The sequence below is a fragment of the Pseudomonas sp. H3_D04 genome, assembly GCF_054669175.1.
In genome coordinates this window covers 2,927,401-3,151,784 of record NZ_CP162801.1, presented here as the reverse complement: position 1 = coordinate 3,151,784, position 224,384 = coordinate 2,927,401, and the positions used below count along the sequence as shown (strand labels likewise).

Here is a 224,384-nt window from a genome sequence, read left to right as displayed (position 1 = left end):
GGTGTGCCTGCGGATCGTCGTCACCTGGTGTCCGGCCATCCGGTCAAGGCGTTGAGTGAATTTGCCCACGAACACGAGGTGGATGTGATCGTGATGGGCAAGGTCCAGTCCTCCGGCGTCGACAAGCTCCTGGGCAGCACCACCGAGCACATTTTGTATCAGGTGCCGTGCAACGTGCTTGCGGTCTAGAGGCCCCGGGAGGGCTGCGTGCCTTCGGGCCGGCTATTTGCGCTTCCAGTACTTCTGCATTTCAAGAAACAGGAAGGACGCCGTCCAGGTGATGAGTACCAGACCGGTCAAGGCTTGCAGGCCGGTCAGGTATTTGAGGTTGCCCACCGGTGAAATATCGCCGAAGCCGATGGTCGTGTAGGTGGTGAAGGAAAAGTACACGCAGTCCATGAATGAGCCATCGAAGTTACCCGTCAAGGTGCCCCATTCGCCGGAACGCACCATCAGGTAATAGACCAGTGCGAAGCACCAGACTTCTGTTGCGTGGGCAAACAGGGCTCCGAATACCCCGACGACGATCCTGAAGCGGCTCCAGAGTCTCAGGCGGGGCAGCCAGTCGTTCAGGCGTAACAGGCATTCGTAGTGGATGATCACGACGATGATCACCACCAGTGTATTGATCAGCGTGACTGCCAGCATGGCGAACCTCTAGCGATCGCGCAGTGTCACGGCGAGGGGGAGTGTCAGGACCGGCTTCATGGGCTGAAGCGGGGGGAACTCTTCAGGGGTCAAGGTTTCTTTCTCCAGCAAGAGACGGGCCCCGGCGTCCAGATCGGTGCGGCGGCTCTGCAGCAACGCTTTGGCTCGGGTGTAGGCTTCGTCGAGCAGGGCACGGATGCCCAGGTCGATCTCCCTGGCGGTTTGTTCCGAATAGTCTTTCTCACTGACGCCCTGCATGCTGTCGCCAAGGTAGGTGGCCGTTTTTCGCTCCAGCACCGCCAGACCTAGTTCGGCGCTCATGCCAAACCGGGTGAGCAATTGACGAGCAATATCGGTGGCGCGGGCCAGGTCGTCGGCCGCGCCGGTGGAGATCTGGCCATAAGCAAGGAATTCGGCGGCTCGACCGGCCATCAGCACGGCAATCCGGTCCTTGAGCATCTGGCAGCTGATGAGGAAGTGATCTTCAGTGGGGCGCTGCAGTGTATAGCCCAGCGAGCCAATGGCCCGGGGCACAATCGAGACTTTATGCACGGGGTCCATGGCCGGCAGACTGCTGGCGGCCAGGGCATGCCCCATCTCGTGATAGGCCACCACCTGACGCTCGTCGGCACGCAACACGCTGCTCTTGCGCTCGACCCCGGCGACAATGCGTTCCACCGCTGCGGTGAAGTCTGCAAGATTGACCGCGTCAGCGCCGCGGCGCGTAGCGACGATGGCCGCTTCGTTGACCAGATTGGCCAGGTCAGCGCCCGTGAAGCCTGTGGTGATGTCGGCAATCTGCTCGTTATCAAGCGTGGGTTCCACGACGATTTTTTGAAGATGAACCTTGAGGATGGCCTGACGGCCTTTGCGGTCTGGGCGATCGATCAGCAGCTGGCGATCGATCCGACCCGCTCGCAGCAGGGCGGGGTCGAGAATTTCCGGGCGATTGGTCGCGGCGAGTAGAACGACGCCTTCACGCGGGTCGAATCCGTCCAGTTCGGCAAGTAACTGATTGAGGGTTTGCTCTTTTTCATCATTGCCGCCAAATGCACCGACGCCACGCATTTTGCCCAAGGCATCCAGTTCGTCGATGAAAATGATACAGGGCGCCGCTTCCCGAGCCTGTTCGAACAAGTCGTGCACGCGGGCGGCGCCGACGCCGACGAACATTTCGACGAACTCAGACCCCGAGATCGAGAAGAACGGCACACCGGCTTCACCGGCGATCGCTTTAGCCACCAGCGTCTTGCCAGTGCCGGGCGGGCCGACCAGCAACGTACCCTTGGGAATGTGCGCACCCAGGCGTGAGTATTTCGCCTTGTCCTTGAGGAATGAAACGATTTCCACCAGTTCGGCCTTGGCTTCATCGATGCCGGCGACATCGGCGAAGGTCACCCCGGTATCGCGCTGGACGAACACTTTGGCGCGGGACTTGCCAATGCTCATCAGCCCGCCCATGCCTTGTTTTTCCGCCAGCCCGCGAAACAGGAAATGCCAGACCACCATGATCAGCACAAAGGGCAACAGCCAGCCCAGCAGGCCACTCAGGAAAGTATTTTCATTGATGCCGGTAAAGCCGACACCTGAATGCGCGAGGTCGCTCGCCAGTGCTGGATCGACCCGCACCGTCGAGAACTGCAGGCGTCCGTCGATGGGCTCTTGAAGCTTGCCGCTGATCTGGTCCTTCTCGATCCGCAAATCGCTGACTTTCTGTTCGCTCAGCAGTTGCAGGAACTGACTGTACGGAATGCTCTGCACCACACGCCGTTCGATAAACAAAAACTGAACGAGGGTCAGCACGACAAACGCGATGGCGAAGTAAGACAGGTTCCATTGGTGGGTTTTTTTCATGGACGTGGCTCAGAGAAGGGGCCGCGGCGGGGATGGCGCAACCGTGAGTCTGGTCAGTGTTTTCTACGCCTGAGCGACAAAAAATCATTGAGTTAAATCAACAATGCTTCTGTGCGCCCGAAGTCGATGGGGACGCCCGCCGAAAGCCTTCCATTAGTTGACAAAGATCAGAGCCACCACGGGATAACGCCTGATACTCAAACAACAGCTTTCCAGCCGCCATCAGCCTGTAGAGCTGCACAAACGCCGACAGGAATCGGGTTTGCGGTAAGGCAATAGGTCGATCCCAGGACGAGGTAGGTGATGCTGAATATCAAACGTATCTTATTGATTGCCCCTTCCGAGATGGTCCGCACCCCGGCATTCGACCGCGCACATGCACTGGCCTGTGCCACCGGTGCCTTGCTGCACATCGTTGCCTTCGACTATGTGCAGGCGCTGGCGGTTGCCGGACTGTTTGACCACGATGCGATGGCTCAGGCGCGGGAAGGCTATTTGCAAGTGCACCGTCACTGGCTGGAGCAGCAGGCCCGGTTCCAGCGGTGCATCGGGTTGCAAGTGACCACTGAAGTGGTCTGGGGCAAATCCAGCCGGTCGAACGTGCTTGAGTACGTCAACGATTTCCATCCGGACCTGGTGATCAAGGACACCCACCATGTACCGGCACTCGACCGCGCGTTCCATCGGCCACTGGACTGGCTGTTGCTGCGCGACTGCCCGTCCCATTTGCATTTGGTCACCGAGGCCAGGAATCCCAAGCCGTTGAACATTCTTGCGGTCATCGATCTGTCCCATCTGGAGGAACTGACGCAGGGTCTCAACGACCGGATTCTCGACCTGGCCTCGACTCTGGCGGCCTCCTGTGGCTCAACCTTGCAACTGCTCAACGTCAGCAGCTGGTCGGTGGTGGGCGACGCAACGATGAGTGTGCCGACGCTGAGTCTGAATGACAGCCTCAGAGATGCGGTCAACGATGCCCAGGAGGAGGCCTTCGAGGCGCTTGCCGAACGCTATGGCATCGACAGGCAACGCCGACACCTGCTGACCGGCATTCCGCACAAAGTCATCGGGCTGTTCGCCAAACGGCACGCATTCGACATGGTGGTGCTGGGGACGGCCTATAGCCATGGGCTCGACCGGTTCATCGGCAGTACCGCCGAGAGCGTATTGAACCGCGCACCGTGCAGTTTGATGTTCGTCAAGCCACGCCCCTGGCTCGACTGAACGGCTACCCGTTGCGCCACAGTTGATAAAAATCAACAGCCCTTGAGCCGAAAGGAGCGATCAATAGCGCTTCCATGAATGTTCAAGGAGACGGCCATGCGAATGACATTTCTTGGTGCTGCGGGCACCGTCACGGGCAGCAAGTACTTGCTGGAGCATCGCGATCAACATGTGCTGATCGATTGCGGTTTGTTCCAGGGCTACAAGCAACTGCGCTTGCACAACTGGGACCCTTTCCAGCTGCCGGTTCGCGACCTCCAGGCCATCGTGCTGACCCATGCCCATCTGGATCACAGCGGCTACTTGCCGGTGCTGGCGCGCAATGGTTATCGCGGCCCGGTGTATGCCACGCCCGCCACCTGTGAACTGGTCAAAATCCTGCTGCGAGACAGTGGTCGCTTGCAGGAAGAAGAGGCCGAATTCGCCAATCGACACGGCTTTTCCAAACACGCCCCGGCCTTGCCGCTTTATACCGAGCAGGACGCCGAACGCGCACTGAAGCTGTTGCATCCGGTTGAGTTGCATCACCGGGTCACGATTGTTCCGGGGCTCAGTATTCTGTTGCGCGGGGCCGGGCATATCCTGGGCGCCGCGACCGTTGAAATCGTCGCCGATGGCATCACGCTGGTGTGTTCCGGGGACCTGGGGCGGCCGAACGATCCGTTGATGTTCGCCCCGGAAACCATCGAACAGACCGATTACCTGCTCATAGAGTCGACCTACGGTGACCGTCGGCACCCTGAAGAGTCGCCGGAGAAGCAACTGGCCGAGGTCATCACCCGCACCGCGTTGCGCCATGGCATCACCCTGGTGCCCTCGTTTGCGGTCGGGCGAGCGCAATTGTTGATGTATCACTTGTACCGACTCAAACAGCAGCACGCGATCCCGGACCTGCCGATCTACCTCAACAGCCCCATGGCGACGGATGTCACGCGCTTGTATCAGCGTTTTCGCAGTGAGCACCGGTTGTCGCTGGAGGACTGCGAAGGCATGTGCCAGGGCACGCATTTTGTGCGGGCGACCCGTGACTCGATCGAGTTGGATCAGCAACGCACCCCGGCGGTGATCATCGCCGCCAGCGGCATGGCGACCGGAGGACGGGTGCTGCACCACCTCAAGGCATTGGCGCCCAATCCGCTCAATACCCTGCTGATCCCGGGCTTTCAGGCCGGCGGCACCCGCGGTGCGCAGATCATCGCCGGTGCGCCTTCGGTGCGTATCCACGGCAAGGAGGTGCCAATCCGGGCCGAGGTGGTGCCGATGGAAACCCTGTCGGCGCACGCCGACGCCGACGAGATCATCGAGTGGTTGCGCGGGTTCAAGCGGCCGCCGAAACACACCTATGTGGTGCACGGCGAGCCCAATGCCTCGGATGTCTTGCGCCGGCGCATCAGCCTGGAGCTGGGTTGGTCGGTGTCGGTGCCGGAGTACCGTGACAGCGTCGAGCTCACGCCCATCGATCCGTCTTCAAGTTCATCGTCCTGATAAAAAGCCCCCTGGCCGGTTTTCCGGCCAGGGGGCGAGGGCTGCTCGGGACTTACTCGCCCTTGATCGGCACGACTTTGTCCGCTTTCATCGCGTCAGGCTTTTTCGGCAGCGAGATGCTCAGCACGCCTTTGCTGAAACTCGCGTCGATCTTCTCGGCATCGACGCCTTTGGGCAAGCTGAACACCCGTTCGAAGGAGCCGTAATGGCGCTCACTGAGGTGATAGCCTTTGCGTTTTTCCTCCTTGTCTTCTTTCTTTTCCCCTTTGATGATCAGGCTGCCGTTGGACAGTTTGATCTCAATGTTTTTCTGATCCATGCCGGGCAGTTCGGCGGTGATTTCGTAGCTTTTGTCTTTCTCGGTGATGTCCACGGCCGGCAGGCTAGGGACCGTCAACTCCTGCGACCATAAAGGCTCGACATCGAACAGCCCACGACTGAAGGGGGATAGCCCCCGGCCGTGACCAAAGTCCGAGAACAGTTGATCGACCTGCTGCCGGAGTTTTTCCAGAGGTCTCCAAAGGTCTGTCGTGGCGGAGAGCTGACTCCCTTTGTCCTCAGTCTTTATCGGCATTTTTTTCACGGAATTGCTCATTTTCAATACTCCTCTTGGGATTGAAGGGTGGACTGAACATCCCTCGCTACATTCCACCCGGAAAACACTCAGCAGTCCCTTGCGTTACAAGGCCAGCGTCCCGGACCACAGCATCCACCCGGCAAAAGCGGCCGCCGTCCAGATGATGATTAACAGCCCGGTTTCAGGGCCGCTGAGCGGTTGGCCCTGGCGAGACTTCATCGTGACCAGGTAAATCAACGAGCCGGGGGCGTAAAGCAACGCGCTGAGCAGCATGTATTTAGGCCCGGCGGCATACAGCAGCCATGTGCAATACAGCGTGGCGACCAGGGCGATGGCCATGTCGCGCAGTTGCAGGCCCCTGTGACCGGCGTAGGTCTGGCCCTGCCAGGTCAATTTCAGCGCGTACAGACCGCTGAACAGGTACGGCAGCAGAATCATCGACGTGGCCAGGGAAATCAGCGCGAGGTAAGTGGCGCTCGAATACAGCGTCAGCAACAGGAACAGTTGAATGCAGCCGTTGGTGATCCACAGCGCATGGGCCGGCACACCTTGGGTGTTCTCCACGGCGAGTGTCCCCGGCATGACGTTTTCCTTGGCCGGTGTGAACACCGATTCGGCTGCCAGCAGCGTCCAGGCGAGCAGGGCGCCGCCCACCGAAATAATCAAGCCGATGCTGATCAACACCGCGCCCCATGGCCCGGCCGCCGCCTCAAGCACGCCCGCCATCGACGGGTTTTTCAGCGCCGCCAGTTCTGGCTGTCTGAGAATGCCCAGCGACAACAGGGACACCGCGATCAGCAGCAACAGGGTGATGACAAAACCGATGACCGTGGCACGACCGACGTTGGCCCGTTCTGCGGCTCGGGCGGAAAACACGTTGGCGCCCTCGATCCCGATGAACACCCACACGGTGACCAGCATGGTGCTTTTGACTTGATCAAGCGTGCTGCCCAGTGCCGACGAACCCCAGAAGTCGACCGAGAAGGTTTCTTTCTGAAAGGCCGCGATCACCAGGCCGATAAACAGCAGCAACGGCACAATTTTGGCGATCGTCGTCAACGCGTTGGCCCGCGCCGCGGTGCGCATGCCCCTGAGGATCATCCAGTGCAACGACCACAGCACCACGGACGCCCCGGCAATGGCCGCTTTGTTATTGCCTTCACCAAACAGCGGAAAGAAGTAACTCAGCGCCGCGAACAGAATCACCAGGTAACTGACGTTGCCGATCCAGGCGCTGATCCAGTAGCCCCAGGCGGAATTGAAGCCGAGGAATTCGCCGCCCAGGGCGCGGGCATAGGCAAACACGCCGTTGTCCAGGGCCGGCTGGCGGTTGGACAAGGTCTGGTAGACCAGGGCCAGTGACAGCATGCCGACGCCGGTAATCAGCCAGCCAATCAGAATCGCCCCGGCTCCGGCACTGGCCGCCATGTTCTGCGGCAGACTGAAAATACCGCTGCCGATCATCGAACCGACCACCAGCGCGATCAGCAAACTCAGGGAAAGTCGTTTGGGCTCGACCTTTCGCAAGCTGCCCGCCAACGGATGGGGGACCGTCGGTGGGATGATCGGTTGAGTGCCTTGCAGTTGGGTAGCCATGTCAGCCTCCACGAGACGAGACGAAAGTCCTCTGCACTCACCGCGAATGCGCTGGTGCGAATGCTGGCTCTAAATGTCGGCGTGAATGGGCTGCCCGTCTTTGATTTAAGTCAGAGACAGGGGAAACAGTTTTGCCGGCGTCGGCGAGTTATTAACGAAGGCCCCTGGGGGGATGAATCGCCCCATCGCGGCGATCACCCCTGGATTCAATGTTCGGTTAAAAATCTGTCGATTTCTTCCACGGTGCTGCGTGCTGTGCGCGTGACGCCAATCAGTGTCGCGGAAGCGGCGCCGGTCCAGTCGCCATAGCCCACCAGCCACAAGCGCGGCTCTTGAATGGAATGCGTGCCTTCGACGGCCACGCGCCCATCGGCGGTGCACACGCCCAGTGATCCCAGATAGCCGAGGGCAGGGCGGAAACCGGTGCACCAGATCACCGCGTCGACCGGCGTTTGCGAGCCGTCCGCCCACTCCACGCCAGTGTCGGTAAAGCGCAGGAACGGCCGAACCGCGTGCAATACACCGCGCTCCCGGGCTTCGGCGACGGGCGGCACCATTACGATATCGCCCAAGCCACCGACCGGTTGTGCAATGACGGTGCCGGCGAGTTGGGCTTTCCAGCGTTCGGTGGCGCGTTCGAACAGCACTCGGCCATCGACGTCATCGGCGAGAAACTGTGGCGGCTGCGGCGTGACCCAGGTGGCGTCGGCCACTTGCGAGACTTCAGCGAGGATCTGGGCACCGGAGTTGCCGCCGCCCACCACCAGGACTTTTTTGCCGGCAAACGGCTTGGCGTCGACGTAGTGGGCCGAATGCACTTGCTGGCCGGTAAAGGTTTCACTGCCGGGGTAGTGCGGCAGGAAGGGATGGCGCCAGGTGCCCGTCGCGCTAACCACCGTGCGGGCCAGCCAGCTAAGGCTATCGGTCTTGACGAGCAGCCGATTATCCCGGCGTTCAATAGCGTTCACCCAATAGGGCCGCGCGGTAGGGAATTGGTAGCGTTGCTCATACTCGCGCAGGTAATCGAGGACGTTGTCGCGGCTTGGGTAGCCGTCCGTGACCGGCGGCATCATCCAGCCGGCGATGGAGCTCCAGGTCGAGGGTGAAAACAGTCGCAGGGAATGCCAACCGTGCCGCCAGGCGCCGCCCGGCCCGGCTTCGGCGTCAATAATCACAAACGAACGCCCTGTTCGGCGCAGAAAGTAAGCCACGGCGAGTGCGGACTGGCCACCGCCGATAATTGCGACGTCCACTTCGGTGGGGGTAGAAGGCATGGCGAATCCTCAGGGCGCAAAGTCACGCCAAGATACCCGATGCAGATCGGCTATTTGTTGATGTTGCTCAAGCGTTTAATGCAGCGGCTGATTAAGGGCATGCTGCACAACGCACTCAACCGGTTATCGTCACCTATCATTTCGGTGCATTCGCGTTCGTTACGCTATCAATGGATCAACGGCGCACGCTCCGTTGTAAAAGGGGATCAAATGAATCGCGCAGTTGAGAGTGGTAAGCACCGTATCGTTTCTCCCCACCTCGAAGACGTCGAAACGCTTGTCCGCGAGCTGGACGCTGATCTGCGCGTGGGCTTGTCCAGCGCGCAAGCCCAGGCCCGTCTGAGTCGTGACGGACCCAATGAGTTACGGACCCAACCGGTCAAGCCCGCCTGGCATTATCTTCTGCGGCAGTTTCAAGATCCGCTGGTGTACCTGCTGCTTGTCGCGGTGGGCATCACCCTGGCCACCTGGTTGCTGATGGACCGTCAGGAATGGCCGGTCGATGCGTTGGTGATCACGCTGATTGTGCTGGCTAATGCGTTGCTCGGTTTTTTCCAGGAAACCCGCTCACAGCGAGCTGTTGCGGCGTTGGCCAACCTGACCCAGACCTCTTCTTCCGTCATCCGCGACGGGGCCCTGACGCGAATCCCCAGTCAGCAACTGGTGATCGGTGACCTGCTGGTCTTATCCGAGGGCGATTCGGTGGGCGCCGATGCTCGCCTCATCCAGGCCAATGAATTGCGCGTACTGGAAGCGTCACTGACCGGAGAGAGTGAAGCGGTGTCGAAAAATACCGCGTGTTCAAGCACCGAGGTGCCTTTGGCAGAGCGCGCCAATATGATTTTCAAGGGCACAGCCATCGCCCAGGGGACGGGAGTCGGCATGGTCACGGCGGTCGGTATGGCGACTGAAGTCGGGGCCATCGCTCATCTGCTGGATGTCACGCCCGAAGAGGTCACACCTCTGCAAAAGGAAGTGCGCGCCATAGGGCGGATGCTCGGCATTGCGGTTCTGGTGATCGCTACGGTGGTCGTCGTGGCCGTGCTGATGCTCACTGACATTCAGACGGTCGACGATGTGCTGCGGGTTTTGCTGCTGGGGGTGTCCCTGGCGGTGGCGGCGGTGCCAGAGGGGCTGCCTGCCGTTCTGTCACTGGTACTCGCCTTCGGCATGCTGCGCATGGCGCGCAGCAAAGCCATCATCAAGCGACTGTCTTCAGTGGAGACCCTGGGGTCTGCATCGGTCATCTGTACCGACAAGACCGGCACGCTGACCCGTTCCGAAATGACCATCCAGCAAACCATGACTGCGTCGGGTAAAGGAGTGGTCAGCGGTGTCGGCTACGCCCCGCAAGGGCAGATTCATCACCAGGACCTGCCCCTGAGTGGGGGGCCAGTGCACAGCGAAAACGTGCTGTTATTGCGCGGCGGCAGCCTGGCTGGCAATGCCGTGCTGGCGCAGCAGGAAGACGGCACCTGGGTGGTTCAAGGCGATCCGACCGAGGGTGCCTTTCTGGTGGCGGAGCGCAAGCTCGATGCGCCGGCACGCAGCGTGAACCGCTTCGAGCGTGTGGCTGAAATACCCTTTACCTCTGATCGAAAAATGATGTCGGCCCTGGTCATCGATCATGAGCACAACGACGAGCGACTGCTGATCAGCAAGGGCGCGCCCGATGTGCTCCTCCAGCATTGCACACAAGTCCAGGTCGGCATGGATGTCGTGCCACTCACCGACGACCTGCGTGCAAAAGCCGTGGCTGATGTGAATGAGTTGTCGGGCGTGGGATTGCGCACGCTTTCCGTGGCGTACCGTCCCTTGGCCGCTGGCGAGGAGGTCACGAGCGGTGAACCCCTTGAGGCCGGCCTTGTTTTCATCGGTACGGTCGGCATCAGTGACCCGCCGCGTGAAGAGGTCGCGCCGGCCATTGCCGAAGCCCATCGGGCAGGCATCCGCATCATTATGATCACCGGTGACCATCCGCGAACGGCAGCGCGCATCGCCGAGGATCTGGGCATCATCCAGGCCGGTGCCGGGGCGTTGACCGGGGCCGATCTGGATAAGCTGGACGATGCGGCCCTGGCCGAGGCGGTCCGGTCGACCTCGGTCTATGCCCGTGTGGCGCCCTCGCATAAGTTGCGGATTGTCGATGCGCTGCAAGCGCAGGGGCATGTGGTGGCGATGACCGGCGATGGTGTGAATGACGCTCCGGCACTGAAGTCAGCCGACATCGGCATTGCCATGGGCATTACCGGAACGGAGGTGACCAAGCAGGCGGGAAAAATGATCCTGGCCGATGATAACTTCGCGACCATCGTATTGGCCGTGCGTGAAGGCCGCGGGATTCTGGACAATATCCGCAAGTTTCTTCGCTACTTGCTGTCTTCCAATATGGGCGAGGTGCTGACGGTGTTTCTCGCCGTTGTGGGGGCCAGCGTCATCGGCCTGGTGGATGAGAACGGCGGGATCATCCTGCCGCTGCTGGCCACGCAGATTCTGTGGATCAACCTGGTCACGGATGCGGCACCGGCCATCGCCATGGGCCTTGATCCGCATAGCGAGGATGTCATGACACGCAGCCCGCGCAAGCCTTCGGACCGCATCATCGACACACGCATGTGGGTGGGGGTGTTCGAGGTGGGGCTGGTCATGGCATTGGCGAGTTTGTTAACGGTCGACTGGATGCTGCCGGGAGGGTTGATACCGGGGGATGCGTCGCTGGAGGAAGCACGCACGGGCGCTTTTACCGTCCTTGTTTTGGCGCAGCTGTTTAACGCGTTGAACGCGCGCTCTGAATCAACCAGTGCGTTTATCGGCCTGTTCGCCAATCGATGGCTCTGGGGCGCCATCGTCCTGGCCATGGTCTTGCAGATTGCAGTGGTGCACTGGGCGCCACTCAACAAGGCGTTCGGCACGAGTGCATTGACGCTCAGCCAGTGGGGCCTTTGTCTGGCAATGGCGAGCCTGGTCTTCTGGTTCAGCGAGTTGCGCAAGCTGTGCAGGCATTGGCACCGTGCAAGACGAGAAGACAGGACACAACTGCGCTCAAGTTGATCAAGATCAAACGGCATTTGCTGATCGGCGTCATTGTTTTGATAAACATGGGCGAGAGATACGGTCATGACAGACAACAAACTCGTCAGCAGCGGGGTTCACGTGACCCAAGGCAGAGGGACGGCACTCGGGCACTTGCGCTGGCCGGGTCCCCGTTCCTGGAAACGTGAGGCAACCTTCCTGGTGGCGATCCTGATGGGGCTGACGGCGGGATACTTTACGGTGTCTCATTTCGCCTCCCAGGCGGCGCAAGACTTGGCAGACAGGTGCACAGCGCGTTTTGAGATCGAGCTTGAGAATGCCGAAATCGATTCCCTCACAAGAGCCCTGCCTCGGTCATTGTGTGAATGTCTGGCGAATTCGCTCCTCGACAAAAACGGCATTGCGCGGATGGCGATGGTCAACTGGCGCCTGCTTGATCCTTTGGCTCTTGAGCCGGTGACGGAAAAGGATGAGGACAGTTGCATCAACGCGCTGTGGGTGCCCAGTGTTGAATTGGCCAAGCGCCTGAGCCTTTGAAAAGGGGCACCTCGCAGGGGCGCCGCTTTCATCGACCTTGTTGCGCCTCACAAACCAAACGGAAAGGTCTCGTCCTCCGGTTCGATCGCCTGGCCTTTCGGCAGCGCCAGTGCGGTCACGGGGCGGGTCTGTTCGATCCAGATCATTGCGTCAAACTGGTCGGCCAGCGCCGCCTCGAAGTAATGGCTGCGACGCTCGGTTTCAGGACGATAAATCACGCCGATGGCCCGCTCCAGCAATGGCTTGCTCAGGACGCGACGCAGTTCTTTGCGGCGCGGGTCTCGCCAGTCGGTCAACGATGCTGGAATGCCGGCTTTGAAAAACTGATGCTCCCAGCTGTCCGGGTGCGAGGGCCTGATGTCCTTGATGAGCAGGTCGCCGTCCCAGTCATCGGCCGCCGCCACCTGGCCCCGGTCGGTGCTCATGCCAATCAGCACGACCTCGCGACCATAGGCACTGCGGCATAGATGACCGATATTGAACTGGCCCTTCCAGCCCATTTCGGTGGCGGCCGCATTGCCGATATGGGAGTTGTGCGCCCAGACCACGGCTTTGGCGTGGGCCCCCCGATGCTCAAGCAGGCGCTGCAGGGTGTCGAACATATGCCGGTCGCGCAGATTCCACGAGGCCGTCGAGCCTCGATAAATCGCGCGGTAGTATTGCTCCGCTGCCTGCACCACCCGGGCGTTTTGCGCCGCATTGAAGAACCCTTCATCATCCCGGACGAGCCCGGCCAGTTGTTTGGCCAGCATGGCGTTGAGTTGCTCGACCACCGGCTGTTCGCAGGGCATCAGGCCGCCGCGTTCGACGAAGTGACCGTACAGCGCCGGATCATCCTGCCACGGCGTCAGGCAGCCATAACGCCGCCGCGCTTCGTGGGCCAACTGCGGGTCGACCTGGTCCAGGTAGCGCAGCACTTCATGAATGGAGTTGCGCAAGCTGTAAATGTCGAGGCCCCGGAATTCGACACGACGTTCAGGGGCGAGTGAGTGATTGAATTGATGCAGCCAGTGGACGAATGACCTCACCTCGGCATTGCGCCACATCCAGGTCGGAAAACGGCTGAAAATGTGGCGCTTCCACGCCGAACGGGCCAGGCCCCGGACGTAATGGTCGACATGGCCGGCGTCCGGCCAGTCGGCTTCCACCGCCACAATGTTGAACCCGTGGTGTTCAATCAGCCTTTGGGTGATCGCTGCCCGGGTTTCATAGAAGTCGCGGGTGCCATGGCTGGCCTCACCGATCATGACGACACGGGCATCGGCGTAGCGATCGAACATTTCACCAAAGGTCGATGAGTCCCGCGTCGGCAGGGGTTCTGCGTATTGACGCAGGAGCGGTGCGATGGTGGCCACGTCGATGTGCCGAGGAGAGCCATCCCTGTCCGGCGAGTCGTGGGAGGGGGTGTTCATGACGGTTATCCCCTTGAGTCAGGTCACTGCCACAGGCCTGGCGTGCGTCTTCCATCAGATGCTTTATCGTCTGGTGGGTATTCCAACACCTCGATTCAGACAAATGATTGAGTTTGATCAACAAAGGGGGCAATGCCTTGAGCGATGGTGTTTGAGACAGCGTTCCCGGCACACGGGATATAAGGCGAAGCGATGGCCTTTAGTTCGAATCAGGCTGAACGGTTCGTTGTCATTGACCTGTAACGGGCGGCCTCTGGCTAAGCTCAATTCAGAGGGTCACTCCGACAGCCTTGAAGGTGTGACGGGCGTGTATTGATCGTCGAATCGAGGGTGAGACCATGGAAGCCTGTGACAAGAAGCGTACTCCCCGCCAATCACATCGTTTACTTGCCATGTGCATCGTGACGTTGATGGGCTGCACGAGTAGCAACGAGCAGACCTCGCAAGACGCGTCAGCCATGTCCGGTGTCGCCATGGTGGATCAGATCTGCTCCTTGTGTCATGGCTTGACGGGGGAGTCCGTCTCACCGATGTTTCCCAAGCTGGCCGGGCAGCAAAAAGAGTACCTGAAGCTGCAACTGGGCGACTTCAAGCGGCATCTGCGCAGCGATACATCCGGGGCTCAATACATGCGCGGGTTTGACCATTTGACCGAGACCCAGATCACCGAACTGGCCGATTATTTTTCACGTCAAAGTCCAATGAAGGCGGATGCCGACAGCGCCGATGCCCGGGGTGAATCCATCTTTGGCAACGGCATTCCCGAGTCCGGCGTCGCTCGGTGCGGTTCGTGTCACGGTGCTGGCGGGGAGGGCAATGGCCGGATTCCCCGGGTGGCAGGTCAACATGCGGAGTATGCGATTCGCCAGATCAAGGTGCTGCAGCAGACGGAGCAGCGTCCCCGTGACGACTCGATGAAGTCGTCGAATCATTCACTGTCTGAGGCGGACACCGAATCTGTCGCTCGTTACATGGCGACACTCGGCGCCCAGCCACAATGACCTTTGAGTCTCAGTGATGAGCCTCACGGCTGCAGCCCGGGGAGATCGCACACTCCCCGGTGCCGTGACTCAGGCGAGCAGTATGTGATCGATCACCTCTTTTACACCGGGTACTGACCAGGCCGCCCGTTCTGCAACCTGACGCTGGCGCCATAAATGGACCCGGCCTTCGAGTATCACCACATCGCCCTGGACCTTGACGTGTATCCCCTCGGCTTCTACTTCGGCATTGCGCTTGAGTGCCGCTTCGATGCTGCGCTGGATATTACCGGCGTCGACCCGGGGACGAAGGGCGAGCTGATTGTCGATGCCCAGCACGCCGGACAATTTGCGCACGGCCCGTTCCGCGGTTTCTTTTTGGTATTGCCAGTCCACTTGGCCTTCCAGGGTGACCCACCCATGTTGCACGACGACTTTGATGTCGCCTTCGGGCACGTCGGAACTCCAATTGATGATTTTCAACGCGCGACTGGCAATGGTGTCATCTGCCGTGCCGGCGCCTTTCTCGGGGCGGATCTGAATTTCTTCGGCGACCGCGCGTACCCCTTTGAGGCTTTTGACCGCGCGTTCTGCGTCGATTTTCTGGGCGTAGGTGGAAACGTGACCGGTGAGGGTCACCACACCATCGTCCACGGCCACGCCAATGTTCGCAGCATTGATTTCAGGCTGGAATTCCAGTTCATCCAGGATGGCATTACGCAGACTCAAGTCGTTCATGATGAAGTCCTCTGTGAAGTGCGTGAGACAGGACGGACCGTGAGCGCCCGGTCAGTCTTTTCTACGCCTGAACGACAGAGCGTCATTGAGCTATATCAACAATGGGGCAACAGGCCCGTGGTGTCAGAATGCCAATCTGACGAGCGATGGTGTCGGGGCGTCCTTTTCATCAAGGGACGCCCTTTGTTTTTGCGGGAGGGACGCGCGCTAGACCACAGCGCCAAACAAGTGCCCCACCAGTGCCGTAACCGCCATGGCCAGCGCCCCCCAGAAGGTCACCCGCCATGCCCCGGTGATGACCTTGGCGCCGCCGGCCCTGGCGGCAATGGCGCCCAGCGTCCCGAGAAACACCAATGACATGCCCGATATCCAGGGCACTACGCTGTGCTCCGGCGCCACAAACGTCACCGCCAGGGGCAGGGCGGCACCCACCACAAAGCTGGCAGCGGAGGCCAGGGCGGCCTGCAAGGGTTTGGCGGTAAGGGTGGCGCTGATACCCAGTTCGTCCCGGGCGTGCGAACCCAACGCATCATGGGCCATCAATTGATCGGCCACCTGATGCGCCAGTTCGGGTGATACGCCACGGTGCATGTAGATGTTGGCGAGCTCGATGTGTTCGGCTTTCGGGTCACTGGCCAGCTCGGCCCGTTCGCGGGACAAATCGGCACGCTCGGTATCCGCCTGGGAGTGTACGGAGATGTACTCGCCTGCCGCCATGTACATGGCGCCGGCCATCAGTCCCGCCATGCCCGTGACCAGCAACGTGGCGTGGCTGGCGTTGGCGGCGGCGACGCCGATCAGCAGGCTGGCGGTGGAGACAATCCCGTCGTTGGCCCCCAGGACGGCGGCGCGCAGCCAGCCGATACGATCACTGCGGTGGGATTCGGTGTGTCTGTGCATGAATTTCATGGTTGAGCGCGACTCACTGTCATTGGGCGGTTCACATCGGGCGGGTTTCAATCTGCGCCTGCAACTGGCCGCCGACAATGGATATTTCCTTGAATTGTTGGCCGTCGCGCAGCACGAACAGCGCGTCCATCCCGCGTTCCTGTGCCAGGCGTGGCCCTTCGGTTTCACCCAGCACCATCAGCGCCGTGGCCCAGGCATCGGCGAGCATGCACGAAGCAGCCACCACGGTGACGGCGGCGAGCGGGTTGCACAGCGGCGCGCCGGTGGCCGGGTTCATGGTATGAGCATAGGCTTGACCGGCCACGTCGACCCACTGTCGGTAGTCCCCGGAGGTCGCGATCGCGGCGTCGCCAAGTTCCATCACACCCATGACTTCACGCACGCCCCGGTCAGGCTTTTCCACCGCCACGGTCCAGCACTGGCCGTCGGGTTTGACGCCCCGGGCGCGCATCTCGCCATCGATGCCGACCAGGTAGCGGGTGATGCCAAAACCATCCAGGCAACGGGCCAACTCATCGACGCCAAACCCCTTGGCGATGCCATTCAAATCAAGGTGCAGCGGCGCGCGTTTGCGCACCTGATTGCGTAACGGGTCGACCACCAACGCGGCGCTGGCTGACAGCCGGGTGCGCGGCGGCATCGTCGCGAGTGTCTGTTCTGTAACGGTCGGGTCTGCGGGGCCGAACCCCCAGGCATTCACCAGATCACCGACGGCAATGTCGAAGGCGCCGCCGGATTGCTGACTGACACGCAGTGCCGCTGACAGCACCGTTGCCAGTTCCTGGGGCACCGAAATCCATTGCTGCTCGGGGGCGGCATTGAGGCGGTTGAGGTCCGAGTCGGGTTTCCAGGTGGACATTTGCTGGTCCACCCGGGCCACCGCGCACGCCAAGTGACGACCCACTTCGTCGGTATCGATTCCGGCCCCGGCATAGAACAGGGCGGTGTAGCGGCTGCCCATGGTTTCGCCGTTCAGGCTGTAGCGCTGCAACTCAGTAGACGTCTTCACGGTAGCGTCCTTGTGCCTTGAGGGTCAGCACCGTCAGGTTGAGAGGTGCCAACACCTCATCGAGGGCGTGCATCACGCCTTTGGCCATTTCGCGACTGCCACACACCAGCACCTGGGCGCCTTTTTCAATCAGTCGACGCAGGGCCTGGGCATCGCCGATCAGCCGGTCTTGCACGTAGCAGCGGTCCTGAACCTGAGAAAAGGCGGCGCGCAATGCCGTCAGGCGCCGGTCGGCCAGGTACTGCTTGAGTTGCGGCTCGTAGAGGAAGTCCGAGGCCGGGTTGCGCCCGCCCCAATACAAGTGCATCGGGTGGTGGGCCGTGTTGTTGCGGATAAAACCGGCCAATGGACCGATGCCGGTACCGGCACCGATCAGGATCACCGGGTGCGTGCCCGACGCCGGGCGAAATTGCGGGTTGGGCTGGATAAACGCTTCGATCGATGCTCCGATGTCCAGGCCATGAAGGAATTCCGAGCACACGCCACCGTTGTGTTTGCGCACGCAGATTTCCAGCACGCCGTCCTGCGAACCGCTGGCCAGCGAGTAGAAACGGGGGATCGGACTGCCCGGAGGCACAATCCCGACCAGGTCACCGGCCAGGAAGTCCGGCAGCGCACCGGGTGCCTTGAAGCGCAAGACGTGGGTCGGTGCGTTCACCTGTTCGCCATAGACGATGCGCTCTGTCAGCAGCAATGGACGGGTCTGTGGCCGCTGCGGGGCATGGACCAGTGTCAGGTCATGTTTGAGCACGTCGCCCAGCGCGTGGCCCCAACGTGCAAATTCCTGAGAGGATTGGCGGTTGACGGTTTCCAGCCCCAGTAACGGCGAGCCTCCGGCCTGTAACATCGCGTCCTGCACCTGATGGGCGAACTGACAGAACTGCGCAAACTGGCGGTCACCAAAGCCCAGCACGGCAAAGGGCAGGCCGGGCTTGAGGCCGGTTTTGGCCAGCCGCGCCATGAACTGCGAAGCCGAGGCTGGCGCGTCGCCGTCACCGTGGGTCGCGGTGAGGATGATCACGCGTTGGGCGCTGCGGTAGTCGTTGGCGTATTGATTCATCGCCGCGCTATGCACTCGGTGTCCGGTCAGGTGCAAGGCGTCATGCAAGGTCTTGGCAAAGCCCCAGGTGCTGTTGTTTTCACTGCCCACCAGAATCACGCTGTCGGCAGAGTGGGCAGGGCTGTTGTGGCGGATGTTCGGGCTCGCCTTGCGCCGGCGCCACCACAACAGGAGGCCGGTGACGCTCATCAACGGCACACAGAGGGCGCAGAGCCCAAGCGGCAGGCCCAGCCACCACAGGCCTTCACCGGTGTGCAGCTGATAGATCAATTCGTAGAGGTTGTGCATCGAGTCATGGGCCTGGTAGGACAACAAGGCGCCGCTGGCCTGATCCACGTAGCCGTCGCCCTGGGCCGTGCGCAGGGAAAACACGTCCTTCGGGTTGCCGGGACTGGGGTAGACCAGCTCGCGCAGGTCATTCAGGTCGGTGGCCTGCAAGGCTTGCAGGCTCGCCACCGGCAAGGCCGGCCCGGCACTGACGTGGGCGGGGAAGGCGGGTTCATTCTGACTGCCGTCGGCGATAAAGCCGAAGGTGGTGGCGGACATATACAGCCCGCTCAAGGCCGACAGCAGCAGCCCGAGCAAGGCCATTCGTCCGACTTCAGCATGCCAGCGTTGGTTGAACGTGCCGCGCAGTGGCCGCAGCAGGTTGCGCCAGCCACCCAGGCGTCGGGCCAGCAACAGCGCGCCGGACACTGACAGCATCAGCATGAACAACGCGCCGACACCCGACACCCCATGGCCCGGTGTGCCAAGGAACATCGAGCGGTGCAGCTCTTTCACCCAACGCGTGAACCCGGAGGGCGCATAAGGCGCGAGGCCTTCGCCAGTCAGTGGGTCGATCGTTTCAGCCCCGGCCTGACCGTTCTGGTTGTAGTAGACGATGACCGTTCCGGACGCTGTTCGCTGGATCTGCTCCACGCCCGGAAAGTGATTGGCCACACGCCCGGCCAATTGACCGACGGTGAGTTGCCCGGCCGCGGTGGGGGTGCTGTGCAAGCGTTCCAGGGCCGGGTCGACCGACAGGATCGCGCCGCTGATGGCTAACAGCATGACCAACAGGGCGGCGATCAGGCCGGACAGGGAATGGGACTGGCGAAGCATGTTCAGCCTCCAGAAAGGGCAGGTGCTACAAATCGTAAGTAAAGGACTCGACATAGGTGCTGCCGGTCGCCGGCTGGCCTGCGCCCTTGGACGTCAGGGGCACGCTGACATCGGCGCGGGCGTCACGTTTGTCCTCGACGGCACTGTCGATGCGGATCTGATACCCGGCATCGATCAGGGTGTCTGCCAGTTCGACGCTGACTTTGAGCGTGCGCCCACTGCCGACACTGGCGCCGCTGACGCCGTCAAACTCGCTCGGGTTCATCCCGCTGCCACGGGCCCAGTCGCCCAGGTGTTTGTAGTACTTGGCCTTCTTGCCGGCCACCCACAGGGTTTTCTGGTATTGGCCGTTGGCGTCGGTCACGTAGATCGCCAGGTAGGCATCATTGCCGCTGTAGTCCTTGAGCTGGGTGGTCAGGGTTACTTCCCGGGCCTGGGCCAACCCCGGCAGGGCAATGGCGCCGGCGAGACAGGTGGCTGCGATGATCTTTTTCATGAGGGTGTCCTTGTGATCGTTAGGTCGAGAGCCTGGACCTGCTTGCTGACAGCAACCTGAATCGCAGGAAAAACTCATCGACGGGTGAGGCGTCATTCGGTGAGCGGGCTGCCGAGATAATCCCTGGCATCGCCGTCGTCGCGGAAATGGATCTCGAGCGTGCGCAGGCGCAGCGAGGCCGGTGAGTAGCTGGCTTCGATGGTGTTGCCCTTGCGGTCCAACCCCTTGAGTTCGTAACAACCGTCGTCGACCTTGATGCGTTGCACGCTCCAGCCGTATTGCCGCTCGACCTGCTGTCGCAAAGTCTCGCGGGGTTGCCAGTCGCTCACCGGGTCGCTGCAGTCGTCGTCGGCCATGGCGAAACCGCTAAGCAGCAGACTCAACAGCGCGGCATGGGCAATAAAACCTGATTTCATGATCTGTCTCCTGCCGAGGTCGGCGTCTGTGGCATACCCTAAGGTGCATTCCTGACAACCAGCTGAATCTTCAGATTCACGTCAGGTAAGGCGATTAAGGTGCGGCACGACAACCACCACAGGAGGTGCCAGATGCGGGTTTTATTGGTCGAGGACGCCCCAGGGCTGGGGGAAGCGGTGCGCGAACAGATCGCCGATGACGGTCACGCCGTCGATTGGGTGCAGCGCCTGGACCATGCGCGCAACAGCGTGCGCACCACGCCTTACGACCTGATTCTGCTGGACTTGATGCTGCCGGACGGTCGCGGGCTGGATTTCTTGCGTCAGCAGCGCTCGGCGGGGGACGTGACCCCGGTGATTATCCTGACGGCCCAGGATCAGATTTCCGATCGCATCGCCGGCCTCAATGCCGGGGCCGACGATTACCTGGTCAAACCGTTCGACCTGTTTGAACTCTCGGCCCGTGTGGCGGCGGTGGCCCGCCGTTACAGCGGCAACCCCAATCCGCAGATCAGACTTGGTGATGTGCAGGTCGACATGAGCGCCCGCACCGTGCAGCGTGCCGGCACCACCGTGGACCTGACGGCCCGGGAATGGGCGCTGTTCGAAGCGTTCGTGCAGCGCCCCAGCGCGTTGTTGTCCAAGTCGCAGCTCGAAGAGCGGCTGTATGCCTTCGGTGCCGAAATCGAGAGCAATACCATCGAGGTGTACATCAGCCGTCTGCGTAAAAAACTGGGGCGCGATCTGATTGAAACCGTGCGCGGCATGGGCTACCGGTTGGCGGCCGCATGAAGTCTTCTTCGAGCCTGCAAAAACGCCTCGGCCTGGGGCTGACCCTGGGCATGACCTTACTGTGGCTGGGCGCGACTGTCGGCGCCTGGCTGGTGGTGCAACATGAGTTGAACGAAGCGTTCGACAGTGCGCTGGAAGAGACCGCGCAACGGATCTTGCCGCTGGCCGTGCTGGAAATCAGCAACCGGGAGGAACCCCGTGAAGCGCAGCACGTTGCGACGTTGAAAATGCACAACGAATACCTGACATACCTGGTGCGCGATGCCAGCGGCAAAATCCTGATGCAGTCCCACGACGCCAACCCGAAGATCTTCAGTAAGCGGCCGACCGAGGGATTTTCCACCTCTGAAAAGTACCGTTTGTATGGCGCCAGTGCGTTACGCGAGACGCTGTTCATTGAGATCGCCGAGCCGCTGGGTCATCGCCGTGAAGCCGCGCGGGAGGCTTTGTTTGCCTTGTTGTTGCCGCTGTTGGCGCTGATTCCCGTCAGCCTGTTGGGCACCTGGTTGTTCGTGCGGATCAGCCTGCGCAGTGTGTTGGCGTATCGTCGGGCGGTCGAGGCGCGTGGGGTGGGGGATCTGTCGCCGATCAAGGTGGCCCGCCTGCCCGCAGAAATCGATCCGTTGGCCGAGGCGGTCAATCACCTGCTGGAGCGCTTGCGCAAGGCCCTGGAGGCCGAGCGCAGTTTTACCGCCAACAGCGCCCATGAACTGCGCACGCCACTGGCCGCGACCCTGGCGCAGATCCAGCGCTTACACCACGAGGCGCCCGAAGGTCCGTTGCGGGTGCGGGCGGCGAAGATCGAAAACGCCTTGCGTGAGCTGGCGCGGCTTTCGGAAAAGCTCATGCAATTGGCCAAGGCCGAGGGCGGGGGGCTGTTGTCCGAAACGCCTCAGGACCTGATTCCGTTGCTGGCCCATGGCGTTGATGAGTGGAACCAGCGCAGCGGCCAGCGCATTGAATTGCATTTGCCAGGGCAGGCCAGCGTGTACTCGAACATCGACCCGGATGCCTTTGGCATCTTGTTGCGCAACCTGATCGAGAACGCGCTGAAGTACGGCGCCACCGACCAGCCGATCGAAGTCAGCCTCACCGAACAGGCCCAACTGCGGGTAGTCAATGGCGGCCCGGCGGTGCCGGCATCGGTGTTACAGCACCTGACCGAGCGTTTTGTGCGAGGTCACAGTGAAATAAGCGGTTCTGGATTAGGGCTGGCGATCGCCAAAACCATTGTCCAAGGGGTCAACGCGAGTATGAAATTGGTCTCTCCTGCAACCGGTCGACAAGAGGGTTTTGAAGTGTGCGTCTGGTTACCGCTCGCGACGGTGATCGGAGACTGATAACGGCCGGGTCATTGTCGTAAATCCGCTTGCGTTAAAAAGTCCGACTGTTTCAGCGGTGAGGACAGTAAATGAGCGCGGCTCTCTCAGGCACTTATCGTAAGTAATGCAACAACTAATGGATCCAATGGAAGTATCTGGCGCCCATCTAATTTACGCGGGCCAGTTATCATGCGGCTTTCCGGGAAGTTGCCGATTTACCGTCGGGGTGAGTTGCTTTGACTGAAATAACCGTTTGTCGGTAGTCTGCTCAAAAAATGAACATTCTAGCCTCTGCGCCCTCTGATACTTCAGCATGTCACCATGACGTGTTATTGCTGTCGTAAAAAAGAAGTGGAAAAAAACCTCATGTGCAGTGAATGCAAATGGGGATTTTTTTATCTGAAATTCAGGAGGTAATAACTAAGCCGGTCATTGAATTGCCAGGTAATTCAATGGGCTAAGCAGTGTCAGGTCGACGATTTGGCATATCTTATAAAAAGTAAGATCGCACAGGGTTTGAAGAGCGAAATGCCCTGTTGAAGAACCGATCTGTACTATCGAATAAGGTGGGGAACTTACCGTGGCGATAAATACAATTATGAGCCTGTTGGAAAACAAAGAATGTATGGAATTTTTGCGGCTGGGCGTTATTTACGTTCATTTATTGTCGTGTTGCGTGGCTATTGGTCTGGTGTTGACCAGTGATATTGCAATGGTTAAAGATTTATTGAAACGGAAAACGTCCTCTGGGCATGATCATGCTCACATGGAAAGTCTGCAGAAGTCGGTGGTGGTTGCGTTAATCGCGTTATGGGTAACCGGTATCGCTGTCATGGGAATTGATTACCTGGATAAAGGTATGAACTACTTCATGAACCCAAAACTTCAAGCCAAAGTTATTATTGTCATGTTGCTGACCTACAACGGCATGTTGTTGCATCGCCTGGTATTGCCCGCTTTGCAAAAGGCCGGCTCCTTGCTCGATCTCGGATTCAGCGCACGGATGCTGGCGCTGTTTTGCGGCTCGCTGTCGGCGGTGTCGTGGATGTACGCGGCCATGCTGGGCGTCGGTCGCCCGTTGGCCTGGAAATACTCGCTTTCCGAACTGTTGATGGCGTATCCGGTGCTGATCGCATTGGGTTTCCTGACCATGCTGGTGTTGACTCAGCGAGTCAAACAACAGGACTACGCCGTTTTCTCAGCGCGGACCGTTGCGAGCCAGTGCTAGGCCCGTTCAGCGCGTAAGTCTGGCGGGCTTGTTTTAAAGCCTGGCAGTGGCGACTTTCTTAGTGCAAGGCAATATAGGCCTGCACTGAGAAGGTCGCTTTTTTTTTGCCGCCATCTTGGCGCGTAACTGTAAGCGGGTACGGTGAATGGATGCTCCCTTATGGCTAGCGGTGCTTCGCGGCTTGCCTGTCCGTTCGATATCAGTAAAGCTTTGCCGCGCCCGGTCCCGGGCGGGTTGGCTACATGATCCAATGGTTAAGGAAAGCGTTGAATGACACTCAGGGTGATGGTGGTCGGTGGCTACGGAAATTTCGGCAGCATCGTTTGCAGGCATTTAGTTGCGATGCCAGACGTAGAGCTGGTGGTCTCCGGTCGTAACTCACACAAGTTGCAGCGCCAGGTCAATGAACTGAAAACCCAGTCCGGCCGTGTCTGTGAAAGTTGGTGCGGTGATGCCATGGGCAGTGCGTTCGGCTCCGCGCTGAGCGCGATGGGCATCCAGTGGGTCGTGCACACCGGGGGCCCGTTTCAGGGGCAATCCTATGCCGTCGCGCAAAGCTGCATCGACGCGGGCGTGAACTACTGCGATCTGGCTGACTGCCGCACCTTCGTCAATGGCATTGATGTGCTCGACGCGAGCGCAAAACAGGCCGGCGTGGCCGTTCTCAGTGGGTGCAGTTCGGTGCCGACGCTGTCGTCGGCGCTCATCGACCACTATCGATATCGCTTCAAACGCATCGACTCGATCGCGCATGGCATTTCTTCCTCGGCCAAGATGCCCGGCCTCTCGACAGTCGAAGGGGTGCTGGCCTATGCGGGCAAACCAATCAAGCAGCTCAAGAACGGCCAGGTGCACGAAGTGTCGGGCTGGCAGGATTTGACCCTGCGCAAGATGCCGCAATTGGGGACTCGTGTCCTGTCCAATGTCGATGTGCCGGACATGGATATCTTCGCGGCCCGTTACGGCGCCCATACCTTGAGTTTCAAGGCAGGTTCGGGCCTGAAACTCGGTGGCGTGGTCAACTACGTGCTCGCCGAGGCGTTGAGAATCGGGCTGGTGCGAGACTCCGCGGCGTGGGCGGCAAGGCTGCATCGTTGGGGGACGTGGTTTGAGCGATTCGGTGATGGCTTGAGTGCGATGTACATCGACGTCGAAGGGCAGGGCGTTGACGGGCAACCGCTGTCCATGACCGTGCAATTGACGGCGCACAATGACAAGGGCCCTGAAATCCCGAGCTGCGCGGCTGTCGCCCTGGTAGCAAAACGGGGCGCGGGTTACGTGCCGGCACCCGGCGCCCGTCCCTGCGTGGGCGAGATCAGCGTCGACGAGTACATGGCCGCGATCAACGACCCCGCCAATCTGCAGCTGTCCGTGCGCTTTTCTGACGAGCAGGGCTGAGCATGCTCTATCTGTGCCTGAAGTACCTGCACGTCATTGCCGCGATTTTCCTGTTCGGGTTCGGCATGGGCTCCTATCTCTATCTGATCGCGGCCAGTCGCACAGCCAACCCGCAAGTGATCGCGCACGTCGCCAGAATGGTGGTGCGCTTCGACACCTGGGTTACCACCCCGGCAGGCTTCATTCAGATCGTCTCCGGTTACCTGCTGATGAAAGTGTCCGGGCTGCCCATGAGCACTGAATGGATTCTGACCTCATTGATCATTTTCCTGTGCGTAGGGTCATTGTGGCTGCCGGTGTTGGTGCTGCAGAAGCGGCTGCACGGGATGGCGTTGAGCGCGGTGGAGACGGGCGAGGGGCTCGACGCGCAATACCGGTCGGTCTACCAGAAGTGGTTCTGGATGGGCGTGATGGGTTTTGCGGGGATGTTTGTGATCGTGATGATGATGGTCACGAAGATGACGCCGATGCAGTTGATCGAGGCGGTGGCCTAGCGCAACGGCCACGCCTCATATTTGACCTGGCGTTGTCGCCTAGTGGGTCTCAAGCCACTCCTGAAACCGGGTCGCGCCGACAATGGGATTGGCACCTGGTGTCAGCGACTGGTCATTGATCGGCGCACCGAAGTAAGGGACCGTGTCGTCCGCGACGGTCTGGCGCGGGTCCCGGGTGTGCTTCAAATAGTCGCTCGCGAACTCGATGAGGGGGCGGTTTTCAGGGCCGGCCACTTCGACGGTCTGATTGATCGGTGCTTTCAACGCGATGTCCGTCAGTGCCGCCGCCACATCGGCCGAGGCTACCGGCTGCAGCGCGGCGGACGTCAAGTGAATGGTGTCGCCTTCCTCGCGCCCGGAGTGAGCAATGGCATGGATAAACTCGAAAAACTGCGTGGCCCGCACAATGGTGTAGGGAATGCCCGACTTCTTGATGAGTTTTTCCTGGGCCATTTTCGCCCGGAAGTAACCGCTGTCGAGCATCCGCTCGGTGCCGACCACCGACAGCGCAACATGGTGTTTGACGCCGTCAATTTTCTCCGCCGCGATCAGGTTGTGCCCGGCGGTTTCGAAGAAGTGCAACGCCGCGTGGTCCTCGAACGAAGGCGAGTTCGACACGTCGACCACCACGTCCGCACCTTTCAACGCCTGCGTCAGCCCCTCGCCGCTGATGACATTGACGCCGGTGCTTGGCGACGCCGCCAAGGCTTCATGCCCCAGATCCTGCAGGTTCTGGCAGAGCTTGCTGCCGATCAGCCCGGTGCCACCGATGACGACGATTTTCATGTCCTGTCTCCCGAAGCGGTGAGTGCTTGAATCATTAAACACCTGTGCAGGTGGCCGTATCGGGCGCTGGTGCACGTTGCCGACAGGAGGTCGGAAGTCTCAATGCCTGGTGGAATAAACGGTGGTTCTTTGCTTTAGTCCACCTGTCTGGCCAGCGTGTGCCACGACTGGAGCGCCCCATGAACTCTCGATTCCCGTCGTTTTCCGTACTGGCTGCTGCGCTTGCCTTCGGCTTTTCTCCAGGTGCCGAAGCGGCCGAATACACGCAAGTGAATGAAACCGCCAGCACGATCTCCTTTACGTACAACCAGTTCAGCTCGCGGGTGTACGGCACGTTTGACACGTTCAAGGCCACGCTCGACTTCGACACGGACAACCCCGAGGAGGGCCGTGCCGCGCTGACCATCCAGCTCGACAGCATCGATGCCGGTAGCGAAGACGCCAACACCGAACTGCAAAGGCCCGCCTGGTTCGACACGCAGAAGTATCCCGAGGCGACGTTTGAATCGACCACCGTGAACGCGCTGGGTGACCACCGCTATTCGATCACCGGCAAACTGACGCTCAGAGGCGTCACCCGTGAGGTGACCGTTCCGGTCCTCCTGAAAGAGGAGGGGGCCATCGGGATCTTCGATGGCCAGCTAACGCTCAAGCGTAGCGACTTCAAGGTCGGCGAGGGTGAATGGGGCGACACGGTTGTTTCCGACGACATCATTATCCGGTTTCGGATGGTTGCGCCGCAGCGGTAGCGGTCAGTGGGGTCTAACGGCAAGCATCCGCCACGGCCTTCTCGGCCCGTTCAATTTCCTGCTTGATGTCCGTGGTGATCCGCTGTTCCTTGAACTTCTGTTCGAGAAATTGCTGGCTCCCCTGGTTTTTCAGCTCTGCGTCGGTGGCGGCGTCCTGCGCCTGCAACTCGGCAGCGTGTGCGTCTATGACGGCTTCAACCTCGGCATCATTCTTCGCGGTATCCAGGGAGCTGACCAATTTGCCGACTTCGGCTTTCTCGGCTTCGGCGTAAGCATCGACAGACAGCCCGGCAGCCATCGCTCGTGCTCGAATTTCCACCTCTTCCTTGTGCTGTCGAGCTGCCTTGCACACTGCATCCCGGCGCGCGCGTTCGCCAGTGTTCCATTCTATAAACCCATACGTCGTCACTCCGATCATGGTCAGGGTAATGACGGCGCTGATAAGTTGGGCTCTCACATTGCGCAACCTCAACAGTCAAGTGGATCCGTATAAGTCACTATCGCCCGATTCCATGGGAGGCTTCAAAAGCGTAGCAGGACGAACGCGTTGTACGTTGCCGGGGCAATGTCATTTGGCTCGATGCCTAGGGATAGCTCACTTTGTGCTATTACTTTTCTGACGATTGTCACAGAGGCTTTAAGGGCGCATTGCCGTGTATGTGCGGGTACCCACGAGTCGTAATTGTTTGTTTGCCTAGGTGGCAGGATGCCACAATCGCTTTTTTTGTCGCAGCATCATGATCAGGCGGATCAAATGGGTGGCCCAGGATTTCGGCACGACCAGGATGCTTTCATCGCAGCGCAGGTGCGCAGTGATCGATTGCATCAGCTTTTCCACCAGTCATTCCCTGCGATTTTCGGCAGTTTTCTGGCCGCGATCATGCTGTGCGGGCTGTGCTGGGAGCGTTTTGATCACTCCGTCATTTTCACCTGGATAGGGCTGCTGACAGCGTCGTCGTTGCTGCGCCTCCTGATGTTCGTGGCCTGGTTTCGCTGCCCGGACAGTGAGCGCACCCCCCAACGCTGGGAGAAGAAATACGGGTTCACGCTGGTGTTGTCCGCCGGTATCTGGGGGGCGGGTGCATTTGCGGTCATGCCGGCAAACGACCTGTTGGCCCAGGCACTGGTCATGCTTTTTGCCGTCGGCATGTCGGTCAGCGCGGTGTCGTGTTATTCGGCGTATCGATACATGACGCTGGCGTCGATTGGCCTTGTGTTGTTGCCGTGTACGCTCTGGCTGCTGTTTCAATCGTCAGCGATTCAGGTCGGCATGGCGCTGGCCGTGATTGTGTTCGCCTCATTCGTGGCCAGCGCGACACGCAAACTGGCCGAAGCCCTGGAAACCGCCTTCCTGCTAACCCGCGAAATGGAACGCGCCCATCGCATTGCCACTTACGCCGCACAGACCGATGAACTCACCGGCCTGAAAAATCGCCGCGCTTTTTTCGAGCATGCCCAGCAACTGTTCCATGACTGCCAACACAACCGCTTACCGTTGTGCGCGGTGATGCTGGATATGGATCACTTCAAGCACATCAATGACACCTACGGTCATCAGGTCGGAGATCAGGTGTTGCGGCAAATGGGCGTGATCATCAACCGGTCCTTCCGCGACACGGATGTCTTCGGCAGGCTCGGCGGTGAAGAGTTCGCGATCCTGCTCCCGGATACTTCCATTGAAGTCGCCCTTAACATCGCCGAGCAACTTATCCAGTCGATCGGTGGATTGATGACCGGACCGGTTCACCGTATATCGGCCAGCCTCGGTGTGGCAGCGATGGACATCGGCGACAACGATTTTCAAAGTTTGCTGAATAACGCGGATAAAGCGCTGTATCGAGCCAAGGCGCGTGGGCGTAATCAGGTAGCTGTTTCGGAGTAGGGAGATAGAAAGGTTTTTCGGCCCTGCTTGAAAGCATTCACGCGATTGGCGGGTTGCGCAATTGTTGTAGCAGCCGGACGCTGGCTGCTACAGGCAGGCGGGCGTTTAAGCGAGCTTCACATTCATGGTGATGCGCGCCGTGAACACCTTCTTGCCTTCGGCATCATGAATATCCACCGGCACGATCTTGTCGCCCTCCGTCCGCCAATCCACCGCCTCGCCATCGGCCACCGCCGTCACATCGCTCTTGGCCTTGGCCAGATACTCGACCGTCATCCCTTTCGGAATCCAGCGCGCACCGGCGGGAATGGACACGTCGGTCATCGTCCCTGCCGCCAGTTCGGCGGCGTTGCACATCGCAATCGCATGAACCGAGCCCAAGTGGTTGGTGATCTCCTTGCTGAACGGCACCTGCACCGTGGCATGACCGGGGCGCAACGCCGAGATCAGCGGCTTGATGGTGCTGAAGTAGGGCGCCACCTGGCAGGCCATTTTGCTGAACGCTTCCGGGCCGGCGCTGTTGAACATGCTGAGAAACTGACTCATTTTGAAGCCTCGCTGAGGGATGGTTTTACAGAATGATGTTCCGTAACAGAATAATGTTCTGTGACGGAACAGTATTCTGTTGCGATTAAATCTGTCAACCTAGCGCAGCTTTCTCACCGGCAGCCGCCTGCCTTGTCATGAATTTTCTGGCCTGTATCCCGCATGGAAACCGCAGATCTACTCGAGCGCAGCTACCCCGGCAGAAGAGCCGAACTCAAGCGCGACATCTTCAGAAAAGCCTTGGCCCTGTTCAACGAACAAGGGCTCGAAGCCACGACCATCGAAATGATCCGCGCCGAATGCGATACCAGCGTCGGCGCGATCTACCATCATTTCGGCAACAAGGAAGGCCTGGTGGCCGCGCTGTTTTTCACCGCGCTGGATGACCAGGCACTGCTTCGCGACAGCTACCTCGCCGAGGCACAGACCACCGAAGAGGGCGTGCACGCGCTGGTCCACAGCTACGTCGATTGGGTCGACAGCCAGCCCGAGTGGGCACGTTTCCAGTACCACGCGCGATTTGCCGTCACCAAAGGGCCGTTCAAGGAAGAACTGGCCACCCGCAACAAAACCCGTAACCAAAAACTCGGCCAATGGCTGGCAGAGCCCGGCCGACGCGATGAATTGCGCGCGTTTCCGGCCGAATTGCTGCCGTCGCTGATCATCGGTCAGGCGGACAGTTACTGCCGGGCCTGGTTGTCGGGGAGGGTGGTCGCCAGTCCGAAGGCCTACCGGGAATTGCTGGCAGAAGCGGCGTGGCGATCAATCTGTGACAATAGCCCCGCCGAAACCCAGTAAAGCGATCCCGGAGTCAGAATTTCAATGCCCGAACTCACCCACTTCGACGCCCCGTGCCCGGAGCCCATCAACAGCCAGATCCTGCAGATGGTCGTCGACAACCTGACCGACATCAGCATGGTCGGCATCGTGCCGAGCAACCCGCTGTACAACGTGTATCAGTACGCGGTCGGTTACGAAGTGCATCTATACCTGGAAGCCCTCGGCGGGTCCAAGGGCATTGCGGTCGAGTTGATCGTCGCCACCGACGATGAAGACCCTGAAAAGGTCATCGGCTTTCTGCTGTACCTGCCGGTCAAGGACGATCCCGAAGCCTGCGGCGTGGCCTACATGGCCGTTGACTCGGGTCATCGCCGCCGAGGCGTCGCACGGGCCATGCTGCAAGACATGATCAGCCGCTACCCCCACGCCGAACTGACCTGCACCGTGGCCAAGGTGCCGTGGTTCGAGTCGATGGGTTTTCAGGTGCTGGGTGTGCGCGGCACGCAGGTGCTGATGAACACCCGCGACCACAGCAGCGAAGGCTTGATGGGACTGTTGGATGTCACATTTATCTACAGTTCTCTAGAGGTTCGGCAGATACATAACTACTTGCTGCAAAAACACGGAAAGCGCGCGATGGTCGATGCCGAAAAGCAACGCGACCGGCATCTGGACCAAATGACCCACAACGCCAAGGTGTTTGTGCTGAATCGTTTGGGCCGGGACGCGGCGAACGAGCCCCGTCTGGACTAGACTCATAAGTCCTTTTGGGAGCGCGTGGTCGTCCTGCCATGATATTCTGCGCGCCAACTTGGTTTGACCTATTCAGTTGGCCCGTCCTTGAGACGTGCCGACAGGATCAATGTCGCTCAAGTAGCTGAAGCCAATAATGATAAAAAGTCAGTTCAGTAGGGACATATAAATTGAGGTCGATGCAGACAGTCGGCCTTGTGTGCCCACCCTTCGATTCTTGTGTACGAGCACCCACGACGTCCTGCCTGAATGTCGTGAACCAAGGGGCCGTGAGCGGGAATGGAAGGGCGGATGGCGTTTTATCATAGGTGCTACAGATGTTTAAGAAAATGAACACGGCCCTGCTGGGGCTGGCTTTGTCGATGGGGATCACGTCCGTTCACGCGGCAGAGGCAAAGAAAGTCGATGTACTGCTGATCGGCGGCGGCATCATGAGCGCGACCCTGGGTGTCTGGCTCAACGAGCTGGAACCTGGCACTTCGATGGAAATGATCGAGCGCCTCGACGGCGTCGCCCTGGAGAGCTCCAACGGCTGGAACAACGCCGGTACCGGTCACTCCGCCCTGGCCGAGTTGAACTACACCCCGGAAGACGACAAGGGCAACGTACAGATCCCGAAAGCCGTTGAAATCAACGAAGCGTTTCAGATCTCCCGTCAGTTCTGGGCCTGGCAGGTTCAGCAAGGCGTGCTGAAAAACCCGCGTTCGTTCATCAACTCCACGCCGCACATGAGCTTTGTGTGGGGCGATGACAACATCAAGTTCCTGAAGAAGCGCTACGAAGCCCTGCAAGCGAGCCCGCTGTTCGCCGGCATGCAGTACTCCGAAGACCCGGCTGTGATCAAGAAGTGGGTTCCGCTGATGATGGAAGGGCGCGACCCGAACCAGAAAATCGCGGCCACCTGGAGCCCGATCGGCACCGACGTCAACTTTGGCGAAATCACCCGCCAGTTCGTCGCGCACCTGCAAACCACACCGAAGTTCGACTTGAAACTGTCTAGCGAAGTGCAAGACATCACCAAGAACGACGACGGCACCTGGCGCGTCAGCTACAAAAACCTGAAAGACGGCACCCAGTCCGAAACCGACGCCAAGTTCGTGTTCATCGGCGCGGGCGGCGGTGCACTGCACCTGCTGCAGAAGTCCGGTATTCCTGAAGCCAAGGAATACGCAGGCTTCCCGGTAGGCGGCTCGTTCCTCGTCACCGAAAACCCGACCCTGGCCGAGCAACACCTGGCCAAGGCCTACGGCAAAGCCTCCGTTGGCGCACCGCCAATGTCGGTTCCGCACCTGGACACCCGTGTCCTGGACGGCAAGCGCGTCATTCTGTTTGGCCCATTCGCGACCTTCAGCACCAAGTTCCTGAAGGAAGGCTCGTACCTGGACCTGCTGACCACCACCACCACGCATAACGTGTGGCCAATGACCAAAGTCGGCATCAAGGAATACCCGCTGGTCGAGTACCTCGCCGGCCAACTGATGCTGTCTGACGAAGACCGCCTCAACGCCTTGAAAGAATACTTCCCGAACGCCAAAGCCGAAGACTGGCGCCTGTGGCAAGCCGGCCAACGCGTGCAAATCATCAAGCGTGATGAAGCAGCGGGTGGCGTGCTGAAGCTGGGCACCGAGATCGTTGCATCGCAAGACGGCACCATTGCCGGCCTGCTGGGCGCATCGCCGGGCGCCTCGACGGCTGCTCCGATCATGCTGACCGTGCTGCAGAAAGTGTTCAAGGACAAGGTGGCTTCGCCTGCCTGGCAGGAAAAGCTGCATCAGATCGTGCCGAGCTATGGCACTCAGCTGAACGGCAGCCCTGAGAAGGTTGCGCAGGAGTGGGCTTACACCGCCAAGGTGCTGCAACTGACGCCGCCGCCAGCGATTGGTCAGGTAGCGGCTCCGGCTGCTGCTCCGGCTGATGCTGATAAGGCGAAAGCGCCGAAGGCTAATGCTGCCAGTGATATGGCTTTGTAAGTAGAAGCGTAATCAGAGAAAGCCCACTGACCGGAGACGGTCAGTGGGCTTTTTTGTGCTTCAAACTCAGCACTTGCTGGCCCGTAATATCCAAGACTGACACCGCCTCTGTGGCGAGGGAGCTTGCTCCCGGTGGGCTGCGGAGCAGACCCGTTCAGGCCATGCTCATTCAGAGCGGTACATCAATTCCAAGCGTTCTATCCACTCGTTTGTAGCGCCAAATCTTGCGTAATACTTCATTCTTTCCAGGTCACTCAATTGAGTGAGGAAGGGAATGAAGTAATTGTCGTTGTAGTACCCTTGAGCACCTTGCATCTCTCCACCCCACCAGGAAGGGTTGTACCCTTCAAACGCTATCCATGGGGGAGGAGGGGCAAAATTCTCGCGCAAAATAACATTCATGAAATCGATGCTGTTCGTAACCATTCGAACAGTTGTTGAGTTGAACTCCCTTGTGGGAAGTAAAAAATACTAATTGCTCGTTTTTTTCATCGTTAACATAGTGCTTTGCAGGTAGCTCATTAAATGTTTTTTCAGATGTGTATTTAAAATTTGCTTCGACGAACGCCAGAAATTTATGAGTGTCTGCGTGCTCAATTAAAAATGAAGAATAAAAGGCTGGAATACCCAGTCCTTCTAAAGATGATGTTTTGGGGTAGTAGGGCAGCCGACTAATTTCGCTTGTTGAAGGATCAGCGAAAATGGTTTTTAGCTCTGAAATGGAATATCCAGCAATTTGCTCTTCTGGTTCTTGCTTCATGAAGGATTTGAAACGACTAAAAAAACTCATCACCAGACCTCAGTCTTGTACGTAATCAGTAAGCCAGGTTGCACCCAAATAACCCGCCGTACCGAAGATAATTCCACCAACAGCAGCACTGACAATTGCTCCTGGGCCCGTTTCTATACCAACAGCAGCACCTACCGCCAGGCCAATCCGTCCTCCCGCGATTGCGGCCCCCCAACCTCCAGCTTGCTTGACTACTTCGACCGAGATCGGTTTGACGCTATTTTGCTTGATTGACTCATCTGTAGCCAACTTCAAGTCATAGGCGGTAAAACCGATGGCAAAAACCCTTACAACTCTCGCTCCCTTAATCAACATGTTTGTTGCTTTGTAGGAACTTGGGGTAAAGACTGCTTTGGCCGGTACTTTTTCAGCCTGGACCAGTACTTCTTTGTCTATATTCTTAACCCAATCTGCGATTTGGTCTATCTGGACGACTTTCTTTGGGGCGACTTTTTTGTATTCGTCGAGTGACTTTAATATCTCTTCGGTGGATACAAGCTTTGCACCTGCTGCTTTTGCTTTTTCTATATCAATGTAAACGGTCTTGCCCTCGAATCGCGGCGACCCGTTTGGAAATTCAGAGCTGGTAGATAGATAGCTGGACGGATATTTTCTGCTGCTAAATACGTGCTCCGCTACCGTGGCGTTGGATTTCGGGTCTATAGGTATCATGCCAAATTTTTCCGGCCATACCTCGTGCTTGATTTGAAACGCGGGGAGGTTCTTTGCGACAAGGTGAGGATTATCTGGTGAGGAGTAGATTTTGCGAACTAGAAAGCCATCTTTACCTATTTCATCGACGACAACGAACAAGTGAATGTTGGCAGGCATTGAATAGCCAGGCACATTGCTAACCGACCCGGCCTGTTGATTTGTAGGGACTTTACAAGAAAACTCAGTCATGCATCGCCCCACTTTTCGAGCGCGGCAACACCTGTGGTGATTTCCAGCGTTTCCTGTTTTTTGGTTGTGATTCGTGGCGTATGTCCTGACTCGTCAGAAAAGCCGGTGTAAACCCGGCCTGCTTCATCTTTGATGTGATACGGCACATAGGCAAGAGGCTGGCCGTCGCTCCCGAGAATACGAAACTGCTCATTGAATGGCTGCAACCACAACGGCATAGGTAAGGGCGGGACGAAGTCCGCAGGCGAGTGGACGTTGCCAATGATCACCGTTCCGGAGCCACTCACCACGTTGTTGCCGTGGGCACCAACACTGCCGACCGTTGCGGCGGGTTTACCGTTTATAAGAACGGTAGAAGCGACCTCTCCTACAATGCGGCTGCCGCACGTACTTTTGTCGTCTTGGCGAGCAGCAGCCAACCCGTCAAAGAATACGTCGGGAGAGCCAGCGGCGATGGGGTTTACTCCGTGGCCGGGTAGCGGACAGCTTGTGGGATCCGTGACTCGGGCAGCAGGTTTTCCAGCCATTTTGAACGTCCTTGTAAAATGTGAAGTGGAGGATTGTTACACAAAGAATCCGCTGACAACCATGGCCACCCTTTTTAGCCCATTCACGACCAATACTTCCCGAACGCCAAAGCCGAAGACTGGCACCTACAGAAAGTGTTCAAGGACAAGGTGGCTTCGCCTGCCTGGCAGGAAAAGCTGCATCAGATCGTGCCGAGCTATGGCACTCAGCTGAACGGCAGCCCTGAGAAGGTTGCGCAGGAGTGGGCTTACACCGCCAAGGTGCTGCAACTGACTCCGCCGCCAGCGATTGGTCAGGTAGCGGCTCCGGCTGCTGCTCCGGCTGATGCTGATAAGGCGAAAGCGCCGAAGGCTAATGCTGCCAGTGATATGGCTTTGTAAGTAGAAGCGTAATCAGAGAAAGCCCACTGATCGGAGACGGTCAGTGGGCTTTTTTTGTGGGGAGTGGTTTTCGAGGGGGTAGATTCATCTGGGCTCACATCTCGGTGCTTCATCCAAAGCCTGTCTCAACGCATCAAAAATTTTGAACCGCCTTTGGACGCGCTCGCCTAATGATTAGCTTGTGAACGAATCGCACAGGCAATGTGCCAATACCGGCATTTTCCGAGAGGTGGTCAACGTGGCTAAAGACGAGAAGAAAAGCAAAGGTGATGCTTCGAACGCCAGCAAGGATTTGAAAGACAAAAAGTCATCGAAGGCAAAGAAATCAGCTGCGGCCTCGGCTCTTTCGAAATCTTCCGAAAAGAAAGACAAGAAAAAAGATGCCGAACCGAAGAAATCTGCAAAAAAAGCTGATAGCAAGCCAGACAAGGCTAAGAAATCAGACAAGGCAGAAAAGCCGGCGAAAAAGAAAAAGTGACCTCTGCGATCTGCTAGGGCGTTACGCCCTAGCTTCCTCAGGCCAAATTGCGAGCAAGCCTGGCCCACCTCAATACCCGGTTATCGCAGTGCTTCGCGTCGATATTGTCCGGGCGATTTTCCGTGAACACGGCGGAACGCGACTCCAAAGGCAGCATCCGACAGATAACCCAGCGAAGCGGCAACGGTAGCGACGTTGTCCGTGCCATCGCGCAACCTCGACGCCGCCACTTGCATGCGCCATCGCGTGACATATTCGCCGGGCGACTGCCCCACGCGCGTCTTGAATAATGCAGTAAAGCCAGAGCGGGACATGCAAGCCATATCCGCCATTTCAGCCAGCCTCAAAGATTTTTCGGGTGCGCCATGAATGGCACGCAACACCTTGGCGATGACCGGATCTCGAAGTCCTCCCAGCCAATTCAAATCAGTAGCGTCGGCGGCGGTGATGCGATGGCGAAGCACGTGAATGAAGATCAGCCGCAGTAGATCGTTGCACATTGCATGCGCGCCAGCTTGATTCGATTGCCACTCACGATCCAGTTCATCCAGCAGCCAGCCAAACGACGATGCGCCTCCGGACCCGGCGCGGATGATGAGTGCAGGCGGCAATGCATCGAGCAACTCCATCGCCGCAGGACCGACAAGTGAAACGCTGCCGCCCAGCAACTCGACATCGTCACCCACGCCGAACATTGCCGACGCCCCCGCATGGGAAAACACATCGGAGGCATTTATCGCCTCCACATCCGGCCCGCTGGCCAGAACGAACGGCGTACGAGCAACGACAAAACAGTCGCCAGCCCTCAGATGACAAGGCGCCATGCCGTCCATGCGCAACCAGCACTCGCCTCGTCGCACGACATTGAATTTCAATTCGATGGGCCGGAACTGTAATGCCCAAGTGCCGCCTGCCTGCAATCGCACGGAGCAGGCGGCACGCAGTCCTGACAGCGCCAGGACTTCGGACAAGGGATCAGAAACTGAATTTTGGATGATCACGATAGAAAACCGGGTTTCTTGAGCTGTTTCGTCCAGCGAGCTTAGTGAAGAATCGAGCACTTCGATACCTGCGAGGGAGATTTCTCATGCCGACGCTTCAAAACCCTATTCACTCCGACTTCAATGCCGCCAGTACCGCCGCCGAGGTCATGGCAGGTGTTGACCTGACCGGCAAAATTGCGATCGTCACCGGCGGTTATTCGGGAATCGGACTGGTCACCACGAAATGCCTAACCGCGGCGGGCGCACACGTTATCGTTCCCGCCCGAGATCCGGTCCGGGCCCTGGCCGCCCTGGCAGAGGTCAAGCGGGTCGAAGTACTGGAGATGGACTTGATGCAACCCGCATCGGTTGAAGCCTTCAGCCGACGCATGCTCAACAGTGGCCGTCCGATCTCGCTGCTGATCAACTGCGCCGGGGTCATGGCCTCGCCACTGACGCGAGACGGCGATGGGCACGAAAGTCAGTTCGCTACGAACCATCTCGGTCATTACCGCCTGACTTGCGGGCTGTGGCCGGCACTGATTGCCGCGGGCGCGGCGCGCGTGGTTTCGGTCTCGTCACGAGGGCATCAGATCGCCGGGGTGGATTTTGACGACATCGATTTTTTGCGCCGGCCATACGACAAGTGGGTGGCGTACGGTCAGTCGAAAACCGCCAACGCACTGTTTGCGTTGGCGCTCGACAAACGCGGACGTCATCGCGGCGTGCGGGCATTCTCGCTGCACCCGGGGCAAGTCCTGACCAGCCTCGGACGCCATCTGAGCAGCGCCGAAATAGCCGCATTCGACGTGCTGGATGAGCACGGTCGGCAGCGCCTGAACCCGGAGATCGGACTCAAGACACTGGAACAGGGCGCTGCAACCGGCTTGTGGTGTGCGACCAGCGCCACGCTTGCAACCTTGGGCGGTGTTTACTGCGAAGATTGCAATATCGCCTCTATCAACGAATCGGAGACGGGACGCAAGGGCGTGGCCAGATGGGCAGTCGATCTTGAGTATGCCGAGCGTCTTTGGGCCGCATCGGAGCAATGGACAGAGATGACAGTTTCATAAATCTGATACTGTTTTTTATGTTGGATCTGAGTCTTTTTTTAGTGCGTCGGTGCTCTATAGAGTGCGCGTCCGACGCACTAGTGGACAGTGATCGGCCGCCTACTATTTCTGGCTCTCTGAAGACCGGACGACCTCGAGAGTCTTCAGGAACCACCATGAATACTCGTCCTGGTTTTCGCAGCAAGACACTCCCCGAATCGCAACGTGACATTCTCGGTATGATCGCGACCGATCATCATCTGGGCGACATACTCTGCGCCATCTGCCAGATGCACGACGCACAGGCCCCCGAAACCTTCTGTTCGATACTGCTCACTGATGCCGAGGGCAAACGCTTGCTGAGCGGCGCGGCGCCCAGCCTTCCGGTCGAATACAGTGACGCGATTCATGGAATGGCCATTGGTCCACAGGAAGGAACCTGCGGCACCGCTGCGTTCCGGCGCGAGCTTGTAGTCACCGAAGACATCGCCCGGGACCCCAACTGGGAGCGTTTCCGCAGCCTGGCGCTGGGGCATAACCTGCGTTCCTGCTGGTCGGTGCCTTTGCTCTCCCATCAGGGACGCGTGTTGGGTACATTTGCCCTGTACCAGAACCGCGTCCATGCGCCGGACGAGGCGCAGATTCAACGACTGGACCGCGCGGCCCAACTGGCAGTCATTGCGATTCGTCATGAGCGTGATGGCCAACGACTGGAGGAAAGCGAACAACGTTTTCGTTCATTGTTCACCTACAACCCCCACCCCGTGTTCTCCCTCGATCTGTTCGGCAATATCCAAAGTGTGAACGCAGCAGGCCTGAAGCTGAAACCGTACACCGCAACCGATTTCATTGGTCATCACTTTTCCCATCTGGTACTCGAAGAGGACCTGGAGCGGGTCAGTCAGCATTTTTCCGCAGCCCGCGCCGGAGAACCTCAGCGCTTCGAGGCACGGGTTCTCGACGAGAGTGACAATCTGCTGACCATGGACATCTCTAACCTGCCGATCATGGTCAACGGAGAAATCGTCGGGGTATTCGGCATTGCCCGGGACATCAGCGAGCAGAAGCATTACGAGCGCCAGTTGAGCTTCAACGCCAGCCATGACCGGCTGACCGGCTTGCTCAACCGTGTTTCGCTTGAAGAACGGCTTGTTCTGGATTGTCACATCAGTCGTCGGCGCAAGCGTCGTCTGGCGGTGATGTGCATTGATCTGGATGGATTCAAATCCATCAACGATTCGATCGGACACTACTTCGGCGATCAGGTGCTGATTGAGGTGGCGCAGCGTATGACCCAGCAGATTCGTCCCGGCGATACCATCGTGCGCATGGGCGGTGATGAATTTATCGTTCTGCTGCCGGACTTGCTTCGTGATGAGGACGTTGTACCGGTAGCCGAGCGATTGATGGCCAGCATTGCCAGGCCCTACTGCATCCAGGGCATTGACCTGCACCTGAGCGCAAGTGTCGGCATCACCCTGAACGATGGTCACATCGAGCAGCCGATGCAGCTGATTCAGCAGGCTGACATGGCCATGTACAAAGCCAAGCAGCAAGGGCGCAACAACTTTCAGTGGTACACCAGCGATCTAAATCAGCGCGTTTGCGAGCACGCGAGCCTGCGCAATGACCTGCAAAAGGCTATCGAGACCCAGTCGCTCAAGCTGCATTATCAACCGCAGATAGAAGCGCGCACGGGTCGGGTGGTCGGGATCGAAGCGTTGCTGCGCTGGGAGCATCCGGAAAAAGGATTTATCTCCCCCGCGGTGTTTGTGCCGGTGGCAGAGGACAGTGGTCAGATCATCCCGCTAAGCCTTTGGGTACTCGATACGGCCTGCGCGCAACTGCGCCAGCTAGGCGAGCAGGGCATTACGAGCATCTCAATGGCCGTGAATATTTCGCCGATGCATTTTCAGCGTGGCCAGTTCGTCCAGTGTGTCCAGGCCACCCTGGAGAAACATGGTCTGCGTGGTGAGCAGTTGGAGCTGGAGATCACCGAGTCGCTGCTGTTGCATAACGCGGAACAGGCAATCGACACGTTGCACCGGCTCAAGGCGCTGGGGGTGCGTATTGCGCTCGATGATTTCGGCACCGGTTTTTCCAGCCTCAGCTACCTCAAGCGTTTGCCCATCGACAAGATCAAGATCGACCGCTCGTTCATCCAGGAAATCGCCACTGGTAATCACGATGCAGCGATCACCCAAGGCATTATTTCCATGGCCCATCACCTCAGCCTTACGGTGGTCGCCGAAGGCGTGGAAACGGCGTCTCAGGTGGATTTCCTGAAGGGCAGTCGCTGCGATGTTTTTCAGGGGTATTACTTTGCCAAACCGATGCCCTATGCAGAAATCGAAGCTTTCCTGAGCCATCCCGCGTCCCATCCCTGACCACCAGTTCTGTCTGGTCCCAGACCTGAAAATCAGACGCTAAGGCAAATCTTCAGACCCCAGCGCAGAACTCCCTCTCCACAGGCAAGGCGCTCCCTGCGCCTTTCTCACACACTCGGCTCTAACGCTATCGCGCTGCACAACAACAAGAGCCGCGAAAAAAATGACTAGTTTCCAGCCTGCTACCGAAAGCCAGACCGGCCACATCGGCGCCCGTCAGACCCGTGTCGAGGACGCCGCATTGTTGCGCGGCCTCGGCTGTTATGCCGATGACGCTGCGATCCCTCCGGGTACGCTACACGCGGCGATCATCCGTTCACCCCACGCTCATGCGCGGATCACCTCGGTGGACTTTTCCCGTGCGCTGCTGATGAAAGGCGTGCACGGCGTGCTGGTCGGCGAAGACGTCAAACGCTGGGCGCTGCCGTTCCCGGTGGGTGTGCGGCAGCCGATGGAGCACTGGTGCGTCGCCGTCGACAAGGTACGTTATGTCGGAGAGCCGGTGGCCGTGGTGATCGCCGAGAGCCGCTATCTGGCCGAGGACGCGATCGAAGGTGTACGCGTTGAATACGAGGCGCTGCCGCCGATCATCGACCCGGAACTGGCCACCGCTGAACAGGCGCCGATCCTGCACGAAGCCGTCGGCAGCAACGTGGTCAACGAACGACACTTTCGTTATGGCGAACCGGAGCAGGCCTTCGAGCAGGCGCCGCACAAGGTCTCGCTCAAAGTAAAGTTTCCGCGCAGTTCCTGCACACCCATTGAATGCTATGTGGTGCTGGCTCAGTACGAGCGCGCCACCGGCATTTATGACGTGCTGGCCAATTTCCAGGGCCCCTATGCGCTGCACACGGTCATGGCCCGGGCACTGAATGTGCCTGGCAACCGCCTGCGTTTGCGCACACCGAAAGATTCCGGCGGCAGCTTTGGCATCAAGCAAGGGGTTTTCCCTTACGTGGTGATGATGGGCCTGGCGTCACGCAAGGTTGGTGCACCGGTGAAGTGGGTCGAGGATCGTCTGGAACACCTTCAGGGGGCTTCTTCGGCGACCAATCGGGTGACCGAAATTGAAGCGGCGGTAGAAGCGGATGGCCGCATCACCGCTTTGCGTTATGACCAGATCGACGATTGTGGTGCCTACCTGAGAGCGCCGGAACCGGCGACTTTCTACCGCATGCACGGCAACCTGACGGGTGCCTACGCGATCCGCAATTTGCAAGTGCGTAACCGGGTGGTGCTGACCAACAAAACCCCTTCCGGCCTGAACCGTGGTTTTGGTGGTCCGCAGGTGTATTTCGCGCTGGAGCGGCTGCTGCAACACATCGCCGTGCAGTTGAAGCTTGATCCGTTGGACGTGATCCGCCGCAACCTGGTGCCGGCCGGCGCCTTCCCTTATCGCGCGGCAGCCGGTGCGTTGCTCGATTCCGGCAATTACCAGGCAGGCATTGCCTTGGCGGCGGCGGACGGTGGACTCGAGGAGTTGCTCAAACGTCGTGATCAGGCGCGTGCCGAAGGCCGAATCTATGGCATTGGTTATGCCGCGGTCATCGAACCCTCGATTTCCAACATGGGTTACATCACCACCGCGATGACGCCCGAAGAGCGGCGCAAGGCCGGTCCGAAAAACGGCGCTGTCGCCACCGCAACCATCAACGTCGGCCCGTTGGGTGACGTCAGTGTGCACGTGTCCTCCGCACCGCAAGGGCAGGGCCATCAAACCACCGTGGCTCAGGTCGTTGCCGAAGTGCTTGGGGTTGCGCTGGAATCCATCGTGGTCAACGTCGAACTGGACACTCAGAAGGACGCGTGGTCGATTGCCTCTGGCAACTATTCCAGCCGTTTCGCCGGTGCTGTGGCCGGTGCCGTCTACAAGGCAGCGCTGAAGATTCGCGATCGTCTCGCCGCGATTGCCGCCGAGCAATTGCAGGCCAGTCCCGAAGATATTCGTTTCGCGGGTGGCAAGATTTTTGTGGTCAATGGCGGGGCGGTAGCGCCATTCCATCGGATTGCCGGTGCTACCCATTGGTCGCCGGGCCTGCTGCCGGAAGGTGAAAGCGGCGGTCTGCGCGAAACCGCCTTCTGGAGCCCGCCGCAATTGGAGGCACCGGACGACAAGGATCAGGTCAACAGCTCGCTGTGCTACGGCTTTGTCTTCGATATCTGCGGTCTGGAAATCGACCGCATGACCGGCGAGATCCACATCGACCGCTACGTCACCTGCCATGACGCCGGCCGCCTGCTTAATCCGGCGCTGGTGGATGGCCAGATTCGTGGTGGCTTCACCCAAGGCCTCGGCGCGGCGCTGATGGAAGAGTTCGCCTACGGCGAGGACGGCAGCTTCCTGAGCGGGACCTTCGCCGATTATCTGGTGCCGACCGCACCGGAAGTGATCGAACCGATGATCCTGCACATGGAAACGCCATCGCCATTCACCCCACTGGGCGCCAAGGGTGTGGGCGAGGGCAACAACATGAGCACGCCGGTGTGCATCGCCAACGCGGTGGCCGACGCCCTCGGTCGATCGGACATCCGTCTGCCACTGACGCCCTCGAAAGTACGCACGCTCATCGGCATCGACGAGCCACCACGGCCCGCCGGTATGGAGGCCGATGAAAACCTCGACGCAGTACCTGCCGGTGGACCGGCACTGCGGGCCAACGACTCGGTGGTGATTCCTGCTTCGCCGCAACAGGTCTTCGATACCTTGCTCGACCCGCAGACGCTGGCGGCGATCATTCCCGGTTGCCACGACCTCGTGCTTGAAGGCGAAAACCGTTACCGCGCAGACGTCACCGTCGGCGTCGGCATGATCCGCGCGCGCTTCGAGGCCAAGGTCGCCCTGAGTGATCTGGACCCGCCGCATTCATTGCGTCTGTCCGGCTCCGGCAGCAGCTCGATGGGTTCGGCGCAGGGTCAGGCCAAGGTGCGTTTCGTCGAACTGGAAAATGGCCACACACGTCTGGAATACCAATACCAGGTAGCGGTCAGCGGCAAAGTCGCCGCCGTCGGCGGCCGAATGTTGCAAGGGGCCTCGAAAGTGATCATCGGACAAATCTTTACTCGCCTGTCGCAACGGGTCAGCGGCCAAGCCATCTCCACCGGCTGGTGGGCGCGATTGCGGGCCTCGCTTGGCGCGCTGTTTGGCAAGGGAGGTGCGCAATGAAACCGGCGGCTTTCGATTACGTTCGGGCTGACACCCGTCGTCAGGTGCTTGAGTTGCTCGCCGAGTACGGTCAGGAGGCTCGCATCATCGCCGGTGGCCAATCGCTGATGGCGGTGTTGAACATGCGCCTGGCTCAACCCAAGTTGCTGATCGACATCAATCATGTGGCTGAGCTGGCCTATATCGAACTGCGCAAGGATTGCCTGGCGGTAGGCGCCGGGGTACGACAGGCGCAACTGCTGGCGCGTTCGACCCTGATGGACGAGGTGCCTTTATTGGCACTGGCGATGCCCTGGATCGGTCACTTCCAGACCCGTAATCGCGGCACGGTCTGCGGTTCGGTGGCTCACGCCGACCCCAGCGCCGAGTTGCCGCTGTGCCTGGTGACGCTGGGCGGCGAGATCGTTCTCGAGTCGAAAAAAGGCAAGCGCATCGTCAAGGCTGCCGACTTCTTCCAAGGCATTCTCACCACCGACAAGCGTGCGGATGAACTGGTTGTCGAGGTGCGTTTTCCGCTCAAGCGCGAAGGCATTACCTATCGCTTCCGCGAGATCGCCATGCGCCACGGCGACTTTGCAATTGTCTCCCTGGCTGCGGCCATCGGCGCGGACCAGGTCGAACTCGGCATCGGCGGGGTCGCCGACCGTCCGCAACGTCGCAGCCTGCCTCGTGGCGCGGGGCTGCCGGATGCGCTCAATCAAACCGCCTGGTCGCTCGATGCACAAGACGACGTGCAGGCCAGCGCTGCCTATCGCCGCCAACTGATTCGCGAGCTGGGTCATCAGCTGATCGAAGGAGTCTGAACATGCGTGTAACTGCCGACCAAACCTTTCCGATTCGCCTGGAACTCAATGGCCGCTCCCGCGAAGCCCTGGCTGAGCCGCGGACCCAACTCTGCGACTTCCTGCGCCACGACCTCGGTGCCACCGGTGTCCATGTCGGATGCGAACATGGTGTCTGCGGTGCCTGCACGGTGCTGGTGGACGGCGTCGCCATGCGTTCCTGCCTGATGCTCGCGGTACAGGGGCACGAGCGGCGTATCGAGACCGTCGAGTCCCTGGCTGACGACGACACACTGAGCGACCTGCAACAAGCCTTTCGCCGACATCACGCCTTGCAGTGCGGCTTTTGCACTGCGGGCATTCTCATGTCCTGCGTGGACTTCCTCGAACGGGTACCCGACCCGGACGAGACCCAGGTACGCGACATGCTTTCGGGGCATCTATGTCGCTGCACCGGCTACACCGGCATCGTCCAGGCCGTGCTCGAAGTCGCTGCCCAGCGCCAAACGAACAAAGGGGTATAACAAAAATGTTCGATCTCGGACGCAGTTTCCTCGCTGCCGTTGAACGCCGGCCGCACGCCGTGGCGGTCAGTGACGGTGCGTTGAAGAAAACCTATGAAGAATGGTTCGTCGATATCCAGAGTGCCGCCTGGGGCTTGCAATGCCTTGGGCTGCAACGCGGTGATCGACTGCTGGTCGTGATGCAAAACCGCTGGCAGATGGCGACCCTGCATTGGGCCTGTCAGTTTGCGGGCATCGTCATGACGCCGTTGAACTGGCGTTCGACTGCCGATGAACTGGGCTACTGCATCGAAGATGCGCAAATTAGGGCAGTGGCTTACGACGACGCGACCGTGACCGCCGTGGCCGGTTGCAGCGCCGCCACAAGGTTGCCACGGATCGCCACCGGTCTGCGTGCCGCCAACACCGACCTGAGTTTCGAGGAACTGTGTTCGCAGACCCCCTCCGACATCATTTTGCAGGCCGACGCCGAAGACTTTTCACTGCTGCTGTACACCTCCGGAACCACCAGCAAGCCCAAGGGCGTGCCCCGTCGGCACCGTAGCGAACGCGCCGCGGCGGTTGCCCACGTAGCGCAAAACCTTTACCGCCAGGGCGAGTGCACGCTGGGCGTCATGCCGCTTTACCACACCATGGGCGTTCGTTCGTTGTTGTCCATGGCGCTGATCGACGGACATTTCGTCTGTGTGCCGAAGTTTGACGTGGAAGCCACGCTGCAAGCCATCGAGCGGGAAAAGGTCAGCAACCTGTACCTGGTGCCGACGCTCTACCACATGCTCATCGAACACCCGGCCTTTGCCCGCGAGCGAGTCGCCAGTGTGGAGAAAATCGGCTTTGCCGGTGCACCGATGAGCGACGGTTTGATGCGTCGCGTCGAGCAGGCGTTCCAGCCGCAATTGTTCGTCAATCATTACGGCAGCTCGGAGATCTACACCTTCACCATCGACCAGCAAGCCAGCCGCAAACCCGGTTCGTCAGGGCGCAGTGCAATGAACCAGCGCGTGCGCGTGGTGCCGATCGATGCCGAAACGGTGGACGTACAGGTCAACCCATTGGAGGAGGGCCAGATCATCGCCGACCTGGCGAGTGACGAGGCGTTCGAAGGCTACCTGAACCGCCCCGAAGCGACCGCCAAGGCGTTGCGTGATGGATGGTATTTCACGGGTGACATCGGCTACTTCGATCTGGAGGGCGATCTGTTCGTCACCGGTCGTGTCGATGACTTGATCATCACCGGCGGCGAAAACGTCAGCCCGGCAGAAATCGAAAACATGCTCTCTCTGCACCCAGCAGTGGAAGAAGTGGTGGTGGTCGGTCTGCCCGACGAGCAGTGGGGCAAGATCATTGCCGCGTTTATCAAGCTGCGCGCCGAGGTATCGGAAAGCGACCTCGATGCCCATTGCATTGCTTCGGGCCTGGCCAAATTCAAGCGGCCACGGCGTTATCAGTTCATCGATCAGATTCCCAAATCTCCAGTGGGCAAGGTGCTGCGGCGCGTGCTGCTGGCTCAATTTCAGGAACAGGCCTTGAAGGCCATCAGCTAATCATCCAGAGGACACTCTCATGCAACAGCAAGCGATCCAGCAATTTCTCGACACTCAGTTCGATGGCTTCCAGGTTGAAGTCGATGTGTCCCGCGAGCGCGCCGACATCATCCTCAACCGCGCACCGTTGAACGTCATTTCCATGGGGCAGCGTGATGAACTGCGCCAGGTCTTCGAAGCCCTCGATGCACACAAAGGCGTGCGCGTCATCGTGCTGCGCTCGGTGGGCGAACACTTCTCCAGCGGTGGCGACATCAAGGGCTTCCTCGAAGCGTCGCCAGAGCACGTTTCGAAACTGGCCTGGAACGTCGCGGCACCGGCACGTTGCGAAAAACCGGTAATCGTGGCCAACCGGGGTTACACCTTCGGCGTCGGTTTCGAACTGTCCCTGGCCTGCGATTTCCGCATTGCTTCGCAAACCACTCGCTACGCCTTGCCTGAGCAGAACCTCGGTCAGATCCCGGGCTCGGGTGGCTCCGCGCGCCTGCAGAAAATCATCGGCATCACCCGCACCAAACACATGGTGATGCGCGCCAAACGCATCACCGGTGACCAGGCCTACGCCTGGGGTATCGCGACCGAGGTCGTGCCGGATACCGAACTGGAAAGCACCGTCGACGCGTTGGTCGATGAACTGCGCCGCTTCTCGCCGCTGGCTCAGCGCACGGCGAAAAAACTGATCAACGACAACGAAGATGCGCCGCTGACCGTCGCGATTGAAATGGAAGGTCACTGCTACAGCCGTCTGCGTAGCTCCAAAGACTTCAAGGAAGGCGTTGAAGCGTTTCACAGCAAGCGTACGGCCGTGTTTATCGGCGAGTAAATCGTACTGGCGAGCGGGCCCGGGAGTATGTTGATAACAGCGTACGCCTTACGGAGCAGGGCCTGCCGCCCCTTCAATGCAACTGAAAGGGCACATCAAGCTTTCACCGCTGACCTGCTGATTACTCGCAACCCGTGCACCGGGATGCAGAACGTTCGATCACCGTTTGTGTGAGGCAACCATGACTACGACAACAACAATAACTGCATCACCCTCCAGCGCCGCTAGCGATACACCACAGATTCCACCGGGCAAGGCCTTGCTCGCGGCATTTGCCTCGACATTCGGCTGGGCGCTGGATTTGTTTGACCTGTTCATTCTGCTTTATGTGGCACCGATTATCGGCCGCCTGTTCTTCCCCTCGGACACCCCGACATTGTCGCTGGCCGCGGTATATGCCTCGTTCGCCGTGGCCTTGCTGGTGCGTCCGCTGGGCTCGGCGATCTTCGGTGCGTATGCCGACAAACACGGTCGCAAGCGTGCGCTGATGGTCTCGATGGTCGGCGTTGGTATTTCCACGGCACTGTTTGGCGCGTTGCCGACCATTCATCAGGTCGGCATTTTGGCCCCGATACTGTTTTTGGTCTTGCGGGTGATTCAGGGCATTTTCGTGGGCGGCATCGTTGCCTCCACTCACACCATCGGCACCGAATCCATCTCGCCGCGCTATCGCGGCTTGATGTCCGGGTTGATCGGTGGCGCCGGTGCCGGCATGGGCGCGCTGTTGGCGTCATTCACCTATCTGGTGTTGTCAGAGATCTTTCCCGGGGAGGAATTTGACGTCTGGGGCTGGCGCTTCATGTTCTTCTGCGGCCTGCTCAGCACATTGTTCGGTCTGGTGATGTTCCGTTACCTGGAAGAGACCCCGGTCTGGCAGCAACTGCAACAAGCGCGTAAAACCAAGGGGCCGGCAGTAGTTGTCGTGTCGCCGCTCAAGCGTCTGTTCGGTCGCGAGTACCGCGGCGTGATGCTGGTCAATCTGCTGATTACGTTCGGAGGCGGTGCCACGTATTACCTGGCCTGCGGTTATCTGCCGACATTGCTCAACGTGGTCGCCAAAGTGCCTCATGCGCAGACTTCGCAGCTGCTCATGTACGGGTCGGTGGCAACCATTGTCGGAGCACTGGCCTTCGGTTACCTGAGTGACCTGATCGGTCGCAAGAAGACTTTCCTGCTGCTGGGTGTGATCAACCTGGTGAGCCTGCCGATGATGTTCCTTGGTGTCGCCGAATCGGGTTCGCTGACCCGTACTGCGCTGTATTGCGTGGGCATAGGCTTCATAGGTGGGGCGATCATCGCGCCGATTCTGATCTTTCTCAACGAACGCTTTGCCACCGAGCTGCGAGCCAGCGGCACCGGATTGTCCTGGAACATCGGTTTCGCCCTCGGCGGAACCATGCCGACCTTTGTGTCCCTGGTCAGCGGCAGCCCGGCGCAGATCCCCATGGTGTTGGCGATTTTCGCTGCCGGTCTGTCGGTGATCTATCTGATTGGCAGCGTGGTGATTCCAGAAACCCAAGGCAATTTCAAATAATGCCGGGGAGGTGCTCCAGGAACTCGCAGATCAGCCGCAAAGTCCGCTCGGGCGCTTCGGTCTGGGGAAAGTGCCGACAGTTATCCAGCAGCACACAGCGGCACGGTCCAGGCACCTGTCGCTGGATGACCACCAGTTGCTCGGGCGTGGCGTAGTGGTCTTCGCGACCCTGAATGACCAGCAGCGGCTTTTCGATGTAAGCCAGCTGCGCTTCGAGATCGTCCAGGGAAAAGTCCGGGTGCAACCAACTGTCGCTCCAGCCGTGAAAAGCGCCATCGACATTGGTCCCGTGATGGCGTGCCAGGCGCTCGCGCAGTTCGCCCTGATGCCACACCTTAGTGGTATGGCGAATGCCGTCGAGGCTCTCAGCCTCGACAATCACGTGAGGCGCCAGTGCAATGCTGCCCAACACCCGTGGATCGTCGGTAGCGGCATAGGCAAGGACGATGGATGCGCCGTCACTGTGACCGAGCAAGACCACTTGCGGCAGTTGCAAGGCATCGAGCAATTGCCGCAGTTCACGAGGGCCGTCGCTGCTCAGGTAGTTCAGCGGCCGCGGCAGGGTTACCGGGCTCGATTGCCCATAACCCTGACGGCTGTAAGTGACCACACCGCAGCCGCTGACCTGGGCCAGGCGCAGGGGGAAGTCTTTCCATTGTTCGGCGCTGCCGAGGCCTTCGTGCAACAGCACAAACGTTGGTCGCGACGGGTCAGCCGCAGGCAGTTGGCGATATTCCAGGCGCAGCGGCCCAAGTTGCAAAAATTGTTGTGGCGACATGTTGAATCAACGATTGAACAAGGTTGCTCGCAGGTTACCGTAAACGTAACCCAGCATGCAGTACCACGCTTTGCTTGAGGTATAGAAAACATGCGTCATCTCGATGTTCAGGTGATCGACCAGGCACTGCAATGGGCTCGCGCCGGGCAGGCCCAGTGGCTGTGCACAGTACTCTCCACCTATGGCTCGGCGCCGCGTGCGCCGGGTGCGATGCTGGTGACCAATGGCACAGGCGAACACGTCGGCTCGCTGTCGGGTGGCTGCGTCGAGGAGGAGTTTCTCGAAAGCCTGACGCGCGGTGAGTTACGCGAACCGGCGCAGATCGTCAGTTATGGCGACAGCGTCGAGCAACGCCACCGTCTGCGATTGCCCTGTGGCGGCGTGCTGATCGTGCTGGTCGAGCACCGCGCTGCCAGTCTCGAATGGATCGCCCACCTGGAGAGTCTGCAAGCGGCGTTGCTCGGCCAGCGCCGTCTGATGCGTCACGTCGAGCTGAGCAGCGGTGCCTTGCGCCTGGACCCGGACACCGGACACGGCAGCGAGCGGGTGCAAGTCGTCGACGAAAAGGTGCGTATCAGCGTTGGCCCGGCGTTACGACTGATTCTGGCAGGGCTCTCGCCGGTCGCTGAAGTCTGCGCCGGTTTTGCCCGTGCCATCGGCTGCGAAGTCATCGCCTGCGATCCCCGGGAAGAGATGCTGCATATACATCTCGAAGGTGTGGAGATGCAACGCGTGCTGCCCTCGATGTTCATTGCCGCCGGAGGTTGCCACGCGGCGACCGCGGTGGTGGCGCTGACTCACGATCCGCGAATCGATGACCTGGCGCTGATGGAAGCGGTGCACACTCCGGCGTTTTACATCGGCGCCATGGGATCTCAGGCAACGTCGGCCAAGCGCGCCGAGCGGCTCAAACGCATCGGTGGTCTGACGGATGAACAGATTGCCCGTTTGCACATGCCCATCGGCCTGGATCTGGGCAGCAAGGCTCCGGCGGAAATCGCTCTGGCGGTGGTGGCCGATATCCTGCGCGTTTATCACGGGAAAGAACGCCATGCCTTGTAAGGCGGTTTTTCCGACGAGTGTGGGGGCTGCGAAAGTCGAGGTAGACGCTCGGTCATTCGCGCGCGATAGTGGCCAGCCACGTGTTGCTGAACCATTGAGTGACCGTCGGGGTTGAGAAATAGATAGACGCCCCGATGATATGCATTGTGGTCGGTAACAATATCGCTTCTAGCGAGCGGAGGAATCTGATGTCGATTGCCCAACGGGTTTTCCACGGCAGGTTTGGACGGGTCGCCTTGCTGAATATGGATCGTTCGCTGGTCACCCACACCCATTCCGAATGCCATGTCCTGGTTAAAGTGTCCGGTGAAGACACTTACTTCAACGTCAACGGTCGGCGGGTTCCGCTCAGCGATCGCACGGCGGTGCTGGTCAACGCCTGGGAGCCGCATTTCTACGATCCGCAGCCGGGCGCCGGTGCCACCCTGATCCTTGCGCTCTACATCGAGCCCGCCTGGCTGGCCACTGCCCAGCAGTCGCTGGCGCTCAGCGGTCGGCCGGACTTTTTTGCCCGGTCGTGCATCGAGCTGTCGAGTCGTAATCGCACCTTGGCCGACATCCTGGTCGCCGAAGCGCATGGCTGCGGGATCGTGCCGAAAGAACGCATGGAATTCATGCTGTTCGACTTCCTGATCGAACTGATCGAGGACTTTTCCAGTTGGCGGCATTTGTCGATGCTGGGTGCGCCGAACTCAGGTGAGTTCCGGGACGCGCGCGTGCGCCGTGGCACCGCCTGGTTGCTTGAGCACCTCGATGATCCGACCCCGATCGACAACGCCGCGCGGGCTTGTGGACTGTCTCGGGCGCACTTCTTTGCGCTGTTCAAGAAAGATACCGGCATGACCCCGACCTTGCTGCTGAACGACGCGCGCATGCGCCGGGCTTTTACCTGGCTGGAGCGTGAGCGCAGTGGAACGTTGGGCCTGTTGTCGGAGAACCTCGGGTTCTCCGAGCAAGGTCATTTCACACGGTTTTTCCGCCAGCACATCGGAGCTTCTCCCAGCCAGTATCGGCGTGTAGTGGATTGTTATGCGACGGTTTGAACCGAGAGGAGGGCGGGGGTATTGGGCAATACTCCCGCCGATGAAGTTAGTCTTTCAACTTGAAGCTGACGGCTTTTATAGGCTACGTAAGTTGTAACATCTATTAATTGTCCAGAAAGTCATAAATCTCTTTCATGCGTTCTTCGCGCATCAACTCAAGTTCTTCCTTGGTTTCGGCCACCCACTGCAGGATGAAGTCCCAGCAATCGCAGCCGTGCGCGTCGGCTTCTGCTTCAAATGCTTCTTTCAGAAATTTAAGGCGATATTCTTCCGGCGAGAGCCCACAGTTTTCAGCGAGGCTGTAGTTCAGCTCGCTGAGTTCAAGTTGGATCCATAAGTTGGCGTCCAGAAACTTTTTTAGGGCGAGTTCGGCTCTAAGTTCTTTTGCGATCATGAATGCTCTCTTGTGGAATGCAATAAGTAGCTGGTTGTTCGAGGTCGGCCCAGCGATAAATCGGACTGTGTCAATTTCCTGCCATCATCCATCCTCGAACGCCATGACGTTCACTCAACTCTTTCACGACGCGAGCCGCGTCCTGCTTTTGTTTATACGGGCCGATGACGACAAAGTTGTTTTCTTTACGCGCTACCGGCAACTCCAGCTGCTGAATGGCTTTTACTGCGCGGTGGCGACTGGGTGTGTTCAATGCAATTTCGACCACCCAAACGCCGGATGAAGGCGTGGTTGAAGCTTCTTTTTTAGGGTGGAGAATATAGCCGCCGCATGTCAAGCACGGGCGTTCCGGCGTGATTAGCGAGCCTGGAATGGTACGAAAGACATGCCATTGCGTATGAATGGTTTTTTTACGAGCGAAGAGTGCCAAGAGCAGGCCGGTGAAAGCAATCAGACCGCTTAGAATAATTGTCCATTTGTGTGCCTGTGTGGGCAATGAAGGCAGCGTAAGTACTGTAGTTTCATCTGGCTTTTCCATCAAAAACTGTACGGCCTCAGCCTCCGTTGAGTCGGGTATGCGGGATTCGTTTTTCGCAAGGTGCGCGAGCCCGTCGGAATCTTTTGCACTGAGCTCTGCCGCAACTTTATTTGCGGTGTCATCGAATAGTTGTTCGAACTTTGTCACTTTTTGCTGGATGTGTGAATTGTCGACGTTATTTTGACAAGTTTGTCCTGTGGACGTGTAGGTCCATAGTAGTGCTGATAGTTGCCCAAAAACGCCAGTTACCAGGAAGCCCAAGCCAAGCTTTCGCACGACACCATCTCCAAATCAAATGAATTGTTATTTGTCCCGTTTGTTCTGATAAAACAGGGTTCTATTTTTGATCCTGGGATGGTCTGGATTCTTGAGCGCGTCAGTGTGCCCAAGCGCCAAAACGAGTTGGCTGCTTTTTGTTGTTTTAAAGAACATCGGGCATGCACTTTATAGACTGTTGGTTGACGAAAAAGGCTCAGGTGATCAAAAAAAAGCCGTATCAGATGGATTTGATGAGGGCCAATTAAAACACTTATATTTAAGGTTAATATCGTGGCCAAAGTACCTGGCCAAAGATTCAAGCCAAGCCTGCGCGCTCGGTATAAATGAAAGGATTGTTAGCCGGCCCTTTACGGTAAGGACGGGGAGAAGCAACTGAATTTTTTGTCACCCTTTCAAACGATGCCGGTGTGCTGCACTACACTTCAGGTGCCATTCCTACCGCAGAGAGTTCTTGGAGAACGCTCCAGATGCTGTGCTTAGTCCTGAAGAGTTTGCGGAACTGAGCGCTCAGCTTGAAAGCTCTGCTCAACACGCCTGGCCGTGGAAGCATTACCGGTCCTGATGTGGGATGAGGGTCAATGCTATGGCCGCTGAAGGCAACGTCGGACAATTATTTGCTGTCGTCACTTTGCTTGCCGCCGCCGTGGTGGCAGTGCCGCTGCTCAAACGCATCGGGCTCGGCTCAGTGGTCGGTTACCTGGCGGCGGGGCTGATCATTGGCCCCTTCGGACTGCAACTGATCAATAACCCCCACACCATCATTGAGGTGGCCGAGCTGGGTGTGGCGATGTTTCTTTTTGTGATTGGACTGGAGATGAAACCCTCGCACCTATGGGATCTGCGTCGGCAGATCTTTGGGCTGGGCAGCCTGCAGGTGGTGGTCTGTGCTGTTCTGCTCACTTTTGTCGGCATGGCTTTTGGATTCCCTTGGCAGGTGTCATTTGTCTGCGCAGCGGGTTTTGTACTCACCTCCACGGCCCTGGTTATGCAAGTTCTCTCGGAACGCGGTGACATTACCGAGCCGAGAGGGCAGCACGTCAGCGCTCTGATTGACCAAGGTGTTCTGCAGACCACTGTGGGCGAGCACTTCGGTGCGATTAATGCGGCCAACATGCGTCGTGCCCATGCGCTGGTCGAGAGCGGCAAGGCCCGGGGCAAGATCGTTCTAGAAGGTTTCTGACTTCACTCCTCGGGCGGGCTCGCTTGCGGGCCTCTGAACCGCCTGCGGCATCACTGCCATTTTTTATGTCGCAGAGTTGACGATGAATCCGTCCAGTAACGTATTGGTTTCAGTTCGCTTCGGAACGAGGCTGTACTCCGAATTGCGGAACGAGGTGAGCGCCCAGCTCCTCAATGACTTGCGCAGCAGGGCGCTTTCCGTACTTGAGATTCAGGATAACGTGGTCCACCCCGATTTCCTCAAGCGCCTCCAGCAAAGCCCGGAGGTGGACGCGTCCAAGCCTGAACCCCAAATGAATGTGAGTGGGTGGCGTGGACGGGTTCTCACTGAGGTCGATGTAAAGCGACTGAGTGAAGGGCTTATAGATGGAACCACATTGCTTCATGACTTCCAGTCGCCAATCTTCCACGATCAGTCGCTGCATTTTCGGCGCGCGCGGATAGTTGATCCATCCGACGCTTTCGCGCGCGATCCAATCCAGTGACTGGCGGCTATGCCCGGTCACGAGCATTGGAATGACCTGGGTTGTGGGTTTCGGAATGAGGTCTGCGCCCTGCAGCTCACCACCGCTCCAGCGGATGGGTTCAAAGCTTGTGCTGTGGGCTCGGCGAATCACTTCGTAGTGCTCTCGAAAGATTTCTCCGCGCCTTTCGGGATCGACGTCAAAGGCCGAAAACTCCACTGGGCGATCGCCGGAGGCTACCCCAAGAATCAATCGACCTGCGCTCAACTGATCGACGCTGGCTGATGCCTTGGCCGTGTGCAGAGGATGGTGTAAAGGGATGGCGATGGATGCGGTGCCTAGCGCTATCTCCGACGTATGAGCGGCCATATAGCCCAGGTAAACCCAGGGGTCGAAGACTTGGCCAACATCGCCGAAACCAGGGTCCCGAAGAGGCACGTCGCGAAACCAGAGCGCGGAGAAGCCCAGTGCCTCTGCTCGCTTGGCCAATTCGACCTGGTTGAGCATGCTCGGAGTGTCCCCATCGAAGGCCTCCAAAGGAAAGAACAATCCCAGGCTCAAATGACCCGGAGTGAACGTTCGCCTGAACCCTCGATGCTCCTGATAAGGAACCGTGCTTGGCCGATACATAATCATCTTCCTCAATGGAAGAACGTGAACCGCGGGTCGACCGGATTGAGAGGCGAGTTGTTGGCGATATGCGCGTGCAGGTCCGGATTGGCAAGGAACGGGCGGTCAAAGGCAATCAGATCGCTCCAGCCCAATACTGATCACTCAGCAACGGACTGGGGATTCATGCAAGAAGCGTAGGCGGTTTTGCAGAGAACCGCCATGTTCTGGGCGTGCGGAACTCGGATTTTGGCGCCAAGACTAAGATTGATCATCCACCACTGACCTTCCAGTGTTTGACGTTATCAGCAAACACCATCTGCTTCATCTCATGAGCAATACCATAAGCCAGCGATTCATGGGCGGCGATGACCTTTTCCTCCGCAGACAAGCAATGAAAAATGTCGAGTTTGGTCGCTGCGTCAGCGGTTTCGAGCATAAAGATTTGCACGTAGCGCGCTAGGTCATTGTCGAGACTGGACAGGTATTCCCTCAGCCGTTGATGGTCGACGGATTTTTGGCTGAAGTACCAGTTCATCGGATGAATCAGAAAGCGTGCGTGAGGCGATGTGATGCGCCGGCCTGCCGCCAGAAACATGATGATGCCCATCGATTCGATATTGCCGGCGTTGATTGCGCAAAGCGGTACGGGCAACGACTTCAGAAACGTGTAGAGCGTGAAGCCAAAATTGGTGCTGCCCCCGCAAGTGGACAGGTTCAGGAGAAGGGAGGTGGCACCCTGATCGATGGCTTCAAGGCAGCAATCCCTGAAGCGCTCGGTCGTTGCCTGGTCGATCTGGCAATGAAAATGCACGATGTGTTCAGTCATTGATTGACCTCCTGGGTGCGATGCGGGGGAGGGCTTCCAAGCGCTATTGAGTCTAGTAAACATCGCTTATTCAGGGCGAAAAACCGCCGTAAGGTGACACCGATGAATGGGACAGCCGTCAGTCGACTGGTCGCCGTTTCCAATGGAACCAAACGCCCGAATCCGCTCGTCGCGAGCACCGTATTTCCGTTCAAACTTTCCGTTTTGTGGATCCTCCGAATTGTACGGGCCCATGCTCGTGCCAACGATGTAGAGGTGAACAAAATGGCCAATACAGGAAATAACAATCCAGGCAATTTTTCCAATGATCCTGACAAGGCTTCAGAAGCCGGAAAGAAAGGCGGAGAAGCGTCTGGCGGCAACTTTGCCAACGATCCACAACGCGCGTCTGAAGCGGGTCAAAAGGGAGGTCAAGCTTCTGGCGGACAGCCCTCGCGCGATAAAGACAGCATGTCCGGAGGTGGGCAGGGTACAAATCGCGGAGGGGAATTTGCCGACGATAAGGAAAACATGTCCAAGCCAGGCCAAAAAGGCGGCCAGGCTTCCGGCGGACAGCAGCCTAACAAGGCTGATCAATCGTCCAGCGGCGGGCAAGGAAGCGGACGCGGTGGCAATTTCGCCGATGACCGCGATAAGTCGTCTGGAACGGGGCGCAATGATGATGGGATGAGCGGAGGTGGAGGACGTAAGTCCTGATGTCGTGTGACCCTATCAAGCCCCGAATTTTCGGGGCTTGATATCGATGGCAATGCTCGTCTTATCTTGCTTGAGTCATGCTGATGGGGCTAGATCGCCTTCACCCTTGTCTCCTCGCCAGGATCAATTTATGCCGCTGAGATTTCACAAGATGCACGCCAATGGCGATGACTTCGTTGTTGTGGACTCGCGAAACTCGGCCAATCTAGCGCCTTTTTCGGGAGCACTCACAGGTAGCTGGTAATGAGCATGGGGTAGGGCAGTTGAAGGATTGAATGGAACATCTTCACTATATTGCGCGGTTTCTTTCGCCGCCTTAGACATCACTGTTACGTAAGGTCAAATCGCTCCAACGCATAATCCTTACCTGCCAAGGTCAGTTCAAAAATGGTGGCGCCAAACGTACCGCGGGTCACTTTTTGCGTCACCAGACGTTTAGCCTGGAGTTGCTTTAGGCCGGCTTCAACTTCTACCGTGCTGAGGGAGACAAGTTTGCAAACCGAGTTCAAGTTTGCAACTTTTCTGAAGTTCGCATGATAGGCCAAAACTTCCATCAGTAGCGTTTGGTTATCGGTCAACTTTGGAAACTGAGGGTTGTTCTTTTTGTAAACCTTTCGCTCTATCTCGTGTAACTCGCCGTCAGTTCCATCAGGGATGCGGACGTAGTAAATCGCTACAGACAGAGTGCTGATGAAAATCGCGATAATCACCAGCAACGACCAATTCGGCATTGGCGTTTCCAGCAAAAGCCAATCCCCCAAACGTAGCAGCCAGCTCGTGGTATCGGCCAACAATGTCAGGTCGAAATAAGTTTCGAGCGACGTTATGGCCACCCAAGCGACAACGAAAATGCCAGCCAGGAAGGCCATAGACTTGGGCGTGAACGAGGAATGCTTGCCTTGTGCTGCCATGCTACTCGTCTCGACCGCAGAAACTGATGCTATCAGCATAGCAGTGGAAAAGCGGGCGTCTGGCACCTCACCTGCAAGGTCCAGCATTTGGCCTTATCAAACCAACGGACTCCCGCGCATCCCCCGCGCCGGATCATCCAGCAACCTGAATTGCTCCACCATGAAATCAATCAACATCCGCATCGACGGCAGCATCCCTTGCCGGCTCGCAAACACCGCATAAATCATCTCGGTCCGCGGTGCCCAATCAGGCAACACCACCACCAGCTGCCCGCGCTCGATAAAGTCATGCACCAGCGACATCGGCATCTGCGCAATGCCGACGCTGTCTATCGCCGCGCAGCGCAGCATTGGATGAGGTCGTCCCACAGGTATTGTTATCGCCGCTGCTCCCTGTAGGAGTGAGCCTGCTCGCGATGGCAGTGGATCAGCCAACATTTCTATTGAATGTAAATCCGCCATCGCGAGCAGGCTCGCTCCCACATTGGATGGTGTCGTCCCACAGGTATTGTTATCGCCGCTGCCCCCTGTAGGAGTGAGCCTGCTCGCGATGGCGGTGGGTCAGGCAACATCTCTGTTGAATATAAATCCGCCATCGCGAGCAGGCTCGCTCCCACATTGGATGGGGTCGTCCCACAGGCCTCGCGCTGCTCGGCAGCGGCTACACGTCCAGCATCTGATCCGTATTTTCCTTCGCCATCTGCCTCTGTCATGCACCCACCCTCACGCTCACAATGACAGCACGGTCCGCAGTCGCGCAGTCACTGCACCGTAAACTCATAATGTAGGAGGCCCCATGGGCAAGATGGCAATTTTCCTCGGTGGATTTCTGGTGTTAACCATTTTGATTGGTGCCCTGGCCACGATCTCTCCCGTTTAGTCCCGTCCTCCCGGCAGCACAAAGCAAAACGCCTCCACATCGGGAGGTGTTTGCGATTTGTGTTCGGCAATCACTCCGCCCGCCAGCGCCGCGCCTGCACAATCAGCGCCGGGGCAAAGTGCAGCACGACCATCCGCACCAAATGATGCGTCAGGATGAACACCACATTCAGCCCGCCACTGAACGCGACGATGGCAATGGTTTCAATGGCCCCCGGCATGTAGGCCAGCCACAACGACAGCGGATCGCTGCCCAGCAACTGCCCGGCTACACCGGCAAACGCGGCGGCGATCAGCAACATGAGGCCGACGGCGAGCAGCCCGGCGCGGCCATGGCGGACCAGCTCGGCGAAGGTGATGTCCTTGAATTTCGAGCCAATCAGCACGCCGATCAGCACGGAGGCGGAGTCGACGCTCCACTGCGGCAGGTGGAATGTCTGGAGGTAGCCCAGCTTGATGCAGACGGCGGTGAGCACGATGGCGGTGAGCATGAACGGCGCTGGCACGCCGACGCTCAACAGCACGCGGCCGAGCAGCAGGCACAAGGCGATCAGCGACAGCAGGGTCAGCGCCGTACTCACGTCCAGCGGGCTGCTCTGGGCCAGCGCCACGTCGACATGTCCGGGAATGCAAAAACTGACCAGCAAGGTGATCGACAACAGGCGGACCAGATGCACGACGATCACTTTGCTGGACGCGCGTTCAGACTCGATCAAGTCGAAGACGGCGGCGAGTGCGCCGGGGTACACGGATAACAGCGAGTCCTTGAGGTTCCAGCCCGAGACTCTGAACAACCAGAAACCGGCCACGGAACTCTGGACCATCAGGCACAGCAGCATGAAGCCGAGGCTGGGCAACATGGCCGCCACGGTGTGATTGTCCCACGAGGTAAACATCAGGCCGGTCGCAATCCCCAGCACGATTTGCACATAGCCAAGGCCGAAGGGCAGGGTGGGGGAAAATCGCAGATTGCTGGCGATCAACGCGCTCGCGAGTATCGAGCCCAACAACAGGCCGTGGGGGATACCGGCGTATTGCAACACGGTGCCGACGCCGGTGGCGATCAGCAAACACACCAGGTTTTTCATGAGTCTTCCTTGATTCTTGAAGTGCGCCAACGCTTCCATTTGGGCCGTGCACGTTTTCCCACTTAATGGCGTGAGGCGTCAAGTACGTGCGTCTGAGTGTTGTCAGTGTGAGTTACCGGGTATGGCGAGCGGCCGTCCGTGGGCCCGCCCCTGTCGATCAGAAGCGGGTTATCGCGAACCCTCCCGACTTCATTGCCGGGCCTGGGGTGAATGCGGGTTGTGGTCGGTGTGTTTCGGTCCAGCCAATGCCCACGCCACCACCCCAATCAGCGGCACAAACACGATCACCACGATCCACAAGAGTTTGTTGGTCGATTTGCCTTCGGCTTTGCGCACTCGGTTGATTGCCCATAGCTCGACCAGCAACAGAACGGCTGTCAGCACGATCCAGATTGTTTCGATTTGCATGAGTCACCCTCCAGATAGTCCTTTTGTTAGGTGAGCCGTGGTGGGCAGGGTTCATTAAATTTTGGTGGAGGCTTGTGCTGGGTTGCTCGCGAGGGTGATCTGTCAGTCAAATCTGTTTTGACTGTCAGGGCCTCATCGCGAGCAGGCTCGCTCCTGTAGGGATTGCGGGGGTTCATTAGATCGAGTTGGCGAGTTTTCCGGTGGAGAGGCGGCGTTTGTAGGCGCTGTCGCGGTTGGCCAGCCAGTAGTAGAGCGGCGAGGTGATGAGCAGGCCGACCAGCCAGGACAGGTCAGCGCCGTTGATGTGTTCGGAGATGGGCCCAACGTACAGCGGCGTGTTCATGAACGGAATCTGCACCGCGATCCCGATTGCATACGCCAGCAACGCCTGCGGGTTGTAGCGTCCATAGATCCCGCCATCGACCTTGAAAATCGAGTCGATGTCGTACTGACCTTTGTGAATCGCATAGAAATCGATCAGGTTGATCGCGGTCCACGGCACCAGCACCACGAGCAGCACCAGCACCATGTCGACGAAGTGACCGATGAAGTTGGCGGAGGCACCGACGGCGGCGAAGCAGCACGCGGCGAGGATGATGAGAGAGAGGATGGCGCGGCTTTTGGCGGTCGGGATCCAGCGGTAGGCGAAGGTTTGCACCAGGGTGATGACCGACAGCACAGCGCCGTAGAGGTTGAGGGCGTTGTGGCTGATGACGCTGAGCAGGAACAGCACGAGCATCAACGGGCCGATGGAGCCGGTGGCGAGTTTGACCGCGTCCATGGTGTCCATGCCCACGGGCGTGGCGAGGACGGCGACGGCGCCGAAAATGAACGAGAGGCTGGAGCCGAGAACGGTGCCCAGGTACGTGGTCCAGAACGTAGCAGCCACGGGCACGCTCGCCGGCAGGTAGCGCGAGTAGTCGGAGACGTAGGGGGCAAAGGCGATTTGCCAAAGCGCGGCGAGGGAGACGGTGGCCAGCCAGCCGGAGATGTTGAAGCTGCCACGGGTGAGGAAATCGGCGGTCTGCACGTGGGTGAAGATGTAGCCGAAACCAAGCACGATGCCGGCGCCCAGCACCCAGGTGCCGATGCGGTTGAGTACGTGGATGAACCGGTAGCCGATGATGCCGATGATGCCGGAACCGAGGGCGCCGATGACGATGCCGACCGGCACCGGCACGCTGTCCACCACGCCGTGCAGGGATTTACCGGCGAGGACAATGTTGGAGGCAAAGAAGCCGATGTACATGATGCCGGCGATCAGCACCACCAGCAGGGCGCCGAGGGAGCCGAACTGGGCGCGGCTCTGGATCATTTGCGGGATGCCCATCTGCGGGCCTTGCGCCGAGTGCAGCGCCATCAGCACGCCGCCGACCAGGTGGCCAACGAGGATGGCGACGATGCCCCACACCAGGTTGAGGTGGAACATCTGCACGCCAAGGGCGCCGGTGACGATGGGCAGCGGGGCGATGTTGCCGCCGAACCAGAGGGTGAACAGGTCACGGGTCTTGCCGTGGCGATCTTCGGGCGGCACGTAGCCGATGGTGTGTTTTTCGATGAGCGGGGCGGCGGTTGTTGCGGTGGTAACCATGACGGACTCCAAGGCAATTTGAGTACGTGGACGTACTTCGGTGAGCGCCGCACGGGGGCGACGCTTTTCTTGTTGGAGTGATGATGTGCGGTGGGGGCGGATAGATAAATTAGTAAGATTGTGGGTATAGACGTTAAAAAAAGTAGGTCGTTTGGTCACCGCAAAACCCTGTGGGAGCTAGCCCGCCAGCGATAGCGATTTGACAGTCAACATTGATTTGGCTGTCAGATCGCTATCGTTGGCGGGCTAGCTCCCACAGGGATTTTTTGGGTGTTCGGAATCTTTGTTATTCAGTGATCGATAGCAGCATCCGTTGCAACATGGCGTCGCAGGCAGTGAGTTGTTCGAGGCTGACGAATTCGTCGGGTTTATGGCCCTGGTCCATGCTGCCGGGGCCGCAGACGACGGTGGGAATGCCGGCGGCATCGAACAGGCCGCCCTCGGTGCCGAAGGCCACGGTGCCGAACGCTCGGGAGCCGCAGAACCTGGCGATCAACTCGGCCGCTTCGCTGTGTGCATCAGTCGCCAATCCCGGATACGCCGACAACTGGCTGAATCGAATCTCGCTCTGTTCACTCACGGCACGCATGCGCGGCAACACCTGTTGCTCGGCAAAGGCCTTCAACGCCAGTGCAACTTCACTCGGATCATACGAGGGCAACGCGCGGATTTCGAAGTCGAAGCGGCAATCGGCGGGGACGATGTTCAAGGCCTTGCCACCGCAAATCACCCCGGTTTGCACGGTGCTGAACGGCGGATCGAACCGCGCATCGTGATGCTCGGGGGCTTTGAGTCGGTTGCCGATCCGCCCCAGCTCACCGATCAGTTCGGCGGCGTATTCGATGGCATTGACCCCCAGCGGCGCGTAGGCGGAGTGGCACGCTTCACCGTGGACATCGCAGCGCATCGCCAGTTTGCCTTTATGCCCGAGCACCGGCTTGAGTTCGGTCGGCTCGCCGATAATGCACAGCATCGGTTTGACTGGGCGCTGTTCCAACTCCGCCAGCAACGAACGTACGCCGAGGCAGCCGACCTCTTCATCGTATGAAAGCGCGATGTGCACCGGCAGCCGCAACCGGGCGTTCACCAGCGACGGAACGAGGGCCAGTACACAAGCGATGTAGCCTTTCATGTCCGCCGTGCCGCGCCCGAACAGTTTGCCGCCGCGCTCGGTGAGTTCAAACGGCGCAACAGTCCACGGCTGGCCGTCGACGGGCACCACGTCGGTGTGCCCCGACAGCACGATGCCCGGCCGATCCGCCGGGCCAATGGTCGCGAACAGATTGGCCTTGCTGCGCTGCTCGTTGTAGATCAGCTCGCAAGGCACATCGAAACCCTCGAGGTAGTCGCGGATGAACTCGATCAGGTGCAGGTTGGATTCGCGGCTGGTGGTGTCGAACGCCACCAGGGTTTCCAGCAAATCACGGCTGCTGCTCATCGGTCGTCTCCGGCGACGCCGTAGCCGGGGGACTTGTCGGGAGCGAGGGCGCGGTCGATGTAGTCCTGAACTTGCGGGCGATAAGCGTCCCAAAGTTTTTCCAGCTGGCCGATGGGATTTTCGTCCGCCCAATCGACCCGCAGGTTGATGATCGGCCAGGTCAGTTCGCCGACCACCACCATCGCCGCCGAATGCACCGGCCCGGCTTCGCCACCGGCGGCGATGGCCGCTTTCATGGCAGCGAGCAAGCGGTCGGCGAGTTGTCCTTCGCCGTGTTCGAACGCTTGGACCATGGCCTCGATGACCGAACGGTCGACAAGCATGTTGCCGGCGGCGACGCATTGTTCACCGGACACGGCGTTGTGGTTACCGAGGGTTTGCGCGCCGCTGAAATGCGCGGTCTGGCCGAGGTGGTCGATGGCGGTAATCTGACGGTATTGGCTGTAGCCGTTGCGGGTCAGGACTTTGTCCAGCGCCTCGGCCGGCGCCAGGCCTTGTTCCATCATGGCGAGCACTTCCGGGCCTAACGACGGCAAGGTGATGTTTTGTGTGGAGACGGCGCCGACACCCGGTAACAGCCAGGGGCAACGGGCGCCGACGGCGATGCTGGAGGAACTGATCGCAATGCCGAACTGACCGGTTTCGGGGCATCGGGCGGCGATGGAGAAGGTCATGGGTTTAGCTCCTTGGTTTGCCTTGGAGAAGGTGGTGTCTGGGCGGGCCTCTTCGCGAGCAGGCTCGCTCCCACAGTTGGATCTGTGTCGTAGACAAATCCGCGGCCACTGAAGATTTCCCTGTGGGAGCGAGCCTGCTCGCGAAGGCCGCGACTCGGTCTAACGGCTCACTCAGGAATCACCGCAATCACATCAATCTCCATCAGCCACTGCGGCTGCCCCAGCGCCGACACCACCAACCCGGTCGAAATCGGAAACACGCCTTTGAGCCACTTGCCCACTTCCTGATACACCGGCTCGCGATACCGCGGGTCAATCAGATAAGTCGTGGTTTTCACAATGTGGCTGAGGTCGCTGCCAGCCTCTTCCAGCAACTGCTTGACGTTGCGCATGGCCTGCTCGGCCTGCGCACGCGGGTCACCCAGACCCACCAGCCGGCCCTCGAAATCCGTCCCGACCTGGCCGCGAACATAAACGGTATTGCCGGCCCGGACCGCCTGGCACAGGTCATTGTCCAGGCTCTGGTTCGGGTAGGTTTCCTTGGTGTTGAACATGCGAATACGGGTATGGGTTGGCGTGGACATTTTTAGCTCCTGACAGAAAAAGGCTTAGGCACTGACTGTGGTTTTGAGGGCGGCCGGGGCCTGTTCAGCCTCGCGCTGCGCCGCATCGTGGTAGTCGAGGTAAGAGCGCTGGATGGCGATGTGATCTGCCACGTACTTGGCGTCGTGCCAGACACCCCAGATAAACGAAGAGCCGCGACGGGACTGCCACGGCAGGCCGAGGAAATACACGCCAGCCTCGCTCGACACGCCGCGCTGATGCTGGGGCTTGCCGTTGTCGTCGAAGGCGTCGACCTTGAGCCAGCTGTAATCCGTGGCAAAACCGGTGGCCCAGATGATCGAAGTCACGCCGGCCCTGGTCAGGTCGAGTTCAAGAATCGGGTGGGTCACGCATTCGGGATCTGGGAACACGTGGCGGGCTTCAGGTTCTTCCGGCAGGTCCAGGCCGTTGCGTTCGATATAAGCGTCGGCGGCATTTAGCAGCGCCAGATAGTTCTCATCGCCACGCGCCAGGTTGTCGGCCAGGTTTGGCTGGAACGTCGCTACGCTACCGTTGAACGATTGAGTCAGCCCCACCAGCGTCATGCCGCGATGGGCGAGTCCACGAAAGTCCACCGTGCGCCCGCCATGGGCACCGCTGACCGCGATGGTCACGTGCTCCCGTCCCGGTTTCATCGCCGCTTGATCCCACTCGCCCAGCACACCCAGCCACCAGCAGAAATCACGGTTGCGGTAAGCGCGAGGAGGGCGGTCGTGGGCGCCGACGGAGAGGTAAACCTTCTTGCCGGCACGCTGCAATTCATCGGCAATCTGCACGCCGGACGAACCCGCGCCGACCACCAGCACCGCGCCTTCAGGCAGTTGCGTCGGGTTGCGGTAGTCGGCCGAGTGGATCTGCATGAAAGGCTGATCTTTCGGCGCAATCGGCGGAATGACCGGCCGCTGGAAAGGCCCGGTGGCGGCCACCACGCGGTTGGCCTCGATCACGCCTTCAGAGGTTTCAATGGTGAAGCCCGGGCGACCGACATTGCGCTCGACTTTCAGCACATCGACGCCGGTGCGGATCGGCGCGTTGAATTTCCTGGCGTAGGCTTCGAAGTAATCGGCGACGCGTTCTTTCGGGGCAAATTCGTCGGGGCTGAGGTCGTCGAAATCAAGACCCGGGAACCGGTCATGCCACGCCGGACCATTGGCCACCAGCGAATCCCAGCGCCCGGTGCGCCAACGCTCGGCAATGCGGCTGCGCTCCAGCACCAGGTGCGGCACCCCGAGTTTGCTCAAGTGTTCACTCATGGCCACGCCAGCCTGACCGGCGCCAACAATCAGCGTATCTGTTTTTATTTTTTCAGTGGTCATCTCAATACCCTTCGAAGTTGGAGTGAGGTCGCGAACGACCCGCCATTTCTTGGGCTCAAGACTAGGGATGACCCTGGTATCGGTAAAATATTATTAAGCTGGCATTTGAGTATAAATAACTGAGGCAGAGCGCCGTATGGCGCTCGGGTGGATACGCCGAAGAGGCGCCACGGGTTAACATGGCGCTTTATCAGCGCACCATACAACCGGTTGGGTAATGTAATGGAGTGGATCGAGCATTGATCGAACGACGCCAATTCAGCGGAGGCATGAAGGGCAAAAACCTTCGCTATCTCAATGAACACCCTGATGGGACCCGGCAAACGGTCCGCGCAGGCTTTCTGCTGCTCGAACATTTCTCGCTGCCGGCGTTCACCCAGGCGCTGGATACGGTCGTCACGGCCAATCTGCTACGACCCGACTCGTTCTCTTCTCGCACCTTTGGTTTGAACGATGGCGAGGTCGTCAGCGATCTGGGCCTGGTCATTCGGCCCGATGCCCGTATCGATTGCGCAGCGGTCAAAGCGCTGGACCTGCTGGTGATCTGCGGTGGCTACCGGACAGAACTCAAGGCCAGCGAAGGCTTGATCAGTCTGTTGCGCACGGCGTCGGACCAGGGCGTCAGCCTGGCCGGGCTGTGGAATGGTGCATGGTTTTTGGGGAAGGCCGGTCTGCTGGACGGTTACCGTTGCGCGATTCACCCGGAGCATCGCCCGGCGCTGGCGGACTTCTGCAAGGCCACGCAGGTCAGCAGCGAGCCCTACATCATTGATCGAGACCGGCTGACGGCTTCGAGCCCGTCCGGGGCTTTCCACATGGCGCTGGACTGGATCAAAGGCCTTTACGGCAAAGCGCTTGTCGAGGGGATCGAGGACATCCTGGCGTTCGAGGAGTCGCGCTACCGGCGCATCAAGCCTACGGAAAATGTCTGTGTGAGCGCGCCATTGCGCGAGGTGGTGAAGCTGATGGACGCCAACCTCGAAGAGCCGCTGGAGCTGGAGCAACTGGCGGTCTACGCGGGTCGTTCTCGTCGACAGCTCGAACGGTTGTTCAAGGAGCAACTGGGCACGACACCGCAACGGTATTACATGGAACTGCGAATTACCGAAGCGCGGCGGCTGCTCCAGCATACGGAGCTGTCCCAGGTGGACGTGCTGGTGGCGTGTGGCTTTGTGTCGCCGAGCCATTTCAGCAAGTGCTACAGCTCGTATTTCGGCTACCGGCCTTCCAAGGAGAAGCGACTCGTCAAATAAGAGCCGCTCGCCCCGAGAAACCCCGACCGTTAATGCATCTTGCTGTGATCAGCCATGCCGAGTGCCCGGGCCTCGGCTTCCACCTTAATCGTCTCTTTCTCGCCCTTGGCGTTTTCCACGGTCAGGATCAGCGGGACTTTATCGCCTTCCTTCACCTGCGCCGTCAGGTCCATCAGCATCACGTGATAGCCGTGGGGATCAAAGTTCACCGGTTTGCCGGCCGGCAGCTCGACAGACTCGACCTGACGCATGCTCATCACATCATCTTTCATGCTGGATTGGTGAATCTGTACGGTTTTGGCGACAGGCGATTGCACGCTGAGCAGCTTGCTGTCGCTGTCGGCTTGCAGGGTCATGAAGGCGCCGGTCGATGGCTGGCCGGCAACGGTCGCACGGACCCAGGCGTCGTCCACTCTGGTTTGCGCCGATACCTGCCAGGCCATGCCGATCAGGGCGCACCCCAGGACCAGTTGTTTGACGCGTCGCGAGAAAGCGGTGTTGGCGTGGATCGAATTCATCAGCAGACTTCCATGACGGTGAGCAGGTCTTCTGCGCACTCTTGAGCCGTAAGGGACGCGGACAGCCCCAGGCGCAAGTTGCCCCGGGAGTCGAAGACGTAGCTGGTCGCGGTGTGGGAAAGGGTGTAGGTCGAACCGCTCGGGATCTTTTCGAAGAACACGCCGAACTCCTTGGCGGTGGCGGCGGTTTCTTCCAGCGTGCCGTGCAGCGCCTCGAAGCTCGGGTCGAACGTCTTGACGTAGGCGTCGAGCATTTGCGGCGTGTCGCGTTCCGGGTCGAGGGTGATGAAGATCACCTGCAACTTCTCGCCGTCTCGGCCCATCAGTTTCTTGGCCTGTGCCGCGCGGGCCAGGGTCGTGGGGCAGACCGCCGGGCATTGGGTGAAACCGAAGAACACCATCGGCATCAGGCCGCGATAACTGGTGAGCATCTTCGTTTCGCCCTGGGCGTCTTTGAGCTTGAAGGTACGCCCCATGATCTTGTCGCTGAGGTCCTTGCCGTACTTGAACGACAGCCTGGAACTGTCATCGCAGCCGGCGAGCAGGCCAAGACTCAACAAGCCCATACCGCGCAGGACCGTGCGGCGGGTAAACAACGTACTCATGGAAAAGCATTCCTGTGTTGCGACGGGAAATCTGTAGCGCCTGATGAGTCAGACGAAAAAAGCGCGTGGATATTAACAAACTGTGGCCGTGTTTCGCTCATTGTTGGACGAGGGGTGGTTTTGGTACAGGGGCAGAAGCGGCACAAGACTACGGATCAGAGCCGGAACCTGTAGGAGCCAGGCTTGCCGGCGAAGGCGCCCTCAGGTACGCCTTCGCCGGCAAGCCTGGCTCCTACAGGTTCCGATACATATCTCGGCCGAACGGACACATTCCAGATACAAAAGTGCGCTTTCATGGCCCTGTCCCCCCTCACAATGAGAGCGTTGCCATGATCCGTAAACTGCAGCAAGCCGCCCGCTTCCTCAGCCAGAGCGCGCGTTTGATGGTCGGCGTCCCCGATTACGACAACTATGTCGCCCAGATGGCGCTCAAACACCCCGAAGAACCGGTGATGAGCCATTCGGCGTTTCTTCGCGAGCGTCAGGAAGCCCGCTACGGCGGCAAGCAATGCACCACGCGTTGCTGCTGATTACCCGGGCAAACGCCGCGATCAGCACAATATCTTCGCCATTGCGTAACCACTGCTAAGCTTCGACGTTGCAGCGTCCGAGCCTTTACGGGATCGGGCGTTGAGCGTGGCCATGGAGTACGACTTCAGTATCAATATCCACTTCTACAGGGGTGGCGAGCGATTGTCGGTAACCTGCACGGAGGCAGGCAATGGTAATCAAGCACGTAGGCCATTCAAGTGCCGAGGGCGTTCCCGAGCCACTCGATCACGAAGAGATAGAGCGGGTGCTGGCGCTGTTGCTGGCCAGTCCGGTGTTTGCCAAGTCCAGGCGCATGGGAAGCTTGCTGCGTTTCCTGGTCGATCACGATCTTCAGTTTTCCACTATCCCACTCACCGAGCATGCCATCGGCATCGCCGTGTTTCGCCGTGACCCGGCTGTTTACTGCACCGGAGACGATCCGGTGGTGCGCGTGCAGGTGGGCCGGTTGCGGCGCAAACTCGCGATCCATTACGCCACCCTCGGGCAGCAAGACCCGGTACGCCTGAGCATTCCGGCCGGTTGTTATCGGCTGGCTTACCAGCGGATCAGACCCAAAACCATCTCGATGCGCCATCCTGTTTTGCAGATTCAGCCGTTTACCTGCATCACCCGTGACGGCGATGACTTCACCAGGGGCTTGTCTGAAGAATTGAGCTGCCGGCTTTTCGAGTCGTTCGAGCAGACGCAAAGCCATGGCAACCACGTGTTGATGAAAGTGTCACGCTCCAGAGTCAAGGCACTGGACGTTGTGCGTGCCGGGCGCGGTAACTATTCCCTTGAGGGCAGCGTGCGGGTGGAACCGAGCCGAGTCCGGGCATCGGTGCGCCTGATTGATGTCGCACAGGGGCGGATCCGCTGGTCCGAGCAGTTCGATCGCAATCAACCTTACGGCATCGCGACCCAGGAAGATCTGGCGGAGTCCATCTGTCGGTCGTTGACGGGCTATTTCGCCCGGGGAAGCGGTGATGTTTCTTGAGAGGAAGGGGCAACCGCGAGGTTGCCCCAGGTGCGACGATTACACGGTTTTCCATGCACCGTCTTCGTAGCGACGGGTTGCATCGTTAACGACAGTCAGGTCGATTTCGATGGCCTTGGACCGCGACGTGCTGAACATGGTGCTGGTCTGCACGTTCTGTTCGAACCACACGAGAATGGCCTCGACAGGGGTCAAAACGATATTGCCGGTGACCACCTGCTTGGTGGCGACGTAGATCGGCGTGCTGACCTGCGTGCCGTCGATGCCGACTGACAACTGGTTGATGCCGGGGTGGATCGGGCCGTATTCGTTATCCAGGGTAATGGATATGTCTGGGCCGCCGGTTACCGCCTGGCCCAGCAAGCCTTCCGGGCTAAGTATCGATTGTTGCCCCAGGCCGATCGTGACGATGTTGGTCGACACCTTCACCGTCACGTCAGCCTGAAAAGTATTGGACCCGAACAGTTGGTATTGCGGGGTCCAGCTGAAGCCGTTGTTGCTCAGGTACTTGTCATAGGACTGCCAGACAACGTTATAGGCTTCGTTGCCGACTTTCTTGGCGAAGCACAGCTTGTAGCCTGACTGCTTGAGAAGGGTCAGGTCATCGGCTGCGATCTCGATCGTGACGGACTTTTGCGTGGCTGCCAGGGTTGACGTCAACACCTTGCAGTAGTCCGACGTTTTCAGAGCCGTGGGGGCAATGCTCTGGAACGACTTGAGGGCCTCTTGCACATCATTGTGAAGTTGCAGAGCTTGCTTGCTTACAGCGCTCGACTTACTCATGGCTTTCCTCTTCCTTGGTTGTGTTGGGCAGTCAATGGGCAGCGGGCAGCGAATCCGACAAGTGATCGGGCAGCACCCTCTAAACACATTGACGGCTTCACAGTAGGCGCAGGATTCAGGGCGGCGAAGTGTCTTGGCGTTACAGCGGGGAGGGCGGTTAAACCAGCAAGGTAACAGCCTGCGTAACCGGGTTGTATCAAGGGAATCTGTGAGTTGAAACAGCGGAGCGGCCGTGCGACCGCCCCACCGTAGCTTCATGCCGTCGGGCTACTCACCTTCGCGTCGGCCCAGACGAAGTTCCAGCTGGTTCGTTTGCCCTTGGCAATCTCGATCAGCTTGTTCTCATATACGGTGTGATTGACCGTGCCGGTGTAAGTCAGCTTCCGGGCCGCGTTGGTCCCGGTGACTTCCCCGGGTTTGCCGCCAGATTCAGTCATGGCCTTTTTCATATCGGCTTCCGACGGGGCGCTGCTCTGGTTTTTTTCAACGGTTACGAAACTCATGGTGTCACCTCTTCCGTGATGGGGGGATCGGCGGACAGTCGGGTCAAGACGTTCTCGACCCGGCCAACACACCGAAGCCAATACTCTATTGGCCCGCCGGGCACCGCAGAAGTGACAACACGGTCGGTAAGGTAACACCTCGGATACAGCGAATCGCGCGATGTAACGGCGACGTATCAGCCAGTGGCATCATTTCGTTTTCCAGTGTCCACCGCCCGATTCGCAATCAGTCTTCGATTGGGCCAAGTGTTCCGCACCGTAGTAATACGTGGTGACCTGGGCGTTGTCGGGGATGTTCAGCGACTTGCTGTTCTTGTCCTTGCTGGTGGAGTGAGGGTTGGCCAGGGATTCCTGGGTCAGGGTCGCGATGCAGGAGGCCTGATAATGATCGTCGCACTGGTCGACTTTTTTCTTGGTGCTGGTGAGCATGTCCTTGCTCTCGTTGCTGCATGACCAATCGATGGCATTTACCGGCATGCCTTCGTACTCATAGCAACTATGGGATTCGACCACCGGAACGGAAGGGCTTTGGGATCGGGTCAGGACGTCACAGCCTTCAGCGAATACCAGCGTGGGGCTCAGGCTGGCGAGCAGAAACAGCAGTCTACGGTTCATCGGGAATTCCTCTCCAATGGCGCTGCTCGTGATCAAAGATCGGCGCTTATGGAGTTTCGAAAACACGATGAGGCGTGGGGTTCAATTCGTTTTTGAGCCGCGACGGCATTTAATCCATCTGCGTGCATTAAAAAGGCCTGCCCTCTCGCTCACGAGAGGGCAGGTGCCCGTTTTATGTGTGATGAATCTCCCGATCCTTGGTTTCCGGCATGAAGAATATGCCCAGGACGGCGGTCATCACGGCGATGACAATCGGGTACCAGAGGCCGTAGTAGATATCACCCGTGGCCGCGACCATGGCGAACGCCACCGTCGGCAGGAAGCCGCCGAACCAGCCGTTGCCGATGTGGTAGGGCAGCGACATCGAGGTGTAGCGGATGCGCGCCGGGAACAGTTCCACCAGCCAGGCGGCAATCGGGCCGTAGACCATGGTCACGTAGATCACGAGGATGGTCAGAAGCAACAGCACCATCGGGTAGTTGGTCTTGGCCGGGTCGGCTTTCTCGGGGTAACCGGCTTCTTTGAGGGCGGTGCCGAGAGTGGCGGTGAACGCGTCGTTCTTGGCCTTGAAGTCGGCGGCCGGCATGCCGGTGCCCTCGAAACTCTGAAGCACTTTATCGCCGATGCGCACCTGCGCGACCGTGCCCGGTTCAGCCTTTTCGTTCTTGTAGGGAATGGCCCGTTTGGCCAGCACGGTCTTGGCGAGGTCGCAGGAACTGGTGAATTTGGCCTTGCCCACCGGGTCGAACTGGAACGAGCACTGGTCGGGATCGGCGATCACCGTGACCGGGTTCTTCTCCTGCGCGACGAACACGTCGGGGTTTCCGTACTGAGTCAACGCATGGAAGATCGGGAAGTAGGTCAATGCTGCGAGGATGCAGCCGGCCATGATGATGCCTTTGCGGCCGATACGGTCGGACAGGCTGCCGAAGATGACGAAGAACGGCGTGCCGATCAGCAGCGAGCCAGCAATCAGCAGGTTAGCCGTCTGCGCGTCGATTTTCAGTGTCTGCAGCAGGAAGAACAGCGCGTAAAACTGCCCGGTGTACCAGACGACGGCTTGGCCGGCCGTACCGCCGAGCAGGGCCATGATCACGATTTTCAGGTTATCCCAGCGGGCGAAGGATTCGGTCAGCGGCGCCTTGGAAGACTTGCCCTCAGCCTTCATTTTCACGAATACCGGTGATTCGCTGAGCTGCAAGCGGATGTACACCGACACAATCAGCAGCAGGATCGACAGCAGGAACGGAATCCGCCAGCCCCAGGCCTCGAAGGCTTCGTTGCCCAGGATCGTCCGGCAAGCAAGGATCACCAGCAGCGAAAGGAACAGGCCCAGGGTCGCGGTGGTTTGAATCCATGAGGTGAAATAACCGCGTTTGCCTTTCGGCGCATGCTCCGCGACGTAGGTCGCCGCGCCACCGTACTCACCGCCCAGCGCCAGGCCTTGCAACAGGCGCAAGGTGATCAGGATGATCGGCGCCGCCACGCCAATGGTCGCGTAACCGGGCAGAAAACCGACGACGGCGGTGGAGACACCCATGATCACAATGGTGATGAGGAACGTGTGCTTGCGCCCGATCATGTCACCCAGGCGCCCGAACACGATGGCGCCGAAGGGACGCACCGCGAAACCCGCAGCGAACGCGAGCAGCGCGAAGATGAAGGACGTTGTCTCATTGACCCCGGCAAAGAAATGCTTGGCGATGATCGCGGCCAGGGAGCCGTAAAGGTAGAAGTCGTACCACTCGAACACGGTGCCCAGGGACGAGGCAAAAATGACCTTGCGCTCCTCCTTGGTTATACCGCGTTGGGGCGCGCTGCCCGTGGAGGTGTTGTCGATTGCGGCCATGAGTCTTCTCCGTCGTTCTTGTTATAGGCCGGAGTACCTCGTTACCTTTCTTGCCGCACCCAGGCCCTTGGGCTGATGTCGTCGGATTACGGATTGCACGAAGCATGCACACAGGTTGACCGCCTCGCATCGCTGCAAGGTTTCTTGAAGCATAATCGGCTTCACGCAGATATCCACTCGACGTCACTTCTCACCCCACGGAGTCACGCCTGACGCCTCGGTACGCAACCATTCGTTTAATCAATAATCACCATCAAGGAATGCAAGTTCTGTTTTTTTGTCATGAGAGGAGGATAGCGTCATACCAAAGTCGCCTCTGAAGGAACCTGCGCGATGAGAATCTCTACCTTGCTGGCCCTTGTCGCCGTATTGACCGGCAGTGTTGCCGCCACCGTGCCGGCCTACGCGGCCGACCCGTCCTGCCATTTCCTGCCGATGGGCGACAGCCCCGCCAGCTTGCAACCCACTCAATCGGTGGGCGTGCTCTACAGCGAAAACACCCTCAACACGATCGAATACCTTGAGCAGTACCATTCGGTCGCGCTGAATGGGGCGAAGAACCCGGCGCTGGATTCGCGCATCAGCAGCGCCTTCGTCAACAGCTCCGATCCGAAGCGGGCGATCAACTGGCTGATGGGGTCGCTGCAAAAACAATTTGCTTCGGTGACCGTCTACGACAATCTCGACGCCCTGGTACAAGCCCATCCCGATGTGGTGGTGATGCTCGACACCTACAACCGTCTGGTGTCCAAGCGCAACAACCAGGTCGAAGCGCGATTCCTCGCCAAGTTCTACGACTCGAACCTGCAATACATCGGCAAGGCTGAAGGCTCACGTGAGCAGCAGATGCCTTCGGTGTGGGTGCATGGCAAAGCTGCCCCGGAAATTGCTGCGCAAATCGACCAGCAAAATGCGGTGCAGGTGAATGCGTTGAAGCAGTTTGATGCGTCGTTGAAGGCGTTGGTGACGTCTGGTAATGGGGCGCAAGTCGCCAGTTACTGATGCATATTCAACGTGATCAATAACTTACTTGTGAATTCCACACATTGAGGTGTGACCGCTTCTGTACCTGTGGCGAGGGAGCTTGCTCCCGTTCGGCTGCGCAGCCGTCGTAAATCCAGTGCTCGCGGTTTATCTGAATGATCCGGGTTGCGGATTTTGGGGCCGCTTCGCACCCCAGCGGGAGCAAGCTCCCTCGCCACAGGATATTGGTGAGTTCGACGCATCGAGGTCTCAACGCTCCTTTTTTGAGGAAGGGCGGTCAGGTGATTTTCAGGTTTATTCAAGTGCCGCGCATATCAGGTGGCGCACGACCTCTGCCTCCACAGCCCCTTCGTTGCCGCTTTCATCAAAAACCGCGCAACTCGCCGTGCTGTTTCCATCAATGCAGCGGTAAACCGCAATGATGCTGCCCGGTCCGACTCCCGTGTGACCACTCAAGGTCAGGCCACTTTCCACCATGCCCTGCATCAGACCGAGGCCGTATCCCGGAGCAACCCAGGGACGCCCAGCGATCGGTCCGCCCAGCGTGCGTACCGTTTGCATCTCCCGCAGCAGTGATTGCGGCAACAGATGCCCGTCCAATAGACGATCCAGACACAGGGCCGCTTCAACAAGCGGGCCGACCAGCAAACCGTGATAAACCCAGCCCGGGTCGTAAGTCGAAGCCGCTCCCATGATTACGTACGCCAGATCGGCGCGGGTCGTGGCGAGGCGGATGCGCGATAAACCGAGCGGGGCAAACACGCGTTGCGTCAGCGCTTCTTCAAGTCTCAGCCCGGTGACGCGCGCAATGAGCCTGGCGATGAACAAGTAGCCGACGTTCGAGTATCGCCAGCCGTCTCCGGGTGCATAACGTAACCTGGTCGCATCAAGACGCTGCAGCATTTCGGCGGCTGACCACGGTGTCTCATGGCGCGCGACGGCGGTGTGGTAATCGGCGAGTTCACTGTAATCCGCCAATCCGGCTTCATGCCGCAGCAGTTGACGCAACGTGAACGGGCCTTCAGGCACTCCCTCATCCAGACCGATCAATCCATCACGCACCAGCGACAACGCTGCGGCGGCGAGAACCGTCTTGGTGAAACTCCACCAGGGCACGGTTACGTCGGGCTGCTCAGGCGTGAGGAGTGAACCGTTTGAGACAAGGGCGAAGGGCATGGGCTGACTGCTCTGGGGGAGACGCCGGGGAGTTTGCCAGAAAACAAAACCGCGATTGTGTTTACGCAACGGTTTGGCTAATCTCGCACAAACACGCAAACCCAGGCATAAACATGCAAGATCAGCATTCGGCCACCGAGCTTCCTTCCGTGCGCCGGCAAAAAATCCTCCTGATCCTCGAGCGCGACGGCAAGGTCATGGCCTCTGAATTGAGCCAGCATTTCGCCGTTTCGGAAGACACCATTCGTCGCGACCTGTCGGAGCTGCACAGCGCCGGTCTGGTGCAACGCGTGCACGGTGGCGCGCTGCCTCGGCCCAAGGATACGGGCAAGGATTTCCTCACTCGGGTAGGTGAAACCGACGAGGTGAAAGTGCACCTCGCACAACTCGCCGCGCGACACGTCCGGGATGGTCAGATCGTGATGTTCGATTCGGGGAGTACCACGCTGCAGATCGCCCGGTCCTTGCCTTCGACTATTTCCATCACGGCCATCACCACATCGCCGTTAACCGCGATTACCCTCGCGGAATACCCAGGCATCAAGGTGATTCTGGCGGGTGGGCAACTTAACCTGGCGACGATGTCGGTCAGCGGTCACGAGACCGTGCGCTTGTTGCAAGGCATCAAGGCTGACGTGCTGTTTACCGGGGTTTGTGCGATTCATCCGGAGGTCGGCATCAGCTCGCTGCATTTTGATGAGGTGCCAGTGAAGCAGGCGCTGTTTGACAGTGCCTCTCAAGTGATCGCCGTCACCACGGCGGACAAATTGGGTGCGGTGGAACCGTACATCGTCGTGCCGTGCTCACGTTTGCACACCCTGATTACTGAGCGTCACGTGGCGTCAGGCGACATCGACGACTATCGCAAGCTGGGAATCGAAGTGGTGCAAGCGCACGCCTGAGCGGTCAGCCATGCCCCAGGGCAATCGCAAACGACACCACGATCAAGCACGCAAACGCAAAATTGATGTTCATGAAGCTTTCGCCCGAATAATCAGAAGTGGCGCCATCCTGAACTCGCCGCTTAAAAATAAGAAATTCGGCTTCATGATTTAAAAGATCGAAGCAATTGATAACGGTGTAGCCCACACCGGCAAACAGCAGCCTAAACCAGGTATTTGTTGAACCAGGCCACGGTCCTGTCCCACGCGAGCTTCGCAGCGGCTTCATCGTAGCGAGGCGTGGAATCGTTATGAAAACCGTGATTGCAGCCTGCGTAAATGAATGCCTCGTAAGTTTTGCCCGACGCTTTCAACGCTTTCTCATACGCCGGCCATCCTTCATTGATGCCCTTGTCCAGTTCGCCGTAATGCAACAGCAGCGGCGCCTTGATTTTCGGCACATCCTCAGCCTTTGGCTGACGGCCATAAAAGGGCACGGCCGCCGCCAGTTCCGGGTAGGCCACCGCCGCCGCATTGGAGACGCCGCCGCCATAGCAGAACCCGGTGATGCCGACCTTCCCCGTGGTCTTGTCATTTTTCATCAACCAGCCAATGGCGGCGAAAAAGTCATTCATCAGCTTTTCCGGATCGACAGTCGCTTGTAACTCCTTGCCTTTTTCATCGTTGCCCGGATAGCCGCCCACCGAACTCAGGCCATCGGGTGCGAGGGCAATAAACCCCGCTTTGGCAACGCGCCGGGCGACGTCCTCGATGTAAGGGTTGAGCCCACGGTTTTCATGCACGACCAACACCGCCGGCACCTTGCCGGTGGCTTTGGCCGGGCGCACCAGATAGCCGCGGACATTGCCGTGGCCCTTGGGTGATGGATAGGAAATGTACTCGGGGAGGATGTCCGGGTCGGTGAATTCAACCTGCTCGGCGAGCGCGTAGTTCGGGCTCAGGGAGGCGAGGAGGGCACTGGCTGTCAAACCGCCCAGGGTGAACAGCGCTGCTCGATCAAGAAACTCGCGCCGGTTGATCTTGCCGTGGGCGTAGTAGTCGTAGAGCTCCAGCAGTTCCGGGGCGAAGTCTTTGGCGGTGAGACGTTCCATGGGGGCACTTCCCGTTGGTTCAGGATCTGAATCAGTAAAGCAGCGTTTGGCGCACTGACTCAGTTTTCGAAACAGGACACCAGAAAACTCATCACCGCCTGCACCGACGGGGTGTGCCGGATGTCGCTGTGGACCACCAGCCACACTTCACGCGCCAGCCCCGCGCCCACGGTCTCCATCGCTTGCAATCCGTAGTGCTCACCAAGGAAGTACGGCAGTGCCGCAACGCCGGCGCCTGCCTGGGCAATGGTTGCCTGGATGTTCAGATCATTGCTGCGCAGCAGGATCGGCCGATCCCCCGCTTGTTGCTTGAGCCAGACCTGTTGCGGGGTTTGCTCCATGGTCTGGTCGTAAGCGATGAACGCCAGATCTTCCGGGGCGGTCTTGGACAAGTAATCTGCCGAGCCGTACAGGTGAAACTGCACCGTCGCCACCTTGCGCGCCACCAGGTCCGGCTCCTTGGGGCGGCTCAGGCGCACGGCAATATCGGCTTCGCGCCGCGACAACGAAGCGCTGTCCAGACTGCCGATCAACTGCACAGACAGTTGCGGATGCAGGGTGCGCAACGCCTTGATTCGCGGCGCTATCAACGCGCAGGCCAGGGCGGGCGGGGCACTGACGGTGACTTCGCCGGTAAAGCTTTCCTGCCCGGCGAGCGCCGAGCGTTGCACCGCGAAGGACTCGCTTTCCATGCGCCGCCCGAGCTGGGCAATTCGCTCGCCGTCCTCGGTGATGACATAGGAACGAGGGCGCCGGTCCACCAGCTTGAGGTTCAGCGAACTCTCCAGCGCGCTGATGCGTCGCGCCACGGTGGCGTGGTCGACCTTGAGCTTGCGCGCCGCCGCCGACAACGACTGCTCGTGGGCGAAGACGATGAAGTAGCGAAGATCCTCCCAATCGAACATGGGCGTTTTCTCACATGAAGGGTGAATAAATGGGGAATTTTGCCCCACCGCCAAGCCTGCAAGAATTCTTCTACACCTGACAAGCAGGTCTGAAGCGCGCCGTGTGCGGCGTGTTCATCGCACGACTTGACGAGGAAACAGCCATGTCCAAATCAACGCCTCTCGCGTATGCCGGCATCGTCGGCGCCACGTTTTTCTGGGGCACCAACTTCAATGCCGGTGCCTATATCATCAAGAGCATGGCACCGATCAGCGCGTCCATTGAGCGCTTTGCTATTTCTACCCTGTTGCTGTTGCTGATTTTCGGCCTGGCGGGCAAGTTGCGCCTCACCACGCTGAAAAACAATCTTGCCGCGTTTATCGGTCTGGGCCTGCTGGGCTTTACCGCGTTCAACCTCGCGACCTTCTTCGGCCTGCAAACCACCACGCCCATCAACGGCGCGCTGATCCTGGCGACCACGCCGCTGTGGACCATGATCTTCGCGGTGCTGCTGGAAGGCGAACGCATTGATCGCGGCCGCGCCATCGGGCTGGTGCTGGGATTGCTGGGGGTGGGACTGGTGATCACGCGCGGGGATATCCAGATGCTGCTCGGGCTGAAAGTGGCGACCGGCGACGCGATCATTCTGGCCGGCAGCATCGCCTGGGCAGCTAACATGGTCGGCACCCGACGCTTCGTCAAAGACTCGACACCGCTGGAAACCACCACGTTTTCGATGCTGTTCGGTGTCATTGGCCTGATCGTGTTGGGCTTCATCTATGAAAGCCCGATGGCCTCGATCAGTACGGCTTCGTTGTCTGTGCATGGAGCGGTTTTCTACTTGGCGGTCTGTGGTTCGTTGATTGCCTACTTGCTGTGGTTCAAAGGCATTCATGCGATCGGTGCGGCGCGCACGTCGATCTTCTTCAACCTGGCGCCTGTGTTCACCATGCTGGTGTCCTCGATACTCGGTGTGCTGCCCAATGTGTGGCAGTTGCTGGGGGCGGGCGGCGTGATTCTTGGGGTGGTGTTTGCTTCGGGGTTGGTGTTCAGCACGACGCAACCCTCGGTGGTGAAGGTCCGTACTGGCCTGGCAGATAAGGCCGCCTGATCCCCCCGCCAGCTGCTACAGATCGCGTTTTGGCTTACATGATTTTTCGAACTCGGCAGCTCAAATGCTTCGTCGATTATCGAGGTTTCGTCTGGTGTGGGAAGCACGCGCCACGTCAATAAACATCGCCGCAGATTTTTTGTTTAAAACCTCCAAAGGTTACGTCCTGAAAGCTACAAAACCTTGCGCCGTTGCCTACGGCTGCGCCAGAATCCGCCGGCTTGTGCGCCTTGGGGTCACTCGGTAACTTGATTCGTGTCACTGCCCATCAGTGATCGGGTTTAGCAGCCCGGGATATCTCGGCTGAACGTGCATCTGTTATGCAGGTATTTCATTGCCTGTACTTAATGGTAGCTGTACGTAGGGCGCCCTTGGGCGCGCCGGATTGCTGAGTGTCCCGGTCTGCTAACCTGCGTGCAGTTGCCACCCTCTTCGTTTAGCAGCAGGAGGGATGGCACACCATTAGGACACTCAGCAAATGATAAAGCCTTCACCAAATCCGCCTGACACCGATCCGGCCTCCCCATACGAACCCGATTCAAAGAAGCTCAATGAGGCCGCCGAGCGGGCTCTCGATTACCACTTTCCATCGAACGCCGACATCAAAGCCACCCCGCGAACACGCAGCACCCTGTTTTCCGTAGACCCTGAGACTACGGTCGAAACCCTGGCGGTTTATTTGGTCGAGATACTGGCGTCGGTTGACGTGATGGTCCATCAGTTGGTGGATCATTTAGAGGGGGAATCGCGCTACGCTTTGCTGGGCATTTCCAACAGCATCATGGTGGCGGAGATCACGGCGAATCGGGTGTTGGATAAGATCGATCTGCCTAAGTAGGTGCTGTCTTCTGTGAGTAAGTAGCGGACGTTGGGCTGTGCAGCGGTGCCTTTTTGGGGCCGTTGCGCGGTCTAGCGGGAGCAACCTCTCTCACCACAGGTTTCTCGGTGCTTGGTGTTTCTGCTAGCTGTCTGGCGTTTGGGCTTGTACGTGATGTGATTAGTCTGGACGCCGCGTTATCGTCCTTCGCAAGTAAGTTTTGCTCCTACAGGGGCGCGTTGTGAGAAAGCGGTTATGCTGCCAACCAGGAATGGGTAGTCGATGGAGTGGTTGGTGATTGGGGGGGGGAAGTTGAAGCGTTCAAGCTATTAGCCAGGCATACTTAACTCGTTTCTCAGAAGAGTGCGTCGCGACTGTTTCTAATATAATTTCAATGGTGTTACGTCGAAAAGTTATAAACAACTGTCATTTCTTACAGGTGATATTGAACAGTTGTCGATTTAGGATGAAGCCTCTATGAATAGATGGAGCTATTGAAATGCCATACTCACAAGATTCGTTCACTAATATTGCCGTCGACACCCCTATCGATGTTCAAACACCTACTAGCCATAAGGGCAGTTTTAAATCTGCTACTGCTACTAAAGTGGTTATGCACTGGAAGGGAAAGCTGAGGGAGTTTGAATATTGGGAGATTAAGCAAGTTAATGTCGGGGTTCTATTGGACGACTTTTTGAGGGAGGATGGAACCGCATGGACACGACCTGATCATGACCTGTTAGTACGATCACCCATATGACTATTTGATCACCACCAAGCTGCATCATCGCCGCGTATTGTTTGTTGCTGTTGACCCAGTCCAGAGCTGGCGGTGGTGCGGGTGGCTTGTTGCAGGTGTTGGTGGCCGGCGCCTGATCTTCATTAATTCGTTGTAAAAAAAGATCCGCTGATGCAATGCAACAGCGGGTCAATTGGCTTTCCGTTCAATCCGGCTTTTGTTGTACAGCCCCCCATTCAGTTTTGCTCTTCACAGGCCTGGGCCATTTTGAAGTAGGTAAAGGCCTCGACATTTCCGGAGGTGTCCAGATAAGTGAGTTTGGCGCTGACCACTTCGCAATCGGCGGAACGAGGCTCCTCAAGGGAAATGACTTTCGCCACGTGGATCGGCATGCCATAGCGATAAGGCTTGGCGGGTACATTGGGCGTGTCTGCAAACGCGTTATGGGTGAGTACTACCAGGGCAACAGCAGCACTGGCGAACAAAGTACGAGTATTCATGGTGTGTCTCCGGTTACTTCATATAGGTCGGCGGATACTGCAACGCCGACCCTTGCAGAAGACTTCTGACATCCATCACAATTTCAGGTGGACGCGCACCGTGTGGGGGAGTCAGGATCTGCAGAAGCAATATGAAAAAAGTTGCGGGTTTCATGTTTCACTTCAACTTGGCTACTCAGAGCCCGATCAAATCGCGATGAACTTCCAGCGCATTACGCTCGACCCAGTTGTGCGCCAGCAGGCCGTCCGGTCGAACTTCCCAGACCGCAGTGCCGAGCATTTCAAAGGGGCTGTTACACGTGCGGCCACCAATAAAGCCCTGGTTCTTTCCGGCCAGTTTCCAGCGGGAAGCAACGCGAGTGCCTTCGGCGTTCTGAAACGTCTCGATACTGCTGAATTCGAAGTCTTCGATCTTCGACAGAAAGACACCGATCCATTGAATAAAGGCTTCGCGGCCGACGATATCCATACCGCCAGACGTGATCACAAAGTCTTCGGCTACAAAGCGCGCTGCGGCTTGCGGGTCCTTGGCTTGCCAGACTTCGCGCCAGAAACTTTCAACAATATCTACTGCTTTATTGACTGCCATTTTCGAACGCCTCGTATTGGTTTGAGTACGATGTTCGGCAATTGCTATCTAGAACACAAACGCATAAATTTAATGGCATCCAGTAGAAAGGCGAATCCATCATGCAAGCCAGCGACCTTGAGATCGACCTGCTTCGGGCGTTTATCGCCGTGGCGGAGACCGGCAGTTTCACTGCTGCTGCCGAGGTGATCGCGCGGTCGCAATCGGCAGTGAGCCAGAAGATCATCCGGCTGGAGGAGGTGCTTGGTTTTCGTGTCTTCGAACGCACCAGCCGCGCCCTGACCCTGACCCCGGACGGCGAGCGACTGCTGGCAGGCGCACGCCGAATGATGGTGCATTTCGACACCTTCATGCGGGACATCAAGGCGCCGGCGACCGTCACCCTGCTGCGCTTGGGGATCTCGGAAAACCTCGTGCCGACCCAGCTGCCCAAGCTGCTGTCGCGCTTCACCCAGTTGTATCCAGACATTCAACTCGAACTCACCACAGGCTTGAGCGACGACCTGCTCACCGACTACGAAGCCGGGCTACTGGACGTGGTTATTTCCAAGCGAAAATTCAGCTCCGGAACCACGCGAGGCCGAGTCATCTGGCGTGAGCCGCTGGTCTGGATTGCCGCGAAAGATTACCAAATCGAATCGTCGAAACCGGTGCGGTTGGTGATGATGCGACCGCCCTGTGCGTACCGCGCCATTATGATCGAAGCCCTGGCCACGGTCGGGCGGGAATGGGCATCCGCGTGCCTGGCCAGCAATTTGATGGGGGTGCAGGCGGCGGTTGCGGGGGGGTTGGGGATTACGGCGTTGGGAACGTCATTTTTGCAGGAAGGGATGCGCATACTGGAACCGTCGCAGAAGTTGCCGACTTTACCCAGCACCGAGGTGGCGGTGATTGGTGATGATGTTCGGACTCAGCATCTGGTGCAGCCGTTGGTGTCGTTGCTGACCGAGGGGTTGATGTCGGGCGGCCGTCTGACTTGATCCGCGCGTTTTCAAGCCCTGACCCGGGCGACTCGCCCGGGTCTGGGACCTTTTGACGTCTAGTGTCCGCCCACCACCATACTGCTGAACGGCGCCACATAAGCCTGCAACGTCACCAACCCACCGACCAAGATCGCCAGCACAATCGAGTGGAAGAACACATATCGCAGAATCTCCCCTTCATGCCCGTACCAGCGAGTCGCCGTGGACGCGACCACGATCGACTGGGCGTCGACCATTTTGCCCATGACCCCACCGGAACTGTTGGCTGCGGCCATCAGCACCGGGCTGATGCCCAGTTGCTCGGCGGTCACTCGTTGCAAGCCGCCGAACAGCACGTTGGAGGCGGTGTCGGAGCCGGTCAACGCCACGCCGAGCCAGCCCAGGAGGGTGCCGAACATGGGGTAGAAGATGCCGGTCGCGGCGAAGGCCAGGCCCATGGTGGCGTCGAGGCCCGAGTAGCGCGTGAGGAAACCGAGCGCAAGCATGGCCACGATGGTGATGAGTGAGTAACGCACCACCCACAGCGTTCGCAGGTATTGGCGGGCCAGTTGCGGGATGGAATAGCCCATCAGCAGGCCGCCGACGATGGCCGCCAGGAGGATGCCGCTGCCGGTGCTGGTGAACCAGGTGAATTTGTAGACCGCTTCCTCGGTTTTTGCCGCGGGCACCACGGGCGGCACCTTTTCGATTTGCTGATGAATGGTGGTGAAGGTCACGATCGGGGCGAAGATCGGGTTGGCTTCGCGCACCGGTTTGCCCTGAGGGTCGAGCTTGGCCGAATTGGTGGCCGGATCGATTGCCGGACGGGTGTCGAACATGTTCTTGAAGCCCTGGGTGCCCCAGGCGAACACAAACACGGTGAGGATGATCCACGGCATCCAGGCGCGCATCACCGCCGGTTTGGCATCGCTGGCGAAGGTCCCGCTGGCCTCGGGTTTTTGCTGATGCTCCTCGTCGATCTTCGAGTTGTCGACATGCCCTGTCAGGGCTGCCGAGGTGTGGATCGTGGCCGGTTTCCAGACCTTGAGGAAACCGGTCAGGCAGGCCATGGAGATCAGCGCGGCGATCACGTCCACCAGCATCGGCCCGTGGTAGTTGGACACCAGAAACTGCGGCACGGCGAAACTGACCCCGGCTACCAGAATGGCCGGCCAGATTTCCAGCATTTTGCGCCAGCCGGCAAAGGCCCAGATCAACCAGAACGGCACGAGCACCGAGAAGAACGGCAACTGCCGGCCGACCATCATCGACAGCTCCATTTCATCCAGGCCGGTGACCTTGGCCAAGGTGATGATGGGCGTGCCCAGTGCACCAAACGCCACGGGCGCGGTGTTGGCGATCAGCGCCAGGCCTGAGGCGGCCAGCGGCGAGAAGCCCAAGCCGATCAGAATCGCCCCGGTCACCGCCACCGGCGTGCCGAACCCGGCAGCCCCTTCAAAGAAGGCGCCGAAGCAGAAGGCGATCAGCAGCAGTTGCAGGCGTCGATCGTCGGTGATGCGCGCAAGGGAATCCTGCAGCACTTTGAACGAGCCGTTTTCGGTGGTCAGCCGGTGCAGGAAGATGATGTTGAGGACAATCCAGCCAATCGGCAGCAGGCCGTTGGCGGCGCCGTAGAGTGCCGCCGAGCCGGCCATGTCCGCGGGCATGCCGAAGGCAAAAATGGCAATCAACAGCGCCGAGCCAAGGGCCAGCAAGGCTGCCAGATGCGCCTTGATATGGAAAAACGCCAGGGATGCCAGCATCACCACCACCGGCACTGCCGCCATGATGGTTGAAAGCACCGGGTTACCAAAGGGATCGTAGATTTGCTGCCAGACCATGTTCCACCTCTGCTTTTTATTGTTGGTAGTGCAGGCCCCGGACGGGGTTGGTGGCATGGAGTATAGGTGGCATTACGCCGCTGTCCTGTGGGGCTTGTCGGCGTTAATACCTTGTATCAGTGGCCAGTCCTGACCCGGCCGATCTTCTACTACGCTCAGAAAGAATGACGGCGCGAGCCCCGATCCAGGGCTTGCGCGTCCAATGCTCTGGCCCGATCCATTCACCACGAGAGGGAGACAGCGATGACTGAACGCCATGAGGAACACAAGGAAACGCTATCCAACGGATGCAGGATCGACGTGAAAGCCGAGATATTGAGGGACGGCTCCCTGAAGATGTTCATCGGTGTTTACCGGCCGGATGGCTCGGTCATAGAAGAGGACAATGACCCGCGTCCGCATCTGTTGGACATGGAGGACGCTTTGGCCTGGGCAGTTGAAAAAGCCAAAGACATCGGTAACCGCCAGCACACGTTGTAAGAGCGGTGAACCACCGCTCTGACCATCGCCTTTATTGCGTACCAAACATGGCTGTCCAGTAAATCCCGGCGTCACTCTTTGGATCAACCGCATAGGCCGCGCCCAGTTCGCGGAACTGTGGGTTCATCAGGTTGGCGCAATGCCCGGGGCTGGCCAGCCAGCCATCGACGACCTTGCGCGGGGTGTCTTGCCCGGCAGCGATGTTCTCGCCGATTTCCTGATAGGTGTATCCCGCCAGTTCAGCGCGATCCCCCGGTGTGCGACCGTCCTGGTCCTTGTGGTCGAAGAAATTGTTATTCGCCATGGCCCGGGTATGCGCTTCGGCCGCGGCCGCCAACGTCGCATTCCAGGCCAGCGGCGTGGTCGCGGCAAACGGTTGGCCGCCGCACTGGCGCGGCTGGGCGCGGGCGGTATTGAGCAAGCCCAGCAACTTCTGGCCCTCAGCCGCGGCGTCACCCATGCGCGCGGTCAATTGCGGTCGCGCGAGCACAATGCGCCAGTCGCGACCCTGGTGGCTGACACCGACGTCAATGAATTGCGGGTTCAGCACGACCTGGCAGAAGCTCTCCTTGATCGCCGTCATGGCGGACTGTGCATCACGCGGTCCGGACAACATAATCGCTTGCACGTTGGTCATCGGGTACGACGCTTGAGCCATGGCCTGCTGCAAGTCGACAGCTCCGCTGGGCGACAGGTTCAGGCGCGAATCGCTCGTCAGCGGCGGCAACACCGATGACGCCTGACCGGCGCAACGCTGTACCTGGCTGCGGTAAACGTTGATCGACTCGACCAATTGCGTTTCTTCGCTGGCCACAGCAGTGGCGGCGAACACCAACCCCAGTGGCAACACGGCAAAACGCAGAGCGGATGACAGGACGCGCATGGAAATCTCCCTTGAATTGACTGCGCCCATGATGCGCGATTCCACCCCATGCCGCGCAATGCCTTTTTGCGCTTTGTTGTCCGGCGGTTGACATGATTTGGCTACTACACTGAAGCCAAGTCGCCAAACGGGCGCTTCCCTCGACGCCAAACAGAGTGTCTCCATCATGTCCTTCAAATGGTCCGTTGCGTTTCTCGTGGTTACCCTTGTCGCAGGCCAGGTTATTGCCGACGACCAGCAGCAAAAAAAAGAAGTGGCTGAAGACAAGGCTCAGGTGCTTGAGCAAAAAGCCGCGGACAAGAGCGCCGATGTACCGGTGCCTAAATCCGAGGCGATCACCCAATCCGAAGTCCAGGCCGTCGATCCCGCCGGCAAGTCTCCGCTGGACGATGCAATAACCTGCATGGCCCGCTCCATCTACTGGGAGGCCAAAGGCAAGGACACCGACGACATGGCCGCCGTCGCCAACGTGGTCATGAACCGCCTCGGCCACGCTGGTTTCCCCGACACCGTGTGCGCGGTGGTCAAGCAAGGTTCAGAGACCAAGAGCTGCCAGTTTTCGTGGTGGTGTGACGGGCGCCCGGACACCGTCCAGGAAGAGACGCAATATGCCCTGGCCAAGGAAATCGCGCGCAAGGCGCTGAACAAGCAGCTCCCGGATCGCACCGGTGGCGCGATGTATTTTCATGACCGCACGGTGAAACCGGACTGGGCCAAGGAGTACATCAAAACCGCTGAAATCGGGATGTTCCGGTTTTATAAACCGCATAATGGTTCGGCGAAGTAGGGGGCACTAACCACGTCGAATATCGCCTTGCGAAGGAGTGACGCAGCTTTCTCAGAAGAGGTAGAGAAGGGTTGCAATGACCACAACGACCCCTAACCCCATAACGAGTATTTTTAATGATGACGTGCCGGACACCGGTTGCGCACCCCCATCAGCCCCCGAAGTGCCTTCACTGAGCATCTCGATTGAGGCAGGGCTAATAAGGCTGGGTGACCGGTGATTGGAAACATGAGGATTGCTCATTCGCAGGCTGTAGCCTTTGTCGACCCAGAGAGGCAGTTCATCCGGGTTTGCGACACGGATATAGTCCTTCTCGAATCGAGTCATGCTGACCACGTAATGTCCATCCTCATGCCTGTGTGGCCGTAAAACGGTTCCAATCGCATTGCCCCTCTTAACAACGGCTTGAAGTTTTATCATTGGATTTTGCTCCATGACTTCTGGCTAGAACTTCGCGTAATTCAACGCATCGATAAGGGCCGAACCGCCAATGCCGGTCATACGGTGTTTGCCAGACCTGAAAGATGTGGCGACCCGACTTGCCCGATGGGGCGATCATGGGCACAGAAAAAAGGCACCTTCATCGCTTGATGAAGGTGCCTTTTGCATAGGCGTCGGTTTTTACAACTCCTGCCCCAGAAAGATCAACGTATTGCCATGGGCCTCAGCCGCTGCACGCTGGTTGTAACTGTCGCGATGCGAGCAGTTGAAGCCATGCTCGGCCTCCGGGTACACGACGATTTCCACATTGTCGTTGTTGTCGAAACGCTCGGCGATTTTCTCCACCGCTTCCAGGGGAATGTGGCTGTCCTGTTCACCGAAGTGCATCAGCAACGGCACCTCGATTTCATCGGCGCGGTCCAGGTGGTTCTGGATGCCGCCACCGTAGTAGGCGATGGCCACATCCACCAGGCCGTTAGTGGCGGTGAGGTAGGACAGCAAGCCGCCGAAGCAATAACCGATGGAAGCGATGCCGCCGTCCAGGCCTGGTTGCGCATCGAGCGCTTCGATGGCCAGTTTGATGTCGTCCTGCGCCTTATCGATGTCGGTGGCGTTCATCAGCTCGACGGCGCGTTTCCAGCCCGCTTCGTCGTAACCCAGTTCGATACGGTGGCCGTTGCGCCAGAACAGGTCCGGCGCAATCACCAGGTAACCATCGGCGGCGTATTGCTCCGCGACCGAGCGGATGTGTTCATTCACGCCGAAGATCTCCTGGATCAGCACGATCCCCGGACCTTTGCGAGTATGCGGAATCGCCAGGTAAGCGCCGAAGGTGCCTTCGTCGCTGTCGATCTCGATCCATTGGGTGGTTACGCTCATGGTGGCTCCTGTCTACGCAAGTGAGTGAGGTTGAGGCTTATTTCGGCTGCGTGGCCTTGTAGCTTGGCAGAGACTGCATACGTTTCCACCATCCGTCGAAACCGTCCACCGAAAACACCTGTGGCGCATCCGGCGTCATCGCGATGTAGGCGCAGCCCGGTGCCAGGTAAAAGTCACCGATACTGGGTTCAAGACCGGCGATATACGGATCGGTGCCTTTTATTTTCATCAGCTCGCGCAACACCCGTTTCGAATGTTCGATCCCTTTGCGGCGCGCCTCTTCATTCTGACCGCCAATGAAGTCAGGAAAAAGATGGTAGCCGAACACTTGCACCAGGTTGCCATAGCCATAGGCATCGTAGATGCCCTGGGCCATGTGAGTGCGAGCGCGGTCGTGGGCGTTATCCGGTGTGATGGACGGCCCGGGCAGGACTTCGTCCAGGTAGGCGATGATCGCGCCGGTTTCGATGACCCGGAAGCCGTCATGGTCGATGACGGGCACTTTGCCGAAAGGGTGCCGCACCAAATGTTCCGGCAGATGCGGCTCGCCTTTGATCACATTGACCTGCACCTGGTCGAAGTCCGCGTCTTTTTCCGCAAGCAGCATTTTCACTGTGCGCACATAGGTACTGCCGTCAAAACCGTAGAGAGTGAGGCTCATGGCGATTGCTCCGTTTTCAAGGGAGTGGAGGACGCGCCCGAGACTCTGGTCGGTCAACGGTTATGGCGACGCCAGAAGAATCGAGCCAACAGTGCATCCAGGCTGAGCTTGCCGGCACCCGAGAGCAACAACGGCATCATGGCGGCGAGGTAGATCAGCGGCAGCTTGAAGTTGCCGTGACCCTTGTTGCTGATGGCGTAACCCTGGGCAAGCTCACTCAATGTAGACCAATCGGCCGGCCAGTGAACGGCAGCGGTCGCGACAATCGTGACAACGATCAGAATGATGGCCGACACCCGCGTCCCGAAGCCGACCAGGATGGCCAGGGCGCAAATCAGCTCCGCCCACATCGACAGTTCCCAGTTCAGCGTGGCCGGCACGTGGTTGAACGGAAACGGGAAGGCGTCCTGGATGTCGGCGAACCAGTTCTCGCCGTTCCATTTTTCCAGGCCCGACTCGAAGAATTCCCAGGCAATGAACAGCCGCAGCGTCAAAGGCGCGAGCCAGCTGCCGGCACGATCAAGGTTTAGGTGCAGGCCTTTCACGGCCGATGAAAGTGAGGTGGTCATGAGCGTGATCTCCGTTCAGTCAGGAAGGCGGGGCAGCGGTTGCCCCGCGAAACAGGGTTATTCGCCAGCGCCGCACTTGCCTTCGCCACATTTGCCTTCAGCCGGTTTTTCCGCGGTATCGGCCTGGGCTTGGCTGTAGCCGTGGGCCAGTTGTTTCATGCTGAACGCTTCGGATTCGGAGGCCGAAGCCGCGTTGGACAGGGCCAGGCCACCGGCGATGATCAGGCCGAGGGTCAGGGAAGAAGTCGAGAGCTTGAACATGGTGATACTCCGTAGCGTTGAGTGAGTTGAGCGCTTTGATCGGCTTGGCCAATCGACACGCACAGTTCATCAAGCGGGTGTATCTGCGATGTGTCTTTGGTGCGGGGTTTTATGGATGGGGTGTGTCGCAAGGGCGTCTGTACACACTCCGATACACGGCCCCGACACCTTGAGCCTGTGCAAACCCCCTGTGGGAGATTCTATGGTTGAGGGGAAACCCTCAACTGACCTTTGACTGATATTCGCTTTGCCCTTTCAGCAAGGCGAATGCCACCCGCGCAAGCTTGCGAGCCAGCATCACCAGCGCCTCAGTGGTGCTGAAGCCCCGGGCTCTTTGGGCTTCGTAAAACCCTTTCCAGGCTTTCGTACGGCTAGCCGACATCGCTGCATTGTGCAGAAGCCGGCGGGCCTCGGGGTCACCGCGCTTGGTCAAACTGCGGCGACCGTCCTTCTGTCCTGATTTAGACACCCGTAAATCCATGCCCAGGAAGGCGATAAACGCATCCGCGTTTCTAAAATCCCCGCGCTGAAATGCAGTTATCAAGCGAGCCCCAGTCAAAAATCCAATGCCTTCAACTTTCAGGCAACGTTTCAGTTGACCGAGTAAACCGGCTTCTTTGAGCTGATCGTTGATCGTCTTTTCGATCAGCGTTTCAAGCTGCTGCATGGACTTCACTTGTTCTGCAAAAGCCGCTTTCAGCAGCGGCTCATTCGACCAACTCTGCACCAGGCCAACCCTAGCCTGGACCAAGGCAGCCCGGCGGCGGAAGAGGCTCAGGAGCTGGCGGTACAGCGGTGATGGAGGGGTCCAAGGGCGCAACTCCTCGGCTTCGTTCTTCAGGTAACGGGCCAGCAACTTGGCGTCCAGCGCGTCGGTTTTGGCGCGGATTTTCACGCCTTCGCGATAATGTTTGAGTTCATAGCCTCCCACCATGTAAATCGCACATCCGGCCTCATAGGCCAGATCAGCAAAGTCCAGGTGATAGATGTTGGTCGCCTCAATGGCAATAGCCACCGTCCCCGGCAACGTATTCAGCCACTGCTTGATGGATGTTTTAGTGTTGGGAATCTCTTTAAGCAAATCGTTATCAGCCTGATAAATCACCAGTTCATTCTTGGCGACATCCACGCCCACGATCGGTTTTGATAGAGAGACCGGCATTGCCATAGGATTTCCTCCGAGATAAGGTTTGAGCACTTGAAGGGCTCACCCAGAGGCGCAGGCTTGTTCCTATCGTCGGTCTAGCCAGATGCATTCTTTATCGGCGCTTGGGTGAAAGGAGGAGGGGCGAAATCTCCCACAGTCTGTACTGCGTCAACAGTCAGAATCGAGCCTTGTCCCTCCTCCTCCCTTCAAGTCCTACCATACAAGCGAGCCTGCTCGCGATAGCGGTGTGTCAGACACCATCAATGTCGACTGACAGGCAGCTATCGCGAGCAGGCTTGCTCCTACAGGAGGACGGGTGAAGTTGAGATTGTGGTCGGGTCATCTGTGATCCGGCGCTCACCAACAGCGTCTAGCCTTCGTGTCCCCGCAATCCCACGGGGCGAGACTTCGGAACCCGGCATGCAAGCGCTGTTGAACGAGATCCTTGACGCCGTCCGGCCGCTGATCGGTCAGGGCAAGGTGGCTGACTACATTCCCGCCCTCGGCACGGTGCCGGCCAATCAGTTGGGCATTGCCGTGTATGGCAACGATGGCGAGCTGTATTGCGCGGGCGATGCCGATACACCGTTTTCGGTGCAGAGTATTTCCAAGGTGTTCAGCCTGGTGCAGGCCATCGATCACTCCGGCGAGGCGATCTGGGAACGCCTCGGTCACGAGCCTTCCGGGCAGCCGTTCAACTCGCTGGTGCAGCTGGAATTCGAGCGCGGCCGCCCGCGCAATCCCTTTATCAATGCCGGTGCACTGGTGATCTGCGACATCAACCAGTCACGCTTTGCCGCGCCAGCGTTGTCGATGCGCGACTTCGTCCGTCGCTTGTCCGGCAATCCGCAGGTGATGGTGGACGGCAAGGTCGCCGAATCCGAATACCAGCACCGCGCGCGCAACGCGGCCATGGCCTACCTGATGCAGTCGTTCGGCAATTTTCACAACGACGTCGAGGCCGTATTGCGTAGCTATTTCAGCCATTGCGCGGTGCGCATGAATTGCGTGGACCTGGCCCGGGCGTTCTGCTTCCTGGCCAACGACGGGTTCTGCAAACACAGCGGCGAACAGATCCTGACAGCGCGCCAGACCCAGCAGGTCAACTCGATCATGGCCACCAGCGGGCTGTACGACGAAGCCGGCAACTTCGCCTACCGCGTCGGCTTGCCGGGCAAAAGCGGTGTGGGCGGGGGAATCGTCGCGGTGGTTCCGGGGCAGTTCACGGTGTGCGTCTGGTCACCTGAACTGAATGCCGCCGGCAACTCGCTGGCCGGCATGGCGGCGCTGGAATTGTTGAGCCAGCGGATTGGCTGGTCGGTGTTCTGAGGCATTCGGGCCTGAGCGGTTAATGACGCTCCCTGGATTTTCCTATACATTTTCCAGCCGCCCACTGCATGGTGAAACCGCTTCATGTCTCTTGCGCTCGAACGTCTAGTCGCTGGCACGCCGATCCCTTTTGCCGGTAATCGTGTCACTGTCGTCAGCCCCGAACTGGCCGCGCGCTTTCAGCCCGGGGACCATTTGCTGGTCGAGCAGGTCAGCGGCGAATTGTTGCTGATCCCGGTGGTTGACCAGCAAGCGGCCGCCGTCGCCATCGAGCGCGCCGAAGCGGCGTTCGGTGCGCTGTCCAGCGTCCCGGATCAGGCGATCAGTGCGTTCTTCGATCTGTTTGCCCAACGCCTGGAAACCCCCGAGTGCTGGGCCTTGATCGAGGCCGCCAACCTGGCCGACATCGAACGCGCCAAGGCCCGCGGGCGTTCCACCACGCGACTGCTCGCCGATGAACGCATGCGCCGCGACATGATCGCCGGCCTGCGGGCCTGGCGCGATGCGTCGGCGACTCGCGGCAAGGTCATCAGTTGCGTCGAGCACGACGGCTGGAAGGTCGAGCAAGTGGTGTCGCCGCTGGGCATCGTCGCGTTTGTGTTCGAAGGCCGGCCGAATGTGTTCGCCGACGCCGCCGGTGTGTTGCGCACCGGCAACACCGCCGTGCTGCGCATTGGCAGCGATGCGTTGGGCACCGCTCAGGCCATCGTCACTCACGCATTGAACCCGGCACTCAGCGACGCCGGTTTGCCGAACGGCGCGGTGTCGTTGGTGGAAAGCGTCAATCACGCCGCCGGTTGGGCGATGTTCGCCGACCGTCGTTTGTCGCTGGCCGTGGCCCGGGGTTCGGGGCGGGCGGTCAGCCAACTGGGCAGCATCGCCCAACAGGCCGGCACCGCTGTCAGTCTGCACGGCACTGGTGGCGCCTGGCTGATCGCTGACAAAGACGCCGATGCCCAGCGCTTTGCCGCCGTGGTACGCAATTCTCTGGACCGCAAAGTCTGCAACACCTTGAACGTCTGCCTGATCCAGCGCGACCGCGCCGCTGAGCTGGTGCCGTTGTTTCTCGACGCCCTCCAGCAGGCGGGCACCGCCCGGGGCCAGGGTTGCAAGCTGCACATCGTTGAAGGCAGCGAGTCGTGGTTGCCGACTGAATGGCAAACCGGCAGCGTTGAGGTGTATCGCGCCGAAGGCTACCAGACCGAGGCACTGGCCGAACCGTTGCCCGAGGAGCAGTTGGGCCGCGAGTGGGAATGGGAAGAGACGCCTGAAGTCAGCCTGAAGATCGTCGATGACCTGGACAGCGCCATCGCCTTGTTCAATCGCTACAGCCCGCAGTTCACCGTGTCGCTGATCAGCGAAGACGGGGCCGCGCATGAGCGTTTCTACAACGCGGTCAACGCGCCGTTTGTGGGCAACGGAATTACCCGTTGGGTCGACGGCCAATATGCGCTGAACAAGCCGGAACTGGGGCTTTCGAACTGGGAGAGCGGTCGGCTGTTTGCCCGCAGTGCGATTCTTTCGGGAGACGGGGTGTTCACCATTCGCAGTCGCATGACCCAGACCGATCTGTCGGTCAAACGCTGACATTCCTGGCACAGGCAACGATCGCACTATAATTAAGGTGTGTTTGCGTCTGTGTCTTGAGTGAGGGCTGCGTCATGAAACTTCATTCTTTTCGGCATTACTCCCACGATCTGGAAACGGTCGTGCACGACACATGGATCACCGGCCGGGTGAAGTCCGCCTTGGCTTTGGCCGAACCCAGCCTCGGCCTGCAGATCCATGTCAAAACCCTTGCGGGTACGGTGGCGTTGAGCGGTCGGGTCAACACCCATAAACAGTGTGAGCAGGCTGTTGCTCTGGCCCGTTCGGTGCCGGGCGTCGTCGAAATCGATGCCAGGGATTTGCGGACCCACGTGTTCACGCCAGGCAGTAATCCAGTTCCCCCCAACGCCGAAGAAACCGCCGAGCGTCGGCCATCATCGTCAGCAAAAGACGATCACTGATCAGGGCGACTTTGTGAGTGCAGCGCTCCCGTGAACCGGGAGCGCCTTGGTGTGGGCATTTCAGCTCAAACAACAATGGATTGCGTTTTTTGGGTGTTCTCTCGCGGGAAGCAAAGGCGGATGATTGGCCGTTCCCCAGAGAGGTGTACCCGATGAAACGTGTCCTCATGTTGTTGGCCAACGGTGTCGAGCCACTGGAAATGGCGGCGTTCACCGATGTGCTCGGTTGGGCCAATCTGCTTGGCGACCAACCCGTGGAATTGATCAACGCCGGCCTCCGACGGAATATCGTGACGACCTTCGGGTTATCGTTCAATCCGGCTCATTTATTGAGCGAGGTTGATCTCGACAGCTTCGACGCGTTGGCATTGCCCGGTGGTTTCGAACCCTCGGGCTTCTACGAAGAGGCCTTGAGTGAGCCGTTTCTGGCGGTCATCCGGCACTTTGTCGCGGCCGGTAAAACCGTCGCCAGTGTCTGCGTGTCGTCGGTGTGCCTGGGCGTTGCCGGGGTGCTGAAAGACAAAGATGCCACGACCTATCACCAGGTCGGTGGCAAGCGCAAAAACCAGCTGGTTGAAACCGGCGCCCGTTTCGTCGACTGGCCTGTGGTGGTGGATGGCCGCATCATCACGTCAAGCGGCCCCGGCACGGCAACGGAAGTCGCCTTCGTGCTGCTGGAACAACTGACCAGCGCTGCAAATGCGGCGGATATCCGGCAGAAAATGCGTTTTCCAACACCGTCTCGCCAGTGGTATGAAACGCCGCAAGTGCCTTGATCCGGCACGCCCTTCATTTGCCTCGTACATCCAGGGAGCCGCTTCAGTCGAGCGCATTCGCCGCGCTCGACCTTCCAGGTCCTGCCACCCATCCCATCAAGCAGCTTCGACGGCTTTGCCATGCACGGCACACGTGGTCGGGTGTTCGGCCAGTGACACAAAGCGGCGACTGCCGGCCTCCAGGGCATCGATCGAACCGGTCTCGATGTCGTAGACCCAGCCATGCAGGTTCAACTGACCTTTTTCCTGGGCCAGGCGCACGCTCGGATGCGTCTGGATGTTGGCCAGTTGCGCGATGACGTTCTCCCGGACCATCGAACTCACCTTCGCCGCGTCATCGGCGTGAGGGCGGGATTCGTTGATGACCTTGGCGGATTCAGCGTGTTGCAACCAGCCACTGACGGCGGGCAGGTGATCCATGCATGTGCACTTGGCGATGGCGGTCATGGCGCCGCAATCCGAGTGGCCGCAGATGACAATATCGGTCACGCCGAGCACTGCGACTGCATATTCGACCGTGGCCGAGACACCACCCGGGTGCGGGCTGTAGGAGGGCACGATATTGCCGGCGTTGCGGATCACAAACAGTTCCCCGGGTTCTTGCTGGGTCAGCAGTTCGGGGACCACGCGGCTGTCGGAACAGGTGATGAATAACGTGCCGGGATGCTGGGTGGTGGCCAGGTGTTTGAACAGGTCGGTGCGTTGCGGGAACGCTTCGTTCTGGAACTTCAAAAAACCTTCGATGAGCGCTTTCATGGTGACGTCCTCATAAGTGATGAACAGGGGCTACTCAGCTCGAGCAACCGGTTCCGAATTCGCTGAATTGCAGAATGTGAGTGGTGCCTTTGGAATCCTGGTACGTCATTTCTACCGGGACCACGCCGCAGACATCGGCGGTCGGGGTGATTGCCACGACGTGGGCGATGTCCAGGCTCATGCCGTATTGATAGGCAACGACTGCGTCCTGGGCTTGAACCTGGGCCGATACGCCCGCGATCAACGAAAAAGCCAGCAACATTTTTTTCATGGGGCATCCTCCAGACGAGTGTGGTGGCTGACAAAGTGTTTGGGGGGGTTGGGTCTGGCCCGCACCGGAGTGCGGGCCGGTCAACTTAGAAAGGACGCAGGGGCAGGAACTTGCCGTCGAGGGTGATGACTGCGCGGTGGCCGCCTTCCGGGTCTTCGACTTTCTTCATGTCCAGCTTGAAGTTGATCGCGCTGATGATGCCGTCGCCGAATTGTTCGTGAACCAGGGCTTTCAACGTGGTGCCGTAGATCTGGATCATCTCGTGGAAACGGTAGATGGTCGGGTCGGTTGGAACGCCTGAGAGGCTGCCGCGCAGCGGGATGATTTGCAGGCGGGCCACGGCGTCGGCGTCCAGGTTCAGTTTTTCGCCAACCACTTTGGCGGCTTTTTCTGGCAGCGGGTGTTGGCCGAGCAGGGCGGCGGTGACGTAGGCCAGGCTCAGGCCGGTGCCCTCGGCCATGTCTGCGAAGGACAGGTTTTTGCGCGCTTTGGCGTCGAGGATTTTGGCGGTCAGCTCGAGACTGGTGTCGTTGTAAGCGTGGGACTGTTGCATGGTGTTTCTCCTATCGGGGTTGTGTTGCTTGGGTGTGAAGCAATCTTCTGCCGATTGATCCATAGCGTCCAAGACCGATATACAATGCGTTGCATAAGTACTGCCTATAGATGGTGAGCCCCATGCTGCTGCGACATCTGCGTTACCTGCTGGCGGTTGCCGACCACGGCGGCTTCACCCGCGCCGCCGAGGCGCTGCACGTTTCACAACCGACCCTGTCCCAGCAAATCCGCCAGCTTGAAGAAACCCTGGGCGTGAGCCTGTTCGACCGAACGTCGCGCACGGTCAAGCCGACCGATGCGGGCCAGGCCTACATCGAGTGTGCACGTCGGGTATTAGTGGAACTGGAAGCCGGCAAACGGGCGCTGCATGACGTGAAGGATTTATCGCGCGGCACCTTGCGCCTGGCGATGACGCCGACGTTCATGGCGTATCTGGTGGGGCCGTTGGTGCGCGATTACGTGGCGCGGTATCCGAACATCCATCTGCAGATTTTCGAGTTGTCGATGGACGACATCGAGGCGGGGCTGGTGGATGACTCGCTGGACATCGCCATCGCGTTTACTCAGGTGAGAAACGCCGACATCGAATCGATCCCGGCGTTTACCGAAACCCTGGGGGTGATGGTGGGACGGGATCACCCGCTATATGAACGGCGAGCCGCGTTGTCCGCTGAAGAGGTGGCGCAGTTGGATTTTGCGCTGCTGGCCCCGGACTTCGTCACCCGCACCCGCATCGATGACTATTTTGCGCAGGAGCAGATCACGCCGAAGGTGGTGATTGAGGTGAATTCGGTGAGCACCTTGCTGGAGGTGATTCGGCACACGGCTATCGCCACCATTCTTCCCGAACCGATTGCCACCCAGGACCGGGCACTGCGCAAAATTCCGTTGCTGGGGGACGCGCCTACACGCGGGGCGGCGCTGCTTCGACGCAAGAACAACTATCACAGCGCGGCGTCGGTGGCGTTCATGAATCTGGTGTCGGGCGCGGTGGCGACGGAGTCAGTCGTCCAGTGATTGGCAGATGCCATTGGGGGCTTTGCCCGTGGAGCTCACGGTCACCGAGTCGTCATCGGCGAGAATGATCAAGATCGTGACGCCCGAACCCTTGGCTTCAAAACTGCGCTCGTTGATGGCTTTGGTAACGGCATCTTTGTCATTGATTGTTACCGGACCCTCCTGATCTGCATGGACGGCAATATTGCCGGGGCAAATCACATCAAATGAAGGAAGGTTGGGGATGCTGTCTGCGTGGGCAACATTTGCCATTGTCAGTAACAGCAGGGTTGTCAGGGCATTTTTCATCGCAAGTCTCCATGGGCACAGCAGCGAATACGCTTAACGATAGCTGTATTTACTGCGCACGAGACAAACAAAAAAAGGCCCCGCTCGATCATACGAGCGGGGCCTTATTTATTGAGGAGCAGCGGGGGGGATATCAGTAGAACCGGTCAATCACCCGAACTTCGTTCTGGTTCTGCATCGAGGCCCACGCCTGTTTCAGCGTTTGCAGAACATTACCGATGAAGTCCTTGTCGGCCGCGGCTTTCTTGCCGACATAGCCTTGGCCGCGACGGTACATCTTCAGTCGGGCCAGCAGGTTCTGGTTGTTCTGGTCGAACTCCGCTTCATGGGCGTGTGGCGACAGGCAATCGATATGAACCTGGCCCGATTTGCTGATCCACAGAATGTGGCTGTCGTGGCTGTCTTTTTGCGCAGCGAAGATACGAGCCAGTTCATCGATAGTAGGTTGATTGTTCAGATTCATAATATGCCCCTTGACCATTTGGTGATCTTTCAAAGTTGATTCGCTAATACAGGTAGCCCATCGGTTAGTTGATCCCTGGCACCGAAACCAGGACGTCAGCGGTCAGCCGTCAATTCGACGGGGTCTCGCGTCTGTTGCATGTAGTCGTGTTGAATAACTGCTACGCAATAGCGTCACAACGAAGAGAAGCAGCGAAAACCTGGAGGCCACCGCCGACTTTTTAGGGTCGGCCACAAGCTTCATGAGGATTGATCGCCAGCGCTTCTCGTCCTTGTACTGGACGTTCGGGCCAGGTCAGCTTCTTCAATCTGCCTTGTGGGCAGCGTGTATCCGGGAAAAACAGCTCGGCGGTCAGACGAGCTTGCTCAAACATGTTGCTGTACTCCCGATCGGGGAGATGTCTGCATCATGCAAGGGCAAATCGGAGGCGTCAACCGTTATGTAGTGATTATTTTTAGTCACTACATATTGTCGGACAAAGCGCTTTGGAATTAAAAAGCAGCGACGCAACGCCCGGGTCAGGACGATGGCAGCAGATGTTGGAAGCGATAGAAGGTGCAGGGATAACCGTCTACCGACCGTTGATGCAGGGTGAATTCATCGCCTGCGAACTCGGGCATCACCTTGGCCCAGAAGTGCCGTGCAGGCACGTTCGCGTCGATGTGGAAAATCTGCCATTGACCGGGGATCCGGCTCAAGAGGGTGGACACGACAAACTTCGCGACACCTTGGCCACGAAAGCGTCGGCTGATGAACAAGTAGCCGATGTTGTGCTCGGCGCCGTCGATATGCGTGTCGTCGTCCACGGTCACGAAACCGGCGAGTTCACCGTCCACCTTGATCAGAAATGGCTGGGTCCCAGGCTTGCGCCAGTAATCTTGGTTGGATCGGATGTCGAAGAAACCGTGCTCGCCGAGTTTCAGCGGTAGAAACTCGCTGAAGTCATGCATGTAGAACTGCATCAGGTTTTCAATCGTTTCCAGTTCGTCGCGGTGTGCGGCATGCAGTTCTATCGAGGGCATGCTGGGTTTTCTCCAGATCGAAGGGCCGTCCGTGGCTCTTTCGGGATCACTCAGTGCGGAGCGAAGTCGTATGTCCCACCCGTCTTCAACGCCGCGGCGTAAGCAGGACGTGCCTGGAAGCGATCAACCCAGGCCGCTACATGAGGGTAGTTGCCCAGCTTGCCTTGGGCGCGGGCAATCTCGCCGATAAAGCTCATCTGGATATCGGCGGCGCTGAATTCGTCACCCAGCAAATAATCGGACTGGCTCAAGGCCGTGTCGAGGTAGCCAAGGTAGTTGGCCACTTCGGAGTTGATGCGCGGATGCAGTGGCGCACCGGCTTCACCCAGGCGCCCGACGTACAGGTTCAACATCAGCGGCAGCATGGCCGAGCCTTCGGCGAAGTGCAGCCACTGGACGTATTCGTCATAGGCGGGGGTAGACGGATCGGGTTGCAGGCGCCCCTGGCCATGACGACGGATCAGGTAATCGATGATCGCAGAGGACTCGATCAATTTCTGCGCGCCATCTTCGATGACCGGCGATTTGCCCAGGGCGTTGATCGCTTTCAATTCCGGCGGTGCCAGATTGGTTTTCGGGTCGCGCTGATAGCGTTTCAGCTCATAAGGAATGGCCAGTTCTTCCAGCAACCAGAGAATCCGCTGGGAGCGGGAGTTGTTGAGGTGGTGCACGATAATCATAAACAAGATTCCTGTAGCAGCTGTCGATTGAAACGAGGCTGCGATGCCGTTTCAGAAAATGGGGCCATCGCCGGGCTTGAAGAACACTAGACCATTACGGTCCGTTCGAAGTGCCCTCAAGCTTTACTGGCCGGTTTCGCCGCGCGTTTGGCGCCTGTCGACGGCTTGCGCTTGGCGGGCTTTCGTTTGTTTTTCCACGGAGTGGCGCCACGACCGGCCGGGCTCGCCGGCCCGCTGATGGTCAGGCTCAGGCCGGCGCAACGGGCGACCTGTTTGCTCATCCACGCGGCCTGTTTGGTGACGAATTCTTCCAGGCTCATCTCGCCGCTTTGCACCATGTCCAGCGCCTGTTCCCAGATGGCCGTGGTGCCGGGGTCGGCGATGGCGCGCGGCACCGCATCGATCAGGCTGAAGGCCGCCGGGGTCGCGGCCAGGGCCTTGCCGTTCTTGATCAGGTAACCGCGGTCGAGCAGGCCCTGGATGATCGAGGCGCGTGTCGCCTCGGTGCCAATGCCGGTGGTGTCCTTGAGCTTCTGTTTGAGCAGCGGGTCTTCCACCAGTTTGGCGACGTTCTTCATCGCTTTGATCAGGTCGCCTTCGGTGAATGGCTTGGGCGGTTGCGTCCAGAGATCCTTGAGCTTCACGTCGGCCACCGCGCAGTCACGCCCTTCGGCCAATGCCGGGAGTGTTTGCGGTGCAGGTGCCTCGCGACCCTTGGCCGGGGCGAGCGCCTCGGGCAGGGCGCGTTTCCAGCCGGGCTCGACGATCTGCTTGCCGACGGCGCGCAAGGCCTCACCGGCGCAGTCGAAGTCGGCCTGGGTGCGGTCGTATTCATGGTTGGGCAGGAACTGCGCCAGATAGCGCGCGCGGATCAGGGTGTAGACCGCCCGTTGCTTGCCCACCAGTCGATCGAGATGCTTGGCCGCCGCCGTCGGGATGATGCCGTGGTGAGCCGTGACCTTGGCGTCGTTCCAGGCCCGTGAACGGCGCTGTGGCTCCAGGTGATCGTTCAAGGCGTTCAGGGACGGATCGGCCTGCCGGAGCGCGGCGAGAATGCCCGGGGCTTCACTGTGCTGGCTCAGCGGCAGGAAACCGCAATCGCTGCGCGGGTAGGTGATGACTTTGTGGGTTTCGTAGAGCGCCTGGGCGATGTCGAGGGTTTCCTGGGCGCCGAGCCCGAGCTTCTTCGAACAGACTTCCTGCAACGTGCCCAGGTCGAACGGCAACGGCGCGACTTCACGCATTCGCTCGGTGCGCAACTTGATCACCCGGGCACTCGCCGCGCTGCTGATGGCCGCAGCCGCTTGCTGGGCCAGCGCCTGATTCAGGCAACGATCCTGATCGTCACAGACGTCGGATGCCGCGCGCCACTGGGCGGTGAACGCCGTGCCGTCATGCAACAGCTGCACGTCGATGGCCCAATAGGCCACCGGTACGAAATCGGCAATGCTGCGGTCACGATCCACCACCAGCCGCAAGGTCGGTGTCTGCACCCGGCCCACCGGCAACACGCCCTGATAACCGGACTGACGGCCCAGCAACGTGAACAAGCGGCTCATGTTCATCCCGATCAACCAGTCGGCCCGGGAACGTCCCAGCGCCGAATGATAAAGGCTGAAAGTTTCGGCTCCCGGTTTGAGCGCCGCCAGCGCCTTGCGTATCGACGCATCGTCCAGTGCCGACAGCCACAGGCGCCGGATCGGCCCGCGATAGCGGCAATGCTCGACCAGTTCCCGGGCAATCATCTCGCCCTCACGGTCGGCGTCAGTGGCAATCACCAGTTCATCCGCCTCGCCCAGCAAGCGTTTGACGGCCTTGTACTGGCTGGCCGTGCGTGGTTTGACCGTCATCTTCCATTTTTCCGGAATGATCGGCAGATCCGCCAGCACCCAACGCTTGTAGCGCGCGTCGTAGGCGTCCGGCGGCGCGGTTTCCAGCAGATGGCCGATGCACCAGGTCACCGTGACGTCCGTTCCCAGCCAGCAACCGTCGCCCCGACGCTTGGCGCCGAGCACTGCCGCGATGTCTTTGGCCTGGGAAGGTTTTTCACAGAGGTACAGCTGCATAACCACCATCGTTCATCAAGTGTGCAAGAGGCGCACAGAATGGCGGGTGATGAGCAAGGGATCAATCATTATCTGTATGGATGTACAGCAAAGCTGTTGCGTTTGTTTGCGCCAGTCAAAACGGCCCGTTCGGCTGCGGGGCCGTCGTGCTGACGAAATTTGGGTTATACCTGACATTCGCAGTCTCAGGTTTCGGGGCCGCTGCGCGACCCATCGCGGGCAAGCCGGATCACCGTACCGCACGCTCCCACAGGTCCATCACCTTCATGAGGCACGTATTCCATGAAAAGCACCGGTCCCAGTCCTGTCATCACCATCGCCATGCAGCCGGGCTGTCTGTTGGTGAAATTTCACGGTATTCAAGTGGCCGCTTCCTCGCGCGCACGGGTGCTGCTGGAGGCCAATTATCCTCCGGTGTACTACGTGCCCTGGGAGGACATCGACGAACAGTATTTCGCCCGCACCGACCACACGACCTATTGCCCGTACAAGGGCGACGCCACGTATTACAGCCTGCAAATCCCGGGGCATGAGGGCGCCAACGCGGTGTGGCGCTATGAAGACCCCAAAGTGTCGGTCGATCAGATTCGCGGGTATGTGGCGTTCTATCCCGATCAGGTTACGTTTGAGGTGCTCAAAGACGTTGAGTGAGGTTCGGCATTGACGGCAATGCTGCTCACTCACGCGCGATTTTTCAGGCCTACCTGCTTTAGTGGCTAGGGAGCTTGCTCCCGCTGGGCTGCGTAGCGGCCCCAAAAACAGGGCAACGCTACCGATTTTTGTGAGTGCTGCGCACTCAAGCGGGAGCAAGCTCCCTCGCCACAGGTTTTTAATTGGCTGAAGAGGTGATCAGGTGAGCAAATGCCCACACTGATGGGGCGTGTTCATTTCAGCGAACAGCCCCCACCAACGTCGATTCATCAATCTGCCCAATCGAAGTGACCCCGGTCAGGGTCATGGCCACGCGCATTTCCTTGGCGAAAATATCCAGCATGTTCTCCACCCCGCGTTGACCATCGGCCGCCAGCGCATAAGCCATGGATCGCCCCAGCAATACACCTTTGGCGCCCATGGCCAGCATCCGCACCACATCCAGCCCCGAGCGAATACCCGAGTCGACCAGCACCGTCAGGTCATTGCCCACCGCTTGCATGATCGGCGGCAATGCCTGGGCGGTAGAAAGGACGCCGTCGAGCTGCCGTCCCCCATGGTTCGACACCACGATGCCATCCGCGCCAAAGCTCACCGCGTCCCTGGCGTCCTGCGGGTCGAGGATGCCTTTGATGATCATCGGGCCTTTCCAGAAATCACGAATCCACTCCAGATCACTCCAGCTGATCGACGGGTCGAAGTTATTGGCCAGCCAGCCCATGTAGTCTTCAAGCGTGACGGCTTTGCCCAGGTACTTCGAGATGTTGCCCAGGTCGTGCGGGCGGCCCATGACCCCAACGTTGAACGCCCAGTCGGGGCGTGTCATGGCCTGAAGCATGCGTCGCGATGACGCAAAAGGCCCGGACATGCCCGAATGCGCATCCCGGTAGCGGGCGCCCGGGGTCGGCATGTCGACAGTAAACACCAGGTTTTTCACCCCGGCGGCCTTCGCTCGCTCCAGGGCGTTTTTCATGAAGCCCCGGTCTTTGAGCACGTACAGCTGAAACCAGATGGCTTGCTGGCTCTGCGCCACGACTTCCTCGATCGAACACACCGATACGGTTGAAAGGCACAGCGGGATACCTTTTTTCTCCGCCGCTCTGACCGCCTGCACCTCACCCCGGCGGGCGAACATGCCCGTCAGGCCGACCGGCGCCAATATGACGGGCATTGATAGGGGCTGATCGAAGAGGGTGGTTTCCAGGCTCAGGGTTTCGACGTTTTTCAGAATCCGCTGACGCAGGCTGATGCCCGCCAGGTCGGCGCTGTTGGCCCGTAGCGTATGCTCGGCATACGCCCCGCCATCGATGTAATCGAACAGAAAACGCGGGAGTTTGCGACGTGCTGCCTCGCGGTAGTCGGATGCGGATGAAATGATCATGGGGCCTCGGTCTGGTGAGTGTCGGGGCTGTAGAGATCGTTGAGCTTAACCTGTGGCGAGGGAGCTTGCTCCCGCTGGGTGGCGAAGCCACCCCAATCCAGCCGACTCGATTGTTCTGACACACCGAGGCGGCTGGTTTGGGCCTGCTACGCAGGCCAGCGGGAGCAAGCTCCCTCGCCACAGGGGATTGTGGTGGACTCAGTTGGTATCCAGATCCACGTTTTTGGTCTCACGCAGACAGATCATCCCCACCACCAGGCTCACCGCGGTAATCACCACCGGGTACCACAGCCCGTAGAAGATGTCCCCGGTATACACCACCAAGGCAAACGACACGGTCGGCAGGAAACCGCCAAACCAGCCATTACCAATGTGGTACGGCAGGGACATCGAGGTGTAGCGGATACGGGTCGGGAACAGTTCGACCATCAGCGCTGCCAACGGGCCGTAACACATGGCGGAAATGATGATCAGCACCACCATCAGTCCCACGATCATGGGCTTGTTGACCTGTTGCGTATCGGCTTGTGACGGATACCCCGCCAAGGTCACCGCACCGCGCAGGGCCGCTTCGTCGAAGCCATCCAGTTTCACGTCACCGACGCTGACCTGCACGTCGCTGCCGGCCGGTGCGGCTTCGCTCGTGTAGGGCAGGCCCTGCTTCACCAGGAAGGTTTTGACCTTGTCGCACGGGCTGTCAAATTTCGCCTTGCCCACCGGGTCGAACTGGAAGGTGCAGGTGGCCGGGTCGGCCAGTACGGTAATCGGTGCCTGACGGCTGGCCTGGTCGATGGCCGGGTTGGCGTAGTGGGCGATGGACTTGAAGATCGGGAAGTACAACGCAGTCGCCAGTAAAAGGCCGATCATCAGCACCGGTTTGCGCCCGACCTTGTCCGACAGCCAGCCAAAAAAGATGAAGAACGGCGCGCCGATAATCACGCTGACAATCAGCAGACTGTTGGCCAACGCCGGGTCCATCTTCAGGAACTGCGTGAGGAAAAACAGCACATAGAACTGTGCGGCGTAGAAGGTCACCGCTTGCCCGGCGTTGATGCTGAACAGGGCGATCAATACGACTTTGAGGTTTTCCCATTTACCGAAGGAATCGCGCAGCGGCGACTTGCAGAGTTTGCCTTCCTCTTTCATTTTCACGAAGGCCGGCGACTCGTGCAGGCTCAAGCGAATCCAGGTCGAGATGCCCAACAGCACGATGGAAAACAGAAACGGAATGCGCCAGCCCCAGACTTCAAACTGGTCGCCGGTGAAATAACGGCAGCCAAGCACCACCAGCAGCGACAGCAACAAGCCGAGGGTGGCGGTGGACTGAATCCAGCTGGTGTGGAAACCGCGCTTGCCCATCGGCGCGTGTTCGGCGACGTAAGTGGCAGCGCCGCCGTACTCACCGCCCAGGGCCAGGCCCTGAAGCATGCGCAACACCACGAGGATGATTGGCGCGGCGATGCCGATGCTCGCATAAGTCGGCAACAGCCCGACACAGAAGGTCGCCAGGCCCATGAGGACGATGGTCGCGAGGAACGTGTATTTACGCCCGATCATGTCCCCCAGCCGTCCGAACACCAACGCGCCGAAGGGCCGCACGATGAAACCGGCGGCGAAGGCCATCAGCGCAAAGATAAACGCCGTGGTGTCGTTGACCCCGGCGAAAAACTGCTTGCTGATCACCGCCGCGAGGGCGCCGTAGAGGAAAAAGTCGTACCACTCGAACACCGTCCCGAGTGACGACGCGAAGATGACTTTGCGGGTGTCGGGGCTGGTGTCGACGCTGAGCGTGGCATCCAGGGGCTGAACATGTTCTGACATATCGGTATCCCTCACAGTGATTTTTTTTGTTGTTCCACTGTCGGCGCCAGCCTTGTGGGCGGGCGCCGCGTTTATCCATAAAGCCGGGTGTACGTCGATCTTCGTAGGAGCGAAGCTTGCTCGCGAAGGCGTCAAACCTGACACACCGCGTCATCGTTCTTCGCGGGCAAGCCTCGCTCCTACAGTGGGTTGCTCCATAAAGCCGGGTGTACGTCGATCTTTGTAGGAGCGAAGCTTGCTCGCGATGGCGTCAGACCTGACACACCGCGCCATCGTTCTTCGCGGGCAAGCCTCGCTCCTACAGTGGGTTGCTCATAAAGCCGGGTGTACGTCGATCTTCGTAGGAGCGAAGCTTGCTCGCGAAGGCGTCAGGCCTGACACACCACGTCATCGTTCTTCGCGGGCAAGCCTCGCTCCTACAGTGGGTTGCTCCATAAAGCCGGGTGTACGTCGATCTTCGTAGGAGCGAAGCTTGCTCGCGAAGGCGTCAGACCTGACACACCGCGCCATCGTTCTTCGCGGGCAAGCCTCGCTCCTACAGTGGGTTGCTCCATAAAGCCGGGTGTACGTCGATCTTTGTAGGAGCGAAGCTTGCTCGCGATGGCGTCAGACCTGACACACCGCGCCATCGTTCTTCGCGGGCAAGCCTCGCTCCTACAGTGGGTTGCTCCATAAAGCCGGGTGTACGTCGATCTTTGTAGGAGCGAAGCTTGCTCGCGAAGGCGTCAAACCTGACACACCGCGTCATCGTTCTTCGCGGGCAAGCCTCGCTCCTACAGTGGGTTGCTCCATAAAGCCGGGTGTACGTCGATCTTTGTAGGAGCGAAGCTTGCTCGCGAAGGCGTCAGGCCTGACACATCGCGTCATCGTTCTTCGCGGGCAAGCCTCGCTCCTACAGTGGGTTGCTCCATAAAGCCGGGTGTACGTCGATCTTTGTAGGAGCGAAGCTTGCTCGCGAAGGCGTCAGGCCTGACACACCACGTCATCGTTCTTCGCGGGCAAGCCTCGCTCCTACAGTGGGTTGCTCCATAAAGCCGGGTGTACGTCGATCTTTGTAGGAGCGAAGCTTGCTCGCGAAGGCGTCAGACCTGACACACCGCGCCATCGTTCTTCGCGGGCAAGCCTCGCTCCTACAGTGGGTTGCTCAGCAGTTCCTTCTGCGGGTTGAGGTTCCTTGTGCTGGGGTTGAGGATCATCAGCGCAGCCTTTTCGGCAATCATCAGCGTAGGCGAGCACGTATTGCCCGAGGTAATGCGCGGCATGATCGAGGCATCAGCGATGCGCAGTCCGGGAATCCCGTGAACGCGCAACTCGGCATCGACCACGGCCTGCACATCGTTGCCCATGCGACAGGTGCCCACCGGATGGAAAATCGTCGTGCCAATTCGTGCGGCGGCTTCGTGCAGTTCCTCTTCGGTCTGCAAGCTATCGCCGGGCAAGTACTCGACCGGTTTGAACGCTCGCAGGGCCGGGGCGGCGACGATGCGCCGGGTCAGGCGAATGGCATCGGCCGCGACCCGCAAATCCTCTGGGTGGCTTAAATAGTTGGGCTGAATCAGCGGCGCTTCCTGCGGATCGGCGGAACGAATCTCCACCCGTCCGCGACTCTGTGGCCTCAGGTCGCAAACCGACGCCGTGAAAGCAGGGAAGGCGTGCAGCGGTTCGCCGAAGCGTTCCAGCGACAGCGGTTGCACGTGGTATTCGAGATTGGCCGAGGTCTGTTCCGGTCCCGACCGGGCAAACGCCCCCAGCTGACTCGGCGCCATCGACAGCGGGCCGCTGCGGTCGTACAGATAACGCAGGCCCATGCCCATCTTGCCCCACACGCTGCCAGCGATCTGGTTCAGGGTGCGGGCGTTTTCCAGTTTGTAGATCAGCCGCAGTTGCAGGTGATCCTGCAGATTGCCGCCAACGCCCGGCAGCTCATGAGCCACACCGATCCCCAGTTTTTCAAGCAGGGGGCGAGGGCCGATCCCGGAGCGTTGCAGAATGCTCGGTGAACCGACGGAGCCTGCGCACAGCACGATTTCCTTGCGTGCCTTGAAGGTTTTTGCCTGACCTTGGTAACGGGTGCTGACCGCCGAAGCACGGCCGTTTTCCAGCAGCACGCGGTCCACTTCGACGTCGGTCAGCACGGTGAGATTGGCGCGATTGCGGATCGGTTTGAGAAACGCCTTGGCCGCGTTCCAGCGAATCCCGGCCTTCTGGTTGACCTGAAAATAGCCGCAGCCTTCGTTGTCGCCCTGGTTGAAGTCATCGATGCTGGCAATGCCGCTTTGCTCGGCGGCGCTGCGGAACGCATCCAGAATCGGCCACGACAGCCGCTGACGCTCGACCCGCCAGTCGCCGCTGGCGCCGTGAAATTGCGAGTCGCCGGCAAAATGGTTTTCGCTTTTCTTGAACAGCGGCAGCACGTCGTTCCAGCGCCAGCCCGGATTGCCGTCAGCGGCCCAGCCGTCATAGTCGCCCGCCTGGCCGCGCATGTAGATCATGCCGTTGATCGAGGAACAGCCGCCCAGCACTTTGCCGCGCGGGTAACTCAGGGCGCGACCTTGCAGGCCGGGTTGCGCTTCGGTCTTGAAGCACCAGTCGGTGCGCGGGTTGCCGATGCAGAACAGGTAACCCACGGGGATGTGAATCCAAGCATAGTTATCGCGGCCGCCGGCTTCGAGCAGCAAGACGCGGTGTTGCGGGTCGGCCGACAGCCGATTGGCCAGCAAACAACCGGCCGGCCCGGCGCCGACCACGATGTAGTCGAATTCATCAAGGGAAGTCTGCATCCCTGACCTCGTATTGTTGTTCTTGTTGTCGGTCATCCTAGTTGTTAGCTTTCGTCAAAAGAATGTTAGTTTTTGCGCAGCCGCTGTGCGTTTTCAGACAGCGCTTCAAACAGCGTAGCCCCAAGGACGACTCATGTTCGACTGGAATGACCTGCGGTTTTTTCTCGAATTGCAACGCAGCGGGCGTTTGCTCACCGCCGCCCGCCGTTTGAACACCACCCACGCCACCGTCGCCCGGCACATCGAGGCCATTGAAAAGAGCCTTGGCACCGCGCTGTTTGTCCAGCATGCCCAGGGCTACGAAATGACCCCGGCCGGCGAAGCGCTGCTCAAGCACGCCGAAGCCATGGAAAACGTCGCGTTGCTGGCGCAAGAGGAAATCACCCAGTCCACGGCGCCACTGGGCAAGATCCGCGTTGGCGTGACCGAAGGGCTGGGCATCATGTTCCTCGCCAGCCGCATGAACGGCCTGTTCGAACGCTACCCCGGACTGGAAGTGGAGCTGGTGGCGGTGCCGCGCTTCGTCAGCATCCTCAACCGCGAAGCCGAAATCAGCATCCACCTTGAACGCCCGGCCGCCGACATGCTGGTCACGCGCAAACTCACCGACTATCGCCTGGCGCTCTACGCCAGCCAGGCCTACCTCGACAAGGCACCGCCGCTGCACAGCCGCGAAGACCTCGGCCGGCACGCGTGGATCGGCTACGTCGACGACTTGCTGTTCAGCCAGGAACTGATGTTCCTCAACAGTTTTTGCCGCAACCCGCAGGTGGTGTTCCACAGCACCAGCGTCATCGCCCAGCAACAGGCGGCACGTTCAGGATTGGGGATTGCGGTGCTGCCGTGCTACATGGCCAGCGCCGATCCGGAGCTGGTGCCGCTGTTTCCAGACGAGAGCATTGAGCGCAGCTACTGGATCAGCACGCGGCGGGAGCTGCACAAGTCGGTGAGATTGCGGGTGATGTGGGATTACGTGGTGGAGTTGTGCGAGGCGGAGCAGGGGTTGTTGATGGGATAGCCAGGCAGCCCATCACAACACTCTGATCAGCCAAGCAACGAAGCGACCAACACAACCCCTGTGGCGAGGGAGCTTGCTCCCGCTGGACTGCGCAGCTGTCCTGGTCTTCAATTCGGGATGAAGACAAGGAGCGTCCTCCGACACTCCGTCGCGAACAAGGGAGCGTGCAGCATGAGCGAAGAGACAAAAGTGAAAGGCCCGGCGTCGTACTTCCCGTCCATCGAGAAAAAGTACGGCCAGCCCATTAGCCATTGGCTGGAGCTGCTCGGGACGGTGAGTGGCAAGAAGCATATGGAAATGGTGGCTTGGTTGAAGGATGAGCATGGAATGGGGCATGGGCATGCGAATGCGTTGGTGGCGCATTATTTGGCGGGTGTTAAAAAGTGAGGCCGCTGTAAAAGGCTGCAATGTGAAATGGCGGTGAGAGGGGGCTGGAGGTGCCACCGCCATCGCGAGCTGGCTCACTCCTACATGGGTTCTGCATAGTTCGCGAGTGTTGTGGTCAGCATAGCCTCCTGTGGGAGTGAGCCTGCTCGCGATGGCGCCAGCTGGCTCACCGCATTCTGCCGGGATCACTCAAACATTCGGCGGCAACTCGCGGGTGGTGCGCTGTAGTGGGTCGCGGGGTTGGCTGTCGGGAATCGACAGCGTGGCGCGCAAGCCGCCTTCCGGGCGATTGGCCAGGGTGATGCGTCCGCCCAGCCGGGTGGCGATGGTGTTGACGATGGTCAGGCCCAAACCCGCGCCATGGGCATTGCCACGGCTGTAGAAGCGTTCGAACAACCGCCCGCGATCCGCCTCGTCGATGCCGGGCCCCTGGTCCTCGACGCTCAGCGAATAGAAGCCATCCGCCTGACTGAGTTGCACCGTGATGACCCCATGCTCCGGGGAAAAGTTTGCCGCGTTGCTGATCAGGTTGTTCAAGGCGATGTCGATGGCGGCGGCGTCGGCCACCACTTCAAAGGGGCGATCGGTGACGTCGAAGGCCAGCTCAAGGTTCTTGCTCAGCAACCACGGCGTGAGCTGCACGAGGCTGTCGCGCACGGTGGCGGCCAGGTCGATGCGTTGCTGTACAGGTGCGATGGCTTTGGGTTCGAGGCGGGCCATGGTCAGCAATTGATTGACCAGGCGGCTGGTGCGGTCGACGCCGGCGATCAGGAATTCCAGGGATTCACGGCGCTCCTGTTCCGTGCCGGCTTCCAGCAGGTTTTGCGCATGCACACGCAGCACGGCCAGCGGTGTGCGCATTTCGTGGGCGGCATCGGCGATGAAGCGCCGCTCGCGGCCCATCACTTCCTGAATCTGCGCGAGCATGCGGTTGAGCGCCGCTTGCATCGGCTCCAGTTCACTGGGCAACGGTGTCAGTTGCAGAGGCTCCAGCGAACCGCTGTGCCGCGCGCGCAAGGTCGCCGCCATGTCTTCCAGCGGCTTGAGGCCCCAGCCGATGGCCAACCAGATCATCGCCGCCAGAATCAGGCTGCCCAGCACATTGGGCCCCAAGGTATGGCGCACGATCCGGTCCACCAGGTCCGAACGCACGTCGTCCCGTTCGCCCACCCAGATTCTCAGACCGTTCTGTTTGTCTACCAACAGGAACGCACGCCAATGGCGGTTGTTGAGGTCCACGACGTCGCTGAAGCCGGGTGTCGACGGCGGCGCGCTGAAGGAGGGCGCACTGGCCGTGTGCACCAGCACTTCGCCGTTGAGGGTCCAGACCTGAAAAGCCATCTTGGTTTCATAGGGATGGCCATCGACCCTCGGCTCGGCCTCGCCCAGCGCCTTGTTGAAGGCCTGATACAGATCGGCGTGTTCCTTGCTCGCCATCGGCATGCGCATCACCCCCTGCAACAGCCGGGCGTTTTGCGCGAGTTGGGCATCGTAGACTTCGGCGATTTCGTGATTGCTGTCGTGCAGGTTCAACAGGCTGATCACCGCCAGCCCTACCAGCATCAGGCCAATGATCAGCGTGAGCGTGCGGCGCCGGATCGACGTCATCGGCGCTCCTCCACCAGGTAACCGACACCACGAATGGTGCGGATCAGGTCGGTGGAGAATTTTTTGCGCAGGTGATGGATGTGCACTTCCAGGGTGTTGCTTTCGGCTTCTTCATTCCAGCCATACAGCAACTGCATCAGATGATCGCGGGTCATGACCCGGCCCGGCGGTGAGAGCAATTCGTGGAGCAGCTGATATTCCTTGGGCGTCAGAGCCACCGGCTCGCCCAGGTAACTGACTTGCTGGGTGCCGGGGTTCAGGCTGATGCCGGCGTGTTCGATCAGCACCTGGGCGCGGCCGGCACTGCGCCGCAACAAGGCCCGCAGGCGAGCCTTGAGTTCCGCCAGATCAAAGGGTTTGACCAGGTAATCGTCGGCCCCGGCGTCCAGCCCGGCAATGCGGTCTTCGGTCGCATCCCGGGCGGTGAGGATCAGCACCGGCAGGTTGGAGCCGCTGTCCCGCAAGCGGCGCAGCACTTCCAGCCCGTCCATGCGCGGCAGACCGAGGTCGAGCACCGCCAGGTCAAAGGTTTCACTGAGCAGCGCGTGCAAGGCGCTGGTGCCGTCCTTTAGCCAATCGACGGTATAACCTTCGCGGCCCAGGGCTTGATGGATGCCCTCGCCGAGGGCCACGTCGTCCTCAATCAGTAATAAGCGCACACGGACTCCTGTCAGTTGAGTTTCTTGTTCACGTCCACCAGCAACGTTTCGATCTCTTTGCGTCGCCCGGCGTCGGCGAGTTCACGGCCTGGTCTCGGGGCGGCTTGCAGGGCTTTTTGCAACGCGCTGCGGGCTTCGCTGTAACGTTTTTGACGGTAGAGGTGATCGCCCCAGAAGTACAGACTATCGATGCCCTCCGGGTTGAGTTGCAAGGCCTGTTTAAGTAACTGTTCGGCCTTGTCCGAGTCACCGAAACCGATGGGCCAGCCGGGGACGCGATCATACAACGCGCCGAGGCTGGTATAGGCCGAGCCTTGCAGGGCTTTGGGGTCCAGCGTCATGGCTTTCTCCAGATCGGCTTTCGCGGCCTTCACCTTGCTCAGCGCACCGAGGCCACCTTGGGCGCCGGCCCAGCTGCTGTTGACGATGCCGGACCAGATCCAGGCTTCGGCCACCGATTGACGTTCCTGGGTGAACGCGGATGCCTGGCCTGCCAGTTTCTCGAACGCAGCGGTGCGTTGCGCTTCCGGGACTTCGTATTGAATGTGCGCCCAGCTTTGCTGGATGCCCTGGAGGCGTTGCTGATCGGCGGGTTCCAGTGCCCAGACGCTCTGGCTCAGGGCTCCCAGCAGCAGGCAAGCGATGATTTTCTTCATGGTTTGAGGGTCTCGTTGTCGGGCTTCTGACTCAGGCGACGGATCAGCGGCAATTGCTTGCGCAAGCCACGGTCCACCAGATTGGGCAGCAGGCTGTTGAGGCGCACAAAAAAGCGCTCCGGCCAGCCGAGGTACAAGTCGCGCCGGTCACCGGCAATCGCGTGCATCACCGCGGCGGCAACGGTTTGCGGATCGTCGACGTTGGCCTTGAGCGCATCGTTCAACGCCTGCGCCGCCGGGCTGTTCATGCTGGTGCGGGTAGCGCGCGGGGCGACGTAGAGCACGCTGACCCGGGTGTCCGCCAACTCCCGGCGCAGGGCCTCGGAGAACCCGCGCAAGGCAAACTTGGTGGCGCAATAACTGGCGTAACCGGGGTAACCGATGGAGCCGTAAGTCGAGCCGACGTTCACCACCATCGCGCTCTCGGCTTGCTTGAGCAGCGGCAGCAGGGTTTTGGTCAGGCAAATCGGCGCGCTGATGTTAAGGGCCATCATGGCGTGGATATCGCTATCCTCCAGTTGCTCAAGCATGGCGAAGTGATTAATCCCGGCGGCGTTGATCAGCAGGTTGATCCCGCCAATCGATTCGGCTGCGGTCAGCACCTTGCGTCGGTCGGACAGCACGGTCAGGTCCGCGCCGACCCAGCACAGGTTTTGCGGATAGCGTTCAAGCAAAGGCCGCAGCGGTTCCTGGTGCCGAGCCACCGCCAGCACCCGGGCGCCGCTGGCGCACAACGCGGTGGCGATCGCCAGGCCGATACCGCCGCTGGCGCCGGTCAGCACCACGCGGGCATCATGCAACTTCATGCAGGGCCTCCCCGTCACGCGGCAAGCCGCGGAACATATCGGTGTAAAGTTTGTACACCACTTTGGAGGCGTGAATCACAGCGGCCTGGTCGTCCGGATCGTCGAGGGTATTCATCAACCGGCGATAGGTCTGCATGTGCTCGATGTCCAAAGAGCCATGGGAACTGAGGTAACTGAAGGCGCTTTCCGGCAACGCCAGGCGCTCGCGGATGCTGCCGGCAGCGTGGGTGGCCAGGGCAATGCTGGTGCCTTCCAGCACGTTGACCATGCCGAACAGGCCGACCGGGTTGTCGCGGGCAATCAGGTCGTAGAGGTAGCTGACCATCAATTCAATCGGCAGGCTCGGACGACCGTCGCGCACGGCAATGCGGTCGCCGCCGCAGGCTTCGATATCGTCCAGCACCCACTGTTCGTGACCGTATTCATCCTCGATGTATTCGCACACCGCTTTGCGCAGCCATTCCAGGCGCGACGGCAATTTCGCCCCGCACGCCATCATCAACGGCACGGTGTGGCGCACGTGGTAATAGGCTTGCGCCAGGAAGGCCCGGTAGCTTTCCAGGCTGACCTTGCCCTCAAGGGCATCGCGGATGACCGGCAGGTTGAACAGTTCATGGCGTTCGTGTTGCGTGGCTTCTTGCAGCGTGTCGAAAAAACTCATGATGCGGATTCCTCGGAAAGTACAGATTCAGTCAGTTGCGCCCGGTAACGCTCGATGATGGCGTCACGGCGCGGGCGGCCATTGGCGGTAAGCAGGCCATTGGCGGGGGTGAACGGTTGATCGAGACGGGTCCAGTGATGGACCTGCGCATAACCGGGCAAGGCCTCGTTGGCCTCGGCGACGGCGGCAGCCAGTTCGGCGTCGGTGCAGTCCGGGCGATGGGGCCAGAGCAGCGCATGGTTGTGCGGCATGGCTTCGCCGTAGACGAAGGCCTGGGCGATATGGCGGCGCTGGGTCAATTCAGCCTCGACCCATTCCGGGTTGACGTTGCGTCCGAAACTGGTGACGAATTGATGCTTCTTGCGACCCTTGAGGTAGAGAAAACCGTCCGGGTCGAACTCGCCGAGATCGCCGGTCGGCCACCATTCATCGGTGTGCGGCGCCTCTCCCAGATAACCGAGCAAGGTCGAACCCTTGACCAGCACCTCGCCGTCCTCGGCCAGACGAATCGTGACGTGGGGCAGGGGCCGGCCGACACTACCGAGACGGCGCGCTTCGGGGCGATTGAGGCACACCACCGAGGCGCACTCCGACAGGCCGTAACCTTCGTAAACAGGGATGCCGATGCGTTGCGCGCGGTGCAGCAACTCCTCGGCCACCCGCGCGCCACCCACCGCCGCAAACCGCAACGAGTAAGGGCTGAAGGCTTTCTGCTCGGCGGCGCTGACCAACATCTGCAACAACTGCGGCACCAGGATCAGGCTCTCGGGCGCCCGGGTGGCCAGGCAACCGAGCAGCCGTGGCACATCAACACCGCTGGCGCCCTGAATCCCCAGGGTTTTCTGACTGGGCAAACTCAACGTGGCCCCGGCATACAGCGCGGCGTAGCAACCGAGGTTTTCCAGCAAAATCGCCAGGGGTAACAACGCCAGATGATGCTGCGGATCGGCGGGTTTGCTCGCCTGATTCAGTTCGCGAGCGACCGTCAACAGGCTCTCGGCGCTGAGGCACACGCCTTTGGGCGTGCCCGTGGTGCCCGAGGTGAAAGTCAGTTTGGCGGTCCCTTCCGGCATACGGTTCGGGCCGTTGAACGTGCGGCGCCAGAACTCACCGGTTTTCTCGTAGCCGGCCGCTTGCAACTCGTCGTCCAGCGCGGGTTCGGCAATCACCCGTTCGGCCTGGCTCTGTTCCAGACAATGGGCGCGCTGAGCGGGGCTGAAAAAAGGCGGCAACGTCAGACAAGTCAGGCCTTCGAACAGCGCGGCCAGGTCCCAGAGCATCGCTTCGACGCCATTGTCCAACGCCAGCGCAATCACCTTGACCTGCTCATCGCGCAGCCGTTGCTGGCGATACACCACCTCGGCATACAGCGTGGCGTAATCCACCTTCTGATGATCACCCCACAACGCGATGGCGCTGGTCTTGCGCTCGGCATGGCTGCGCAAGGTCTGTTTGAAACGCTCGGTTTCAGGCGACATGGCTGGATTCCTCAAGGGATGTCGGCAAACCCAGGCGATTGAACATCCCGATGTTGCGCAAATGAATAAAACCGGCGCGGATGTTGCCGACGTGCACCCAAGGCTTGCTCTCGTAATAACTGCCCCAGTGCTGGCGTTCGTCCCCCAGCCGCTCAGGGTCGGCCGCGCACAGCGTCACCGGTTTCAAGCCCAGGCGATGAAAGCTGTTCACCAAGCCGATGTTGCCGGTGAACGCCACCCATTCCAGGCCGCCCATGGCCAGCAAGTAAGTGATGGCGATGATGCTCATCCGCGCACTGCCGGTGTCACTGGCGGCCAGATTGCCGACCTCGACGATACCGGCACGATCCACCGGGCGGTCCGCCGCAGCACTGATCAGCGGCTCGATCGACTCGTCCAGATAACGTTCCAGAAACAACGACTCAGCATTGGCCATGCGCACACCGGCCACCGCACACAGCGAGCCGGAGGCATCGCTCATGCCAAACAGCTCCGGCATGAAATGACGAATGTCGGCGCCATGGGCTTTACGAAAACGTTGCTGAATAAAGGCTTCGAAGACCGGGCGCTCGACGTCGTCCGGTAACGCCCTGGCCAGGTTCATCGGCGGAGCTTCGGCCTGGCCGAAGCGTAGGGGTAGAGGAATATTCCATTCAAAGTCAGGCATTGGAAGACGCCTCCCGAGTAAGTGTGGGAGAAGTATCGAAGCCATTTCTTAACGGAATCTGAAGGTAAGAAAAAGATCATCTCCGCTGTCTTCAGATTGCCTTAAGACTTCGCGGGCAGGGTATGCCCCGTCGGTGCGTTGACACACCGCACCCCGGCCGCACGAATGACTCGGCCGCCGGCAATGACATTCATGAGGCCCGTTATGACCCGCGAATCAATGACCCATCGGTATGGAAAACTCTCGATCACCTTGCACTGGCTGATGCTGGCACTGTTCGTCGGCGTGTACGCCTGCATCGAAATCAAAGGCCTGCTGCCCAAGGGCCAACCGTTGAGAGCCATGTTTCTCGGGCTGCACGGCCTCTTCGGCTTGAGCATTTTTGCCCTGGTGTGGGTGCGACTGCTCGGACGCCTGACACCTCGGCCACCGATCACCCCGGCATTGCCCAAATGGCAGACCGGCGTTTCGCACCTGATGCACCTGGCCTTGTACGTATTAATGATCGCCACGCCGCTGCTGGCTTGGCTGATGCTGTCCGCCGGTGGCAAACCGATGCCCTATTTCGAGTTCTACCTGCCATCGCCGGTCGCGGTAGACCCGGACCTGGCCAAGCAATTCAAGTACTGGCATGAACTGCTGGGCAGTGCGGGTTACTGGCTGATCGGCTTGCACGCGGCGGCGGGGTTGTTTCACCACTATTGGGTCCGCGACAACACCCTGACCCGCATGCTGCCCGGCCGAACCAACAATCCCATCAACCAGCGCCAGCGTTAATCCCAAGCCCGGTGCCAACCAGACACCGGCCATATCCATAGCCACCCCGAGACCCCGAATTCACCCCAAACCCCCTGTGGGAGCGAGCCTGCTCGCGATGGCGTCATCCCAGACGCCATCAATCTCAGCCATGGATTCCCACTTCGATATTCACTGTTTTAAACATGTTTGAGCCCCCACGTTTAAAGACACTAAGTGTTACGTCCCAACGGCTACAACGCCTTGCGTCATTGCCTACGCGTACGCCAGAATCCGCCGGCTTGTGCGTCTAGGGCCCCGTCGGTAACTTGATTCCTGTCACTGCTCATCAGTGATCGGGTCTGCAAGCCCGCCGGAATGCCAGTCGCATAGCCCTATTACAGGACGCTTGTTCAGGTCTTTGAAATGGCGGTTTTGTGCGGGAGACCTCACGGTCTGCCGGGTTCCTGGTTTCCCGAACCCATGTTCCTCGCCAACCCCAAGTACGATACAGAATCCCTGCTGGCCATCGCCAGCGAGTCACTGGGCTCGGCGTCCGTTGCCGGGCATCGCTTCATAGGCTCAATACACTTCCTTGTGCAGACGATTTCCGGCTGATAACTCGTCGACGAAGGCCTGCGCGTCGTCCTCATCCAGTTGGCCGAAGTTCATTGCGATGTTCTTCAGGGCCTGCTCGATGGCGCGTTCCAGACTATTTTTGTTGCCACACACATACAGATGTGCGCCCAGGTTCAGTATTCCCCACAAGTAAGCACCGTGTTCAAGCATTGCGTCCTGCACGTAGTAACGGGTTTGCGAGTCCCGGGAGAACGCGGTAATCACCCGATCGAGCACGCCATTGGCTTGCCAATTTTCCAGGCGCGACTGGTAGAGGAAATCCGCTTCACGGCGCCGGTCCCCGAAGATCAGACAGGTTTGCAGAGGGTTGTTTTGCTGCTCCATCTGCTCCAGCAGCGCGATCAATGGCGCGATGCCGGTGCCGGTACCGATCAGCACTACCGGGTGTCCGACCTGGCGTGGCAGGTGAAATCGCGGATTGCTGCGGACAAATACCCGGGCGCTGGGATGCTCCCCGGTGAGGTGCCCGGTCGCGGTGCCGGTGCGCGAGCGGTCCGCCATGTCATAAGCGATTTCGCGAATGCACACGTCCACGTAACCGGGGTTGTCATGAGAGGCAATCGAATAGGCGCGCGGCAAACAGTCGGGCAACCATTCGATCAAATCTTCCAGGCTCAGCTGCGCGGGATCACAGAAATCGTCCAGCACGTCGAGCACATCCTTGCCGTACAGATAGACTTCCAGATCCTTGCGGTTGCTGACTTTCAGTAAGGTTTTCAAGGTGTCGTGCTGACTGCACCGAGCAAGTTCGCGCAGCAGCGATTTGCCCAGCTGCCGAAGCTCCTTGGTAGTCAGCAAAGTGGCGGCCTCTTCGCGGCCGAACCATTGGCTGATTTGCGCCAGCAGTTGCGGATCGTTTTGCGCCAGCACGTACAGGTTGTCACCCGCACGGTACTTGATGCCGCTGCCTTCAATGTCGAGGCGAATCTGCCAGGCGTAAGGCGCCGTGGTGTTCAGCCGGGTGCGAGAGATGACGCGTGCCGGCCACGCGGCGTTTTCGCCATAGGCGGTGACTTGCAGGTTCAAGGTGCTGCCGGCACGCCGATCACCCTTGAGCACTGCTGCAAGGGTTGCGCACCAGATGTCGAAAAAACCGTCGAAATCGGTGTCGGCGTCCACGCGGGTGATCCACGGGCGGGCTTGTTTTTGCAGCAGTGCGGCATCCAGGCTTTTGGTAAAACCGCAGAAGGTCGGGTAAGCCGTGTCGCCCAGCCCGAAGATCGCGTAGGGCTGGCCGTTCAGGGATGGCGAAGCATTCAGTTGATCCATGAAACGATCGGCATTTCCCGGCGGATCACCGTCGCCGAAAGAGCTGCAAACGATGATCAACACGTCACGAGGCGTCAGTTTGTCGAGGTTCAGCGAGTTGAGATCCTGCACGGCCAGTTCATACGGCTGCAGACAGGGCAGACGCAATAAGCGTTGCGTCAACCCGCGTGCATTGCCGGACTCAGAGCCGTAACCGATCACAATGCGTTCGATTACGTCTGTCATGACGGTTACCTGTCGTAATGTTCGTCGAATTGCTCCTTGGAAAACTCCAGTGCTTCGAAGTCACTCATCAAGTCGTTGATTACCCTGCGGATACTGATGTACTCGACGATATTTCCCTGTTCATCAAACAGCGGCTGCACCGTGGTATCTACCACGTACAGGCCGCCGCCCTTGCCAACGTTGGGGATCACGCCGGTCCAGATCTCACCTTTCTTGATGGTGTCCCACATCTGTTTGTAGGTGCTCTTTGGCACCGAATGATGGCGCACCACGTTATGTGGCTGGCCCAGTAATTCCTCTTTGGTGTACCCGGTAAGCTTGCAAAACAGGTCATTGACGTAAGTGATGTTGCCTTGCAAGTCAGTGGTGGAAATAACCATGACGTTTTCCAGTGCACTCAAGACTTTGGCGTTGATGGCTTGCATTGTGTTTCCCCTGAAATGATTGAAAAGTTGTTGCTGCGAATTCGAATTCGGCGCACCCACGGCTTAGGCACTTCTATTTTTAGTCGTTATAAATCAGTCAACTGACTGAGGGGCATACTGAGAAAAAAGAGGATCCGACCCATGAGCGGATCCTAAAAAGGAGTTTGTGGCGATGGCGGTTTCAGCTGTCCTGAGGTATCAGGCGCGGGCCTTTCCGGGTGACTTGCTGACCCGGTTCGAAGCGAGCATTGGGCGAGCGAACGGTGCTGATTTCGCCTTGGGTGTCTTTCACTTCGTAAGCGGTTTCCGTGAGGCCGGTTGCTTCTTGAACCGAGCTGCCGGCAAAGAATCCGGCGCCGGCACCGATCAGTGCTCCAACGGGGCCACCCACGGCACCGACCATCAACCCGGTCACGACACCGACGGCCTTGCCGGCGGTGGTATCAGGCACCTCACGAACGACCTGATCGGCCATACACACGGGCGAGAGCAACAAGAAAAGGGTGAAAGGTAGGAGGATAGAACGAGACATGGCGTATTCCTGCTTCGGGGTTCATTTCTCTAAACAATCCATAAAGCATGCCAATATTTTATTCTTTATATATCAATTAGATAGGAATTCATGTCGTCATATGTACAACACAGATATTAGTCCGTATGACTACTGACTAGTCTTTAAGACTATGTGAAATTCGGCAATCCTTACCCGGTCACGTATGCGAAACCCTCGCATCCCATGAATGTTATTGCCGTCGATCAGCCGTGCGAACTGGAAGGTTTAAAGTGTCGCGGGCCCCTAAAAGCAGCTCATATGCAGTGGTGGAGGTGCGGCCGCACAATAAAAGCCGACCCCATTCAGCTAAATATCGAGGGCGATAGCTGCTGCGTTTTCTTGTGTGGGTTGCACGTGTGCGGTCAGCAAAGGCTGTTGTGAACTTGTATTGCGTTTGAGTCACTCAGCTGGAGGACAACCGATTACATTCAGAAAACTTTTTGAAAAAGACTGCCGGTCGTGGAGGGCGGAGATCGACCCAAAGCAGCCCCTTGGGTTTAGACGAGTCGTTAACGACACTAAATCCATGCTGTCCAACGCCAGCGAATCAGTGGGCTCGGCTAGGACCATGTTCAGCCATTTTGCGGCGTTGCTGGATAACTCGCACCGCAAAACGTTGTTGGGAATTACCCGGTTGGTAATGTTGGGGTAAAGGAGTAAGTCCAAACCCCTTTGTGGCGGTCGGTTCGTTCGTCAAAGGGGGAGAGTCCGTCGGCAACCGTATCCGTGCCACCTCAAATTTCCGGTGAAATCGGCATTTGAAAATCAATCCATGATCCGAGGCCGGCCCGGTCCAGTCATCCCATCAAGTAGAGGCAAACTCGCCCCGAACGTTCAGGCCGACACAATCCCCTGTAGGAGTGAGCCTGCTCGCGATGGCGTCAGACCTGACGCCCCAGATCCAGGCTCGGATGTTTTGCTCGACTGTTGATGCACTTAAACAGGTTTCAAAGCTCACGTTTAAAGACACTCAGTGTTACGTCCCAAGGCCTACAACGCCTTGCGTCATTACCTACGCGTACGCCAGAATCCGCCGGCTTGTGCGTCTAGGACACGGGTTCTATCGTGGCGGGGTCACTGAAAAACAGTGATCGGGTTTGGTAGCCCGGATCGTTCTAGACTCATGGCTTCACCTTTACGCAGTCGGTTTCACAAGACTTTGCGTTCATGGTGGTCATGCGTGGGGCCCACTTGTGGGCGCCGGGTTCTAGTGCGACCGGTCTACCAACCCGCGTATGGCCGCCACCCTCCGTTTGGTAGCGAGAGAGTGATGGTTCCTTGAAATATTCGCGCTAGAGGTTTCACCATGATCAAACCAACACCCAACCCACCAGACACCAATCCGGCATCCCCCTACGAATCCCTCGATTCCAAAAAACTCCACGAAGCCGCCGAACGCGCCCTCGACCACTACCTCAATCCAGGTGCCAACATCATGGCCAGCACCCACGAACCCGAACCCATGTTCCTCGCCAACCCGGCATACGACACCGAATCCCTGCTGGCCAACGCCAGCGAATCACTGGGCTCGGCCACTACCATGCTCAGCAATTTTGCGGCGTTGCTGGATAACTCGCACCGCAAGACGCTGCTGGGGATTACGCAGGTGGTGATGTTGGGGGAATTGGCGGTGAATCAGGCGCTGGATAAGGTTGAAGTGAAGGAGTAAGGGCGAACCCTCTGTGACGGTGGGTTAGTCCGTCGTCACAGAGGGAGGGCAAGTCGGCAACGGTATCCATGAGGTCTCAGTTTTTTGGCCGAAAATTGGATAATTGCTGGCGGTCGTAGCCCAAAAGCTGGCTAAAACGGGAGCAGAAAGTAGCCAGGAATGGTCACCGGTTTTTCAGGATGTTCAGCGAGTAAACAGTCCATTGAGCGTTCGGGTTCAGAGCCTGCAAGCAATTTCCTTCCACATGTAGTCGTATTCGTATCGCAGCCATCGGACCAGCAACTTATCAAACTGCCTGCGTAGCCAATTACGCTTCCGCGCCGCGAGCCTTTCCTCGATCGTCGCTCTGAGCCAGTCGGGGTCAAAGCCTGTCCAGACAGAGGGCAAGACTGCTGCAAGGTTGGAGAAGCAAACGGGCGCCACTTCTGAGTAAAAGATTTCGTAGAGTACGTCAGGTTCGACGCCTTTGACCTGGCGCGCGATGTAGTCGTAATCGGTCGGAAAATAGTTGAATGGTTCGGACAGTGCGGCTCTGACGTCTGTCAGTTGTGGTTCGGTCAGAAAATGTCCCAACGCGAAAATTCCTCCAGTTCCTCATCCAGCGATTCCGCGACCACTCCGCCCGCGACGCCACCGACGACCGATCCCATCAAGACCTCCCCAATTGCGCAGATCGGGGCTCCAGGGCGCCACAATGCACTGATGCCCCATCCAGCAGTGCGCCGCCTAACGCACCGGCCAAAAGCTGCCTGACTTTCTGAATGGAAAGCAGCCACAAATGGTCAGCGGGTTTTTTATAACGTTCAGCAAGTCTCTTGACCCTAGTGCATTCCGGTTCAAAGCCTGCTGGAGATCTCTTTCCAGATGTAGGCGTAGTTATATTTCAGCCAGCGAACCAGCACTTTATCGAACTGCCGGCGAAACCAATTACGCTCTCTTGCTACCAGCCTTGTCTCTATCGATTCCCTGAGTATGTCGGGATCGAAGCCCGTCCATACCGGTGGTACAGCGGCCACTAGATTGGTGAAACACACCGGTGCGACTTCTGAATAGAGGATTTCGTACAGAATGTCAGGGTCAACGCCTCTGACCTTCTGCGCTACAAAGTCATACTCGACCGGAAAATCGTTGAATGGCTCGGAGAGTGCGGCTCTGATCTTTGTCAGTTGTGGTTCAGTCAGAAGATGTCCCAATGCGAAAACTCCTCCAGTTCTTCATCCAGTGAACTCGCAACCGCTTCGCCCGCGAAACCGCCGGCAACTGTTCCAGCCAAGACAATCGCAATCGCGCAAATGGGCATGGCAGGGCCGCAAAACGTGCTGACGCCCATCCCCGCGAAGATGCCGCCCAACGCACCCGCACCCACAATGATGCCTTGGCGCGCCGCTTCTTTAGGTTTGTTTTCAGCATCCAGTATTTGATAGGTCGCCAGAGCGGCCGTCACCAGAACGCCGAGCTTGCCCATGATCAGCATTTTCTTGGTGCCGGTCGTGAATTTGGCATTATCACGACCGGAGGATTCCAGAATGGTGTAGTGGACCTTATTCTTTTCTACTTCTGAAAGGCTGTCGTAACCCTTTTGGAATAGGCTTTCAGCGTACATATTCAAGAGCGTTATGAGCCCCTTTCCGTCCTTTTTCTTCCTTTGGACGATAGCCAAACCCTGCGCAGAGGTGAATTTGCGATGTTCCATCATGATTTTGTTTCGCATTTCATGACTGAACTTCACACCTTCTTGCGCGGTAATCTTCCCAGCTTTCACGTCATCCCGAGTTTGCTGAGACATGCGATTGATGTTCCTGGTGTAGCTTGCCCTGACTTTTTCATCAGAGATGGCATCCAGCGAAAACCTCAGGGCAGTGCCTTCCATCAGCTCTAACGCCCTGTCGAGAGGAGAGTCTTGCAAGGCGTGCTCACGCTGAACAACATAGCTGCCAGTGACAATGTACGGCTCTGTCATAGGATGGTCCTTATCCTAGAATTGTGTTCAATAGGCTCTCGGTAAGAGAGGGGGCCTCTGCGGATGCTTGCTCTTCAAACTTGAGCATCACGCACGTCTTGCCCGATGGATTCGAAAATTTAACAGCGTTGTCCTTATCGAATACACCGGGAAGCGATGAGCCATCTTCAAAGTGCGCGGTGCACGATAAGCCCTCATAGCTTTCTTCAGCGGGGATTCTGAAGCCAATCCAGCTCGCGTAACCCGCCAACAGCGAGGGAGGAACAAACTCGCAGGGTGTATGGGTACTGCCGATTATCACCGTCCCCGACCCGCCAACTACAACGCCGCCATGGGTGCCACCACTGTCGATGGTTGCGGCATTCTTGCCGTTGATGAACACAGTCGAAGACAGCCCTGATGAAAGCGCACTGCCGCACGTGCAGGTGTCGCCTTGACGTGCTGCGGAAAGGCCATCGAAAAACACGTCGGGAGAGCCTGTCGCAATGGGATTAGTACCGTGCCCCGGCAAGGGGCAACTGTATGGATCACTCTTACGCGCCGCTGGCTTAGCCACTATGACCTCCTGTCAAATCCGTGAGAGCGTCGTAACCTATCAGAACAGATCCTCGAATAGAAATCCGTGGTGATGGGCGTATGCAATGATCAGGCGATCAGCGCTCGCATGCACTGGTCAGCGCATGAAGCGAGAATTCGTTGTGGATGAAGAAAAAGCTGCATTTGATTGCAAAGGTCAAGGGCAGTAATCGGCCAGGAGCAGACATTCGAACCGCTGACCAATACACTGCCGCGACAATCGTACTCAAAAACTTTTGAGCAAATGTTCACGCAGGAAGAAGGGTTTCAAATGAGTCTTGATCTGTACCTGGAAGCGGATAATGCACTCACAGCCCCGACATTGAGGAAAGCCTTAAACGATGCTGATGCCTGCGAAATCAACGTAGTTGGCGACAGTTTGGAAGCTACCTTTATCTCGGGACTAACGTTGAGTACCGATGGCGTAATCACGGACTCAACAATTTACTCCGAGGATACGAAGGGCATCGACTTCCGTGTTGCTATGCGTTGTACCATCAGAATCAAAGGCCCCGAGCCGGAGGGGCAGTCTGCTATGGACGATCTGGACAAAATAGCGCAATCCATCGCTCAGACGTGCTCATCCCTCTTCCTGATAAGCTTCCAGCTCGAAGAAACATTGTACTGGCGGGACACAGCGGGGCTGCACCGTCCTGATGCCAGAACCTCCAAAAACAATGACGAATCCACCTGAGCGCACTCTGTCTACTACTGGGCATTTGCTGCACATCTCGATGAAATGGCTATTAGCTGATTTTCGCGAAGGGCCGCTTTGGATCGGTTCGGGCCTGTCTCGACCACAATAAAACGGCAAAAAAGCAGATGCTTGATTATGAAGCAGTTAAATCCAGAATATTTACTAAAAGAAAATGTACATGAAGAAGCTAAGTAATGATTTCAGTGGAGCACTCCGAACATTTGCGTACTTCATGGCAAGTGGAAGCCACTACATGCTTGAAAACGTAGAGTACCTCGACATTTATGGATCTGAGCCGAGTGCAATTGAGATGGTCTTCGCGATATTCGCGAACGTAATAGAGATGGACAGCGAAGGCAACGTGCTCAATTTCACCTACGCCCAAAGGAGAGCGACTGACTACTTAAGGTCATACTGCGACCCATCTTTCAAAGTAACGCCGCCTCTTGAAGACTGGGAAACCGAGCTCTATGGGCCGCCCTCACTCGGACGCTAAGAAATGGCTTTAGCTCGCAGACACGGGGGACCGGAAAGGGTCGAAAGATCCAGCCGAATGGCTGCTTTTGGCCGAATGCTGCCCGTCGCCAAGCTGTAATCGCCCCCAAACGAACGACACAAAGAGCAATTTTTTGCGATAACGCGGCAGTTCAGGCCTGACGCCATCACGAGCAAGACTCGCTCCTACAGAAGAACGGCGTGTCTCAGGCGAGGATTTCGTATGAGGTGCCGGCAAGGCATTCACCAGAATGTGCACTGCATATTTGCCCACATAGTGCTTGCACGTGGTGAGCTCCTTGATCTGCTGACCACGACAGCGGAAAAAAGGGAGGATGTATTTTCCAAAAAGGACCGAAAAATACACCAATTCCCGTTTTAGCTTCTCAACTCCCGGCACCACCTTTGCCTAGTTAATGCCCCCATGCCATGGCCATCAATCCACAGGTAGACTCCCTCACTTCTAATAGCATCGGAGGCATCATGAAGTACATTCTCTGGGTCGTTCTTAGCGGCGCGTCGCCCGTTGCATCGATTGATCATGCTGAGTACGAGAATCTGGAGGCATGTCAGTACGCAGCTGAACAGCTCAAGGAAGAAGTCGGGCAGGGGCAGCTCGCTGTTCACACCAGATGTACGCCCACGAAAAAGACAAAATAAGGCGCGACCATCCGGCGATGCTGCCATTTTTGATGTGCTGGCAAGATGGGTCTGGAGATAGCGGGGTGGATTTACTTAACATGCAATCAGAGCCTGCATGTGTAGCGGCTGACGAGCAGGGCGAGGCTGCGTTTGAGGACGTGGTCTTCGCAAGCCAGTAAACGCGGTTTGCCTGAAAGAACCCGTTGCCTGATTTCACGACTGCTTCGCAGCCGAACGCAGCCTCGCGCTGCTCGGCAGCTGCTACAAAAAAGTTAGGCTAGGATTTCGAAGGAGGTGCTGGCGAGGCGTTCGCCATTCACCAGGATGTGCACTGCGTGCTTGCCCACGTAGTGTTTGCGAGTGGTGAGCTCCTTGATCTGCTGCCCACGGCTGACCCGTTCAGTCGCCTTGCCAGCCAACGTCAACGCCTTCAGCTTGAACACCTTCGCCGAAGTGCTGCCATTGGCCTTCACATAATCAATCGCATAATCAATCACCAACCGCTGACTCTCCGCCACCGTGGATTTCACCGCAAACGACAACGTAATCTTCTCCCCCAACCGAATCACCGCCGGCTCCACCTTCACCCCAACAATCTCAACCTCAGCCTTCCCACTGGCCCCAATAATCGCCAACGCCCGCTGATTCCCCTGCTTAATCAAACTGCGCAATGCATGCTTGGCAATCCACGCCGTATGTTTGTTCTCCAGCGACCACCCCTCAATCAAGTCCAGCACCCACTCCGGATGGTCCTTGGTGATGTCATTCAGGTGATTGGCCACCGACTTGCGCACGTAAAGGCTGTCATCTGCCTTGAGGTTGTCGAGAATCGCCGCCGCCAATGTCGGATCGCTCTGAATCTGCTCCAACCGAAACGACCACGGCAAACGCGGTCGACTGCCTTCGCTGGCCAGGCGCCGCACATGCTCGTTCTCATCCCGAGACCATGCCTGCATCAGCGCCAATGACCGTTGCAGATCGCTGCGCAGAAAATACCGGATGGCAAATTCTGCCGAGCCAAATGCGGTGAAGTATTTGAGCGCGTCCATCGATTGCTCGAAATCATGCGCGCCATACATCGCCACGTAGTGCGGCAGCGAGATGCTGACGAAGCCGCTGTTGAGGCGGGGGGCGAGGGCGCGCAGGACTTCGAGGGATTCGTCGTAGTCCAGCGGCAGCACGGCGTGCAGGCATTCGCTGACGCGGGCCATGCGTTGCATGATCGACAGGTCGGCGAGGCCGTCGTTGGCCATTTTCAGGAAGGCTTTGGCGTTGAACGCCGGGTAGACCGCCGTCATTTCGGTTGCGATGTGTTTGAGGCGTTCGGCGTTGAAGATTTCCTTCAGGGCCGGGGCAGGTTGTTCGGCGGCGGTCATGGTCGGGTCCGTTCGAGGGGGCCGGTCAGGTTATCGGGGTACTGATGAAAGCCTCAAGCTTTTCTGTCTGCGCGGCGAATTCCGTGATAGTGGCGGGCTCACGGGTCAAATCATTCCCCTGGGGGATCGACGTTCGCTGACGCTGACGCTGACGATGGACGCTCGGGCCGGTTCGGGAGGGGAGTTGAGTGGGCCCATACGGACGGTGCCTGTGAAGTACGCTTCCGGGCCTTTTATCGAGGGTTGCGAGCCTGCGCGCTTGAGGATCATGATCCGGTCCTATTGATAAATGAACAGGAAATTTTATGGGCCTCATGCTCCACATACACTCTATGCAAGTCCTGGAGTAGAGCTGACCATGGAAGCCAACCGATTGGGTGACATCGCTGCATTTGTCTGCGCCGTAAAGGCTGGAAGCTTTACCGCTGCGGCGGCTTCTCTTGGCCTGACCCGGTCGGCGGTGGGGAAAAGTATAGTTCGCCTGGAAAGCCGGATGGGCGCACGGCTTCTCAATCGCACGACGCGCAAACTGAGTCTGACTGACGAGGGGCAGGTCGCCTATGAGCGCTGGCGTCAGATTCTCGAAGATCTGGATGAAGTGGAAGCGACCATGGCCTTGCGTCGTGGGCGGCCCACCGGGACTTTTAAGCTCACGGCACCGCTGTCCTTTGGTCAGCGCCACATTCTGCCGATTCTGGATGCTTATCTGAAGCAGTGGCCTGAACTGCGGGCGGATGTCTGGTTTACCGATCGCTTTGTTGATCTGATCGAGGAGGGCATCGACATCGCCATACGAATTGGCACGCCCAAAGATGACTCCCAATTATTTACCCGTACCGTGGCTTGGCAGCAATTCGCGACGTGTGCATCGCCTGCTTATCTGGCCCAACGCGGCGTGCCGCAAACGCCCGCTGACCTTGTCGGGCATGACACCATCGCTTTATTCAGTGGCGAGCGGCCGACCGTCTGGCGTTACCAGACACCTGCCGGCCTTCATCTCTACGAACAGCCGGGGCGACTGAACATCGACAGTTCAGAAGCCACGCGAGAAGCGGCGCTGGCAGGCATCGGCCTGATTCATCTGCCGACCTACATTACCGGTAACGACCTGCGCGATGGCACGTTAGTGGAAGTGTTGAAACCCTATCGCGCACCGCCTGATCCCATCAGAGTCGTCTACACCAGCAAGCGTCACCTGTCCCCCCGCGTTCGCAGGTTTATTGACCTGTTGATCGAGCGTTGGGAAACAGGCGTGCCGTGGGAAAGATAGCGATATTGGGGACTCAGCGGACCGTGTAAGGGGCGCGAACTGCTGTTTATCCAGCCTGGGGAATCAATAAATATGTCAGTCATCGTCACTCACGGGACTGCCATCATGACTACCGCCACCCACTTCTCGCCGCCAGCTCAACCTGCGACTTTACCGACCGCCCATCCTTCGCTTGAGCGCCATCCCGGGTTTCAACGCTTGTTTAAACCGCAGGCGCTCACGATTGGCCTGATTTTGCCCCTCGAAACCCACCCGGGCAGACCGGCGCCGACCATGCGTGATCACGTGGAGATGGCGCAACGCGCCGAAGCGCTTGGCTTTGGTGCCTTATGGATGCGCGACATACCTTTCTACGACCCGGATTATGGTGATGTGGCGCAGATCTTTGAGCCGCTGGTCTACATCGGTTACCTGGCCGCCGCCACCCGCAGCATTGTCCTGGGCACCACGGGTATTGTGTTGCCGACCCGTGATCCGATGTATCTGGCCAAGCAAGCGACGTCCCTCGATCAACTCAGTGAAGGTCGACTGGTGTTGGGGCTGTCCTCGGGTGATCGATACAGTGATTACCCGATGCTGGGCATCGATTATGAATCCCGTGGCGATCGTTACCGTGATGCTTTTTCGGTGTTTCGAACCCTGATCGAGCAGAGCTTTCCGCGTTTCCGCTCCGAGCGATTCGGTGGCTCACACGGAAACCTGGACCTGGTGCCGAAAGCGCCGTATGGCCGCGTCCCGTCAATTGCTGTCGGCCAGGCGCAACAGAGCGTTGAATGGTTGGCTCAGCACCTTGATGGCTATCTTGCCGGCGTCCAAAGCCCCGAGCGGTTGCCATCGTTGGGTGAAAGCTGGCACGCCGCCGTGCAGGAGGCAGAGAACCGCAACGCCTTTAAGCCGTTGGGCCTGGGTGGCTATTTCGACCTCAGCGACAACCCGGATCAGCCATTCCAGCGCATCCAGGGTGGCTTCCGGGCAGGGCGCAACGGCCTGCGCAATTACCTGGAGCACGCGCAATCTGCCGGTGTTTCGCACATCGCGCTCAACCCCAAGGTCAGCCGTCAACCCTATGGCGAAATCCTCGACGAACTCGGCGAGTACGTTTTGCCTTACTTCCCGTCACACGCCTGAGATCACGCGGAGGAATCACTCATGTCATCACTTTTCGACTCTTATGACCTCGCGGATCAGGTGCTGCCCAATCGCATCGTCATGGCGCCGATGACCCGCGCTCGCGTCGAGGGCACCGTGCCGTCTGAAGACATGGCGACCTACTACGCCCAGCGCGCCGGAGCCGGCCTGATCATCAGTGAAAGCGCGCAGGTTTCTCCGCAGGGACGTGGCTACCTGTATACCCCGGGGATCCACAGCGCAGCGCAAATTGAAGGCTGGAAGCGCGTGACTGATGCGGTTCATCAAGCCGGGGGACGCATGTTCCTCCAGCTCTGGCATGTGGGGCGCGTCTCGCACTCTTCGCTGTTGGACGGACGCTCGCCTGTCGCGCCTGTGGCCATGCCCGCCAGTCAAACGTTGGTGCATGCCTACGACAGCGACGGCAAGCCTGCGCAAGTTGCGGTGAGTGCGCCCGTGGCGTTGGATGCCGAGGGGATTCGGCAGGTCATTGCAGACTTTCGCCTGGCCTCGGCCAACGCCCTGTCGGCAGGTTTTGACGGTGTCGAAATTCACGCCGGCAACGGCTATCTGTTTGAACAATTCATCAACGGCGGCTTCAACACACGTGAAGACCGCTACGGTGGTGCACCGATTGCGAATCGCCTGCGATTGCTGCTTGAGACGGTCGATGCGGTGAGTGCGCAGATCGGCAGTGCGAAGGTGGGTGTGCGCGTGTCGCCTTTCGCCCACTTGGCGGATCTGCACCCGTTCGATGGCGAAGAGGCCACTTGGCTCGCTCTGGCCGGAGCACTGTCGCAACGCCAGATTGCCTACTTGCATGCGAGCCATCTCGGCACGGCGGACTTTCAAAAAGACTTCCGCGCCGCTTACGACGGCACCTTGATGGTGTCGGGCGGGTTCACCCTTGAAACCGCGCAGCAGGCCATCGAAGAAGGATTAAGCGACCTGGTGGTGTTTGGCCGGCCGTTTATAGCCAACCCCGATCTGGTCAATCGCTTGCGCCATGGCTGGCCACTGGCCGAAGCGGGAAGGGAGGCTTACTACGGCGGGGGCGCGCATGGCTACATCGATTATCCCGCGTACTCGTCGCCAGTCGCAGAAAGTGCCTAGCGGACCCGTCGTGCAGCGCCGGGGCAGGCTGTTCGGCGGCGGTCATGGTCGGGTCCGTTCTAGGGGGCCGGTCAGGTTATCGGGGTACTGATGAAGGCCTCAAGCTTTTCCGCCTGCGCGGTGAATTCGGCGATGCGCGGGAAGCGTGAGGCGTCGACTTGGTCCGGTGTCACCAGGTTGGTGAAGCTCCAGGCGACGGCGAGGGTGATGCCGTCTTGTTCGATCAAGGCACCGTTTGCCAGAGGCTGTTTTTCCAGTTCGCGTTCAAGCGCTGAATAGGCTGCGGCGAGTTGCCCTTCGACGCGCTCAACCCAAGGCTGGTATTGAATTTCGGCGGGGCGCAGGTTGCGTTCGTAGTAAAGCTGAACGGACTTTTCGCACGCCGCCAACCCGAGCCCGATCAGGCGCCATGCGCGCAGTCGTTGCTTGAGGTCGTCGGGCATCAGGCTTTTGCCAGGGCCGGCGAGGGCTTCGAGGTAGTCGATGATCAGGGTCGAGTCGATCAATACTTCGCCGTCGTCCAGCACCAGGGTCGGCGCCTTGACCACGGGGTTAATCTGCTGGAAGTGCTCGAAATGGCGGAACACCGAAACCGATTCGTGCTCCAGGTCGATACCCAGGTGTCTGGCGGAAATAGCCACGCGCCGCACGTAGGGCGAATCCAGCATGCCGATCAGTTTCATTGAGCCGCTCCTTCAGGTGTCCATGTCGGGATGGACTACCTTAGCTGAGGTTCGGCGACCTGCAAACGGCCTTGGTTAATCTTCGAAACCGACCTGTTCGTGAATCTCGTCAACCTTCAATTCCAGGCGATAGGCCACGGCGATGAACAGCGCCTGGCACAGGCACAACGTCGCGCTCAACGAGCGGAAGGCGAACGAGCTGCCTTCGTTGACCAGCAGCACGGTGTTGGCGCGTTTGGCCAGGGGCGAGAGGTTGCTGTCGGTGATGATCAGGGTTTTCGCCTGGTTGTGCTGGGCGATGCGCAGGCAGTGCTGGGTTTCCTTGCCGTAGGGCGTGAAGCTGATGGCGATGACCAGGTCATTGGCGCGCACGCTGCGCATCTGCTCGCGGTAGCTGCCGCCAAGGCCGGAGACCAAGTGGATGCGCTTGTTGGTGTGTTGCAGGTTGTAGACCAGGTAATCCGCGACGGCGAACGAGCGGCGCACGCCGACCACGTAGATGTTGTCGGCGTTGACCACCAGGTCCACGGCTTTGTCGAAGGCCTGGTCATCGAGTTCCAGCCCCAGCCGTTCGATGCCGGACAGGGTCGCGTCGATGCACTCGCGTGCGAGGTCGCCGCCGCTGGCTTTCTGCGATTTGTTGGCGATCATGCTGCGAATGCGCTGCTGGTAGTTCTGCACCGGCGTGGTCTTGTGCGTGTACGCCTCGCGGAACAGGGCCTGCATTTCGCTGAAACCGCTAAACCCGAAACGCTGCGAGAACCGCACGATGGCCGACGGGTGCACCTCGCACTCGCGGGCGATGTCGCTGATGCGGTCGACCATGATCCGGTCGCTTTGCTGGCTCATGTAGCTGGCGATGCGTTTGAGCTGGCGCGGCAGGCTTTCGTATTCGTTGGTGATCAGCTGCAACAGACGCTCGGCATTGATCGGGGGGCTGGCGAGATCGCTGTCGGGCGTGCTCTCGGTCGTAGCCGGCTGATCGGTGCGGGACATAGGGAATCCTTCTGGCTTGTTCTTATAGGGCTGACTGGTGTGTCGGCCCCTGACAATAGGTTGGCTGTGCGCAGTCTACAGGGTAGGCCGAAATAAAATCTTGAGCTTGCGGCCGGCGTGCGGTTTGCTGAAACGATGCACTGTGTCTGGAATGCTTTTGTAGAAGTTTATTGGAAAAAATATTCCACGTAAAAATTATTTGGAATAATTATTGATTGTTCGGTCCCGGTCGTTTTAGTCTGCATCCCACCAAGAGCGTTCGGCGCCTCCATCGCCCCGAACGCAGGCTGATAAAAATAACAGGAGCCAGCATGGGCCAGACTCGTTTTGCCAGTGGGCGTCAATTGGATCTGATTTGCCTGGGGCGCCTTGGCGTCGACCTCTATGCGCAGCAAGTCGGGGCGCGGCTGGAAGATGTTTCAAGCTTCGCCAAATACCTTGGGGGATCGTCCGCCAACATCGCGTTCGGCACCGCTCGACTGGGCCTGAAATCGGCGATGTTGAGCCGGGTAGGGGACGACCACATGGGGCGGTTCCTCCTGGAATCCCTGGCGCGTGAAGGCTGTGACGTCAGCGGCGTCAAGGTCGATCCGGAACGCCTGACCGCCATGGTCCTGCTCGGTCTCAAGGACCGCGAAACCTTTCCTTTAGTCTTCTACCGCGAAAACTGCGCCGACATGGCGCTGCGGGCCGAGGACATCAGCGAAGCCTTTATTGCCTCCAGCAAAGCCTTGCTGATCACCGGCACCCATTTCTCCACCGACGGCGTCTATAAGGCGAGCATCCAGGCGCTGGATTACGCCGAGAAGCACAACGTCAAACGGGTGCTCGATATCGATTATCGCCCGGTGCTCTGGGGGCTGGCGGGTAAGGCAGACGGGGAAACCCGGTTTGTTGCCGATCAGAACGTCAGCCAGCATGTGCAGAAAATCCTGCCGCGTTTTGACCTGATTGTCGGCACTGAAGAAGAGTTTTTGATTGCGGGCGGTTCCGAGGATTTGCTCGCGGCGTTGCGCAATGTTCGGCGTTTGAGCGACGCGACGCTGGTGGTCAAGCTCGGGCCGCAGGGTTGCACGGTGATTCACGGAGTGATTCCGGTGCGGCTTGAAGACGGGGCGATTTACCCCGGCGTCCGGGTGGAAGTGCTCAACGTGTTGGGGGCCGGCGATGCATTCATGTCGGGTTTCCTCAGCGGTTGGCTGGAAGACGCCAGCGATGAGCGCTGCTGCCAGTTGGCCAATGCTTGCGGCGGGCTGGTGGTGTCGCGTCATGCCTGCGCCCCGGCGATGCCGACCCGCGCCGAACTCGATTACCTGTTCAACAGCCCGGTGCCGATCACCCGGCCGGATCAGGACGAAGTGCTGCAGCGTCTGCATCAGGTCAGCGTGCCGCGCAAACAGTGGAAGCAGCTGTTCATTTTTGCCTTTGATCACCGTGGCCAACTGGTGGAGCTGGCGCAAAAGGGCGGTCGTGACCTCAACGCCATCTGCGAACTCAAGCAACTCTTTATCAAAGCCGTGGAGCGGGTCGAAACGGATTTGCGCGAGCAAGGGATCGAGGCGGATGTCGGCTTGTTGGCGGATCAGCGTTTCGGCCAGGACTCGCTGAACGCCGCCACCGGTCGTGGCTGGTGGGTGGCGCGGCCGGTGGAAGTGCAGGGCTCGCGGCCGTTGGCCTTCGAACATGGGCGCTCGATCGGCAGCAACCTGATCGCCTGGCCGCAAGAGCAGATCATCAAGTGCCTGGTGCAATTTCATCCTGATGATGAGCCGTTGCTGCGCCTGGAACAGGAAGCGCAGATCAAGGGTTTGTATCAGGCGTCCCAGGTCAGCGGTCATGAACTGCTGCTGGAAATCATCCCGCCCAAGGATCATCCGTCGACCCATCCGGACGTGCTGTATCGCGCGCTTAAACGCCTCTACAACCTGGGGATTTACCCGGCGTGGTGGAAGATCGAAGCGCAGAGTGCCGAGGAGTGGAAGCAGCTTGATGAGTTGATTCAGGAGCGAGATCCGTATTGCCGGGGCGTGGTGTTGCTGGGGCTGAATGCGCCGGCGGCGGCACTGGCCGAAGGGTTTCAGCAAGCGAGCCAGAGCCAGACCTGTCGCGGGTTCGCGGTCGGGAGGACGATCTTCCAGGAACCGAGCCGCGCGTGGCTGGCCGGTGAAATCGATGATGAGGCGCTGATTGCTCAGGTGCAGGGCACCTTCGTCGAACTCATCGACGCCTGGCGCACGGCCCGCGCCTGACGCGACACCGCGTTATCGTTCTTCGCGGGCAAGCCTCGCTCCTACGGGAAGCCGCGTTGATCTGTAGGAGCGAGGCTTGCCCGCGAAGTCGGCCTCAGACTCAACGGAAATTTAGAAAACAACAAAAAGGTGCAGCCATGCCCGCTATCCGAATTGGCATCAACCCGATCTCCTGGAGCAACGACGACTTGCCGTCCCTCGGTGGCGAGACGCCGTTGAGCACCGCGTTGAGCGAAGGCAAGAAGATCGGTTACGAAGGTTTTGAACTCAACGGCAAATTCCCCAAGGATGCCAAAGGCGTCGGTGACGTGCTGCGGCCTTACGATCTGGCGCTGGTGTCCGGTTGGTATTCCAGCCGTCTGGCGCGCCGTTCCGTGGCCGAAGAAATCGACGCCATTGGCAGTCACGTCGAGTTGCTGGCGAAGAACGGCGCCAAGGTGCTGGTTTACGGCGAAGTGGCGGACTCGATTCAGGGCCAGCGCATCCCCTTGGTTGAACGCCCGCGTTTCCACACCGAACAGGCCTGGCAGGAATACGCCGACAAGCTCACCGAACTGGCGCGTTTCACCCTGTCCCAAGGCGTGCGCCTGGCTTATCACCACCACATGGGCGCTTACGTCGAATCCCCGGCCGACATCGACAAGTTGATGGCGTTGACCGGCAGCGAAGTCGGTCTGCTGTTCGATTCGGGCCATTGCTACATGGGCGGCGGCGAGCCGTTGCACGTCTTGCGCAAACACATCGAACGCATCTGCCACGTGCATTTCAAGGACGTGCGCAAACCGGTGGTGCAACTGGCGCGCAACAACCTGTGGAGCTTTCCGGACTGCATCATCAACGGCACCTTCACCGTGCCCGGCGATGGCGACATCGACTTCGCCGCGCTGCTCGATGTGTTGCTGGCCAACGATTACCACGGCTGGCTGGTGGTCGAGGCTGAGCAAGACCCGGCCGTGGCGCCGAGTTACGTCTACGCGAAAAAAGGCTACGACACCTTGCGTGCGTTGCTCGACGAGAGGATTGCGCTATGAGCCTGCTGGTCAAAAGCAATGCCCGTGGCCGGACCATGGTCGAGTTGGGCAAAGGTGAGCTGGAATACGTCGGCTTCGCTGCCTACCGCCTAAGCCTCGGCGAAACCTTGCCGGTGGCGGCGGGTGATAAAGAGCTGTGCCTGGTGCTGCTCAGCGGCCGGGTCAGCATCAAGGGTGAAGCGCCGGGGCAGGGGGCGTTCGACTGGGACAACCTCGGCGATCGCCAGTCGGTGTTCGAGGACAAATCGCCGTTCGCCGCTTATTTGCCGCCGGGCAGTCAGGCCCAGGTCGTCGCGTTGAGCGATGTTCAGATCGCCGTCTGCGCTGCACCGGGCTCAGCCGAAAAGGGCCTCGGTCCACGGCTGATCAAACCCGACACCATGAAACGCAGCGTGCGCGGCAAGGGCGCCAACACCCGTTACGTCTGCGACATCCTGCCGGACACCGAGCCCGCCCATTCGCTGCTGGTGGTGGAAGTGCGCACGCCGTCGGGACACTCGTCGAGCTACCCGCCGCACAAGCACGACACCGACGATTTGCCGCACCAGAGCTTTCTCGAAGAAACCTATTACCACCAGATCAACCCGCCCCAGGGTTTCGTGTTCCAGCGCGTCTACACCGACGACCGCAGCATCGATCAAGCCATGGCCGTGGAAAACAGCGACCTCGTGGTCGTGCCCAAGGGCTATCACCCGGTCAGCGTGCCTTACGGCTACGAGTCGTATTACCTGAACGTGATGGCCGGCCCGAAACGGGTCTGGCAGTTCCACAACGATCCGCAGCACAGCTGGCTACTTGATCTCTGATCTAAAAAGCCTGAATTCCACTATTCGAACGGAGAACAAGAACAATGAGCGACGCCCCGGTCATCGGCCATTACCTCGACGGTCACGTGCAAGACAGCGGTAGCGAGCGGTTCAGCAATGTCTTCAACCCGGCGACCGGCGAGGTGCAAGCGCGTGTCGGGCTGGCCAGTTCGAAGACCGTGGACGATGCCGTTGCCTCGGCCCTGAAAGCATTCCCGGCCTGGTCCGAGCAATCGTCCTTGCGCCGTTCGCGGGTGATGTTCAAGTTCAAGGAATTGCTCGACCGTCATCACGACGAACTGGCCGAAATCATCAGCCGCGAACACGGCAAGGTGTTCTCCGACGCCAAGGGCGAAGTCACCCGTGGCATCGAGATCGTCGAATACGCCTGTGGCGCGCCGAGCCTGCTGAAAACCGAATTCAGCGACAACATCGGCGGCGGCATCGACAACTGGAACCTGCGCCAGCCGCTGGGCGTGTGCGCCGGTGTCACGCCGTTCAACTTCCCGGTGATGGTGCCACTGTGGATGATCCCGCTGGCGCTGGTTACCGGTAACTGCTTCATCCTCAAACCCTCCGAGCGCGACCCGTCCGCCAGTTTGCTGATGGCCCGTTTGCTGACCGAAGCCGGTTTGCCGGACGGCGTGTTCAACGTGGTTCAGGGCGACAAGACAGCGGTCGATGCGCTGCTGCAACACCCGGACATCGAGGCGATTTCCTTTGTCGGCTCGACGCCGATTGCCGAGTACATCCACCAGCAAGCCACCTCGCGCGGCAAGCGGGTGCAGGCGCTGGGCGGGGCGAAGAATCACATGATCGTCATGCCCGACGCGGATCTGGATCAGGCCGCAGACGCCTTGATCGGCGCGGCTTACGGCTCGGCCGGCGAGCGCTGCATGGCGATCTCGATTGCTGTGGCGGTGGGCGATGTTGCAGACCAACTGATTGCCAAACTGCTGCCGCGCATCGATCAACTCAAGGTCGGCAACGGCATGCAGGGCGACAGTGACATGGGGCCGTTGGTGACGGCCGAACACAAGGCCAAGGTCGAAGGCTTTATCGACCAGGGCGTGGCGCAAGGCGCGCAGCTGATTGTCGATGGTCGTGGGTTCAAGGTGCCGGGGGCGGAGAACGGCTTCTTCGTCGGCGCGACGTTGTTCGATCACGTCACTACCGAGATGAGCATTTACCAGCAAGAGATCTTCGGCCCGGTGCTGGGCATCGTCCGCGTCCCGGATTTCGCCAGCGCCGTGGCGTTGATCAACGCCCACGAATTCGGCAACGGCGTGTCGTGTTTCACCAGTGACGGCGGCATCGCCCGAGCGTTTGCACGCACTATCAAGGTCGGCATGGTCGGCATCAACGTGCCGATTCCGGTGCCCATGGCCTGGCACTCGTTTGGCGGCTGGAAACGCTCGCTGTTCGGCGACCATCACGCCTATGGCGAAGAAGGCATCCGTTTCTACAGCCGCTACAAAAGCGTGATGCAACGCTGGCCCGACAGCATCGCCAAGGGCCCTGAATTCAGCATGCCGACAGCCAAGTGATTCACCTGTGCGGAGAATAACAATAATGAGCAAACCCCTGCGTTTCGCCCTGAACCGTATGGTCGCCCCACGTTTGTCCCTGCCCGCGTTCATCGACCTGGCGGTAGCCCTAAAGGCTGACGCCATCGAGATTCGCAATGACCTCAAGGGTGTCGAGATCGAAGACGGCACCGCGCCCGAGCGCGTCCGCGAGTTGTGCGCGGCCCAAGGCATCAGCGTGCTGTCGATCAACGCGCTGTACCCGTTTGATGTGTGGAATGACGAGCGCCGGACGCTGGCCTTGAAACTGGCGGCTTATGCTCGTGATTGCGGCGCGCAGGGGGTGGTCATGTGCCCGCTGAATGATCGCGCGGATACTCGTAGCGAAGCCGAGCGCGCTTCAGGGTTGCGCACCGCCTTGAGTGAACTGGCGCCGATCCTGCGCGATCACGGCATTCTCGGTTTCATCGAGCCGTTGGGTTTCGAAGAATGCTCGCTGCGGCGTAAACGCACGGCGGTGGAAGCGATCAAGGTTGTCGGTGGGCTGGATGTGTTCCGGCTCGTCCACGACACCTTCCACCATCACCTGGCGTGTGAGCAGGAGTTTTTCCCCGAGCTGACCGGGCTGGTGCATATCTCCGGTGTCGAGGATGCCGAGGCGCCGTTGGCGACGATACGCGACGGCCATAGAGTGTTGGTGGGCGAGGGCGACATTCTTGGCAATGCCGCACAGATCGACACCTTGCTCAGCGGCGGTTACAGCGGCTACCTGTCATTCGAGCCGTTTGCCGACAGCGTCCATGGCCTGGCCAACATCGAGCAGGCCATTGGAGCAAGCATGAATCACCTGAACAAATCCCAGGCCTGACACCGTATTCGAATTGATGGAGATCAACTGTGGGAGCGAGCCTGCTCGCGATGACGGCGGCACATTCAAAATAAATGTCGCCTGAAACACCGCCATCGCGAGCAGGCTCGCTCCCACAGTGATCGCATTTCACAGCACACACCGGATTCAGCTTCAAAGGAAGGTGCCGCATGACCACAACAAGACTGACCATGGCCCAGGCCCTGGTGAAATTCCTCGATAACCAGTACATCGAGGTCGACGGGGTCCAGAGCAAATTCGTCGCCGGGATCTTTACCATTTTCGGCCACGGCAACGTGCTGGGCCTGGGGCAAGCCCTGGAGCAGGACAGCGGTGACCTGATCGTCCATCAAGGCCGCAACGAACAAGGCATGGCCCACGCCGCCATCGGTTTCGCCAAGCAACACCTGCGGCGCAAAATCTACGCCTGTACCTCATCCGTCGGCCCAGGCGCTGCGAACATGCTGACCGCTGCCGCGACGGCCACCGCCAACCGCATTCCCTTGCTGCTGTTGCCCGGCGACGTCTACGCCTGCCGCCAGCCGGACCCGGTGTTGCAGCAAATCGAACAGTTCCACGACCTGAGCATCAGCACCAACGATGCATTCAAGGCCGTGAGCAAATACTGGGACCGCATCAACCGCCCCGAGCAGTTGATGACCGCGGCGATCCACGCCATGCGGGTGCTCACCGACCCTGCCGAAACCGGCGCGGTGACCCTGGCCTTGCCGCAAGACGTGCAAGGCGAGGCCTACGACTATCCCGATTACTTCCTGCAAAAACGCGTGCACCGCATCGAACGTCGTCCGGCCACCGACGCGATGCTGGGTGATGCGCTGGCGCTGTTCAAAGGCAAGCGCAAACCGCTGATCATTTGCGGTGGCGGGGTCAAATACTCCGGGGCCAACGCGGCGTTACAGGCGTTTGCCGAGCGCTTCGACATCCCCTTCGCCGAAACCCAGGCCGGCAAGAGCGCGGTGGTGTCCAGCCATCCGCTGAACGTCGGCGGGATTGGCGAAACCGGGTGCCTGGCGGCGAACCTGTTGGCAAAAGACGCCGATCTGATCATCGGTATCGGCACCCGCTACAGCGATTTCACCACCGCGTCGAAGTCCCTGTTCCAGCATCCGGACGTGCAGTTTCTCAACCTCAACATCAGCCCGTGCGATGCCCTGAAACTGGATGGCGTGCAACTGCTGGCGGATGCGAAAACCGGTTTGCTGGCGCTGGCCGAAGCACTGGGCGATTACCGTTCCAGCTGGGGCGATCAACCGCGTCAGGCCAAGGTGCAACTGGACGAAGAGGTCGATCGGCTCTTTCAGATCGAGTACCAGACTCAAGACTTCTCCCCAGAAATCAACGACCACATGGACCCGGCGGTCCTGCGCGAATTCATCGAGCTGACCGGCTCGTGCCTGACCCAGAGCCGCGTGCTCGGCGTGCTCAACGAAACCCTCGACGATGACGCCGTGATCGTCGCCGCCGCCGGCAGTCTGCCCGGTGACTTGCAGCGCAGCTGGCGCAGCAAGGGCGTGAACACCTATCACGTCGAATACGGTTATTCGTGTATGGGTTACGAGGTCAACGCCGCACTGGGCGTGAAACTCGCCGAGCCGGAGCGCGAGGTCTATGCGCTGGTCGGCGACGGCTCTTACATGATGCTGCACTCGGAGCTGGCGACCTCGATCCAGGAGCGCCGCAAGATCAACGTGGTGCTGCTCGACAACATGACCTTCGGCTGCATCAACAACTTGCAGATGGGCAACGGCATGGACAGCTTCGGCACCGAGTTCCGTTTCCGCAACCCGGACACCGGCAAGCTCGATGGCGGTTTTGTGCCGGTGGATTTCGCCATGAGCGCGGCGGCCTATGGCTGCAAGACTTACAAAGTGAACACCGCTGACGAGCTGAAAGCCGCGCTGGCGGATGCGCGTTTGCAGACCGTGTCGACGCTGATCGACATCAAGGTCCTGCCCAAGACCATGATTCATGGCTACCTGTCGTGGTGGCGGGTCGGCGTGGCGCAAGTCTCCACCAGCGCCCGCACCAACGCGGTGGCCAAGACCCTCAATGAACGACTGGCCAAGGCCCGTCAGTACTGATTGCCCTGAATCGAACAATAAGGAGTCCTTACATGTCATTAAAGTTAGGCGTCATCGGCACCGGGGCCATCGGCCAGGACCACATTCGTCGTTGCAGCCAGACCTTGCTCAACAGCCAGGTGGTCGCCGTCACCGACATCAATTTGCAGCAAGCGGCCAAAGTCGTGTCCGACCTGAATCTGACCGCCGAGGTCTACCCCGACGGCCTGGCGCTGATCAACGCGCCAGAAGTCGAAGCGATCCTCGTCACCTCCTGGGGCCCGAGCCACGAAGCGTTTGTGCTGGCGGCGATTGCGGCGGGCAAACCAGTGTTCTGTGAAAAGCCCCTGGCCGTCACCGCCGAAGGCTGTCGCAACATCGTCGAGGCCGAAGTGGCCCACGGCAAGCGCCTGGTGCAGGTCGGTTTCATGCGGCCGTATGACGAAGGCTATCGCGCACTCAAAGCGGTGATCGACAGCGGCCAGATCGGCGAACCGCTGATGCTCCATTGCGCGCACCGCAACCCGACCGTGGGCGAGAACTACAAGACCGACATGGCCATCACCGATACGCTGATCCACGAACTCGACGTGCTGCGCTGGTTGCTCGATGACGATTACGTGTCCGTGCAAGTGGTGTTCCCACGCAAGAGCAGCAAGGCCCTCGCGCATTTGAAAGACCCGCAAATCGTCCTGCTGGAGACTGCCAAGGGCACGCGGATCGATGTGGAAGTGTTCGTCAACTGCCAGTACGGCTACGACATCCAGTGCGAAGTGGTGGGGGAGACCGGCATCGCCAAACTGCCGGAGCCTTCGCAGGTTCAACTGCGCAGTGGCGCGAAGTTGTCGAACGCGATTTTGATGGACTGGAAGGATCGCTTCATTGCGGCGTATGACGTTGAGTTGCAGGCGTTCATTGATGGCGTGCGAGCGGGGCAGGTCGGTGGCCCTTCAGCATGGGACGGCTTCGCTGCCGCCGTCGCTGCCGACGCCTGCATCGAAGCACAAAACAGCGGAGCGATCATCAAAGTCACACTCCCTGACCGCCCCCGTTTCTACGGTTGAGCACCGTCCCCTGTGGGAGCGAGCCTGCTCGCGATAGCGCCAGCACATTCAACATTAATGTCGGCCGACACTCCGCTATCGCGAGCAGGCTAGCTCCCACAGGGGGCGTGTATATCCGGCAGCTATTTATAAGGAGAACATTTTCATGCGCATCGGACTTGTCGGTTACGGCCACGGCGGCCGGTTTTTCCATGCTCCGCTGATCAGCAGCCTGCCGGCGGCGACGTTCGTGGGCGTGGTCACCCGTTCCCCGGAACGTCGACAATTGCTGGCGGCCGAACACCCCGGCGTACCGGCCTTCGACAGCATCGGCCAATTGGTCGAAGCCGGGATCGATGTGCTGGTGGTGTCGACACCGCTCAAGGGGCGCCCGGCGCTGGTGCTCGACGGCATCGAACACGGCGTGGCGGTGGTTAGCGACAAGCCGTTTGCCGCCGATGCGCAGCAAGCGCAAACCCTGATCACCATGGCCGAGCGCCAGGGCGTGCGGCTCAGCGTCTACCAGAACCGTCGCTGGGACTCGGACTTCCTCACCGTGCGCAAACTCATCGAGTCCGGCGCTCTGGGCCGTGTCACCCGTTTCGAGTCGCGGATCGAGCGTTACTCGCCGCAATCGGCGAACAACGGCAGTGGCGGCGGCTTCCTGCGCGATTTGGGCAGCCACCTGGTGGATCAGGCGTTACTGCTGTTCGGCCCGGTGACCCGGGTGTACGCCGAGCTGGATTACCTGGAAAAAGACCAGTCCTTCGACAATGGCTTCTTTGTATCCCTGACCCACGCTAACGGAGTGATCTCGCACCTGGGCGGCAGTTGCCTGCAAAACACCCCTGGCCCGCGTTTTCGCGTGACCGGCACTCAAGGTTGTTACAGCGTCGATGGTCTGGACGGGCAGGAAGCTTCAGCGCTCGCCGGGCTATCGCCGAAATCCGAGGGTGAGCGCTGGGGCGGGGAAGAGCATCGCCGCTGGGGCTGGTTTGAACAGGGCGAAGTGCGTGAGCGGGTGCCGTCGGAACGCGGATGCTGGAATCAGTTCTATTTGCAGCTACAAACCGCGTTACAGAGCGGTGGCCCACTGCCTGTCGAAGCCCGTGATGCACTGGCGACCACCCGCGTTCTAGACGCTGCGCGCTTGAGTTTCGAACGGCGTCAGGTCGTGGAATTGAGCCCGTTTGAGAGCCATGGAACAAAATCAGAATAAAATTCTAAAATGAGTTGATATAGAAATAATATTCCAATAAAGTCATTTCCAGCGAACTGCCTCTCGCTCGTTTTCACAGCTTTTCCCGCTTGCCTGCTTACTGAAAATCGTCACGCCTCATCCATAAAACCAACAAGAATGTGGAGAAAGACTTTTCATGAAGACCAAGATCCGTTTTGCCTCACTGGCCTTGTCCCTGATGTTCGCCAGTGGCGCTGCACTCGCCGACATGAAGATCGGCGTCAGCATGTCCCAGTTCGATGACACCTGGCTGACCTACCTGCGCGAATCCATGGACAAGAAAGCCAAGTCCTACCCCGACGGCGTGCAGCTGCAGTTCGAAGATGCGCGCAGCGACGTGGTCAAGCAGTTGAGCCAGGTCGAAAGCTTCATCAGCCAGAAAGTCGATGCCATCGTGGTCAACCCGGTGGACACCGCCGCCACCAAGAAAATCACCGAAGCCGCCGTCAAGGCCGGCATCCCGCTGGTCTACGTCAACCGTCGTCCCGATGACCTGAAACTGCCCAAAGGCGTGGTCACTGTGGCCTCCAACGACCTGGAAGCCGGTGAAATGCAGATGCAATACCTGGCCGACAAAATGGGTGGCAAGGGCGACATCGTGATTTTGCTGGGCGACCTCGCGAACAACTCCACCACCAACCGCACCAAGGGCGTGAAAGAGGTGCTGGCCAAATACCCGAACATCAAGATCGAGCAAGAACAGACCGGCACCTGGCTGCGGGATAAAGGCATGACCCTGGTCAACGACTGGCTGACCCAGGGCCGCAAGTTCGATGCAGTGGTGGCCAACAACGACGAAATGGCCATTGGTGCCGCGATGGCCCTGCAACAGGCCGGCGTCGACAAGGGCAGTGTGCTGATCGCGGGTGTCGACGGGACGCCGGACGGCTTGAACGCAATCAAGAAAGGCAGTCTGGCGGTCTCGGTGTTCCAGGATGCGAAAGGTCAGGCCGACGGCTCCATCGACACGGCAGTGAAAATGGCCAAAAACGAGCCGGTTGAACAGGCCGTGTGGGTGCCATACCGCTTGATCACGCCGCAAAACGTCGACACGTTCAAATAGCCCGTCCGCCCCATAACAACAATAAGCACGCAAGGTTGCCACCGCGACCTTGCTGATGGAGTACCTGATCATGTTCGCTTCAGCGACTGCTTCGAGCACCCCGTTGGTGGGTATCCAGCCAACCGCAACACCTGTCGATGAGCCGTACCTGCTGGAGATCATCAACGTCAGCAAGGGTTTTCCCGGTGTGGTGGCGTTGTCGGATGTGCAACTGCGTGTGCGCCCCGGCTCCGTCCTGGCGCTGATGGGCGAGAACGGTGCGGGCAAGTCCACCCTGATGAAAATCATCGCCGGCATCTACCAGCCGGACGCCGGCGAGTTGCGCCTTCGCGGCCAGCCGGTGGTGTTCGATACGCCGCTGGCCGCGCTGCAGGCCGGGATCGCAATGATCCACCAGGAACTCAACCTGATGCCGCACATGAGCATCGCCGAGAACATCTGGATCGGCCGCGAGCAGCTCAACAGCCTGCACATGATCGACCACCGCGAAATGCACCGCTGCACTGCGAAACTGCTCGAACGCCTGCGGATCAACCTCGACCCGGAGGAGCAGGTCGGCAACCTGAGCATCGCCGAGCGGCAGATGGTCGAGATCGCCAAAGCGGTGTCCTACGATTCCGACATCCTGATCATGGACGAACCGACCTCGGCCATCACCGACAAGGAAGTCGCGCACCTGTTCTCGATCATTGCCGACCTCAAGAGCCAGGGCAAAGGCATCATCTACATCACCCACAAAATGAACGAAGTGTTCGAGATCGCCGATGAAGTAGCGGTGTTCCGCGACGGCGCCTACATTGGCTTGCAACGGGCTGACAGCATGGACGGCGACAGCCTGATTTCGATGATGGTCGGCCGCGAGCTGAGCCAGTTGTTCCCGGTGCGCGAGAAACCGATTGGCGATCTGCTGCTGTCGGTGCGCGACCTCAAGCTCGACGGCATTTTCAAAGGGGTGTCCTTCGACCTGCATGCGGGCGAGATCCTCGGCATCGCCGGGCTGATGGGCTCGGGCCGCACCAACGTTGCCGAAGCGATTTTTGGCATCACTCCGAGCGACGGTGGCGAGATTCGTCTCGATGGCGAAGTGGTGCGCATCAGCGATCCGCACATGGCGATCGAGAAGGGCTTCGCCTTGCTGACCGAGGATCGCAAGCTCAGCGGCCTGTTCCCGTGCCTGTCGGTGCTGGAGAACATGGAAATGGCGGTGCTGCCGCATTACGCCGGCCACGGGTTCATCCAGCAGAAAGCCCTGCGGGTCTTGTGCGAAGACATGTGCAAGAAGCTGCGGGTGAAAACCCCGTCGCTTGAGCAGTGCATCGACACCTTGTCCGGCGGCAATCAGCAGAAAGCCTTGCTGGCGCGCTGGCTGATGACCAATCCACGCATCCTGATCCTCGACGAACCGACTCGTGGCATCGATGTCGGCGCCAAGGCCGAGATCTACCGGCTGATCTCCTACCTCGCCAGCGAAGGCATGGCGGTGATCATGATTTCCTCGGAGCTGCCGGAAGTGCTCGGCATGAGCGACCGGGTGATGGTCATGCACGAGGGCGACCTGATGGGCACCCTCGACCGCAGCGAAGCGACCCAGGAACGAGTCATGCAACTGGCCTCGGGCATGTCCGTACGCCATTGAGTCAAGGGCAAACAGAGTCCAAGGGTGAGCAGAGTCCAGGGGTGAGCAGAGTCCAAGGGTGAGCAGAGTCCAGGGGTGAACCGGGATTCTGTGGCGAGGGAGCTTGCTCCCGCTGGGCTGCGAAGCGGCCCCAATGTCTCGAACATACCGTAGAACTGGCGAGCGCTGCGCACTCGAGCGGGAGCAAGCTCCCTCGCCACAGGTTTGTAGTCGATGCCGGAATTCATTAGAAGGGTGAATGGTTATGAACGCGATACTGGAAAACAAGCCAGCAACGGCACCGGTCAAGAGTCGTCGGCGCTTTCCGACCGAGTTGAGTATCTTCCTGGTGCTGATTGGCATCGGCCTGGTCTTCGAAGTCTTTGGCTGGATCGTGCGCGACCAGAGCTTCCTGATGAACTCCCAGCGCCTGGTGCTGATGATCCTGCAAGTGTCGATCATCGGCCTGCTGGCGATTGGCGTGACCCAGGTGATCATCACCACCGGGATCGACCTGTCCTCCGGTTCGGTGCTGGCGCTGTCAGCGATGATCGCTGCGAGTCTGGCCCAGACCTCGGATTTCGCCCGGGCGGTGTTTCCTTCACTGACCGACTTGCCCGTGTGGATTCCAGTGATCGCCGGGCTTGGCGTCGGGCTGCTGGCGGGCGCGATCAACGGCAGCATCATTGCCATCACCGGGATTCCGCCGTTCATTGCCACCCTCGGCATGATGGTCTCGGCGCGAGGCCTGGCGCGTTATTACACCGAAGGCCAGCCGGTGAGCATGCTCTCGGATTCCTACACGGCCATCGGTCATGGCGCCATGCCGGTGATCATTTTCCTGGTGGTGGCGGTGATCTTTCACATCGCCCTGCGCTACACCAAGTACGGCAAGTACACCTACGCCATCGGCGGCAACATGCAGGCGGCGCGCACTTCGGGGATCAACGTCAAGCGTCATCTGGTGATCGTCTACAGTATCGCCGGGTTGCTGGCGGGCCTGGCGGGCGTGGTGGCTTCGGCGCGTGCCGCGACCGGGCAGGCGGGGATGGGCATGTCTTATGAGCTGGACGCGATTGCCGCGGCGGTCATTGGCGGCACCAGCCTGGCCGGTGGCGTCGGGCGCATTACCGGCACCGTGATCGGTGCCTTGATTCTCGGAGTGATGGCCAGTGGGTTTACCTTTGTCGGTGTTGATGCGTATATTCAGGACATCATCAAGGGACTGATTATTGTGGTGGCGGTGGTGATCGACCAATACCGCAACAAGCGTAAACTCAAGCGCTGAGTCGTAGAACCGACAGCCAATGCGCCACGCCTGACCCGCGTGGAGCAACCATTTGTCTTCTCTATACAGCCGCTCGATTGAATTTCTTGCTATAAACGCACTCCGATAACCACCGCAGAGGCTGCCATAGAGCACTTTCCGGGCTTTGTCGGACAAATTCGCTGTCTTTTCAGTTGCTGAGGCCTCAAGTCGGCCTTAGACTGCCGGCCCTCGTAAATTGAGTGCCGGGTGGCGCTTGGAATAAACGGCGCCTTTCCGATGGCCAGACCTGGTCCACCGGAACGCTCCCTAATTCGCCTTAATGCACGTTTTTTTATAGAGATATCAATGACAAAGGACAAGTTGCTGGCCATGCCGGCGGATGACTACATGAATGCCGAGCAACATGCTTTTTTCTATGAGCTGTTGCAGAACATGAAAGTCGAAACCCATGAGCGCATCGAACAGAACCGCATCGCCATCGAGAGCCTGGACACTCCAGCCGATCCGGCCGACGCTGCTTCTGTCGAAGAAGAGCGCACCTGGCTGGTGAACGCGATCGATCGCGACCAGCGCATGCTGCCTCAGTTGGAACAGGCTCTGGAACGCATCAAAGAAGACAGCTTCGGCTGGTGCGACGACAGCGGCGAGGCCATCGGCCTGAAACGCCTGCTGATCAGCCCGACCACCAAATACTGCATCGAAGCTCAAGAGCGTCACGAACAGATCGACAAGCACCAGCGTCAGGCCTGATTTCGTAGCGCCCCGCATCGCGGGCAAGCCCGCTCCCACGGTTCACGATGAACCTGCAGGAGCGAGGCTTGCCCGCGATGCTTTTTGCCGTCTGCGAAAACCTCAGGCACTTCTATTGATCTGCTGCAACGCCCACTACTAATGGACCATAGATAATGGCCTTGTGGTGGCGTTTAATGCATGCACAACAATTAGAAGAGCCTTGGGGTGACGAAGATGACGAGAGACGGATCTCTGGTTGCGGCAGTGCCTGCACCAGTGTTTTTGCCGAAAAACCTTTGGCTGACGCCAACCCTGCAAAGCATCGCCCTGATGCTCTTGCTGTGCGGCATGGCGTTGGGTGGCTGGTCGCTTTACCTTTGCCTGCCACTGGCGGTGCTGGTGATCTGGCTGCCTCGCCTGCGCTCGCGCGCCACGCCCGAAGCTGCGCCCGCCGACGGCGCCAGCGCTATCGCCGAGTTGACTCGCGATCTTTCCTACACCACCAGTCATAACGCTTTGTCGGCCGCGGGCGTGGCCTTTTCGGTCAAGCAACTGGCGGACAAACTGCAATCGCAACTCGACGCAGCGGCGCAAATCGTCAGCAACGCCGAAGTGATGATCGGGACCGAACAAGCCACGTCGAAACTCAGCCGCGAAGCCCTCAGTGCCGCGAGCGAAGCTCATCAGAGCAGCGCAGCAGGGCGCACGGAACTGATCGAGTCCATCAGCCGTATGCATCAGCTCAGTCAGCGCGCCAATAACAGCCGTGAACTGATCGAAGCCCTGAGCCTGCGCAGCGACGATATTCAACGGGTCACCCTGGTGATTCAGTCCATCGCCAGTCAGACCAACCTGCTTGCCTTGAACGCCGCGATTGAAGCGGCTCGGGCCGGGGAACATGGTCGGGGGTTCGCGGTGGTGGCGGATGAGGTTCGCGGCCTGGCGGCGCGTACGGCGACGGCGACTGGCGAAGTCGGGGAGATGGTCGCCGATATCCAGCAACGCACGGCGCAGGTGGTGGAGCAGATCCGCCAACTGTCCAGCGACCTCGACATCGGTGTCAAGCAGGTCGAGCACACCGGCCAGCACCTGGAAAACATCGCGCGCCTGGCTGCCGGCGTCGAGCATCAGGTCGGGGAAATCGCCAAGGGGGCGGACACCAACCGCGAACAACTCGACAGCCTGTTCCATGCCATTGAACAGATGCGCAGCGACCTGGCGATCAGCGACCAACAGACCCAGCGCCTGGCCCAGGCTGCGGTGCAAATGGAAGGCCAGGCCGAAACCATCAGCGAGCGTCTGGCCGAAGTCGGGCTGGATGACTACCACCAACGCATCTATGACCTGGCCCGCGAAGGCGCCAGCCAGATTGCCGCGCGCTTCGAAGCGGATATTGATCAGGGCCGTGTCAGCCTCGATGATCTGTTTGATCGCAATTACCAGGCGATCCCCAACACCAGTCCGGCCAAGTTTCAGACGCGTTTTGATCGTTACACCGATCAGGTCTTGCCCGCCATCCAGGAACCGTTGCTGCCGCGCCATGAAGGCCTGGTGTTTGCCATCGCCTGTACGCAGCAGGGTTACGTGCCCACCCATAACAAAATCTTCAGCCAACCGCTGACCGGCGATGCGCAGGTCGATACGGTCCAAAACCGCACCAAGCGCAAATTTGCCGACCGCACCGGCATCCGCTGTGGCAGCCATCAACAGCCGGTGTTGTTGCAGACTTACACCCGCGACACAGGCGAACTGATGCACGACCTTTCGGTGCCGATCATGCTCAAGGGGCGGCATTGGGGTGGGTTGCGGTTGGGGTACAAACCGCAGAGTCCTCGCTAGATGCTCAACATGATAACCGGTGAGCAAGCCTGAAACTCAACTGTGGCGAGGGAGCTTGCTCCCGCTGGGCTGCATAGCGGCCCCAAGATGGGCCTGCTGCGCAGTCCAACGGGAGCAAGCTCCCTCGCCACAGGTTTATCGCTGACGGAAGACAGGCGGGCTAGTGAATCTGATGCATGCGCAGGTTCAGGTCGTCGACCACCCGCGCCCAATCGGCGTCTTCACGCAATCGTTCTTTGAGGAAGCCGGCTTGTTGCGGCGTCCAGAACTCCGCATCGATGAGTTTCTTGTCGTCGGCCAAAGGTGAATGGCTGGCGATGAATTCATCGATGGCTTTCTGACTGGAGTCCAGACCGAGCTGGTCGAACAAACCTTTCAAGTCGTGTATAGGTGAATCCATCTTCATCTCCTTGCGGGTCGCGATCTGAGGTGCGGCTTCATGGCATCTGAGCGGGCCGCGCTTCAGGAGTTCGATTGCGATGTGGGGAAGCAGGAGAGAGCATAGACGGCAAATCCGACGATCAGGCTTTCAATGCACCTTCATCGACAGCCGTTTTCAGAGCCTGGGCAGCTTCTTTGGCGGCGATGGCAGCGACGTCCGAGGTCTTGAACCAGCGATCCTTCTCGACTTGGTGATACGTCACCGTGGTCAACGGTGGTTTGGCACGCATGACAATGACTGCCTGGAATTCGCCTTCGACCTCTCTGGCTTCGCCCCGGATAAAAAATTCACCGATATCAAATTCCGTCACGTAGCTGCCTTCCCTTGGAAATATATTGTTGTGTTGAATGCCGTCCGTCCTGGGGACGAATTTCATTGGTCGGGCAGTATGGCAGTAGTTGCCTGCCGGCGGCTGAGTTAAGTCGCCGGCATGACGAAACGTCTATAGGCATGAAGGCAGGCGAACGCGTCAGATGCGAGACTCAAGTGAGCGGGCAAGTGCGCAGGCTTCGTTATGGCAGCCACGGAAACCTCTTACACGACCCGTAGAAATTTCCTTGATATGGAAGAAGGCGTTACCGGCCAGCACCACCTGAAAGCGTGGCAGCAGCAGGCTTTCAGGCTGCAATTCATGCGGCTGGAACACCGCCGGGTGCAACGGGGCGTAATTGTTTGCGCGCGTTGTCTGGGGGGAAGCGAAGTGAGTCATGGTGCACATGTGAAGTCCTTTTCATTGTTTTACCGACGTGTGTACATCGTTTTGGGTAGTCTCGGTGAGCATCGCTGCTCTAGAATCACCCGCACTGGTTAGCGAACGGTGTTCATCTAAAGCAATTTTTTATTTGCGATATGTCGGAAAAGTGCTTTTTTTAAAGAGTTTTTTCCCTAAAGTTGGTAATCCGGTTTCCTCTGGCTGTGAGAAGGGCTTTTTCCTTCAACATCTGACGACTTTCACAGAGGACGGCGCGAGTGATATTCCAGTAATCTCACTGACCTCGCGAGGCATGAGCGCTCTGCTCGGCTCAGGATTTCAACCCGGGTCTTACGGCAACACTTCGGCATGGCCGCTTTTTTCTGCTGTGCGCTTTTTCTGCGTGCGGCATCATTTTCAGATGTGGGGATGTTTCCTTGGCAGTAAGTAATCTCGATATGCATGCTTTGTTCGTGCTGGGTGATTTGCGCGCAAAGCTGGTTAAACAGTTTCAGTCACGTTTCGTTTACATCACCGAACAGAACGCTGAAGGCATTTACATTGCCGAGATCGACACCGAAGAGGCGCTGGTGGTCGACGACAAGCCAGGGCTGAAGCTCAAGGTCGGCGATCATTTCAGCGCTTCGGTTCTGCCCAGTCGTGAAGGCGGCAAGCTCGACATCAAGTTCCGTGAAATCAAACTGACGGTTTACGGGCTGGGCGATTACGCCTTTGTCACCACCGCAGAGGGTCACGCGATTGTGTTCAAGGAAGGTCATAGTGTGGTGATGGTCTTCGCCGCGCACCAGCAGTTGCAGGAAGGCCTGACCAAAACCCTCAAAGCCGTGACCGCCAAAGCCGCCAAGTGGCGCAAAGGCGAACTGATCACGTTCAAGGCCAGCGAGTAATGACCCTGACCCGCGCCGACTTCCACGAACAGAACCAGGCCAGTGCGCACCTCGAAGCCCGACGGCTGTTCGAGCACAAGGCTGTTCTGCAGGGAGGCTGGCTGACGTGGGTGGCGTCACAGATTTACACGCTGCGCCCGGCGGCTTACGCCAGCATGGTCAGAAGAGAGCTGGCACGCTTGCAGGAAACTTCCGAAAATTAAATCGCCCCTCTCGAAAGCAGGAACCTCTACTACAGTCAGTTGACTGAGTATTCAGAGGCTTGCGGTCTTCTGTCAGGCCATCCTGCTATTTGCTGTGAACAGCACGAGGTGCAAAAGCATGAAAGGATTTCGACGGTTGTTGGTTGGTGCACTGGCCGCATTGGGTGTATTGAGTTCACCCATTCCGGTATCCGCTGCCCAGGCGCCGATCCATTTTGCCGACCTGAACTGGGAAAGTGGCAGCCTGATCACCGACATCCTGCGGATCATCGTCGAGAAGGGCTACGGCCTGCCGACCGACACCTTGCCCGGGACCACCATTACCCTGGAAACCGCCTTGGCCAACAATGACATTCAGGTCATTGGCGAGGAGTGGGCCGGTCGCAGCCCGGTCTGGGTCAAGGCTGAAGCCGAGGGCAAGGTCGTGAGCCTGGGCGACACGGTCAAGGGTGCCACTGAAGGCTGGTGGGTGCCGGAATATGTGATCAAGGGCGACCCGGCCAAGGGCATCAAGCCACTGGCTCCAGATCTGCGCAGTGTCAGCGACCTGCCCAAGTACAAGGATGTGTTCAGCGATCCGGAAAGCCCGGGCAAGGGACGCTTCCTCAACAGTCCGATTGGCTGGACATCGGAAGTGGTGAACAAACAGAAGCTCACGGCTTATGGCCTGAACGACAGTTATGTGAATTTCCGCAGCGGTTCCGGGGCGGCGCTGGATGCAGAGATCAGTTCGTCGATCCGTCGTGGCAAGCCTGTGCTGTTTTATTACTGGTCACCGACGCCGTTGCTTGGGCGCTTCAAGCTGATTCAGCTGGAGGAACCGCCCTTTGATGCCGAAGCCTGGAAAACCCTGACGGACGCTGATAACCCTAATCCGAAACCGACTCGCTCGCTAGCCTCGAAGCTGTCGATTGGCGTGTCCACACCTTTTCAAAAGCAGTACCCGCAGATTGCCGACTTCTTCAGCAAGGTCGATTTTCCGATCGACCCCTTGAACAAGGCACTGGCCCAAATGAGCGAAAAACACACCCCGCCACGGCAAGCGGCGGAGGCGTTCATGAAGGCGCATCCTGATGTCTGGCAGGCATGGGTGCCGAAGGATGTGGCGGATAAAGTCTCCGCCAGTCTCCAGTGACTATTGTGGCTAGGGAGCAAGCTCCCTCGCCACAAGACATGTGCAGGGTTAAAAACGCGTTTGCACCGCAAGCTCAAACGTTCGCGGTGTTCCGAGGTAATACGCCGGCGATACATGCGCAAACTCGGCATACACCTCGTTGGTCAGATTTCGCACTCGGCCGGTGACGGTGGTGTGGCGGTCGACCTCGTAACGGAGAAACGTGCCGTAGATCGTGTACGACGGCACCGTCATGGTGTTGGCGCTGTCGGCAAACACTGAGGCCACATAGCGCGCATCGACACCCCCTTGCCACTGCGGTGCGAAGTCATAGGTCAGCCACACATTGCCGACCCGGTCCGGCACATTGGTCGGCGTGTTGCCCTTGCGTGATACCACCACGCCCGCCGCATTTTTCTCGGTGAACGCGTCGTACTGTGCGTCAACCCACGCGAAGTTGCCCTCGGCCAACAGCTTGTCGGTGATTTGCAACGAACTGGCCAATTCAATCCCCTTCGACGTCTGCTGACCCACTGGAATGCTGAGGGTCGGGTCCAGCGGATCGGTCACTGCGAAATCCTTGCGCTCAATCGTGTACGCCGCCACCGTTGCCGAACCGCGCCCGTCCAGATAATCGAACTTGCTGCCGACTTCCCATTGCTTGCCGGTGGACACGTCGAAATCCTGCGTGCCGTTGGGTTGTTCGGCAGCGGTGCTGTATTGCACGTAGACGTTGGCGGAGGGAATGAACTGGTAGGTCAGGCCGACCCTTCCCGTCACCGGCTCCCAGCTGCGTTTCAAATGGCGGGGATTGCTGGCGGTCACTTGCCGGTGATTGGTCACGTCCAGGTCGATATCGTCGTAACGCAGGCCGGTCAGCAACGCCAGTTTGTCGGTCAACGCCAGGCGGTTTTCGGCGAACAGGGCTTTGGTGGTGACCTCGTTGGTCTTGTCGCTGACAAATCCCGGTCGGGTGCCGGGAATGTCGTAGAAGTGCCCCGGCTGGAAGTTATTCGGGTCAACGGTGCTCGCGCCTTTGACGTTCAACGGCGAGTTGGTGGTCTGGTTGACCTTGTACTCGAAACCGCCAGACCAGGTGGTCTCCAGGCCAAATAGCGTGTTGTCGTGGCGCAGTTCGAACTGGTTGCCGTTCTGTTCGCCCTGATGCCGGACCTGATACGCCGTGGAGCGATTCACCGCGCTGTTGTCGGCGTTGTACTGATAGGTTTCCAGGTTGCGGTAATCGCGCTGGCTGTCGAGGTGGTAAAGCGTGTTGCGCAGGGTGGTGCTGTCGGTGATCCGGTAGTCGATGATCGAGCGAGCCCAGATCGTGCGCTGCTCGTAACGCCCGTCTTCAACGTTGTAATTGTTGAAACGATTGTGTTTGTCGATTTTCAGCTCGCCCGCCTTGGGATTGAGCACGGGTGTGCCCCAGTAAGGACTGTCTTCGTGTTCGTCCTGGTATTCCAGCGCGAGGGTGTGGGACAGGTTGGGCGTCAGGTCGCTGAGCAGCGAAAACGCGACACTCCAGGCATCGCGCTCCTGGCGGTCGATGTAGCCATTGCCGGTGTTGTGGCTGACGTCGAGCCGCGCGTAGTGCTGCACATCATCCCCGGCCTCGCTGAGTGCGTGGTTAAGGCCGAACGCGGTCTCGGTCGTGTCATAAGTCCCGTAACTGACACGACCTTCTACCGCTTGCTCTTCGCGGGTCGCAAGTTTGGTCACGTAGTTCAATGAGCCACCCACGGAGCCGGCGCCATTGATCAGCGACGAGGGGCCACCCACCAGTTCGACCCGATCGTATATCCATGCATCCACTGGCCGGGCGAGGCCGCCAGAGACGTTGATGCCGTTGAACATCTGTGTGATCTGACCGCTGGTGAAACCGCGGTAGGAAACGAACCCGCCGAAACCCGGCGGTGCGCTGGCGTTGACACCCGGCAAGGTGTTGGCGGCGTCCTGGAAGTTTTGCGCGCCGTGGCGCTCGATGTCGTGGCGGTTGGCGATGGCGACTGATGCCGGGGTTTCCCGCACGCTCAGGCCCAGACGCGAGGCCATGCCGCTGGACTGATCGAGGCTCAGCCCTGGCTCGGTCGTCGCTTCGCCATCAATGGTAATCGGTGCGAGGTCGACGGTGGATTGCGCCCATGCGTTAACAGACAGGCAGCCGCACAGGCTGGCCAGCAAAGGGCTTACTAACAAAGCAGCATGTTTCATCGATGAATCCTGAATTCCTGGCTAAGAAACAGCGCACGGGCGAACGCCACGCGTTGGCGCAGTGGGCTGATCGGGAAAGGCGAAGAAATTCAGGCGACAGGCGGAGCGCGAGGATTGGCCGAGGGCCAGGTGAAACGGGCGGGGAGGTCAGCGTTGGCGATGACAGCCAGAGGCGGGCTGTGCTGCTCCGGGAGTATCGCCAGGGTCAGGCTGGAGTTGAGCGCCGGGCCCATGCCGCCGGTGGAACACAGCGGGCAACCAAAGGCTTTGGACAGGGTCGGCAGGTTGTCGTCCGAGGAGTTCGAGGAAACTGGCGCCTGAGTCGCCGGATCAACCGAACAGAACGGGCCGCCGATGCCGTTGAGCTGCATCCCGACCATTTGCCCGTGACCGATACTGCAGGCGAACACATTGAACAGGACGCAGCAATAAAGCATCCATGCCATCAATGTGCGGTCAGTTCGGGCGAGTTTCATGGAGCGGCACTTTATCACCGTCGATGACGAATACCCTTACAAAATCGTTCAATGAAGTTCATCCTGCTGCGACATTTCACGCTGGATGTCTGAACATGAGCCTATTGATCGCGCAATGGATGGCTGCCATCTTCCTGTTGATCAGCCTGATCCACCTGTACTGGGCGGCAGGTGGCAAGTTAGGTAGCGAGGCGGCGGTCCCGCGAATATCGCCAGAGGGGGGCGGGGAATCCAGGCCGGCGTTCAAGCCGTCGGGGTTTGCCACGTTGCTGGTCGCGGTAGGATTGCTGTTGATCGCGATGCTGGTATGCCTGCGGGTCGGCCTGTACTTGCCGACGGTGCATCACTGGTCGCTGCAATGGGTAATCAGCGCCATTGCGATGCTGATGTTTGCCCGGGCAATCGGCGATTCGAATCTGATCGGGTTTTTCAAGCAGGTCAAGGATTCGAAGTTTGCCCGACTCGACACCTGGGCTTATTCGCCGCTGTGTGTGGTGTTGGGGGCCGGGTTGTTGGCTGTTGCCTGGATCTGAAAAAGCTTCGCGGGCAAGCCTCGCTCCTACAGGTTTTGGGTCGATCACACGTTGGTGATTTCCCACGATCCTGTAGGAGCGAGGCTTGCCCGCGAAGAGGCCCTGACATCCAACACAAATCTTCCGAACTAACTCCCGCTTTCTGTGCGCCGACTACTCACCTCAGCCGGCACATCATCCCCCGCCATGCGCTTGCGAAACAGCGCCGCCCGCGCCAGCAGCAATGTGGTCACCGGCACCGTAATCGACAACAGGATCGGAATCAGCCAGGCATGCAGCACCGGCCCGGACTTCAGCGCCGAAAAATATATGATCGAGGCCAGCGCCACACACCACGCCCCCAGGGTCGAGGCCAGTGCCGGCGGGTGCATACGCTGGAAATAATCCTTCATCCGCACCAGGCCAATGGCGCCGATCAGCGCAAACAGACTGCCGAGCACCAGCAGGATCGCCACGGGTATTTCAACCCACAGAGACAGTTCCGCGTTCATTCGATCACCTCGCCACGCAGCAGGAATTTGGCCAGGGCAAACGAGCCGACGAAGCCGAACAGGGCGATCAGCAGCGCCGCCTCGAAGTAAGTGTCACTGGCGTACCGAATGCCAAGCGCCAGCATCATCAGCATCGCGATGATGTACAGGTAGTCCAGTGCCAGAACCCGGTCCTGGGCCGACGGGCCTTTGAACAGGCGAATCAGGGTCAGGATCATCGCCAGCGAAAAGATGAACAGGCTCAGCAGGATCGCGTTCGACAGCAATTCGCTCATTCGAAGATCTCCATCAAGGGGCGCTCGTAGGTCGCCTTGAAGTGTTCGATAAACAGCGTTTCATCCTCCAGATCGAACACGTGCAGCAACAGAATGCTGCGGTCCAGCGCCAGTTCCGACCAGACCGTCCCGGGGACCACCGTGCAGATCATCGACAGTGCCGCGAGGCCGTTGGCATCGCGCAAGTCCAGCGGGACCTTGATGAAGCGCGAGCGCGGTGGACGGCGACCGGCATTGAGCACGCCCCAGGCCACGACGAGGTTGGACACCAGCACGTCACGACCGACCAGGAAGAACAAACGCAGGATCACCCCCGGTCGACGAATGCGGATCGGCAGCGGCCGCAGCTTGCGCATCATCAGCGGCGCGCAGAACCCCAGCACCGCGCCCAGCAACAGGTTGCCGGGGCTTATTGACAGGTTCAGCACCAGCCACAACAGCCACAATGCCAGGGACAACCACGGTGCCGGAAACAGACGCTTCATGGCTGCACCTCCAGCATCGCCGCCCTGGCTTCCGGGCTCGGCACCACACGCGTGCCCAGTACCGCCATCACGTATTGCTGCGGATTGTTCAAGGCATCAGCGGCCGCCTGGGTGTAGCGCATCAGCGGTTCGGCCTTGAAGGTCAGCGCAACACTCAGCCCCAGCAGGACGATGATCGGCACGCACTCGAAGCGGCGCAGCAACGGTGATGGCCGTTCTTCGGGTGTCCAGAAACGCTGGATGCCCAGCCGCGAGAAGGCAATCAACGACGCCAGCCCGGACAGGATCAGCAACGCCAGCAAGCCCCACGCCGCGTTCGATATCGGCACATCGGTGCTATTGCCCAACCCCAACGGGTTGAGCAGGGCACTCAACAGGCTGAGTTTGCCGATAAACCCGGACAACGGCGGCATGCCGATAATCAGCAGCGAGCAGGCAATAAAGCTCAAGCCAAGGAAGGCCATGGTCCAGGGAATCACCTGGCCGACCACGGCTTTCTGTTCGTCATCGAGGTTGATGCCTTTGGGCGGTTGCAGGGATTCCATCGGCCGTGGAAGCAGGTCGCCGTCGTCGAACAGCGGCATTTCATTGGCCGAACGGGAGCGCTCGATCAGCTCGGCCAACAGGAACAACGCGCTCAACGCCAGGGTCGAGCTGACCAGATAGAACAGCGCCGCGCCGATCAGGTTCGGCTGGGCAAAGCCGATGGCCGACAGAAGAATCCCCGCCGACACCAGAATGCTCAGGCTGGCCATGCGTTCCAGTCGTTGCGCGGCGAGGATAGCCACGCCGGCGCAGACGATGGTCGCCATGCCGCCGTAAATCAGCCAGTCGCCACCAAAGTACGCCGACGCCCCGGCCTGGCCGGAGAACAACAAGGTCCACAAGCGCAGCAAGGTGTAGACGCCGACCTTGGTCATGATCGCGAACATCGCCGCCACCGGTGCGCTGGCGGCGGAATAGGCCGGCACCAGCCAGAAGTTCAGCGGCCACATCCCTGCCTTGGCCAGGAACGCCACCGCGAGAATCCCCGCGCCGGCGTGCAGCAGGCCGCGATCGGCTTCCGGCACCAGCGGGATTTTCAGCGCCAGGTCGGCCATGTTCAGCGTGCCGGTGACGCCATAAATCAGCGCCGCGCCAATCAGGAACAGCGACGACGCCAGCAGGTTGATCGAGATGTAATGCAAGCCCGAGGACACCCGCGCCCGGCCCGAACCGTGGAGCATCAGGCCGTAGGAGGCCGCCAGCAGCACTTCGAAAAACACGAACAGGTTGAACAGATCCGCCGTCAGGAACGCGCCGTAAAGGCCCATCATCTGAATCTGGAACAGTGCGTGGAAACTCGAACCGGCGCCGTCCCAACGGGCCATGGCGAACAGCAAGGCACTGACGCCGATGATCCCGGTCAGCACCAGCATCAACGCCGACAGGCGATCGACCACCAGCACGATTCCGAACGGCACCTGCCAGTTGCCCGGCAGGTAGACGCCGATCGAACCGGGTACGCCAGTGGCTTGCGTCCACTGCAGCAACAGTACGGAAATCCCCAGGCCCAGCAGGCTGGAGAACAGGTTGATCTTGGCTTTCAACGGGCGGTGTTTCTCGCCGAGCATCAGCATGAGGGCGGCGGTCAGCAGCGGCAGCAGAATCGGTGCCGCGATCAGGTGCGTCATCGCATTCATTCTTTAGGCTCCCGGCCATCGACGTGGTCGGTCCCGGTCAAGCCGCGCGAGGCCAGCAACACCACCAGAAACAGCGCGGTCATGGCGAAGCTGATCACGATGGCGGTCAGCACCAGCGCTTGCGGCAAGGGGTCGGTGTAATGCAGCAAGTCCTGGGGCACGCCGTCCTTGATGATCGGCTCCTTGCCGATGAACAAGCTGCCCATGCTGAAGATGAACAGGTTGACGCCGTAGGACAGCAGGCACAGGCCCATCACCACCTGAAACGTCCGTGGCCGCAGGATCAGCCAGACGCCGGACGCGGCGAGCACGCCGATGGCGATTGCGATGACTTCTTCCATCAGACGGCTCCTTTGGTGGCGACGGATCTGGGCAGGGCAGCGGTCTTGTGACCCCGGACCGATTGGTGAGCGATGGCGGTGAGGATCAACAGCGTCGACCCGACCACCACGGCGTACACGCCGATGTCGAAAAACAGCGCACTGGCGATGTGAATGTCGCCCAGCACCGGCAGTTCAAAATGCCAGGTGTGGGTGGTCAGGAACGGATACCCGACCGCCATCGCGCCGAGCCCGGTGATCGTGGCGAACAACAGGCCGGTGCCCATCCAGCGCAACGGTCGCAGGCTCATTTGCGCTTCGACCCACTGGGTGCCGGCAACCATGTATTGCAGGATGAAGGCGACCGACATCACCAGCCCGGCGACAAAACCGCCACCCGGTTGATTGTGTCCGCGCATGAACAGGTAGAAGGACACCACCACCGCAATCGGCAGCAGCAGGCGCACCAGCACCGCCGGGACCATCATGAAACCGAGCGCGGTGTCGCTGGCATGGCGCGGGTTGACCAGGTCGGTGACGACGTCGGGCGCCAGCAGGCGTTGCTGAGCCGGCAATTGCAGGCTTTCTTTCGGCGGGCGGAAGCGGCGCAGCAGGGCGAAGACGGTCAGGGCCACGGCGGCCAGCACAGTTATTTCACCGAGGGTATCGAAACCACGGAAGTCCACCAGCATCACGTTGACCACGTTGCTGCCGCCGCCTTCGGGTAGAGCGCGACTGAGGTAGAACGAGGAAATGTGGTTGGGCGTCTGGCGCGTCAGCATCGCATAGGCCAGCAACGCCATGCCGCCACCGACGACACTCGACAGCAGCAAGTCGCGGATCCGGCGGATGCGCGCTTTGCGCAGGGTGCTCGGCAGGGGCGACACCTCTTCGATCCGCCGTGGCAACCAGCGCAGACCGAGGAGGATCAGCACCGTAGTCACCACTTCCACGACCAGTTGCGTCAATGCCAGGTCCGGGGCCGAGAACCAGACAAAGGTGACACAGGTCATCAGGCCGCAGACGCTGACCATGGTCAGGGCGGCGAGCCGGTGATACTTGGCCTGCCACGCCGCGCCGAGGGCACAGGCAATCGCCAGCAGCCACAAGGTCACGAACACGATCGAGCCCGGAATCTTCGGCCGGTCACCCCAGCTCAGGCTGCTGTGCAGCATCGGAATCAACCCGGCGAATACCGCCGCGAGGACCACCAGGAACAATTGCGTTTGCAGGCGCTTGGTGCTGATTCGCCGCTCCAGCCGACGGGCCAGGCGCATCATGACCACCAGGCTGCGTTCGAACAGGCGCTTGCCGTTGAAACGCCCAATGATCGGCGGGTATTTGAAACGCCCGCGCTTGAGCTGATTGCGCAGCAGCAGGTAGAGCACGATGCCGCACGACATGGCGATCAGGCTCATGATCATCGGCGCGTTCCAGCCGTGCCAGATCGCCAGGCTGTACTCCGGCAAGGTGCCGCCCACCACCGGCAGGGCCGCAGCGGACAGCAACGGGCCGACCACTTGCGCCGGGAAAATCCCCACGACCAGACAGGCGAACACCAGCAACTCCACCGGCGCGCGCATCCAGCGTGGCGGTTCGTGCGGGGTGTGGGGCAGGTCGGTGGCGGTCGGGCCGAAGAACACGTCAACGGTAAAGCGCAGCGAGTAGGCGACGCTGAAAGTACCGGCGATGGTCGCCACGATTGGCAAGGTCATCTCGACCCAGGCCGTGGCGTTGATGAACACGGTTTCGGCGAAGAACATCTCTTTGGACAGGAAGCCGTTGAGCAGCGGCACACCGGCCATCGAGGCACTGGCGACCATGGCCAGGGTGGCGGTGAACGGGATCAGCTTGATCAGGCCGCTGAGCTTGCGAATGTCACGGGTGCCGCTTTCATGGTCGATGATCCCGGCGGCCATGAACAGCGAGGCCTTGAACGTGGCGTGGTTGAGGATGTGAAACACGGCGGCCACGGCGGCCAGCGGACTGTTAAGTCCCAACAACAAGGTGATCAGGCCGAGGTGGCTGATGGTCGAGTAGGCCAGCAAACCCTTGAGGTCGTTCTGGAACATCGCGCAGTACGCGCCAAGCAACAGGGTGCAAGCCCCTGCGCCGCTGACGATGTAGAACCATTCTTCACTGCCGGACAACGACGGCCAGAGCCGCGCGAGCAGAAACACCCCGGCCTTGACCATGGTCGCCGAGTGCAGATAAGCCGAAACCGGTGTCGGCGCTGCCATCGCGTGGGGCAGCCAGAAGTGGAAGGGGAATTGCGCACTTTTGCTCAGGGCGCCGATCAGGATCAGGGGCAGCAGGATAGGGTAGAGGTGATGCGCGCGAATCAGGTCGCCGGCGGCCAGGACCTTGTCCAGGTCATAGCTGCCGACCACATGGCCGAGCAGCATCACCCCCGCCAGCAAACACAAACCGCCCGCGCCGGTGACCATCAGCGCCATATAGGCGCCGCGTCGCGCATCGGCGCGGTGGTGCCAATAGCCGATCAACAGGAATGAAAAGAGGCTGGTCAGCTCCCAGAAAAACACGATCTGGATAAGGTTGCCGGAGATCACCAATCCGAGCATCGCACCCATGAACGCCAGGAAAAACGCAAAGAAACGCGGCACCGGATCGTCCGGCGACATGTAATAGCGGGCGTATAAAGAAACCAGCGTGCCGATGCCCAGCACCAGCATCGAGAACAGCCAGGCGAAGCCGTCCATGCGCAGGACGAAGTTCAGGCCCAGGCTGGGCAGCCAGAAAAATTCTTCACGAATGACGCCGCCATCGGCGATTTGCGGGTACAAGAGGGCAACCTGGACGGTGCCAATCAAAGCCACCAGGCCAGCCAGTAAAGATTCGGTATTGCGCGCGTTGTGTGGCAGCAAAGCCGCCAGACAGCTGCCGATAAAAGGCAGAAGCAGTAGAACTATCAGGGACATAGGCTTCTAATCTGCGGGAAGTTTGTGAAGCATCATACGTGCCAGCTCTCGGATCACCAAACGCCAAGCTGTCGCAGAATCCTTCAAGGTAGACGGGAAAAGCCGGGTTTACAGTGTTTCGAAGGACTGTTTTAGCAGGTCCGGCCCCTTCGCGGGCAAGCCTCGCTCCTACGGGTTTTGTGTCGATATCCGAACTTGCGAACGACACAAAACCCGTAGGAGCGAGGCTTGCCCGCGAAGGCAATCCGCCAGGCACTGAAAATCTTAAAGCTTAACCTTGGATTTCCCGTTCCAACTCTTCTTCGGTCGCAGCTGCCTTACCCTTGGTCTTCAACTCACTCACTATCACCGCCGCCACAATTAACCCCGCACCCACCAGAGCAATCGCCGGCAACCGCTCCCCGGCGATCCGCCCGACAATCCCGGCCCACACCGGCTCGCCCGCATAGATCAACGTCGCCCGAGTCGGCGATACGCTCTTCTGCGCCCAGTTCATCGCCACCTGGATTGCCGCGCTCGCGGCGCCCAGGCCCAGTGCACTGCACAGCAACAACCACGAGAAATCCGGAATCACTTCCTGGGTCGGCACCACCATCAGGAACGCCAGCACCGACGTGGTCGCCAGTTGCACCACCGTCACCCGGCGCACATCGACCTGACCGGCATAGGTGCTGATCAGAATGATCTCTGCCGCAATCGCGACCGCGCTGATGAGCGTGGCGATTTCACCGGGGCTGAAATTAAAGGAAGCGCCCGCAGGCCCGGACAGCAACATCAACCCGGTAAACGCCAGCATGATCCCGATGCTCGGCATCAGCCCCGGACGCCGCCCCAGCACCAGCCATTGCAGCAACGGCACGAAGGGCACGTACAGCGCGGTAATAAACGCCGACTGACTGCTGGGAATACTTTGCAAACCCACGGTCTGCAAGCCGTAACCGAGCATGATCGCCACGCCAATAAAGGCACCGGCCTTGAGTTCGAACAGGGTCAGGTCCCGCAGGTGACGCCATGAGAACAACGCAACAATGATTGCCGCCGCGGCAAAGCGCAGGCCGACGAAAAACATCGGCCCGCTGACGGTCATTGCATGCTGCACCAGCAGGAATGTCCCGCCCCATACCATGGTGATCAGCACCAGCACGCACTCGGCCTTGCTGAACCGAGAGAAACGGGGAGAAGTGTGAGAGGGGTTCACAGACGTCATGACCTTGCGCGCTACCTGAGGGCGACGCACAATGCGTCGAATGTTGCGCAGTATACTGCCCAACCCCACCGAGTGAGCAATATAGTGCACAAAGATTCTACCCCTCGGGCTTCGGTCCTCCAGCACGTCAGCCAGAACGTCCGACGCCTGCGCCATGCCGCCGACATGAGCCAGACCGCGCTGGCCGAAAAGTCCGGAGTTAGCCGTCGCATGCTGGTGGCGATCGAGGCTGGCGAGAAAAACGTCAGCCTGACCACCCTCGATCGCGTGGCCGAAGCGCTGGACGTGGCGTTCAGTGATTTGATCCAGGCGCCGGATGCTCGAGATCCGAGCCGTATCAACGAAGTGGCCTGGGCAGGTTCGATCCCCGGGAGCAAAGCCGTTCTGCTGTCCAAAGCCACCGCTACCCGCGAAGTGGAGCAATGGGAGTGGTGCCTGCAACCAGGAGAAATCTACCCCTCGCAACCGGATGCCGAGGGCTGGAGTGAGCAGATCTTTGTATTTGAAGGCTGCCTGACCTTGATGCTGGGCGACACGCCGCATGAGATCGCCGCCGGCGAGTTCTACATGTTCCCCAGCAACCAGCCGCACGCCTACCGCAATGATGGGGTTGTGGCGACGCGATTTGTTCGGAACGTGGTTATTTGACTTCTGATTTCGGTTGTCTGGGTTGTTGTGGGGCAGGGCACGTAGAGAGCGTTGATACATACTCGGTACAACCTGTATTGAGTTTCCACTATTGCTCGGTATCTTAGTGATAGTCCAATCTCTGGATCGATCCAAACAAATGACTCGTACGGTGATCGCCATGAACAGTAACTAATTTTAGTATCACTTTTTGAGCATGAGTTAAAGTGCACCGAGATGAGCAGAACTAACGGCAAGTCAATTGGCAGTTTGTTGTGTTAGAAGAAATCAGAATAAATTTCATCTTTTTTATTTCTGGTTTGAAGGGGTGGTGAGAATAATGTATAACGGGATACAAAATTAGAATGAAACAGGCTAGCTATCTGTCAGATATTACAGTGGATTTCGAAATTTGCAGGGGTGAAGCTACTCCAGTAATGAAACGTTATTGATTGTATTATTTAAAAGGAGAAAGAGATGGACCTACAGCCAGGTTGTATTCCGATGGTTAGAATGGGAGACGATAATACTTTCGTCGTAGGGCAGTTTCGGCTCGGAACCGAATACAGTTCAAGTAGTATCATCCCGTCTATTCACGCTCAAGAAGAGCAGAAAGTTAATCGCTTAAAAGAAAGTAACGGTTTTGAGTCGGGTGATTGTTGGTATGATCCTCCTGACTTGATTTATACTCAGCAGTACACCGTTGTTGAGTTGGAAGAAGCAATAAATAGAAATTCATATGCCGAGATGGCTACAATATTTTCAATTCTTAAAAGTGCACTTGCCGGAAGGCAGGTCGGCCAGGCCAACGCCGACCAAACCAAGGTGACACGTTACACTAAGGAGAGGCCTACTTGGATTGCGGATGCGAATAATTACGGGAGGCTAATTAAGGATCCCAAATATCCTTTTGTTTACGGGATTTATAGAAGTGATAAGGCTAGAGCTACTACCGCACAGAGTATTGACTTGGTCGATATTCTGATTGGTGCGATGTTCTATAAAGGAGGAGGGGTGTGAAGTGACGAAATGGTTTCATTGGTAAGTGGTTTTCTTCGTGCATTGGCTGGTGGTTAATGCTTTTTCATGGTTTTGTAACGAACTCGGCATGTCGTTGGTTTGATATGTATTAACCGATCCGGTAACTGATTTGTGTTGAATTTTTGGGTCGGTTTTCTTGTTTCGCTGTTGTTTATTTACCTACTGTCTGCTGATCAACAATAGCCGAACAGTTTGTATCTTTTTTACAAGAACTCTCTGACATTACGTTCGGTAATCGTCTGAATTTGCGCAGATTCAATTTGGGCGTGATTTCTGCAATAGGTTTTGGGGAGTCCACTGGAAACCCCGTAGTCGACCATGACAACCCCAGCCCAACCCTCCCACGCCGCCCATGTTCCGCTTGGACGCCGAGTCCGTCGCCATCGTTCACAAGCTCTCTGCACGCTTTGCCATTGAAGCCAGCGTGCGTGATCGCGAGCGGCATCTACCGATTGTTGAACTCGACGAATTCGCCGACGAGGATCAGAAGCGCTATGACTTCGGCAAAGCCCTGCAGGGCTACTGTTTCGGCAAATTCTTCCCCGAATCCAAAAGCGAAAACGCCAGGGCTTTCGAAACACGTATTCGCTTCTATCACGACAGCGGTTTGTCCGGCGCTTGAACCGTCAGGACATGGCCCATGATCTGGAGCGCATCTACGACTGGTTTCCGCGTTTGAAAACCAAGCGCAAGACCCAGGCCGGGCTGACGTCCGGCGGCGAGCAGCAGATGGTCGCCATCGGCCGGGCGCTGAAGACGCGTCCTACTTTGGTACTGCTTGATGAACCCTCCATGGATTTGGCGCCTATTATCGTCCAGGAGATTGTCGAGATCGTCGCGCAACTCAATCGTGCCGAGCAGGTGAGCTTTCTGATTGCCGAGCAAAACATTAACGTGGCACTCAACTACGCATCGACGGCCTACGTTCTCGATACCGGCCGAGTCGTTGCTGGCGCGGGGCGACCTGCCCGATTTACATTCAGGTAAACATTGACCAGTGAGAACGCCATGACTCAAACCCAGCGCGCACAGGCGACCGACGCCATCCGCCACGCGGACATCCTGATCGTCGGCGGCGGCCTCAGCGGCGCGATGCTGGCGGCGCAGCTGTTGCGATTGCCTGGCAAGCGTTCGGTGCTGGTGATCGAGCCGCGCGCGGAACTCGGGCGGGGCGAGGCGTACAGCGTGGTCGAGCTGGGCCATACGCTCAACGGCAACGCTGCGCGCATGAGCGTTGACCCGGACAACGCTGACGACCTGACCCAATGGCTTACCGAACACATCGCGGCCGGTGGCTGGCCGGAGTCCGATGAGCAGCATGTGCCGATCAGTGAGCTGTTCCCGCCCCGGGGCCTGTTCGGGGTGTACGTGCAGCAGCGCTTGGCGCAAGCGCAGGCGGTGGGGGCGGTGGACGGTTCGACGGTCGAGCACGTGCGGGCCGAGGTGGTCGATCTGCAAACCGGGGATGATTCGGTATGGCTGACCTTGAGTAATGGGCAGCGCTTGCAAGGCGCTTACGCGGTGCTGGCCACGGGGATGTTTCCCGCTGCGCGCACCCCGCAGACCGAATCCAGCGGTTTGAACGCTGCGGCGCTGGATCCGTGGGATGTCGCGGCCATGCGCCGGCTGGACCCGCAGTCGACGGTGTTGATCATCGGTTCGGGCCTGACCATGGTCGATGCCGTCGTGTCGTTGGAGCAGGCCGGGCATCGTGGCCCGATCGAAGTGTTTTCCCGGCACGGCTTGCTGCCGCACGTGCGCCGGCAGCCGCCGGCCTGGGTGGATTTTCTCGCTGAGGATCAGAGCATTCGCACGCCTCGACAGCTGGTGCGCGAACTGCGCCGGCATTGCCGGGACGCCATCGCTCAAGGCATCGACTGGCAGGCGCCGCTCGATACCGTGCGGGCGCACATCGGCCGGTTGTGGAATCAGGCGACGGACGTGCAGCGCCGACAGTTTGTGCGGCATGTGCGGCCCTGGTGGGAAAGTCATCACCACCGCTCGCCACCGTTGAGTGCCGAGTTGGTGGCGCGGCTGCACAAGGAAGGGCGGTTGCGGATCCAGGCGGCGTCGTTCAAAGGGCTGGAATCGACGGTCGAGGGGCGGGTGAGCATCCGCATCCGCCGTCGTGGCGAGGTTGAAACCACGGTGGTCAGCGGCGCAGCGTTGATCAATTCCAGCGGCATCGAATACGACTGGCGTCGGGTGGCCCGACCGCTGCCGCAACAACTGCTGGCGCGCGGGCTGATTCGCCCGGGGCCATTGGCGTTGGGGATTGCGGCGGCGGTTGATGGCGCCGTGCTGGACGCCGATGGACAGGTGGCCCAACGGCTGTTCGCCATGGGCCCGCCGTTGCGCGGCATGTGGTGGGAAAGCACGGCCGTCACCGACGTCGCCAGTCAGGCCAAAGCCCTCGCCGACCGGCTGGCCCGGTCGCTGTAGCCGCTGTCGAGCTTGCGTTCGGCTGCACAGTCAGTGCAACTTCAGGTGCTTTGCACTATCCCATCCTGCTGCGGTCGTAAACTTCACAGAGCGGCGCATCACTGCGCCGCTGCACCCGTGGAGATCCAATGAGCCAGGACGTCCTGACCACCGAAGCCAATCGCCGTCAGTTGCAGCAAATCATCGCCGGTTTGTCCGATGGGGTGATTTTGCTGGAACTCGACCAGACCATTGTGTGGGCCAATGAAGCCGCGCTGGCCATGCATGGCGTCAGTCAGATCGGCGAGTTGGGCGCCAATGCCAAGGAGTACGCCAAGCGCTTCGCCTTGCGCTATCGCAATAATCACCCGGTGCCGCCAGAGAACTACCCGATCAGCCGCGTCGCCAAGGGCGAGACCTTCGCCGATGTGCTGGTTGAGGTGACGCCGGTCGACGATGAGGAACGCATGTGGGTTCATAACGTGCGCAGCATGGTCCTCGCCGACAGCGCCGGCGAGGCGGAGTCGCTGGTGTTGATCATGGACGATGTCACGGAATGGGCGAGCGCCGAGCAGCGTTTCGAAAAGACGTTCAATGCGAACCCGGCACCGGCGGTGATCTGTCGTCTCAGCGATTTGCGTTACATCAAAGTCAATTCGGGCTTCCTGGAAATGACCGGCTATGCCCGCGATCAGGTGATCGGGACTTCGACCTATGAGCTGGACATTCTGGACGGCGCCGAAAACAGGGACCTGGCCATCGAGCGTCTGCGCGAGCACGCCACGATCCCGCAGATGCAGGCTGAGCTGAAACTGCCTGAAGGCGGCAGCAAGCAGGTGATCGTCGCCGGTCAACCGCTGGAGTTCAACGAGGAGGACTGCATGCTGTTTTCCTTCGTCGACATGGAGCCGCGGCACAAGGCCGAGGTTGCCCTGCGCCAGAGCGAGGAGCGGTTCGCCAAGGCGTTTCGCCTGACGCCGGTGCCGACGCTGGTCTGTGGTGCACAGGATCAGGTGGTGATCGACGTCAACGAAGCCTTCCTGGATACCCTCGCGTACCCCAGTGAAGAAGTGCTCGGAAAAACCGTTGCCGAACTCGACTTTATCGATGACAAGGGCGCGCGCACACGGCTGTTCGCGGCGCTGGAGAAGGCGGGAAGCCTGGATCGGGTCGATGTCAGAATCCGCAGGAAAGACTCGAGCGTGATTGACTGCACGGTGTCGGCCGACACCGTGAACATTCAGGACAACCCTTGCTACCTGCTGGTGTTGATGAACATCACCGAACGCAAACGTACCGAGCTGGAACTGGTGGCGGCGATCGAAGAAGTGATGAAAGACGCTTCCTGGTTCACCCGTACGTTGATCGAAAAACTCGCCAACGTGAAGAACATTAACTCGCCGCAGTTACCCAGCGTGTCCTTCACCGACCTGACCGCCCGCGAGCGCGATGTGCTCGGCCTGATCTGCGAAGGCCTGGCGGACAAGGAAATCGCGGCACGCCTGAAACTGGCGCCCAACACTGTGCGCAACCACGTGTCGACGGTGTATTCCAAGCTGGATGTGCACAGTCGCAGCGAAGCAATTGTGTGGGCGCGGGAGCGAGGTTTGTTCTCCAGTGAGTGGCGGCCCAAAGGCCAGCGTTAAGGTGCAAATGCACTAGGCGAGGCAGTGCAAATGGAGGTTCTGGCGGGGTGCAGCAGTTCCTAACCTGTCAGGGTGCGAAACGGGCCTTTGGTCGGTATCGCGTCCTCTACGAAACAGCTTAAGGAACAGTCGTATGCTCGGCCAATTCAACCAGTTTTCAGTCGACGGAGTCAGCCGGCCCATGGGTGAATCGCAATGATTTATCTGGCGCAATTGCGTGCGCAACTGGAACAGCACTTTTCCCCGCTGGCTTGCGATTGCAGCGTGTCGGGGGACAACTCGGTGACGGTGAAGCTGTATCACCCCGCGTCGGGGCAGGTGGATCTGGTGGTCAGTGGGCTGAGTGTCGCTCACCTCAGAACGCCGGAAGCGGTCGCTTCGTTGATTGAGGAGCTGCGTTACGAGCTCGAAAGCAACAATTTGCATCAGAGGCAGGACTCGGTTTCGTAGCTGTCGTTTTTCAGTGTTGAAAACGAGTTAAGTGCCTTATTGACTGGCATTGGCGGCGGGCTAGGCTATAAGAAATGCGAGGGTATTATTTTCTGTGACCAATCCGCGGCTACGCGGTAGGGGTGTCGGGTCGCGGAAAGTGTCGATGACTTATCGCGGGACAGCCTATGAACAGTCTTGGGAAACGTGCTTTTTCGCCCCTGTCGCTCGCCTTTTGTGTAGCGATGCTCAGCGGTTGCGCCAGTCCGCCACCTCCACCGCCCGCCGCACCACCGCCTGTTCCGCAGCGCACCTGCGAAACCACTGAACAAACGGATGTGATGGGCGATGCAAGAGTGACCGAGGAAGTGACCCGGCAAACGAAAGTGACCCGTTGCGTCACTCAGTAGGTCTGACTGCTTCGTTGCTTTCCTCATGTGTTGAATGCGCAATGATCCGGCACCCTCACGGGTGCCTACACCTGGGGGCCTGAACCTCAGACATCCTCGATCCTGACCCAGCGTGACTCGCTTGCCGCCAACCGGATTGCCGTCGCCAGACGTTCCACTTCCCACGCTTGCTCAAAGTCAGTCCCTCCCTGGGAAAGGCCGGCCAGGGCCATCACCAGGTCATGTACCTCTAGCGTCTTGAGTTCGTTGTATCCCAGCTGATGACCCGCCGCCGGGCTGAACGCCGCGTAACCCGGCAGGTTCGGTCCGGCGAGCAAGCGCTGGAAACCGTCCTGGCCGGCGCGATACAGCCGCAGCTCGTTCAAGCGCTCCTGGTCGAACGCCAGCGTGCCTTCAGTGCCGCTGATCTCGAAGCTCAGATGGTTCTTGTAGCCATGCTTGAGCCAACTGCTGCTGAACGTACCGCGTGCGCCGTTGGCAAACCGCAGCAGCGCGTGGACCTGATCGTCGACTGCAATGGGCCGTTGCTCCTGGCTGCCTGACGTCGCAGGACGCTGCCGGTGCACGGTTTGAGCGTCGGCGCACACTGATTCGACATCGCCCATCAGATAGCGCGCCATCTCCAGTAAATGACTGCCCAGATCCGCCAGCGCGCCGCCCGCGTGATCGGCATCGCAGCGCCACGACCACGGCGAAGCAGGATCGGCCATGAAGTCTTCGCTGAATTCGCCCTGAAAACTGATGAGCTGCCCCAGTTTGCCGCTGTCGATCAGCTCCCTGGCCAGCCCGATCATCGGGTTGTGCTGATAGTTGTAACCCACCCGCGTCACGATGCCCGCGGCGTTGGCGGCCTGACGCATCGCGTTGGCTTGCTGCAGATTCACCGCCAGAGGCTTCTCGCAATACACCGCTTTACCCGCCGCGAGGGCGGCCATGGCCATGGGGTAGTGGAGGTGATTGGGCGTAGTGATGGCGACCAGATTGACCTTGGGATCATCGATCAGCTGTTGCCAGTCGGTGTGAGCGGTTTCGAAACTCCAGGCGTCGGCACACTGCCGTGCACGATGTGGATCGACGTCGGCGAGGGCCGCCAGCCTGAGCTTCAGCGGGAGCTCGAACACCGCGCTGACATTGCGAAAGGCCAGGGCGTGGGCGCGACCCATGAAACCTGTGCCGATGAGTCCGATACCGAGTTCGCGCATAGCTGGGGGCCTTTTGGGATTTTTGTTGTTGGGACGCTATTTATGGAATATAAATTCCTAAAATGCAATTGATGGAATAATAATTCGTTATGTGTATGGCATCAGCGAAATGGCTACAACGCTATGCGCTCAGTAGGCGGTGCTGGAAGGTGAGGGGGCGAGTCATTGGTGGAGTATTCGGTGGAGCGCTCTTGCTGATCTCTTTTACCGCTCTGTCAGATTCTGAAATAACTCGTCTCGTATGAGGCGCTCCGAAACATTGTAGGATCTCATCCCCCATTTCTTTCAGGTCTATATGAACACCCTCCTGGAGCCTCCCAGTCGCTTTTTTCAATCCACACCCTGTATCCATTCGGCCTTCGCTATTCGGCGCAGGTCTCGCTTTCTAATATCGCTTAACCTCGAAATCCCGGCTGCAGGTTGCTCAGTGATCTCCTTCTCCAGGACTGACCGTGCCATCTCGAAGGGTTCACTTCCTTGCCTGCGCTCGGTGAAACCTTTCTTTCTTGCGCCTTGTGCCCTGAACATCGCATCCGCTCCGTCGAGCAGGCGTTCGTGTGTTTCTGCCATTCACTCATTCGCCCCCACTCTACGAGAGACTGAATAATTCCTATGGAATGGATTGCTGATCCCACGGCCTGGCTTGGCCTGCTGACCCTGATCGTGCTGGAGCTGGTGCTCGGCATCGACAACCTTGTGTTCATTGCCATCCTGGCTGACAAGCTACCGCCAGAGCAGCGGGATCGCGCGCGCGTCATCGGGCTGTCCCTTGCATTGCTGATGCGTCTTGGCTTGCTCGCGAGCATCTCCTGGATGGTCACCCTGACCGAACCTTTGTTCGAGGTCTTCGACAAGACGTTCTCGGGCCGGGATTTGATCATGCTGTTCGGTGGTGTGTTCTTGTTGTTCAAGGCCACCATGGAATTACATGAGCGTCTTGAAGGGCATGTGACACAACGCACAGGCAATGCGGCCTATGCGATGTTCTGGCCTATCGTTGCGCAAATTGTGGTGCTGGATGCCGTCTTCTCGCTGGACGCTGTGATCACTGCCGTGGGCATGGTGGAGCACTTGTCGGTCATGATGATCGCTGTGATTTTCTCCATTGGCTTGATGATCATCGCAAGCAAGCCATTGACCAATTTCGTCAACGGGCACCCCACCGTCATCATGCTCTGCCTGGGTTTCTTGATGATGATCGGCTTCAGCCTCACCGCTGAGGGCCTTGGCTTCCACATTCCGAAAGGCTATCTCTACGCAGCGATCGGCTTCTCGATCCTGATCGAGTTGTTCAATCAGGTGGCTCGCTCACGCCGCAAGAAGAGTGTGCAAGGTCATCGCCCTATGCGTGAGCGTACTGCGCATGCCGTTTTGCGTTTGCTGGGTGGCCACAAGCTGGGGGCCGATGAAGTCGGCGAGGAAATAGCTGACATGCTGTCAGGTGCAGAGGCCGAGCAGGTTTTCCATCGACGGGAGCGCGTCATGATCAGTGGCGTGCTGCAGTTGGCGGAACGCCCGATACGCGGCGTCATGACTCCGCGTGCGGAAATCGACCATATTGACCTGGCCGATTCTGCGGAAAAAATCCGCACCCAGCTGATGCACTCGCCGTACTCCCGATTGCCGTTGATCCGCAGTGGGCGCGTTGATGAGCCTTTGGGGTTCGTCCACAAGAAGGAGCTGCTCAAAGAGCTGTTGGCCGGGCACCAGCCCAACCTGGAAACCATTGCCCGCCAGGCCATCAACTTGCTGGACAACTTCTCGATTCTCAACGCACTGGAACAGATGCGCAAAGAGTCGACTCACATCGCGTTCGTGGTGAACGAATTCGGTGACTTCATGGGTATTTTGACCATGACCGACATTCTCGAATCCATCGCGGGTGAGTTGCCGGATGCCAGTGAAATTGAAGGCCCGAATATCGTTGTCGAGGAGGGAGGCTTCCTCGTCAGTGGTGCGCTGAATCTCAGCCAGATTCGCGAACACATTGGCTTCCAGGCTAAAGCGACTGATGACTATCAGACGCTCGCAGGGTTGGTCATGAGCTTGCTGGATCGTCTGCCGGTCATTGGCGACAAGCTCGATTGGCAGGAGTGGAGCATGACCGTTGTGGAGGTCGAAGAACGACGAGTGACGAGGGTGCGATTGCGTAAAAAGTAAGCCGGAGTCCGCTCGGCAAAAGGCAGCCCTGAGGCTGCCTTTTGTTCATCCTGAGCAGTGAATCAGGACAAGAATCCGCCATCCACATTCAACGAAACCCCGGTCGTGTAGCTCGACGCATCGCTGGCGAGGTACAGCACCGCGCCGGCCATCTCGCTCGGATCCGCTACGCGCTTGAGCGGGATCTGCTGCAACGCGGTCTTCAGGATCGCGTCGTTCTTCACCAATGCCGACGCAAACTTGGTGTCGGTCAGGCCCGGCAGCAGGGCGTTGCAGCGGATGCCGAACTGCGCGCATTCCTTGGCGAACACCTTGGTCATGTTGATCACGGCGGCCTTGGTCACCGAGTAGATGCCCTGGAAGATGCCCGGCGAGATGCCATTGATCGACGCGACGTTGATGATGCTGCCGCCACCGTTTTCGCGCATCAGTTTGCCGGCTTCGACCGACATGAAGAAGTAGCCACGGATGTTGACGTCGACGGTCTTCTGGAAAGCGCCTAGGTCGGTGTCCAGTACGTTGCAGAACTGTGGGTTGGTCGCGGCGTTGTTGACCAGGATGTCCAGGCGCCCGAACTGTTCCTTGATGCCGGCGAAGACCTGGCTGATCTGTTCCATTTCACCAATGTGGCACGCGACGGCGGTGGCTTTGCCGCCGGCGGCGATGATGGCGTCGGCCACGTGCTGGCAGCCGTCAAGTTTGCGGCTCGAGACGATGACGTGGGCGCCTTGCTGGGCCAACAGTTTGGCGATGGCCTCACCGATACCGCGGCTGGCGCCGGAGACGAAGGCGATTTTGCCGTCGAGGTCGAACAAGTGAGTCTTGGACATGAGGTTTCCTTGTTATTAGGGCCCGGAATGTAGTTAAAGCCGCGATCAGAGCGTAGATTTCTGGATGACTTGCAGGCTCATCTGCTCCAGCAGTTTGTTCATGTGAATGAACTGCGCGAAGCGTTTGTCCTGGGTCTGACCGTGGAAGAAGCGGTAGTAGATCTGCTGCACGATGCCGGCCAGACGGAACAGGCCGTAGGTGTAATAGAAGTCGAAATTGTCGATCTGGATGCCAGAGCGTTGGGCGTAGTAATCGACGAATTCGCGACGGGTCAGCATGCCCGGGGCGTGGCTCGGCTGGCGACGCATCAGTTGCACCGGCGCCGGGTCTGTGGCTTCGATCCAGTAGGCGAGGGTGTTGCCGAGGTCCATCAGCGGGTCGCCGAGGGTGGTGAGTTCCCAGTCGAGCACGCCGATGATTTGCATCGGGTTGTTCGGGTCGAGAATCACGTTGTCGAAGCGGTAGTCGTTGTGGACGATGCTGGAGGTCGGGTGGTCGGTAGGCATCTTGTCGTTGAGCCAGGCCTTGACCGCCTCCCACTTCGGCGCGTCCGGCGTCAGGGCTTTTTCGTAGCGATCGCTCCAGCCCTTGATTTGCCGTGCCACATAACCTTCGGGCTTGCCCAGGTCGCCCAGGCCAAAGGCCTTGTAGTCGACACGATGCAGTTCAACGAACTTGTCGATGAAGCTTTTGCACAAGGCTTCGGTTTTCGCCGAATCCAGGCCCAGTTCCGGTGGCAGTTCCGAGCGCAGGATGATCCCGTTGACCCGTTCCATCACGTAGAACTCGGCGCCGATCACCGATTCGTCGGTGCAGTGCACATAGGCCTTGGGGCAATACGGAAAACCGTCGCGCAGTTGATTGAGAATGCGAAATTCGCGGCCCATGTCGTGTGCGGACTTGGCTTTGTGGCCAAACGGCGGCCGACGCAGGACGAACTCCTGCTCCGGGTATTCCAGCAGGTAGGTCAGGTTCGACGCACCGCCTGGAAACTGGCTGATCTGAGGCAAGCCACTCAAGCCCGGAATGTGGGCCTTGAGGTACGGATCGATCAGGCTGGCATCGAGTTCTTCGCCGGTGCGGATACGGGTGGACTGGTCAGTAAGCGCCATGCTTATCCCTTCTGCTTATTCTGGAGGCCTGCGATTATTGGCTAATCTAATGCGCGCACCCGGCACCCACAACCACGAACGGCCCTTATAGGTGAGCGTGTTGCCGGGCAATCATTGCTTTTGATACACCTGTTTGAATGACCCTCAAGGCGCAACCTTGCTCAGTGAGGCCGGCAGGGCAATGGGCGTCAACACGGGACTGCCGGAGAAGAATGCCACCAGGTTACGACCCACCAACTCCACGGTGCCTTGCGTAGCCTCCGGAGACAACCCTGCGACATGCGGCGTCAGGATCACGTTGGTCAGCGCCTTGAGTGCCTCCGGCACGTGAGGCTCGGCATCAAACACATCCAGGGCGGCACCGGCAATGCGTCGTTGCTCAAGCGCAGTGACCAGGTCTGCCGTGGCGATCACCGAGGCTCGGGCGATGTTCACGACGAACCCTTTGGGGCCCAAGGCATCAAGGACGTGTTTATTGATCAGGTGTTTGGTGCCCAGGCCGCCAGGGGTGGCAACGATCAAAAAGTCCGAGGCACGAGCCAGTTCGGTCGGTGTCGAGCAGAAGGTATAGGGGACGTCGCTGCGATGCTGGCGGTTGTGGTAACTCACGGTCATGTCGAAGCCGGCGGCGGCGCGTTTGGCGATGGCCATGCCGACCGCGCCGAGGCCGAGGATCCCCAGGCGCTTGCCGGCCAGGGAGGGGCGCATGATCTTCGGCCACTCGCCGCGGCGTACCGCTGCGTCGCAACGGGGAATGTCGCGAACCAGCGCCAGCAACATCGCCATGGCATGGTCGGCGACTGAAGAGGCGTTGACGCCGGCGCCATTGGTGACGGTGACGTCCCGGTTGGCGGCGGCTTGCAGGTCGACGTGTTCGTAACCGGCACCGATCACGCAGATGATTTTGAGGTTGGGCAGGGCGGCAATTTCATCGGCGTACAAGCCCAATGGACCGCGAGTCAGTACCGCATCAATCTGCGGGCCATGCCGTGAGATGGCGGCGGCGCGCTCGGCCGGCGTCGGGGCCAGAATCAGGTGAAAGCCCTGATGTTCGAGAATCGGCAAGTAATCGTTGATGGTTTCAACCAGTACCAGAACGGTTGCAGGCATGCTGAGCTCCTGTGGGGATTGAATGTCGGATCTCGAATGTTGCTTCAGATTGCTGATTCCAGAGGAGTTTAGCAACGACCGGGGATTGCACACGCCGTTGATCAGACTGATTCACCTTGGGAGGTCAGAAAATGGCGGGCGGCGTCGAGAATCTCATCAGACAGTTCATCCCCCCGCGTGGCGCGAGCCAGGGTCAGCGCGCCGACCATCAAGGAATAATCCACCAAGGCTTGCTGGCGATTGGCTTGGGGCTGATCCGAATCCATCAAAGGGGTGAGCATCTGCAACAACGCTTCCAGCCCCTGGGTGTAGGTCTGGTGCAAACCGCTTTCGGCGGTTTCATGGCACATGTCGCCGGCAAACGCCGTGACCGGGCAGCTTTCGCCCGGGTTATCGCGGTTGGCCGCCGACAGGTAGGGCGCGATGATGCTCGTGCGGGCCGAGACGCGGTTATCGTTGGCGTCGATTTTCTGCTTCCAGCGTTCCATCGACTGGGTGAACGCCCGGGTGCAGGCCTCTTTCGCCAGCGCTTCCTTAGAGTCGAAATGACCGTAGAACCCGCCGTGGGTCAACCCGGCCGCGCCCATTACATCGACGACGCTGATCCCGTGCAGGCCGCGCTCGCGAAACAGTCGCGTGGCGGCTTCGACGATGATCTCGCGGTTGAGTTCGGCTTGTTTGCGAGAGACTCGAGGCATGGCGGCTCACAGGTAGGGAAGGTGTTTAGATGACTGGCATCATAAGTAACTGTCGAGCGCGTGTCAGTGAATGACTTTCGCGGCAACAGTCGGCCCGGTCGAAGGATCTATCTTTCCCGATTGCGAGATGTCCTCCGAGACCTTGTAAAACGCCAGGCGTGGCGGCAATCAGTTGGCGTATTGAGCGATGCCATTGCCGAAAGACCAGTTCTCGGGTTTGCCTTCCACCAGATTGATGAAGACATCTTCCAGGCGAACACCCAGTTCAGCGTTGAGGCTTTCGGCGATGGTCTTGTAGAGCAGTTTTTTCTGCTCGAGGGTGCGGCCTTCCCGCAAGGTGATCTGGATGATCACCAGGTTGTCCGTACGATTGATGCCCATGTAAACGGGGTCAAAGATAAAGTGATTCTCGTCGTGTTCGGCGAGGATCTGGAAGTTATCGTTCTCGGGGACGCCAATGGTGGCATGCATGGCAGCGTAGATCAGTTTGCCGATGCGCTTGGCGAAGAGCGGGTCCTGGTTCTTTTTTATATCGACGCGAACGAGTGGCATGAGAGGTCTCCGTAAAAGAGGGCTGCCGGTCAGCAGGTGATTTGAGATTACATGACGCTAATCCTTCACCGAATAGATTTATCAAGACATCTATTTAATTTGATGCAAGAGCGCCACGGGAGCAAGTGTAGGAGAGCGCCACAAAGGCACGCGCCCACTGGGTCTGGATCTGATCCGCACAACCACTCCTCAGCTAAGTCTTTGCTTCTGTTCATTAATCCCGGACAATCGCGCCCCTGTTTCGGCCAGGGCGCTGCCCGTCGGATTTTTCCGACTCGTCCTGACCGGGTAGCAAATGACCGGAATGCGGAGATCCCACCGGATGAATGATCAGGCCAATAGCGTCGACGAACGCTATGTAGCGGCGACACCAGCGACTCTCACTAGCTGGAATCGCCATGACACCACCTGGATGCTCGGCCTGTTTGGCACGGCCATCGGAGCCGGTACCCTGTTTTTGCCGATCAACGCGGGCCTGGGAGGATTCTGGCCGTTGCTGATCCTGGCGGTGCTGGCATTCCCGATGACCTTTTATGCGCACCGTGGCCTGACCCGCTTCGTGTTGTCCGGCCGCGAAGGCGCGGACATCACCGAAGTGGTGGAAGAACACTTCGGCATCAAGGCCGGTGCGTTGATCACCTTGCTGTACTTCTTCGCGATCTTCCCGATCCTGCTGATCTACAGCGTGGCCCTGACCAACACCGTGGGCAGTTTCCTTGAACATCAACTGCACATCATGCCGCCCCCGCGCGCCGTGCTGTCGCTGGTGCTGATCCTCGGCCTGCTGGCGGTGGTGCGTTGTGGCGAGCAGGCGATCGTCAAGGCCATGAGCCTGATGGTGTACCCGTTCATCGTGGCGCTGCTGTTTCTCGCGGTGTTCCTGATTCCGCACTGGAACGGTGGCATCCTGGCGACGGCGTCGACCCTGCCTGAACCGTCGGCGCTGCTGCACACGCTGTGGCTGGCCATTCCGGTGATGGTGTTCTCGTTCAACCACTCGCCGATCATTTCGGCGTTCGCGGTGGACCAGAAGCGTCGTTACGGCGAACACGCTGAAGAGCGCAGTTCGCAGATCCTCTCCCGCGCCCACCTCTTGATGGTGGCGATGGTACTGTTCTTCGTCTTCAGCTGCGTGCTGACCCTGTCGCCGGGGCAACTGGCGGAAGCCAAGGCGCAGAACCTGTCGATCCTGTCGTACCTGGCCAACCACTTCAGCAACCCGACGATTGCCTTTGCGGCGCCGTTGATTGCGTTCGTGGCCATTTCCAAGTCATTCCTGGGCCACTACATCGGCGCCAGCGAAGGCCTCAAAGGCTTGATCGTAAAAAGCGGCAAACGCCCGGCGCCCAAGACCCTGGACCGCATGACCGCCGCGTTCATGCTGGTGGTGTGCTGGATTGTCGCGACCCTGAACCCGAGCATTCTCGGCATGATCGAAACCCTCGGTGGCCCGATCATCGCCGCGATCCTGTTCCTGATGCCGATGTACGCGATCCGCAAAGTGCCGGCGATGGCGCGCTTCCGAGGTCAGGCGTCCAACGTCTTCGTGACGGCGGTGGGGTTGGTGGCGATTTCGGCGTTGATCTATTCGCTGACGGCCTGAGCACTGCTTTGATCATTCCCACGCGGGGTGGTGTGCACCCCAAAAGTTGGACGATTGTGGATCTAGGCCTGAACGGATTGAGTCCTGTATTCCACAGGGCTCATTCCGTTCAGCCTCAGCTTGATGCGCCTGTGATTGTAATAGTGGATGTAGTCCACTAATCCGGCCTGAAGCTCGTCCAGATTACTGAATTTGTTCAGGTAAAAAAATTCGGATTTGAGCGTGCCAAAGAAGCTTTCCATGGCCGCGTTGTCGTAACAGTTCCCTTTGCGTGACATGCTCGCTGTGACCGAGCGCTCTTTTAGGCGTTGCTCATAAATAGGCATCCTGTACTGCCAGCCTTGGTCTGAGTGCAAGATGGGTTTTTCGTCTGGTTTTAGTCGCGCAAAAGCTTTGCTAAGCATTGCCCCGACCATGCTGAACAACGGCCGTCTGGCGATATCGTAGGAAATGATCTCGGCGTTATAGAGGTCCAGAATTGGCGATAGATACAGCTTCTGTCCTCCCACCTTAAACTCCGTGACGTCGGTTACCCACTTCTGATTGGGTTGTGATGCTTGGAAGTCGCGGTTCAGAAGATTGGGGGCAGCTCGCCCCACTTCACCTTTGTAGGCGCGATATTTCTTCACCCGTACTCGGCATCTGAGGCCAAGTTCAGCCATAAGGCGTTGCACGGTCTTGTAGTTGATCAAGAAACCGGCATTGCGCACTGCCAGCGTCACGCGGCGATAGCCAAACTTGCCTTCTTCTTCGTTGAAGACCTCACAGATCTTGGCTTTCAGCTCCGCATACTTATCAGCCGCCTGGAGCACTTTCTGCTGATAGTAGAAGGTACTGCGCGCCAATCCAGCGATTTTCAACAAGCCGTCGAGAGAGTGCCGCTGCCTCAGTTCAATTACGATTTGCGCTTTTTCTGTTGCGCTGCTCGTTTCTTTTGAACCAAGGCATCGAGCTTTTTTAGGTAATCATTTTCCAGCCGAAGTTGATTCAGTTCTGCGATCAACTCATCCCGGGAACGGGACTCATCAGGTAACAGAGGCTGGGCAGATTCGGGCGGTTTGGGCATTTTCTTTGTAGGTCCAGTTCGTCTGGGCTGGCTGAGCAGGGCATTTTCACCGCCCTCATCATAGCGGCGGTGCCAATCGCCGACGATGTTGAATTTCCGGATATCAAATAACGCGGCCACTTGGCGGTAGGAAAGCTGCTCTTCGCGCATCCGCTTCAAGACGGACATCCTGAATTCAGCACTATAGTGCTGCACTTTTTTTACTTCCAGAGCGGCCGGACCGTGCACCTGGTAGGCCGCGACCCACTGGCGCAACGACGAAAAATCCACCTCGTGACGGTGTGCGACATCTCTAAGCCCCGCTTTGCCAGCGCAGTAATCCTGGACCGCTGATAGCTTCGCTTGAACCGTGTACTTTCCCATGAAACACCCCATCGGTTGTGTCCAACTTTTGGGGTGCAGACCAGGGCGGGGGAACGATCAGGGAACGATCAGGCCTAAAAAAACGCTGCTCATCTTTCGATGGGCGGCGTTTTTTATTGCGTAGAAGAACGCACACCCCTGATCCAGCGCACCCGTCCCCCGGGATTAGCGGCTAAGCTTGCGGCTGCATCAGCGCGTCGTAGACCGTTTGCCGCAGATTGACCCTTTCTCTGGAGACGCTTTATGGCAGGTGCCCCCGGCGCATCGGTGCAACCCCGTGCCGATACGCCCAACCGCTGGCTCGACGTTATGGCCGGTGTGTCGATTGCCGGTTTGTTGTTGCCCGAGGCCGTTGCCTATTCCAGCATTGCGGCGTTGCCGCCCCAGGCCGGGGTGATTGCGCTGTTTGCCGGGTTGCTGTGCTACGGACTGTTCGGCACCAGCCGTTTTGCCATTGTTTCCGCGACTTCATCTTCGGCAGCGGTACTGGCCGCCGCCACCGCCACGCTGGCCAACGGTGATTCAGGGCTGCGCATGACGCTGGCGATCGGCCTGGTGCTGGTGACGGGTGGTTTTTTCCTGTTGGCCGGACTGTTCAAGCTAGGCCGCGTGACGTCATTTATCGCCAAACCGGTACTGCGCGGCTTTGCATTGGGCCTGGCCGTGACCATCATCCTCAAGCAACTGGCGAGCATCGTTGACGTGCACTTGAGCAACGGCAACCTGATCCGTTTCCTGCCGCAACTGCTGGAGCAGTGGGCGCAGTGGAATCGGGTTGGCTTGCTGGTCGCCGCGGTGGCGCTGCTGGTGTTGTGGGTGTGTGCACGTTTTCGGCGATTACCGGGAGGCTTGCTGGTGGTGGCGCTCGGCATTGCCGCCGGCCAATGGCTGAACCTGCCGGCCTACGGAGTGAAACTGATCGGTGTGATCGACCTGAGCCTTGAAGTGCCCCGGCTGCCGGTGCTGCCGTTTGCCGACTGGCTGCACCTGGGGGAATTGGCGTTTGCCATGGTGATGATTCTGTATGCCGAATCCTATGGATCGATTACCTCGTTTGCACTCAAGCATGGCGACCGGGTTTCCTCGAACCGCGACCTGCTGGCCCTCGGGGCGGCCAATCTGCTGTCAGGCCTGTTCCACGGCATGCCGAGCGGCGCCGGTTACTCCGCGACGTCGGCCAATGAGGCGGCCGGTGCCGGTTCACGCCTGGCCGGTGTGGTTGCGGCGGGGGTGGTGTTGCTGATTGTCTTGACCGTGTTGCCCTGGATTGCCTTGACGCCCGAACCGGTGCTGGCGGCCATCGTCATTCATGCACTGGCGCGCGGCTTGAGCCTGCAGCCATTGGGTCGGTATTTCATCTGGCGTCGCGACCGCTTGCTGGTGATCTGCGCGGTGGCCGCCGTGTTGGTGCTCGGCGTGCTGGACGGCTTGCTGGTGGCGGTGGTGATCAGCGTGGTGCTGATGCTCAAACAGATGTCTTCGGCGGATATTCAAGTGCTGGGGCAAATGGGTAACGGCCATGATTATGTCGACCTGCAGCGCCATCCCGATGCCCGGGCGATCCCTGGCGTGCTGATCGTGAGGCCCAGCGAGGCGCTGTTTTTCGCGAACGTGGAGCGCATTCTGAGTGGCGCGCTGCACCTGGCCCGGCACGCGGAGCCGCCGGTGCATACGATCATTCTCAGCCTGGAAGAATCCCCCGATCTGGACGGCACCAGTATCGAAGCGCTGGAAGCGTTCTTTATGCAGGTGCGGGCGCTGGACATGCTGTTGATCCTGGCGCGGCTCAAGCACGAAGCCAAAGCGGTGCTCGCACGGTTACCGACGCAGGAAATGGAGCAGGTGATTCTGAGTGGCCTGAGCGTCGACGGCGCGGTGCAACAAGCCCTCAAGCCATCCACATAACCCCTGTGGTAGCGGGTTTGCGGGCATAAAAAAACGCCGCTCATCTCACGATGGGCGGCGTTTTTTATTGCGTTGCAGCGTTAGGCTTGAACGACCGGGATGTTGGCGTTCGCAGCAGCTTCACGGAACTCGGCGATCTGGTCGAAGGACAGGTAGCGGTAAACGTCGGCCGCCATGCTGTCAATCTTGCCAGCGTATTCCATGTACTCCTCGACGGTCGGCAGGCGACCCAGGATGGAAGCAACGGACGCCAGCTCGGCCGAGGCCAGGTAGACGTTCGCGCCGTCACCCAGACGGTTCGGGAAGTTACGGGTCGATGTCGACACCACGGTGGAGTTCGGCTCTACACGTGCCTGGTTACCCATGCACAGCGAGCAGCCTGGCATTTCCATGCGAGCGCCGGCCTTGCCGTAGATGCCGTAGTAGCCTTCTTCGGTCAGCTGGTGAGCGTCCATCTTGGTCGGCGGCGACAGCCACAGACGGGTTGGAAGCTGACCTTTGACCTGATCCAGCAGTTTACCGGCAGCGCGGAAGTGACCGATGTTGGTCATGCACGAACCGATGAACACTTCGTCGATCTTCTCGCCAGCAACGCTGGACAGCAGACGGGCGTCGTCCGGATCGTTTGGCGCGCAGAGCACAGGCTCTTTGATATCGGCCAGGTCGATTTCGATGATTTCAGCGTATTCGGCGTCAGCATCGGCAACCATCAGCTCAGGGTTGGCAACCCAGGCTTCCATCGCTTGAGCACGACGTTCCAGGGTACGCGCATCGCCGTAGCCTTCACCGATCATCCAGCGCAGCAGGGTGATGTTGGAGTTCAGGTACTCGGTGATGGATTCTTTCGACAGCTTGATGGTGCAACCGGCAGCCGAACGTTCAGCCGAGGCGTCGGACAGCTCGAAAGCTTGTTCGATGCTCAGGTTGTCCAGGCCTTCGATTTCCAGGATGCGACCGGAGAATGCGTTCTTCTTGCCTTTCTTCTCGACGGTCAACAGGCCAGCCTGAATCGCGAAGTAAGGAATGGCGTGAACCAGGTCACGCAGGGTGACGCCCGGTTGCATTTTGCCTTTGAAGCGCACCAGGATCGATTCCGGCATGTCCAGCGGCATGACGCCAGTGGCGGCGGCGAACGCTACCAGGCCAGAACCGGCCGGGAACGAAATGCCCATCGGGAAACGGGTGTGCGAGTCACCACCGGTACCGACGGTGTCCGGCAGCAGCATGCGGTTCAGCCAGCTGTGGATGATGCCGTCGCCCGGACGCAGGGAAACGCCGCCGCGGGTCATGATGAAGTCTGGCAGGGTGTGGTGGGTGGTCACGTCGATCGGCTTTGGATAGGCCGCGGTGTGGCAGAAGGACTGCATCACCAGATCGGTCGAGAAGCCCAGGCACGCCAGGTCTTTCAGTTCGTCACGGGTCATAGGACCGGTGGTGTCCTGAGAGCCGACGGTGGTCATCTTCGGTTCGCAGTAGGTGCCAGGACGAACGCCTTTGCCTTCTGGCAGACCGCACGCCTTGCCGACCATTTTCTGTGCCAGGGTGAAGCCTTTGCCGGTGTCGACAGGCGCTTCAGGCAGCTTGAACAGATCGGTAGGGCCCAGGCCCAGTTCGGCACGTGCCTTGTCGGTCAGGCCGCGACCGATGATCAGCGGAATACGGCCGCCAGCACGAACTTCGTCCAACAGTACCGGGGTCTTCATTTCGAAGGTGGTCAGGACTTCGTCAGTGCCGTGTTTGCAGACTTTGCCAGCATGCGGGTACAGGTCGATCACGTCGCCCATGTGCATGTTGGTCACGTCGAATTCGATTGGCAGTGCGCCGGCATCTTCCATGGTGTTGTAGAAGATCGGAGCGATTTTGCTGCCGAAGCAGAAACCGCCGGCACGCTTGTTCGGCACGAAAGGCACGTCGTCACCGAAGAACCACAGCACCGAGTTGGTGGCGGACTTACGCGAAGAACCGGTACCGACCACGTCACCGACGTAGGCGATCGGGAAGCCTTGACCGCGCATTTCTTCGATCTGCTTCATCGGACCGGTGACGCCCTGGGCGTCAGGCACGATGCCTTCACGGGCCATTTTCAGCATGGCGAGGGCGTGCAGCGGGATGTCCGGGCGGGACCAGGCGTCCGGAGCAGGGGACAGGTCGTCGGTGTTGGTTTCGCCGGTGACCTTGAACACGCGCAGGCTGATCTTGTCGGCCAGCACAGGGCGGTTCTTGAACCACTCGCCGTCAGCCCAGGATTGCAGCACGCCTTTAGCGTGTACGTTGCCGTTCTTGGCTTTTTCAGCGACGTCGTGGAACGCGTCGAACATCAGCAGGGTGTGCTTGAGTTCTTTGGCAGCGACTGGCGCCAGTTCGGCGTCGTCCAGCAGATTGACCAGGGTCACGATGTTGTAGCCGCCCTGCATGGTGCCGAGCAGTTCAACAGCGCGTTTCTTGTCGATCAGAGGGGAGGTTGCTTCGCCTTTGGCGAGGGCCGACAGGAAACCGGCCTTTACATAGGCTGCTTCGTCCACGCCTGGCGGAATGCGATTGGTGATCAGGTCAACGAGGAAAGCTTCTTCGCCAGCCGGGGGATTCTTCAGCAGCTCGACCAGGCCTGCAGTTTGTTCGGCGTTTAGCGGCTGGGGAACGATACCCAGTGCTGCACGCTCTTCGATATGTTTGCGGTAGGCTTCAAGCACAGTTATTACCCTCATCAGTGGTCCCAAATGGGTGTCCGGGACGCTCATCCCGAAATTGCCGTACTCATGCGCTGCGTGGCGTTGTGGGCCACTTAGCCAGAATTACCGACAATTCCTTACAGAAGCTGCTTTCAAAGTTTTACGCCTGCAGAACGGGGAGCTGATGAGGGTTGGCGTAGAGCTTTTCCCCGCTGGAAAAACCCTTCGCCAACTCCGCTCTGAAGGAACGACTGTGCTCGTGACGCTTTGAAAACAGCTTCTAACGGACATTGGCGCCTTAAAAGGCTGGCTGATTCTACGGCAAAAAAAAATTAAAGGTAAGTTGGCCCCTCAAGATTGAGGGGTGATCAATGTTAGACAAAGGGCTAACATGCCGGCCTGTTCTGCTTTCCCGTGTCCTCCTGACCTATGCCCAATCAGACCATCAAGACCCCCTGCGTCGGCCTCTGTTCCACTGTTTACGGTGATCTGGTGTGCCGTGGCTGCAAGCGTTTCCACCATGAAGTGATCAACTGGAATGGTTACAACGAGGAGGAAAAGCGCGCGGTATGGCTGCGTCTTGAGCAGTTGTTGTCCCAGGTGATGGCCAGCAAGCTGGAAATTTTCGACCCGCAGCGCCTGCGCTTGCAACTGGAGCAGCGCAAGATCCGCTTTGTGCCGCATCAATCCGAGTATTGCTGGGCTTATCAGCTGATCGCCCGTGGTGCGCGGGTCATCAACAACCTGGAAGCCTACGGGATGGTGCTGATGCCGGAGTTTCGCGACTGGAACCTGCCGGAATTGCGTGACGCCATTGATCGGGAATTCTTTTTGCTCTCTGAGGCGCATTATCAGCGCTACATTGCGCCGGGGTTTCTGAAAGACGCTTTTGGCGGCTGAACATTAAGTGCTTCGCGGGCAAGCCTCGCTCCTACAGGTTTTGTGTTGATCACACCCGTTGTGTCCGACACAAAACCTGTAGGAGCGAGGCTTGCCCGCGAAGGCGTACTACCCGACGCCGCAAATCTCAATGCTGCGTCACAATCTCCTCCAGATGATCCATGATCGTATCCGGCTTCAGCACCAGCACATCGCTCTCCACCGCATCCAGCACCACCTCCGCCGTATTCCCGATCAGCGCTCCGGACAACCCGGACCGCGCAACAGTGCCAATCACCGTCACCGCCGCCTGCAGCTTGTGCACCATGAACGGAATCAACACATCCGCCGGACCTTCCTCGATGTGCAGGTGATCATCATCGATATCGAACTCGGCCTGAAAGGCCTTGCACTGCTCGCGATAGCGCGCCTCGATGGTTTCGCTGAGCTGCAGCGTAGGGTCCGCCGCCGACAGCATCGGTGACGGATGGGCACTGACCACGTGCAGTTTGGCCTTGGCCAGGCTGGCGATGTCGTAACCGTGATCGACGATGGTGGCGTGCAACGTGCGGTGTTCGCCATCGGCATTGCCGACGTCAATGGCCGCGAGAATGACCCCGCCGGTCCACGGTTTAGAGGTTTTCACCAGCAGCACCGGCGTCGGGCAATAACGCAGCAGTTTCCAGTCCGCCGGGGTCAGCAGGGCTTTTTTCAACGGGCTGTCGGGGTAATGCTGTTTGATCACCAGCCCGCAGCCTTCCGCCTGCTGCACATCGACGATGGTTTCATGCAGGCTTTCATTCCAGGCCTGCTCGGTGGTGACACTGTAGCCGTCCTGTAACAGTGCCGCCTTGAGCACGCCCAACATGCCGCTGTGGTCATGCTTGCGATCGCACACCAGCAGATGCAGATGCGCCTGGGTCACGCCTGCAATCAGTTTGGCCCGTTTGAGCGCCAGGCTTTCCGAGTGTTCGGGTTCGATGACCACCAGGATGCTGCGAATGGCTTGCATGATCGGGATCTCCAGGAAGGTAAAAAATACTGCGTTGGACAACTATAGTTGGTCGCCGCCAACCCGGTACTTGATGCATATCAACGGCGGCGACTGGTGGTCTGGCGGCAGGCCGGTATAATCGGCGCCCTTCGATTCAGACCTTTTATTCCGTGAGCCCCATGATCCTTCCCGAAATTCACGAGTTCCTCGGCTGCCGAACCCCCGATGGCTGGGTCCAGGCCGCGCTTGCCGATCAGGACACCTTGCTGATCGACCACAAGAACTGTGAGTTCAAGGCGGCCAGCACGGCGTTGAGCCTGATCGCCAAGTATCACTCCCATGTCGACCTGATCAACCTGATGTCGCGCCTGGCCCGGGAAGAGCTGGTGCATCACGAGCAGGTCATGCGCCTGATGAAAAAGCGCAAGATCGAGCTGCGTCAGCTGTCCGCCGGGCGTTATGCCTCGGGCCTGCGCAAAGTGGTGCGCAGCCACGAGCCGGTCAAGCTGGTGGACACGCTGGTGGTCGGCGCATTTATCGAAGCCCGCAGCTGCGAGCGTTTCGAGGCGCTGGTGCCGCATCTGGACGAAGAACTGGGCAAGTTCTATTTCGGCTTGCTGAAGAGCGAAGCGCGGCATTTCCAGGGTTACCTGAAACTCGCTTACCAGTACGGTGATGCCAAGGATGTTGCGCAAGTCATTGACCGGGTCCGTGCCGCCGAGCAAGAACTGATCGAGTCGCCGGACGTGGAGTTCCGTTTTCACAGCGGTGTCCCGGCATCGGCGTGATTCGCCCTCCGCACGTTGCAATCTTTTGCGACTGAATTGTTAAAAACTCTTAAGAGTATGAAAGATCACTGAAAACCGGCCCTCGTGGCCGGTTTTTGCTGCCCGTCATCACCGTCCCGTCATCGATTGGCGCCATAATGCCGCCCACTTTTCACAAGGGTTGGCAGACGGTCGTTATGGATAACCTGGGTTTTGGCAAAGTATTGCTGGTGGAAGACGACGAGAAGCTCGCCGGGCTGATCGCGCATTTCCTGTCCCAACATGGCTTTGAGGTCCGCCAGGTTCACCGCGGCGACCTCGCGTTGGCCGCGTTCCTCGAATTCAAACCGAAAATCGTCGTGCTCGACCTGATGCTGCCGGGGCAGAGCGGCCTGCACGTGTGCCGCGAGATCCGCAGCGTGTCCGACACGCCGATCGTCATCCTGACGGCCAAGGAAGATGACCTCGATCACATCCTCGGCCTGGAGTCCGGTGCCGACGACTACGTGATCAAACCAATCAAGCCGCCTGTATTGCTGGCCCGCCTGCGTGCGTTGCAACGGCGTCAGGCGCCGGACAGCGGCGTGTGCAGCGCCCTGGAATTCGGCAACCTGAGCATCGACCGCAGCTGTCGCGAAGTGCGGTTGGCGGGGGAGGTCATCGAAATGACCACCATGGAATTCGAACTGCTGTGGTTGCTGGCCAGCGCTGCCGGCAAGGTTCTGTCCCGCGACGACATCCTCAACCGCATGCGCGGTATTGCGTTTGACGGCCTCAACCGCAGTGTCGACGTCTACATCAGCAAGTTGCGCGGCAAGCTCAAGGACAACCCGCGCGAACCGGTGTGCATCAAGACCATCTGGGGCAAGGGTTACCTGTTCAATCCGTTTGCGTGGGAGCTGTAAATGCTGCGGTTATTTCTTGGGCTGTTTCTGGTGATGACGGTCGGCCTGGTACTGGGGTTGCAAACGGTCGAGCGCACGTTCGATGCGCTTCTCGATGATCAGATGCAGAGCTACAACCGCGAGGCGGTGCGTGGCCAGGCCTGGTCACTGGCCGAGCAATTACGCGATCTGGACGGGTCGGACCGGGAGCGCGAACTGGAAGCGGTGCGCCCGCACTATGGCTTGGGCCTGACGCTGGTCGAGAGCCGTCAACTGTCCCTGACTGATCAGGAGAAAGCCGAGTTGGCCCAAGGGCTGCTGGTGATCCGTGACAAGTACACGCAGTTCATCTCGCGCATTGACGAGGGTTCGCAGTTGCTCAGCATCAAGCTGCCGGCCGAGCCCAGTCTGATGCCGTTCTACATCGCCGCGGCCTATCTGATGATCGCGGTGATGATCGGTTTTGTGTTGATGTTCTGGGTACGCCCGCATTGGCGAGATCTGGAGAAACTGCGCCTGGCGGCCGAACGTTTTGGCGATAACGACCTGTCGTCGCGAATCCAGCTGTCCAAACGCTCGAACATTCGTGACCTGGCCGAGCACTTCAACCTGATGGCGGCGCGCATCGAAGGCTTGATCGCCAATCAGCGCGAACTGACAAACGCGGTGTCCCACGAGTTGCGCACGCCGATTGCCCGGCTGTCATTCGAACTCGATCAGCTCAAGCAACAACCCGATCCGACCCAGAACCGCGAACTGATTGCCGACATGTACGCCGACCTGGGCGAGCTGGAAGAAATGGTTTCCGAGCTGCTGACCTACGCCAGCCTTGAGCGCGGCGCTACGGTCATCAGCCGGGAAAACATCCAGGCCAACAGTTGGCTGGACAGCGTGGTCGGCAGCGTGGCCCTGGAGGCCGAGGCTGCCGGGGTGCAGTTGTTGATTGTCGAGTGTCAGGTCGATGAGGTTCGCATTGAGCCACGCTTTATGGCCCGGGCGGTGATCAACCTGCTGCGCAATGCCATTCGTTATGCCGATGAGCGGGTGGAAGTGTCGTTGGTCCGTACCGGTGATCACTACGAAGTGCGGGTCAACGATGATGGGCCGGGTGTGCCGGTGGACGGGCGCGAGAAAATTTTCGAACCGTTCTCGCGCCTGGACGCCAGCCGTGATCGCCGCACAGGTGGGTTTGGTTTGGGGTTGGCGTTGGTGCGGCGGGTGTCGCAATCCCATGGCGGGCAGGTGGGAAGTGGGGGATTCGCCTTGGGGTGGGGCGTCGTTTCGCATGACGTGGGCGCATCTGGATTGATTGCGTTGATCTCACCGGCCCCATCGCGAGCAGGCTCACTCCCACAGGGGAATGCATTCCAAGTGGAGGAGTGAGCCTGCTCGCGATGGGGCCATCCGCAACACCGAAGCGCTAAAAGGTGTACACCACCTGCCCACCCACCGAAGTCTCCCACAGGGGATTGCATTCCAAGTGTGGGAGCGAGCCTGCTCGCGATGGGGCCATCAGCAACACCGAAGAGCTAAAAGGCGTACACCACCTGCCCACCCACCGAAGTCTCCCACAGGAGAATGCATTCCAAGTGTAGGAGTGAGCATGCTCGCGATGAGGCCATCCGCAACACCGAACAGCTAAAAGGTGTACACCACCTGCCCACCCACCGAAGTCTCCCACAGGGGAATGCATTCCATGTGTAGGAGCGAGCCTGCTCGCGATGGGGCCATCCGCAACACCGAAGAGCTAAAAGGCGTACACCACCTGCCCACCCACCGAAGTCTCCCACAGGGGAATGCATTCCAAGTGTAGGAGTGAGCCTGCTCGCGATGGGGCCATCCGCACCACCGAAGAGCTAAAAGGCGTACACCACCTGCCCACCCACCGAAGTCTCCCACAGGAGAATGCATTCCAAGTGTAGGAGTGAGCCTGCTCGCGATGGCTCCATCCGCACCACCGAAGAGCTAAAAGGCTTACACCACCTGCCCACCCACCGAAGTCTCCCACAGGAGAATGCATTCCAAGTGTGGGAGCGAGCCTGCTCGCGATGGGGCCATCCGCTACACCGAAGAGCTAAAAGGCGTACACGACCTGCCCACCCACCGAAATCTCCCACAGGGGAATGCATTCCAAGTGTAGGAGTGAGCCTGCTCGCGATGGGGCCATCCGCAACACCGAAGAGCTAAAAGGTGTACACCACCTGCCCAGCCAAAGAGGTCTGCATTCGCCGCTCGACAATCGGACTGTCGGCCGCATCACCTGCCAGATACTGCGCGGCCAGCACCGTCGACACACTCCACTGATCATCAATCGGCATCGACCAGCTCAACTCCGCCCCTCGACTCACCAACCCTCCGCGAGTGTCATGCGTCCTGAACTGGCTGCGCGAAGCCTGCGCCACACTGACGCCATACCAGGTGCGCACGTAATGGCTGTCGCCAAACTGACTGTTCAGGCTGCCCACGACCTTGCCATAGTCACCCTCATAAAACGGTGCGCTGATGCTCAGCTTCAGGCGATTCCAGGATGAACCGGTGTCGTGATCGTCATCGTCCTTTTCCAGCGCATGCTCGAAACGGGCCCCGAGAATGATTGGGCCCATGTGGTAAGTCCCGTCCAGACCCAACGCCGGCCGCGACTTGATCGAGCCCATGCCGTTGAGCTCGTCCGAGCCTTTGAACCCGCTCTTGCGATCCTTGCGCACATCGCTCGCGCCGATGTACACGCTCAGGCCGAAGTCGTCTTCATCAAAAGCCCAGCCCAAACCCTTTTCCGTGTCCAGAAAGAGGCCATAGGGGCTGATAACCTTGGCACCCAGCAGCGGCGCCACTACGCGCTCGTCGCTGCCGCTGTACCGCGGCGCGCTGGCGGCACCGGCGCGCAAGGTGTATTGCCAGTCTTCAGCGCGTAATGAGTCGGTGGGAAGCAGCAGGCAAAACGAAGTCAACGACAGACACATCGAACGTAACATGGGAGCACCCGAGGGGAGGTTGGATGCGCCCATGCTAGGCGGCCGCCGGGCGGCAATCTTTGAGAGCTTTGTCGGGAAACTGTCAAAGAATGTGAAGCGGCTTTAGCGGCTCAAACCCAGGCGTTCATGCCATTGGGCGATGGACTCCTCGGGGTAGACGTCGAATTGCTGGTCGGCAGGATGCGCCTCGACTTCCACCCACGGCGCCTTGGAGCCGAGCATCAAGTGCGTGTGTTCCGGTGGCACCGGCAATGGCGTGTCGATGGCCGAGGCAAACGGGTGGATCAGCTCCGGCCACTCAGGGCTGAACAGCCACAAACCTGACCCGCAAAGGCTGCAGAAATGCCGTTCGGCGCTGCTGCTGTGGGCGCGTTTGTCGCCTTCGTCCTTGAGTCGTGCATGATAAATCGCGATGTGCTTGCGGCCGCGGACTTTCAGGCTGGCGGCATCACCGGCAATATTGATCGAGTAACCGCCACCGCCCTGAGTCTTGCGGCAGATCGAGCAGTAGCAACGCTGATAAGGGTAGGGGTGGGCGCTGGTCAAACTGAACGACACAGCGCTGCAATGGCAGGAACCTTCGAGCTGCATGGGAACCTCCGACAAGGGTTGGGTTTACCCCAGACAGCCTAGACCGTCAGCGGACGTCGACCGGCACCAGAATCGCATCACCGGTCGCCACCAGCTTCAGCTGGTCGCCGGTTTGCGCGAACAACTCGGCGCGGGCAAACACCTGCTTTTTGCCGGCCTTCACCACCCGGCCCCTCGCGATGAACACTTCGCCAATGGCGGGTGCCAGGCAGTTGACCGAAAAATGTGAAGCCAGCACGTTGCCGGCAACCGTCCCGGCGGCGAATCCGCAGGCCGTGTCGAGCAGCGCGCCGATCAGGCCGGCGTGCAGAAAGCCTGCGTATTGCGCCATGTCGGCTTCGCGAAAGGCCAGGGTCAGTTCGGCTTCGCCGCTTGCGGCTGCGGTCACTTCGAAGCCGGCCCAGCGGTTGAAGGCTGAGGTTGAGTTAATCTGTTTGAGTGCGTTGAGCATGACGAATCCCTCCGGTTGAGACATCAACATGCGCCGGGTTTTGGGGGATGTCATGGTGGATAAGGGAGGGTGATGGGCCGCAGGATTTGTGGTGAATGTGCCGCCTTCGCGAGCAGGCTCGCTCCTACAGTTGAAATGCATTCCCCTGTAGGAGTGAGCCTGCTCGCGAAGAACGATAGCGCGGTCCCGCTGGACGCCCACTCATGACCAAGGCAGCATGGCGACCTCATCAAAGGGGCTGAACTCATGCGACGATTGCCTTCCCTGGCTGCACTCAGAACCTTCGAATGCGCCGCCCGCCACGCGCATTTCGGCCGGGCCGCCGCCGAGCTGTGCGTCACCGACAGCGCCGTCAGCCATCAGATCCGTCAGCTCGAAGAGCACTTGGGCGTCTCTTTGTTCATCCGCGAAGGTCGGCAAATCCGCCCGACCATGGCCGCGGGGCGATTGATGCAAAGCCTGCAGCACGCCTTCGAACTGATCGGCGAGGCCTGCGATGAATTGCGCGACCCGTCGTCATTGGCGGTGTTGCGCCTGGCGGTCACCGCCGAGCTGGCGCAAAAGTGGCTGATGAGTCGGCTCACGGACTTCTACGCGCGCTATCCGCACATCACGCTGCACCTCTACGAACAACCGATCGACGCCACGGCGCCGGGGGAGGACATCGACCTGGCGATCACGTATGGAACGGGCCCGGTCGACAGCAGCGCATACTTCGTCCGTCCCTTGCCGGCGTTGCAATTTTTCCCTGTGTGCAGCCCCGGCCTCTTCAACCAAGGCACCCTGAAAACCCCGAAGGACCTGGCGCGCCATTGCCTGCTGCACGACGATCAGGACGGCAAGACCTGGACCGCCTGGCTCACCAGTCATGCCGGCGATCAGCGTCCCGAACGCCAACTGTATTTCGCCCACGCGGGCCTGGCGCTGGAAGCGGCGGCGCAAGGGCAGGGCGTGGCCATGGGCGACAATCTGACGGCTCAGGAAGACTTGCTCAGCGGTCGTCTGGTCCGGCCATTCACCGCCAGCATGACCGCGCTCGGGCAATATGCACTGGTGTGTGAGCGGGTGCGTCTGGAGCGTCCGGCCGTGGCGCAGATGCTGGAGTGGTTCAACGATCAGCTGATCGATTGATGAGTTGAATTCAAGTATTCCGAAATAATCATCGTTGGCGAGGAGGGCGCCGACGACCTTAGCCTGTGGTCATTCCAATCCCCGCTGATGAGGTCTGACCATGGCACGTTTGCTCGATTCCACCCCGAAACTCGACGGCTTCCGCCTGCCCGGCGAATTCGAAACCAAGGCCGGTTGCTGGCTCGGCTGGCCGGAACGTACCGACGTCTGGCGCAACGGTGCCAAGCCTGCGCAGAAAGTCTGGGTGCAGATCGTCACCGCCATTGCCCAGAGCGAACCCGTGACGGTGTGTGCTTCCGCCGCCCAGTTCGCCACCGCTCGCCGCCAGTTGCCGCCTGAGGTTCGCGTGGTGGAAATGACCTGCAACGACACCTGGTTCCGCGACAGTGGCCCGTGCTTTGTGGTCAACGACGACAGCGGTGAAGTGCGCGGCGTCGACTTCGAGTTCAACGCCTATGGCGGTCTCGACGGCGGGTTGTACTACCCGTGGGACAAGGACGATCAGATCGCCAGCAAGATCCTCGAAATCGAGCGTTTCGACCGTTATCGCGCGCCGTTGATTGCCGAGATGGGCGGGATCCAGAGTGACGGCCAGGGCAGCATCCTCACCACCGAGCAATGCCTGCTCAACCGCAATCGCAACCAACATCTGGGCAAGGAAGAAGTGACCCGTCGCCTGACCGATTACCTCGGTGCCGAGCAAATCATCTGGCTGCCACGGGGTTGCAAGTTCGACGAAACCGACGGCCACGTCGACGATCTCGCCTGCTTCGTGCGCCCCGGCGAAGTGGTGCTGCAATGGACCGATAATCGGGATGACCCGCAGTGGGAAATCTATCAAGAGGCCTACGACATTTTGCGCAGCACCCGCGACAGCCGTGGCCGCGAATTGATCGTGCACAAGCTGCCGCAACCGGATGTGCTGGAGTGGACCGCTGAAGAAGCCGAAGGCCTGGACCAGCAAGACAGCACCCATACCCGTCAGGCAGGGACCCAAATCTGCGCGTCGTACATCAACTACTACGCCGGCAACAGCTCGATCGTGGTGCCGCTGTTTGGTGATCGCAACGATCAGGCGGCGCAGGCGACGCTGGCCGAATTGTTCCCGCAGCACACAATTGTCGGCATCGAAAACTCCCGGGAAATCCTCCTCGGTGGCGGCAACGTTGCGTGCATCACCATGCCGCAATACGCCGCCCCCGCCAATAACAGGAAGGGAGTTTAATCATGGGCCTGCACAAACTGACTCAAGCGTTATTGCTGGTGCTTGCACCCATGTGTGTGCAGGCCGCCGACACCGCGAAACCGGTGGTGAACCTGTACATCTGGGGCGAATACCTGGCCCCGGATACCCTGGCCAATTTCGAGAAGAAAACCGGCATCCATGTGGTGGTCGATCACTTCGACTCCCTTGAAACTGCCGAGACCAAACTGCTGACCGGCCGCAGCGGTTATGACCTGGTGCTGACGGCGGGGCAGCACCTGTCCCGGGCGATCCAGAGCGGGGCGATTCAAACACTGAACCTGCAACGGCTGCCGCACTTTGCTGGCGTCGGCGAAGAATTCCGCCAGCACATGGCGGCGTTCGATCCGGGCAATCGTTATGCCGGGATCTACGCCTGGGGCACTACCGGGGTCGGCTATCAGGAAGAGGCGATCAAACAGCGTTTGCCCGATGCGCCACGGGACAGCTGGGCGATGCTGTTCGACCCGGCCGTGGTGTCGAAATTTGCCGATTGCGGGGTCAGTCTGCTCAACGACCCGAACGAGGTGTTTGCCGCGGTCATGAAGTACATGGGCCTGGACATCAACCGCCAGAACCTCGATGACCTGAAACTGGCCGAACAACAATTGGCGAAGATCCGGCCGTACATCCGCTACTTCGACAATGACCTGAACATCAGCGACCTGGCCAACGGCAATACCTGCGTGGCGATGTCGTGGAACGGCAACGTGGCCATCGCGGCCGGGCAGGCCGAGGCGGCGAACAAACCGTTCAAGCTCAGTTACCGGATACCGAAGGAGGGCACGTTGATCTGGTTTGACGCCATGGTCATTCCCAAGGATGCACCGCACCCCGAGGCCGGGCTGGCGTTGATGGATTACCTGATGACACCCAAAGTGATTGCGCCGATCACGGACACCATTCACTACGCCAATGCGATTACGGCGGCGGACGGGTTGATTGATCCGGCGATTCGTAACGATCCAGGGACGTATCCGTCGGCGCAGGTGAGGGCTTCGTTGTATAGCAAGAATGACAATGGCAAGGCGTTCAACCGGGCGCTGATTCGGGCGTTCAGTCGGTTGAAATCCGGGTTGTGATCGGCTTTGAGTGATGCGGTGAATGGGCAATCGCCTTCGCGGGCAAGCCCGCTCCCACAGGTCGGGCACAGATGCTGCGTACACAAAAAACCTTGTGGGAGCGGGCTTGCGCGCGATGAACGATAACCCGGTTTATTTGCCGGTCATCCGCCACAAATACCAGGAAGCCACCGTCCGATACGGACGCCACGCCAAGCCAATCTCCACCATCTGCTTACGCGTCGGCTGCACCTCCAGACCCTTCAGCCGGCGATACCCCTCACGCACCCCAAAGTCATCCGCCGGCAAAATATCCGGTCGCTCCAGGCTGTAAATCAGCAGCATCTCGACCGTCCAGCGCCCAACCCCGCGCAAGGTAATCAACCGCTCGATCAGCGCCTCATCGTCCATCGCCAGTGCGGTGGCGTAATCCGGTACGACACCGTCCAGAGCCGCCTGCGCAATCCCTTGAATGGTCGCGATCTTGCCCGCGGAAAACCCGCAGCTGCGCAGTGGATCAAAGCCTGTCGCCAGAATCTGCTCAGGCCTTGGAAACGTCGTCGCCGGAAACAACGCCAGCAGCCGGCCGATAATCGCATCCCCGGCCTTAGCGTGCAGTTGCTGATAGGCAATCGCCCGCACCAGCGATTCATAAGGATCGCGAGCTGCGTGGGGCTCATGCAGGCAGGGGCCAACGGCGGCGATGTGGCGCCGCCAGTCGTCATCGATTGATGACAGAAACCCGGTCGCGGGCAGATAGGGATCGGGCATGGCGATCAAGCTTTCCCGGCAGGTTTCAGCAGGGCATTGATTTCCCCATACGTGAAGGCCTTGAGGTGGCTGCTGTCGAGTTTGCCAGTTTCCAGAAAACCTTTGGCCAGGGACGCCATGGCGCCATACAGAAATTCGGCGATGCCCGAGCCGGCACTCAGGCGTCGCACGCCGAGTGCTTGCAACGCTTCAGGCGATGGCAATCCCGGCAACCCGAGCACATTCACCGGCAGCGGTGTGCCCTGGCACAGGGCAGCGATTTCATACTCCGCCGTGACGCCCGCCGCAAACAGCCCGTCAGCCCCCGCCGCCTGATACAACGCGGCGCGCCTGAGCGTTTCGGCGACGCGGTCTTCGGCAGGCACCAGGCCCCTTAAGTACACGTCGGTGCGGGCATTGATGAACAGCTTCACCTTGCGCCGATCGGCCACCTGCCGGGCGACTTCGATCTTGCGCGCCAGCAGCTCTGGCGCAGTGGCACCGTCCTCGATATTGATCCCCACCGCACCGGCCGCGATTACCGCATCAACGACTTCGGCCACCCGCGTCAGGTCATCGGAATAACCGGCCTCGATGTCGACGGTCAACGGCACCGAAATCACCCGGGCGATGGACTCGACGGTCGATATCAGGCGTTCGAGGGGCAGGGCATTACCATCCGCATACCCGTGCGCCCAGGCCACCGCCGCGCTGCTGGTGGCCACGGCCTTGCAGCCCAGTTGCTCGACGATGCGCGCACCGGTGGCGTCGGCGACGTTGGTCAGAATCAACAAGCCGTCGTGGTGCAGTTGATGAAATCGAGTGTCCATCGAATGTCGTTCCTTATGACGTTTGCAGAAAATCAGGGGATCAGAAGGCGAGTTGTCCGGTCAGCTGCACCGCGGCTTTTTCCAGCCGGAGCAAAAACGCCTTGCGCGGTTGCCCTCCACCATAGCCCGTCAACGAGCCGTCTGCACCGATCACCCGGTGGCAGGGCAATACAATCGAAAGACGGTTCTGCCCGTTGGCCAGGCCCACGGCGCGACTGGCGCCGGGTTTGCCCAGTGTTGCGGCGATGGTGCCGTAGGTGCTGGTCTGGCCGTAGGGGATCTTCGCCAGTTCAGCCCAGACCTGCCGCGCAAATTCGCTGCCGGGCAAGTGCAGTGCGACGGTGAATTCAGTGAGTTTTCCAGCGAAATACTGGGTCAGCTCGGCTTCAATCTGCTGCAAATGGGCGTTGTGTCCCGGCGCCACAGCATAGCCATAACGCTTTTGCAGTTCTTCGACTTCCCGGGTCAGTGCCGGTCGATCCAGAAACTCCAGCAGCACCAGCCCACGGCGTTCGGCCATGGCGATCATCGGCCCAAGCGGTGTGGTCAGGCGCGTGAACAACAGCGGCTCGCTGTTGGCCGCGCGGCCCGGCGTGATGTGAAAGGATTTTTGAAACGCATCGCGAAAACCGCTCAGGGATTCGTAGCCCGAGTCAAACGCCGCATTGTCGATGGAATCGCCCTGTTTGATACCGCCCAACGCCATCCCCAGGCGTCGGGTGCGCAGCCAGGCGTGGAAGGTCATGCCGAAATGCTGCTTGAACCAGCGGCGCAGTTTCAGCGGCTCGATGCCCTCAGCCAATAACTGGGCATCGGTCCAGCGCAGGTCGGGATCGTTGTCCACCGATTTGAGCAGCCCCTGCACCCAGTCCGGCGCAATGGCCGCGGCGTCCAGCGGTTTGCAGCGCAGGCAAGCGCGATAGCCCGCTGACATGCACTCATCGGCGTGGGCGAAGAACTCGACGTTCTCCGGCTTGGGCTTGCGCGCCGTGCAACTGGGGCGGCAGAAGATTCCGGTGGTCTTCACGGCAGTAAAGAACACCCCCTCGTAGGCGGTGTCTCGTTCGAGCATGGCGCGAACCATCTCGGCGTGGGGCGGAAGCAAAGCGTTTTGTAGGTTCATGGGCTGAGCATAAGGCCCGTTGGGCGACGTCTCCACCGGAAAATCGACAGGGAATTTCGCTGACTCGTTACAGGGGGGGCGATGCGGTCCCATTCGATTTTCGGTTCGACGTGCGGTGCCATGCACCCGCGACGGGCCGGCCAGTCCCCAATGGCTTTTGTGTCGGCGAATTCCGAAGGGTCTTTGTTATAGACAGGCTCGCGACCAAAACCAACGCACTTTCCCCTTGCTAATGCTTGTGTCGGTGATGAATGTCCGGAAAGTGTGGATGGCTGTGGCGGATCGGCGTGTGCTGATGTTCGTGGCTGTGCGGCTCGGTCCCGTCCCACTCGAACGAATGCTCATGTTGATGATGCTCGTCATGCACGTGCCGATGGCCATGGGTGAGTGCCACGTGCTGATGCTCATGGGCATGATGCTCCCTGAGATGTATCCAGACGCCCAGGCCCATCAGCAACGATGCGATCCAGAACGTAAGGGAAACCGTCTCACCGAACAGCAGGAGGGCGATGGCGGCGCCGAGAAAAGGCGCCGTGGAAAAGTAGGCGCCCGTGCGTGCAGTGCCCAGCCCGCGCAACGCCAGCACGAACAACACCAGGCTGATGCCGTAGCCGAGGAAGCCGACGATCAACGTCGGCCCGATTACCGTGATGTGCGGCAGTTTTGCCCCCAGCAGCAACGCCAGCGAGCAGTTCACCAACCCTGCGGCCAGCCCCTTGATCCCGGCGATGAACACGGCATCCGAGGCCGACACCTTGCGCGTGAGGTTGTTATCGATCGCCCAACAGGCGCAGGCCAGTGCGACCGCCAGTGGCCCGATCCAGCCTTGTGGCTGAGCCGAATCGTGCGGCCACGCCAGCAGCAATCCACCCGCGACAATGGCCAGCATCCCGGCGACGATGCGTCGGTCTGCATTTTCCTTGAACACGACCCACGCCAACACGGCAGTCAGTACCGCTTCGAGGTTGAGCATCAGCGAGGCCGTGGCGCCGGAGGTCAGGGTCAAACCAAACATCAGCGCCACCGGCCCCAGCACGCCGCCAAACACGATGGCACCGATCAGCCAGGGCCATTCAGACGCTTTCAGGCCGCTGGGCTGCCAGCCCCGGTCGCGGATCAGCCTGACGAGGGTCAAGCCCAGCCCGCTGCCCAGATACAGCAATCCAGCCAGCAGGATCGGCGAGAGGTCCAGGCCCAACACCTTGGCCAGCGGCGTACTCGCCCCAAACAGCGCGGCTGCGCTCAGGGCATAGACAACGTTCAGGTTCATTCGAGGCTCGGCGAGTATTGATTAGGGATGCAGCGCAGTTTGAACCTGCGCTGCATCCCGTCAACCCCTGGAATCAGGCCCGACGCGCCATCAACAGCACCGAAGCCGCCGCCGACAACAACCCCGCGCAGCAACGGTTGAATAGCCGCTTGCCCCGGGGCTCGGCAAACCAGCGGCGCATGTGCAGGCCCATGTAGGCGTAGGCGCTGATGGCGATCCATTCCAGCATCAGGAACAACGCGCCGAGCAGCGCAAACTGTGGTGTCACGGCGCGGGTCGGGTCGATGAACTGCGGCAGGAACGCGGTGAAGATCAGGATCGCCTTGGGGTTGCCGGCCGCCACCAGAAACTCCTGTCGCGCCAGCGCCAACACGCCGACCGACGCACCCGTCGCGGCTTTTTCGACCCCAGGATCGGCGCGCCACAATTGCCATGCGAGGTAAAACAGATACGCCGCGCCAACGATCTTGATGCCGTAGAACAGCAACTCGGACGTTTGCAGCACCACCGCCAACCCGGCCGACGCCAGGGCAATCATCCCGGCAAACGCCAGCAACCGCCCGATCCCCGCCACACAGGAGATGCGGTAGCCGTAGCGGGTCGAGTTGCTGACCGACAGCAGATTGTTCGGGCCCGGCGCCATGTTCAGGGCGAAGCAGGCGGGGATAAACAGCGTGAGCGTGGCGAGGTCCATGACAGGTCTCCGGTAACGAGAGCGGTATTTTTATCATGGCCGGCGGGGGCTTTCCCCGTACAGCGGTGGACGCAAGTCGCCGTACACTTTTGTTGTTTGTCGTGAGTGCGCGCCTGCTTATTCAACATGATTTGCGGGCGCTTGTTTAAAACCCGTCGGGTTTACTTCCTGAAAGCTACAAATCCTTGCGCCGTTGCCTACGGCTGCGCCAGAATCCGCCGGCTTGTGCGCCTTGGGCCTGGGCTCTATCGTTTCCGGGTCGCTGCCAATTCAGCGTCCGGATTTGACCGTCCGACTCAATCAAGGCGCACCAGTGCCCAAGAAAAGTTTCCGGCTTTTTTGCGGTGGCTGTGCGCGGGACATCTTCGGGTGTGCCGGATTCCTTGATTTCCGGTCGGTCAACCCGCGTACAGCTGCCACCTTCATTCGTTTGACCGCGAATGGTGGCAGCTCCACTAATCAAGGAGCATCACAATGTTCAAGGCCACACCCAATCCCCCGGGAACCGACGACGTTTCCCCCTACGAATCCGCCGATTCCAAAAAGCTCAACGAAGCCGCCGAGCGAGCGCTCGACTTCCACTTCCCGTCGAATGCCGATATCAAAGCTATCCCGCGAATACGCAGCACCCTGTTTTCCGTAGACCCCGAGGCCTCGGCCGAAACCCTGGCGGTTTATCTGGTCGAGACCCTGGCCTCGGTCGATGTGATGGTCCATCAGTTGGTGGATCATCTGGAGGGTGAATCGCGTTACGCGCTCCTGGGTATTTCCAACAGCATCATGACGGCGGAGATCACGGCGAACCGGGTGTTGGATAAGATTGATCTGCCCAAGTAGGTGCCGCTTGCTGTGGTGAGTGGCTAACGGATGTTTGGCTGTTCATCAGGGCCAGAAGTGACATAGCCGCGACTCGTACGTTTCAAACGCGAAGAACCCCCAGTGGTCTGCCGATCACTGGGGGGTTTTGTTGGCCACAAGACCGGCCGGTTTCGCCGGGCACCGTCGGTCTACCTCGCAAACCTCCTCGCACCCACCACACACAAAATCACCGCAACAGTAACTCCGAGCATGCCGAGGCTGACCTGCTCGTGAAGCAACGTGGCCGCCAGCGCCAATCCAAAAAACGGCTGTAGCAGCTGCAGCTGCCCAACGGCTGCAATCCCCCCTTGGGCCAATCCGCGATACCAGAATACGAAGCCGATCAGCATGCTGAAGAGCGACACATACGCCAGGCTCAACCAGGCTGGTGCGCTGATGCCCGAGAACGAAGAGGGCGTCAGCCACCAGGTCAGTGGCGCCACGATCGGCAGCGACACTACCAGCGCCCAGGAAATCACCTGCCAGCCGCCCAGGGTTTTGGAAAGCTTCGCCCCTTCGGCGTAACCGAGGCCGCAGGCAAGAATGGCCAGTAGCATCAGGATGTCGCCGGCCGGCGAAGCGGTGAGTCCCTGGGAAACGGCGAACCCGACCACCAGTAAACTGCCCAGGACCGAGAAGAACCAAAAGGCCGGCCGGGGACGTTCGCCACCGCGCAACACCCCGAACGCGGCGGTCGCGAGCGGCAACATGCCGACGAAGACAATGGAGTGCGCGGACGTCACATATTGAAGCGCCAGCGCCGTCAGCAGCGGAAACCCGATCACCACGCCCAGCGCGACGATGACCAAGGGCAGCATCTGGTGGTGCGCAGGGCGCTTTTCCTTGAACAGCCACAACATGCACAGCGCCAGCACGCCGGCGATGGTGGCTCGGGCGACGGTCAGAAAGACCGGGTCGAATTCCAGGACGGCCACCCGTGTCGCGGGCAGCGAACCGCTGAAGATCAGGACGCCGATGAGTCCATTGATCAACCCGCTGGTGTTCTTTTCCACGGTCTGGTTTTGCAGCTTCGATGTGCGTTCCATTTGGCGTCCACTCAAGGGGCGGGGTTGCGTTCAGCGCATCGTATGACCGACTATCGATACAATCAAAAAATTGTCATGGATACATTTCCATATGCCTCGCTCCCGGTACAAGTCGCTGGTGGACGCCTTCGCAGCCGATATCCGCTCAGGGCGTTTGCCGCCCGGTACGCGCTTGCCGACTCACCGTTTGCTCGCCGCCAGCCATGGCTTGGCCTTGGTCACTGCCAGCCGGGTCTATGCAGAGCTGGAGGCCATGGGCCTCGTCAGTGGCGAAACGGGGCGCGGGACTTTCGTCCGGGAGACTTCGCTGCCGCCCAGCCTGGGCATTCATCAGCCCAGCGTGGCGGCGGGGATGATCGACCTCAACTTCAACTATCCCTCGGTACCGGGGCAGGCCGATCTGCTGCGCAATGCCTTGCGTCAGCTCGCATTGTCCGGTGACCTGGAATCCCATCTGCGCTATCAACCGCACGCGGGGCGCCTGCACGAGCGGGCATCGGTCGCGCGCCATCTGGAGATGCGCGGGCTGACGGTACAGGCCGAGCAGGTGTTGCTCGTCAGTGGCGCGCAGCATGGTTTGACGGTGGCGTTGATGGCGCTGCTGCAACCGGGTGACGTGATCGCGGCCGACGCTTTGACCTATCCAGGGTTCAAGGTGCTGGCTGAAACGCTGCATCTGGAAGTCGTGCCTATTCCCGGGACCGATACCGGGCCGGATCTGGAGGCGCTGGAAAAGCTCTGCCGGAGCCGATCGGTGCGAGCCGTCTACACCATGCCGACGCTGCACAATCCGCTGGGATGGGTGATGGCCGCCGATCAGCGTGAACGCCTGGTGGCGATTGCGCGCCAGCATGACCTGCACATCATCGAGGACGCTGCCTACGCATTCCTGGCCGAAGACTCGCTGCCACCGCTCGCACAATTGGCCCCCGAAAGAACGGTGTACGTTTCAGGGTTCTCAAAGAGCGTCGCCACCGGCCTGCGCGTCGGATTCGTCGCTGCGCCGCTGCAAACCGTGCCCGCACTGGAGCGCACGATCAGGGCGACTACCTGGAATACCCCCGGGGTGATGACGGCGATTGCGTGTGCGTGGATCGATGACGGCACCGTCAGCCAGCTCGAAGCGCAAAAACGTGCAGACGCACAGGCCCGCCAGGCCGTGGCCGATCAGCACCTGGCCGGCCTGCACTTCGTGCGCCATCCATCCTCCTACTTTATCTGGCTGCCCTTGTCGGAAGATGCACGAGCCGACCAGATTGCCATGGCATTGATGCGCGAGCAGGTGGCGGTCTCGACCGCCGAACCGTTTGCGACTTCTGTCCATGTGCCCCACGCAATCCGCCTGGCGCTGGGTTCGGTGGATTTGGGCGCACTTGCCGTGGCACTGGAGAAAGTGAAGCGGGTGGTGGGGGCGTACACGTAGCGAAGTCATTGCCCGGGTGTGATCACTTTGCTAGCCACACACCCATAACCACAACCATGACCTACGCTTGTTCACAGACGCATGTTCAGAGAGCAGGGTTTGCTCCTGAGCGCGATTCAATCGGCACCCCACAAAAATAATATCGGGAGAGTCCCTATGCTTGCCTTGCTCCGTCGATCAAGCCGCTTCATGGCAATTGCCGTCACCGCTGCCGCGCTCGCTGCACCGGCGTTTGCGCTGGACACCGTCAAGTTCATGGCCCCTGGCTCGGTCGGTGGCGGCTATGACCAGACCGCACGGGATCTGGGCAAAGCCCTGGTCGAGGCCAAGGCGGCCAAATCCGTCACCTTCGAGAACAAGGGCGGCGCTGGCGGTACGCTCGGGCTGGCGCAATTTGCCAACAGCACCAAGGGCGACCCGAATGCGCTGCTGGTGGTCGGGGCGATCATGGTCGCAGGTATTGAACAGAACAAACCGCAAATCACCTTGAAGGACGTGACACCGATTGCCCGGCTGTTCACCGAATACAACGTCATTGCCGTACGCAAGGAGTCCGAGTTCAAAACCCTGGAGGACTTGCTCAAAGCCTTCAAGGACAAACCCTCCAGCATCACGTGGGGCGGGGGTTCCAAGGGGTCGATTGATCACATCGGGATCGCCGACCTGGCCGGCAAAATGGGAATCCCCGTCAACAAGGTGAACTACGTGGCGTTCGCGGGTGGGGGCGAAGTGGTCGCGCAGGTACTCGGAGGCCAGATCAAAGTGATCACCGGAGGTTATGCCGAACTGGGCCAATACATCCGCAACGGCCAGTTCCGGGTGCTCGCCATCGGCGCGCCCGAGCGCATTGCCGGCATCGACGCGCCAACGCTCAAAGAGAGTGGTTACGACGTGACTATCGGCAACTGGCGCGGTGTTTACGGTGCCGCGGGCCTCACACCCGAGCAGCGCAAGGAAGTGACGGACGCCGTGCTGGCCGCCGCCGCCAGCGACGGCTGGAAAGCCAATGTCGAGACCAATAAATGGGCGCCCAACGTGCTGACGGGCGATGAGTTCGGCAAATTCGTCGACGAAGAACACGTGCGGCTGCGCGCGATGCTGGTCGAGGTCGGGTTGATTGCGAAATGAACCCGACTCGTAGAATCCTGCCGGTGCAACTGGCGATCGGCCTCGGTGTGGTCGCCATCAGTACAGTGTTGGCGCTCGGCGCCAACCGCTTTCCTGAGGAAATGGGTTTCGTCATCCTTGGCGCTCACGTCTATCCCTACGCATTAGCGGTGTTCCTCGGTGTGGTCGGTCTGTTGCTGTGTTATCAGGCCGTCACCGGTGGTTTTCGCGAATTGGCCGATCACGAAGACGAGTCTGCCAAAGCGCTGCCCGGCGGCAAACTCGGGGCTGCCTGGGTGACCGCGGGCCTGGTGGGCGTGGCAGTGCTGATCAACCTCATCGGGTTCGTGCTGTCGGCGGGGTTGTTGTTCGCCTGTTCGGCCCGGGGGTTTGGCAGTCGTCGCCCGGTGCGCGACCTCGCCATCGGCATTGCCCTGACGCTGCCGATTTACTGGCTGTTCAACGCCGGGCTCGGCGTGTCCCTTCCGCCCCTGATCAACGCCTGGATCTGAGGAGGTAAAGCACGGTGGATATTCTCTCAAGCCTGGCCATCGGTTTCGCCGCCGCGCTGACGCCGATCAATCTGATGTGGGGATTCATCGGCTGCCTGCTCGGCACGGCCATCGGTGTGTTGCCGGGGATCGGACCGGCGCTGACCGTTGCGCTGCTGTTGCCGATCACGGCCAAGGTCGACCCCACCGGGGCGCTGATCATGTTCGCCGGGATCTATTACGGCGCTCAGTTCGGCGGCTCGACCACGTCCATCCTGCTCAATACCCCCGGGGAATCGTCGTCCATGGTCACGGCCCTGGAAGGCAACCTCATGGCCCGAAACGGACGGGCAGGGCCGGCCCTGGCGACGGCGGCTATCGGGTCGTTTGTCGCCGGCACCATCGCGACGATCCTGCTCACCTTGTTTGCGCCCATCGTTGCCACGTTGGCGCTGAAGTTTGGTCCGGCGGAATATTTTGCGATTCTGGTGCTGTCCTTCACGACGGTGTCGGCAGTGCTCGGCGCTTCGATGCTGCGGGGTTTCGTCTCGCTGGGGATTGGCTTGACGATTGGTTTGATCGGCCTGGATTCGACCTCGGGCATTGCCCGCTACACCCTGGGCGTGCCGGAGTTGGTGGATGGCATTGAAGTCGTGCTCGTGGCAGTCGGTTTGTTTGCCGTGGGCGAGGCGTTGTACAGCTTGCTGTATCAAAAAGAAGAAGCGTCCGGTCGGCACCGGCTGACGTCTTTGTGGATGACGCGCGCCGACTGGAAGCGCTCGATTCCCGCCTGGCTGCGGGGCACTCTGATCGGTTTTCCTTTCGGCTCCATTCCAGCCGGTGGCGCTGAAATCCCGACCTTCTTGTCCTATTCGGCCGAACGCAAACTGAGCAAGTTTCCCAAAGAGTTTGCAGGCAGCAAGGGCGAGGGTGCCATCGAAGGCGTTGCCGGCCCCGAGGCCGCCAACAATGCCAGCGCGACCGGTTCCCTGGTGCCGCTGCTGACGCTGGGCATTCCGACTTCCGCCACGGCTGCAATCCTGTTGGCCGCGTTCCAGAACTACAACCTGCAACCGGGGCCGATGCTGTTCCAGACCTCGGGTGATCTGGTCTGGACGCTTGTCGCCTCGCTCTACATCGGCAACGTCATCCTACTGGTGTTGAACCTGCCGTTGGTGGGGTTGTGGGTCAAGTTGTTGCAGATTCCCCGACCGTACCTGAACGCCGGCATTCTGGTGTTCGCCACCATTGGTGTATACGGCATGCGCCACTCTTCGTTCGACTTGCTGCTGATGCTGGCAATCGGTTGGGGCGGGGTGCTGATGCGGCGCTTCGATTTCCCTGTCGCGCCGGTGATCGTGGGCATGCTGCTGGGGCCGATGGCCGAAAAACAACTGCGCAACGCGTTGTCCATCAGCGAAGGTGACTGGATGATCTTTCTGACGCAACCTATCGCCGCGTCGTTCCTTGCGTTGACCCTGTTGGTGTTGATCGTGCCCCATCTACTGCACGCTCGGGGCATCAAGTTGCATGAGGATGATTAGGCAGTTTTCTTCAATACGCAGGGCAGGGCGCTCAGTACCTTGGGCGCTGGTTTTCCTGAATTGAAGAAGGTGTGCGATGAGTCTGATTATCTCCATGGCCACATTTGCCCTGGTGGCGTCGATAACGCCGGGGCCGGTCAACATTGTCGCGTTGAGTTCGGGGGCGCAGTTCGGCTTTCGCGCCAGTCAGCGGCATGTGGCCGGGGCCACGTTGGGCTTTGTGTTATTGCTGGTGTTGATGGGCCTGGGGCTGCATGAGGTGTTGCGCATCTGGCCCGCGCTGACACAGGTGGTGCAACTGGCGGGCGTGGCGTTTCTGTTGTTCATGGCCTGGAAACTTGCGGCAGACGATGGTCGCATCGACGCCAAAGAGTCGCGCCGGGCACCGTCGATGCTGTATGGCGCGGTGATGCAATGGCTTAACCCGAAAGCCTGGCTGGCGTGTGTGGCGGGCATGGGCGCCTTCGTCGCGGACGGCGAGGCGCGGTTGGTCTGGCAGTTTGCAGCGGTGTATCTGGTGATTTGCTACGTGTCGGTGGGGTGCTGGGCGTATGCCGGAACTTTCCTGCAGGGTTATCTGAATAACCCTGCAGGCATGCGCTTGTTCAACCGCGTCATGGCGCTATTGCTGGGGGCGAGTGCCGTGTATCTGCTGGTTTCCTAGCCCCCGGCCACTCACCTCAATCGAGACCGTGCAGCAAACTGAACTCATTTTTTATCAACGGCGTGCTTAGCCTCGATACTGTCCCGGTGTCGCTGCCAGATGCTGTTTGAATACCCGCTGGAAATGCGCCTGATCGGCAAATCCCGCTTCCAGTGCTACCTCCGCAATCAACTTGCCATTGCGCAGTTGATCACGGGCGAACTGGATACGCCGGTTGACCAGAAAGGCATGGGGCGTCATGCCGTAATGGTGCTTGAAGGCGCGAATCAGGTAGGACGGAGACAGTTGAGCCGCGTCGCAAATATCTTCGAGCTTGAGTGGGTGTGTACAGTTGTCACGAATGTAGTCGGCGGCCCGTTCCAGCTTGAAATTGGGTTCGCGCAACGCTTGATCGACCGGGTTTAGCCGCTGTTGCACATCGGTAAAAAACTCCACCGCCGCACTGTGTTTGCACAACACGTCCTGCCAGGGATCAACCAGTATTTCGTACAAGCTGTTGAGGCCGTCGAACAGGTTGCCATCGCGGGTGTGGGTGACGGAAAACCGTCTGAAGGCGGCGTCCTGGCTGAAGCCGAGCTGACGCTGCAAATCGGTCAGCCAAGGCGTTTCGACGTACAGCATCAAGTATGACCACGGCTGGTCGTCGATCGGATTGCAGGCATGGACATCATCCGGGTTCATCAACACCACGGTGCCGGCGCTGACCTGGAACTGCGCTTGCTCATGAAGGTAAGTACTGCGCCCGGCGGTGATCGCGCCGATGGAAAAGTGCTCGTGGGAATGCCGGGTGTAGCAGACCTCGCGGCCGTCGGCGATGGAACGGGCCTCGATGAAGGGCAGGGCATCGTCTCGCCAGAAACGGGGTGCCGTGTCAGCGTCTTTGGCAAAGGTGTGCTTCATCGTCAATGTCCTCGGCAGGCCGGCAACGGAGTGTATTAGCTCTCGCCGTCAAAGGCTCGTCGCAACGCGGCAATGTCGAGCTTTTTCATCTGCATCATGGCTTGCATGGCGCGTTGGGATTTCTTCGTGTCGGGGTCTTTGAGCATGTCCATCATGGCGACCGGCACGATCTGCCAGGACACGCCGAACTTGTCCTTGACCCAACCGCACTGCTCGTTCTGCGGATGGGCGGAAAGCGAGCCCCAGAAATAGTCGACTTCTTCCTGGGTCTGGCAGTTGACCTGAAACGAAATCGCTTCGCTGAACGTGAACACCGGGCCGCCATTGAGGCCTGTCATGGGCTGCCCGTCGAGTTCGAAGCTGACCGTCATCACAGAGCCTTCGGGCATGCCATGAACCTCCTGGCCGGCCTTGCCGTAGTGAGTGATGGCAGTGATTTTCGAATGATCGAAGATCGAACAGTAAAACTTCGCTGCCTCTTCGGCCTGATTGTCGAACCAGAGGCAGGGCGTCAGTTTTTGCACGCGTTGCATGATGATGCTCCTCTACGGGTGATTCATGCTGGATTATCAGCGTAGCCAGCTTGTAGTCGATTGGCTGGACCGTAGATCGACATTTACCCTCAGGTCTTAGTGTGCGATTGAGTCAAAATGACACTTATGTGAGTCATATAGACCATTAACGAGAGTGGTCGTTATGACTCATATCGCTTCAGGGTGCTGATTTGGAAGGATTAAAAAACTGGCATGAGACTTGATACGTAAAACGTACAACTGAACTGCTTCAGGAGTACGGAAAAATGTTCGAGTTCTTCAACAATCCTCAGAACGTTCTGAACCTGTCGAGTCGCGTGCTGGGCGCGGGTCTGGCACTGCTTTTGGCGGGCATCTACGGCGCGTATCTCTACGGCGGCCATGTGCCAATCGTGGCGCTGGTGATGATGCATGCCATGACCATCGTCGGGCCGACCTTGCTCAAGATCGGCTACGTGATGCGCCTGCTGGCCCAGCATCGGTTGAGTAAAGGTTTGGTCAGGGCTGTGGCCTGATGCGCAGACTCGCCGCTGCACCCCTTTTCAGTCTCGGCTTTCGACCCTTCTTTCTGGCGATCGCCGGTGCGAGCCGGGTGTTTCCGGTACCGTTTTCCGGGTGGGGGCTGGGGCTCTCGGCGCTGCTGTGGCGCGGCGCTTTCGGCCTGTTTTTCATGCACTACACCAGTATCCTGCTTAAGCCGAGACTCTAACGCCCAAGGCCGCCGCGATCAGCGATCCACTGCGTGGCCATGTCGATGAAAGCGCGCAGTTTCGGTTGAGTCTGGGTACGGCTGGGGAAGTACAGGTACAACCCCGAACTCAGCGGCACAAACGGCTGCAGCACTCGCTCCAGCTGACCGTTCGCCAGCTCGTCGATGATCTCCAGGTTGCAGGCGTAAGCTAATCCGAGCCCGTTTCGGGCGGCGCTGATCAGTAGCTTGCGATCATTGACGAGCACGCCACTCTCGACGCCCACCGTGAAGTCTCGCCCGTCGCGGCGAAACTCCCAGCGATGCGCGCTGCCGGAGCTGGCGAAGCGGAAGCCGATGCACGCATGCCGGGTCAGTTCTTCCGGGCTGAGCGGTTTGCCGGCCTTGGCGAAGTACGCTGGCGAACCCACCACCGACCATTGCAGGTCCGGTGTCAGGCGCACGGCGATCATGTCTTTCTCGATGGACTCTCCCAGCCGGATCCCGGCATCGAAACCGCTTTCCATCAAGTCGACTGTGGCGTCGTCCAATGAAATGTCGAGGCTGACCTGCGGATAAGCCTGGCGAAACAGCGGCATCAGCGGCTCGATCAACAAGGCGCCGGACAGGCGTGGCGCGGTGATGCGCAACGTGCCCATCGGTTGGTCGCGAAAACCGCTGAGCACCGCCAAAGCTTCGTCGATTTCACTGGCCGCCGGACGCAAGCGAGCGAACAGGCTGGCGCCAGCCTCGGTCAACGCCACCCGGCGCGTAGTGCGCTGGAACAGCAACACGCCGGTGCGCCGCTCGAGCAGTTTGATCGCGTGGCTGACCGCCGTGGGCGTCACCGCCAACCGGGTGGCGGCGAGGGTGAAGCTTTTGTGCTCGGCCACCGCCAGAAACTCGGTCAAGCCATCGAAAGGATCGCGATTCATATCGACGCCATTATGAAAGACAGTTTCATAGTGCTTGTAACACGAGGGCATTTTTCAGACCAATCTTCCTGCGTACCTTGTGCTCACCCCAACCCAAACAAGGAACTCGATTCATGACCACTTCCCACACCTTCAAACGTGTCTGGCTTATCACTGGCGCTTCCCGCGGTATCGGCGCCAAGATCGCGGCCGCTGCACTGGCCAATGGCGACGCCGTGGTGGCCACCGCCCGTGATGCCAGCAGCGTCACCCAACGTTTCGGCACTCAACCCGCGTTGCTCGCCGTGTCCCTGGATGTCACCAACGAAGCGCAAGGCGTTGCGGTCGCCAAGGCCGCCATCGAGCATTTCGGGCGCATCGATGTGTTGGTCAACAACGCCGGCTTTGGTTTGCTGGGCGCGGTGGAAGAAGCCAGCGCCGATGAAGTGCGCCGTGTGTACGAAACCAACGTCTTCGGTTTGCTGAACATCACTCGGGCCGTGTTGCCATACATGCGCGCCGCCCGCAGTGGGCATGTGATCAACCTGTCTTCGGTGGGGGGTTACGCGTCGGGGCCGGGGTTTGGCGTCTATTGCTCGACCAAGTTTGCCGTCGAAGGCCTGAGCGAGGCGTTGCACGCCGAGTTGGCACCTGTGGGCGTCAAAGTCACCGTGGTTGAGCCTGGATATTTCCGGACCGAATTCCTCGAGGGCAACTCCCTGGTCGAATCCCCGTCGACGATTGCCGACTACGACAGCACGGCGGGTGAGGTGCGCAAAATTGCCAAGGCCGTGACCCTGAACCAGCCGGGCGACCCGGACAAGCTCGCCCAGGCCATGATTATCCTGGTGGAAGCAAAAAAGGCACCGCTGCGCTTGCCGATGGGCAGTGATTGCGTCGCGGCGATCGAAGCCAAGAACGCCTTCGTCGCTGATGAGTTGCAGACGTGGCGCGAGGTGTCGGTGTCCACCGACTACTGATCGCAATCTTTGTGGCCAGGGAGCTGCTGTGGCGAGGGAGCTTGCTCCCGCTGGGCTGCGAAGCGGCCCCAAACCCTCCAAACCCGGTACACCAGAAAAACCGTGATAGCTGATTTTGCGACGGCTTCGCCGTCGAGCGGGAGCAAGCGCCCTCGCCACAAATGCCCACCAGGCACAAAAGCCCGCTAGCCGCCCAAGCGCCATCACTACAAAACCTCATTCCAAGGCCATCCATCAAGGTGGCCTTTTTTTGACCGGTGGTCGATGAACCGGTCTCGCCCGGCATTTTGCGCTTAGCTGTAGGGATAACCGGAGGCGCGCGTAGGCATTCCGTGTCACAGCGACGCCCCTTCAGAACACCGTGAGTCTGAGGAAATTCGCAATGCTGACCCTGAATATCAACGGCAAGGATCAGGAGTTGGATGTCCCCGCGGACATGCCGCTGCTCTGGGTCCTGCGCGATGTCGCGCACCTGACCGGGACCAAATTCGGTTGCGGCATGGCCCAGTGTGGCGCCTGCACCGTGCACGTCGACGGCGCGCCGCTGCGCTCGTGCATCACGCCCGCCACCGCGGTGGCCCACGGGCAAAAAATCCTCACCATCGAAGGCCTGTCCACGGATGGTTCGCACCCAGTGCAGCAAGCCTGGGCCGAACTCGACGTGGTGCAGTGCGGTTACTGCCAGTCCGGGCAAATCATGTCCGCCGCCGCGCTGCTGGCGAAAATCCCCAAACCCACCGACAGCGACATCGATCAGGCGCTCTCCGGCAATATCTGCCGCTGCGGCACCTACCCAAGGATCCGCGCCGCGGTCAAACGCGCCGCCGAGATCGGTTGATGCCACGTTGAAGGGAGTCTGAACATGAACAGCATCAACCCGGTGTCACGTCGCGGTTTTCTCAAGGGCAGCGCGCTGTTGGGCGGAGGTCTGGTGGTGGCGTTCGTCATTCCCGGTGCCCATCGCTTTGCCGTGGGGGCGGAGAATGAAGGCAACGTGTTTGCGCCCAATGCGTTTTTACGGATCGGCAACGACAACGTCGTCACCGTACTGCTCGGCCACTCGGAAATGGGCCAGGGCATCTGGACCGGCCTCACCATGCTGATCGCAGAAGAGCTGGACGCCGACTGGTCGAAAATCCGCGTCGAACATTCACCCGCCTCGGCGGCTGACTACGGCATGGCGGGTTTCGGCGGGATGCAGATCACCGGCGGCTCGACCTCGACCTGGATGGAGTTCGATCGCTATCGGCAGGCCGGCGCGGCAGCGCGTCTGATGCTGGTTGACGCGGCCGCCAAGCGTTTCAACGTCGCGCCCTCGGCGATTCACACCGAGTCAGGCGTGGTCATTGCCGGCGACAATCGCGCGACCTACGGCGAACTGGCGGACGACGCCGGCAAGCTGCCGGTGCCCGATCCGGCTTCGATCAAGTTCAAAGAGGCCAAGGACTGGAAACTGATCGGCAAACCCACCAAGCGCCTGGACACCCCGGAGAAAATCACCGGCCGGGCCAAGTTCGGCATGGACGTGCAATTTGAGGGCTTGATGACCGCCATGGTCGCCCGCTCACCCGTGTTTGGCGGCAGCGTCAAATCTTTCGAAGGCGCCGAAGCGCTGGCCGTGCCGGGCGTGCATAAAGTGGTGCAGGTGCCCACCGGCGTGGCGGTGATTGCCGACCATTACTGGGCGGCGAAGCTGGGGCGCGATGCGCTGAAGGTCGAGTGGGACCTGGGGCCGAATGCCGGCCTCGACAGCCAGAAATTGCTGGAAAGCTTCCGCAAACTCGCGACCACGCCTGGCGTCTCGGCCAGCAAGGCCGGGGATACCACCGCCGCGCTGGGCAAGGCGGCCAAGACCGTCGATGTCGAATACAGCGTGCCGTACCTGGCCCATGCGCCGATGGAGCCGCTCAATTGCACGGTGAAAATCAGCAAGGACAAGTGCGAGATCTGGACCGGCACGCAGTTCCAGACCCTGGATCAAATGATCGCGGGCAAGATCACCGGGCTCAAACCCGAGCAGGTTGAAATCCACACCGAATTCCTCGGCGGCGGCTTCGGTCGCAGGGCCAATCCGACCTCGGACTTTGTCGCTGAAGCCGTGCAGGTCGCCAAGGCGGCAGGCGGGCCGGTGAAAACCGTCTGGTCCCGGGAGGATGACGTCCGCGGCGGTTATTACCGCTCGGTGTTCCTGCATCAGGCACGGATCGGCCTGGATGCTGGCGGCATGCCTGTGGCCTGGAAGCATGTGATGGTCGGTCAGTCGATCATGGCCGGCACCATGATGGAGGCGACGATGGTCAAGGACGGTATCGACAAGACCTCGGTCGAAGGTGTTGCCGACAGCCCGTACCTTGAAGACCTGGCCAATCACCAGGTGGAACTGCACTCGCCGACTACCGGCATCAGCGTGTTGTGGCTGCGTTCGGTGGGGCACAGCCACACGGCGTTTGTCATGGAGTCGTTGATTGATGAACTGGCGGAGGCGGCTGGCAAGGATCCGGTGGAATACCGACGAACCTTGCTCAAGGCGCATCCGCGACATTTGGGTGTGCTGAACCTCGCCGTCGAAAAAGCCAACTGGAAGGCGGAACTGCCGGACGGCCATGCCTTGGGTGTGGCGGTGCATGAGTCTTTCGGCAGTTACGTCGCGCAGGTCGCTGAGGTGTCCCAGGACAACCTGAAAATCCGCGTGCATCGGGTGGTGTGCGCGGTGGACTGCGGGATTGCGGTCAACCCGATGAGCATCGCGGCGCAGATGGAGTCCTGCATCACCTTCGGCCTCGGCTTTACCTTGCACAGCAAACTGACGTTCAAGGACGGCCAGGTGGTGCAATCCAATTACCACGACTATCAGGTGCTGCGGCTCAACGAAATGCCGGTGGTCGAAGTGCATATCGTGCCGAGCACTGAACGGTCCGGCGGTATTGGCGAAGCCGGCGTCCCACCCACGGCGCCGGCAGTGGCCAACGCGGTGTTCGCCCTGACCGGGCAGCGCTTGCGGGAACTGCCGTTGCAACTGTCGGGGGTGTGAGATGAGACGACATCTGATTCTGGGGACGGTGGTGTTGATCGGCTTGGTCAGCTATGCCGAGCACCTGTTTGCTGACGATAAGGAAGCCATCAAGGCGTTTGATACGGTGCAGAAGGTCTTTCAAAGTCCGCGTTGCCAGAACTGTCATATCCCGGGCGATTCGCCGTTGCAGTTCGACGCAGGCATCCCCCATGCCATGAGCGTAGTGCGCGGGATGGACGGCAAGGGCGCAGCGGGTTTGCCCTGCGCGACCTGTCACGCCGAGGCCAATCCGCCCGCCAGTTACGGGCCGCATACGCCACCGGGGGCGCCGCACTGGAGCTTGCCGCCCGCGGCGCACAAGATGGCCTGGATCGGGCTGCCGGCCGACCAGTTGTGCGCGATGATCAAGGATCGCTCCAGTAATGGTGACCGTGATTTCGCGGCCCTGATCAAGCACGTCACCGAGGACAAACTGGTGCTCTGGGGCTGGAATCCGGGTGAGGGAAGGGCGCCGGTGCCGGTGCCGCACGACATTTTCGTCACCCAATTCAAGCTGTGGGCGACCGCTGGAGGCCCGTGTCCGGTGCAGGGCAGTTGACCGGCGGTCCGTTAACAGGGAGTCAAACCGGGTATGCACGACTCTAAAGTACATACCCGCCAATGGAGTGAGTCATGCTGATCCCAGGCAAACCGGTCAAGCGCGGTGCTTGTACAGACCCGTTACGTTCGCCACTGCAGGAGCGTGAGCTGCTGCGTGACCTGGCCCGCAAGGCCGAGCAAGAACTGATGGGCGTGCAGATGGCGAGCATGGACGAGTTGACGCTGCTGCCCAACCGCCACGGTTTTACAGCGCTGGCCCAACAGGGGATGGACGCCTGCCAGCAACTGGGGCTGCCGGCGACGCTGCTGTTTTTCGACCTCGATAACTTCAAGCGAATCAACTATCTGTACGGGCGCGCCGAGGGTGATCACGCCCTGAAGACCTTCGCTGACGTGCTGCGTATCGCCTTTCGCGAAAGCGATGTGATTGGTCGACTGGGCAACGATGAGTTTGTCGCCCTGTTGACGGGTGCAAGCGTTGTCGAGCTGTCCGCGATCAAGGCCCGGCTCGAAGAAATACTCGCCGAGCGCAATGCCACGGCGAATCGCAGTTTTGCCATTCACTTCAGCATTGGCCAGGTCGAGTTTGATGCTCGGCTAAACCCGACAGCGGAAGACGTGTTGACCTTGGCCGATAAGGCGATGCACGACACGGATCATTGCTGAGCGGCGCCTTGCAACGCTGCGGCAACGTAGGCGGCCGTTCGCAACAGCCGGCCATCGTCCCTGAACTTCCCGATGATCTGTAGCCCGACCGGCAACATGGGGTGGGCGCGCACCAGCGGGACGTTCACCTGCGGCCAGCCAAACGCCCCCCAGAACTTGATGAAATCCGACGGTCCGGTGCTTTCCAGGCCCATCGGCGCGACCATCCCGCAGGAGGCGCCGAGCATGGCGTCGAACGGTTGGCAAAGCTCACTCAAACGGGGCGCAAGGGTGGCCAGGCGCGCCTTGGCAGCGGATTCCTGCTCCCAGGTTGTTGCCGCCGCTCGCTCGAACATGGCCAGTGTCGATGGGCTCAGTTGAGCACGGTGGCGTTGGAATTCCTTGGCCAGCGAGCGGGCACCTTCGCAATCGTTGATCAGCTGATGGTCGTCGAACACTGCGGCAAACTCATCGGGCAGTTCCAGTTCGCTCACATAATGGCCGGCGCTGCGCAACTGATCCGTGGCCTGCTCCAGAGCGCAGGCCACCTCGGCGTCTACCTGATCCCAGCGTGAGGTGCGGCAGAAACCCAGCCGCAGTGGACGCCGCTCGACGTCCGGCACTACAAAACCGGGAATCAACACCCGCGCCACAAGGTGCAGATCGCGCACCGATCGTCCATACCAGCCCACGGTGTCGAAGCTCGGCGCCAGCGGCTTTACACCTTCAAGCGACACCAGTCCCAGGGACGGTTTGTAGGCGAAGAGGCCGCAATAGGACGCCGGCTTGAGCAGCGAGCCAGCCGTCTGGGTGCCCAGCGCCACCGCAAAGAAACCCGCTGCCATCCCCGCCGCCGAACCCGCGCTGGAGCTGCCCGGCGTGCGAGCGAGATCGTGAGGATTTCGGGTCGGGCCAGTGTGCATGTAGGCAAATTCGGTGGTGTGGGTCTTGCCCATGATCAGCGCCCCGGCCTGGCGCAGCAGCGTCACGACGTGGGCATCCCGGGACGGTTGATGGTTGGCGTAGATGGGCGAGAAAAATTGCGTGGGGTAGGCGGCCGTGTCGAAGATGTCCTTGATGCCGACGGGGACGCCGGCCAGCAGGCCGCGCCCGGTGATCTGCGCAGCATCGGCACGCACCTGCCGGTCGTCGAACGAGACGAACGCCTGAATCTCCGGCTCCCGCGCCTGAATGCACTCAAGAAAGGATTCGGCGATGGCGGCAGCGGTCGTATCGCCATTGACTACCGCTTCACTGAGGGTGGTCGCGTCAAGGGCTGGGCGGTTCATTTGGCGAACAACTGGCTGATGTTTTTAAATGCCTTGAACTCCAACGCGTTGCCGCAAGGGTCGAAGAGAAACATCGTGGACTGCTCGCCCACCAATCCCTGAAAGCGGATGCCTGGCTCGATCACGAAGCGTGTCCCAAGGCCTTTCAAGCGCTCGGCCAGCGCCTCCCATTCCGCCATCCCCAGCACCACACCGAAATGCGGCACCGGTACGTCATGACCGTCCACGGCATTGGTGTGCGCCGCTTCCTGTGAAGCGTTTTTCGGTGCCAGGTGAATCACCAGTTGATGACCGAAAAAGTTGAAGTCGACCCAATGCTCGCTGGAACGGCCTTCTTCAAGACCGAAGACTTCGCCATAGAAACGCCGGGCAGCGGCCAGATCGTAAACCGGTACAGCCAAGTGAAAAGGGGAGAGTTGCATCGGATTCGCCTCGGATTGTCAGGAGATGAGGCTGAGTTTAGCGCTATGATTTTTGATTGAAAGACGATAGTTTTTGCGTCGAGCTCAAATTATTTCGATCAATCGAGAAGTCCAATGCTGCGCGAATTGAAAACCTTCGTCGCCGTCACACGCTACGGCACATTCGCCGCCGCCGGCATGCACATCGGTCTGACGCAGTCGGCGGTCAGCGCGCAGATGCGCAACCTGGAAAAGGCGCTGGGCATCCGCCTGTTCGATCGCACCGGGCGACAGGCGATTCTGAATGCCGCAGGGCAACGGGCATTGCCGATGGCACAGCAGATCCTCGACACGTTTAGCCGGATGGCCGTCAGTGAGGACGTCAGCGAGTACCGTGGCGAGTTGAAAATCGGTGCGGTGGCCACGGTCCAGACCGGGTTGCTACCTCAGGCATTTTTGCGCTTGAGGGAGCAGGCACCGCTGCTGGAACCGAAACTGGTGCCGGGCGTGTCGTTGAGCCTGCTGAGTCAGGTCGATACGGGTGAGGTGGATCTGGCGATATTGATCAAGCCGCCCTTCGAACTGCCCAAGGAGCTGTCGGCGCAGGTGATTCGCCGGGAACCGTTTGTATTGATCGTGCCGATGGATCTTGAGGGCGATGATCCGCTGCAGATCCTCGCGAGCCAGCCGCACGTGCGGTACGACCGTAACTCATTCGGAGGGCGCCTGATTACGCGATTTTTGCGTGAACAGCAGATTGATGTGCACGTGGCGATGGAGATGGATGAGCTGGAAGCCATTGTGAAAATGGTTGAATGCGGGTTTGGTGTTTCACTGCTGCCCGAGGCCGGGTTATGGCTTGAACATGGGGCGAAGGTCAGGATCATCGCGCTGGGCGAGCTGACGTTTTATCGGGAGATTGTCTTGTTGCAGCGCTACAGCCAACGCACGCAGCCGATCCAGCTGTTGTTTGCCAAGTGCCTGGCGCAACCTGCCGGCTAACGCAGGCGTGGCAGTGTATGTGCTGTAAAGAATGAATTTTGGCTCTTGAAGACAGTAAGACTGTTATTTATGACAGTGATATGCGTGTCGGCTTTCGCATTAGGGTGGCGCTGTCAAACGGATCTGGCTGTCGGGATGGATGTTTGTTGGCATTCCCCTGATTGCATGGAGCCCTTACTTCAGGAGGATAACGGCATGACAGCGCAAGCCAACACGCAGCAAGCACCAGGTGACCTGGATGTGGGATTTGCTGACAACGGTATGATCAATATTCCCCAAGGTTCGTCTCAGTGTGTCGTTGAAACATCTGCCGGCAAACTTCTTTACGTGGCTCAAACAGGCCGTGTCTCATGGGTTTATCGGGCCATGGCTGATGGCACTTCCGATCCGACCTTCCAACCGTTCGCGTGGGACTTCGCCAAAGGCCAATTCGAAAGTTTCACACGTTTACTTGCTCGAAGAGACGGCAAATTCCTGTTGATTGGTAACTCGGGTAATGAGCCCTTTATCCGGCAGGCTGCGATCACGCGATTCAACGAGGGAGGAAGTCCTGATTTAGTCTTTGGCACAAAAATGCTGCCTTTACCCGTAGACCCCGTCCCTCCGGAGCAGGGTTTGCAGACATTCGGACCTACGGGATGCCTCACTGCTGATAACCATGTGTTAGTGGCCGCAAGTTACCAATTGGCGGACAGCGAGGGCACAACTATCGATTCGGCAGGTAGGGTATACACCCTGGATGACCAAGGTCATCCCGACACTGGATTTGAAGTCAGATTCAAGGGGCCGATTACCACGATTCATAGTATCGGCGTCCTGTCAGACGGGCGCATCGTTGTGTTTGGGATTGTTGACCGCCCGGCATCAGGCACATCAGTGCCGAACGCGGTCTTGGCTTGCTACAACCGAGACGGCACGTTGAACAAAACCTTCGGCATTGACGGATTTTGGGAAGACAAAAACTACGCTGGTTTTGGCTCGATGGTGGTGGATGATGACAAGATAATCATCGCCGCTGTCACGTCGATTAATAACGATGGCAACCGTTATGTTTCCGTGCAACGGGTATTGGGTGATGGCACCTCGGATAAGACCTTTAACAATGGAGCGCCGTTGGTGGTTGATCTGGGTTCCGGCTTTATAAACATCCCGTCCATCACCGTACAGCCGGATAAAAAAATCGTGGTCGCAGGGAGTGAGAATTTTCCTGTGCAAAACCTGTACTGGCTGCGTACCACCGAGGGCGGTGAGCTAGACACTTCTTTCGGTGATTCTGGGGTGGTTCGACAGCAAGCTGGCCGGGTGAATGACATTATTGTCCAGCGCACCGGCAATCGACTCATCCTCGCGGTTAATCTGGACTCAAGTGAAGCTCAAGGTCCGAAAGTCTTGGGTATCCTGAGCTGATAGCGTCTTTACGACCACGCAAGCCACAAATCCTTGTGGGAGCGAGCCTGCTCGCGATTGCAGTGTGTCAGTCAACATCAATACTGAATGTCAGACCGCAATCGCGAGCAGGCTCGCTCCCACAGGGGATTTGCGTCGGGCTTGATAATGCAGGCATAAAAAACCCGCCAGACGAGGCGGGTTTCTTATTGGCTAGCGGAAGATCACTCTTCCAGGCTACCCATCGCAGTGGTGTTGAAGCCGCCGTCTACGTACATGATTTCGCCGCTGATGCCGGACGCCAGGTCCGAGCACAGGAAGGCGCCGGCGTTGCCGACTTCGTCGATGGTGACGTTGCGACGCAGCGGGGTTTGCGCTTCGTTGGCGGCCAGCATCTTGCGGAAGTTCTTGATGCCGGAAGCGGCGAGGGTGCGGATCGGGCCAGCCGATACGCAGTTGACGCGGGTGCCGTCCGGGCCCAGGGAGCCGGCCAGGTAACGCACGCCGGCTTCCAGCGAAGCCTTGGCCATGCCCATTACGTTGTAGTTCGGCATGGTGCGCTCGGCACCCAGGTACGACAGGGTCAGCAGGCTGCCATTGCGGCCTTTCATCATTTCGCGGCCAGCTTTGGCCAGGGCCACGAAGCTATAGGCGCTGATGTCGTGAGCGATGCGGAAACCTTCACGGGTGGTGGCTTCGGTGAAGTCGCCGTCCAGTTGGTCGCCCGGGGCGAAGCCGACGGAGTGCACGATGCAATCCAGTCCGTCCCACTTCTTGCTCAGCTCAACGAAAACCTTGGCGATTTCTTCATCGCTGGCCACGTCGCACGGGAAGCACAGGTCAGGGTTGGAACCCCAGCTTTGTGCGAACTCTTCGACACGACCCTTGAGTTTGTCGTTCTGATAAGTGAAGGCAAGCTCAGCGCCCTCGCGATGCATGGCGGCAGCGATGCCGGATGCGATGGACAGCTTGCTGGCGACACCGACGATCAGTACGCGCTTACCGGCGAGAAAACCCATGTGTTGCTCCTCTCTTTCAGGTTATTGCGCAGTGGCCGGAGCCAGGAAAGCGGCTTCCAGCAACTGCTGTGTATACGGATGTTGGGGGGCGGCAAAGATACTTTGCGCGTCTCCCTGTTCGACCACTTGGCCCTGCTTGACCACCATCAGCTGGTGGCTCAGCGCCTTGACGACAGCCAGGTCATGGCTGATAAACAGATACGTCAGGTTGTACTTGGTTTGCAGTGAGCGCAGCAGCTCCACCACTTGGCGTTGCACGGTGCGGTCGAGGGCCGATGTCGGCTCGTCCAGCAAAATCAACGCCGGTTTTAGCACTAATGCCCGGGCAATGGCGATTCTCTGCCGCTGCCCACCGGAAAATTCGTGGGGGTAGCGGTTCCGGGTCTCCGGGTCCAGGCCTACCTCCTTCAATGCCGCAATAATCGCTTGTTCCTGTTCCGCCTCGGTGCCCATCTTGTGGATCCGCAGGCCTTCGCCGACGATCTGGCTCACGCACATCCGTGGGCTCAGGCTGCCAAACGGGTCCTGAAACACCACCTGCATCTCCCGGCGCAACGGCCGAACCTCGGCCTGCGTCAGGCAGTCTAGCTGCTTGCCTTCAAACCGGATGGCGCCTTTGCTGCCGATCAGCCGCAAAATCGCCAAACCCAGTGTCGACTTGCCCGAACCGCTTTCTCCCACAATCCCCAGGGTCTGGCCCTGAGGCAGGCTGAAATTGATCCCGTCCACCGCTTTGATGTGGTCAACGGTCTTTTTCAGAAAGCCTTTCTTGATCGGGAACCAGACTTTCAGGTCCTCGACCTGCAGCAGCGGCGGGCCAATCACGTTGGTCGCAGGCGTCCCGCTGGGCTCCGCTGCCAGCAGTTCCCGAGTGTACGGATGCTGCGGCGCGCGGAACAACTCTTCGCACGATGCCTGTTCGACGATGCAACCGCGCTGCATGACACATACGCGATGCGCAATTCTTCGTACAAGGTTCAAATCATGACTGATCAGTAGCAATGCCATGCCCAGGCGGGCCTGCAATTCCTTGAGCAATTCGAGGATTTTCAGCTGAACGGTCACGTCCAGCGCGGTGGTTGGCTCGTCGGCAATCAGCAGTTCCGGCTCGTTGGCCAGGGCCATGGCAATCATCACCCGCTGGCGCTGGCCACCGGACAACTCGTGGGGTAAAGCCTTGAGGCGCTTGTGCGGTTCAGGAATGCCGACCATTTCCAGCAATTCCAGGGTGCGCTTGGTCGCCACTTTGCCGACAAGGCCCTTGTGAATACCCAGCACTTCGTTGATCTGCTTCTCGATCGAGTGCAGCGGATTGAGCGAGGTCATCGGTTCCTGGAAGATCATCGCGATCCGGTTGCCGCGGATGTGGCGGATGGTTTTCTCTTTCAGACTCAGCAGGTCTTGCCCCGAATACTCGATGGTCCCGGACGGATGCCGGGCGAGCGGGTAGGGCAGCAGTCGCAGGATCGAATGCGCGGTCACCGATTTGCCTGAGCCGCTTTCGCCAACCAGGGCCAGGGTTTCGCCGCGCTTGATGTCGAAGCTGACGCCTTCCACCACCCGCTGGCAGTGATCGCCGACGACGAACTCGACGGCCAGGTCGCGCACTTCGATCAGATTGTCCTGATTCATTTCACTTCCTCGGGTCGAAGGCATCGCGAGCGGACTCGCCGATGAACACCAGCAAACTCAACATCAATGCCAACACGGCAAACGCGCTCATGCCCAGCCAA

The 224,384-nt window shown here is 59.4% G+C and carries 219 protein-coding genes and 8 pseudogenes (2 of these 227 only partly in view); 108 read left to right on the top strand and 119 right to left on the bottom strand.

The genetic code is table 11. The annotated features are described in order from the left end of the window. Positions 1-189: the final stretch of a universal stress protein gene (locus AB4N91_RS14580; protein ID WP_200668294.1), read on the top strand. The gene continues 696 nt to the left of window position 1, outside the view; only the last 189 of its 885 coding nucleotides appear in the window; its start codon lies beyond the left edge, outside the window; it ends in the stop codon at positions 187-189. Between the two features lie 33 nt (positions 190-222). Here AB4N91_RS14580 and AB4N91_RS14575 read toward each other — a convergent pair whose 3' ends face one another. Next, positions 223-648: a potassium channel family protein gene (locus AB4N91_RS14575; RefSeq protein ID WP_083377031.1), complete on the bottom strand. Its 426-nt coding sequence runs from the start codon at positions 646-648 to the stop codon at positions 223-225. Between the two features lie 9 nt (positions 649-657). Continuing rightward, positions 658-2,502, bottom strand: a complete 1,845-nt coding sequence (gene ftsH, locus AB4N91_RS14570) for an ATP-dependent zinc metalloprotease FtsH (RefSeq protein ID WP_154912515.1) — start codon at positions 2,500-2,502, stop codon at positions 658-660. A gap of 303 nt (positions 2,503-2,805) precedes the next feature. Here ftsH and AB4N91_RS14565 point away from each other — a divergent pair, with 303 nt between their 5' ends. Both AB4N91_RS14565 and AB4N91_RS14560 read left to right on the top strand, forming a co-directional pair. Next, positions 2,806-3,726 (top strand): universal stress protein, encoded by a 921-nt coding sequence (locus AB4N91_RS14565; protein WP_154912516.1) that lies wholly within the window; start codon positions 2,806-2,808, stop codon positions 3,724-3,726. Between the two features lie 96 nt (positions 3,727-3,822). Then, positions 3,823-5,211 (top strand): MBL fold metallo-hydrolase RNA specificity domain-containing protein, encoded by a 1,389-nt coding sequence (locus AB4N91_RS14560; RefSeq protein ID WP_169857274.1) that lies wholly within the window; start codon positions 3,823-3,825, stop codon positions 5,209-5,211. Positions 5,212-5,263: 52 nt separating this feature from the next. Here AB4N91_RS14560 and AB4N91_RS14555 read toward each other — a convergent pair whose 3' ends face one another. The 3 genes from AB4N91_RS14555 to AB4N91_RS14545 all read right to left on the bottom strand — a co-directional run bounded on the left by AB4N91_RS14555 (position 5,264) and on the right by AB4N91_RS14545 (position 8,658). Next, positions 5,264-5,806 carry an Hsp20/alpha crystallin family protein gene (locus tag AB4N91_RS14555; protein WP_200668298.1) on the bottom strand — a complete coding sequence of 181 codons (543 nt, stop codon included), beginning with the start codon at positions 5,804-5,806 and terminating at the stop codon, positions 5,264-5,266. An 84-nt stretch (positions 5,807-5,890) separates the two neighbouring features. Further along, positions 5,891-7,384, bottom strand: coding sequence for an arginine-ornithine antiporter (gene arcD / locus AB4N91_RS14550; RefSeq protein WP_077749859.1), 1,494 nt, complete (start codon positions 7,382-7,384; stop codon positions 5,891-5,893). Positions 7,385-7,590: 206 nt separating this feature from the next. Then, positions 7,591-8,658 carry an ArsO family NAD(P)H-dependent flavin-containing monooxygenase gene (locus AB4N91_RS14545; RefSeq protein ID WP_083377029.1) on the bottom strand — a complete coding sequence of 356 codons (1,068 nt, stop codon included), beginning with the start codon at positions 8,656-8,658 and terminating at the stop codon, positions 7,591-7,593. Between the two features lie 210 nt (positions 8,659-8,868). Between AB4N91_RS14545 and AB4N91_RS14540 the strand changes: the two genes are divergently transcribed. Both AB4N91_RS14540 and AB4N91_RS14535 read left to right on the top strand, forming a co-directional pair. Further along, positions 8,869-11,709, top strand: coding sequence for a cation-translocating P-type ATPase (locus AB4N91_RS14540; protein ID WP_460112610.1), 2,841 nt, complete (start codon positions 8,869-8,871; stop codon positions 11,707-11,709). Between the two features lie 66 nt (positions 11,710-11,775). After that, complete coding sequence (locus AB4N91_RS14535; protein WP_460112609.1) at positions 11,776-12,228, top strand: hypothetical protein; 453 nt, start codon at positions 11,776-11,778, stop codon at positions 12,226-12,228. Positions 12,229-12,275: 47 nt separating this feature from the next. Here the strand turns inward: AB4N91_RS14535 and AB4N91_RS14530 are convergent, their stop codons facing one another. After that, positions 12,276-13,640, bottom strand: coding sequence for an erythromycin esterase family protein (locus AB4N91_RS14530; RefSeq protein WP_460112608.1), 1,365 nt, complete (start codon positions 13,638-13,640; stop codon positions 12,276-12,278). 338 nt (positions 13,641-13,978) lie between these two features. On the opposite strand from AB4N91_RS14530, the gene AB4N91_RS14525 reads away from it, so the two are divergent. Next, on the top strand, positions 13,979-14,641 hold the full coding sequence (locus AB4N91_RS14525; protein ID WP_460112607.1) for a c-type cytochrome: 663 nt from the start codon (positions 13,979-13,981) through the stop codon (positions 14,639-14,641). A gap of 69 nt (positions 14,642-14,710) precedes the next feature. Here the strand turns inward: AB4N91_RS14525 and AB4N91_RS14520 are convergent, their stop codons facing one another. The 6 genes from AB4N91_RS14520 to AB4N91_RS14495 all read right to left on the bottom strand — a co-directional run bounded on the left by AB4N91_RS14520 (position 14,711) and on the right by AB4N91_RS14495 (position 20,352). Beyond that, positions 14,711-15,358 carry a BON domain-containing protein gene (locus tag AB4N91_RS14520; RefSeq protein WP_077749865.1) on the bottom strand — a complete coding sequence of 216 codons (648 nt, stop codon included), beginning with the start codon at positions 15,356-15,358 and terminating at the stop codon, positions 14,711-14,713. A gap of 207 nt (positions 15,359-15,565) precedes the next feature. After that, on the bottom strand, positions 15,566-16,267 hold the full coding sequence (locus tag AB4N91_RS14515; RefSeq protein ID WP_460112606.1) for a VIT1/CCC1 transporter family protein: 702 nt from the start codon (positions 16,265-16,267) through the stop codon (positions 15,566-15,568). Positions 16,268-16,298: 31 nt separating this feature from the next. Then, complete coding sequence (locus tag AB4N91_RS14510; protein ID WP_238706201.1) at positions 16,299-17,276, bottom strand: FAD:protein FMN transferase; 978 nt, start codon at positions 17,274-17,276, stop codon at positions 16,299-16,301. Continuing rightward, entirely contained in the window at positions 17,260-19,440 is a 2,181-nt protein-coding gene (locus AB4N91_RS14505; RefSeq protein WP_460112605.1) for a PepSY domain-containing protein, read from the bottom strand. The genes AB4N91_RS14510 and AB4N91_RS14505 overlap by 17 nt, the downstream gene beginning before the upstream one ends. A 25-nt stretch (positions 19,441-19,465) precedes the next feature. Beyond that, entirely contained in the window at positions 19,466-19,936 is a 471-nt protein-coding gene (locus AB4N91_RS14500) for a DUF2271 domain-containing protein (protein ID WP_010459354.1), read from the bottom strand. Positions 19,937-20,028: 92 nt separating this feature from the next. Beyond that, positions 20,029-20,352 (bottom strand): PepSY domain-containing protein, encoded by a 324-nt coding sequence (locus AB4N91_RS14495; protein WP_200668306.1) that lies wholly within the window; start codon positions 20,350-20,352, stop codon positions 20,029-20,031. A gap of 132 nt (positions 20,353-20,484) precedes the next feature. Here AB4N91_RS14495 and AB4N91_RS14490 point away from each other — a divergent pair, with 132 nt between their 5' ends. The 5 genes from AB4N91_RS14490 to AB4N91_RS14470 all read left to right on the top strand — a co-directional run bounded on the left by AB4N91_RS14490 (position 20,485) and on the right by AB4N91_RS14470 (position 25,586). Continuing rightward, positions 20,485-21,144, top strand: a complete 660-nt coding sequence (locus AB4N91_RS14490) for a response regulator transcription factor (protein WP_010459359.1) — start codon at positions 20,485-20,487, stop codon at positions 21,142-21,144. Further along, complete coding sequence (locus AB4N91_RS14485; RefSeq protein WP_010459360.1) at positions 21,141-22,484, top strand: sensor histidine kinase; 1,344 nt, start codon at positions 21,141-21,143, stop codon at positions 22,482-22,484. The genes AB4N91_RS14490 and AB4N91_RS14485 overlap by 4 nt, the downstream gene beginning before the upstream one ends. A gap of 562 nt (positions 22,485-23,046) precedes the next feature. Continuing rightward, positions 23,047-23,694: a hypothetical protein gene (locus AB4N91_RS14480; protein WP_460112603.1), complete on the top strand. Its 648-nt coding sequence runs from the start codon at positions 23,047-23,049 to the stop codon at positions 23,692-23,694. 270 nt (positions 23,695-23,964) lie between these two features. Beyond that, positions 23,965-25,092: a saccharopine dehydrogenase NADP-binding domain-containing protein gene (locus AB4N91_RS14475; protein ID WP_102593872.1), complete on the top strand. Its 1,128-nt coding sequence runs from the start codon at positions 23,965-23,967 to the stop codon at positions 25,090-25,092. 2 nt (positions 25,093-25,094) lie between these two features. Beyond that, positions 25,095-25,586 carry a DUF2269 family protein gene (locus AB4N91_RS14470; RefSeq protein ID WP_460112602.1) on the top strand — a complete coding sequence of 164 codons (492 nt, stop codon included), beginning with the start codon at positions 25,095-25,097 and terminating at the stop codon, positions 25,584-25,586. A 39-nt stretch (positions 25,587-25,625) separates the two neighbouring features. Here the strand turns inward: AB4N91_RS14470 and AB4N91_RS14465 are convergent, their stop codons facing one another. Continuing rightward, positions 25,626-26,372 carry an SDR family oxidoreductase gene (locus AB4N91_RS14465; protein WP_010459367.1) on the bottom strand — a complete coding sequence of 249 codons (747 nt, stop codon included), beginning with the start codon at positions 26,370-26,372 and terminating at the stop codon, positions 25,626-25,628. Positions 26,373-26,551: 179 nt separating this feature from the next. Between AB4N91_RS14465 and AB4N91_RS14460 the strand changes: the two genes are divergently transcribed. Beyond that, positions 26,552-27,121: a YceI family protein gene (locus tag AB4N91_RS14460; protein ID WP_460112600.1), complete on the top strand. Its 570-nt coding sequence runs from the start codon at positions 26,552-26,554 to the stop codon at positions 27,119-27,121. A 13-nt stretch (positions 27,122-27,134) separates the two neighbouring features. Here AB4N91_RS14460 and AB4N91_RS14455 read toward each other — a convergent pair whose 3' ends face one another. Then, positions 27,135-27,578, bottom strand: a complete 444-nt coding sequence (locus AB4N91_RS14455) for a hypothetical protein (protein WP_042932138.1) — start codon at positions 27,576-27,578, stop codon at positions 27,135-27,137. 297 nt (positions 27,579-27,875) lie between these two features. On the opposite strand from AB4N91_RS14455, the gene AB4N91_RS14450 reads away from it, so the two are divergent. Next, positions 27,876-29,003, top strand: coding sequence for a GGDEF domain-containing protein (locus tag AB4N91_RS14450; protein WP_458368371.1), 1,128 nt, complete (start codon positions 27,876-27,878; stop codon positions 29,001-29,003). A 105-nt stretch (positions 29,004-29,108) separates the two neighbouring features. Here AB4N91_RS14450 and AB4N91_RS14445 read toward each other — a convergent pair whose 3' ends face one another. Continuing rightward, positions 29,109-29,549, bottom strand: a complete 441-nt coding sequence (locus tag AB4N91_RS14445; protein ID WP_010459379.1) for a hotdog fold domain-containing protein — start codon at positions 29,547-29,549, stop codon at positions 29,109-29,111. Between the two features lie 162 nt (positions 29,550-29,711). Here AB4N91_RS14445 and AB4N91_RS14440 point away from each other — a divergent pair, with 162 nt between their 5' ends. The 3 genes from AB4N91_RS14440 to mqo all read left to right on the top strand — a co-directional run bounded on the left by AB4N91_RS14440 (position 29,712) and on the right by mqo (position 33,052). Beyond that, positions 29,712-30,347, top strand: a complete 636-nt coding sequence (locus tag AB4N91_RS14440; protein ID WP_460112599.1) for a TetR/AcrR family transcriptional regulator — start codon at positions 29,712-29,714, stop codon at positions 30,345-30,347. A gap of 24 nt (positions 30,348-30,371) precedes the next feature. Next, complete coding sequence (locus tag AB4N91_RS14435) at positions 30,372-31,082, top strand: GNAT family N-acetyltransferase (protein WP_460112598.1); 711 nt, start codon at positions 30,372-30,374, stop codon at positions 31,080-31,082. A 317-nt stretch (positions 31,083-31,399) separates the two neighbouring features. After that, complete coding sequence (mqo, locus tag AB4N91_RS14430) at positions 31,400-33,052, top strand: malate dehydrogenase (quinone) (RefSeq protein WP_083377015.1); 1,653 nt, start codon at positions 31,400-31,402, stop codon at positions 33,050-33,052. A 346-nt stretch (positions 33,053-33,398) separates the two neighbouring features. Here the strand turns inward: mqo and AB4N91_RS14425 are convergent, their stop codons facing one another. From AB4N91_RS14425 to AB4N91_RS14415, 3 genes are read right to left on the bottom strand one after another with little or no spacing between them, the layout of a single operon-like run. Then, complete coding sequence (locus tag AB4N91_RS14425; RefSeq protein WP_460112597.1) at positions 33,399-33,842, bottom strand: hypothetical protein; 444 nt, start codon at positions 33,840-33,842, stop codon at positions 33,399-33,401. Positions 33,843-33,851: 9 nt separating this feature from the next. After that, positions 33,852-34,745, bottom strand: coding sequence for a glycine zipper family protein (locus tag AB4N91_RS14420; protein ID WP_224795517.1), 894 nt, complete (start codon positions 34,743-34,745; stop codon positions 33,852-33,854). Further along, the gene (locus tag AB4N91_RS14415; RefSeq protein ID WP_010459391.1) at positions 34,742-35,272 is read right to left on the bottom strand and encodes a PAAR domain-containing protein; all 531 of its coding nucleotides are present in this window, start codon (positions 35,270-35,272) and stop codon (positions 34,742-34,744) included. Before AB4N91_RS14415 ends, AB4N91_RS14420 begins: the two co-directional genes overlap by 4 nt. Positions 35,273-35,398: 126 nt before the next feature. Here AB4N91_RS14415 and AB4N91_RS14410 point away from each other — a divergent pair. Continuing rightward, a pseudogene (locus tag AB4N91_RS14410) lies at positions 35,399-35,653 on the top strand (malate:quinone oxidoreductase); the annotation flags it as partial. Between the two features lie 181 nt (positions 35,654-35,834). Then, a complete protein-coding gene (locus AB4N91_RS14405) occupies positions 35,835-36,131 on the top strand; it encodes a hypothetical protein (protein WP_010459396.1) in 297 nt (98 codons plus the stop codon). A gap of 80 nt (positions 36,132-36,211) precedes the next feature. Here AB4N91_RS14405 and AB4N91_RS14400 read toward each other — a convergent pair whose 3' ends face one another. Beyond that, positions 36,212-37,192, bottom strand: a complete 981-nt coding sequence (locus tag AB4N91_RS14400) for an AraC family transcriptional regulator (RefSeq protein WP_231990924.1) — start codon at positions 37,190-37,192, stop codon at positions 36,212-36,214. A gap of 26 nt (positions 37,193-37,218) precedes the next feature. Here AB4N91_RS14400 and AB4N91_RS14395 point away from each other — a divergent pair, with 26 nt between their 5' ends. The 8 genes from AB4N91_RS14395 (at position 37,219) to AB4N91_RS14360 (ending at position 48,923) form a co-directional block, all read left to right on the top strand. Beyond that, entirely contained in the window at positions 37,219-38,187 is a 969-nt protein-coding gene (locus AB4N91_RS14395) for an oxidoreductase (protein WP_083377012.1), read from the top strand. Between the two features lie 155 nt (positions 38,188-38,342). Continuing rightward, positions 38,343-40,553: a putative bifunctional diguanylate cyclase/phosphodiesterase gene (locus tag AB4N91_RS14390; protein ID WP_460112596.1), complete on the top strand. Its 2,211-nt coding sequence runs from the start codon at positions 38,343-38,345 to the stop codon at positions 40,551-40,553. Positions 40,554-40,716: 163 nt separating this feature from the next. Beyond that, positions 40,717-43,716, top strand: a complete 3,000-nt coding sequence (locus tag AB4N91_RS14385) for a xanthine dehydrogenase family protein molybdopterin-binding subunit (protein WP_447890487.1) — start codon at positions 40,717-40,719, stop codon at positions 43,714-43,716. Beyond that, the gene (locus tag AB4N91_RS14380; RefSeq protein WP_427700318.1) at positions 43,713-44,519 is read left to right on the top strand and encodes an FAD binding domain-containing protein; all 807 of its coding nucleotides are present in this window, start codon (positions 43,713-43,715) and stop codon (positions 44,517-44,519) included. The genes AB4N91_RS14385 and AB4N91_RS14380 overlap by 4 nt, the downstream gene beginning before the upstream one ends. A gap of 2 nt (positions 44,520-44,521) precedes the next feature. Continuing rightward, the gene (locus tag AB4N91_RS14375) at positions 44,522-45,022 is read left to right on the top strand and encodes a (2Fe-2S)-binding protein (protein ID WP_084321443.1); all 501 of its coding nucleotides are present in this window, start codon (positions 44,522-44,524) and stop codon (positions 45,020-45,022) included. Positions 45,023-45,027: 5 nt separating this feature from the next. Further along, the gene (locus AB4N91_RS14370) at positions 45,028-46,566 is read left to right on the top strand and encodes an AMP-binding protein (protein ID WP_460112595.1); all 1,539 of its coding nucleotides are present in this window, start codon (positions 45,028-45,030) and stop codon (positions 46,564-46,566) included. A 19-nt stretch (positions 46,567-46,585) separates the two neighbouring features. After that, a complete protein-coding gene (locus AB4N91_RS14365; protein WP_010459412.1) occupies positions 46,586-47,389 on the top strand; it encodes an enoyl-CoA hydratase/isomerase family protein in 804 nt (267 codons plus the stop codon). Between the two features lie 181 nt (positions 47,390-47,570). Then, positions 47,571-48,923 (top strand): MFS transporter, encoded by a 1,353-nt coding sequence (locus AB4N91_RS14360; RefSeq protein ID WP_304816888.1) that lies wholly within the window; start codon positions 47,571-47,573, stop codon positions 48,921-48,923. Here the strand turns inward: AB4N91_RS14360 and AB4N91_RS14355 are convergent. After that, complete coding sequence (locus AB4N91_RS14355) at positions 48,916-49,701, bottom strand: alpha/beta fold hydrolase (protein WP_460112594.1); 786 nt, start codon at positions 49,699-49,701, stop codon at positions 48,916-48,918. The two genes, AB4N91_RS14360 and AB4N91_RS14355, sit on opposite strands and share 8 nt — an antisense overlap. A gap of 90 nt (positions 49,702-49,791) precedes the next feature. Here AB4N91_RS14355 and AB4N91_RS14350 point away from each other — a divergent pair, with 90 nt between their 5' ends. Next, on the top strand, positions 49,792-50,763 hold the full coding sequence (locus AB4N91_RS14350) for an XdhC family protein (protein ID WP_010459417.1): 972 nt from the start codon (positions 49,792-49,794) through the stop codon (positions 50,761-50,763). A 188-nt stretch (positions 50,764-50,951) separates the two neighbouring features. After that, complete coding sequence (locus tag AB4N91_RS14345) at positions 50,952-51,806, top strand: helix-turn-helix transcriptional regulator (RefSeq protein WP_010459419.1); 855 nt, start codon at positions 50,952-50,954, stop codon at positions 51,804-51,806. 103 nt (positions 51,807-51,909) lie between these two features. On the opposite strand, the gene AB4N91_RS14340 is transcribed toward AB4N91_RS14345, so the two are convergent. Next, a complete protein-coding gene (locus AB4N91_RS14340) occupies positions 51,910-52,200 on the bottom strand; it encodes a DUF6388 family protein (RefSeq protein ID WP_010459421.1) in 291 nt (96 codons plus the stop codon). Between the two features lie 70 nt (positions 52,201-52,270). Further along, positions 52,271-53,014 carry an SPOR domain-containing protein gene (locus AB4N91_RS14335; protein WP_460112593.1) on the bottom strand — a complete coding sequence of 248 codons (744 nt, stop codon included), beginning with the start codon at positions 53,012-53,014 and terminating at the stop codon, positions 52,271-52,273. Positions 53,015-53,600: 586 nt separating this feature from the next. Here AB4N91_RS14335 and AB4N91_RS14330 point away from each other — a divergent pair. After that, a pseudogene (locus AB4N91_RS14330) lies at positions 53,601-54,068 on the top strand (cation:proton antiporter domain-containing protein); the annotation flags it as partial. After that, positions 54,048-54,197 (top strand): annotated as a pseudogene (locus AB4N91_RS14325) (zinc-binding dehydrogenase); the annotation flags it as partial. The pseudogenes AB4N91_RS14330 and AB4N91_RS14325, both read left to right, overlap by 21 nt. Positions 54,198-54,306: 109 nt before the next feature. On the opposite strand, the gene AB4N91_RS14320 reads toward AB4N91_RS14325, so the two are convergent. Next, entirely contained in the window at positions 54,307-55,290 is a 984-nt protein-coding gene (locus AB4N91_RS14320; protein ID WP_460112592.1) for an LLM class oxidoreductase, read from the bottom strand. Between the two features lie 250 nt (positions 55,291-55,540). Continuing rightward, positions 55,541-56,098, bottom strand: coding sequence for an ATP-dependent Clp protease proteolytic subunit (locus tag AB4N91_RS14315; protein ID WP_010459465.1), 558 nt, complete (start codon positions 56,096-56,098; stop codon positions 55,541-55,543). A gap of 264 nt (positions 56,099-56,362) precedes the next feature. Here AB4N91_RS14315 and AB4N91_RS14310 point away from each other — a divergent pair. Continuing rightward, a pseudogene (locus AB4N91_RS14310) lies at positions 56,363-56,524 on the top strand (con-10 family general stress protein); the annotation flags it as partial. 599 nt (positions 56,525-57,123) lie between these two features. On the opposite strand, the gene AB4N91_RS14305 reads toward AB4N91_RS14310, so the two are convergent. From AB4N91_RS14305 to AB4N91_RS14265, 9 genes are all read right to left on the bottom strand, one after another. Beyond that, positions 57,124-57,705, bottom strand: coding sequence for a hypothetical protein (locus tag AB4N91_RS14305; RefSeq protein ID WP_460112665.1), 582 nt, complete (start codon positions 57,703-57,705; stop codon positions 57,124-57,126). A 96-nt stretch (positions 57,706-57,801) separates the two neighbouring features. Then, on the bottom strand, positions 57,802-58,056 hold the full coding sequence (locus AB4N91_RS14300) for a LysR substrate-binding domain-containing protein (RefSeq protein WP_224795519.1): 255 nt from the start codon (positions 58,054-58,056) through the stop codon (positions 57,802-57,804). 599 nt (positions 58,057-58,655) lie between these two features. Further along, the gene (locus AB4N91_RS14295; protein WP_460112591.1) at positions 58,656-59,672 is read right to left on the bottom strand and encodes an AbrB family transcriptional regulator; all 1,017 of its coding nucleotides are present in this window, start codon (positions 59,670-59,672) and stop codon (positions 58,656-58,658) included. A 189-nt stretch (positions 59,673-59,861) separates the two neighbouring features. Beyond that, entirely contained in the window at positions 59,862-60,080 is a 219-nt protein-coding gene (locus tag AB4N91_RS14290; RefSeq protein WP_010459492.1) for a PLD nuclease N-terminal domain-containing protein, read from the bottom strand. 175 nt (positions 60,081-60,255) lie between these two features. Next, positions 60,256-61,671, bottom strand: a complete 1,416-nt coding sequence (locus tag AB4N91_RS14285) for a purine-cytosine permease family protein (protein ID WP_288109526.1) — start codon at positions 61,669-61,671, stop codon at positions 60,256-60,258. 286 nt (positions 61,672-61,957) lie between these two features. Beyond that, a complete protein-coding gene (gene argE, locus AB4N91_RS14280) occupies positions 61,958-63,109 on the bottom strand; it encodes an acetylornithine deacetylase (protein WP_460112590.1) in 1,152 nt (383 codons plus the stop codon). Then, positions 63,106-63,783: a DUF1028 domain-containing protein gene (locus AB4N91_RS14275; protein WP_460112589.1), complete on the bottom strand. Its 678-nt coding sequence runs from the start codon at positions 63,781-63,783 to the stop codon at positions 63,106-63,108. Before AB4N91_RS14275 ends, argE begins: the two co-directional genes overlap by 4 nt. Positions 63,784-63,950: 167 nt before the next feature. Continuing rightward, a complete protein-coding gene (locus AB4N91_RS14270) occupies positions 63,951-64,367 on the bottom strand; it encodes a RidA family protein (RefSeq protein WP_017338215.1) in 417 nt (138 codons plus the stop codon). A 24-nt stretch (positions 64,368-64,391) separates the two neighbouring features. Next, positions 64,392-65,702 (bottom strand): flavin-containing monooxygenase, encoded by a 1,311-nt coding sequence (locus tag AB4N91_RS14265; RefSeq protein ID WP_460112588.1) that lies wholly within the window; start codon positions 65,700-65,702, stop codon positions 64,392-64,394. 269 nt (positions 65,703-65,971) lie between these two features. On the opposite strand from AB4N91_RS14265, the gene AB4N91_RS14260 reads away from it, so the two are divergent. Beyond that, complete coding sequence (locus tag AB4N91_RS14260) at positions 65,972-66,955, top strand: GlxA family transcriptional regulator (protein ID WP_077750153.1); 984 nt, start codon at positions 65,972-65,974, stop codon at positions 66,953-66,955. Between the two features lie 29 nt (positions 66,956-66,984). Here AB4N91_RS14260 and AB4N91_RS14255 read toward each other — a convergent pair whose 3' ends face one another. Further along, a complete protein-coding gene (locus AB4N91_RS14255; RefSeq protein WP_154912546.1) occupies positions 66,985-67,473 on the bottom strand; it encodes a copper chaperone PCu(A)C in 489 nt (162 codons plus the stop codon). Continuing rightward, positions 67,473-68,078: an SCO family protein gene (locus tag AB4N91_RS14250; RefSeq protein ID WP_010459508.1), complete on the bottom strand. Its 606-nt coding sequence runs from the start codon at positions 68,076-68,078 to the stop codon at positions 67,473-67,475. The genes AB4N91_RS14255 and AB4N91_RS14250 overlap by 1 nt, the downstream gene beginning before the upstream one ends. Before the next feature lie 329 nt (positions 68,079-68,407). On the opposite strand from AB4N91_RS14250, the gene AB4N91_RS14245 reads away from it, so the two are divergent. Together AB4N91_RS14245 and AB4N91_RS14240 are read left to right on the top strand one after the other, a co-directional pair. Next, complete coding sequence (locus AB4N91_RS14245) at positions 68,408-68,608, top strand: YbdD/YjiX family protein (RefSeq protein WP_010459510.1); 201 nt, start codon at positions 68,408-68,410, stop codon at positions 68,606-68,608. Between the two features lie 191 nt (positions 68,609-68,799). After that, the gene (locus AB4N91_RS14240) at positions 68,800-69,606 is read left to right on the top strand and encodes a hypothetical protein (RefSeq protein WP_172790762.1); all 807 of its coding nucleotides are present in this window, start codon (positions 68,800-68,802) and stop codon (positions 69,604-69,606) included. A gap of 39 nt (positions 69,607-69,645) precedes the next feature. Here AB4N91_RS14240 and AB4N91_RS14235 read toward each other — a convergent pair whose 3' ends face one another. The 4 genes from AB4N91_RS14235 to AB4N91_RS14220 all read right to left on the bottom strand — a co-directional run bounded on the left by AB4N91_RS14235 (position 69,646) and on the right by AB4N91_RS14220 (position 73,356). Next, entirely contained in the window at positions 69,646-70,389 is a 744-nt protein-coding gene (locus AB4N91_RS14235; RefSeq protein ID WP_077750124.1) for a hypothetical protein, read from the bottom strand. Between the two features lie 254 nt (positions 70,390-70,643). Next, entirely contained in the window at positions 70,644-70,892 is a 249-nt protein-coding gene (locus tag AB4N91_RS14230) for a hypothetical protein (protein ID WP_010459515.1), read from the bottom strand. Positions 70,893-71,081: 189 nt separating this feature from the next. Then, positions 71,082-71,507, bottom strand: coding sequence for a hypothetical protein (locus AB4N91_RS14225; RefSeq protein WP_083376983.1), 426 nt, complete (start codon positions 71,505-71,507; stop codon positions 71,082-71,084). A gap of 172 nt (positions 71,508-71,679) precedes the next feature. Then, complete coding sequence (locus AB4N91_RS14220) at positions 71,680-73,356, bottom strand: MFS transporter (protein WP_010459519.1); 1,677 nt, start codon at positions 73,354-73,356, stop codon at positions 71,680-71,682. A 333-nt stretch (positions 73,357-73,689) separates the two neighbouring features. On the opposite strand from AB4N91_RS14220, the gene AB4N91_RS14215 reads away from it, so the two are divergent. Beyond that, complete coding sequence (locus AB4N91_RS14215; RefSeq protein ID WP_083376981.1) at positions 73,690-74,358, top strand: ATPase; 669 nt, start codon at positions 73,690-73,692, stop codon at positions 74,356-74,358. Positions 74,359-74,634: 276 nt separating this feature from the next. Here AB4N91_RS14215 and AB4N91_RS14210 read toward each other — a convergent pair whose 3' ends face one another. Further along, positions 74,635-75,516 (bottom strand): serine hydrolase domain-containing protein, encoded by an 882-nt coding sequence (locus AB4N91_RS14210; protein WP_200668338.1) that lies wholly within the window; start codon positions 75,514-75,516, stop codon positions 74,635-74,637. Positions 75,517-75,629: 113 nt separating this feature from the next. On the opposite strand from AB4N91_RS14210, the gene AB4N91_RS14205 reads away from it, so the two are divergent. Further along, positions 75,630-76,418: a DeoR/GlpR family DNA-binding transcription regulator gene (locus tag AB4N91_RS14205; RefSeq protein WP_010459523.1), complete on the top strand. Its 789-nt coding sequence runs from the start codon at positions 75,630-75,632 to the stop codon at positions 76,416-76,418. A 203-nt stretch (positions 76,419-76,621) separates the two neighbouring features. Here AB4N91_RS14205 and yghX read toward each other — a convergent pair whose 3' ends face one another. Together yghX and AB4N91_RS14195 are read right to left on the bottom strand one after the other, a co-directional pair. Further along, a complete protein-coding gene (yghX, locus tag AB4N91_RS14200; RefSeq protein ID WP_169857248.1) occupies positions 76,622-77,509 on the bottom strand; it encodes a YghX family hydrolase in 888 nt (295 codons plus the stop codon). Between the two features lie 59 nt (positions 77,510-77,568). Next, a complete protein-coding gene (locus AB4N91_RS14195) occupies positions 77,569-78,414 on the bottom strand; it encodes a LysR family transcriptional regulator (RefSeq protein WP_010459525.1) in 846 nt (281 codons plus the stop codon). Positions 78,415-78,557: 143 nt separating this feature from the next. On the opposite strand from AB4N91_RS14195, the gene AB4N91_RS14190 reads away from it, so the two are divergent. Together AB4N91_RS14190 and AB4N91_RS14185 are read left to right on the top strand one after the other, a co-directional pair. Next, positions 78,558-79,505 carry a DMT family transporter gene (locus AB4N91_RS14190; RefSeq protein WP_154912552.1) on the top strand — a complete coding sequence of 316 codons (948 nt, stop codon included), beginning with the start codon at positions 78,558-78,560 and terminating at the stop codon, positions 79,503-79,505. Positions 79,506-79,983: 478 nt separating this feature from the next. After that, entirely contained in the window at positions 79,984-80,343 is a 360-nt protein-coding gene (locus AB4N91_RS14185) for a DUF6124 family protein (RefSeq protein WP_010459527.1), read from the top strand. Between the two features lie 954 nt (positions 80,344-81,297). Here AB4N91_RS14185 and AB4N91_RS14180 read toward each other — a convergent pair. Continuing rightward, positions 81,298-81,561 (bottom strand): DUF2790 domain-containing protein, encoded by a 264-nt coding sequence (locus tag AB4N91_RS14180; protein WP_010459529.1) that lies wholly within the window; start codon positions 81,559-81,561, stop codon positions 81,298-81,300. A 175-nt stretch (positions 81,562-81,736) separates the two neighbouring features. Next, positions 81,737-82,150 (bottom strand): ester cyclase, encoded by a 414-nt coding sequence (locus AB4N91_RS14175; RefSeq protein WP_460112587.1) that lies wholly within the window; start codon positions 82,148-82,150, stop codon positions 81,737-81,739. Positions 82,151-82,251: 101 nt separating this feature from the next. On the opposite strand from AB4N91_RS14175, the gene AB4N91_RS14170 reads away from it, so the two are divergent. After that, a complete protein-coding gene (locus AB4N91_RS14170; protein WP_010459531.1) occupies positions 82,252-83,130 on the top strand; it encodes a LysR substrate-binding domain-containing protein in 879 nt (292 codons plus the stop codon). A gap of 59 nt (positions 83,131-83,189) precedes the next feature. On the opposite strand, the gene AB4N91_RS14165 is transcribed toward AB4N91_RS14170, so the two are convergent. Next, positions 83,190-84,953, bottom strand: a complete 1,764-nt coding sequence (locus AB4N91_RS14165) for an L-lactate permease (RefSeq protein WP_010459532.1) — start codon at positions 84,951-84,953, stop codon at positions 83,190-83,192. Positions 84,954-85,196: 243 nt separating this feature from the next. Here AB4N91_RS14165 and AB4N91_RS14160 point away from each other — a divergent pair, with 243 nt between their 5' ends. Then, entirely contained in the window at positions 85,197-85,433 is a 237-nt protein-coding gene (locus tag AB4N91_RS14160; RefSeq protein ID WP_077750135.1) for a hypothetical protein, read from the top strand. 31 nt (positions 85,434-85,464) lie between these two features. Here AB4N91_RS14160 and AB4N91_RS14155 read toward each other — a convergent pair whose 3' ends face one another. Beyond that, positions 85,465-86,316: a CAP domain-containing protein gene (locus tag AB4N91_RS14155; RefSeq protein WP_010459535.1), complete on the bottom strand. Its 852-nt coding sequence runs from the start codon at positions 86,314-86,316 to the stop codon at positions 85,465-85,467. 166 nt (positions 86,317-86,482) lie between these two features. Between AB4N91_RS14155 and AB4N91_RS14150 the strand changes: the two genes are divergently transcribed. Beyond that, positions 86,483-87,103: a cell wall hydrolase gene (locus AB4N91_RS14150; protein ID WP_145309332.1), complete on the top strand. Its 621-nt coding sequence runs from the start codon at positions 86,483-86,485 to the stop codon at positions 87,101-87,103. A 51-nt stretch (positions 87,104-87,154) separates the two neighbouring features. On the opposite strand, the gene AB4N91_RS14145 is transcribed toward AB4N91_RS14150, so the two are convergent. The 6 genes from AB4N91_RS14145 to AB4N91_RS14120 all read right to left on the bottom strand — a co-directional run bounded on the left by AB4N91_RS14145 (position 87,155) and on the right by AB4N91_RS14120 (position 91,082). Next, positions 87,155-87,523 carry a hypothetical protein gene (locus tag AB4N91_RS14145; protein ID WP_145309330.1) on the bottom strand — a complete coding sequence of 123 codons (369 nt, stop codon included), beginning with the start codon at positions 87,521-87,523 and terminating at the stop codon, positions 87,155-87,157. 201 nt (positions 87,524-87,724) lie between these two features. After that, a complete protein-coding gene (locus tag AB4N91_RS14140) occupies positions 87,725-88,423 on the bottom strand; it encodes a dienelactone hydrolase family protein (RefSeq protein ID WP_010459541.1) in 699 nt (232 codons plus the stop codon). Positions 88,424-88,460: 37 nt separating this feature from the next. Continuing rightward, positions 88,461-89,084 carry a glutathione S-transferase family protein gene (locus AB4N91_RS14135; RefSeq protein ID WP_010459543.1) on the bottom strand — a complete coding sequence of 208 codons (624 nt, stop codon included), beginning with the start codon at positions 89,082-89,084 and terminating at the stop codon, positions 88,461-88,463. A 53-nt stretch (positions 89,085-89,137) separates the two neighbouring features. Next, positions 89,138-89,653, bottom strand: a complete 516-nt coding sequence (locus AB4N91_RS14130) for an HvfX family Cu-binding RiPP maturation protein (protein ID WP_102595340.1) — start codon at positions 89,651-89,653, stop codon at positions 89,138-89,140. Positions 89,654-89,710: 57 nt separating this feature from the next. Further along, on the bottom strand, positions 89,711-89,914 hold the full coding sequence (locus tag AB4N91_RS14125) for an HvfA family oxazolone/thioamide-modified RiPP metallophore (RefSeq protein WP_077750139.1): 204 nt from the start codon (positions 89,912-89,914) through the stop codon (positions 89,711-89,713). A gap of 220 nt (positions 89,915-90,134) precedes the next feature. Next, the gene (locus AB4N91_RS14120) at positions 90,135-91,082 is read right to left on the bottom strand and encodes an IS110 family RNA-guided transposase (RefSeq protein WP_042932411.1); all 948 of its coding nucleotides are present in this window, start codon (positions 91,080-91,082) and stop codon (positions 90,135-90,137) included. Between the two features lie 399 nt (positions 91,083-91,481). Between AB4N91_RS14120 and glsB the strand changes: the two genes are divergently transcribed. From glsB to AB4N91_RS14100, 4 genes are all read left to right on the top strand, one after another. Next, complete coding sequence (gene glsB, locus AB4N91_RS14115; RefSeq protein ID WP_010459549.1) at positions 91,482-92,390, top strand: glutaminase B; 909 nt, start codon at positions 91,482-91,484, stop codon at positions 92,388-92,390. Positions 92,391-92,474: 84 nt separating this feature from the next. Continuing rightward, positions 92,475-93,977: an aldehyde dehydrogenase family protein gene (locus AB4N91_RS14110; protein ID WP_077750140.1), complete on the top strand. Its 1,503-nt coding sequence runs from the start codon at positions 92,475-92,477 to the stop codon at positions 93,975-93,977. A 74-nt stretch (positions 93,978-94,051) separates the two neighbouring features. After that, on the top strand, positions 94,052-94,399 hold the full coding sequence (locus AB4N91_RS14105) for a BON domain-containing protein (protein ID WP_077750141.1): 348 nt from the start codon (positions 94,052-94,054) through the stop codon (positions 94,397-94,399). A gap of 152 nt (positions 94,400-94,551) precedes the next feature. After that, positions 94,552-95,175 carry a DJ-1/PfpI family protein gene (locus AB4N91_RS14100; RefSeq protein ID WP_010459555.1) on the top strand — a complete coding sequence of 208 codons (624 nt, stop codon included), beginning with the start codon at positions 94,552-94,554 and terminating at the stop codon, positions 95,173-95,175. Positions 95,176-95,271: 96 nt separating this feature from the next. Here AB4N91_RS14100 and AB4N91_RS14095 read toward each other — a convergent pair whose 3' ends face one another. From AB4N91_RS14095 to cynS, 3 genes are all read right to left on the bottom strand, one after another. Then, positions 95,272-95,931 carry a carbonic anhydrase gene (locus tag AB4N91_RS14095; protein WP_460112585.1) on the bottom strand — a complete coding sequence of 220 codons (660 nt, stop codon included), beginning with the start codon at positions 95,929-95,931 and terminating at the stop codon, positions 95,272-95,274. A 34-nt stretch (positions 95,932-95,965) separates the two neighbouring features. Then, entirely contained in the window at positions 95,966-96,202 is a 237-nt protein-coding gene (locus AB4N91_RS14090; protein ID WP_077750144.1) for a DUF2790 domain-containing protein, read from the bottom strand. A gap of 85 nt (positions 96,203-96,287) precedes the next feature. Beyond that, complete coding sequence (gene cynS / locus AB4N91_RS14085; RefSeq protein WP_077750145.1) at positions 96,288-96,755, bottom strand: cyanase; 468 nt, start codon at positions 96,753-96,755, stop codon at positions 96,288-96,290. Positions 96,756-96,877: 122 nt separating this feature from the next. Between cynS and cynR the strand changes: the two genes are divergently transcribed. Next, on the top strand, positions 96,878-97,774 hold the full coding sequence (gene cynR, locus AB4N91_RS14080; RefSeq protein ID WP_460112584.1) for a transcriptional regulator CynR: 897 nt from the start codon (positions 96,878-96,880) through the stop codon (positions 97,772-97,774). On the opposite strand, the gene AB4N91_RS14075 is transcribed toward cynR, so the two are convergent. The 5 genes from AB4N91_RS14075 to AB4N91_RS14055 form a co-directional block, all read right to left on the bottom strand. Then, positions 97,760-98,062, bottom strand: a complete 303-nt coding sequence (locus tag AB4N91_RS14075) for a hypothetical protein (protein WP_077750146.1) — start codon at positions 98,060-98,062, stop codon at positions 97,760-97,762. The two genes, cynR and AB4N91_RS14075, sit on opposite strands and share 15 nt — an antisense overlap. A gap of 133 nt (positions 98,063-98,195) precedes the next feature. Next, positions 98,196-98,525: a hypothetical protein gene (locus AB4N91_RS14070; RefSeq protein ID WP_042932832.1), complete on the bottom strand. Its 330-nt coding sequence runs from the start codon at positions 98,523-98,525 to the stop codon at positions 98,196-98,198. Positions 98,526-99,043: 518 nt separating this feature from the next. Beyond that, positions 99,044-99,547: a GNAT family N-acetyltransferase gene (locus tag AB4N91_RS14065; protein WP_460112583.1), complete on the bottom strand. Its 504-nt coding sequence runs from the start codon at positions 99,545-99,547 to the stop codon at positions 99,044-99,046. A 50-nt stretch (positions 99,548-99,597) separates the two neighbouring features. Continuing rightward, a complete protein-coding gene (locus tag AB4N91_RS14060) occupies positions 99,598-100,227 on the bottom strand; it encodes a glutathione S-transferase family protein (RefSeq protein ID WP_010459566.1) in 630 nt (209 codons plus the stop codon). 116 nt (positions 100,228-100,343) lie between these two features. After that, positions 100,344-102,293, bottom strand: coding sequence for a DNA topoisomerase III (locus tag AB4N91_RS14055; protein ID WP_145310358.1), 1,950 nt, complete (start codon positions 102,291-102,293; stop codon positions 100,344-100,346). A 282-nt stretch (positions 102,294-102,575) separates the two neighbouring features. Between AB4N91_RS14055 and AB4N91_RS14050 the strand changes: the two genes are divergently transcribed. After that, positions 102,576-102,944, top strand: coding sequence for a DUF427 domain-containing protein (locus AB4N91_RS14050; RefSeq protein WP_077750150.1), 369 nt, complete (start codon positions 102,576-102,578; stop codon positions 102,942-102,944). Positions 102,945-103,182: 238 nt separating this feature from the next. Here AB4N91_RS14050 and lldD read toward each other — a convergent pair whose 3' ends face one another. The 3 genes from lldD to AB4N91_RS14035 all read right to left on the bottom strand — a co-directional run bounded on the left by lldD (position 103,183) and on the right by AB4N91_RS14035 (position 108,926). Further along, positions 103,183-104,325 carry an FMN-dependent L-lactate dehydrogenase LldD gene (gene lldD / locus AB4N91_RS14045; protein ID WP_077750151.1) on the bottom strand — a complete coding sequence of 381 codons (1,143 nt, stop codon included), beginning with the start codon at positions 104,323-104,325 and terminating at the stop codon, positions 103,183-103,185. 198 nt (positions 104,326-104,523) lie between these two features. Further along, entirely contained in the window at positions 104,524-106,146 is a 1,623-nt protein-coding gene (locus AB4N91_RS14040; RefSeq protein WP_077750152.1) for an MFS transporter, read from the bottom strand. Positions 106,147-107,276: 1,130 nt separating this feature from the next. Then, positions 107,277-108,926 (bottom strand): GMC family oxidoreductase, encoded by a 1,650-nt coding sequence (locus AB4N91_RS14035; protein ID WP_083376965.1) that lies wholly within the window; start codon positions 108,924-108,926, stop codon positions 107,277-107,279. Between the two features lie 133 nt (positions 108,927-109,059). Between AB4N91_RS14035 and AB4N91_RS14030 the strand changes: the two genes are divergently transcribed. Continuing rightward, a complete protein-coding gene (locus tag AB4N91_RS14030; protein ID WP_010459579.1) occupies positions 109,060-109,944 on the top strand; it encodes a LysR family transcriptional regulator in 885 nt (294 codons plus the stop codon). 171 nt (positions 109,945-110,115) lie between these two features. Next, positions 110,116-110,331 carry a DUF4287 domain-containing protein gene (locus AB4N91_RS14025; RefSeq protein ID WP_154504388.1) on the top strand — a complete coding sequence of 72 codons (216 nt, stop codon included), beginning with the start codon at positions 110,116-110,118 and terminating at the stop codon, positions 110,329-110,331. A 189-nt stretch (positions 110,332-110,520) separates the two neighbouring features. Here the strand turns inward: AB4N91_RS14025 and AB4N91_RS14020 are convergent, their stop codons facing one another. Genes AB4N91_RS14020 through AB4N91_RS13990 form a run of 7 tightly spaced genes read right to left on the bottom strand, consistent with a single transcriptional unit; the run spans position 110,521 to position 116,866 of the window. Next, the gene (locus AB4N91_RS14020; RefSeq protein ID WP_010459583.1) at positions 110,521-111,939 is read right to left on the bottom strand and encodes an ATP-binding protein; all 1,419 of its coding nucleotides are present in this window, start codon (positions 111,937-111,939) and stop codon (positions 110,521-110,523) included. Beyond that, positions 111,936-112,598, bottom strand: a complete 663-nt coding sequence (locus AB4N91_RS14015; protein ID WP_010459585.1) for a response regulator — start codon at positions 112,596-112,598, stop codon at positions 111,936-111,938. The genes AB4N91_RS14020 and AB4N91_RS14015 overlap by 4 nt, the downstream gene beginning before the upstream one ends. Before the next feature lie 11 nt (positions 112,599-112,609). Further along, positions 112,610-113,254, bottom strand: coding sequence for a tetratricopeptide repeat protein (locus tag AB4N91_RS14010; RefSeq protein WP_077750500.1), 645 nt, complete (start codon positions 113,252-113,254; stop codon positions 112,610-112,612). Next, positions 113,251-114,060: an SDR family oxidoreductase gene (locus AB4N91_RS14005; RefSeq protein ID WP_010459589.1), complete on the bottom strand. Its 810-nt coding sequence runs from the start codon at positions 114,058-114,060 to the stop codon at positions 113,251-113,253. Before AB4N91_RS14005 ends, AB4N91_RS14010 begins: the two co-directional genes overlap by 4 nt. Next, positions 114,047-114,721 carry a TenA family transcriptional regulator gene (locus tag AB4N91_RS14000; protein ID WP_172790783.1) on the bottom strand — a complete coding sequence of 225 codons (675 nt, stop codon included), beginning with the start codon at positions 114,719-114,721 and terminating at the stop codon, positions 114,047-114,049. Before AB4N91_RS14000 ends, AB4N91_RS14005 begins: the two co-directional genes overlap by 14 nt. Further along, positions 114,718-116,199, bottom strand: a complete 1,482-nt coding sequence (locus AB4N91_RS13995; protein ID WP_154504392.1) for an AMP-binding protein — start codon at positions 116,197-116,199, stop codon at positions 114,718-114,720. Before AB4N91_RS13995 ends, AB4N91_RS14000 begins: the two co-directional genes overlap by 4 nt. Further along, positions 116,189-116,866, bottom strand: a complete 678-nt coding sequence (locus AB4N91_RS13990) for a thermostable hemolysin (protein WP_042932122.1) — start codon at positions 116,864-116,866, stop codon at positions 116,189-116,191. The genes AB4N91_RS13995 and AB4N91_RS13990 overlap by 11 nt, the downstream gene beginning before the upstream one ends. A gap of 204 nt (positions 116,867-117,070) precedes the next feature. Between AB4N91_RS13990 and AB4N91_RS13985 the strand changes: the two genes are divergently transcribed. Together AB4N91_RS13985 and AB4N91_RS13980 are read left to right on the top strand one after the other, a co-directional pair. After that, positions 117,071-117,643: a cytochrome b gene (locus tag AB4N91_RS13985; RefSeq protein ID WP_282411089.1), complete on the top strand. Its 573-nt coding sequence runs from the start codon at positions 117,071-117,073 to the stop codon at positions 117,641-117,643. A 432-nt stretch (positions 117,644-118,075) separates the two neighbouring features. Continuing rightward, positions 118,076-118,177: pseudogene (locus AB4N91_RS13980) on the top strand (DUF6124 family protein); the annotation flags it as partial. A gap of 6 nt (positions 118,178-118,183) precedes the next feature. Here AB4N91_RS13980 and AB4N91_RS13975 read toward each other — a convergent pair. The 3 genes from AB4N91_RS13975 to AB4N91_RS13965 all read right to left on the bottom strand — a co-directional run bounded on the left by AB4N91_RS13975 (position 118,184) and on the right by AB4N91_RS13965 (position 120,691). Then, complete coding sequence (locus AB4N91_RS13975) at positions 118,184-119,734, bottom strand: diflavin oxidoreductase (protein WP_460112580.1); 1,551 nt, start codon at positions 119,732-119,734, stop codon at positions 118,184-118,186. Positions 119,735-119,739: 5 nt separating this feature from the next. Further along, on the bottom strand, positions 119,740-120,159 hold the full coding sequence (locus AB4N91_RS13970; RefSeq protein ID WP_010459602.1) for a PAS domain-containing protein: 420 nt from the start codon (positions 120,157-120,159) through the stop codon (positions 119,740-119,742). Between the two features lie 181 nt (positions 120,160-120,340). Continuing rightward, positions 120,341-120,691, bottom strand: coding sequence for a hypothetical protein (locus AB4N91_RS13965; RefSeq protein ID WP_042932121.1), 351 nt, complete (start codon positions 120,689-120,691; stop codon positions 120,341-120,343). 535 nt (positions 120,692-121,226) lie between these two features. On the opposite strand from AB4N91_RS13965, the pseudogene AB4N91_RS13960 reads away from it, so the two are divergent. Then, positions 121,227-121,364, top strand: a pseudogene (locus AB4N91_RS13960) (DUF6124 family protein); the annotation flags it as partial. Positions 121,365-122,018: 654 nt separating this feature from the next. Next, a complete protein-coding gene (locus tag AB4N91_RS13955) occupies positions 122,019-122,381 on the top strand; it encodes a DUF6124 family protein (protein ID WP_010459606.1) in 363 nt (120 codons plus the stop codon). Positions 122,382-122,597: 216 nt separating this feature from the next. Here the strand turns inward: AB4N91_RS13955 and AB4N91_RS13950 are convergent, their stop codons facing one another. From AB4N91_RS13950 to AB4N91_RS13935, 4 genes are all read right to left on the bottom strand, one after another. Beyond that, the gene (locus AB4N91_RS13950; protein ID WP_314642357.1) at positions 122,598-122,954 is read right to left on the bottom strand and encodes a DUF7079 family protein; all 357 of its coding nucleotides are present in this window, start codon (positions 122,952-122,954) and stop codon (positions 122,598-122,600) included. A gap of 263 nt (positions 122,955-123,217) precedes the next feature. Next, the gene (locus tag AB4N91_RS13945; protein ID WP_460112579.1) at positions 123,218-123,574 is read right to left on the bottom strand and encodes a DUF7079 family protein; all 357 of its coding nucleotides are present in this window, start codon (positions 123,572-123,574) and stop codon (positions 123,218-123,220) included. Beyond that, positions 123,559-124,341 carry a hypothetical protein gene (locus AB4N91_RS13940; RefSeq protein ID WP_460112577.1) on the bottom strand — a complete coding sequence of 261 codons (783 nt, stop codon included), beginning with the start codon at positions 124,339-124,341 and terminating at the stop codon, positions 123,559-123,561. Before AB4N91_RS13940 ends, AB4N91_RS13945 begins: the two co-directional genes overlap by 16 nt. 10 nt (positions 124,342-124,351) lie before the next feature. Further along, positions 124,352-124,897, bottom strand: a complete 546-nt coding sequence (locus AB4N91_RS13935) for a PAAR domain-containing protein (RefSeq protein WP_282411097.1) — start codon at positions 124,895-124,897, stop codon at positions 124,352-124,354. Between the two features lie 291 nt (positions 124,898-125,188). Here AB4N91_RS13935 and AB4N91_RS13930 point away from each other — a divergent pair, with 291 nt between their 5' ends. The 3 genes from AB4N91_RS13930 to AB4N91_RS13920 all read left to right on the top strand — a co-directional run bounded on the left by AB4N91_RS13930 (position 125,189) and on the right by AB4N91_RS13920 (position 126,769). Then, positions 125,189-125,611 carry a hypothetical protein gene (locus tag AB4N91_RS13930; RefSeq protein WP_083377318.1) on the top strand — a complete coding sequence of 141 codons (423 nt, stop codon included), beginning with the start codon at positions 125,189-125,191 and terminating at the stop codon, positions 125,609-125,611. A 181-nt stretch (positions 125,612-125,792) separates the two neighbouring features. Then, positions 125,793-126,110 (top strand): DUF7677 family protein, encoded by a 318-nt coding sequence (locus AB4N91_RS13925; protein WP_009048737.1) that lies wholly within the window; start codon positions 125,793-125,795, stop codon positions 126,108-126,110. Positions 126,111-126,592: 482 nt separating this feature from the next. After that, positions 126,593-126,769 (top strand): hypothetical protein, encoded by a 177-nt coding sequence (locus tag AB4N91_RS13920; protein WP_154504397.1) that lies wholly within the window; start codon positions 126,593-126,595, stop codon positions 126,767-126,769. A 254-nt stretch (positions 126,770-127,023) separates the two neighbouring features. Here the strand turns inward: AB4N91_RS13920 and AB4N91_RS13915 are convergent, their stop codons facing one another. Then, entirely contained in the window at positions 127,024-128,127 is a 1,104-nt protein-coding gene (locus tag AB4N91_RS13915) for a DNA alkylation repair protein (RefSeq protein ID WP_460112575.1), read from the bottom strand. Between the two features lie 358 nt (positions 128,128-128,485). On the opposite strand from AB4N91_RS13915, the gene AB4N91_RS13910 reads away from it, so the two are divergent. The 3 genes from AB4N91_RS13910 (at position 128,486) to AB4N91_RS13900 (ending at position 131,638) form a co-directional block, all read left to right on the top strand. After that, a complete protein-coding gene (locus AB4N91_RS13910) occupies positions 128,486-129,397 on the top strand; it encodes a LysR family transcriptional regulator (protein ID WP_460112574.1) in 912 nt (303 codons plus the stop codon). Positions 129,398-129,502: 105 nt separating this feature from the next. Beyond that, positions 129,503-130,525, top strand: coding sequence for an LLM class oxidoreductase (locus AB4N91_RS13905; protein ID WP_460112573.1), 1,023 nt, complete (start codon positions 129,503-129,505; stop codon positions 130,523-130,525). Positions 130,526-130,546: 21 nt separating this feature from the next. Beyond that, positions 130,547-131,638, top strand: a complete 1,092-nt coding sequence (locus tag AB4N91_RS13900; protein ID WP_411960862.1) for an alkene reductase — start codon at positions 130,547-130,549, stop codon at positions 131,636-131,638. A gap of 71 nt (positions 131,639-131,709) precedes the next feature. On the opposite strand, the gene AB4N91_RS13895 is transcribed toward AB4N91_RS13900, so the two are convergent. Further along, positions 131,710-132,321 (bottom strand): glutathione S-transferase, encoded by a 612-nt coding sequence (locus AB4N91_RS13895; RefSeq protein ID WP_010459617.1) that lies wholly within the window; start codon positions 132,319-132,321, stop codon positions 131,710-131,712. Positions 132,322-132,396: 75 nt separating this feature from the next. Next, entirely contained in the window at positions 132,397-133,317 is a 921-nt protein-coding gene (locus AB4N91_RS13890; RefSeq protein ID WP_077749729.1) for a MurR/RpiR family transcriptional regulator, read from the bottom strand. Between the two features lie 311 nt (positions 133,318-133,628). On the opposite strand from AB4N91_RS13890, the gene AB4N91_RS13885 reads away from it, so the two are divergent. From AB4N91_RS13885 to AB4N91_RS13825, 13 genes are all read left to right on the top strand, one after another. After that, positions 133,629-135,566, top strand: a complete 1,938-nt coding sequence (locus AB4N91_RS13885) for a bifunctional 5-dehydro-2-deoxygluconokinase/5-dehydro-2-deoxyphosphogluconate aldolase (RefSeq protein ID WP_460112572.1) — start codon at positions 133,629-133,631, stop codon at positions 135,564-135,566. Positions 135,567-135,703: 137 nt separating this feature from the next. Continuing rightward, on the top strand, positions 135,704-136,597 hold the full coding sequence (gene iolE / locus AB4N91_RS13880; protein ID WP_460112571.1) for a myo-inosose-2 dehydratase: 894 nt from the start codon (positions 135,704-135,706) through the stop codon (positions 136,595-136,597). After that, positions 136,594-137,403 (top strand): 5-deoxy-glucuronate isomerase, encoded by an 810-nt coding sequence (gene iolB / locus AB4N91_RS13875; RefSeq protein WP_010459621.1) that lies wholly within the window; start codon positions 136,594-136,596, stop codon positions 137,401-137,403. The genes iolE and iolB overlap by 4 nt, the downstream gene beginning before the upstream one ends. 44 nt (positions 137,404-137,447) lie before the next feature. Then, positions 137,448-138,950: a CoA-acylating methylmalonate-semialdehyde dehydrogenase gene (locus AB4N91_RS13870; RefSeq protein WP_077749725.1), complete on the top strand. Its 1,503-nt coding sequence runs from the start codon at positions 137,448-137,450 to the stop codon at positions 138,948-138,950. Positions 138,951-138,975: 25 nt separating this feature from the next. Next, positions 138,976-139,797 carry a TIM barrel protein gene (locus AB4N91_RS13865; RefSeq protein ID WP_460112570.1) on the top strand — a complete coding sequence of 274 codons (822 nt, stop codon included), beginning with the start codon at positions 138,976-138,978 and terminating at the stop codon, positions 139,795-139,797. Positions 139,798-139,967: 170 nt separating this feature from the next. Further along, the gene (gene iolD / locus AB4N91_RS13860) at positions 139,968-141,899 is read left to right on the top strand and encodes a 3D-(3,5/4)-trihydroxycyclohexane-1,2-dione acylhydrolase (decyclizing) (protein WP_460112569.1); all 1,932 of its coding nucleotides are present in this window, start codon (positions 139,968-139,970) and stop codon (positions 141,897-141,899) included. A gap of 32 nt (positions 141,900-141,931) precedes the next feature. Then, complete coding sequence (locus AB4N91_RS13855) at positions 141,932-142,942, top strand: bifunctional inositol 2-dehydrogenase/D-chiro-inositol 1-dehydrogenase (RefSeq protein WP_077749722.1); 1,011 nt, start codon at positions 141,932-141,934, stop codon at positions 142,940-142,942. A 145-nt stretch (positions 142,943-143,087) separates the two neighbouring features. Beyond that, positions 143,088-144,140, top strand: coding sequence for a Gfo/Idh/MocA family protein (locus tag AB4N91_RS13850; protein WP_460112568.1), 1,053 nt, complete (start codon positions 143,088-143,090; stop codon positions 144,138-144,140). 157 nt (positions 144,141-144,297) lie between these two features. Next, a complete protein-coding gene (locus AB4N91_RS13845; protein ID WP_010459630.1) occupies positions 144,298-145,224 on the top strand; it encodes a sugar ABC transporter substrate-binding protein in 927 nt (308 codons plus the stop codon). A 70-nt stretch (positions 145,225-145,294) separates the two neighbouring features. Further along, positions 145,295-146,860: a sugar ABC transporter ATP-binding protein gene (locus tag AB4N91_RS13840; RefSeq protein ID WP_083376935.1), complete on the top strand. Its 1,566-nt coding sequence runs from the start codon at positions 145,295-145,297 to the stop codon at positions 146,858-146,860. A 244-nt stretch (positions 146,861-147,104) separates the two neighbouring features. Next, positions 147,105-148,127 (top strand): ABC transporter permease, encoded by a 1,023-nt coding sequence (locus AB4N91_RS13835; RefSeq protein WP_008153855.1) that lies wholly within the window; start codon positions 147,105-147,107, stop codon positions 148,125-148,127. Between the two features lie 327 nt (positions 148,128-148,454). After that, complete coding sequence (locus AB4N91_RS13830; RefSeq protein ID WP_010459637.1) at positions 148,455-148,859, top strand: TraR/DksA family transcriptional regulator; 405 nt, start codon at positions 148,455-148,457, stop codon at positions 148,857-148,859. Between the two features lie 216 nt (positions 148,860-149,075). Further along, on the top strand, positions 149,076-150,680 hold the full coding sequence (locus AB4N91_RS13825; protein ID WP_077749719.1) for a methyl-accepting chemotaxis protein: 1,605 nt from the start codon (positions 149,076-149,078) through the stop codon (positions 150,678-150,680). A gap of 160 nt (positions 150,681-150,840) precedes the next feature. Here the strand turns inward: AB4N91_RS13825 and AB4N91_RS13820 are convergent, their stop codons facing one another. The 3 genes from AB4N91_RS13820 to AB4N91_RS13810 all read right to left on the bottom strand — a co-directional run bounded on the left by AB4N91_RS13820 (position 150,841) and on the right by AB4N91_RS13810 (position 151,840). Continuing rightward, complete coding sequence (locus tag AB4N91_RS13820) at positions 150,841-151,080, bottom strand: DUF2789 domain-containing protein (RefSeq protein ID WP_077749718.1); 240 nt, start codon at positions 151,078-151,080, stop codon at positions 150,841-150,843. 121 nt (positions 151,081-151,201) lie between these two features. After that, positions 151,202-151,432, bottom strand: coding sequence for a hypothetical protein (locus AB4N91_RS13815; protein ID WP_010459643.1), 231 nt, complete (start codon positions 151,430-151,432; stop codon positions 151,202-151,204). 159 nt (positions 151,433-151,591) lie between these two features. Beyond that, positions 151,592-151,840: a hypothetical protein gene (locus AB4N91_RS13810; RefSeq protein ID WP_010459645.1), complete on the bottom strand. Its 249-nt coding sequence runs from the start codon at positions 151,838-151,840 to the stop codon at positions 151,592-151,594. Between the two features lie 410 nt (positions 151,841-152,250). Here AB4N91_RS13810 and AB4N91_RS13805 point away from each other — a divergent pair, with 410 nt between their 5' ends. The 3 genes from AB4N91_RS13805 to AB4N91_RS13795 all read left to right on the top strand — a co-directional run bounded on the left by AB4N91_RS13805 (position 152,251) and on the right by AB4N91_RS13795 (position 154,059). Then, a complete protein-coding gene (locus tag AB4N91_RS13805) occupies positions 152,251-152,721 on the top strand; it encodes a hypothetical protein (RefSeq protein ID WP_042932119.1) in 471 nt (156 codons plus the stop codon). Continuing rightward, a complete protein-coding gene (locus AB4N91_RS13800) occupies positions 152,721-152,924 on the top strand; it encodes a hypothetical protein (RefSeq protein ID WP_010459649.1) in 204 nt (67 codons plus the stop codon). The genes AB4N91_RS13805 and AB4N91_RS13800 overlap by 1 nt, the downstream gene beginning before the upstream one ends. Positions 152,925-153,042: 118 nt before the next feature. After that, positions 153,043-154,059, top strand: a complete 1,017-nt coding sequence (locus AB4N91_RS13795) for an ABC transporter substrate-binding protein (RefSeq protein ID WP_010459651.1) — start codon at positions 153,043-153,045, stop codon at positions 154,057-154,059. 48 nt (positions 154,060-154,107) lie between these two features. Here the strand turns inward: AB4N91_RS13795 and AB4N91_RS13790 are convergent, their stop codons facing one another. Continuing rightward, the gene (locus AB4N91_RS13790) at positions 154,108-156,255 is read right to left on the bottom strand and encodes a TonB-dependent receptor (protein WP_460112566.1); all 2,148 of its coding nucleotides are present in this window, start codon (positions 156,253-156,255) and stop codon (positions 154,108-154,110) included. A gap of 89 nt (positions 156,256-156,344) precedes the next feature. Continuing rightward, positions 156,345-156,731: a DUF2946 domain-containing protein gene (locus AB4N91_RS13785; protein WP_077749714.1), complete on the bottom strand. Its 387-nt coding sequence runs from the start codon at positions 156,729-156,731 to the stop codon at positions 156,345-156,347. A gap of 95 nt (positions 156,732-156,826) precedes the next feature. On the opposite strand from AB4N91_RS13785, the gene AB4N91_RS13780 reads away from it, so the two are divergent. Then, positions 156,827-157,264, top strand: coding sequence for a DUF3995 domain-containing protein (locus AB4N91_RS13780; protein ID WP_010459658.1), 438 nt, complete (start codon positions 156,827-156,829; stop codon positions 157,262-157,264). Between the two features lie 128 nt (positions 157,265-157,392). Here the strand turns inward: AB4N91_RS13780 and AB4N91_RS13775 are convergent, their stop codons facing one another. From AB4N91_RS13775 to AB4N91_RS13745, 7 genes are all read right to left on the bottom strand, one after another. Then, the gene (locus AB4N91_RS13775) at positions 157,393-157,755 is read right to left on the bottom strand and encodes a Na+/H+ antiporter subunit G (protein WP_010459660.1); all 363 of its coding nucleotides are present in this window, start codon (positions 157,753-157,755) and stop codon (positions 157,393-157,395) included. Then, positions 157,752-158,030, bottom strand: coding sequence for a K+/H+ antiporter subunit F (locus AB4N91_RS13770; RefSeq protein ID WP_007935991.1), 279 nt, complete (start codon positions 158,028-158,030; stop codon positions 157,752-157,754). Before AB4N91_RS13770 ends, AB4N91_RS13775 begins: the two co-directional genes overlap by 4 nt. Beyond that, a complete protein-coding gene (locus AB4N91_RS13765; protein ID WP_010459665.1) occupies positions 158,027-158,515 on the bottom strand; it encodes a Na+/H+ antiporter subunit E in 489 nt (162 codons plus the stop codon). Before AB4N91_RS13765 ends, AB4N91_RS13770 begins: the two co-directional genes overlap by 4 nt. Continuing rightward, positions 158,512-160,197 (bottom strand): monovalent cation/H+ antiporter subunit D, encoded by a 1,686-nt coding sequence (locus AB4N91_RS13760; RefSeq protein WP_102595422.1) that lies wholly within the window; start codon positions 160,195-160,197, stop codon positions 158,512-158,514. Before AB4N91_RS13760 ends, AB4N91_RS13765 begins: the two co-directional genes overlap by 4 nt. Then, complete coding sequence (locus AB4N91_RS13755) at positions 160,194-160,538, bottom strand: Na+/H+ antiporter subunit C (RefSeq protein ID WP_007986256.1); 345 nt, start codon at positions 160,536-160,538, stop codon at positions 160,194-160,196. The genes AB4N91_RS13760 and AB4N91_RS13755 overlap by 4 nt, the downstream gene beginning before the upstream one ends. Next, positions 160,538-163,456 carry a monovalent cation/H+ antiporter subunit A gene (locus tag AB4N91_RS13750; protein WP_077749711.1) on the bottom strand — a complete coding sequence of 973 codons (2,919 nt, stop codon included), beginning with the start codon at positions 163,454-163,456 and terminating at the stop codon, positions 160,538-160,540. The genes AB4N91_RS13755 and AB4N91_RS13750 overlap by 1 nt, the downstream gene beginning before the upstream one ends. A 271-nt stretch (positions 163,457-163,727) precedes the next feature. After that, positions 163,728-164,753, bottom strand: coding sequence for a DMT family transporter (locus AB4N91_RS13745; protein WP_083376928.1), 1,026 nt, complete (start codon positions 164,751-164,753; stop codon positions 163,728-163,730). On the opposite strand from AB4N91_RS13745, the gene AB4N91_RS13740 reads away from it, so the two are divergent. The 7 genes and pseudogenes from AB4N91_RS13740 (at position 164,748) to AB4N91_RS13710 (ending at position 170,848) form a co-directional block, all read left to right on the top strand. After that, a complete protein-coding gene (locus tag AB4N91_RS13740; RefSeq protein ID WP_010459672.1) occupies positions 164,748-165,311 on the top strand; it encodes a helix-turn-helix domain-containing protein in 564 nt (187 codons plus the stop codon). The two genes, AB4N91_RS13745 and AB4N91_RS13740, sit on opposite strands and share 6 nt — an antisense overlap. A gap of 456 nt (positions 165,312-165,767) precedes the next feature. Then, positions 165,768-166,310 (top strand): hypothetical protein, encoded by a 543-nt coding sequence (locus AB4N91_RS13735; RefSeq protein WP_154504432.1) that lies wholly within the window; start codon positions 165,768-165,770, stop codon positions 166,308-166,310. Positions 166,311-166,683: 373 nt separating this feature from the next. Further along, positions 166,684-166,953 carry a hypothetical protein gene (locus AB4N91_RS13730; RefSeq protein WP_195842077.1) on the top strand — a complete coding sequence of 90 codons (270 nt, stop codon included), beginning with the start codon at positions 166,684-166,686 and terminating at the stop codon, positions 166,951-166,953. Continuing rightward, positions 166,938-167,325 (top strand): annotated as a pseudogene (locus tag AB4N91_RS13725) (ATP-binding cassette domain-containing protein); the annotation flags it as partial. The gene AB4N91_RS13730 and the pseudogene AB4N91_RS13725, both read left to right, overlap by 16 nt. 14 nt (positions 167,326-167,339) lie before the next feature. Then, positions 167,340-168,773 carry an FAD/NAD(P)-binding protein gene (locus AB4N91_RS13720; RefSeq protein WP_460112564.1) on the top strand — a complete coding sequence of 478 codons (1,434 nt, stop codon included), beginning with the start codon at positions 167,340-167,342 and terminating at the stop codon, positions 168,771-168,773. Between the two features lie 128 nt (positions 168,774-168,901). After that, positions 168,902-170,398, top strand: a complete 1,497-nt coding sequence (locus AB4N91_RS13715) for a helix-turn-helix transcriptional regulator (protein ID WP_077749707.1) — start codon at positions 168,902-168,904, stop codon at positions 170,396-170,398. 195 nt (positions 170,399-170,593) lie between these two features. After that, the gene (locus AB4N91_RS13710) at positions 170,594-170,848 is read left to right on the top strand and encodes a DUF1652 domain-containing protein (protein WP_010459680.1); all 255 of its coding nucleotides are present in this window, start codon (positions 170,594-170,596) and stop codon (positions 170,846-170,848) included. A 475-nt stretch (positions 170,849-171,323) separates the two neighbouring features. On the opposite strand, the gene AB4N91_RS13705 is transcribed toward AB4N91_RS13710, so the two are convergent. Continuing rightward, positions 171,324-172,439 (bottom strand): Gfo/Idh/MocA family protein, encoded by a 1,116-nt coding sequence (locus AB4N91_RS13705; RefSeq protein WP_460112563.1) that lies wholly within the window; start codon positions 172,437-172,439, stop codon positions 171,324-171,326. A gap of 330 nt (positions 172,440-172,769) precedes the next feature. Continuing rightward, positions 172,770-173,009 (bottom strand): hypothetical protein, encoded by a 240-nt coding sequence (locus tag AB4N91_RS13700; protein ID WP_460112562.1) that lies wholly within the window; start codon positions 173,007-173,009, stop codon positions 172,770-172,772. A gap of 42 nt (positions 173,010-173,051) precedes the next feature. Between AB4N91_RS13700 and AB4N91_RS13695 the strand changes: the two genes are divergently transcribed. After that, a complete protein-coding gene (locus AB4N91_RS13695) occupies positions 173,052-174,599 on the top strand; it encodes a TerC family protein (protein ID WP_010459687.1) in 1,548 nt (515 codons plus the stop codon). A 62-nt stretch (positions 174,600-174,661) separates the two neighbouring features. Here AB4N91_RS13695 and AB4N91_RS13690 read toward each other — a convergent pair whose 3' ends face one another. The 5 genes from AB4N91_RS13690 to AB4N91_RS13670 all read right to left on the bottom strand — a co-directional run bounded on the left by AB4N91_RS13690 (position 174,662) and on the right by AB4N91_RS13670 (position 178,902). Next, positions 174,662-175,429 carry an SDR family oxidoreductase gene (locus AB4N91_RS13690; RefSeq protein ID WP_010459689.1) on the bottom strand — a complete coding sequence of 256 codons (768 nt, stop codon included), beginning with the start codon at positions 175,427-175,429 and terminating at the stop codon, positions 174,662-174,664. A gap of 45 nt (positions 175,430-175,474) precedes the next feature. Next, positions 175,475-176,542 (bottom strand): phosphotransferase family protein, encoded by a 1,068-nt coding sequence (locus AB4N91_RS13685; RefSeq protein WP_460112561.1) that lies wholly within the window; start codon positions 176,540-176,542, stop codon positions 175,475-175,477. Between the two features lie 144 nt (positions 176,543-176,686). Beyond that, entirely contained in the window at positions 176,687-177,652 is a 966-nt protein-coding gene (locus tag AB4N91_RS13680; RefSeq protein ID WP_460112559.1) for a 2-hydroxyacid dehydrogenase, read from the bottom strand. A gap of 101 nt (positions 177,653-177,753) precedes the next feature. Next, on the bottom strand, positions 177,754-178,350 hold the full coding sequence (locus AB4N91_RS13675) for a TetR/AcrR family transcriptional regulator (RefSeq protein ID WP_010459695.1): 597 nt from the start codon (positions 178,348-178,350) through the stop codon (positions 177,754-177,756). Positions 178,351-178,518: 168 nt separating this feature from the next. Continuing rightward, complete coding sequence (locus AB4N91_RS13670) at positions 178,519-178,902, bottom strand: tautomerase family protein (protein ID WP_460112558.1); 384 nt, start codon at positions 178,900-178,902, stop codon at positions 178,519-178,521. 322 nt (positions 178,903-179,224) lie between these two features. On the opposite strand from AB4N91_RS13670, the gene AB4N91_RS13665 reads away from it, so the two are divergent. Beyond that, positions 179,225-180,505 carry a serine/threonine transporter gene (locus AB4N91_RS13665; protein ID WP_010459699.1) on the top strand — a complete coding sequence of 427 codons (1,281 nt, stop codon included), beginning with the start codon at positions 179,225-179,227 and terminating at the stop codon, positions 180,503-180,505. Positions 180,506-180,567: 62 nt separating this feature from the next. Here AB4N91_RS13665 and AB4N91_RS13660 read toward each other — a convergent pair. Next, positions 180,568-181,934, bottom strand: a protein-coding gene (locus tag AB4N91_RS13660; RefSeq protein WP_460111992.1) for an IS3 family transposase whose coding sequence is annotated in 2 segments (ribosomal slippage) — positions 180,568-181,466 and positions 181,466-181,934 — 1,368 coding nt in all. Because the reading frame shifts where the segments join, the coding sequence is not laid out codon by codon here. Between the two features lie 243 nt (positions 181,935-182,177). On the opposite strand from AB4N91_RS13660, the gene AB4N91_RS13655 reads away from it, so the two are divergent. Then, complete coding sequence (locus tag AB4N91_RS13655; RefSeq protein ID WP_010459701.1) at positions 182,178-183,839, top strand: SulP family inorganic anion transporter; 1,662 nt, start codon at positions 182,178-182,180, stop codon at positions 183,837-183,839. A gap of 80 nt (positions 183,840-183,919) precedes the next feature. Here the strand turns inward: AB4N91_RS13655 and acnB are convergent, their stop codons facing one another. Next, on the bottom strand, positions 183,920-186,529 hold the full coding sequence (acnB, locus tag AB4N91_RS13650; protein WP_010459703.1) for a bifunctional aconitate hydratase 2/2-methylisocitrate dehydratase: 2,610 nt from the start codon (positions 186,527-186,529) through the stop codon (positions 183,920-183,922). Between the two features lie 408 nt (positions 186,530-186,937). Here acnB and AB4N91_RS13645 point away from each other — a divergent pair, with 408 nt between their 5' ends. Continuing rightward, positions 186,938-187,408, top strand: a complete 471-nt coding sequence (locus AB4N91_RS13645) for a DUF1289 domain-containing protein (protein WP_010459705.1) — start codon at positions 186,938-186,940, stop codon at positions 187,406-187,408. Positions 187,409-187,535: 127 nt separating this feature from the next. Here the strand turns inward: AB4N91_RS13645 and AB4N91_RS13640 are convergent, their stop codons facing one another. Next, positions 187,536-188,399 (bottom strand): universal stress protein, encoded by an 864-nt coding sequence (locus tag AB4N91_RS13640; protein ID WP_077749702.1) that lies wholly within the window; start codon positions 188,397-188,399, stop codon positions 187,536-187,538. A gap of 161 nt (positions 188,400-188,560) precedes the next feature. On the opposite strand from AB4N91_RS13640, the gene AB4N91_RS13635 reads away from it, so the two are divergent. From AB4N91_RS13635 to AB4N91_RS13625, 3 genes and pseudogenes are all read left to right on the top strand, one after another. Next, positions 188,561-189,169, top strand: coding sequence for a MiaE family protein (locus tag AB4N91_RS13635; protein WP_010459709.1), 609 nt, complete (start codon positions 188,561-188,563; stop codon positions 189,167-189,169). A gap of 176 nt (positions 189,170-189,345) precedes the next feature. Next, entirely contained in the window at positions 189,346-190,053 is a 708-nt protein-coding gene (locus tag AB4N91_RS13630; RefSeq protein ID WP_010459711.1) for a winged helix-turn-helix domain-containing protein, read from the top strand. Next, positions 190,054-191,341 (top strand): annotated as a pseudogene (locus AB4N91_RS13625) (ATP-binding protein). It begins immediately after the preceding gene. An 874-nt stretch (positions 191,342-192,215) separates the two neighbouring features. Here the strand turns inward: AB4N91_RS13625 and AB4N91_RS13620 are convergent. From AB4N91_RS13620 to AB4N91_RS13610, 3 genes are all read right to left on the bottom strand, one after another. After that, the gene (locus tag AB4N91_RS13620) at positions 192,216-193,004 is read right to left on the bottom strand and encodes a MipA/OmpV family protein (RefSeq protein ID WP_460112557.1); all 789 of its coding nucleotides are present in this window, start codon (positions 193,002-193,004) and stop codon (positions 192,216-192,218) included. A gap of 102 nt (positions 193,005-193,106) precedes the next feature. Further along, on the bottom strand, positions 193,107-193,595 hold the full coding sequence (locus AB4N91_RS13615) for a GFA family protein (RefSeq protein WP_010459717.1): 489 nt from the start codon (positions 193,593-193,595) through the stop codon (positions 193,107-193,109). A 46-nt stretch (positions 193,596-193,641) separates the two neighbouring features. Beyond that, positions 193,642-194,046 carry a PaaI family thioesterase gene (locus AB4N91_RS13610; RefSeq protein ID WP_169857951.1) on the bottom strand — a complete coding sequence of 135 codons (405 nt, stop codon included), beginning with the start codon at positions 194,044-194,046 and terminating at the stop codon, positions 193,642-193,644. Between the two features lie 246 nt (positions 194,047-194,292). Between AB4N91_RS13610 and AB4N91_RS13605 the strand changes: the two genes are divergently transcribed. The 3 genes from AB4N91_RS13605 (at position 194,293) to AB4N91_RS13595 (ending at position 197,502) form a co-directional block, all read left to right on the top strand. Further along, positions 194,293-195,177, top strand: coding sequence for a LysR substrate-binding domain-containing protein (locus AB4N91_RS13605; RefSeq protein WP_077750496.1), 885 nt, complete (start codon positions 194,293-194,295; stop codon positions 195,175-195,177). A 100-nt stretch (positions 195,178-195,277) separates the two neighbouring features. Continuing rightward, on the top strand, positions 195,278-196,402 hold the full coding sequence (gene aguA, locus AB4N91_RS13600; RefSeq protein WP_077750492.1) for an agmatine deiminase: 1,125 nt from the start codon (positions 195,278-195,280) through the stop codon (positions 196,400-196,402). Between the two features lie 2 nt (positions 196,403-196,404). Further along, entirely contained in the window at positions 196,405-197,502 is a 1,098-nt protein-coding gene (locus tag AB4N91_RS13595) for an extracellular solute-binding protein (protein WP_460112556.1), read from the top strand. Positions 197,503-197,634: 132 nt separating this feature from the next. Here the strand turns inward: AB4N91_RS13595 and AB4N91_RS13590 are convergent, their stop codons facing one another. From AB4N91_RS13590 to AB4N91_RS13570, 5 genes are all read right to left on the bottom strand, one after another. Further along, positions 197,635-198,252 (bottom strand): DNA-3-methyladenine glycosylase family protein, encoded by a 618-nt coding sequence (locus AB4N91_RS13590; RefSeq protein ID WP_010459727.1) that lies wholly within the window; start codon positions 198,250-198,252, stop codon positions 197,635-197,637. 5 nt (positions 198,253-198,257) lie between these two features. Further along, positions 198,258-199,061 carry an isocitrate lyase/PEP mutase family protein gene (locus AB4N91_RS13585; RefSeq protein WP_010459729.1) on the bottom strand — a complete coding sequence of 268 codons (804 nt, stop codon included), beginning with the start codon at positions 199,059-199,061 and terminating at the stop codon, positions 198,258-198,260. A 40-nt stretch (positions 199,062-199,101) separates the two neighbouring features. Continuing rightward, positions 199,102-200,184: a bifunctional transcriptional activator/DNA repair enzyme AdaA gene (locus tag AB4N91_RS13580; protein WP_042932115.1), complete on the bottom strand. Its 1,083-nt coding sequence runs from the start codon at positions 200,182-200,184 to the stop codon at positions 199,102-199,104. 229 nt (positions 200,185-200,413) lie between these two features. Further along, positions 200,414-201,454, bottom strand: a complete 1,041-nt coding sequence (locus AB4N91_RS13575; RefSeq protein ID WP_083376917.1) for a DMT family transporter — start codon at positions 201,452-201,454, stop codon at positions 200,414-200,416. Positions 201,455-201,527: 73 nt separating this feature from the next. After that, on the bottom strand, positions 201,528-202,148 hold the full coding sequence (locus AB4N91_RS13570) for a LysE family translocator (protein WP_460112555.1): 621 nt from the start codon (positions 202,146-202,148) through the stop codon (positions 201,528-201,530). 474 nt (positions 202,149-202,622) lie between these two features. Between AB4N91_RS13570 and AB4N91_RS13565 the strand changes: the two genes are divergently transcribed. Next, a complete protein-coding gene (locus tag AB4N91_RS13565; protein ID WP_010459737.1) occupies positions 202,623-202,985 on the top strand; it encodes a DUF6124 family protein in 363 nt (120 codons plus the stop codon). Between the two features lie 170 nt (positions 202,986-203,155). Here AB4N91_RS13565 and AB4N91_RS13560 read toward each other — a convergent pair whose 3' ends face one another. Further along, positions 203,156-204,052, bottom strand: a complete 897-nt coding sequence (locus tag AB4N91_RS13560; RefSeq protein WP_460112553.1) for a DMT family transporter — start codon at positions 204,050-204,052, stop codon at positions 203,156-203,158. A gap of 91 nt (positions 204,053-204,143) precedes the next feature. Here AB4N91_RS13560 and AB4N91_RS13555 point away from each other — a divergent pair, with 91 nt between their 5' ends. The 5 genes from AB4N91_RS13555 (at position 204,144) to AB4N91_RS13535 (ending at position 209,281) form a co-directional block, all read left to right on the top strand. Further along, positions 204,144-205,475, top strand: a complete 1,332-nt coding sequence (locus AB4N91_RS13555) for an aminotransferase-like domain-containing protein (RefSeq protein WP_460112552.1) — start codon at positions 204,144-204,146, stop codon at positions 205,473-205,475. A 156-nt stretch (positions 205,476-205,631) separates the two neighbouring features. Then, on the top strand, positions 205,632-206,603 hold the full coding sequence (locus AB4N91_RS13550) for a tripartite tricarboxylate transporter substrate binding protein (RefSeq protein WP_314642507.1): 972 nt from the start codon (positions 205,632-205,634) through the stop codon (positions 206,601-206,603). Further along, the gene (locus AB4N91_RS13545) at positions 206,600-207,094 is read left to right on the top strand and encodes a tripartite tricarboxylate transporter TctB family protein (RefSeq protein ID WP_077750510.1); all 495 of its coding nucleotides are present in this window, start codon (positions 206,600-206,602) and stop codon (positions 207,092-207,094) included. Before AB4N91_RS13550 ends, AB4N91_RS13545 begins: the two co-directional genes overlap by 4 nt. A gap of 14 nt (positions 207,095-207,108) precedes the next feature. Next, positions 207,109-208,617 carry a tripartite tricarboxylate transporter permease gene (locus AB4N91_RS13540; RefSeq protein WP_460112551.1) on the top strand — a complete coding sequence of 503 codons (1,509 nt, stop codon included), beginning with the start codon at positions 207,109-207,111 and terminating at the stop codon, positions 208,615-208,617. Positions 208,618-208,693: 76 nt separating this feature from the next. Further along, a complete protein-coding gene (locus AB4N91_RS13535; protein ID WP_010459750.1) occupies positions 208,694-209,281 on the top strand; it encodes a LysE family translocator in 588 nt (195 codons plus the stop codon). Between the two features lie 66 nt (positions 209,282-209,347). Here the strand turns inward: AB4N91_RS13535 and AB4N91_RS13530 are convergent, their stop codons facing one another. Next, positions 209,348-210,181, bottom strand: a complete 834-nt coding sequence (locus AB4N91_RS13530; RefSeq protein WP_169857960.1) for an AraC family transcriptional regulator — start codon at positions 210,179-210,181, stop codon at positions 209,348-209,350. Between the two features lie 35 nt (positions 210,182-210,216). Beyond that, positions 210,217-210,714, bottom strand: a complete 498-nt coding sequence (locus AB4N91_RS13525; RefSeq protein WP_077750508.1) for a VOC family protein — start codon at positions 210,712-210,714, stop codon at positions 210,217-210,219. A gap of 266 nt (positions 210,715-210,980) precedes the next feature. On the opposite strand from AB4N91_RS13525, the gene AB4N91_RS13520 reads away from it, so the two are divergent. Together AB4N91_RS13520 and AB4N91_RS13515 are read left to right on the top strand one after the other, a co-directional pair. Beyond that, positions 210,981-211,229 carry a transmembrane sensor/regulator PpyR gene (locus tag AB4N91_RS13520; protein ID WP_154911796.1) on the top strand — a complete coding sequence of 83 codons (249 nt, stop codon included), beginning with the start codon at positions 210,981-210,983 and terminating at the stop codon, positions 211,227-211,229. Further along, a complete protein-coding gene (locus AB4N91_RS13515; protein ID WP_186353686.1) occupies positions 211,229-211,423 on the top strand; it encodes a hypothetical protein in 195 nt (64 codons plus the stop codon). The genes AB4N91_RS13520 and AB4N91_RS13515 overlap by 1 nt, the downstream gene beginning before the upstream one ends. Here AB4N91_RS13515 and AB4N91_RS13510 read toward each other — a convergent pair. Beyond that, positions 211,420-212,337 (bottom strand): LysR family transcriptional regulator, encoded by a 918-nt coding sequence (locus AB4N91_RS13510; protein WP_460112550.1) that lies wholly within the window; start codon positions 212,335-212,337, stop codon positions 211,420-211,422. The two genes, AB4N91_RS13515 and AB4N91_RS13510, sit on opposite strands and share 4 nt — an antisense overlap. Before the next feature lie 113 nt (positions 212,338-212,450). Between AB4N91_RS13510 and AB4N91_RS13505 the strand changes: the two genes are divergently transcribed. The 5 genes from AB4N91_RS13505 to AB4N91_RS13485 all read left to right on the top strand — a co-directional run bounded on the left by AB4N91_RS13505 (position 212,451) and on the right by AB4N91_RS13485 (position 217,575). Beyond that, entirely contained in the window at positions 212,451-213,296 is an 846-nt protein-coding gene (locus AB4N91_RS13505; RefSeq protein WP_077750505.1) for an oxidoreductase, read from the top strand. Positions 213,297-213,678: 382 nt separating this feature from the next. Further along, entirely contained in the window at positions 213,679-214,134 is a 456-nt protein-coding gene (locus tag AB4N91_RS13500) for a (2Fe-2S)-binding protein (protein WP_010459764.1), read from the top strand. Positions 214,135-214,158: 24 nt separating this feature from the next. After that, the gene (locus tag AB4N91_RS13495) at positions 214,159-216,327 is read left to right on the top strand and encodes a xanthine dehydrogenase family protein molybdopterin-binding subunit (protein ID WP_460112549.1); all 2,169 of its coding nucleotides are present in this window, start codon (positions 214,159-214,161) and stop codon (positions 216,325-216,327) included. Between the two features lies 1 nt (position 216,328). Then, positions 216,329-216,907, top strand: coding sequence for a hypothetical protein (locus AB4N91_RS13490; protein ID WP_010459768.1), 579 nt, complete (start codon positions 216,329-216,331; stop codon positions 216,905-216,907). Between the two features lie 74 nt (positions 216,908-216,981). Then, on the top strand, positions 216,982-217,575 hold the full coding sequence (locus AB4N91_RS13485) for a GGDEF domain-containing protein (RefSeq protein ID WP_010459770.1): 594 nt from the start codon (positions 216,982-216,984) through the stop codon (positions 217,573-217,575). Here the strand turns inward: AB4N91_RS13485 and AB4N91_RS13480 are convergent. After that, positions 217,566-218,843: an amidase gene (locus AB4N91_RS13480; protein WP_154911793.1), complete on the bottom strand. Its 1,278-nt coding sequence runs from the start codon at positions 218,841-218,843 to the stop codon at positions 217,566-217,568. The two genes, AB4N91_RS13485 and AB4N91_RS13480, sit on opposite strands and share 10 nt — an antisense overlap. Next, positions 218,840-219,265, bottom strand: coding sequence for a VOC family protein (locus AB4N91_RS13475; RefSeq protein ID WP_010459775.1), 426 nt, complete (start codon positions 219,263-219,265; stop codon positions 218,840-218,842). The genes AB4N91_RS13480 and AB4N91_RS13475 overlap by 4 nt, the downstream gene beginning before the upstream one ends. Positions 219,266-219,379: 114 nt before the next feature. Between AB4N91_RS13475 and AB4N91_RS13470 the strand changes: the two genes are divergently transcribed. Further along, positions 219,380-220,246: a LysR family transcriptional regulator gene (locus AB4N91_RS13470; protein ID WP_010459776.1), complete on the top strand. Its 867-nt coding sequence runs from the start codon at positions 219,380-219,382 to the stop codon at positions 220,244-220,246. 195 nt (positions 220,247-220,441) lie between these two features. Continuing rightward, positions 220,442-221,653, top strand: a complete 1,212-nt coding sequence (locus AB4N91_RS13465; RefSeq protein WP_154911792.1) for an NHL repeat-containing protein — start codon at positions 220,442-220,444, stop codon at positions 221,651-221,653. A 203-nt stretch (positions 221,654-221,856) separates the two neighbouring features. Here AB4N91_RS13465 and fabI read toward each other — a convergent pair whose 3' ends face one another. The 3 genes in view from fabI to AB4N91_RS13450 are tightly spaced (at most 21 nt apart) and all read right to left on the bottom strand, a layout consistent with a single transcriptional unit that may run on beyond the window. Continuing rightward, positions 221,857-222,651, bottom strand: coding sequence for an enoyl-ACP reductase FabI (fabI, locus tag AB4N91_RS13460; RefSeq protein WP_077749640.1), 795 nt, complete (start codon positions 222,649-222,651; stop codon positions 221,857-221,859). Positions 222,652-222,672: 21 nt separating this feature from the next. Further along, positions 222,673-224,283, bottom strand: a complete 1,611-nt coding sequence (locus tag AB4N91_RS13455) for an ABC transporter ATP-binding protein (RefSeq protein ID WP_010459782.1) — start codon at positions 224,281-224,283, stop codon at positions 222,673-222,675. Between the two features lies 1 nt (position 224,284). Continuing rightward, positions 224,285-224,384 carry the final stretch of an ABC transporter permease gene (locus AB4N91_RS13450; RefSeq protein WP_010459784.1) on the bottom strand. Its footprint extends 920 nt past the window's final position, so only the last 100 of its 1,020 coding nucleotides appear in the window; its start codon lies off the right edge, out of view — the gene reads right to left on this strand; its stop codon occupies positions 224,285-224,287.

Coding starts and splice junctions, on each gene's coding strand:
- fabI (WP_077749640.1), bottom strand. CDS start 222,651: ATGGGTTTTCTCGCCGGTAAGCGCGTACTGATCGTCGGTGTCGCCAGC.
- AB4N91_RS13755 (WP_007986256.1), bottom strand. CDS start 160,538: ATGGAAGAAGTCATCGCAATCGCCATCGGCGTGCTCGCCGCGTCCGGC.
- AB4N91_RS13490 (WP_010459768.1), top strand. CDS start 216,329: ATGAGACGACATCTGATTCTGGGGACGGTGGTGTTGATCGGCTTGGTC.
- AB4N91_RS14215 (WP_083376981.1), top strand. CDS start 73,690: ATGAGAATCTCTACCTTGCTGGCCCTTGTCGCCGTATTGACCGGCAGT.
- AB4N91_RS14005 (WP_010459589.1), bottom strand. CDS start 114,060: ATGAAGTTGCATGATGCCCGCGTGGTGCTGACCGGCGCCAGCGGCGGT.
- AB4N91_RS14560 (WP_169857274.1), top strand. CDS start 3,823: ATGCGAATGACATTTCTTGGTGCTGCGGGCACCGTCACGGGCAGCAAG.
- AB4N91_RS14380 (WP_427700318.1), top strand. CDS start 43,713: ATGAAACCGGCGGCTTTCGATTACGTTCGGGCTGACACCCGTCGTCAG.
- AB4N91_RS14365 (WP_010459412.1), top strand. CDS start 46,586: ATGCAACAGCAAGCGATCCAGCAATTTCTCGACACTCAGTTCGATGGC.
- AB4N91_RS13715 (WP_077749707.1), top strand. CDS start 168,902: ATGAGCCAGGACGTCCTGACCACCGAAGCCAATCGCCGTCAGTTGCAG.
- AB4N91_RS14100 (WP_010459555.1), top strand. CDS start 94,552: ATGAAACGTGTCCTCATGTTGTTGGCCAACGGTGTCGAGCCACTGGAA.
- AB4N91_RS13990 (WP_042932122.1), bottom strand. CDS start 116,866: ATGCCTGACTTTGAATGGAATATTCCTCTACCCCTACGCTTCGGCCAG.
- AB4N91_RS14375 (WP_084321443.1), top strand. CDS start 44,522: ATGCGTGTAACTGCCGACCAAACCTTTCCGATTCGCCTGGAACTCAAT.
- AB4N91_RS13845 (WP_010459630.1), top strand. CDS start 144,298: ATGAAGACCAAGATCCGTTTTGCCTCACTGGCCTTGTCCCTGATGTTC.
- AB4N91_RS13590 (WP_010459727.1), bottom strand. CDS start 198,252: ATGCCCGATCCCTATCTGCCCGCGACCGGGTTTCTGTCATCAATCGAT.
- AB4N91_RS14090 (WP_077750144.1), bottom strand. CDS start 96,202: ATGAAAAAAATGTTGCTGGCTTTTTCGTTGATCGCGGGCGTATCGGCC.
- AB4N91_RS14240 (WP_172790762.1), top strand. CDS start 68,800: ATGGTAATCAAGCACGTAGGCCATTCAAGTGCCGAGGGCGTTCCCGAG.
- AB4N91_RS13545 (WP_077750510.1), top strand. CDS start 206,600: ATGAACCCGACTCGTAGAATCCTGCCGGTGCAACTGGCGATCGGCCTC.
- AB4N91_RS13995 (WP_154504392.1), bottom strand. CDS start 116,199: ATGTCGCCTGAAACCGAGCGTTTCAAACAGACCTTGCGCAGCCATGCC.
- AB4N91_RS14030 (WP_010459579.1), top strand. CDS start 109,060: ATGTTCGACTGGAATGACCTGCGGTTTTTTCTCGAATTGCAACGCAGC.
- AB4N91_RS14390 (WP_460112596.1), top strand. CDS start 38,343: ATGAATACTCGTCCTGGTTTTCGCAGCAAGACACTCCCCGAATCGCAA.
- AB4N91_RS13640 (WP_077749702.1), bottom strand. CDS start 188,399: ATGCAAGCCATTCGCAGCATCCTGGTGGTCATCGAACCCGAACACTCG.
- AB4N91_RS14485 (WP_010459360.1), top strand. CDS start 21,141: ATGAAGTCTTCTTCGAGCCTGCAAAAACGCCTCGGCCTGGGGCTGACC.
- AB4N91_RS13500 (WP_010459764.1), top strand. CDS start 213,679: ATGCTGACCCTGAATATCAACGGCAAGGATCAGGAGTTGGATGTCCCC.
- AB4N91_RS13455 (WP_010459782.1), bottom strand. CDS start 224,283: ATGAATCAGGACAATCTGATCGAAGTGCGCGACCTGGCCGTCGAGTTC.
- AB4N91_RS14300 (WP_224795519.1), bottom strand. CDS start 58,056: ATGCTGCGCTGCGCGGCGATAGACAGCGTCGGCATTGCGCAGATGCCG.
- AB4N91_RS14065 (WP_460112583.1), bottom strand. CDS start 99,547: ATGCCCTCGATAGAACTGCATGCCGCACACCGCGACGAACTGGAAACG.
- AB4N91_RS14175 (WP_460112587.1), bottom strand. CDS start 82,150: ATGGCAGTCAATAAAGCAGTAGATATTGTTGAAAGTTTCTGGCGCGAA.
- AB4N91_RS13850 (WP_460112568.1), top strand. CDS start 143,088: ATGCGCATCGGACTTGTCGGTTACGGCCACGGCGGCCGGTTTTTCCAT.
- AB4N91_RS14125 (WP_077750139.1), bottom strand. CDS start 89,914: ATGTTCAAGCTCTCGACTTCTTCCCTGACCCTCGGCCTGATCATCGCC.
- AB4N91_RS14220 (WP_010459519.1), bottom strand. CDS start 73,356: ATGGCCGCAATCGACAACACCTCCACGGGCAGCGCGCCCCAACGCGGT.
- AB4N91_RS13730 (WP_195842077.1), top strand. CDS start 166,684: ATGTTCCGCTTGGACGCCGAGTCCGTCGCCATCGTTCACAAGCTCTCT.
- AB4N91_RS14195 (WP_010459525.1), bottom strand. CDS start 78,414: ATGTTCGATTGGGAGGATCTTCGCTACTTCATCGTCTTCGCCCACGAG.
- AB4N91_RS13620 (WP_460112557.1), bottom strand. CDS start 193,004: ATGTTACGTTCGATGTGTCTGTCGTTGACTTCGTTTTGCCTGCTGCTT.
- AB4N91_RS13495 (WP_460112549.1), top strand. CDS start 214,159: ATGAACAGCATCAACCCGGTGTCACGTCGCGGTTTTCTCAAGGGCAGC.
- AB4N91_RS14295 (WP_460112591.1), bottom strand. CDS start 59,672: ATGAAAAACCTGGTGTGTTTGCTGATCGCCACCGGCGTCGGCACCGTG.
- AB4N91_RS13955 (WP_010459606.1), top strand. CDS start 122,019: ATGATCAAACCAACACCCAACCCACCAGACACCAATCCGGCATCCCCC.
- AB4N91_RS13595 (WP_460112556.1), top strand. CDS start 196,405: ATGGGCCTGCACAAACTGACTCAAGCGTTATTGCTGGTGCTTGCACCC.
- argE (WP_460112590.1), bottom strand. CDS start 63,109: ATGAGCAGCAGCCGTGATTTGCTGGAAACCCTGGTGGCGTTCGACACC.
- AB4N91_RS14185 (WP_010459527.1), top strand. CDS start 79,984: ATGATAAAGCCTTCACCAAATCCGCCTGACACCGATCCGGCCTCCCCA.
- arcD (WP_077749859.1), bottom strand. CDS start 7,384: ATGGCTACCCAACTGCAAGGCACTCAACCGATCATCCCACCGACGGTC.
- AB4N91_RS13515 (WP_186353686.1), top strand. CDS start 211,229: ATGCGCAGACTCGCCGCTGCACCCCTTTTCAGTCTCGGCTTTCGACCC.
- AB4N91_RS14535 (WP_460112609.1), top strand. CDS start 11,776: ATGACAGACAACAAACTCGTCAGCAGCGGGGTTCACGTGACCCAAGGC.
- AB4N91_RS13910 (WP_460112574.1), top strand. CDS start 128,486: ATGGAAGCCAACCGATTGGGTGACATCGCTGCATTTGTCTGCGCCGTA.
- AB4N91_RS14035 (WP_083376965.1), bottom strand. CDS start 108,926: ATGCAGACTTCCCTTGATGAATTCGACTACATCGTGGTCGGCGCCGGG.
- AB4N91_RS14505 (WP_460112605.1), bottom strand. CDS start 19,440: ATGCTTCGCCAGTCCCATTCCCTGTCCGGCCTGATCGCCGCCCTGTTG.
- AB4N91_RS13645 (WP_010459705.1), top strand. CDS start 186,938: ATGCCCAATCAGACCATCAAGACCCCCTGCGTCGGCCTCTGTTCCACT.
- AB4N91_RS13925 (WP_009048737.1), top strand. CDS start 125,793: ATGAAGAAGCTAAGTAATGATTTCAGTGGAGCACTCCGAACATTTGCG.
- AB4N91_RS14345 (WP_010459419.1), top strand. CDS start 50,952: ATGTCGATTGCCCAACGGGTTTTCCACGGCAGGTTTGGACGGGTCGCC.
- AB4N91_RS14305 (WP_460112665.1), bottom strand. CDS start 57,705: ATGGCAGCACAAGGCAAGCATTCCTCGTTCACGCCCAAGTCTATGGCC.
- AB4N91_RS14415 (WP_010459391.1), bottom strand. CDS start 35,272: ATGGCTGGAAAACCTGCTGCCCGAGTCACGGATCCCACAAGCTGTCCG.
- AB4N91_RS13885 (WP_460112572.1), top strand. CDS start 133,629: ATGGGCCAGACTCGTTTTGCCAGTGGGCGTCAATTGGATCTGATTTGC.
- AB4N91_RS13735 (WP_154504432.1), top strand. CDS start 165,768: ATGGACCTACAGCCAGGTTGTATTCCGATGGTTAGAATGGGAGACGAT.
- AB4N91_RS14160 (WP_077750135.1), top strand. CDS start 85,197: ATGACTGAACGCCATGAGGAACACAAGGAAACGCTATCCAACGGATGC.
- AB4N91_RS13530 (WP_169857960.1), bottom strand. CDS start 210,181: ATGAAGCACACCTTTGCCAAAGACGCTGACACGGCACCCCGTTTCTGG.
- AB4N91_RS13970 (WP_010459602.1), bottom strand. CDS start 120,159: ATGCAAGCCATCAACGCCAAAGTCTTGAGTGCACTGGAAAACGTCATG.
- AB4N91_RS13555 (WP_460112552.1), top strand. CDS start 204,144: ATGCCTCGCTCCCGGTACAAGTCGCTGGTGGACGCCTTCGCAGCCGAT.
- AB4N91_RS14060 (WP_010459566.1), bottom strand. CDS start 100,227: ATGATTATCGTGCACCACCTCAACAACTCCCGCTCCCAGCGGATTCTC.
- AB4N91_RS14395 (WP_083377012.1), top strand. CDS start 37,219: ATGCCGACGCTTCAAAACCCTATTCACTCCGACTTCAATGCCGCCAGT.
- AB4N91_RS13575 (WP_083376917.1), bottom strand. CDS start 201,454: ATGAACCTGAACGTTGTCTATGCCCTGAGCGCAGCCGCGCTGTTTGGG.
- AB4N91_RS13705 (WP_460112563.1), bottom strand. CDS start 172,439: ATGCGCGAACTCGGTATCGGACTCATCGGCACAGGTTTCATGGGTCGC.
- AB4N91_RS14425 (WP_460112597.1), bottom strand. CDS start 33,842: ATGAGTTTTTTTAGTCGTTTCAAATCCTTCATGAAGCAAGAACCAGAA.
- AB4N91_RS13570 (WP_460112555.1), bottom strand. CDS start 202,148: ATGGACCTCGCCACGCTCACGCTGTTTATCCCCGCCTGCTTCGCCCTG.
- AB4N91_RS13905 (WP_460112573.1), top strand. CDS start 129,503: ATGACTACCGCCACCCACTTCTCGCCGCCAGCTCAACCTGCGACTTTA.
- AB4N91_RS14520 (WP_077749865.1), bottom strand. CDS start 15,358: ATGAACGACTTGAGTCTGCGTAATGCCATCCTGGATGAACTGGAATTC.
- AB4N91_RS13470 (WP_010459776.1), top strand. CDS start 219,380: ATGCTGCGCGAATTGAAAACCTTCGTCGCCGTCACACGCTACGGCACA.
- AB4N91_RS14120 (WP_042932411.1), bottom strand. CDS start 91,082: ATGGCAATGCCGGTCTCTCTATCAAAACCGATCGTGGGCGTGGATGTC.
- AB4N91_RS14155 (WP_010459535.1), bottom strand. CDS start 86,316: ATGCGCGTCCTGTCATCCGCTCTGCGTTTTGCCGTGTTGCCACTGGGG.
- AB4N91_RS14475 (WP_102593872.1), top strand. CDS start 23,965: ATGACACTCAGGGTGATGGTGGTCGGTGGCTACGGAAATTTCGGCAGC.
- AB4N91_RS14255 (WP_154912546.1), bottom strand. CDS start 67,473: ATGAATTCGATCCACGCCAACACCGCTTTCTCGCGACGCGTCAAACAA.
- AB4N91_RS13765 (WP_010459665.1), bottom strand. CDS start 158,515: ATGAAGCGTCTGTTTCCGGCACCGTGGTTGTCCCTGGCATTGTGGCTG.
- AB4N91_RS14050 (WP_077750150.1), top strand. CDS start 102,576: ATGAAAAGCACCGGTCCCAGTCCTGTCATCACCATCGCCATGCAGCCG.
- AB4N91_RS14265 (WP_460112588.1), bottom strand. CDS start 65,702: ATGACCACTGAAAAAATAAAAACAGATACGCTGATTGTTGGCGCCGGT.
- AB4N91_RS13615 (WP_010459717.1), bottom strand. CDS start 193,595: ATGCAGCTCGAAGGTTCCTGCCATTGCAGCGCTGTGTCGTTCAGTTTG.
- AB4N91_RS14150 (WP_145309332.1), top strand. CDS start 86,483: ATGTCCTTCAAATGGTCCGTTGCGTTTCTCGTGGTTACCCTTGTCGCA.
- AB4N91_RS13480 (WP_154911793.1), bottom strand. CDS start 218,843: ATGAACCGCCCAGCCCTTGACGCGACCACCCTCAGTGAAGCGGTAGTC.
- AB4N91_RS13720 (WP_460112564.1), top strand. CDS start 167,340: ATGACTCAAACCCAGCGCGCACAGGCGACCGACGCCATCCGCCACGCG.
- AB4N91_RS13900 (WP_411960862.1), top strand. CDS start 130,547: ATGTCATCACTTTTCGACTCTTATGACCTCGCGGATCAGGTGCTGCCC.
- AB4N91_RS14165 (WP_010459532.1), bottom strand. CDS start 84,953: ATGGTCTGGCAGCAAATCTACGATCCCTTTGGTAACCCGGTGCTTTCA.
- AB4N91_RS13680 (WP_460112559.1), bottom strand. CDS start 177,652: ATGCCTGCAACCGTTCTGGTACTGGTTGAAACCATCAACGATTACTTG.
- AB4N91_RS14515 (WP_460112606.1), bottom strand. CDS start 16,267: ATGAAATTCATGCACAGACACACCGAATCCCACCGCAGTGATCGTATC.
- AB4N91_RS13855 (WP_077749722.1), top strand. CDS start 141,932: ATGTCATTAAAGTTAGGCGTCATCGGCACCGGGGCCATCGGCCAGGAC.
- AB4N91_RS14575 (WP_083377031.1), bottom strand. CDS start 648: ATGCTGGCAGTCACGCTGATCAATACACTGGTGGTGATCATCGTCGTG.
- AB4N91_RS14190 (WP_154912552.1), top strand. CDS start 78,558: ATGTCCAAATCAACGCCTCTCGCGTATGCCGGCATCGTCGGCGCCACG.
- iolB (WP_010459621.1), top strand. CDS start 136,594: ATGAGCCTGCTGGTCAAAAGCAATGCCCGTGGCCGGACCATGGTCGAG.
- iolD (WP_460112569.1), top strand. CDS start 139,968: ATGACCACAACAAGACTGACCATGGCCCAGGCCCTGGTGAAATTCCTC.
- lldD (WP_077750151.1), bottom strand. CDS start 104,325: ATGATCATTTCATCCGCATCCGACTACCGCGAGGCAGCACGTCGCAAA.
- AB4N91_RS14360 (WP_304816888.1), top strand. CDS start 47,571: ATGACTACGACAACAACAATAACTGCATCACCCTCCAGCGCCGCTAGC.
- AB4N91_RS13560 (WP_460112553.1), bottom strand. CDS start 204,052: ATGGAACGCACATCGAAGCTGCAAAACCAGACCGTGGAAAAGAACACC.
- AB4N91_RS14420 (WP_224795517.1), bottom strand. CDS start 34,745: ATGACTGAGTTTTCTTGTAAAGTCCCTACAAATCAACAGGCCGGGTCG.
- AB4N91_RS14285 (WP_288109526.1), bottom strand. CDS start 61,671: ATGGTTACCACCGCAACAACCGCCGCCCCGCTCATCGAAAAACACACC.
- AB4N91_RS14340 (WP_010459421.1), bottom strand. CDS start 52,200: ATGATCGCAAAAGAACTTAGAGCCGAACTCGCCCTAAAAAAGTTTCTG.
- AB4N91_RS14245 (WP_010459510.1), top strand. CDS start 68,408: ATGATCCGTAAACTGCAGCAAGCCGCCCGCTTCCTCAGCCAGAGCGCG.
- AB4N91_RS13700 (WP_460112562.1), bottom strand. CDS start 173,009: ATGGCAGAAACACACGAACGCCTGCTCGACGGAGCGGATGCGATGTTC.
- AB4N91_RS13685 (WP_460112561.1), bottom strand. CDS start 176,542: ATGGCGCTTACTGACCAGTCCACCCGTATCCGCACCGGCGAAGAACTC.
- AB4N91_RS13525 (WP_077750508.1), bottom strand. CDS start 210,714: ATGCAACGCGTGCAAAAACTGACGCCCTGCCTCTGGTTCGACAATCAG.
- AB4N91_RS13915 (WP_460112575.1), bottom strand. CDS start 128,127: ATGACCGCCGCCGAACAACCTGCCCCGGCCCTGAAGGAAATCTTCAAC.
- AB4N91_RS13785 (WP_077749714.1), bottom strand. CDS start 156,731: ATGAAACTCGCCCGAACTGACCGCACATTGATGGCATGGATGCTTTAT.
- AB4N91_RS14525 (WP_460112607.1), top strand. CDS start 13,979: ATGGAAGCCTGTGACAAGAAGCGTACTCCCCGCCAATCACATCGTTTA.
- AB4N91_RS14500 (WP_010459354.1), bottom strand. CDS start 19,936: ATGAAAAAGATCATCGCAGCCACCTGTCTCGCCGGCGCCATTGCCCTG.
- AB4N91_RS14545 (WP_083377029.1), bottom strand. CDS start 8,658: ATGCCTTCTACCCCCACCGAAGTGGACGTCGCAATTATCGGCGGTGGC.
- AB4N91_RS13760 (WP_102595422.1), bottom strand. CDS start 160,197: ATGAATGCGATGACGCACCTGATCGCGGCACCGATTCTGCTGCCGCTG.
- AB4N91_RS13820 (WP_077749718.1), bottom strand. CDS start 151,080: ATGGATTCACCTATACACGACTTGAAAGGTTTGTTCGACCAGCTCGGT.
- iolE (WP_460112571.1), top strand. CDS start 135,704: ATGCCCGCTATCCGAATTGGCATCAACCCGATCTCCTGGAGCAACGAC.
- AB4N91_RS13690 (WP_010459689.1), bottom strand. CDS start 175,429: ATGTCCAAGACTCACTTGTTCGACCTCGACGGCAAAATCGCCTTCGTC.
- AB4N91_RS14440 (WP_460112599.1), top strand. CDS start 29,712: ATGGAAACCGCAGATCTACTCGAGCGCAGCTACCCCGGCAGAAGAGCC.
- AB4N91_RS13895 (WP_010459617.1), bottom strand. CDS start 132,321: ATGAAACTGATCGGCATGCTGGATTCGCCCTACGTGCGGCGCGTGGCT.
- AB4N91_RS14250 (WP_010459508.1), bottom strand. CDS start 68,078: ATGAGTACGTTGTTTACCCGCCGCACGGTCCTGCGCGGTATGGGCTTG.
- AB4N91_RS14130 (WP_102595340.1), bottom strand. CDS start 89,653: ATGACCACCTCACTTTCATCGGCCGTGAAAGGCCTGCACCTAAACCTT.
- AB4N91_RS13775 (WP_010459660.1), bottom strand. CDS start 157,755: ATGAACGCGGAACTGTCTCTGTGGGTTGAAATACCCGTGGCGATCCTG.
- AB4N91_RS13695 (WP_010459687.1), top strand. CDS start 173,052: ATGGAATGGATTGCTGATCCCACGGCCTGGCTTGGCCTGCTGACCCTG.
- AB4N91_RS14140 (WP_010459541.1), bottom strand. CDS start 88,423: ATGAGCGTAACCACCCAATGGATCGAGATCGACAGCGACGAAGGCACC.
- AB4N91_RS14180 (WP_010459529.1), bottom strand. CDS start 81,561: ATGAATACTCGTACTTTGTTCGCCAGTGCTGCTGTTGCCCTGGTAGTA.
- AB4N91_RS14055 (WP_145310358.1), bottom strand. CDS start 102,293: ATGCAGCTGTACCTCTGTGAAAAACCTTCCCAGGCCAAAGACATCGCG.
- AB4N91_RS13585 (WP_010459729.1), bottom strand. CDS start 199,061: ATGGACACTCGATTTCATCAACTGCACCACGACGGCTTGTTGATTCTG.
- AB4N91_RS13670 (WP_460112558.1), bottom strand. CDS start 178,902: ATGCCACTCGTTCGCGTCGATATAAAAAAGAACCAGGACCCGCTCTTC.
- cynR (WP_460112584.1), top strand. CDS start 96,878: ATGCTGCTGCGACATCTGCGTTACCTGCTGGCGGTTGCCGACCACGGC.
- AB4N91_RS14355 (WP_460112594.1), bottom strand. CDS start 49,701: ATGTCGCCACAACAATTTTTGCAACTTGGGCCGCTGCGCCTGGAATAT.
- AB4N91_RS14205 (WP_010459523.1), top strand. CDS start 75,630: ATGCAAGATCAGCATTCGGCCACCGAGCTTCCTTCCGTGCGCCGGCAA.
- AB4N91_RS13795 (WP_010459651.1), top strand. CDS start 153,043: ATGAAAGGATTTCGACGGTTGTTGGTTGGTGCACTGGCCGCATTGGGT.
- AB4N91_RS13510 (WP_460112550.1), bottom strand. CDS start 212,337: ATGAATCGCGATCCTTTCGATGGCTTGACCGAGTTTCTGGCGGTGGCC.
- AB4N91_RS14320 (WP_460112592.1), bottom strand. CDS start 55,290: ATGTATCGGCCAAGCACGGTTCCTTATCAGGAGCATCGAGGGTTCAGG.
- AB4N91_RS14270 (WP_017338215.1), bottom strand. CDS start 64,367: ATGTCCACGCCAACCCATACCCGTATTCGCATGTTCAACACCAAGGAA.
- AB4N91_RS14350 (WP_010459417.1), top strand. CDS start 49,792: ATGCGTCATCTCGATGTTCAGGTGATCGACCAGGCACTGCAATGGGCT.
- AB4N91_RS13835 (WP_008153855.1), top strand. CDS start 147,105: ATGAACGCGATACTGGAAAACAAGCCAGCAACGGCACCGGTCAAGAGT.
- AB4N91_RS14565 (WP_154912516.1), top strand. CDS start 2,806: ATGCTGAATATCAAACGTATCTTATTGATTGCCCCTTCCGAGATGGTC.
- AB4N91_RS14110 (WP_077750140.1), top strand. CDS start 92,475: ATGTCTCTTGCGCTCGAACGTCTAGTCGCTGGCACGCCGATCCCTTTT.
- AB4N91_RS13800 (WP_010459649.1), top strand. CDS start 152,721: ATGACCCTGACCCGCGCCGACTTCCACGAACAGAACCAGGCCAGTGCG.
- AB4N91_RS13535 (WP_010459750.1), top strand. CDS start 208,694: ATGAGTCTGATTATCTCCATGGCCACATTTGCCCTGGTGGCGTCGATA.
- AB4N91_RS14445 (WP_010459379.1), bottom strand. CDS start 29,549: ATGAGTCAGTTTCTCAGCATGTTCAACAGCGCCGGCCCGGAAGCGTTC.
- AB4N91_RS14470 (WP_460112602.1), top strand. CDS start 25,095: ATGCTCTATCTGTGCCTGAAGTACCTGCACGTCATTGCCGCGATTTTC.
- glsB (WP_010459549.1), top strand. CDS start 91,482: ATGCAAGCGCTGTTGAACGAGATCCTTGACGCCGTCCGGCCGCTGATC.
- AB4N91_RS14070 (WP_042932832.1), bottom strand. CDS start 98,525: ATGAATCTGAACAATCAACCTACTATCGATGAACTGGCTCGTATCTTC.
- AB4N91_RS13840 (WP_083376935.1), top strand. CDS start 145,295: ATGTTCGCTTCAGCGACTGCTTCGAGCACCCCGTTGGTGGGTATCCAG.
- AB4N91_RS13465 (WP_154911792.1), top strand. CDS start 220,442: ATGACAGCGCAAGCCAACACGCAGCAAGCACCAGGTGACCTGGATGTG.
- AB4N91_RS13565 (WP_010459737.1), top strand. CDS start 202,623: ATGTTCAAGGCCACACCCAATCCCCCGGGAACCGACGACGTTTCCCCC.
- mqo (WP_083377015.1), top strand. CDS start 31,400: ATGTTTAAGAAAATGAACACGGCCCTGCTGGGGCTGGCTTTGTCGATG.
- AB4N91_RS14225 (WP_083376983.1), bottom strand. CDS start 71,507: ATGAACCGTAGACTGCTGTTTCTGCTCGCCAGCCTGAGCCCCACGCTG.
- AB4N91_RS13770 (WP_007935991.1), bottom strand. CDS start 158,030: ATGAGCGAATTGCTGTCGAACGCGATCCTGCTGAGCCTGTTCATCTTT.
- AB4N91_RS14235 (WP_077750124.1), bottom strand. CDS start 70,389: ATGAGTAAGTCGAGCGCTGTAAGCAAGCAAGCTCTGCAACTTCACAAT.
- AB4N91_RS13985 (WP_282411089.1), top strand. CDS start 117,071: ATGACCCGCGAATCAATGACCCATCGGTATGGAAAACTCTCGATCACC.
- yghX (WP_169857248.1), bottom strand. CDS start 77,509: ATGGAACGTCTCACCGCCAAAGACTTCGCCCCGGAACTGCTGGAGCTC.
- AB4N91_RS13965 (WP_042932121.1), bottom strand. CDS start 120,691: ATGTCTCGTTCTATCCTCCTACCTTTCACCCTTTTCTTGTTGCTCTCG.
- AB4N91_RS13825 (WP_077749719.1), top strand. CDS start 149,076: ATGACGAGAGACGGATCTCTGGTTGCGGCAGTGCCTGCACCAGTGTTT.
- AB4N91_RS14435 (WP_460112598.1), top strand. CDS start 30,372: ATGCCCGAACTCACCCACTTCGACGCCCCGTGCCCGGAGCCCATCAAC.
- AB4N91_RS13655 (WP_010459701.1), top strand. CDS start 182,178: ATGGCAGGTGCCCCCGGCGCATCGGTGCAACCCCGTGCCGATACGCCC.
- AB4N91_RS13635 (WP_010459709.1), top strand. CDS start 188,561: ATGATCCTTCCCGAAATTCACGAGTTCCTCGGCTGCCGAACCCCCGAT.
- AB4N91_RS14010 (WP_077750500.1), bottom strand. CDS start 113,254: ATGAAGAAAATCATCGCTTGCCTGCTGCTGGGAGCCCTGAGCCAGAGC.
- AB4N91_RS14260 (WP_077750153.1), top strand. CDS start 65,972: ATGAAGGGCAAAAACCTTCGCTATCTCAATGAACACCCTGATGGGACC.
- AB4N91_RS14210 (WP_200668338.1), bottom strand. CDS start 75,516: ATGCCCTTCGCCCTTGTCTCAAACGGTTCACTCCTCACGCCTGAGCAG.
- AB4N91_RS13665 (WP_010459699.1), top strand. CDS start 179,225: ATGAATGATCAGGCCAATAGCGTCGACGAACGCTATGTAGCGGCGACA.
- AB4N91_RS13940 (WP_460112577.1), bottom strand. CDS start 124,341: ATGACAGAGCCGTACATTGTCACTGGCAGCTATGTTGTTCAGCGTGAG.
- AB4N91_RS14020 (WP_010459583.1), bottom strand. CDS start 111,939: ATGACGTCGATCCGGCGCCGCACGCTCACGCTGATCATTGGCCTGATG.
- AB4N91_RS13475 (WP_010459775.1), bottom strand. CDS start 219,265: ATGCAACTCTCCCCTTTTCACTTGGCTGTACCGGTTTACGATCTGGCC.
- cynS (WP_077750145.1), bottom strand. CDS start 96,755: ATGCAACAGTCCCACGCTTACAACGACACCAGTCTCGAGCTGACCGCC.
- AB4N91_RS14000 (WP_172790783.1), bottom strand. CDS start 114,721: ATGAGTTTTTTCGACACGCTGCAAGAAGCCACGCAACACGAACGCCAT.
- AB4N91_RS14450 (WP_458368371.1), top strand. CDS start 27,876: ATGGGTGGCCCAGGATTTCGGCACGACCAGGATGCTTTCATCGCAGCG.
- AB4N91_RS14315 (WP_010459465.1), bottom strand. CDS start 56,098: ATGACTGAACACATCGTGCATTTTCATTGCCAGATCGACCAGGCAACG.
- AB4N91_RS13830 (WP_010459637.1), top strand. CDS start 148,455: ATGACAAAGGACAAGTTGCTGGCCATGCCGGCGGATGACTACATGAAT.
- AB4N91_RS13890 (WP_077749729.1), bottom strand. CDS start 133,317: ATGTCCCGCACCGATCAGCCGGCTACGACCGAGAGCACGCCCGACAGC.
- AB4N91_RS13750 (WP_077749711.1), bottom strand. CDS start 163,456: ATGTCCCTGATAGTTCTACTGCTTCTGCCTTTTATCGGCAGCTGTCTG.
- AB4N91_RS14105 (WP_077750141.1), top strand. CDS start 94,052: ATGAAACTTCATTCTTTTCGGCATTACTCCCACGATCTGGAAACGGTC.
- AB4N91_RS13485 (WP_010459770.1), top strand. CDS start 216,982: ATGCTGATCCCAGGCAAACCGGTCAAGCGCGGTGCTTGTACAGACCCG.
- AB4N91_RS14460 (WP_460112600.1), top strand. CDS start 26,552: ATGAACTCTCGATTCCCGTCGTTTTCCGTACTGGCTGCTGCGCTTGCC.
- AB4N91_RS14490 (WP_010459359.1), top strand. CDS start 20,485: ATGCGGGTTTTATTGGTCGAGGACGCCCCAGGGCTGGGGGAAGCGGTG.
- AB4N91_RS13675 (WP_010459695.1), bottom strand. CDS start 178,350: ATGCCTCGAGTCTCTCGCAAACAAGCCGAACTCAACCGCGAGATCATC.
- AB4N91_RS14530 (WP_460112608.1), bottom strand. CDS start 13,640: ATGAACACCCCCTCCCACGACTCGCCGGACAGGGATGGCTCTCCTCGG.
- AB4N91_RS14495 (WP_200668306.1), bottom strand. CDS start 20,352: ATGAAATCAGGTTTTATTGCCCATGCCGCGCTGTTGAGTCTGCTGCTT.
- AB4N91_RS13630 (WP_010459711.1), top strand. CDS start 189,346: ATGGATAACCTGGGTTTTGGCAAAGTATTGCTGGTGGAAGACGACGAG.
- AB4N91_RS13605 (WP_077750496.1), top strand. CDS start 194,293: ATGCGACGATTGCCTTCCCTGGCTGCACTCAGAACCTTCGAATGCGCC.
- AB4N91_RS14290 (WP_010459492.1), bottom strand. CDS start 60,080: ATGCAAATCGAAACAATCTGGATCGTGCTGACAGCCGTTCTGTTGCTG.
- AB4N91_RS13865 (WP_460112570.1), top strand. CDS start 138,976: ATGAGCAAACCCCTGCGTTTCGCCCTGAACCGTATGGTCGCCCCACGT.
- AB4N91_RS13520 (WP_154911796.1), top strand. CDS start 210,981: ATGTTCGAGTTCTTCAACAATCCTCAGAACGTTCTGAACCTGTCGAGT.
- AB4N91_RS14135 (WP_010459543.1), bottom strand. CDS start 89,084: ATGAGCCTCACTCTCTACGGTTTTGACGGCAGTACCTATGTGCGCACA.
- ftsH (WP_154912515.1), bottom strand. CDS start 2,502: ATGAAAAAAACCCACCAATGGAACCTGTCTTACTTCGCCATCGCGTTT.
- AB4N91_RS13810 (WP_010459645.1), bottom strand. CDS start 151,840: ATGTGCACCATGACTCACTTCGCTTCCCCCCAGACAACGCGCGCAAAC.
- AB4N91_RS14040 (WP_077750152.1), bottom strand. CDS start 106,146: ATGTCAGAACATGTTCAGCCCCTGGATGCCACGCTCAGCGTCGACACC.
- AB4N91_RS13930 (WP_083377318.1), top strand. CDS start 125,189: ATGAGTCTTGATCTGTACCTGGAAGCGGATAATGCACTCACAGCCCCG.
- AB4N91_RS14170 (WP_010459531.1), top strand. CDS start 82,252: ATGCAAGCCAGCGACCTTGAGATCGACCTGCTTCGGGCGTTTATCGCC.
- AB4N91_RS14275 (WP_460112589.1), bottom strand. CDS start 63,783: ATGACCTTCTCCATCGCCGCCCGATGCCCCGAAACCGGTCAGTTCGGC.
- AB4N91_RS13975 (WP_460112580.1), bottom strand. CDS start 119,734: ATGACAGACGTAATCGAACGCATTGTGATCGGTTACGGCTCTGAGTCC.
- AB4N91_RS14145 (WP_145309330.1), bottom strand. CDS start 87,523: ATGATAAAACTTCAAGCCGTTGTTAAGAGGGGCAATGCGATTGGAACC.
- AB4N91_RS14230 (WP_010459515.1), bottom strand. CDS start 70,892: ATGAGTTTCGTAACCGTTGAAAAAAACCAGAGCAGCGCCCCGTCGGAA.
- AB4N91_RS13790 (WP_460112566.1), bottom strand. CDS start 156,255: ATGAAACATGCTGCTTTGTTAGTAAGCCCTTTGCTGGCCAGCCTGTGC.
- AB4N91_RS14555 (WP_200668298.1), bottom strand. CDS start 5,806: ATGAGCAATTCCGTGAAAAAAATGCCGATAAAGACTGAGGACAAAGGG.
- AB4N91_RS13505 (WP_077750505.1), top strand. CDS start 212,451: ATGACCACTTCCCACACCTTCAAACGTGTCTGGCTTATCACTGGCGCT.
- aguA (WP_077750492.1), top strand. CDS start 195,278: ATGGCACGTTTGCTCGATTCCACCCCGAAACTCGACGGCTTCCGCCTG.
- AB4N91_RS13550 (WP_314642507.1), top strand. CDS start 205,632: ATGCTTGCCTTGCTCCGTCGATCAAGCCGCTTCATGGCAATTGCCGTC.
- AB4N91_RS14540 (WP_460112610.1), top strand. CDS start 8,869: ATGAATCGCGCAGTTGAGAGTGGTAAGCACCGTATCGTTTCTCCCCAC.
- AB4N91_RS14385 (WP_447890487.1), top strand. CDS start 40,717: ATGACTAGTTTCCAGCCTGCTACCGAAAGCCAGACCGGCCACATCGGC.
- AB4N91_RS13870 (WP_077749725.1), top strand. CDS start 137,448: ATGAGCGACGCCCCGGTCATCGGCCATTACCTCGACGGTCACGTGCAA.
- AB4N91_RS14370 (WP_460112595.1), top strand. CDS start 45,028: ATGTTCGATCTCGGACGCAGTTTCCTCGCTGCCGTTGAACGCCGGCCG.
- AB4N91_RS13920 (WP_154504397.1), top strand. CDS start 126,593: ATGAAGTACATTCTCTGGGTCGTTCTTAGCGGCGCGTCGCCCGTTGCA.
- AB4N91_RS13610 (WP_169857951.1), bottom strand. CDS start 194,046: ATGCTCAACGCACTCAAACAGATTAACTCAACCTCAGCCTTCAACCGC.
- AB4N91_RS13780 (WP_010459658.1), top strand. CDS start 156,827: ATGAGCCTATTGATCGCGCAATGGATGGCTGCCATCTTCCTGTTGATC.
- AB4N91_RS14075 (WP_077750146.1), bottom strand. CDS start 98,062: ATGAAAAATGCCCTGACAACCCTGCTGTTACTGACAATGGCAAATGTT.
- AB4N91_RS13710 (WP_010459680.1), top strand. CDS start 170,594: ATGATTTATCTGGCGCAATTGCGTGCGCAACTGGAACAGCACTTTTCC.
- AB4N91_RS13580 (WP_042932115.1), bottom strand. CDS start 200,184: ATGAACCTACAAAACGCTTTGCTTCCGCCCCACGCCGAGATGGTTCGC.
- AB4N91_RS14095 (WP_460112585.1), bottom strand. CDS start 95,931: ATGAAAGCGCTCATCGAAGGTTTTTTGAAGTTCCAGAACGAAGCGTTC.
- AB4N91_RS14465 (WP_010459367.1), bottom strand. CDS start 26,372: ATGAAAATCGTCGTCATCGGTGGCACCGGGCTGATCGGCAGCAAGCTC.
- AB4N91_RS14025 (WP_154504388.1), top strand. CDS start 110,116: ATGAGCGAAGAGACAAAAGTGAAAGGCCCGGCGTCGTACTTCCCGTCC.